Consider the following 230,686-nt stretch of genomic DNA (forward strand, 5'->3'; position numbering starts at 1 on the left):
ATGGTCGCATCTCGTTTCCCTTCTTCAGCTTTATTATCTTTTTTTATCCATAACCATTCCCTTGGGAATGACAACGCTGTCATGTCTGTCGATAAACATTACACAAAAATTAACGCCAAGACCACAACAAAATAACCAGCGCGCGAATTTTAACGGCAAACCCATTCACATTTAAACAACCAGGAGGCAAACTTAATCTTTGTAAACAATATGTTGCAAGCAGAATTGCTAAATGCCATTACTCCCGAGATCCCCCCGAATTGACTGACATCACACATTTTTTCTGTCACAAGGATTTGTTTTTAAGCCAAAATAAGCACACTATTTAGCGGGCTGTTGTCATCAGCAAGCTGAATATTTGTGTTAACACTATGGGGAAATGGATTTAACAAATGAAAGTCACCATACATGATGTCGCCAAGTATGCAGGCGTCTCCATCAAGACAGTTTCCCGTGTTACCAACAAAGAGCCTTCGGTTAAGCAAGCGACGGTAGATAAGGTTAATGCAGCTATCAAAGCCCTTAACTACCAACCCAATCAATCCGCCCGCAGCCTTGCAGCAACCAAGTCCTATGTAATTGGTTTTGTTTACGATAACCCCAATGCCTACTATGTCATTGATATGCAAAACGGCATTCTGTCAGCTTGCCGGGAACAAGGCTATGAGCTGCTAATCCACCCCTGCGATGCAACAGATGGGGCGATCAGCGATAAGTTGATTGAGTTGGTAAGGCAAGCAAGACTGGCAGGCTTGGTCCTCACCCCGCCCCTTTCTGAAGACCCTAAAGTGCTCGAGGCGCTGGACTCCATAGACGCAAATTATGTCCGCATTATTGCGGGCGCCGAGGGCTCCAACACTTCTGGACTGAGTGTTCTTGTGGACGACCGCAGTGGTGCAGTTCAGATTACTGATCACCTATTGTCACTGGGACACAGGGACATCGCCTTTTTAACCGGAGAGATGAGCCACCAATCCACGCTTGAACGCCTGGCAGGCTATCAACAAGCAATGTCAGCCAAAGGTGTCTCTATACCGCAGGATTATATCCTCGAAGGCAAGTACTCTTTTGAATCCGGTGTAACAGGAGCCAAGCGTTTGCTCGAACTGGAAAACAGACCATCTGCTATTGTCGCCTGTAACGATGAAATAGCGGCGGGAGTCTTGGTGGCAGCCCGACTCGTAGGTGTTGATGTTCCGGGAGAGTTATCGATAGTGGGATTTGAGGACAGTCCATTTTCACGCCAAACCTGGCCTAAATTAACCACTGTGCACCAACCCAATGAAGAGATTGCCAAAGTCGCGACCCGAGTGTTGATAGCAACCAGACAACAACAGAAAGCTCCCCGTGCCACGGTGTTTGTGCCAGAAGCCGTCGTCAGAGACTCAAGCTCAGGTTATGGCGGTTAAACAAGGTTTAATGAGCTTATCCTTCCACCGGGGTTAAACTGAGGTTTACGTTTCCGAACCCATCGGTCACCACCATGCCCCAAAAGAGTATTCTGCTTCTTGCCTGCTGCACATTAAACCTGATGTGCAGTGACTATAGTTACGCTGACGAATTTGAACGCGACTTTATGCCCTCCAGGGATCAGTTTGAGCTCAGCGCTTACCAAGGCAATTACTTTCTTCCCTGGTACTACACTTCAGATCCCAATCAAGCTTACTACGCACCACAAAATCCCAATGGCGGTGATATCAGCAAAACCAATTTTCAGTTTCAGGTAAGCCTGAAATATGGATTGGCATCCAACCTGCTGTCAGATAACGATGGTATTTACTTCAGCTACACCCAGGTAGCCAACTGGCAGGCTTACGATAGTTCAGCCTATTTCCGGGACACTCAGTATCAGCCTGAACTCTTCTGGGTATTTTTAAATGAGGTTGACCAAAACAATTGGCATTGGCGACATAGCCGGGTCGGGTTTATGCATCAGTCCAATGGTAAAGGTGGCGATGATGAACGCAGCTGGAACCGTTTTTACTTGGATTTTCAGTTTGGTAAGGATCAACTGACTGTCAATCTACGCCCCTGGATACGAACTGACGTCCATGGCAGCAGGGATTACAACCCAGACATTGAAGACTACCTGGGCTACGGCGATATTCAACTTCAATGGAAGCCGGGAAGGCACACTATCAAATTAACCTTAAGAAACCAGATGGAGAGCAGTTTCTCCAAAGGTTACGAGGAGCTCAGTTGGCAGTTTCCCATCTATAAAAAGCTTCATGGATATGTAAAGCTGCAGTCCGGTTACGGCCTGACTATTTCAGACTATGACTCTTATGACAACGCCATAGGAATAGGCATTGCGCTTTAGTCAGCAAGAAACAGAAAAGGCATCCTTATGGATGCCTTGTTGAGTGGGTAAAAGTGATTACACCGCCTCTTCGTTTTCCTCTCCGGTACGGATTCTGATCACTCTTTCAATGTCGGTGACAAAGATTTTGCCATCACCAATCTTACCGGTACGGGCAGTTTCCACTATCACTTCCAGCGCCTGATCCAGCAACTCATCCTGAATCACCAGTTCAATCTTCACCTTTGGCAGAAAGTCGACCATATATTCGGCACCACGATACAGCTCAGTATGTCCTTTTTGGCGGCCAAACCCCTTAACCTCGGACACTGTCATGCCGGTGATACCAATGTCAGCCAATGCTTCACGCACATCATCCAATTTAAACGGCTTGATAATGGCCTCAACCTTCTTCATTAACCACTCCTGGAATAATCGTATCTTTGGGGAACAACGTCTTAGCTTAGCACGGGCTGAGTTATTTGATAAATCTCCAGCTGCATTTATCCACTCTCTGAGCACACTGCTAGACTTAAATAAATACTGGTAATTTCCATCTGGTCATCAAAGGATATGTATGGCCTGGTTTGCAAAGGACTGAGCATGTCAAACCGTAAAGGGTTCTCGCTGATTGAGCTGATTGTCACATTGCTGGTTGCCTCCATCCTGGTGACAGTAGCCATGCCAAATCTAACCAAAACCTATGACTTCTATCGTGCAGATAGCAACATCAGCAAAATTAAATCTTTTTTGATGACAGCCAGGACCCAGGCGATCAGCTATGGGGTCCGCATAACGGTCTGCCCGCTTGAAGGCAGCAGTTGCAGTAGTGACTGGTCCAAAGGAATGAGTATGTTTGTCGACTCCGGTTCCAGCAATGTCCTTGATGGCGATGATCAGGTTCTGCAAGTCATACACGCCTTTGATGCCTCTGACACTCTAGTGTACAGTCGCAATGCCGTTAGATTCCTCCCCACAGGATTAGCCTCCGGTACCAACGGCACATTCAAGTACTGCCCCTCTTCAACCGACAGTCAAGAGTCTGTCGGACTGGTCGTCAATAATGATGGTCGAGTCCGCGACAGCACATCGTCAATCACTTGTCAGTAGACCTTGATTAGTCAGGGAATTGGCAGCTGAAATCCGTGGCAATAGTCGATATACTGGCCCGATTGGACTCACACACCGGGACAGTGAAGAATGGACAGGAAGGCTCAGGGATTCACCCTCGTGGAACTGCTTATTGCATTGACTATTTTGGTCATACTGGTCTCTGTAGGCATTCCATCCATGAAAAGCAGCTACGAACATATCCGCGCTGACAATGGAATCAGGGACATTCAGCAGGGATTGACCTTTGCCCGCAGCTACGCAATCAGCTACGGCGCATCTGTGTCCATTTGTGCCAATAACAATGGTACATGTGGCTCTGATTGGAAAAATGGCTATCTAATCTATGTGTCAGATACCGCAGGTACCATGCTTCAGGGAGAAAGCGGTAATGACGGTATCTTGAAAGTTCATGAAGGTTTTGATGATGGTGACTTTGTGAAATACTCGGGTGGGAACAGGGTCATTTTCAACTCTTCAGGCTTAGTGTCTTCACCAAATACACAAACAAATTTTGTTTATTGCCCGGGTAGTAAAAGCTCCTCCATGTCGCTTACAAGTGAGTTGTTACTTAGTGGCAAAAGCCGGTTGGACGAATCCACACTCGGCAATTGCAACTGAGTTCCGCCACTTACCTGGCGGTCACTTTATCCAACGCCTGAGCTTCAGCTGAGGTGAAATCTTCGTCCAGCCTTACACACTCGCCCACCTCTTTAATGTAAGGTGTCGGCTTGTCCTTACTATAAGTTTGAGTACCCACAAGTTTTGCCATCAAAATAGCCTTCTGATTGTCCTTCCAGCGATAAAAACCAATTTGATAACCTCGGGTTGTTTCCAAATAACATTTATAGTCGCTGGCTTTATTATCTGCAGCAGCCTGCACACCAAAGGTACCGCTGGAGAACAGAGCAGCCAAACATATCCCTACTATTTTAGTCTTCATTACCAACACTCCGGTTTGTTCTTGGCGCCTGTTGACATCAACGTCAGCGGCGTACAATCCGCGTCACGTGACGCCTGAGCCCCCAATGCTGTCGCAGTCAACGTAAAACTATCGCCACTTACAGTTGCATCAATGCTGTAATGCTCCCTTTCGGTTTTAAAGGGATCCGCTGCCAATCCAAGCTTTGTCATATCAGCGGTATAAGCGCGAAAATCGAGATAATACTGCTCTTGCAGGTTAGCGATACGCATCAGCTCAGATAACGCTTCTGACCTCGCTCCTTCAGCCACGTAGCGGGTGTAAGAGGGATAGGCAATTGACGCCAGTATCCCAACTATCACTACCACTATCATCAGCTCAATCAGGGTAAATCCTTTACTCTTCCTTAATTCACGCATCCAATGCACCTTTCACTACTCCTCAATGTGATAGTAAATCCGATTAGCGCCGAGACCGCCACCCACACACTTGTTATCGCCATCTGCGCATCCTTTAACGGACTCCAGAGGTTCCATCTGTGCAGCAGCCTTACCTATACCGATAAGATACATATAGCTGGGGTTGTCACCATTGGGAGGTACAACAAGTTGTGGCGTATCCGGCACCCGCTCACCTACTTCCAAATATTCATGGCTATAGGTGCGTGTCCCCTTATGTAAATCAAAAGCATACAACCTTCCCTGCCCCTCGACCAGACATGCATTAACGTCTGATGAATCACCGGGAACATAAGAGGTAAAGTAGACTTTGCCCTGAACAATTGTCGCGCCGGCAAGCGACTTTTCGCCTGTTCCTTTAAATCCATAGTACCAACCCCGTTTTTGCCCAAACAGGATATTGGCTGCCTGATCATTGGCTGCCGGGGCATTCTGAGTGACATCATAAAGATTGGATACAAACAAGGGCGCAGGTATCGGGTTATCCGGAGTCCCTGTAAAAGAGCGGGTAACGACGTTCCGGTCCTGAAGCGCAAAGAACATATCATTGCGGCTTTTGTTTGAGGGATTTGGACGTAAGCCAGTTCCTACAACCACTGCATCATAAGGCACATTTTGATAGCTCTTGGTCGTGGTCGTGTTTCCCCCTTGCGTGACTTTGACCTGACTGATATTGGTAAAGACGGTTTGAGCGACAGCAGGTTCAGAGAAGAATCGCCTGTCAGATGCTTCATTAGTATTGCTGCCCAGGGCTGCGAATTTAAAAGCAGTCCAGGGTTTTTCACTACTCGACGGATATGCGCCAGGCATATCAATACGCCACACGTTACCACCTGTATCTGTCGCATAAAGCCTGTCAGTCAGGTGATCACTATTACTATCCAATACCGCAACGGAGTTAGGAATACTGTCAGTCAATCCATTCATATAAGTATTGGCTGCTGAAGTGCCAAACGAGTGGACCAATGAGCCGGTTTCAGCATCCAAAACAAAAACTCCGCGCCCCATGGTATCTGCGCCGCCTAAGTTTGCAGTGTCTTTCGTCGATGGGGAGTAGCCGCCACCAAATATCAAAACGGGTTTTGCAGTTTTCGCATCCGTATTCCCTGCGGGCCAGCCGGGAATCAAGGTGACAACCGGTTCTGCCCAGGTTTGTCCCAACTCAGCCATACCTGTACTGTCTGGATCGACTTTCCACATTAATGTTGGCGCATCGGGATTAGTAATGTCGAAAGCATAGTAAGACTTGCCTCCCCGCCTCATTCCTACGAACAACCAGGCTTTCTCAACTCCGCTTGCTCCGGTTTTCACGTAAGCCACCGGCGAACTGTCCATCCCATAGACAGAGTGAACCCCGGTGGGGACATTGGCCTTTAACTCAGCGATGTTTGGTAACAGCTCATAGGGTAAAAATGCCCAGGACTCACTAACCGAATCGTCTTCATCTCTAAACATATGAAGGAAGCCATGATTCGTTCCCACTACAACCCTGATATCTGGAGAGCTGGATGTACCAAAGTTGATGGCCAGAGGTTTTGAGTGCAGAGGGTCACCTATAATATCGCCTCGTTTCTCCGTCGTATTTGAGTTTTGATTATCGTCGTCAACATCTATTCCAGTTAACCAGGAGAAATGACTGGATAACTGACTTTCTGCGACGCCCATATAAGTCGCCAGATCCGCATTGGAGCCCGCAGCAGCAGAGGCATTACTCAGAGTCAAATTGGACAAACTACCGCCGGAGCCCAGGTTAGAGTATATTTTCCGGTTTTGTTGCGACATCAGGGCTTCAGACGCCCCGCCAATTTTCACATCATTGCCATCACCACCATCAGGGGCGCTACTACAGGTTGAAGATTTGGTCCAGTAGGAACAGGCTGACGACTTGAGGTTACCATCATCACCGATTGCGGGATTACCGTTAGCGTCGACAATGTTGCCGCTGCCAGTCACTTTGAATTTTTTAAGATTGCCACGCCACCTCGGCCCTTTATTCGGCAAGAACATAGCGTAATAAACTGCATCAAAAGTCAAAGTACGGTCGAAGTTATTACTGGCAATTGAAGGGGACGTAAAGCTGGCGTTAACCTCCAGAATCTCGGTAAATACTTGCTGAAGGGCTGACTGTAAGTCGCTGGCATTTTTTGCGGGGAAGTATTTACCGCCGCCTTTTTCCGCCGCCTTGGTTAACAAAGGGGCCGCACTGTCAGCACCATCACTGAAGCCAATAGTGAAGGTACTGACGTTCTGCTCTTCACTCATACTGTCGTTGACATCATGGGTATTCATCCACTCAGCCAGACTAGCAAGGTAATTGGATTTATACGCAGTCTGATCAGCTCCTGGTAAATCTCTTACATACTGATCAACATGACGATCCTGAGTCGGTGCTCCATCGGTAATCAGTACAACATAAGCTCGGTTTTGACAGGGCTTAAACGGAGATTTATAAACACCACTATTAATCACACTTTCATCTTTGGGCGGGGTGTTTCCCTTATACCAAGACCCGTAGCTACTGTCCCCATCGCCATAGAACACGCTCTTGCCAGCATAATAACGATAGGCTTCATATAGGGTTTCACAAAGCGGAGTGTTGGTTTCAGCAGGCAATGAGTCGATGGTATTCAGGAGGCTCACCCGGTTTACGTCGGTCTGCTCTTTAATACCAGCGATAATTCTGCCCCCGTCCCGGTAACCTTCCCGGGGGTAATTCAAATTGAAAATAGCCAAGCCAAAATCAACCCCAGGGGTCGTGACTATGGTGTCTTCCATCACGCGCTTAGCGATTGAGAGACGGGTTTTATAACTGGAGTTTTTACTGTTGTGATACCACTGTATGTAGTTATCTGTGTAGAGGGTCACCGGACGACCGGTACCGAAACCTGTCAAATACGCCCTGTCTTCAGCGACATTAATGTCTGACTGAGGAGAGCTGGAATTAACCTCAGTGTATCTGATAGGTGTGGCGGCCGTCCCCAACCCGTCAACAGGAAGCCCATCGGAAAAGCTTGAGCCGTTATCGAAATTAAGGCTGTTGATATCTTCGAAGCAATCAATTACGGAAACCGACGGAGAACCATCCGCAGGGAGCTCTTTCCAAGCACCGGACTGACCGGTAAAGCCATACTCCCTGATAAACCCCGTATACATGCCATAGTCATCCAAATACTTTTTAGATGTGGCACAGGCATTCACAGCCTGACTAAAACTCCGGCCATCGCCTATGACGGGCATATTCTCGCTGGAGTGGGTGTAGTACAACGTTGTTGTATCTGTGACGTTGTCGTTTCTTGGATAAAAATCTTCAACATACTCGTTTGTCCTCATACTTCCCGAGTTGTCGAAGATTATAAGAACCTGTGGTCTGGCTCCTGTTCGGGAACTCGACTCCAACACATAAAGCTCAGTATCATCGGCAAAACTGCCACCGACGAAACACGCAGAGGCAATCATACCCCCTGCTAGATATCGTCTGAAAAACATAACTTTAGCTTCCTGTTAAAACCTCTTGTTCTACTCCGGTAACCACGCTCAAACGTCCCAAATTGTCGCGGCCAAATTTCGCCTCGGTGGTAATTTCCATCCGACGGCAACTAATCAAATTGGTACTACTGGCATCTGCACTTCGCTGGCAGTTAACATCGCCAAATTCGCTCGGCGCAATCACGCTGCTGGCATTGGGGAAGGTGGCATCTGCTGGCACGGGAATATTGTTATCAATATTTGCCATATTGCTCCCCTGGTTATTATTTATCGCCCTAGCCTGTGCGCCCTGCGCTGCGGCCAGCGCCTCAACCCGCTCTGAACCCGCCCCCGCCATTCTCAGGCTCTGGCTTGAATTCACCGCCAATGCAACGCCAATAACTGTCATCATCAGCAATACAATCAAAGAGAAAAACAGCACTACACCTTGTTGTTTTTTCATGATATCCAGACCTAATTTCGTATCAACACAGGGTTTTCCAGCACTATGGTTGATGCAACCACTTTACGGCGGAAGTTGTCATTAAAAGGGTCAAGCGTTTGGTCACCCAATTGATATACAGACTCATTGGTATAACCGGGATCCGGCTCAATAGAGCGGATAAGCAAAAACACTCTCAGGGCAACCAGACGCTGGAAAAGTTCGTTGTCCCACATCAATGTCGTGACATTCTGCGAAGGCATATATGTGTCTGCAGTATCATCGCCATCATTGTCAAAGCCATAAAGGATCTGCATGTTCTCAACCCCTTCAACCAACTGCTCATCATTCGATGACCCCATTCCGGCATTCACAGTCAATACACGGCGGCGTAGTGAGGGAACACCATTATCATCGTTCCTGAGGTAGTAGACATGGTGCTGATACTCCCAGAACCTGCCATTCTCCAGCGCCGGAGCACCTTGATCACCGGTGAAGATAACTGCCTGATTAGCAGTGGTGCCTATGTAATACCGATTGGTATTCAGCGCAGGTGGGTCACCGGCATCAGGACCCAGCAAACGTTTAATCTGAATAACATCTGTACCAGCGAGCACACCGGTCAAACAAGCCAGCGAGTTGCCATCACCCTGCTGATATCCCCAAAGGCGTCTAAAGTGCGCTGCAGTGGTGTTCGGCAAAGTTGCATTATTGACCCCAGCACCAACACAATCGTTGGCAGGAGCCGCAGCATCTAACTGAGTATTGCCACCGGGAATAAGCTCTGTCCCAGTGATATCCCCGAAAAAACCTAACTGGCTAAGATCAGGTTCCATCAACGCAAGTGCTATCCGACCATTTTCCTGTAACTGGTTAAACTGACTGGTGGTGGTAACATTGCCCGAAGACATGCTGAACATGGTAAATACACCCAGGGTCAGGAACAGGCCTATGACCATGGCTACCATCAATTCAACCAATGACAATCCCTGTTGATACTTGCTCACTTGCATTCCCTTCATCTAAATAATCACGGTCGTCACTTCATAGGCCCGTCGCTTGGCCGCATCACTACCATTGGTGAACGCACACTGACCGAACTTAGCCACCGCCGCACTGCCATCGCTGACGGCGCGAATCCCCCGCCAGGAGATAATCACTGTCACCTCACCTGTCGCACCATCGACCAAAACACACCCTTGAGCATTGTCCAGGCCACCCACACTGGTGTTGTTCACGACCTCAGTGCTCCCGGTAAACAATGATTCCCACTGATAGAGGTCCCAGGCTTGGGTCTGCGCATTGTCACAGACCACGTTCGCCCCAACCGCAACGTCACAACTAACAGGAGGTACCGAGAGTCCGCCGGTATAAGTCCCGGCATAGCTGACCAACTGCCCTCGGTTGAGTTTCATACGATTAATAATATCCGACGCCAGATAAGCAGCCTGAGTTTGCTGAAATGATTCGTAGCTGCCACGCTTAGCAACCACATGAAGATTGAATATTCCGATCAACCCTATGGTCAGGATGATCAAGGCGACCAGCACCTCAATCAAGGAAAATCCGGAATTAGAGCGACTCATGGTGTCAAATCTCCTGAAATCGCCAGTTTTCTGACGGTGCCTTTTGAATGTTTTCGTTATAATTCTGCTAATTAGTCCAATAGTACTCGAGTTAATGCTATATGACCAGAATGTAAAGCGCCAGCAACATTGACATCTAAAATAACCACGATTTTCAGCATTTGGCACTACCTAATCAGATTTAAATTATCCCTTCTGAGTAATAAATATAAAAAAGAGGCCGAAGCCTCTTTTTATACCTGTAACGAAATAAATTTCTTATCAGCGAAGTTCAGCCGGAACAGCAAATACGACGTCCTCTTTGCGCCCTTCAACTTCTGTTATAACGCTTGGAGCCCGCTGCGCAATAGCTTCAACCACCTGCTGAACCAGAACTTCAGGAGCCGAAGCACCTGCCGTCACCGCAACTTTAGCCACACCGTCAAACCAAGCCGCATCCACATCGTCTTTGTTGTCGACCAGATATGCCTGAGTGCCGGCCTTCTGAGCCAGCTCCCGCAAACGATTGGAATTAGAGCTGTTTTTGGAGCCAACAACAATCAGAAGGTCGACGTCTGAGGCCATCTTGCGCACCGCATCCTGACGGTTTTGAGTGGCATAACAGATATCATCCTTACGCGGACCTTCAATAGATGGGAACTTGGCCTGCAGCGCCTCAATCACATCCATAGTGTCATCGACAGACAGAGTGGTTTGGGTAACAAAGCACAGGTTGTCGGGATTTTTCACTTCCAGCGCTGCAACATCCTCAGGCGACTCAACCAGATACACACCGCCATCAGAGTTACTGTACTGACCCATGGTGCCTTCCACTTCCGGATGCCCCTCGTGGCCAATCAAAATACACTCGATGCCCTTACGACTTGCACGGGTCACCTGCAGATGCACCTTGGTTACCAGCGGGCAGGTCGCATCAAACACCTTAAGACCTCGACGTTTGGCCTCGGCACGAACCGCCTGAGAAACACCATGGGCGCTGAAGATCACTATGCTGTCGTCCGGTACCTGATCAAGCTCTTCAACAAACACCGCCCCTCTGTCCTTCAGGTTTTGTACAACATATCTGTTATGCACGACCTCGTGACGAACATAGATAGGCGGAGAGAACAGCTCAAGTGCGCGCTCAACGATACTGATAGCCCGATCCACACCGGCACAGAAACCACGTGGATTAGCCAGCATAATATTCAGCTTGGCACTTTCAGGGATTTGAGTTGGGTCTTGCATAAATTAAAGTACCTGCATCACTTCAAGTTCGAAGGTCACCTTCTGTCCTGCCAGTGGATGGTTCAAGTCCACAGTCACTGAATCTCCAGCGACTTCACGGATAATACCGGGGATTTCAGCGCCTCCGGGACCGGCAAAGCTGACTATCACACCGGGTTCCAGTTCCATATCGGCAGCAAAGCGTGTCCGATCGAGATGATGAACAGCATCAGGGTTGGCCTCACCAAAAGCATCTGCAGGTTCCAGGGTAAAGCTGTGCTTATCCCCTTCAGCCAAACCATTAAGCTGGGCTTCAAATGCCGGGCTCAGACTGCCATCACCGATATTCAATCTGGCTGGCTTTCCTGACGCCTTGGTACTGTCGGCAGTGGAACCATCAGACAGCAAAATATTCATATGACACAAAAGTGCACGCTCAGACATCCAGTTACTCCTTAACTGCGGGATCCGTGTCTTTTTCTTGTTTCGGCGCATTGTCTTGTGGTGCACGGAAAGCATCCCAGATAATCAAGGCTGCCCCCACACAAATGGCCGAGTCGGCGATATTGAAGGCCGGGTAGTGGCTGGTCTTGTAATAGAAGTCCAGAAAATCCACCACATAGCCGTGCATCAGGCGATCAATCAGATTGCCCAATGCCCCACCAATCACCAGGGTATACGCCAGATTCAAACGCCATTCGGACTTACTCTGACGCCTCAACCACAGGGTCAATACCACGCTGAAACCTACGGCGATAACGGTAAACAGCCACCGCTGCCAACCTCCTGCATCGCTCAAAAAGCTGAACGCCGCGCCATAGTTTCGTACATAAGTAAAATTGAAGAATGGCAGAATCTCAATTGACTCATAAAGGTCAAAATTCGCCAATACCCATTGTTTGGAAAGCTGGTCTGCCAGGAAGACCAGCACCACTACCCAGTACCAGCGCAAGCCGCTGTCACGCCAGCTTGCGGGGCCCTTGTCCATACTATCGGCCATAGTGGTGCTCTCCAAATCAGGCGAACTGGCGATCTTCGCCTTCGCCTTCTATGTTGGTTACACAGCGCTGACACAGAGTTTCGTGTCCGGCGATGGTGCCCACTTCTTCACGGAAGTGCCAGCAGCGCTCACACTTCTGGCCTTCGCTCTTGGTGATAGACAGCTTAAGAGAAGCCAGCTCAGTTTCTACGGCATCAGTCGCATCAGCCAAAGGCAGCACAGTCACCTTGGAGGTCAGCAGCACAAAGCGCAGCTCATCGCCAATCTTGGCCAGTTCAGCAGCCAGAGCTTCATCTGCATACAGAGTGACTTCAGCTTCCAGTGAACCACCAATACGCTTGTCACGGCGTGCCTGTTCAATCACCTTGTTCACTTCGCCACGAACGGTCAGCAGCTGCTGCCAGTACTCGTCACTCAGGTCAGAGTCCAAAGTCACGGACTTAAGACCGTCATACCAGTGTTGGGTGAACACATAGTTTTCACGCTGGCCTGGCAGCAACTGCCAGATTTCATCAGCGGTGAAGCTCAGGATTGGGGCAATCCAACGAACCATAGCTTCGGAGATCAGGTACAGAGCAGACTGACAGCTGCGGCGGGCATGACCTTCGCGCTTGGCGGTGTACTGACGATCCTTGATGATATCCAGATAGAAAGCGCCCAGCTCAACAGAGCAGAATTGCATCAGCTTCTGGGTCACAATGTGGAACTGGTACTTATCATAAGCAGCCAGCAGCTCTTCCTGCAGTGCAGCCGCGCGACGAACCACCCAGCGATCCAGGGCAACCATCTCTTCCATCGCAATCATGTCAGTTTCAGGGTTGAAACCGTTCAGGTTTGCCAGCAGGAAGCGACAGGTGTTACGGATACGACGGTAAGCATCGGCGCTGCGATTGAGGATCTCATCAGATACTGTCATCTCGCCGCTGTAGTCAGTGGCAGCAACCCACAGACGCAGAATGTCGGCACCCAGCTTGTTGGTCACCTGCTGTGGCGCAATCACGTTACCGATAGACTTGGACATCTTGCGGCCCTTACCATCTACGGTAAAGCCGTGGGTCAGAACCTGCTTGTATGGCGCCTTGCCGTTCATGGCGGTAGACAGCATCAGAGACGACATAAACCAGCCGCGGTGCTGGTCCGAACCTTCCAGATACAGGTCAATATCGGCACCATGGAATTCAGGACGGGCTGCAACTACTGTCTCGAAGGTAGAACCAGAGTCATACCATACGTCCAGAGTATCGGTCACTTTGCGGTACTGATCCGCTTCATCACCCAGCAGTTCTTTCTCGTCGAGATCCCACCATGCCTGGATACCTTCCTGCTCTACGCGGTTGGCAACACGCTGCATCAGGGATACTGACTCGGGGTGCAGTTCTTCAGTGTCGCGATTAACGAACAGAGTGATAGGCACACCCCAGGTACGCTGACGCGAAATACACCAGTCAGGACGGTTCTCAACCATCTTCTCGATACGGCTCTCACCCCATTCAGGGATCCACTGGGTATCTTTAATCTCAGTCAATGCCTGGCTGCGCAGACCCTTGTTATCCATAGAGATAAACCACTGTGGTGTGGCACGGAAGATAATTGGGGTCTTGTGACGCCAGCAGTGTGGATAGCTGTGACGGTAAGCTTCATAGTGAAGCAGAGCGTCGGTTTCTTTCAGCTTCTCAACTACTGCATCGTTAGCTTTAAACACGTGCATACCGGCGAAGAACTCAGTGTCCGCCTTGTAAACGCCGTTGTCGCCAACCGGGTTAGCGACTTCAATGCCGTACTTCTGACCCACAACAAAGTCATCCTGGCCATGGCCAGGTGCAGTGTGCACGATACCGGTACCCGCATCAGTGGTTACATGGTCGCCCAGAATGGCAGGTACGTCGAAGGCATAGAATGGGTGCTTGAAGCGAACCAGCTCCAACTCTTTGCCCTGAACGCGGCCCAGCACTTCGAAAGACTCGGCGCCAAAACGGCTCAGACAGGCTTCATGCAGAACATCAGCCAGGATCAGTGCACGGGTTTGACCTTCAACTTCATACTGAACCAGCACATAGTCCAGCTCAGGAGCGATAGACAGGGCGCGGTTGGCAGGCAGAGTCCATGGAGTGGTCGTCCAGATCACCATAGACACTGGCAAGGCAAAGCCTTCTACGCCGAACTTAGCCGCAACGGCAGCGCTGTCAACAGCTTCAAATGCTACATCGATAGCAGGAGAAGTCTTGTCTTCGTATTCAACTTCCGCTTCAGCCAGGGCCGAGCCACAGTCTGTACACCAGTGAACCGGCTTAACACCTTTGTTCAGGTGACCGTTTTCAATCACTTTAGACAGAGAGCGAATGATGTTGGCTTCAGTGGCGAAATCCATAGTCAGGTATGGCTTGTTCCAGTCGCCCAGCACACCCAAACGGATGAAATCTTCTTTCTGACCTTCAACCTGAGTACGGGCATACTTGCGGCACTCTTCACGAAACTCACCGGCAGAGATCTTCTGGCCTGGCTTACCGACCTTCTGCTCAACCTTCAGCTCGATTGGCAGACCGTGGCAGTCCCAACCAGGAATATAAGGCGCGTCAAATCCAGACAGGGTCTTGGACTTGATAATAATGTCTTTCAGGATCTTGTTTACAGAGTGACCAATATGAATGCTGCCGTTGGCGTATGGAGGGCCGTCATGCAAAATAAAAGGCTTGGCACCGGTGCGGCTTTCACGGATTTGTTGATACAGGCCGTCCTGGGTCCAGCGCTTCAACATTTCCGGCTCACGGTTGGCCAGATTGCCTCGCATCGGAAACTCGGTTTCCGGCAAATTCAAAGTAGATTTATAGTCGCTCATTGATCCTATACCATTAATTCAGCAGTCAAAATTGCTGCTGATTCAGCTAGCGTCGTTGTTAAATAAAGCCTTGGCTTCATCCACATCTTTTAAGATTTGTTGTTTCAGTGCATCCAGGGACAGGAAAGGCTGTTCATCCCGGATTTTGGCCACCAGTTCAACTTCAATTTGTTTGCCATAGATGTCGCCATCAAAATCAAACAAATGAACTTCCAGCTGGCATCTCTGGCCATTCACTGTGGGGCGGAAACCAATATTGGCCACCCCTTCATAGATATCGCTGTCCTGCCACCAAGCTTTGATGGCAAATACGCCACGTACCGGCACCACTTTACGTTTAAGTGCCACGTTGGCGGTCGGGAATCCAATAGTGCGGCCAATCTTCTGACCGTGCGCCACTTTACCACTGATGGCAAAAGGATGTCCCAATAATCGCCGCGCCTGCTCGAGATTACCTTTGGCCAACTCATTACGAACCGCAGTTGAACTGACCCTGTGGTCACCGATTAAAAAGCTCTCAGTGCTGTCCACGGCAAAACCATTCTGTTCTCCGGCGCGACACAACATGTCAAAATCACCACGACGATTCTTGCCGAAACAAAAGTCATCGCCAATCACCAGATACTTAATGCCCAGCTGTTTGACCAATAATTGGTCGACAAACTCGTCGGCATCTATGTTGGCGAACTTATGGTTAAAGTTGACACAAATCACCCTGTCGACACCCAACTCTTCCAGCAGCAAGAGTTTATCCCGCAACAGACTGAGGCGGGCCGGCGCTTCCGCCCCCCGAAACAGTTCCTGAGGTTGGGGTTCAAACAACATGACAGTCGCAGGCAATTTATACTGCTCGGCCTTGGCGAGCAACTTGGCGATAACCTTGGCATGGCCACGGTGTACACCGTCAAAGTTCCCGATCGTCAGCACACAGCCATGGTGTGCCGGCAAAATATTGTAAATCCCGCGGATAAGTTCCATGTTTTTTGCTATTCCACGACCGCTCAACGTAAATTGGCGGATTATATCTCAGCTGTTATTCAGAATCAGCACCAGCTTTCAATTTCCAGGGACGAATCCCCATAAATATCAAACTAAGTACATATACCGCAGCGCCACCCAAAATCAGTTTGGTCAGCTCCAGTCCACGTTGACCTATGTGCCAATCCAGCCAGATTTGCTGCCCAGGTAACATATAGAGCAAGACTACCACCATTGCAGCAGTCGCCAGCACAACTTTTGCGAAGAACACCCAGGTTCGGCGGCTGAATTGGTATACCTGTTTCTGTTTTAAACCATGATAAAGCAAGCTGGCATTCAACAGCGCCGACAAGGACGTGGCGATGGCTAAGCCGACATATCCAAAAGGCACAGCAAAGATCAGGTTGAATAACATATTGCTGACCATGGCGATGATACCGTAACGCACAGGAGTTTTGGTGTCCTGACGAGAGTAATAGCCTGGTGCCAGTACTTTCACCATCATAAAGCTCAACAAACCTGCGCCGTATGCCATCAAGGAATAGGAGGACATCTCTACATCAGATATGGTGAACGCGCCACGCATAAACAACACCATCAACATGGGTTGAGCCAGCACAATCAAGCCCAGCATGGCGGGCATCCCCAACAGCAGGATTGCCCTGACTCCCCAGTCCATAGTGGAAGCAAATCCTGCGCCCTCTTCATTCACATGTTTCCTCGACAACGCAGGCAAAATCACAGTCGCGATGGCGATTCCAAATAATCCCAGCGGAAACTCAAGCAAACGGTCCGAGTAATACAACCAGCTGATTGAACCTGTTACCAGGAAACTGGCAATCAGAGTGTCCAGCAGCAGGTTAATTTGCGATACAGAGACCCCAAACAGAGCGGGCAACATCAGAGTGCGAATTTTGACCACTCCAGGATGGTTCCAACCCCAGGTGGGTTTTACCAGTGCGTTTTCCCTCATCAGGAATGGGATTTGAAACAGGAACTGCACCAATCCGCCCAGAAATACGCCGATACCCAGGCCTATTTCTGGCTGCTCCATACCCGGCGCAATATAAATAGCGGCACCAATAATAGCGACGTTCAAAAAAACAGGGGTAAAGGCAGATACAGCAAACCGGCCACGGGCATTAAGGATTGAACCAGCCAGAGCTGTAAAGGTGATAAACCACAGGTAAGGGAACGTAATCTTCAACACCAGTGACGCCAGCTCGAACTTGGCACCTGCAGGCTCATCATTGACCCAGGCCATAAACCAACCTGTACCAAATATTGCCGCAATCACAGGTGAGGCAATGACCCCCACCAATGTCACTATGGTGACCAGAAAACCCAGAGTACCCGCGACCTTGGAAAGCAATTCGCGGGTGGCCTCTGGCGTCTCTTTTTCCTGATACTCAGTTAATACCGGAACAAAGGCCTGAGCAAATGCACCTTCAGCAAACAATCTACGCAGGAAGTTGGGGATTTTATTGGCAAAAAAGAATACATCGGCACTGCTGCCAGCCCCCATTAAATTAGCGATTACCACATCCCTGACCAAGCCCAGGACGCGGGACACCAGGGTCATGGCACTGACGATCATGCCCGACCTCAACAACTTCTTACTCAAAATACCCCCTGAGAAGATCGAAAGATTAGCTCAGAGCCGCAAAATTTCCTTTTGGACTCTGTCACACAGCCTGAATTGCTGGTAGAATTGCGCCACATTTTACATGAGTTGGGCTGAAGATAGCCAAGCTGGGTTGGATAAATTTATCTTTATGATGGATATTCCGCCCCTGCCATTGACAAAGTGGCAGAATGCAGGCATATTCCTCGGCCTTTAAAAGTTTAATCCCATTTTTAGGAGTTGCACCTTGGCTAATAGCAAGACTGCAAAGAAGCGCGCGCTTCAATCTGAAAAGCGTCGTCAGCACAACGCCAGCCGTCGTTCTATGCTGCGTACCTACGTTAAAAAAGTAATCGCTGCTGTTAAAGCTGGCGATCACGCTGCTGCTGTTGAAGCTTTCGCTGCTGCACAACCAATCGTTGACCGTATGGCGACCAAAGGCCTGATCCACAAGAACAAGGCTGCTCGCTCTAAGGCTCGTCTGAACGCTAAGATCAAAGCACTGGCTGCTTAATCTGTCGCTCAGATAAAAAAGAACCGGCTCAGGCCGGTTTTTTTATATCCCGGAATTGCCTAAGCAAAACCGGGATTTGTTTTTTCTATACCTTACTGGCTATAGATGTCGTGCAACAGTTGAATCACTGCTTTCACTTCTTCACTTTTCAGCGAATAGTAAACTGTTTGCGCTTCCTTGCGGGTCGCCACCAGGTTGTCCTTACGCAACCATGCAAGATGTTGGGACAAGGCAGACTGGCTTAACCCCAGTTTCTTGTTCATCTCCCCTACACACATCTCACCTTCGTTGAGCAGATAGCACAGGATAAACAGACGGCGTTCATTAGCCAGTGCTTTAAGAAGGACAACAGCGTGATCAGCTCGTTGCTGCATTATTTCGATATTCATGACGAGCGTTTTCTCCTAATACAAACCCCTCACTAATATAGCTTCGCCTTACTGAGTTAGTCGGGACATAAACCACACTTTTTGCTAGATTGTTTTCAGAAATGGGATGTACGTAAAAAAATTCAGGGAAACTCATGAAAAGCAAACAAGTGATATGGCTTCCGCTGGCATTTTTATGTCTGTTAACCGCCTGCCAATCGGACACATCAAATCTTAAAAATCAAAATGTTGCGTTGCAATTGCAGCAAAAAGCTCTCGCTTCCGACCTCGGATATCAAATTGTCGAGTCGCTGACTGTTGAAGTCGGTCCGCGTATGGCTGGCACAGAGAAGGACATACAGGCTGTTAACTGGGCTGTAACCAAGTTAGAGAGCCTGGGATTCGATAAAGTCTATAAAGAGGCTGTAGAAGTTCCGGTTTGGGTGCGGGGTGATGCGAGTGCCTATGTGACCGCACCATTTACTCAGCCTTTGGTTATTACCGCCTTGGGAGGCAGCATCGCCACGCCGGAGAAAGGCGTCACCGCCGAAATAGTCAGATTCGACACACTCGATGCGCTGAAAGCCGCATCAACACAAGAGGTCGAGGGTAAAATCGTCTTTATCGACCACAAGACCGAACGCCATATCGATGGCAAAGGCTATGGCATTACCGTGGGGGGGCGCAGTAAGGGGGCAGTAACCGCCGCAGAAAAAGGCGCTGTCGCCATCGTCATTCGCTCCATAGGCACTGACAGCGACCGCATGGCCCATACCGGCATGATGCGTTACAAAGAGGGCGTGCCACGTATTCCAGCTGCAGCCATGTCCAACCCCGATGCTGACCTGATTAATGGCATGCTGAAGCGAACAGACTCAGTCACACTGCAACTCTATCTGTCGCCAGAAAGTCGCGGTACAGCCACATCCTACAATGTGATTGCGGAAGTGACCGGCAGCAGTAAACCCGAAGAAATCGTACTGATAGGCGCCCATCTGGACTCCTGGGATGAAGGCACGGGAGCCATTGACGACGGCGCAGGTGTCGGCATTGTCACAGCAGCAGCCAAGCTGATTCAGGAGCTGCCACAAAAACCCGCCAGAACAGTGCGTGTAGTGCTCTATGCAGCGGAAGAGATTGGACTTGTAGGTGGCAAAGCCTATGCCAGGGACCACCAGCAAGAGCTGGCCAAACACTATATCGCAGCCGAGTCAGATTTTGGTGCGGGACGCATATACCGTCTGGATGTCAGAGTTAATGATAATGCCTTCGCCGATATCCAGTCACTTACCGGCGTTATGGCAGAAAATGGCGTGATGCCGGGTAACAACGAAGCCAATGGAGGTCCTGATGTCTCTATGCTGCCTGACTATGGCGTGCCGGTCGCGACCTTGAGACAGGATGGGCGGGACTATTTTGACTATCACCATACGCCCAATGACACTCTGGATAAGATAGATCCCGCCGCTTTGGCGCAGAATGTCGCAGCCTACGCCCAATTCGCCTGGCTGATGGCACAGTCTGAGGTTGAGCTTCGCCCTATTCCCGCTAAGCAGGATAAGTAAAGGATCACAGCTTCAGGCAAACAAAAAGCGGCCAATGGCCGCTTTTTTATATCTGCAATCGAGCCTGATTACTGCTCATCCCGCAGAAATACCGGTGACAGCTCAGTCGATTCAGCCTCACTGTAATAGTAACCGGCCACATCAAACTGCTTCAGAGCATCCAGGCTTTTGATATCATTTTCGATAATGTACCTTGCCATCATGCCTCGGGCTTTCTTGGCAAAGAAGCTGATCACCTTGTACTGGCCATTCTTCAAATCCTTGAATACCGGCGTCACGATTCTCCCAGCGACTTTGGCTGACTTAACCGCCTTGAAATATTCATTGGACGCCAGGTTTACCAGTATGTCGTCGCCCTGCTCTGCCAGAGCCTGGTTAATCTCGTCAGTGATGACTTCACCCCAGAAGGCATAAAGGTTCCTGCCCTTCGGATTGGCCAGCGAAGTCCCCATCTCCAAACGGTAAGCCTGCATCAGATCAAGCGGCTTGAGCAGTCCATAAAGCCCGGACAATATCCGCAGGTGCTGCTGGGCCTTATCTACGCTTGCAGGTGACAAGGAATCTGCATCCAGGCCTGTATATACATCACCACGGAAGGCATACAGAGCTTGTTTGGCGTTTTCAGGCGTAAAGTCAGGATGCCACTCGGTAAAGCGGGCTACGTTCAAGCCAGCAATTTTATCGCTGACCTTCATTAGCGAAGCGATATCTGCCGGCGTCAGCTCTCGACAAACAGAGATCAATTCCTGGCTGTATTCCAGCAAAGTGGGTTGAGTGTATTTGTCCGTTCCCGCAGGGTTGTCATAATCCAGCGTTTTAGCCGGTGAAACCACAATCAGCATGTTGCCGCCTCCATATCATCAATAGTTCAATCATACTGAATAGATACGAAAAAACCACGCACACTGGGCGTGGTTTTTCAGATGCCCCCGTCCGGTTTTACCGAACGGGGTCAGCCTAATCAGGCTTTATCAGAGCTTTGTTTGGACAAATCCTGCCAAACATCCTCTTCAACCTGACCGTTCAGTTCAGGGAACTTGCTGCGGTCGAACTCTGGCGTCTTACCGGCACGTACCTGATCGCGGTAGTCATTGATCACGCGCACAGCCAAACCAGACAGCAGCAACAGCGCGATAATGTTCACTGTGGCCATCAAGCCCATAGATACGTCAGCCAGGTTCCAAACCAGGCTGATCTTGGCTACGGCACCAAACATCACCATGCCCAGCACACAGATGCGGAACAGAGGCAACACACCTTTACGGTTACCGGACAGGAACAGCACGTTGGTCTCAGCATAGGAGTAGTTGGCGATGATAGAAGTAAAGCAGAACAGCAAAATCGCTACAGCTACGAAGCCACCACCCAGTACACCAACATGTTCAGTCATGGCGGTAATGGTCATCTTGATACCGTCGGCACCGGCAGTCACATCGCCGGACAACAAAATAATTGCTGCAGTGGCAGTACAGATAACGATAGTGTCAGAAAACACGCCCATCATCTGCACAAAACCCTGAGAAGCCGGATGATTTGGGTTTGGTGATGCACTGGCTGCTACGTTGGCCGCCGAGCCCATACCCGCTTCGTTAGAGAACAAGCCACGGGCAATACCCGACTGCATCGCCTGAGCAACGGTGTAAGCAACACCACCGGCAGCAGCTTCCTGCCAACCAAAGGCACTCTTGATAATCAACTCAAATACCGCTGGCAGCTTCTCAATGTTCATCGCCACCACCACAAAGGCGATCAGAATGTAGGCCAGAGCCATCACAGGGACGATGATTTCAGAGACTTTGGCTACCTTACGCAAACCGCCAACGATAACGAAAGCAGAGGTGATAACCAGGAAAATACCCATATACAGTGGGCTGATATCGAACACAACTTCCATCGCACCGGTAATAGTGTTCGCCTGTACAGCGTTAAACACCAGACCAAAAGCGATGATCAGGAAAATAGAGAACAGCACGCCCATCCAGCGTTGGCCCAGACCTTTTTCCATATAGTAAGCAGGACCACCGCGGAACTGACCTTCGGCATCACGGGTTTTGTAAACCTGTGCCAGAGTCGATTCCACCATGGCAGTGGCCATACCCAACATGGCAATCAGCCACATCCAGAACACAGCACCAGGGCCACCGGCACCAATTGCCACGGCCACACCGGCCATGTTACCCGCACCTACACGGGCAGCCATACTGGTACAAAATACCTGAAATGAAGACAAACCACTGTCACAGCCCTGGCGGCTCATAGACATGATTTTGATTGAGTGTTTGAAGTAGGTGATTTGAATAAACGCCAATCTCAGCGTGAAAAATAATCCGGCACCGACCAGTCCGTATACCAGAAGCTTGCCCCATAGCAATGCGTTCAGGAAATTTACTGTTGTTTCTAACATATCGTTTTACTTCTTCCCGTACCAAGGCGCCGCTGAAGCCTTCAGCTCCGGCGGTGCTTGTAGTGAATGAATCCTTCCAAATGAAAAGACCTGGATAGCAGTTTGCTGTTATTCAAGTTATCAATCCGCGAGCGTGTTTTGTCACGGTTACTGCATCCGACGGGGCAAAATAGCATAGTCATTTCCAAAATCCGCATGATCAAGTTCACAATTAACCATTTTACCGACACTGACATCACAGCCCCTGAACACAGTTAGCCATACTTTCCAACAAACCAACATCAGGATCACAGATCTGACAAAGCCGGGACAAAGCACTGATAAGGCAGGGTGGGAGCCGTTCAGTTTATGTTAATCAAGTGGCCGTCAGACTTGTAGATTAGAAAAAGGTGAAGCAAAGGGTACAACATCCTGCTTCAACATAAAACCGCCACAGGAGGGCCAGGGAAGACAGAATAAAAAGAAAGTGAATGTATATTGTCAACCACGATCAAGAACAACAAAAGACCAACAGATGGCCCACTTTTTGTTGCCATTGGTCATTTATATGTAACAATGTACGGGCAAAAACATATTTGCGGGGGTAATTCACTATACTTCCAAGCCCACCCAGCAAATCGTGAAACGGAGATTCTGCAGTTCGATATTTCCGCATCGACATCAATAATGGAGAAGATATGATGAACAGAATGCTATCTGTTGCGTTGCTGTCTGCGTTGATCCCTGCCTCTTTGGCAGCCAATGCAAAAGACGATGATGGTCTGAGCCCCTGGTATATCGGTGCCGGTGTTGGCGTCAACGACTATGAGTACAACTTCCCTGATAAGATCAATCAGGAAGATGACCCCTATGCATGGGAAGCCTTCGTCGGTTATCAGATGAGCGAGCACTATGCCTTCGAAGTAGGCTATCGCAATCTTGGACGTGCGACCTGGGTGGACTGGTCAAACAATCAAAATGATGCCGGCGCCCGCGGTCTGAGCCTGAGTCTGGTAGGCACAATTCCCATCTATGGTGATTTCCACGCCATCGCCGAAGCCGGTGCCATGCACTACACCTTAAAGAACAATCGTAACTGGGGTGCCAACCAATACAGTGATTCAGGCTGGTCTCCCTATGCTGGTCTGGGTTTAGGTTACTATATTACTGACAATATCCAGCTGGCAGCCAAATACCGTCGTTACGGTAATCTGGAAGATGACAGATATAACACTCTGGATATGGACAGTAACTACTGGGGTGCAACCATCGCTTACCGCTTTGGCAGTGCCAGTAAACCTGCTCCGACCCCACCACCGGTTGTAGAAGAAGTGGTTATCACTGATGCCGACCAGGATGGTGTACCGGATCGTGTGGATCAGTGTCCGGATACGCCTGCTGAATATATGGTAGACAGCAACGGCTGTACTGTGTTTGAAGAGACAGTTCAGAACCTGCATATCGATGCGAAGTTTGCCAACAACTCTGCTGAGCTGGATAAGTCCTCTATGGATGAAGTCGCTATGCTGGCTGAATTTATGAAGCAAAATCCAAAGTCTACCGTGCTGATTAAGGGCTTTGCTTCCAACACCGGTAACCCTGACTACAACATGCAGTTATCGCAGCGCCGTGCCGAGTCTGTAGCCAGAGCGCTGGAAACTGAGTTTGGTATTGCAGCAAGCCGTATCTCTGCCCGTGGTTATGGTATTACCCAGCCACTGATCCCTGGCACCTCAAAAGAGGCCAATGAAGCGAACCGTCGTATCGAAGCAGATGTGACAGTCGTAGATATGGTACCTACGTCAAGGTAATTCAATTTCAAAAAATTGATAATCAGATCAAGCCGCTGCCAGTCAGCGGCTTTTTTGTTGGGAGATCCCCTGCACTTTTATAATCACAGGCAGTAAACTGAACACCTAATTTGAAGCGACTCCCTGTAGTAAAAGGGGCATCCAGCCGTACTTTCTCAGGTAAATGAAATTTGTGTCATTTTTGTAGTTTTTTTTCAACAACGGTTGGAAAAGAGTGCAAAATCGCTTCTAATACTGACCAGCAATTAATAGCTAAGGCTGTCACTGAGAAGGATATTTTTTCCATGGCCAATACACTCGAGCAACTGAAAGCCCTCACCACCATCGTTGCAGATACCGGCGATATCGAAGCCATCAAACGATACGCGCCACAAGACGCCACGACCAACCCATCTCTGGTACTGAAAGCCGCGCAAATCCCTGAATATGCTCCACTGATTGAAGATGCTATTGCCTTTGCAAAAAGCCAGAGCGAAGATCTGCAACAGCAGATTGAAGATGCCGGTGACAAACTGGCAGTCAATATCGGTGTTGAGATCCTGAAATATGTTCCGGGTCGCATCTCTACCGAAGTTGATGCCCGTCTGTCTTTTGATAAAGAAGGCTCAATCGCCAAGGCTCACAAACTGGTCAACCTGTACCAGGCTGCCGGCATAGATAAGTCCCGTATTCTGATTAAACTGGCGTCCACCTGGGAAGGCATCTGTGCCGCCCGTGAACTGGAAGCTCAGGGTATCAACTGTAACCTGACGTTGCTGTTCAGTTTTGCACAAGCCCGTGCCTGTGCAGAAGCCGGTGTTTATCTGATCTCACCATTTGTTGGCCGTATTCTGGACTGGTACAAAAAAGAAACCGGTAAAGAGTACACAGCGGCTGAAGATCCGGGTGTAGTGTCTGTCACTGACATCTACAACTACTACAAGCGTCATGGCTATAAAACCGTGGTAATGGGCGCCAGCTTCCGTAACACAGGTGAGATTATCGAGCTGGCAGGTTGTGACCGTCTGACCATTGGCCCTTCACTGCTGGAAGAACTGGCCAACAGCGAACAAGCCATCAGCGCCAAACTGACCGCAGCAACTGAAGTGGTTGCACCGGGCGCGTCTATGACGGAAGCCGAATTCCGCTGGGAATTGAATCAGGATGCCATGGCAGTAGAAAAACTGGCCGAAGGTATCCGCAACTTTGCCATTGATCAGGGCAAACTGGAAGAAATGCTGATCGCTCGTCTGCAAGGTTAAGCTAAAGGAGTGCATGATGACCAAACTGACGGAAAGTCAGAGCTGGCAAGCTTTATCACAACTCAGTCAGCAGGTTGCGCATATGCGCAGCCTGTTCGCCAATGACCCTCAGCGCTTTGAAACCTACTCATTCAAAGCTGCGGGTCTGATGCTGGACTACTCTAAAAACCGTATCGACGCTGAGACGCTGAAAGCACTGCTGGCCCTCGCTGAAGAAGCCGGGCTGCAGCAGAAGAAAGCTGCGATGTTCAATGGTGAAATCATCAACACCACCGAAGGTCGTGCTGTACTGCATACCGCGCTGCGCGCCGCTGCAGATGCCGATGTTAAAGTTGATGGTGTCAACGTGGTTCCTGAAGTTCAGCAAACGCTGAACAAAATGGAGCAGTTTGTCGCTTCAGTGCGTGATGGTGAGTGGAAAGGCTATACGGGTAAAACCATTACTGATGTTGTCAGCATTGGTATCGGCGGCTCTTTCCTGGGCCCCAAAATCGCCTCAGAAGCCCTGCGTCCATATTGGACTGAAGCTCTGAAGTGCCACTTTGTTGCCAACGTTGATGGCACAGCCATTTGTGAAAAACTGAAGAAACTGGACCATGAAACCACGCTGTTTATCATGTCCTCCAAATCATTCGGTACACAGGAAACCCTGACCAATACCCTGACAGCCAAAGATTGGTTCCTGGCAGCGGGAGCCTCTCAGGCTGATGTAGCCAAACACTTTGTTGCGGTGACTTCCAATGTGGCCAAAGCCACTGAGTTTGGTATTGATGCCGGTAACATCTTCCCTATGTGGGACTGGGTTGGTGGTCGTTACTCTCTGTGGTCAGCCATTGGCCTGCCAATTGCCGTGCTGATTGGTATGGACAATTTCAGAGCCATGCTGAGCGGTGCGCGGGAAATGGATGAACACTTCCTGGAAGCGCCTTTGGCAACCAATATGCCGGTTATCATGGGAATGTTGTCAGTGCTGTATGGCAATTTCCACGACGCTCAATCCCACGTTGTACTGACCTATGATCACTATCTGCGTGGTCTGCCAGCCTACTTCCAGCAGCTGGATATGGAAAGTAATGGTAAGCATGTCACCCTGTGTGGTGAACAGGTTGACCATTCAACCGGTCCGGTAATCTGGGGTGGCGAAGGCACCAATGGTCAACACGCCTACCACCAGCTACTGCATCAGGGTACTGCGCTTATCCCGGCTGACTTTATTATGCCACTGCAGAGCCATAATCCTGTTGGAGAACACCATGCTCAACTGGCCTCCAACTGCTTTGGTCAAACTCAGGCATTGATGCAGGGCAGGACTTTTGAGGAATCGCTGGCAGAACTGTCCTCTTCCTCTCTGAGTCAGCAGGAGCGTGAGCTTATCGCCAAACATAAGGTGATGACAGGTAACAAGCCGAGCAACACCATCCTGATGGACAAACTCACTCCAGAGACTCTGGGTGCGCTTATCGCACTATATGAGCACAGAACCTTTGTTCAGGGCGCTATCTGGGACATCAACTCATTTGATCAATGGGGTGTAGAACTGGGGAAAACCCTCGGCAATGATGTACTGGCCCGTCTGGGTGCAGATACAGATGCAACCGAACTCGATGCATCCAGCAACGCACTGATAAATATGTTCCGAAAAGGAAACATTTGATTTAAAGCCGGCAATCGCCGGCTTTTTTCTTATTCACCAACCAGTTGACCTTCATTACCCCTCCTCAAAAAGTTAACCGTAATAACATTTCTGCAACATTTGTATTGCATCCTGTCCGACGACTGTGGTATTTAGTTCCCAACAGATACAAAAAACAGGAGGTCGCCATGGACCGTTTGGATTATGGAAGTGCACTGGATTCTGTCGTTGAAAAGCCAACTCGCTCCCGCGGCTCAAACAAGAAGCGTAAGTGGCGTGAGATTGAAGCACTGAAGGATAAGCGACGTTTGCTAAAAGAACTTCAGGATATCGACAGCAGCCTGGATTACGATATCGACGATATTCTATAAACACAAAAGCGCGCCAATTGGCGCGCTTTTTGGTTCTGCATTCGTTAGAGTTTTAGGCTACTCACTGCCCGATTCGCTTACCATAGCCCGCAGCCTGTGGCACTCTACCGAGACCTTGTCACTGAACAGCGGGTCGTGGATCAGCATTTCCTGACAGAGATCTGCCACGGCTTCCCATCCCTGCTCTGAAATATGCTCCCTAAGCATAGGAAACACTATCTCCTCCTCATACTGCATATGACTTCTTTGCTGTCGGATAAATTGCTCAAGTTCGGTTTGCAGCAGCTCAGTTGTCACAGGCTGGTCGTTCAGCACTTGCTGCAAGATTTGATGAAGTGACTCTGTAGACTCAGTCAGTGCCTTATGTTGGCTTAGCATTCGATCTGACAATTCAGCCTGGGGAGTGTTGTCACTGTAGTAGCGATACACAATATCCTCCACCGGGTGATGACTGTGTTCGGAATATGCCAGCATGTATTCGATCACATCCATCATAATGCGAAAGTTCACAGGCTCAGCCAGCACTAATTGCTGTGATTGCTTTGCCAGTATATTCAACAACACACTGATGTTTTTGTGGTCCTGCTGTAAACGCTTAAGCATACTGCGCCTCTCTGGCTGGGTTGGTCTGTAGTGACTCTCAATATACCCAGCCGGACCTGCCCCTGCGGTTGACCTCGATCAACAAAAGCGCAACATACCTGAAATGTAAAAAGGAAGGCTAAGCCTTCCTTTTTATGCTGCCCGGCACTTTATTACTGCCCGGACTCAATCTCCTGAATAACTGAGTTAAGAGACTTCTGTAGCCTGACGAATGCATCTCCGGCAGAGTTGGCCTCCTTGAGATGGCGCTCTACCAACCCTGAAAAGTACTCTTCCTGCTCCAACGTCATATCCAATACATGAAAACTGCCGCGGATATCCGTGGTGATATTAGTCAGCGCCTTACTGAAGCGCTTATCATTTTCCATAATGGAAGTTTTCACACCGGCGAGTAGTCCCTGAATTTTATCCAGCACCATCTGCAAAGTTTGCTGACGCTGGATATCCAGAACCCTGGCTTCCAGGCCTTCGATTATCACAGCAATCACATCCCTCAGTCGGCCGTACAAGACTTCATCGTCAAGCGGCATATTCTTGATAAGGAAAGACACATGCTTATCGTTGCAGATAGTACGACTGCCAAAATCGTATAAGCGCCCTTGTTTATCCAACAATTCAAAGATATTGGCTTCGATGGGGCTGATGGCGGTATTTTCAGGCACATAGTACTTTGGCTCACCTACCCGGATCTCCAGACAGGTTTTCAGATTGAGCTGCTGCATTACGTCAAAAAACGCCTTGGCGAGATCATCAAAGTTGTCACACAAAAAGCACTGACGAAAGAACTGCATCACGCTGCCGTATTGGGACGACTCTGTCATTGACTGGAACGCCATGTCTCTGGACATGCTTTCCGACTGCTTGAGCATCTTTTTCTTGGCCTGATAGCTCGCCACAGCAGCCGTTTTTGCAATCAACTCTTTAAGCTCGAAGGGCTTGGCAATAAAGTCCACGCCGCCGGCATCATAGGCTCTGAGACGCTCATCCAGAGTGTTCATGCCTGAGACAAACAAAACAGAACTGTCTGTCCCATTCTCCACCAGCTCTTTACACAGGGTAATACCATCCTTATCCGGAAGGTTAATATCCATTAAGATCACTTCCGGGTGCTCATCATGGATTGCGACTTCGTAATCCCGGGCGTTGTAAAAGACTCTTAATTCATAGTCATCTTCCAGCACCTCTGCAATCAGCTGGCAATAATCCCTGTCATCATCCACGACCCATACTGTCTGCATGCTCATTTATTCACCCTCTCTCTCGACAAAACTTATCCCTGCCTGCTTTAACGCATTGGAGAAGCTCTCCAAATCAAATGGCTTGTTGAGCACCTGGTAGGGCATCTCCTCTTTTTTGGTCACCCCAATATCATGAATAAACCCGGATATCAGCAGCACTTTCAAATCCGGAGTATTCTGATGCAGTGTCTGAGCAAGCTCGTACCCGTTCATCCCGCCCGGCATCAACACATCGGTAATCAAAATATCTATTTCACCCGCGTCACTGCCATAGCGGGACTTCACCTGTAAGGGGTCGCTGAAGCTCTCAACTTCAATGCCTAACATGCCGCAATAGTCTGACAGCACCTGTAACAGCTCAACTTCATCGTCAACCACCAGAGCTTTGAGCTTACCTTCAACCTGTAACGTCCTTGGCGACTGCTGTCGTGGCTCTGTCAGGGACTTATTGACCTGCTCAACATCTGAAGCAGGGAACCATAGCCTGAATTCGGTGCCCTCCGGGCCGGTATCTATCACATTCATGTAACCCTTGGATCGTTTAACAAACCCATAGGTCATCGCCAACCCAAGCCCAGTCCCCTGACTTTTGTCTTTGGTCGTAAAGAAAGGGTCATAGATTTTCTCCAAAATCTCAGGGGGAATACCGGTACCTGTATCGCGCACTGAAATCCAGACATAGCGGCCGGGCTTAATATTGGTACTGCCTCCTGGCCCCTGAATAACACCTTCGATATCTTCTTCACCAGTACGAATGATCAGCCTACCTTCGCCGCCCATGGCATCTCTCGCGTTAATGGCCAGATTCAACAACGCGTCCTCCAGATCGCCTTTATCGACCCAGATATCTGAAGACACACTTGATGCCAGATCGATGTTGATACTGACACTGGAGGTGAGGGATTTTGAAAATAGATCTTCAAGGCCTGAAACAATCTCATTGACGCTACAATTACAGGCGTTAAATTGTTCCTGCCGGGAGAACTGCAACAGCCTTCGAGTAAGGTCGGTTCCACGTTGGCAGGCCTTAAATGCGGTATTAAGATACTTCTCGAGCTTCTCGTCCCGGTTTTTCAGCTCCATCAATTCGATATTACCCTTCATTACGCCAAGGATATTATTGAAATCGTGAGCAATACCACCAACCAACTCGCCTATCGCCTGCATTTTTTGGGTTCTGGCCATAGCCACTTGCATTTTCTTCTGCTCAGTCCGGTCCCTTCCCACAAGTGCAAATAAGCCCGGCTGCCCATCATTACCCAACTGCACAAGGTGAATGAACAGTAATGCTTTTTCACCATCAGCCCTTTCGAGCCAAAACTCACCATCAAACTCCTCTTGCGCCTCAAGCGACGCCATCAAAGATGCAATGTTTTCATCCTCAGTATTGTTAGATTTGAATATTTTTGCCGTGGGATGACCTATTAGCTGTGACCTTGGATATAGGCTGATTGAGGTGGCAGCCGCATTGGCATAAATGACGGTGGATTCTCCAGTGTCGGCAAGATTCAACACCAAAATCATATCTTCGCTGTTGCTGACCACTGACCGGAAAATTTCAGCGTCATAGCCACACAGGTTGTGCTGACCGCTTTGTGCTCGCCAGCTTCGGGTCTGAGGAGCAAGCATGCCCATTAATGACTGTGCTAAAGGTTCATGATGCTCCATCAGGAACTCCAGCCAATAAGCCTGGGGCTCACGGAAAAACATCAGTGTATTGGTACTTGGTAAAGGCCAGACTACAAAAGAACGCCATCTATGAACTACCGGTCCCTGCTCTGCGAACGGCCAATCTCTAACCTCTTTCCAAAGCGACAAAAAGCGTACTGTGTCATGACACCAACATGCCGCATGCTCCGGCATCTCAGCCACAGAGATTGAATTTACGTCTACCAGCAGTACAGCGCTTGACTGGCTTAACTCGGCAAACTCTTGACAGACAGGAAGTAACACATCATCTCCCAGAATAAACCTTGCCTGGAGCTTCCCTATTTCAGCCAATACCAGCGAAAACAGCGCTGAGTCAGAGGTTTGAGTTGAGGATTGAATCGCGTTAGAGTCCATTCTGCTGTTCCATCTGAATCCGTTTGGATAAGCATAGTTGAAGTCTCAAATGCCGCGACTACATCCACATAAAAAGTAAGCTTTTAAATGAAAAATAAACTAACGAATGACACTTCGGACTCAGATGGGCATGCTCCCCTGTACATTGGGGCTCATGTCAGTATGGCTGGAGGGTTACACAATGCGGTCACCAATGCTGTTGATATTGGCGCTTCCGCATTTGCATTGTTCACCCGCAATCAGCGTCGCTGGCAACATACTCCACTGAGCAATGAAGAGATTAGAAGTTTCAGGGATTCATGTGAAACCCACGGCTTTCAGTCCGCTCAAATTTTGCCTCACGACAGCTACCTGATTAATTTGGGGCACCCAGACCCAGAAGGTTTGGAGCGCTCCCGCAGCGCTTTTATTGAAGAGATGGAACGCTGTCAGCAATTGGGGCTGACCATGGTGAACTTTCATCCCGGCAGCCATCTAAAGAAAATATCAGTGTCTGAGTGCCTGACGCGTATCGCCGAGTCCATCAACCTGGCACTGGATACAACTCAGAACGTCTGCGCCGTGATAGAAAACACGGCAGGCCAGGGTTCCAATCTGGGCTATAGCTTTGAGCAATTGGCAGAGATTATCGACAAAGTGGAAGATAAATCCCGGGTCGGAGTTTGCCTGGATACCTGTCACATGTTCGCTGCAGGCTATGACCTGAGGACCAAAGAGACTGCCAAACGGAGCTTTGATGAGTTCAATAAGGTCGTCGGCATGCAGTACCTCAAAGGTATGCATCTGAATGACAGTAAGAATCAGGTAGGAAGCCGGGTGGACAGACATGATTCATTAGGTCAGGGCGAGATTGGCTCGGCTTGTTTTGAGTATATTGCGGCTCAGCCCTGGAGCCGGGGCATTCCCTTGATTCTCGAGACCACCAGGCCCGAGCTTTGGTCAGCTGAAATCAATCAGATGCGCTACTGGGCAAAACAGCAAGCAGGTTAACAGCCGGGTAAAACAAAAGGCGTGCTCCCTGCACGCCTTTTTGGTTTTCACCTGAAGCTTTCAGGCTATTATCCTTAAGCCAGTCGGGCAAAAAGATACTCTTTAAGCACGGTAAACTCCGGCAGCAAAGTCACCGACAATACAGGCTTACCAGCAACATCTGCCAGCGCTTCTGGGAGGGGTAAATCCAGCTCAAGCTCTCTGTCCACCACATCCTTAAACTTGGCGGGATGAGCCGTTCCAAGGAACAGACCCTTTTCGCCTTCACCCAGCGCGCGAGACAAAGCCTGCGCCGCAATCGCACCATGGGGCTCACTCTGATAACCGGCTTTATATAATTGTGCCAAAGCCGCGCTGGTTTCCGCTTCCGACAGGGCTACACCACTGAGAACCTCATCGCCCCACCCTTGTTGCTTGCACAAAGTCTCCACTCTGGGCCAGTTACTTGGGTCAGACACATCCATGGCATTGGACATGGTGGCCTGAGTCGGATTCACCTGCCACTGACCCTCAGCCAGATATCTTGGCACAGTATCATTACTATTAGTTGCAGCCACAAAACGTGCCACAGGCAAGCCCATCGCTTTGGCCAACAGGCCCGCGGTTAAATTACCGAAGTTACCACTGGGCACGGATATCACTGGCGCCTTGCCTGGGTTGGCCTGTCTGAACTGAGCCACGGCTTCAAAGTAATAACAAACCTGCGCCAGCAAACGACTGATATTGATGGAGTTGGCTGAATTCAAACGCAAACCGTTACGAACGTCAGCATCCTCAAAGGCCTGCTTCACCAGATCCTGACAGGCATCAAAATCACTGGTAACCGCCACAGTGTGAATGTTGCCGCCAAGTGTGGAGAACATCTTCTCCTGCAGCACGCTGATTTTGCCCTTGGGATAGAGCACTACCACCCGGACCTTGTCCAGACCATAGAAAGCATCGGCTACGGCTGCGCCGGTATCACCTGAGGTGGCAGTCAAAATGGTTAGTGGAGCGTCGCCGGCAAGATGGTTAACGCACTGCGCCATAAAGCGGGCACCAAAGTCCTTAAATGCCAGCGTCGGCCCATGGAACAGCTCCAGGCACCAGCGTTTGCCATCGACTTTGGCAAGGGGCAGCTCAAAATTGAAGGCCTTGGCAACCAAAGCGTCACTCACTTCGCGCTCTATCTCTCCTTGCAGCCAAAGATGAATAATCTCCTGACTGCGCTCGACAAAAGGCTTTGCCAGTAGAGCGTCAATATCATCGACCTGAGGCACCTCAGCCGGAAAAAACAGGCCTCTGTCTTTACCTAGCCCCAGCTGCACAGCCTCTGAGAAACTTACCTTCTGTGACGGATGTTTTAAGTTATAAAGTTCCATTGTAATTCCTTACACCCGCCGGGTGCCCTGCTGATCCAACTGACACACATGGACGAATCCGTCCGCTTCACACACATAATGTTCTGCAAGCCAGACGGCGGCCTGCTCGGCAAGTTGTTTATCCCGGGTTACAGAGAACAAGGTTGGGCCACTGCCTGAGATGCCGGTGACATCCATACCCAATTCATTCAATCCGGCTCGGGCCACTTCAAAGCCCGGAATTGCCGGCGCCCGATAGGGCTCGGCCAGCACATCTTTAAGTACCGACAACGCCAGTTGCGCATCCTGTTTGTAGCAGGCATGAACGAAGGTCGCCAGATTACGGCCGAAGTCGATACAGGTGCGCTTATCATATTGCTGCGGCATCAATTGACGCATTCTGGCGGTGGATAAGGACACCCCGGAGTATGCAACCACCCAATACCAGTCATCAAAAGCCGGGATAGACTCACTGATACGGCCGTGCTGCTCCAGCATCAATTGCATCCCACCCAGATAACAGGGCGCAACATTGTCATAGTGAACCGCGCCACTGATCTTGCCTTCGAACTCCCCCATCAGCTCCAGCAGCGCCTGGGGTTCACAGGGCAGTCCAAAGCACTCATTCATCGCCGCAAATGCCGCAACCACTGAGCTGGCACTTGAACCCAGACCACTGCCCACAGGCAGATTCTTCTCCAGTACCAGGGAAACGCCAGACTTGATCCCCTGAGCTTTCAGGAAAAACTCCGCGCATTGGTAAACGATATTTTGCTTAGGGTCTGATGGCAGTTTGTCAGCCCACTTGCCGCTCACAGATAACTCCACACCTGACTCTTGATGGTCAACACTAACCCTGTCTCCCAACAGGCTGCCATCAATCGGTGCCAGCGCAGCCCCCAGAAGGTCAAAACCTACGCTGACATTGCCCATGGATGCGGGCGCATAAACAGTTAAACTCATTGGCCCACCTCACGGTTCCAGTTCAGGGTCCTCAGCACATCGGCAAAGGCGCCGGCAGCAGTCACTTCTGTACCTGCTCCATAACCTCTAAGCACAAATGGAATGGGCTGGTAGTAACGGCTGTAAAACGCCAGTGCATTTTCACCGCCTTTAACACTGTAGAGAGGGTCATCTTTACCTACAGCAGCGATGACTACCCGGCCCCCCTGCTCATCAATCTGGCCAACATATCTAAGCACCTTGCCCTGCTCTGCGGCCGCTTTGACCTGAGCTGCCATCCAGGCATCGGCCTTTGGCAGATTTTCCATAAAGGTGTCGACGTCACCGCTGGCATCAAACTCAGGTGGCAATGCGGATTGCACCTCTATATCATCCAGCTCCAACTGCATGCCTGCTTCCCTCGCCAAAATGAGCACCTTACGGGCCACATCCATACCACTGAGGTCATCCCTTGGATCTGGCTCAGTAAAGCACTTGTCCCGGGCAATACCCGTTGCCTCAGACAGAGACATCCCCTCATCCAGCATGCCAAAGATATAAGACAAAGAGCCGGACAAAATGCCATTGAAGTTCTTAAGTTTATCCCCGGACATCAACAACTTCTTCAGATTGTCGATTACCGGCAGACCTGCACCTACGGTGGTCTCATACAGGAACTGGCGACGATACTTAAGTGCAGCCTGACGCAGTTGTTGGTAATAGGCAAAGTCGCGGGTATTTGCTTTCTTGTTGGGGGTAACCACATGCAATCCGGCTTTCAGCAGATCCAGATAGCGACCAGCAACCTCTTCGCTGGAGGTACAATCCACCAGCACAGGATTCAAGAGTTGTTGCTCCCGGGCAAAGGACACCATGGCATCCAGATTGGCCGCCAGAGCACTTTGCTCAAGTTGATCACGCCAGCAAGCCAAATCGACACCATCAGCACTGAGCAACATCTGCCGGGAGTTCAGCACGCCACATACCCTGACACTGATATGCTCATCACGCAGTGCTGCTTGCTGCTGGCGGATCTGCTCAAGCAAGCCGGCCCCAACATTGCCACACCCCACCAGAAATACATCCAGATAATGCTGCACATCGAAAAACTTCTGATGACAGGCGCGAATAGCGTTGGGCACTTTGCGCTGCAATACCACAGCAGAAATAGAACGTTCTGAGGAGCCCTGAGCCAGCGCAATAATATTGACCCCGGCCTGAGCCAGCGCCTGAAAGAAACCGGCAGCGACACCTTTGTGGGTACGCATACCATCACCGATAAGAGAAACAATGGACAACTGATGTTGCTGTTCAATCGGCTCGAGCAATTCCGACTTCAGCTCAAGTTCAAACTCCAACTCCAATGATGCCTTCACTCTGGCAGCATCCGAGGTGGCGACGCAGAAGCTGATACTGTATTCAGAAGAACTTTGAGTAATCAGAGATACAGACACACCGATACGGGCAATTGCTTCCAACACCCGGCTGGCCATACCGACCATCCCTTTCATCCCGGGCCCGGACACATCAAACATGGTTTGGTTATCCAGATTGGAAATCGCTTTCACCTGCAGACCAGTCTGATCCGGTTCGTTGGATACCAGAGTTCCTGGGGCTGCCGGGTTCATAGTATTTTTGATATAGCAGGGAATATGGTATTGGGCTATTGGGGAGATGGTTTTTGGGTGCAATACCTTGGCACCAAAATAGGACAGCTCCATCGCTTCCTGATAGCTCAGTTGGGACAGCAACTTGGCGTCGGCTACCAGCCTGGGGTCGGTATTGTAAACACCATCCACATCGGTCCAAATCTCACAGGCGCTTGCATCCAGGCAGGCAGCCAATACAGCGGCAGAGTAATCAGAACCATTGCGCCCCAAACAGACAGGGTTACCCTGACCATCACCAGCGGTAAAACCTGGCATTACCGACACCCGATTAGCCGACAAATCCAGAGCGGCAAAATTCGGCTTACTGGCATCAATATCGACCATAGCCTCTTTAACGCCACCCACGCCCAGCAGCATTTCGGCCGGCTGGATAAGACAGCCATCCAGATCTTTGTGCTTCATCAATTCGATCATCAGGGCCGCAGACATAGCTTCACCGGCGGTAACGACCTGAGCATAAACAGGGTCAGGACAAGAGCGCAGCAAGCTAATGCCGGACAGTAAATTACGCCAGCGAGCGACCTGTGCCGCCAAAACCTGTTCCAGAGACTCGAATTGGGCCAAACTCAGCTCTTTATCCTGCAGTGCTGAGGCAAACAAACCGTTAAACAGCGACTCGACCCGACCCAGCAATACACTGTATTCCTGACCGTTCCGGGCAAGTTCCACCAACTCCAGCAGTGAGTTGGTCACTGTGGCGGGCGCCGACAGAACCAGCGCAACACCCTGCTGCTGAGTCTGCTCAGCTGCCAACTGCGCAACGGCTCGGAACCTTTCCCAATTGGCCAGAGAGGTGCCCCCAAATTTCATGACTTTCATCTTTATCTCCCTATTCCCGCTCTGTCCAAAGAAGAAAACAAAAAAGCCCGCTCCTTTGGTGGGAGCGGGCTTTTATTGAATCTGTTATTTTCAGGGTGTAATCAGCCCGCCCCCACTATGGTAATAGTGGTGGTTGTAATGGTGGTAATTACAACGTGGCGATGATTAAGCATGACTAAAAGTGTTTACCCTGCGGTTAATGTATAAACAGCATTGCTTGAAACGACGGTGACTGTCAAGCCCCTGTTTCCAATAAAAACAGACTAATTTATAACTTCATTCATTCTGTTTGACCCGACCGGCATTTTCATAAGTTTCAACAGCCCCAAAATAACGATTTTCATCAGGTTTTCAGCTTACGCCAACGTAATGACAGAACATTACACTTCAGCAAAACCCTATATATATCTGAATTTTAAATCCAACCCTTCTATCTTGAATTGCAATTATTACGCTGAATCACACTTGGACGCAATTTGAGGCGAAGCACGCTTTTACTCATATTCCGAGGCTTATCACTGCGCTCACATACCCGCCATCGCTCGGTCTTTGTGCGTGCTGCAGCACACGGCTGACGCACAAACCTGTGCTTTGAATAACAGAAGTACGGGGTTTCCATCGCCAACCGGGAAAAACCAGAGTATGATGCCGCCCAAAGTCAGATTGGAGGCATTATGAAAATCTCTCAACATACAGTTCCAAGCATTCACTATCGTCTGAGCAACCAGCAGGGCGAAGTGTTGGAAAGTTCTTTTGATATGCAGCCTATGGTTTACCTGCACGGTGCCAACAACCTGATCCCGGGTCTGGAAAAAGCACTGGAAGGAAAGGCTACAGGCGACATCGTTGACGTGACTGTTGACGCTGAAGACGCATACGGTCCTTACCATGATGGCCTGCGTCAGGAAGTTCCCCTGAGCGCTTTTGGTGATATCGAAGATATTATCCCAGGTATGCGCTTTATCGCTGAGACCGAAATGGGTCAGCGTCCGGTCCAGGTGACTGAAGTTAAAGATGATACTGTCGTGGTAGATGGTAACCACCCTCTGGCAGGCCAGGCACTGGTATTCCACGTTGAAGTGATGGATATCCGTGAAGCCACAGAAGAAGAGATCGCCCACGGTCACATCCATGCCCATGGCGGTTGTGGCAGTAAAGGCGGTTGCTGTGGCGGCGAAGGTGAAGAAGGCTGCTGCTCTGAGGAGCAAGGCGGCGGTTGCGGCAGCGGCGGTTGTGGCTGTCACTAATCCAGCCTGATGCTGAATGAAAAAACGCGCCCAAGGGCGCGTTTTTGCTATCTATTCTCTGTATCCATTATCAGCTCACATATCTCCTGCCGACGTTCAGCAGGCATCTGCTTCAGATAATTGGAGCAACGAGTGATAGTGGCGATACTGATCTCATATTCCGCCGCTATCTGGCGCTGGCTTAAATCGCCCTGAAGCAGTAATTGAAAAACCTTGAGGCGACTGGCGACGGCACTGCGCTCCTCTTCGGTCAGCAACAGATGAAATAAACTCTCCAGCTCAGCGTAATTGCTGTGGCTCAGTATTTTCTCAAGGACCAGATCCCAACTTGCTCGCATTAATCTCTCACCGTCTCAGGTAACACCCTGACAGTGTATCGATTTCCCCCGCCATCGCCAATCCGCATCATAAGTGTTTGGCCAAACTCACATCAATCCCGGGGCAATGGCAACATCAGACCGTCTCCTTTAACGACCAGAATACAATTTCTGACAAAAATCTCTGTTGAACATCAAGTTGCAACAGGTAAGATTGTCTGCGGAAATCACAAATAAACCCAACAATGTGAGAACAACAATGAAAAAGATCATGCTTTCTGTGCTGGTCGCAGCAACTTTCAGCTCTGCCGCCTTTGCCGACAATTTTAAAAAGCCCGAGGACGCCATTGAATATCGCCAGGACGTATTCGGTGCAATTGTTCATAACTTTGGTGACATGGGTGCCATGATGAAGGGCAAGAAGCCTTTCGATGCCAAAGTCTTCGAAATGCGCGCTCAAAATGTTGCAGCTCTGTCTAAGATGCCAGGCGAAGGTTTTGTTGCTGGCAGTGATAAGGGTGATACCGAAGCAAAATCCGATATCTGGAGCGATAAGGCAGATTTTGATGCCAAGATGGAAAAGTTTCAGGTAGATGCTGCAAAGCTGGCCCAAGTGGCAGCAACCGGCGATAAGAAAGCGATCAAAAAAGCCTTTGGCGCCACAGCCAAAAACTGTAAGGCTTGCCACGACAGCTACAAGAAAGACTGATCCCTTTCGCTTACCATAAAAAAACGCCGGTTCTGTGACCGGCGTTTTTGTTCAATCTTATCCGTCCCACAGATAGGGATTAGTACATATTGCTGTAAACAGGCCAGATCAGAAAGTAGCCCATTAGCGCGCCGATAACCGCCAGAATCACTAATGCCTGCCATAATGGGGCAAATTGCAGGTTACGCTCTGCAATCCCCTGTCGACGGCCGGTAAACATAGCGCCCAGCAAGGCATCGCCTTTAAACATATGTACCAACACCGCCAGTACATGAAGCCCCACCAACACCAGAATAAAATCAAAGTTCTTCTTGTGAACCCAGGTCATCCAGTCTGCGGTGTTTGAGCTGACATAGGCGTATAAAGGCCCTTCAGTAAAGACATCATCTGTGGCGAACAGCCCCGTAGTGAATTGCGCCGCAATGGCCAGCAACATGACTACCACCATATAGCCACCCAAAGGATTATGGCCGCTGTGAGGTGTCACCCCACGGGTTTTGAGTGAAGAGGCATAACCGATTACTGTGCGTGGACCATGAACAAAGTCTCTGAACCTACTGGTGTCACTGCCTATAAATCCCCAGATAACCCTGAAAAGCAGCAATGCGCCCAGACTGTATGCCAGCACCATATGCCACTCCATCTCGCCTGCGTCAGCAGTCCACCAAAGTCCGCCAATAAGTGCCACCAACGCCCAGTGAAACAATCTGGTGGGGAAGTCCCACACTTTCACACTTGCGCTCATCGTTATTCCCTTAAAATAAAAATGTGATCTCTGGCAGGCATTCTACTCAAGACAAAGCAGAAACTTAATCGGATTTACTTGAATTGACACTGGGAAATTGAAATGAGAGGGAGTAAAAAAACAGCAATGTAGGAGGAGGTATCAGCTGGGTGCAATAGACTTATCTATTCGAATATGACCTGCAAAACAGAGGATTACAAGCAGAATCGGGACAATTTAAGCGATTTCTGTTCAAGTGCCGAAATCTTCCTCAAACAACTCACCAGAGGTACAAAAACGTGATTTAGCGCACGACTTTCGCCAGGGATATTGCTAGTCTGAATTCAGGGAAACAACAGAAGGTTCTATATATGTTAAAAATTACCAGCAAGCACCTTGAAGTCACTGCTCCCATCCGCGAACGCGTTGAAAGTCGTCTGGCGAAATTGGAGCGCTATGACATTCAACTGATTAATCCCCACGTTATTATCAGTGAAGAAAAACCCCTGTTTAAAATTGAGGCCACGGTAAAAGTGCCACAGGGAGAGTTGTTCGCCCAAGCTAAACACGAAAACCTGTACAATGCCATCAACGCCATGGGCCAAAAACTGCAAAAGCAGCTGAATAGACTTGCCCACAAAGATGAGGCAAAACGTCATACCGGTAAACTGCCAGCTGAGGATATTGAAGAGGAAGAAGCTGAATACGACGAATATGTCGCCTGACATCCGGTAAAACAATTAAGCACGCCATAGTGGCGTGCTTTTTTGATCCTGTAAATCAAGGAATTTTTGATTGACACTCAAGCCGGTGATGCTTACCTTCATAAACTATGAACAGCATGTCACAACACTTTTTTATTTTCTTTTTTGCACCACCAACTCCGGAGGCGGCTTAAAGGTGTCAAAAAGAAAATAAAAAGTCAGCCTCCCACATGGGGGGCTTTTTTATATGATTTTCAGAGGTAACCATGGACAAACCACCTGCTCTCACGGAGATACGTAAGGCTATCAGCGCTATTGATAAAGATATGCTGGCTCTGCTTGCCCAGCGCAAGCATCTGGCACTGGACGTGGCTCGCAGCAAAGAGGTCGATATTCATCCTATTCGAGATACCCAAAGAGAAAAAGAGCTGCTGGCGAGACTGGTAAAGCAGGGACGTGAGCAGGGGCTGGATGCTCACTTTGTGCTGACCCTGTACCAAACCATTATCGAAGACTCAGTACTGAGTCAGCAGGCATTTTTGCAGGGGCGGGCCAATCCTGACGTCACCAAACAGCAGTACTGTGTCGCCTATCTGGGCGCCCGCGGCTCCTATTCGCACCTTGCAGCCACCCGCTACTGCCAACGACGCTCGTTTGAGATGCTGGATCTGGGTTGCCAAAGCTTTGATGAGATTATCAATGCCGTTGAATCCGGCCATGCCGATTATGGGTTTCTGCCCATAGAGAACACCTCATCCGGCTCTATCAATGAGGTCTATGACCTGCTGCAGCACACCAGCCTGGCCATTGTTGGTGAAACGACTATTGAGGTTGGTCATTGCTTGCTGGCAAAACCGGGAACAAAACTGGAACAGGTCACCACACTGTTTGCTCATCCTCAGCCAATCAGTCAGTGCAGCCGTTATCTGAGTCAGCACAAGGATTTCAAACTTGAATACTGCGCCTCCAGTGCCGACGCCATGGACAGGATCATGCACAGTGATCGTACTGATGTCGCTGCAATTGGCAGTGCTCAGGGCGGCGAGTTCTATGGACTGGAAGTGTTGCAAAACAACCTGGCTAACCAAAAGGTTAATCAAAGCCGTTTTATTGTGGTGGCCCGCAAAGCGATTGCCGTACCTGAGCAACTGCCAGCGAAAACCACTCTGATTATGGCGACAGGTCATAAGCCCGGCGCCCTGGTCGATGCACTGCTGGTACTGAAACAGCATAAATTGAACATGAGTAAGCTGGAATCCCGTCCTATTGCCGGTACGCCCTGGGAAGAGATGTTTTATCTGGATATTGAGGCTAATCTCAGGATCCCGGCGATGGAGTCCGCCCTCAAAGAGTTGGCTGAACTCACCCGCTTTATCAAGGTGCTGGGTTGCTACCCGTGCGAAACCGTTGAGCCTACGCAGCTCAGTCAAAAGCAGTTGATGATAGAGCCTGACACCTCCAAAACCGAACAACACCTGGCTGAGCAGGCGGCTGATATCAAGGTTCGACAATTCGCCCTTGGTCAGGGGCATCTGGGCATGCTCGCCAGTCTGGATGTAGATCAAGCACTGATGAACCCGGGCAATCTGGCCAAGTCTCTCAAGGAGCAGGGCTTCCAGGGGCTGGTAATCACTCAGACGGGACAACAGGCACTGGATGAGGTGATCACAGCTCTGGACAGCTTCGATTTGTGCAGTGTAGTGGAAGTCACCCACCCGGGATTACTGACCTCAGCCGCCCATGCCGACATCCTCTACATCGGCAGCGATAACATGTATAACACAGCCTTGTTGGAACAAGTCGGTACGCTGCCCGTCCCAGTCATCCTGGAAAGGCACCCGGACGCCGAAACTGAAGCTCTGCAACAGGCCGTCAGTGCGCTGCAGCAGAGCGGTAATCGTCAGGTAATCCTGGCCGAATCCGGGTTTGAAACCCGCAGCGGCAAGCGTGTATTGGACATAGGCTATTGCGAGGATTTACAGCAGGAGCTCAAATTGCCATTGCTGATCAATACTTCAAATCAGGTGACAAACGCCGCTTCCAAGGCCTGTGACGGCCTGATATTAGCGATAACGCCGGGCGAAGATTACCGCAGCCAACTCGCAGCCTGGTACTGCTGATTGTCGCACCTTCCCTGACACCAAAAAAGGGACCATCTGGTCCCTTTTTCATTGTTATACGCGCCGTGTGTTACGGCATTTCAAGACCATCGGCCAGTCTCAGCCAACCTTTAACGATGCGATTGGCAAACCAGAGTACAGCCAGCGTCAGCACCGTCAGCGCCAACCAAACCTGAGGAATACTCCAGGCCAGCAAACAGGCTCCGAGAAAGCCCAACATTGACCAGCGTTGCCATCTCAAGTGACTGCGAAGTACAGCACCTCTGGCACGCTGAGACAGGTTAATCACCAAAGCCAGCACAACAGGAACACAGGCCAGTGCGAATGCCGACATCAATCCGTATAAAATATGAGCCGGAGAGACATCTTCAGGCAACGCATTATCTGTAGTACTCAATGCCATTCAGTCTCTCCTGTCGCATTGAAATGGGACCCGGCATACAACCAACTGCATACCCACTCCCTTTAACAATACGATTGAGTCCGGAATTAAGCAATATGAGTGTAAAAAAACTCATGGGTACTGCTGAAACCCGCTCTGCCGCCACTCTGTAAACTAGACCAGAGTCAACTCGGCGTCAGAATGCAGCGTACTGGCACAGGCCAGCACGACACCCGCGGCCACCTCTTCATCAGTGAGCGTCACCCGGCTGCTGCTTCTCACCTCACCTTTCACCACCTTACACTTGCATGCACCGCAGACACCGGCTCGACAGGCGGTAATAATCGGTAGCTGCAGCTCCTTAGCAGCCTCAAGCACAGAACTGCCATTTTCTACCCGGGCCTCACTTTTCCCCCAGCTCACTGACAAACTACTGCCTGCGGTAATCTCCTCAGTTTGACAGCTCACCCCCGGAGCTTTGACGCTGCCTGATGACGGCGTGAAACTCTCCTGGTGATACCGACTCATATCGAAGCCGGCATTCTTCAGCATCTCTTTCACCGAGTGCATATAAGCTTCAGGGCCACAAACAAACACTTCACGTTCCATAGCGTCCGGCACCAAAGAGAGCAATTTAGACCAATCCAGCCTTCCTGTAACAACAGCAGCACCAGAGGACACTGTAGCCGACTCTGAAAGCTGTTCCAGCACAAACGCCAGCCTGAACTCCGACCTCGTTGCCGCCAGCTTACGCAAACGCCGTTCAAAGATGATATCCCTGTCACTGCGAGCACTGTGAACCAAGACTATATCCTTGTGGATGCGGGTGTCAGCTACGAAAGCAGTCATGGACATCATAGGAGTAATACCACTGCCGGCACTTAACAAAAGGCAGTTATCAGCATCATACTCAGCCAGGTTAAACTCCCCGGCAGGTGGCAAAGCCTTAAGCGAGTCACCAATGGCAAGTTTATCCACCAGATAGGTGGACACCATTCCGTTACTCACCTTTTTAACAGTTACCTCCAGGCTATAAGGCCGACTTGGTGAGGATGAGATGGTATAGCTGCGCCACAGTGTTTTACCGTCAACTTCGGCACCAAGCGTCACAAACTGCCCAGGCTTGAAGTGAAATCGCAAAGGATGGGATGGCTGCAATATCAAAGTCACCACATCATGGGTTTCCCGACGCTTGTCGACGCATACCAACTCAAGTTCGCCTTGTTGCCAGACGTCAGCATCAAGCCAATCCTGAACCTTTGCTTCAGGCTCTTTCTGTCTGTTTTTATCGGATGGCAACGCTTTGGCAGGCTGCTGCAGACCCGCCAATGCTCCCGCGAACGAACCGCCACAAAATGACGGCGCTTTAAAAGGATTCATGATTAAACACTCCTCAAAGGGAAAAGCGCTCTGGTGAGCGCTTTGAGGAAAACAGGGGTTAAGCAGTTTTCAGCAGTGCAGCCAAATCTGACTCCACATCTGTGGTGCCCTTGAGCCCAAATTGCTGTTCCAATACCTTCAGCAGATTGTCGGTGAGGAAAGCCGGTGCGGTTGGGCCAGTGCGAATGTTCTTAACGCCCAAAGACAGCAGGGTCAGCAAAATCACAATCGCCTTTTGCTCAAACCAGGACAATACCAGGCTCAACGGCAACTCATTGATGTCACACTCAAACACTTCAGCCAAAGCCAGCGCCAACTGAATCGCGCTGTAGGCGTCATTACACTGACCTATATCCAGCAGGCGTGGAATGCCCTGAATGTCGCCAAAGTCCAGTTTGTTGAACTTGTACTTACCGCAGCCCAACGTCAGGATCAGGCTGTCTTCAGGCACTGCACAGGCAAAGTCGGTGAAGTAACTGCGCTCGGCTTTATCGCCATCGCAACCACCCACCAAGAAGAAGTGTTTGATATTACCCGCTTTCACCTGCTCAACCACGGCAGGAGCAGCCTGCATCAGAGCGTTACGGGCAAAACCTATGGTGATCATGTGGGGGATTTCATCAAACGGGAACCCATCCAGACTCAGCGCTCTATCAACAACCAGTGAGAAATCATCCCCTTCGATATGGGTCACACCCGGCCAACCAACGATACTGCGGGTAAAGATGCGATCTGCATACTGGCCGACATTAGGGTCGATGATACAGTTGGAGGTCATCACCACAGCGCCGGGAAAAGTGGCAAACTCACGCTGCTGGTTTTGCCAGGCGCTGCCGTAATTGCCCACCAGATGCGGATATTTCTTCAATTCCGGATAAGCCAGCGCCGGTAGCATCTCACCATGGGTATAAACATTAATGCCCTTGCCTTCAGTCTGCTTAAGGATAAGCTCCAGATCTTTCATATCATGACCGGACACCAGAATCGCTTTACCCTTCACCGCCTTGGTGTTGACGTGGGTGGGCTCCGGATGACCAAAGGCGTCGGTTTCACCTTTATCCAACATGGTCATAATGCGATAGTTCAACTGACCAATCGCCATCGCCACATCAAACAAAGCGCCGGCATCGTCACTGTCAGTCGCCAGAAACGCCATCAGACGATGAAATTCAGCAGCAACGTCGGCATCGGTTTGATCCAACACCCGGGCATGCTCCATATAGGCAGCCGCACCTTTGAGACCATACAGGCACAACAGACGCAACCCCATAATATCTTCGTTAACCTCTTGTGCCCCACGGTTTGGGGCAGCCATAGGTGCCTGAGTCAGGATTTCAGCCTTGTTGGTACCAAGCACCATAGAAGCACTCAAAGGCAGCTCAGCTTCGAGGCCTCTTTCGCCGGAAGCCGCCAGGAAGGCGCTCTTGAGTCTATCTCTGTATGTTTGGGCCTGACTGGTGTACGCCATAATACGTTCATCATCAAAGTTGACGTTGGTCAGAGTGGCAAAGAAGGCCTTGGGGACAAAGGTGTCTATCTCAGCATCAACAATACCGAACTCCCGCGCCTTTAACGCGTAATGGGATACCCCTTGCAGCATATAGATCAACACATCCTGCAGGTCGGAAGTAGCTGCTAACTTACCGCACATTCCCTGGGCATAAGTACAACCGGCTCCGGCCGGGGTTCTGATGGTCTGTTCACACTGAATACAAAACATAACAAAGCTCCCATTATCATGCATATTAATTGCACGTTTTAAGTAAGCATAATAGCAGAAGGCTCTTGGTGAAAGATAAAGATACAATTTAAATACAGCTTTAAGAGCTGAGTCACAGAATGACGAATTAGCGGAAAATTAATAAAAGAGCAGCCACACCGGGCTGCCCTTAAAGAGGAGAGTTTGGGAAAGGAACGGGCTCGAGAACTGTGCTTGTCAACAGCCCTTGCTAGTGCGTTATTAGTGCGCTGGTTTCATATCATTGACCGATTGCAACATGGCGCGACTTTCATTGCGAAACTGAGGCGCAAAGTCACCAAACCACTGAGACACTTCGGCAAACCACTGCATAAAGGTTTCACGGTCACCCTTTCTAAGCAGTTCAAGTGCATTGGCATAGTTGTCCAGATAGTCACCTATCGCCTGCTGACTCTTATCCTGAGCAAAGATAATATCGGCATACAACTCCGGGCTTTGGGCGAAAAGCCGTCCAACCATAGCCAACTCCAAACGGTAAATCGGTGAGCTAAACTGGAGTAAGGACGCAATATCAGCCTGCTCCCTGCACAGGTTCAGACCATACACAAAAGTCGAGAAGTGACGCATTGCCTGCACCAACTGCATGGCTTCATCATGCTTGTCAGCACTGGCCTGAACCACCCTGGCTCCCCAAATGCCAATCTGCTCCAGCAGCCATTCGCAAGCCTCTGGTTGTCGTCCCTCACACACCACTACAACCTGTTTGGCCAGACTGCCAACATCCGGGCCGAACATAGGGTGCAAACCGACCACAGGTCCCTTATGGGTTTCCAGCATGGCTTTCAGAGGTGCTTCTTTCACCGAAGTCAGATCAGCCAGAATACAGTGCTCAGGTAAATTACCCAGCTTGTCTCTGATAAGCTCGCAGGTCAGACGGATCGGCACACTCACCAATACCAGACCGACACCGTCCAAAATCGAATCCGCTTGCTGCCAGTCATCCTTATCCAGAGAATGAACCTGATAACCGGACAGGGTCAGCATCTGACCAAATAACTTGCCCAGAGCGCCTTCACCACCAATGATCACCACCTTGCCAAGATCGGTTTTTACCTGCTTAAAGCCCATATCTTTCTCATTCAGATAGGACTCGCGCATCAGGCGCCTGAGGATATCTTCGATTAGCTGCGGTGGAATGCCCATGTCGCTGGCTTCCGTTCGGCGTTTGGCCAGCATATTGGCCTCTCGCTGAGGGGCATAGATGGGTAAACCGGCGCCATGCTTTACTACTCCTACCCTGGCAACCAGGTCCAGTCGCTTGCGAATTAAGTCCAGCAACTGCTGATCAACTTCATCAATTTTATCTCTGAGCTGCTCCAGCTCAGCGGTGGTTTTCTCAGTCATACTACTTCTGTCCTGATCCTGACTTTATTCGTTGGCGGCTTTAAGCATACTAAAGCGACCGGGTAACACCAGCGACAATTGTGATGCCCCTTCCCTGAGCAGCGACTCAGTACTGTCCCAATCAATACAGGCATCGGTTACCGAGACGCCGTATTCAAGTTCATGCAATGGTTTGGATGAGGACTGATTGCCCTCCTTCAGATGACTCTCCAGCATAATGCCGATCACAGAAGTGTTGCCCTGCTCTATTTGGTTAAAGATATCCTGACACACCAGAGGCTGGCGTCTGTGATCTTTACTTGAATTACCATGGCTGCAATCCACCACCAGGCGGGCATTTAACCCGGCGCCATGCAGTTGTTGCTCACATTCATTGATACTGTCAGCATCGAAATTTGGCTTTTTTCCCCCCCGCAGGATCACATGACCATCCGGGTTACCATTGGTTTGCAACAGTGCCACCTGCCCTGCCTGATTGATTCCCATAAAACGATGAGAGCTCGCCGCCGCTTGCAGCGCATTAATGGCGACATCCAGCTTGCCGTCTGTACCATTTTTAAAACCAACCGGCATAGACAAACCAGATGCCATCTCTCTGTGGGTTTGTGATTCAGTCGTGCGGGCACCAATCGCTGACCAGGTCACCAGCTCTGACAAGTATTGAGGACTGATAGGATCCAATGCTTCAGTGGCCACAGGCAACTCCAGCTCAGCCAGATACAGCATCAGCTCACGGGCCATCTTCAGGCCTTTTTCCACGTCAAAGGAACCATCCATATCCGGGTCGTTGATAAGGCCCTTCCAGCCCACAGTGGTTCTGGGCTTTTCAAAGTACACCCGCATCAGGATGAAGAATTCACCTTTAAGCTCATCATGCAGCTTTTTCAGTTTGTGGGCATACTCTTTGGCAGCATCTATATCGTGGATAGAGCATGGCCCTGCGACCACCAGAATACGGCTATCCCGTTTGTGGACTATGTCAGATACCGTCTGCCTGGAACGCAGCACATAATCACGTGCATGCTGTGACAGGGGCAAAGCCAGTTTCAACTCCGCCGGGGTAATCAGTACTTTCTCTGCCGTGATATGCACGTTTTCTATTTGCTGCTGTTCCATACGCTTTTCCTGCTGTTGCTGTTACTTCATTACCCTGTCGATTTCCACTCACTAAAGTGGACAATCGCACCATTGTAACGCTACACCATTACACCTTGCCTGAGATGATACGGACTCTCAAGCGTTATTTCACTGATCGTTAGAATTTTTTATATAGAAGGTATTGGGAGGGAGATACTGAACAACACAGGGCTGGATTGAAAATAAAATGATAGAAACAAAAACCCGCCACAAGGGCGGGTCTTCGTGCGAACACTTAACGTCTTTTTTGTACAGCGAACTAAGTAATTACTTAGCCAGCTTCTCACGGATACGTGCAGACTTACCTGAACGCTCACGCAGATAGTACAGTTTGGCGCGACGAACGCGACCACGACGCTTCACTTCAATGCCGGCGATTGCTGGGCTGTGAGTTTGGAAAGTACGCTCAACGCCTTCGCCGTTAGAGATCTTACGTACGGTGAAACCAGAGTGCAGGCCACGGTTACGCTTGGCAATTACTACACCTTCGAACGCCTGCAGACGCTCTTTTTCACCTTCTTTAACACGTACCTGTACAACTACGGTATCACCAGCGCCGAACTCTGGTACGTCTTTTTTCATTTGCTCTTCGTTGAGCATCTTGATGATGTTGTTCATAAACACTCCATCCTAGTAATAACTGAGCTACGACTGGATCAATTGTCCGTTTCATCAACGAACTGAGCCAACAGTCTCTTTTGTTCGTCAGTCAGAGCTAGATTTTCAAATAATTCTGGTCGTCTGAGGAAAGTTCTACCGAGACTTTGCTTCAAACGCCAGCGTCTAATTTCTTCGTGGTTGCCGCTTAGCAGTACTGCCGGTACGTCAAACCCTTCCAAAGACTCAGGTCGCGTATAGTGGGGGCAATCCAGTAAACCGTCAGAGAAGGAGTCCTGCTCTGCACTGGCCTGTTTTCCCAGCACGCCGGGAACCAGTCTGGATACCGCATCGATAAGCGTCATTGCCGGTAATTCACCGCCCGAAAGCACGTAATCGCCGATTGACCACTCCTCGTCCACTTCAGTCTGAATGATGCGCTCATCGATACCTTCGTAACGACCACACACCAAAATCAACTTCTGTGATACTGCCAGCTCTGATGCGCCACGCTGTGTCAGCTTGCGCCCCTGAGGAGACAGATAAATCACTTTTGCGCCTTCACCTGCTGCAGCTTTCGCTGCATGAATGGCATCACGCAAAGGCTGCACCATCATCAACATTCCAGGTCCACCGCCGTAAGGTCGGTCATCAACCGTGTTATGTCTGTCATGTGTGAAATCACGGGGATTCCACGTGTGCAACTCCAGCAGACCGTTTTTAACGGCCCGACCCGTCACTCCGTAGTCGGTGATGGCACGAAACATTTCAGGAAAAAGGGTTACGACCCCTAACCACATGTGTTGTACCTCGACTTAAAAGTCCGGATCCCAATCCACTAAAATCTGTTTGGCCTCGCTGTCCACCTTGATGATGAACTGCTCGGTAACAAAGGGAATCATTCGCTCCCCTTTGCCAAAGGCATCTTTGGCGTTGGCTTTAACAACCAGAACATCGTTGGAACCTGTTTCCAGGATCTGGTCAACTTTGCCCATGTTGTAGCCTTTGGTGTTGACCACCTCACAGCCGATAAGGTCGCGCCAGTAGAACTCGTCTTCCGGCAGGTTTTCCATCTGCTCGGGCAGGATGGCAATCTCACAATTTGTCAGTGCCTGTGCCTGCTCCCGGGTAGTGATGCCTTCGAGCTCAGCCACTACGGCTTTGCCACCATGAATGCGCCACTGGGAAACCTTAACCTCACGCCATTTTCCCTGTTCAAACAGCAACCAGGGAGAATAGTCAAAAATACCTTCCATCGATTCGGTATAAGCGGTGATCTTCATCCAACCTTTTACACCGTAGCATGCGCCAATTTTGCCCAGTACTATCGGCTGTTGGTTACTGCTCATCAACTATACCTTTACGCTATTAAGCAGCAGCTTTACGAGCGTCTTTGATCAGCTTTGCTACGCGATCAGTAGTTGCAGCACCAGTACCAACCCAGTGATCAACACGGTCCAGGTCCAGACGCAGAGTCTCTTCCTGACCACGAGCCAGAGGGTTGAAGAAACCGATGCGCTCGATGAAACGACCGTCACGGGCGTTGCGGCTGTCAGCAACTACGATGTTGTAAAAAGGACGCTTTTTAGCGCCACCACGAGCTAAACGAATGGTAACCATGCGTTAGTAATCCTCTAATGATTTGCATTGAAGCAAAAATAAAAACTGGAACCCCGTGTTCGCGAAGAGTCCCAGCAAAGAAAGCCGGAAGATTTTACCTGACTTTTCAGCTAATGCAACCGCCCAGCTCGAAATTTACGCCGAGGTCAGGGCCACATATTCAGCAGGGAATGTCAGGTTGACGTTCCAAAGAAACGCCCGCTCTGCCCTTCCGCGACAGAGCGATAAATAAGTTATCAGCGGCCGGGGAACTTCATACCCGGAGGCATCATGCCTTTCATGCCACGCATCATCTTTTGCATACCGCCCTTGGAAGACATCTTTTTCATCATCTTCTGCATCTGGGTGAACTGCTTGAGCAGGCGGTTTACGTCCTGAATTTGCGTGCCGGAACCCGCTGCGATACGACGCTTACGCGAGCCCTTAATAATATCAGGGTTGCGACGTTCTGCCGGGGTCATGGAGTTAATGATGGCTTCCATCTGTCCGGTCATCTTACCGTTCTGTACCTGAGCCAGAGCATCAGGAGGCAGTTGACCAACACCTGGCAGCTTCTCCAGCATGCCCATCATGCCACCCATGTTTTTCATCTGCTGCAGTTGGTCGCGAAAATCTTCCAGATCAAAGCCGCCGCCAGACTTCACCTTGGAAGCCAGCTTCATAGCCTTGTCTTTATCGACACCACGTTCAACCTGCTCAATCAGCGACAGTACGTCACCCATGCCCAGAATACGGGACGCAACACGATCCGGATGGAAAGGCTCCAGCGCATCAGTCTTCTCGCCCACACCCAGGAATTTAATTGGCTTACCTGTGATATGACGGATAGACAGGGCGGCACCACCACGGGCGTCACCATCCACCTTGGTCAGTACCACACCAGTCAATGGCAGGGCTTCATTGAATGCCTTGGCCGTATTGGCAGCATCCTGACCTGTCATGGCATCAACCACAAACAGGGTTTCTACCGGATTAACGGCGGCGTGCAGTGCTTTAATTTCATCCATCATGCCTTCATCGACATGCAGACGACCTGCGGTATCCAGAATCACCACATCGATAAACTTCAGCTTGGCATGAGCCATGGCGGCATTGGCGATATCGATAGGCTTTTGGCTTACATCGGATGGGAAGAACTCAACATTGACTTCACCGGCCAGGGTTTCCAACTGTTTGATAGCAGCCGGGCGATATACGTCGGCACTGACCACAAGCACAGATTTCTTCTGGCGTTCTCTCAGGAACTTGGCAAGCTTGGCAACAGAGGTGGTTTTACCGGCACCCTGCAGACCCGCCATCATAATCACGGCGGGAGGTTGCGCAGCCAAATCCAGGGCTTCGTTGGACTCGCCCATGGCTTTTTCCAACTCGCTCTGAACAATCTTGATGAAGACCTGGCCCGGACTCAGGCTCTTGGTGACTTCCTGGCCAACCGCACGCTCCTTCACGGCATTAACGAATTCCCGTACCACAGGCAGGGCTACGTCAGCCTCCAGCAGTGCCATACGGACTTCGCGCAGGGTTTCCTTAATGTTGTCTTCGGTTAAGCGACCACGACCACTGATATTCTTCAGCGTTCGCGACAGTCTGTCAGTCAGGTTCTCAAACATCTTCCTGTGCAATACCTTGTAAGCATCTTCAATATTGGCCTGTATTATAGCGATGCCTGAGCAATTAGCTACTACAGGCTAATTTTGTGCCAGCCTAACTCCTGCTATTGTAAAAAATGTTGGCTAAGCGTCAGAATCTGCTTAAATTTGCCACTTGTATCACTGCCCAAAAGTCTGCAGCTCATGTTATTCTTGCTGCATTAAAACGCTATATTTCGGGCTGTAAGGCCAAAACACAGACGATAGGTTATAACCCCATGGTTCTCTATTCTGCTTCCGCCATGTTTTTTTACTGCATCGCTTTGGTGCTGGTGACCAGTCGCTTGTTCCATGCTGAAGGGCCCAATCGCACCCTGGTTGCCGCGATTGCAGCGATTGCAGTGCTGTTTCACGGTGCCGCTTTATATCAGGCTATCAACACACCGGATGGACAAAACCTGAGCCTGACCAATGTTATCTCTTTGGTGAACTGGATTATCGCCCTCAGCTTTACCGTGCTGATGTTCCGCCTCAAGGTCATGGTAGTAGTACCTGTGGTTTATGCCTGTTCAGTGCTGTCCGTCGCCCTGCTGTGGCTGGTACCGCCTTCATTTATGCTGCATTTTGAGCTGCATCCTGAAGTATTGGTCCATGTTGTGCTGTCTCTGATGGCCTACAGTGCCTTGATGATTGCTGCACTTTACGCCATTCAGCTGGCATTGATTCAAAATAAACTGAAGCAAAAGAAACTGATACTCAGCCCGGCCATTCCACCACTGCTGACAGTAGAGAAGCAGCTATATCACCTGGTGATTATTGGTGTAGCCCTGCTCAGCCTGTCACTTGCTACCGGTTTTATCTTCCTGGATGATATGTTCGCCGAAGGTAAAGGCCATAAAGCGATATTGTCGATCGCCGCCTGGGGTGTTTATGTAGTGATGTTGCTGCAACATTATCGGGTGGGCTGCAAAATCCGCAGTGCAGTTATCTATACTCTGACCGGCGCAACCTTGCTGTCTCTGGCCTATTTCGGCGCCCGTATCGTCAAAGAACTGATTATTAATTAATTGCTCAATTAATCGATTTAAGAGCCGGCCATGTGCGCCGGCTTTTTTATTGTCACCCTTCGTTGACTTGACACCCGCAGTCACAGCCAGTATTTAGTTAGATTCAAGAAACAGCATGGAGCTCCCCTGGTGGAAGATATACCCACAGGTATCCTACTAATCAGCTTAGTTATTCTACTTATTATTTCTGCTTACTTCTCCGGTTCTGAGACCGCCATGATGAGTCTCAACCGCTACCGTCTGCGTCACCTTGCCAATGAAGGTAACCGGGGCGCCATGCGTGCCCGCCAGCTACTGGAAAGACCAGACCGCCTTATCGGCCTTATTCTTATCGGCAACAATCTGGTTAATATTCTTGCCTCCTCGATCGCCACCATTCTTGGTTTACGATTTTTCGGTGATATCGGAGTGGCCATCGCAACAGGTGTACTGACCCTGGTGGTATTGGTTTGCGCAGAAGTGACCCCTAAAACTGTTGCCGCCCTGCATCCGGAACGTATTGCTTTCCCTTCAAGCGTCCTGCTTAAGCTATTGCTTAAAGTTCTTGGACCTCTGGTCACTGTGACCAATTGGATTACCTCCGGCTTTCTTAAGTTACTGGGCGTTCGCAATGTCAGTTCAAGTGATGCCCTGAGCCAGGAAGAATTGCGCACAGTAGTACATGAAGCCGGCGCCCTGATCCCGGCCAATCACCAGGAGATGTTGCTGTCAGTTCTGGATTTGGAGAAAGTGACAGTCGAAGACATTATGGTGCCCCGGGCAGAGATCTACGCCATCAATGTTAATGATGACTTTAAGGTGATTAACCGCCAGGTCATTCAGAGCCCTCACACCCGTGTACTGGTTTATCGGGATACCATAGACGATGTCGTCGGCTTTATCCATCTGCGGGATGCACTGCGCCTGCAGTCAAAAAATCAGTTCAGCAAATCCTCACTGCTGAGGGCTGTAAAGGAGCTTTATTTTGTACCTGAAGGTACTGCCCTGAATGTGCAGCTGGCGAACTTCAAACGAAACCGTGAGCGAATCGGTTTGGTGGTAGACGAGTATGGTGATCTGCAGGGTCTGGTGACGCTGGAAGACATTCTGGAAGAGATCGTAGGAGACTTTACCACCTCTATGATGCCAGCCCCCAGCGAGGAGATAATTCCCCAGCAGGACGGCAGCTACCTGGTAGAGGCCAGTATCAATATCCGGGATATGAATAAAGAGATGAACTGGCAGTTCCCCATCGATGGTCCCAAAACCCTCAATGGGCTGATCATTGAGTATCTGGAGGAGATCCCCTGCGCCAAGACCAGTTTGAGGCTGGCGGGATATCCCGTCGAGGTAGTGGATGTGGCAGACAATATGATCAAGACGGTAAGAGTTATGCCTGCCTTCTTCAAACAACCAGAGCAATCGGCCTGAGCAATCAGCCGAGCCCAGAATGTCAGCATTCAAAAAAGGCCATCTCTTGATGGCCTTTTTTACATCGATTATCCCGCTGAAATAGAGTTAATTGGCTTTTGCAGCTTCGAGCTCCATCCGCTTCTGTTTGGCGATAGGGGTAATTTCCTGTTCCAGCCCCTTCTCCCAGCCAAGATAAAAGTAAACCTCGGCCATCAGGAAAATCGGACCAATCAAAAGCTGATTCATATCGTCAACAAAAGCAGGCTTGGCTTTTTCATACTGATGTCCAATCAGCTGAAATATCCAGCCAACCACAAACACTGCCAGCGCTATCCACAATGCATAGGGAACGCCGACAACCGCTTCAGTGGTGTAGAGCACAGGTAAAATAAACATCACCATGCCCATAGCAAGCCTTACATGCAGCCACATATAGTAAATCAGTACCACCAGGGTAAATATCATAGCCACACTCACCTGGCCTCCGGGAGTATTAAACCTCACCATTCCCAATAGCAGGAAAAGAGACCAGATAATCATAGGGATACCCACGAAGTGGGTTTTGATATTACTGGGATTCAGATGAACGCTTTTGTACGCCGATAATTGCTCTACTATATTTTTCATTTTATTTCTCCCGTCACCGCCCTGTGACCCGGACTGTATTTTTAACACCTTTTATTTTTATCAGCTTGTAACAAGATAGTAAACGGCCGTTTAATCTTATACTTAGCATGCAACTTCTGCCCTTTGCAGAATGTATTTCAGCCCCCCTCCGCAGTAAAACAACCAGCCCTCAACCCGACCAAAACCAAGCGTAACAAATTGTTTTAAAACAAATAGATGTTTTATAGATATATAAACGTGAAAGAAAAGACGCCTCCTTGATTGTTGCCCACCGCCCAAGTCCGTAAAACCGATGTTGCGGGATTGTTTTGGCCAAGTAAAAGCGCCGGAACGTCAGGCAGCGACCCACACTTCGAGTTGCCCCGCCAACCATAACAAACCGCAACAGACGGAATAGGGAAAAATGATGAATAAGAAAAAAATAACCAGTGCGGTCCAGGCCGTAATACTGGGACTCACCCCGGCCATCGCTTTTGCCGCTGACGATGCAATTGAAGTTCAGGGTGTCAGCAATGCACAACAGAATTCTTCTCAGGCAGCGGCTGAAGAGAAAGTTGAAAAAATTACGGTTACCGGCTCCCGCATTAAACGCGACAGCTTCTCGGTAGCGACCCCTCTGGCTACTCTGGATCGCAATGACATCGAAGATGCCGGTATTGGCTCACTCGCAGCCATCCTGGTAGACGAAATCCCTCAGGTCTCTGAAGGCAGCAGCAACTCCAATTCCCAATCAAGTGTTCAAAACACAGGTCTGTCTACTATTGATCTACGCGAACTGGGCACCAACCGGACTCTGACTCTGGTCGATGGCCGCCGTGTGGTGTCCAACAGTTACTCAGGCAACTATGTCAGCTTGAGCACCATCCCTGCCAGTATGGTGCAAAAGGTCGAAATTATTACAGGTGGCGCCTCAGCAGCTTATGGTTCTGATGCGGTAGCTGGTGTAGTGAACATTATTACCAAGCAGGATCAGGAAGGATTCAGCATTAATGCCCGTGGTGGCGAATCCATGGAAGGTGGTGCCCGCGAATACAGTATCGATGCTGATTACGGCACCACTTATAATGATGGTGCCGGTTACCTGTTCTTCGCCACTTCTTTCGATAAAGAGTATGGCCTGGAATTCTGGGATAGAGACAGAGCCCAGCAGCAGGATGCCTGGACTTACGATGATGATGAAATGTGTAATGCCATGCTCACGGAGAATGGCTACCAGTGCATGCGCGATATCACTCAGGCTGACTGGCGTAGTCTGAGCGACTCCATCTATGGTGGCGTATTCGACGAGAAAAGCAGTACCAAGCCTGATTCTGGCTTTTGGTATGACGGCCAGACACTGAGAGATGACTGGCACGAAGAACGGTATGGTATCAATTTCAATCAGTTCACCATGCTTAAAGTGCCTGATGAAGCGCTTTCTGTGGCGGTCAAAACCGAGTATGAATTTGACAGCGGCATAGAAGCGTATTTCCAGATGCAGTACGCCCGCAACAAGTCAGTCAACAACAAGTCGCCCGAAAGTGAAGATGAATGTGATTCAATCATCACCCGGGATTTGGAAACCGGTGAGTTTGGCGCTGACTGTATTGGCCGTATCCCCAAAGATAATCCGTACATGCCTGAAGAAATCCGCGATCAAGCCAGCTCAAAAGGGGTAAAGTGGGATAGAAACTTTGCGGAAGTCGGTAATATCATTAACGAAAACACCCGTCAAACTTACCGCACCTGGGCAGGCCTGCGTGGCTACGTATTTGAAGATTGGGAGTGGGATCTGTCTGTTGGCTACGGTAACTTCCAACAGGAGCAGGTTCGTCATAACGAGCTTTATGTCGCCCGCGTTCGCGAAGCCCTGAACGCCGAGCAACTTGATGATGGCACTATCCAGTGTAAGAGCGAAGAAGCACGCGCTAACGGTTGTGTACCTATCAATCTGTTTGGTGCTGGCTCCATATCAGCTGAGGCAGCGAACTACATTCGCGCAACCCCAGAGATCAACACAGATATCACCATGACCAATGTACTGGGTTACATCACAGGTGATCTGTTTGAGATGCCAGCGGGTCCTGTAGCTTCCGCATTTGGTTTCGAATATCGCCGCGATACTCAAACAGTATCCACCAACGTACCTGAAGGTGGCGTGACCTTTAACTATGTGCCTTCTTTCAGCGGTAACGTTGACGTATACGAAGCTTTCGCTGAAGTATCTGTGCCCCTATTAGCTGATATGGCTGCAGCTAAGAGCCTGTCGTTGGATCTTTCTGCTCGATTCGCAGATTACAGCTGGTCAACCACAGGTCTGATGCAGAGTTACAAAGCCGGCTTTATTTATGAACCTCTGGAAGGTTATGCCGTGCGTGCCAACTGGGCCCGAGCTCAACGGGCGCCGACCATCACCGACCTGATGTCCCCTCCACGCGGCGACTATGATTCGTTTGATGACGTGTGTGATGGCGTAACAGCGACCTCTGACAAGCCAGGTCATGATGCCTGTCGTCAGGATCCGGGTATTGCCGCAACTATCGCTGCAGACGGTAAATTTGTAGATGATAACAATGGTTACTCGCCTAACGTAGGTAACCCAGAGTTGCAGGAAGAGACAGCTGATACCTTTACTGTTGGTCTGACTATGGCACCGGAATTTATCGATGGCCTTCGCATCGCTGTCGACTACTATGACATCAGTATTGACGATGCTATCGACGCTCTGTCAAATGAAGATATTATCGGTTTCTGCTACAACTCATCCCTAGCATATGGCGATGATAACGAGTTCTGTAACGACATTACTCGTGACAGTGATGGTCAGATTTCTGAGGTACAACAGCGTTTGATTAACATCAACGAAATCACCACCAGTGGTTACGATATTGCGGCAGAATACCGTTACGACTTTGATGAGTGGGGTCGTATCCGCTTTAAAGCTGACTGGACTCACGTGATTGGTTACGCCGAAACCAAGACAGGCCCTGATGGTCAGTTCACTGAAAATTATGAAGGTTACCTGACCTCCGACATATTCGAAGATAAAGGCTCCGCCTCTTTGACCTGGTATAAAGATGACTGGCGCGTGCGCTGGAGCACCCGTTACAAGAGCTCTGTCCGTCGCAGCTTGTCTACCCAACAGGCCTGGGAAAAGGACATTGCCACCAACGCGGAAAACTGTGCTAATGGCTCTGATGACTGTATTGCCAACCCTGAGCCACTGTATGGTCAGGAGTTGCCTTCAGTCACCACCCACAACCTGTCTGTTTCCTATGACTGGGACATCGATGACAGCACTGACCTGCGTCTTTACGGCGGTGTGAATAACCTGTTTGATGAAAAAGGACCATTTATCCTGGGTGGTCGCGGTAACTTCGACAGTGCCTACGGCGGTGGTGTGGGACGCTTTATGTTTGTAGGCGCCCGTCTACGATTCTAAATGATGTAAAATCTCCCTGTAGCAAAAAGCCAGCGATAACTCGCTGGCTTTTTTATTAGCTTCAGTGAACCGGTGAACCATATAAGCAGTTCAGGACTCCAATATCACAGTGGCCATAGCATAGTGCTGCTCATCGGCAATGCTGATGTGGCCCAGATAGCCTCCCATCAACTCAAGACGCTCGGCCGCACCATCAGTGAAAGCCAGCTTGGGAGCACCCAGCTCATTATTACTGATATGAATATGCTGAAATGAGATACCCCGGCCAATGCCCGTGCCCAGCGCCTTGGCAGCGGCCTCCTTGGCGGCAAAACGCTTGGCAAGGAAACGGGCAGGCTGACGACTCTCATTAAAGGTCAGCAGCTCCTCTTCAGTCAGTACTCTACGGGCTAACCTGTCCCCCTTCTCAAGCTGCTGTTCGATACGGGCTATCTCAACGATATCTGTCCCCAATCCAATAATAGCCATCTGCTCTCCCGCCTTCCTTGTCTCCGACGCTACGACTACTCGCCGCGACGTCCTTCCAACATCAGGGTTTTCATATCCCTTACCGCTTTTTCCAATCCGTCAATCGCTGCACGGGCAACAATGGCATGACCGATATTGAGCTCATACAACTCTGGAATCGCGGCAACCGCTTTGACATTGTGATAGTGAAGTCCGTGCCCGGCATTAACTACCAGTCCCTGACCGTGGGCATAAGCCGCCATGGTTTTAATGCGCTCCAGCTCTTTTGCCTGGGTAGCGTCATCAGTGGCATCGGCGTAACAGCCTGTATGAATTTCGATATAGGGCGCACCGACTTCCACAGTGGCATCAATCTGAGTTTTATCTGCATCGATAAACAGAGACACTTTGATGCCTTCTGCTGCCAGTCTAGCGACAGCAGCTTTAATCTTGTTCTTCTGACCGGCGACATCCAGTCCACCCTCTGTGGTCAACTCCTGACGTTTTTCGGGCACCAGACATACGTATGTTGGCTTGAGTTCACAGGCGATATCCAACATCTCGTCAGTCACCGCGCACTCAAAGTTCATTCTGGTTTTCAGGGTCTTTGCCAGCAGGTAAACATCTCTGTCCTGGATATGGCGTCTGTCTTCGCGAAGGTGAATCGTAATGCCATCGGCACCGGCATGCTCTGCGACTGCTGCAGCGTGCACAGGGTCCGGATAGTTGGTGCCCCTCGCCTGACGCAAGGTGGCGATATGATCTATGTTAACTCCGAGCAAAATACCGCTCATTCCGGTTCTCCTTTCCAACTGGAACGCTGATTTAATTGGCGGTTATTGTACTCATACAGAAGGAAAAGAGTAACTGTTACGACAGGTTGGAGTTCACCGAAGAGTGATTGGCAGCAAACAATGCCCGGCTGAGCAAGGGCTTCTCGCCAAGCAGGGGCTGCAGCAGTATCCGCATCAGGCCTTTGGCGGCTGGCAGATCTTCCTCAATCAGGCTGCCCTGAGCGAATCTTTGCAGACCCGCGCCGGACCAAATCCGAATCTTTCCCGCACCATCAGCTATGGGCCAGAATCCCTGCTCCACCAGATATTGATAATTCAATGTGGCTTCAATCTCTTTGCCGTGACCGTCATGCTCAAGGGATGGCATGGCACCCAGCTCTTTCAGCAACGCCATTTCAACGTAGCGCAGCTGCGCCTCACCAAACTCCCGCGCCAACGCCATCAACGCCTTGTGATAACAGATGAATAGAGTCTCTCCGCCATGCTGCAAGGTCCGGATCATTAACTCGTTAAGATAGATACCTGCATAAAGGCTTTTCCCCGTCAGCGGGATGGCAGGTGACATGGGCTCGACCAGGGTCATGGTCTTGAGCTCACTGCGTCCGGTCAGGGAAAAAATCAGAGGTTGAAAGGGTTGGATAATGCTTTTGAGATTGCGTTTGCCGCTGCCCACACGGACAACGGCATCGACACGCCCTAAACCATCGACCAGCAGATTAGCAATAACGCTGGTCTCACGATAGGGGCGGGAATGCAGGACATAGCCTCTTTCCATATGCTGTGTCCCGATGGCTAATCAGTCTTCGCCATAACCGAGACTGCGCAGGGCGCGCTCGTCATCGGCCCAGCCTGACTTAACCTTAACCCAGACCTCCAGGAACACCTTATTGTCAAACAGGCGCTCCATGTCTTTACGGGCTTCGGTGGCGATCGTACGAATGCGTTCGCCTTTGTTACCAATCACCATGCGCTTCTGACCGGTACGTTCAACCAGGATCAGGGCGTTTATCTGATAAACACCATTTTCCATCATCTTGAACTGCTCGATCTCCACAGTAGCATCGTAAGGTAGCTCATCGCCGAGAAAACGCATCAGTTTTTCACGGACGATCTCAGACGCCATAAAACGCTGGGAACGGTCGGTGACATAATCTTCAGGGAAATAGAATGGGCACTCAGGCAAAGTTTCGGTCGCCAATTCCATAATCCGCTGAACATTGGTTCCCTGTTTGGCAGAAATCGGCAGGATCTCATCAAACGGAAACTTCTTTGATACCTCTTCCAGATAAGGGAACAGCGCCTCCTTATCCTTCAGGTGATCTACTTTGTTGATGGCCAGTACAGTCAGGCGCTCATCCGCTCCACGGCGCAACTTATTCAGCACCATGTCTTCGTCAGCAGTCCAAGTCATACCGTCAACCACGAAGACCACCATGGACACATCTGCCAGAGAGCTGGCAGCGGCACGGTTCATCAATCGGTTAATGGCACGCTTCTCTTCAATGTGCAGACCCGGCGTATCCACAAACACTATCTGGCGAGGGCCTTCAGTGTGGATCCCCATAATGCGGTGACGTGTGGTTTGTGGTTTGCGGGAGGTAATACTCAGCTTCTGACCCAACAAGCGGTTCAGCAGAGTCGATTTACCGACATTTGGGCGACCAACAATGGCCACCATACCGCAGTAGGTGACCTCGTACTGGGGCGCGTTGCCCTGGTTCATCCTTGCCAGCAGTTCATCCAGTGAAGGCTCATTGGCTTCCACTTCCGGCAGCTCCGTGTCCGGTTGCTTTGGCAAGTCTTTATCACTCATTTCTTCAATAACTCCAGCACCTGGGCAGCCGCCATTTGTTCGGCTTTACGGCGGGAACTGCCCACACCGATAACAGCTTGATTCATATCGCTTACCCGGCACTCTACGGTAAATGTCTGGTCATGGGCTTCGCCCTCAACCTTCACCACCTGATAGTCAGGCAGTGGCTTTTTAAATCCCTGCAGATGTTCCTGCAGTTGGGTTTTGGCGTCCTTCTGATTGACCCCAGGTTGGATCTCTTTCAGGCGCACTTCATACCAGGCCAGCAGCAGTGCACGGCTGGTTTCAAGATCTGAGTCCAGATAAGCAGCACCAATAATCGCTTCCACCGCATCGGCCAGAATAGACTCACGGCGATGACCACCGCTTTTCAGTTCACCCGGGCCCAGATGCAGGTACTCGCCCAGTTTAAATTCCTGGGCAATTTTCGCCAGAGTATCACCGCGAACCAGAGTGGCACGCATACGGCTCAAATCACCTTCAGTAGCCTTTGGAAACTGGTGATACAGGGCATCTGAGATCACAATAGATAGAATTGAATCGCCGAGAAACTCCAGGCGTTCATTGTGTTTGTTGGCCGCGCTTCTGTGGGTCAGCGCCTGGGTCAACAACTCCATATTGTTGAATTGATAACCCAGAATACGACACAGACGTGGCAAATTTTTAATCGGTTCCATAATGCTTAATGAATTGCACCAATACGGTTAAATCTTACACCTGATGGGATCCAGGTTGGCAGTAGATCTGAAGGCTGACGATCAAACTCAAAGCTGATCCAGATAGCCACAGCTTTACCCACCAGATTCGCCTCGGGAACAAAGCCCCAGAAGCGACTGTCGCGGCTGTTATCACGGTTATCACCCAGCACAAAATACTGGCCTTCCGGCACAATCCATTCTCCCGCAGGGAGATCACCCTGACGGTAGAAGAACTGCTTCATTTCGCTGCGCGCAGGGTTGATCAGTATGTCATGGGTCACATCGCCCAGTTGCTCTTTATATCTCAGCAACGGGATACCGTCCTGAACAAACTCACCGCGGTTAACTTCAGCACGCTCCACCAGTTGTGGGCCAGTGCAATCACTGCCCGCCTCGCACTTGGGCTGAATCCACAGCTGCTTGTTGCGATATATCACCTTATCAGCTGGCAAACCCACAACTCGCTTGATGTAATCAACCTTAGGGTCTTCCGGGTACTTAAATACCGCGACATCGCCGCGCTCGGGCTCACCGGTTTCTACCAGTTTGCTCCTCCACACGGGATCACGCAAACCATAGCTGAACTTTTCAACCAGAATGAAATCGCCTACCAACAGGGTTGGCATCATAGAGCCGGATGGGATCTGAAACGGCTCATAAATAAAAGAGCGCAAAACCATCACAAACGCGATAACAGGGAATACCGAGTGAGCGGTTTCCACCACAGTGGACTCTCTCAGCATATTTTCTCTGGCTTCTTCTGTTACTGTGCCACCCGCTTCTGCCAGTGCCAGCTTCTCACGGCGCTTGGGAGCCAGAAACAGCACGTCATAGAGCCAGATAAGCCCGGTAGCCAAAGTGGCCACGACCAGAATAATTGAAAAATAGGCCGCCATACTTAGAGTTTACTCCTGCCTTGAAAATACGGGTCACCCTTGACCCACTATCGGCAATATACCAATTGCATTAGACAGTTATCATTCAGGAATTTGTCTGATTAGGCAAAACCGAAACAACAATCCAATGCTATTGGTATCAGTTGACCCGGTTATTCAGGCCAACTAACCAAAGCGCCGCTTATCGCGGCGCTATTCTTTTAAGCATCAATCGTTCAGCTTAAGTACCGCCAGGAAGGCCTCCTGAGGCACCTCCACGTTACCCAGCTGCTTCATGCGCTTCTTACCTTCTTTCTGCTTCTGCAGCAGTTTCTTCTTACGGGATACGTCACCACCATAACACTTGGCGGTTACGTCCTTACGAAGAGCTTTCACTGTGGAGCGAGCCACAATCTGACTTCCCACAGCCGCCTGAATGGCGATATCAAACATCTGCCGTGGGATCAGTTCTTTCATCTTATCCACCAGAGCAATACCCTTGTGACGGATATTGGAGCGGTGAATAATCATCGCCAGCGCGTCAACGCGGTCACCATTGATCAGTACGTCCAGGCGCACCATATCTGCAGGCTCAAAGCGGATAAAGTTGTATTCCAAAGACGCATATCCGCGACTGGTTGACTTCAGACGGTCGAAGAAATCCATTACCACTTCTGCTGCCGGGATATCATAGGTCAGCGCAACCTGGTTACCGTGATAAACCATGTTCTTCTGTACGCCACGCTTCTCAACACACAGTGTAATAACGTTACCCAGATACTCTTTAGGCACCAGAATATTGGCTTCAACGATAGGCTCGCGCATCTCTTCAACATAGTTCAGCGCAGGCAGATCTGAAGGGTTATCAACGTAAACCGTCTCACCATTGGTCAGCAGCACTTCGTATTCCACGGTTGGTGCTGTGGTGATCAGGTCCAGATTGTATTCACGCTCCAGACGCTCCTGAATGATCTCCATGTGCAGTAGACCCAGGTAACCGATACGGAAACCGAAGCCCAGTGCGGAAGAAGTTTCAGGCTCAAACTGCAAAGACGCATCGTTCAGGCTCAGCTTGTTCAGTGCGTCACGGAAGTTTTCATAGTCGTCGGTAGAGATGGTGAATACACCGGCATATACCTGAGGCTTGGCCTTTTTAAAACCAGGCAGTGGCTTATCAGCACCATGTTTGGCATGAGTCAGGGTGTCACCTACGGGTGCGCCGTGGATCTCTTTGATACCGGCAATCACATAGCCTACTTCACCTGTTTTCAGCTCGTCCTTGTCTTTCTTCTTCGGAGTGAAGATACCGACACGGTCAGCGTTGTAGGTCTGGCCTGTGCTCATCACCTTGAACTTGTCACCCTTCTTCAGGCTACCGTGCTTGATGCGCACCAGAGACACAACACCCAGGTAAGAGTCGAACCAGGAGTCAATAATCAACGCCTGCAGAGGGGCTTCAGTATCACCTTCAGGAGCCGGGATCTGAGCAACGATGGTTTCCAATACATCTTCAACACCGATACCTGTCTTGGCTGAACAGCGAACAGCATCCTGGGCTTCGATGCCCACGATATCTTCGATTTCCGCCGCAACGCGCTCAGGCTCAGCCTGAGGCAGGTCAATCTTGTTAAGTACAGGAACCACTTCCAGGTCCATGTCCAGTGCGGTATAGCAGTTTGCCAGCGTCTGAGCTTCTACACCCTGACCGGCATCCACTACCAACAGCGCACCCTCACAGGCCGCCAGCGAGCGGGATACTTCATAAGAGAAGTCCACGTGGCCCGGAGTATCAATAAAGTTCAACTGGTAGGTTTCACCATCTTTGGCCTGGTAATCCAGAGTCACACTCTGGGCTTTGATGGTAATGCCGCGCTCACGCTCCAGATCCATAGAATCGAGCACCTGCTGCGCCATTTCACGGTCGGTCAGGCCACCGCACACCTGGATAAGACGATCCGACAGGGTCGACTTACCATGGTCGATATGAGCAATAATCGAAAAATTTCGAATATTCTTGTTAATCATGGACTTCTTTTCACTCAAATTGAAAGTCTCGGGCCTTGCTCTCAGTGTCACTGCGCTTGAAGGACAGCTTCTTCACCCGGAATAAAATCAGCTTGAAAATCAATTAGTTTCATTTTCAAAACCGCTATTCAAATTACTCCGTACCGCTGCAAAGGCTGAGCTGAAAAATGGATTCTGTATAAAGGTGCGAAATTGTACCTGATTAGGGTAGCAATACCAATCACATTCAATGCAGCCGGTATCGCTCCTTGATAGCAGATGAGTTCAGGCGCTCTGGCCTGTAACCTGTTTACCCAGGTAGGAGAGAATAATGGGTTGCGCCTGAGCTTCCAGAGATCTGGCCTGACGCTTACCCAGCCACCAACAGACAAAGCCACCGGTAAGGCCTCCAGCCATGGCCAGGGCGTTGGCATTAAGGCCCAATTGCCCCCCTATCACCTGCCCGAGTAAGCCGCCGCTCAGAAGACCAAAAAGAGGCAGTAAATAGACCAGCGCCGCAGACTTGAGTACCACTGATTCGGGTAACCCCAGTTTCAGCAGGTCCCCCACCTCATAACGCCTGTCAGCGGGCACAGCAAACTGTTGCAGTTTGGCCGAAAAAGCTTTGGCAACTGAGCCTGTGCCGCAATTGTCGCTGTTATCACAATGATTGCAGGCAGACTGCATTTCGACTTCAACCAATACCCAATCCGGACTGTCCTGGCCAATGACTCTGGCCTTTTGCTCCATCATGGCTGGGAATCCAGTCTAAGGCTGTCGGCGATACGCTTAAGTGTCTCGGGTGGTAACTTGCCCATGACCACAATTTCAGCATTGCCACGGTTTTCAGTCACCAAAGACAGGCCACTGCGGGTGATCAATTCCTCAGGCAGCGGGGTTTCAGATGCCCGGGCAACATACACAGAGACATTAACCAGGCCATCTGTCAGCGCCACATACTCTACCGCTTCCTGGCTGCCGATAAGGCGGTGGTGATCGCGCACCATTACCTCGAAGCCCTCAGGTAACCAGCTGAACTTCCAGTTTTGGCCATCGGCACGTTCAGCAGTGTTAATCACCGCAGGCCACTCCTGTTCAGCAGCTTCCTGCAACAGGGCCGGAGGAGCCTGCAGCACAATCAACTCCACAGCCATAATCTGCTCTACCAACTGCTTTTCGTCGGTGATCAGGTCATATCGCAGCGGCAGGAAACTCTCCATATCCACCCAAACCTGATGGGAGTAGCGAGTGCTATCCTTGGGAATAATTCGGATCATCTGTCCGGGTCTGCCGGCAATGCGACTGCGACCTCCGAGAACAAACTCATAGCCGCGCTCCAACTTACTTATCTCATCAGAGAAAGCAGCTGGCCAAACGCCCTGTATTCTTGACGCCAATACGCTGTATGCGGGCTGGTCATGTTCCAGAAAAGTCACGGTATTGCCAACACGCACCGCGTTCTTTGGAGGACCATTCAGGTGCTCCAGAAAGGCGACTTCCTTCTCGTCGACTTTGCCGTGGAGATAGACAAGTGGTCGAATATGGTCAGCTTGGAGGTGAATAAGAGAAACTTTGAATTGTTGTTGCTTCAGCCCTTCGCTCATATGCTCAAGCCAGGCTTTGGCAGAAAGCTCCTGTTGCTGAGCTGCCGCCGGGAAGGCGGCAATCAACAGAGCCAGCAGAAAAGTACGCAAGCGGCTTCCTTAATCAGTGTTGGTGTTCCGGCATAATATCAGCGCTGTTATCGAGCGCCACGCCTGAATTCAATCTTTGCTGCAGCATGTGGTCCTGAATATAGGTATTGAGACGACGACGCTGCTCATAAACCTGCTCATTACTGTTACCGGACTGAACCTGCTGAACCGGGCCAGTTTGCAAGCTAACCGGAGATGCTGTACCAACTAGAGGACGGGTCGACAGCACAGACATTGGCTCCTGCTCAGGGCCTTGCTGTTGGTAGTTCTGCACACCGATAACAGCAACCAGCGCAACACTGGCAGCAATAGCATACTGTCCAAATTGCTTGAACAGAGGAACCACATTACCCCTGGGCTTATCAACCTCTGCTTTGGCAGTCACCTGAATGTTTGGCGCGACGATAGCGGGCTCATCATCTATGGCCTGAGCAATACGCGCTGATAAATCCAGATTGATTGTATCAGGTAACTCCCCACGCATGGCATCACCTATCATGTGATAGTTACGCCACTTATCGTGAGAACCTTTGTCGGCTGCCAGATCTGCCATAGCCTGTCCTTCGACTTCGCCATCTACTGCAGCAGATACCCACTCCTGACCTAATTTATCCATTGTGCACCTGTTTGCTCATTATCAATTTTCCAGCAACGGCTGGAGCTTTTTGTCTATCGCCTCCCGGGCGCGGAATATACGCGAACGTACAGTACCCACCGGGGAGTCCATTACTTTGGCAATATCCTCATAGCTCATTCCGTCCAGCTCACGCAGGGTGATTGCCATTCTTAATTCTTCCGGCAGTGTTTCCAGCGTTTCAAACACCACCGCCCTGATTTCGTCCGACAACATCAGGCGCTCCGGAGAGTCCACCTCACGTAATGCGTCGGCACCTTCATAATATTCGGCTTCTTCTGCATCCACATCGTTGGCCGGGGCTCTTCTCCCCTGCGCCGCCAGATGGTTCTTGGCGGTATTAACCGCAATCCGGTACAGCCAGGTATAAAACGCACTTTCGCCCCTGAAGTTGGGAAGTGCCCGGTAAGCCTTGATAAACGCTTCCTGTGCCACGTCGGCCACATCGGCTTGATTCCGGATATATCTGGCAATCAGGTTAATGACTTTCCCCTGATACTTCTGCACCAGCAGATTGAACGCATTTTTATCGCCGCGCTGCACTCTCTCTACGAGTTGCAGATCACTGTTTTGTCCACTCATCCGAGCCGACTTCTCCCAATTAACTTACTGATTTTCCAGTCGCTCGAATCTCATTCACTTATGTAGACTGATGCCTTTTGAAAAAGTTCTGTAATGTTTTAAAAAATTTCGCGTCTTAGACTCAAAACATGGTTTACCATAGGCAAACCTTCAAAGCCATCATGATACCCGATGAAACAAGCAGTTGAACACCAATCTGACCTGCTGGTAATTGGCAGTGGTGCCGCAGGCCTGACACTGGCACTGCATCTGGCCGAGAAAGCCAAGGTCATTTTGCTATCCAAAGGTCCTCTGTCAGAGGGCTCCACCTACTACGCCCAGGGCGGCATAGCCTCCGTCTTCAACGATGAAGAAGACACCATTGAGTCCCACGTAGCCGATACCCTGGTGGCAGGTGCCGGTTTGTGTGACGAAACAGTCGTTACCTATACAGCAGCCAATGCCAAAGGTGCGATGCAGTGGCTGATTGACGCTGGTGTTGCCTTTGACAAAGAGGAAGGCTTCGCCAACGAAGATGAAGCGCCTTATCACCTCACCCGCGAAGGTGGACACAGTCACAGACGCATTTTTCACTCTGCAGATGCCACCGGCAAAGCCGTGCAAATGACGTTGCAGGAAAGAGCATTGGCCCACCCCAATATTAAAGTGCTTGAGCGCTATAATGCGATTGACCTGATTACCACCAGAAAACTGGGGCGCAGTGGTAACCGGGTAGTGGGTGCTTACGTATGGAACCGTGACCAGGAGCATGTGGAAACAGTGCGTGCCCGCTTTGTGGCCCTGGCTACAGGTGGCAGTTCCAAGGTATACCAGTACACATCCAACCCGGATATTGCCAGTGGTGATGGTATCGCCATGGCCTGGCGTGCCGGTTGCCGGGTGGCCAATATGGAATTCAATCAATTCCACCCCACCTGTCTGTACCACGCCGATGCCCGTAACTTCCTGCTGACCGAAGCACTGCGCGGTGAAGGGGCGTATTTACGTCGCCCAGACGGCAGCCGCTTTATGCCGGAATTTGATGAACGTGCCGAGCTGGCACCGAGAGATATCGTTGCTCGCGCCATCGACTTTGAGATGAAGCGCCTGGGTGCAGACTGTGTCTATCTGGACATCAGCCACAAGCCGGAAGAGTTTGTTATTAAACACTTCCCGACGATATACCAGCGTTGTATTTCTCTTGGCATAGACATTACTAAAGAGCCTATTCCTGTGGTGCCGGCCGCACACTATACCTGTGGTGGTGTAATGACAGATCTGCATGGCCAGACTGACCTCAACGGACTCTATGCCATTGGTGAAGTCGCTTATACTGGCCTCCACGGAGCCAACCGTCTGGCCAGTAACTCGCTGCTGGAATGTCTGGTGTTTGCCCGGGCTGCCGCCGAGGACATTGAAAGCCTGTTGGGTAAGATCCCTATGCCGGGCCCTCTGCCTGCCTGGGATGAAAGCCAGGTGTGTGACTCAGATGAAGAGGTAGTGATTGCTCACAACTGGCATGAACTGCGTCTGTTTATGTGGGACTACGTAGGCATAGTACGTACCGACAAACGTTTGGAGCGGGCGCTGCGACGGGTGCAGTTGCTGCAGCAGGAGATCGATGAGTACTACTCAAATTTCCGCGTCAGTAATAACCTTTTGGAGCTGCGTAACCTGGTTCAGGTCGCCGAGCTGATTATTCGCTGCGCCATGTCCCGCAAAGAAAGTCGCGGACTGCACTGCAATCTGGACCATCCCGAGCAAAGCGACAATCCTCAACCGACCATACTTCAGCCGCAGTAATAGTGGCTTAAGGTTATTCAGGGAGCCTCATGGCTCCCTTTTTGATGCCGGAGCAGCACCCGACAAAGTGCCCGGTAATCCGCCTCACTCAGCATGTCTTTGAATACGATTATCAATCGCTCTTGTCGATCAACTTTAACATAAACAAAGCACATCAGAGGCATCACATAGCTGCGAGCCAGCTCGCATTCGCTACCATTCAACAACCAGTATTCGCCTTCTTCATCCAGGCTGAGATCAACCTGCCAGTGCATCAGACGCAAGAATGCCCTGCCCAACGCAGCGACCACCAACACAAACGTCAGCACTTTAAACCAGAGAAAAATATCAGGATAGGCTTTGGGCCAGAGTAGAAAGCTACTCAGGCACACTGCAGCAACGACCAGAAAACTCAGTCGCTGCTGAATAGAGGAACTTAGATGGAAGTTATGGCGCCGGACGGCCACGGACGGTAATTACCATTTGCGCCAGTTCAGGGTCGGCGCACTGCTCATGCCCCATAAACCAGGCGAACAATTCGGGATCCTCACAAGACAAGAGTCTGGCAAATACCTGCTTGTCTTCATCAGACAGGCCTTCATAGCGCTCTTCAACAAAAGGTTGAAACAGTACGTCCAACTCCAGCATGCCGCGGCGACAAGCCCATTTTATTCTGGCAGTACTCATTAAATCAGACACTTGAAAACTCCTTATCATTATTGTGCTGCAAGTTTAGCAATGCACAGATCTAAAATCGAGCTGGCAAAACCCCAGTTTAGGGTCTGTTGGCCTTTGAAGATGGTTTTTGCAGCCCTTTGTCGTTGTTTTATACAAAGCAACGCGATTGCGGTGTAGTTGTTCTACATAAATGAGCGCTAATGCAGTAGAAAGCGACGACAAACGCTGCCCGAAGGGCTCGGCTATACGCGCTTTACTCTTTGTTGCAAGGTATTTGCTTAGGCCCACTAGGCGGCACACCTTGCGTCGCGACTAAAGCGCGTCTATCTCGAGCAAAATTCAACCATGAAAGGTCAACAGACCCTAATAATTAATTTTGCAGCGACTTCACGCGGGCATCTTCTCCCGCAAACAGCTCACTGAAATCATTCTCCAACAAGCGTTTCAATGCCGGATGCTGAATCATTCGCTCGGCAAACATCACATGATACTCCTGCCGAACCTCATTGGTTTCACCGATAAGCTGAATGTCCTGTGCAAAAATATCCTGCTTATAGATAGCCGGAGCCACAAAGATCCCCTGCTCGAAAAAGCCAAAAGCCTTCATCATCGCGGAATCATCAAACTCCCCGAGAATATTAACCTTGAGGCCGTTATCATCAAACCAGCGGTAGAGCTGCTGTCCAAGAGAGGTGCGTTTGGAGGGGATCAGCAAAGGCATAGTTTCCAGACAGGCAGGGAAGTCGCCGGGAACCGCATTGGCGGAGAAAAATCCGATGCCACACTCTCCCAGCTTTTTGGAAAGGATCTCAGGATACTTAAGTGATTCACCGGCACAATCAGACAGGATCATATCCAGTTTGTGATCCCTTAACCTCTCCATCAAATCGTCGTGGGTTGCCTCATAACAGGCCAGTCGCATACTGCCATCGGGAGGCACCACTGAGAGCAGGATTCGGCTTGAGAGGGCTTTGGACAGTGCGTCGGCAATGCCCACTTCAAACAGCACAGACTCATCATCCTGATAGTTGAGCAGATCCAGCATTTCATAGCTTAGGTTGAACATCTTGTCGGCGTAGCGAAATACCAGCTCACCCAGCTCAGTCGCCTCCAGATTTCTTCCCACCCGGCGAAACAGCTCACCATCCAACCTGCCCTCAAGCGCCCGAATTTGCCCGGTAACAGTCTGAGGCGCCAGGCACAAAGCGTCAGCGGCCTTGGCTACAGAGCCTTTGCGCTTAACCATCCAGAAATAATACAAGTGGTTATAGTTGAGGTGAGACATGCAACCTTTCCCTGTTTCAGAGACCAAAAAGAAAGCCGCTCGAATGAGCGGCTTGGATAATAACTTAATACAGAGTTATTGGCATTAGTTTAGGCGCTGACAATCCAGCAGGTTACGGACTGCATCATTCAGGGCTTCAATACTGTCAATCTCACCTGAGGTCACAGCTTCTGTTACCGCTGAGACCAGCTCGTCGCGATCTGGAAGACGGTCGGCACAGAATCTGCGGTTGGCCTCCTGATAACGCTTACCACCTCGGTACTTCAGCGCTCGGGACTGATAACCATCAGTCTGGATACGCTCACCCATGGCGTTGGGCTTGAAAATCAGTGCACCGTCAACAATACCCTCAAGATAAGCCTGACATTTTACTGAGTTGACATCCTGGTTACAGACGCGCAGTGGCTCAGCCTGGGCCAGGGTGGATAAACCAAACAAACAAGTCGCAGCTAATATTTTTATTTTCATGCTTTTTCTCCTTGTTCAGGCAAAACTTTCGACAACCACAGGTAGCCAATCACTGCTGCCAGCATAGACCCCAGCAAAATACCGAGTCGAGCCAGGTCACCATACCCATTGGTACCATGGGTAAACGCCAGTGAAGCGATAAACATGGACATGGTGAAACCGATACCACACATCACGGCAACCGGGAAGATATGGCGCCAGGTAATGCCTTCGGGCAGCTCAGCCAGCTTAAGTTTTACCGCGACATAGCTAAACAGCATCACACCGATAGGCTTACCCAGCAACAGGCCTGCAGCAATCCCCAGAGGAACAGGTGAGAACAGAGTATCCAGACTCATGTTACCCAGTGGCACACCTGCGTTGGCAAACGCAAAGATCGGCAGGATCATAAAGGTGCTCCATGGGTGCAAGCTGTGCTCCAGGCTCTCAGATGGCGAGCTGCCATCTTTGGCTCGCAGTGGAATCGCAAAGGCGATAATGACACCGGCCAGCGTGGCATGAACCCCAGACTTAAGCACGGCAACCCAGAGAATGGCACCCACCACACCATAAGGCGCCAGCGAAGTAATTCCCTTGCGGTTAAGGGCAAACAACCCCGTCATCGCAATCGCCGCAATCACCAGACTCAACACCGACAGATCCGCACTGTAGAACAGCGCAATAATCACGATAACACCCAGGTCATCAATAATTGCCAGTGCCAGCAAGAACACCTTCAGCGCGACAGGGACGCGGCTACCGAGCAGTGCCATGATACCGAGGGCAAAAGCGATATCAGTAGCAGCAGGGATAGCCCACCCCGCACGGGTAATTGGGTCATCAAAGTTAAACAGCAGATAAAACGCAGCAGGGGCGGCCATGCCGCCAATAGCGGCGAAGGTTGGCAAAGATGCCTTGGATACACTCGACAGTGCACCTTCCAGCAATTCACGTTTCACTTCCAGACCAATCAGGAGGAAAAACAGCGCCATCAAGCCATCATTAATCCACAGCAGCAAAGGCTTATCTATATCCAGTGCGCCAAAGCGCACCTGCATATGGGTATCCAAAAAGCCTTCGTACAACCAAGACAGTGGTGAGTTGGCCATTAACATGGCGAATGCCACGGCAATCAACAGGAGAATACCCCCTGCTGATTCCTGGCTCAAAAAGTTCCTAATTGCCCTTTCCATAAGACACTCCGAAATTTCACAATGTTGTGAGTCTAGCTAAATTTATTTGTTATAAAAAATCGCAAGTTTCTACCTAAAACATCGGAATTTCCGAGGTATATCCCTATTGCGTGAAAAAAAATCAAATTGCGACCGGCGCCTTAATATGTGGATGTGGGTCATAACCGCTCAGTTCGAAATCTTCAAACCTGTAATCAAACAGAGATTCAGGCTTACGCAGAATAGTCATTTTCGGCAGCGCTCTTGGTTCCCGACTCAACTGTAGCTCAGTTTGTTCCATATGATTGGAATATAAGTGAGTATCACCACCAGTCCAAACAAATTCGCCCAACTCAAGGTCACATTGCTGAGCCACCATCATGGTCAACAGCGCATAACTGGCAATGTTGAATGGCAGCCCCAGGAACACATCGCAGCTGCGCTGATACAACTGACAGGATAATTTGCCATCAGCGACATAGAACTGGAAGAAGGCGTGACAGGGTGCCAGGGCCATCTTATCCAACTCAGCCACGTTCCATGCTGACACTATCAAACGGCGGGAATCTGGTTGAGTCTTGATCTGTTCGATAATCTGGCTGATCTGATCAATGCTGTCACCGGATTGGGTTGGCCAGCTGCGCCATTGAGCACCATACACAGGGCCAAGGTCGCCATTTTCATCTGCCCACTCATCCCAGATTGATACCTTGTTGTCATGCAGGTATTTCACATTGGTATCGCCGTTCAGAAACCACAACAGCTCATGAATAATAGAACGCAAATGACACTTCTTGGTGGTAACCAAGGGAAACCCCTTGTTCAGGTCAAAACGCATCTGATAACCGAAAACGGAACGGGTTCCGGTACCGGTTCGGTCAGACTTGTCTGTGCCTTTGTCCAGAATATGCTGCATTAAATCAAGATACTGTTGCATTACTTCGCGTCCTGTTTACGGAAAATCAAATACAAACCAAACACAATCATAGGGATAGACAGGATCTGTCCCATGGTCATAAATCCAAAATAGAATCCCAGCTGGGAGTCAGGCTGTCGCACGGTTTCCACAACACAACGGAAAATACCATAGCCCAAAAGGAACATGCCTGAAATCGCCCCAGTCTGACGAGGCTTACGGCTGAAGAAATAAAGCAGCAGGAACAAGGCCACACCTTCAAGCGCAAACTGGTACAGCTGAGAAGGATGACGCGGCAATGGCCCTCCGCCCGGGAATACCATGCCCCAGGGAACATCGGTTACACGGCCCCAAAGCTCGCCATTGATAAAGTTACCGATACGGCCAGCACCCAGGCCTATTGGCACAACCGGGGCCACCATATCAGCCACCTGGAAAAAGCTTCTGCCCTGCTTACGGGCAATATAAAGCATGGCCAGGATCACCCCAATCAAACCACCGTGGAAGGACATGCCTCCCTGGGTAATCTGGAACAAATAGAAGGGGTTCGCCAGAAATAGATCAAAGTGATAGAAGATAACATAGCCAATACGCCCGCCAAGTATGACGCCGAGGAAAGCGTAAAACAGCAGGTCGGAAACCTGATCTCTGGTCCATACCCCCTTGGACCTGTCTGCATAGCGGTTAAGTAACCACATGGCGGCGACAAAGCCAACCAGGTACATAAAGCCATACCAACGTAACGCAGGTTCAAAAGTGTGCCCAAAAATCTCAAATGGCCCAAAAGACACCATAATCGGGTCAATTTGAGGGAAAGTTAACGCCATAATTTATCCATTCAGCCCCACAAAGGAGCAACAATATACCAAGATCAGCCCAGAATTAACTTAATGCCGATCACCATCAATAAGCCTGCAAAAATCTTTTTCAATACTGGTGTTGGCCAGCTGGACGCGGCAGCAACCCCCAGAGGTGCCACCAATACGGATGAGGTGACAATTCCTGCCAGCGCTGGCAGATAGATATAACCCAGAGTTCCGGAAGGCAGCTCAGGAGTGTTCCACCCTGCGACTATGTAACCCAATGTCCCTCCAGTGGCAATAATCAGGCCCATCATAGAGGACAGACCCACAGCAAAGCGCATCTGCATCCCCCAGTAACTGAGCAGTGGTACCAGCAGCACGCCACCTCCTATACCCATCAGACCGGCTATCACGGCAATCACGATAGTGACAGGAAAAACCAACCCGTTGCCGGGTAGCCCTTCCCCCTGGCTGGGCTTTAAGGGAAATGCCATCTGCACGGCCATCAGGATGACAAATATTGCAAACGCTTGCTTGAGTTGCTCTGCCGGTATCAGCTCAGAAACAAAACCTGACAACAGGGCACCCAGCAAAATGCCGGGCACCAGGCGATAAAAAATCGGCCAACTGATATTTTGCCGTTTTTGATGGGCTCGAGCAGAAGAGAAAGAGGTTAGAATAATGGCTGCCAATGAAGTAGCAATGGCAACATGGGGGAGTTGAGAGCTATCTATACCAGCAGAAGGCAAGAGGTACATCAGTGCCGGCACTATCATTAATCCACCGCCGATACCCAGCAAACCGGCGGCAAACCCCACCAGTCCCCCAAGCAACACGCACAGGGAAAAAATCCAAATGACAGTATCCAACTCTGCTCCCCCAAAATCGTCGGCAACATCCGACGGACGGCACGCTTTTACGGCCTGTTTTTAATTAATGACTGACTGTATTGCCAAGACCCAGCGACATCAGAAATTCCCTGACCACCTCGCGTACGTCCTGTCCTTCACTTTGTGACAAAGACTGGAGCAGTAAGTTCTGCAGCTCGGCACAGGATACACGACGTAACAGGTAATTAATCATCGCCAGGTTTCCCTGGTTCATGCTTAGTCTGTCATATCCCATGGCAACCAGCAGTAAAGCGCCCATGGGTTCGCCCGCCAGCTCCCCACAAACACTCACATCCAAACCATATTTGTCACAGTCAATTCTGGCGCGTCGCAATGCCCGTAAAATACCCGGATGATATGCATCGAACAAACCTGAAACTCTGGGATTATTGCGATCCACCGCCAACAGATATTGTGTCAGGTCATTACTGCCCACAGACACAAAATCCACTCGCTGGGCGACCTCTTCCAGCTGGAAAAGCAGTACCGGTACTTCCAGCATAATGCCGATTTTAGGGCGCAACGCCTGACTGCCATACTCCTGTTGCAGCTCTTCAAAGGCCTGTTCAAAGTAAGCCAGTGCCATATCAATTTCATCAATGCTGGACACCATGGGCAACAGGATAGACAGCTGAGCATGTTCAACCACGGAGGCGGTCATCATGGCTCTTAACTGAATAAGAAAAAGTTCAGGGTGATCCAGCGAGAACCTGACGCCACGCCAACCAAGGGAGGGATTTTCCTCCTTAATGGGGAAATAAGGCAAAGGTTTATCGCCACCGACATCCAGTGTACGCATCACCACAGGGCGTCCCGACGCAGCTTTGAGGACCTGACGATATACCTTCACCTGCGCGGATTCACTGGGAAACCTTTGCTCCAGCATAAAGGGGATTTCGCTGCGGTACAGGCCAATCCCGTCTGCCGCCTCAGCAAGCTGGTTTTCCACACCACTGAGCAATCCTGCGTTAATATAGAGATGAATTCGTTTCTCATCCTGAGTCACAGCCGGCAAATGAAGTTCGCTGGCATACTCCCTCTGCTGCGCTTTTTCCGACGCTATAAGGCTGCGATACTCTTCTATGACGGAAGGGCCCGGTTCAACCAGCAACTGTCCTCGGTTGGCATTGATCACCATCAGGCGACCATCAAGCTGACGATTAAGCAGCTGCTCTACCCCGGTCAGGGCTGGCACTCCCAGGGCTCTGGCAACAATCGCGGCATGGGAGTTAACCCCGCCCAGCTCTGTTACGACCCCCGCCAATTTTTGTCTTGGAAACTCAGCCAACAGGCCGGTATCTGCCTCCCTGGCCACCAAAATAACAGGCTCACCCGGGTGAAGTGTCACCTTACCCGGCTCGATCAGCTGCCTGAGCACCCTCTGGCCCAGCTCTTTGATATCACGGGAGCGCTCCTTCAGATAGTTATCATCCATCGCGCTGAACTGGGCAATATATTTGAGAGAAACCCGACTGACGGCGGACTCCGCCATCCAGCCTGCTCTCACCTCAGCCAGATACTCGCCCCCCAGGCTCTGTTCATCCAACAGCAGCAGCAAGGCTTCCATGATGTGGCTGACTTCATCATCCTCACGCTCAAATCGCTGCAGCAACGCGTTGAGAGAGTCCCTGCTGCGCCCCAGAGCGTTATTAAGACGCTCCAGTTCAGCGTCGATATCTTTCGCCTTCAGCTCAGCCTGCTCAAGCGGGAGATCAGCCCCCAGCACCAGCGCATGAGCAATGGCGATACCACGGCTGGCACCGGTACCCTGATAAATCACAGGCTGAGAACCGAGAGATTGATGGGAGACTTTCTGTTTCAGAGAGTGAATCGCCATTGCCAACTGAGCGGCCAGCGTCATCAAAAACGCTTCTTCACCTTCGCTGAATTGTCTGGCTTGATTCTGCTGAACGACAATAACGCCCAGCACCTGTTTTTGATAAATAATGGGTGCGGCAAGGAACGCCTGAAAGTGTTCTTCTGCCGCTTCTGGGAAAATTTTGAATCTGGGGTGAAGATGAGCTTTAGCCAGGTTAACCAGCTCTTCGCGCTGAGCTACCAGTCCAACCAAGCCTTCAGAGAGAGGCATTATAACTTTGCCGATGGCTTCTACCGCCAAACCATCGGTTGCACTCAAGATCAGTTGCTGCTCCTCAAGCAGATAAACTGAGCAGCACTGAGTCATCATCGCCTGTTTGGTACGCTGCACCAAAGAGGTCAAAGCCTCCTCCAGGCTTGATGACATTGCCACTGACTGGGTGATATCCCTGAGTGTCGTCAGCACTGCATTTTATCCTCTTGGCTTCAGTTTCTGGTCCTGGACCGACGCCTCCCTGGCTCCCGCGTTTGAAAAGGCAGTGCAGTGGGGGCGAACTCCTTCATTACTCTTCTATATACATCACGCTTGAAAGACACCACCTGTCTGACCGGGTACCAATAACTTACCCAGCGCCAGTCATCAAACTCGGGATGACCGGAAGAATTCAGGTCGATGGCATTCTCATGGCTTTTCAGCTGCAATAAAAACCACTTCTGTTTCTGGCCAATGCATACAGGTTTGCTGTCCTGCCGGACGAGGCGCTTGGGCAGCCTGTATCTGAGCCAGGAGCGGGTTGAAGTCAGAATTTGTACATGCTCGGGTCTTAACCCGACCTCTTCATATAATTCCCGGTACATGGCCTGCTCAGCCGTTTCCCCTTCATCCACACCGCCCTGTGGAAATTGCCATGAATGTTGACCAAACCGTCTGGCCCACATTACTTGTCCAAATTTATTACAGATTATGATGCCCACATTCGCGCGAAAACCGTCGCTGTCAATCACATGGACTCCAAACAAAAAACTTTCAATGAGTCGATTGTTTCACAAAGACGCATCCTCGGCAAACGTCTATTTTTAGTGATGTTTTGGATAAAGTTTAAGGTAAATCTCAAATTATCAACAGCAGCATGAAATTTGCTCTTGGGATTATCCACAAAATCTGTGGATATCTATGTTCGAAACTCGGTGAAACACCGCTGAAAGCCAGTAAAACCATAAAATGGGATTTTCGTCACCGCATCAAACAAATCACAACAAAACCTTTAACTTCAGTCAATTAAGACTTAATCCAGAGAGTTCGCAGGCTCAAAAAAACACAACTGCGCAATTTTTAACCAGCAAGATAACCCTTAGCACTATATGAGTAAATGTGCGCAGTTTATTCACACTCCAATTCATCCACCTCTGAGTTTTATCATTTATAACGGTCATTTAGTGGATTGACTTTGTCAGAAAACTGCGGTTAAGCATTCTGAATCAAGAGTTATCCAAAAAATCTGTGGGTAAGTTTGTGAGGAAAACAGGGGAAAGCAGAGAGTAAGTTGAACAAACAAAACAACACCATCTTGAAACTCAATTTATATCACTTTAAATCAATCACTTAATTGAGTATGTGGAAGTTAATAGATGGCACTGTCAGCCTGGTCATAAAACGCCCAACACAATTCATTTGAAAACCGACACTTAAAACTTATCCAACACTGGTACACTAATCAGCTATTCCCCGGCTCATGACAGGACCTCAGTTTGACCACCCCGGCCCCTAAAGACTTAGATGAATTGATGCAGCGTGTAGATGATATGGCAGGCCTGACACTGGGGCAGTTGGCATCCCACCATGGTATCCCTGTACCTGAAAATCTGCGCAGAGATAAAGGCTGGACCGGACAACTGATTGAAACTCATCTTGGTGCGACTGCGGGCTCCAAGCCGATGCAGGACTTTATTCATCTGGGCGTGGAGCTGAAAACCATTCCCCTGAGTCTCAGCGGTTCGCCACTGGAAACTACCTATGTATGTGTTGCGCCACTGATGAATATCCAGGGACTGTGTTGGCAAGACAGCTTGGTGAAACATAAGTTGCAGCGGGTACTCTGGGTACCCATTGAGGGTGACAGGCAGATCCCGGTCGCCCAGCGACGTATAGGCACAGGCATACTCTGGGAGCCCAACGACGACGAAGAGCAATTGCTGAAACAGGACTGGGAAGAGATTATGGAGTTAATCGCGCTGGGGAAGGTAGAAAGCATCAGTGCCCGCCATGGCGATGTACTGCAACTTCGCCCCAAAGCTGCCAACAGTAAAGTCGTGACCGAAGCCATAGGTAAAGAGGGGAGAACCATTATGACTAACCCCAGAGGCTTCTATCTGAAGACAGGCTTTACCGCGTCGATATTGGCCCGCGCCTTTGGCTGACAAGGTGCTGAAAAATCGGCCTGATTTAGTGTTAATCTGATAACCCGAAGAAATTAAACCGATTTTCTCAATAAACCGAATACCCGACCTGCTGAAACATTAACACAAGTCAGACCTTCTTTCGGGCACTTGATCTGGATCACGAATGTGACTGGAAAAGATGCCTTGATATGAATACACTAGCGGCTCTTTGGAGCAGCATCATTCACAGAGTAATAATCAGTCAGTGAGAGCAAGTCGACAGGCCATAAAACTGGCGTTTGCAATTCTTGCATGGACAGCCGCTATGGCTGCCTTTGTATTTTTCCGTTACGCGCAAACTCCGGATCTGCCTCAATGGGCTGTTGGCTCTGCAGATCTGGCGACGCTTGCTATCTATATGGGTGTGATATTCGGCAGTCTGCACTGGCTATCCAACCTGATAGCAGATTTCAGCGCCATCAACCGCCTCCCCTATCTGTTCTCCGTTATCTTCAAGGGCCTCTTCCTGTTGCTGGGTGCCACTACACTGGCGTATATGACTCAGTTCCTGAATATGTGGGCCATTGAAAACCACATGGCGACGCTTCGCCAGATGCTGACAGTCCATGTACTTTATACCCCTTCATTCCAGGCTTTGATCGTCTACCTGGTCGTCGTGCGGGTGAGTTTGGCCTTTATTGAGCAAATGAGTTTGCTGGTTGGTCCCAGAGTTCTGATTAATATCGGTATGGGCAAGTACCACAAGCCAAGGTATGAACAACGCCTGTTCCTGTATCTGGATATGGTTTCTTCCACGGCCCACGCCGAAACATTGGGCGACTACCGCTTCAGCCGTTTAATCCAGGATAGCTTTAGCCTTCTGGCAGATACCGTCAACCGCAATGAGGCTGAAATCTATCGTTATATGGGTGACGCAGCGTTAATTCACTGGCCTTTGGAAGAGGGCGTGGTGCAGGACCGCTGCATGAACATCTATTTTGAGTTCAGCCAACAACTCAATTGGCAGCGGCAATATTTTGAAGAGCACTATGGTTTTGTGCCCAAGTTCAAAGCTGCCGCTCATTGTGGTCAGGTTGTGGCAGCTGTCGTTGGGGTGCATAAACAGGAGATCAGCTTCTTCTCTGATGTGCTGAATACTCTGGCCAGATTGCAGGACCAATGTAACCCACTGGGCCAAAGTATGCTGCTGTCAGGCAACCTGGTAAACAGATTGGAAAACAGTGACTCAGCCTATGTCCTGCACGATTTGGGTCAGGTAAAACTCAAAGGAAAGCAACATACCACTCAGGTATTTGGTGTTAGCCCAAGAGGCAGATGATCTCGCCAGAATCTCTGATAAATAGAAAAAGAAAAGCGGCTATCATGCCGCTTTTTGCTGTGCTTGACTCAAGAGTTTCTCTATCTCAAGTCCCAGATTCCTGAAGGTGGAAATCCGGCTGGTAGTTTGTCTCCACACCAGGCCTATGTCCCGATAAGGGGCCTCACCCGGCGGGTTAATCACTTCCAACTCGGTGTCATTCAGAATACCTGAGTCAATTGCCATCTGCGGCAGAAAAGTCGTACCCAGTTTGCTGTTAACCATCTGCACCAGTGTATGCAAACTGGTAGCTGCAAAAGGGTTTACCTTGGCGCTGTCAGACAGCTGGCAAGCTGAAATTGCATGGCCGGTAATACAGTGCTCACTTTGCAGCAGAAAGATGCTTTCATCGGGCAGTAGTTGATAATCGACAGGGTTATGGAAATCTGCCTGCAGATCCTTATGAACTACCATTTTGAACGGATCAACTCCTACTTTCATCTTGTGGTATCCGCGGGTATCAACAGGCAAAGCCAGCAACAGCAGGTCCAACTCCCCCTTTCCCAGAGACTCGAGTAACCTGTCAGTAGTGTCCTCTTTTAACAACAGACTGAGTTGAGGGTAGGTTTGCTGACAGTGACGCACAACCCGACTGAGCAGGAATGGCGCAATAGTGGGAATACAACCCAATCTTATCTCACCGGTCATAGGTTCGCCCTGATTACGAACCAGCTCAACCAAATCATCGACATCTGTCAGTAACTTTCTTGAACGCAGCACCACCTCTTCACCTATCGCGGTGAACATAAAAGATTTGTGGTCGCGCTCAATGAGTTGATGCCCCAGCTGCTCTTCCAGATTCTGGATACCACTGGACAGCGTCGACTGGCTGACATGACAAACCTTGGCAGCTCGGTTGAAGTTCTGTTCCTGGTGCAGATTGACCAGGTAAAACAGGTTTTTCAGGCTGGGTAAATGTTTCATTTAATCGATTGCCTTTTTGCATTTGCACCTGATTTTCTAACTTTAAGCACTCTAGCACATTTCAATTGCTGAAAAAGCCAATTCAGATCAAACCTGACAAAGGAATAGTCATTAGAAACTGCCGTCGTCACTTTTTACAGGCATAAAAAAACGGCACCCTTAGGTACCGTTTATCTCTTGAGCCAAAGCGTTACACTTTAGCTTCCAGATAAGCCTTCAGCATTGCCAGATCTTTTTCGCCATTTTCAACAATGACACTCAACCATTCTGAGTGCATTTCCGGCCAATCTGACGCTTCACCATGCTGCAGCAACTGAGCATACTGTTGAATACGCTTCAAACCCACAGAGCCAGCGGCTCCTTTGAATTTATGTGCTTCAGAGCAAAGTACTTCTTTCTCAGCATCCTGGCTTGCTGTTACCAGGTTCCCTACATATTCAGGCATCAGCTGCTCAAACAATACAACACTTTTAAGCAAGGTTCCGGCTCCGATTGCACTGCAATATTGTTCCAGTGTGTTCAGGTCCAGAATAGTTTCCAAATCAGCTGTCGCCATTGATGCCCCCTCTGTAGAGTATATTCGTTACGCCCACTGCATGCCGCTGTCCACTGGACGCTGCTTCGATTCCCTATGAAATGCAGGGTTGCAGGTCATTTTATCTGAGTCATGATACCTGCTGCCAAGCGCTGTGCAACACAATAAGTGGATTTTGCTGAAGTTTCCGCCCAGATTAACAAAAACGCAACAATATAGGGCGGTGCAAGACATCTTCATCTTAAAAAAACTAATAGATGTAGCAAGTTGTCACAGGGCTATAGCAGGGTGAAAGGACTATGGGTATTCACCCCCTGCCCACCATGCTCTTTTAAGTTATCCACAATGGCCACCAGCCCATCCCACCTGGATGAGCACCACTCAGGGGCAAGCAACATGGGCTTTTTGGCATAGGCGCTGACTCTGTGCAGTATGACATCAGATGGAATCGCTCTGATCATCTCGCTAACGCTGTAAACGTATTGTTCCAGTTCCAGTGTCGATAATTTACCCGCACGCCAGGCTTTGGCCATGGTGCTGCCTTCAACTATATGTAAAGGATGAATCTTCAACCCTTCGACTCCAAGCTCAAGTACCATCTTCAGGGTTTGCATATAGTCATCATGGGATTCGCCGGGTAAGCCCAGGATGAGATGGGTGCAAACCTTGAGTCCATGGGATCTGGCACGCGTTACAGTATCGGCGTAGGCGTCAAACTCATGACCCCGGTTGATCTTCTTTAACGTGTGATTATGGGCAGATTGCAAACCAAGCTCCAGCCAGACTTCAATCCCTCTAGACTGATACTCTGCCAGTAAAGTCAGCACTTCATCAGGAACACAGTCAGGCCTGGTGCCGACGTGCAACCCCACAATATGACCATCAGCAAGGGCCTCGTCATATTTCTGTTTCAGTACCTGATACTCATCATAAGTGCTTGTATACGCCTGAAAATAAGCAATAAATTTATCGCTAGCGGTGCCCTTGGCACTACCTACTTTCTGTATGCGTTTGATTTCCATATTGGCTTTACCCGCCTGCAGCTGATCACTGATGCTCAGAGGGCTTCCCATTTCATGACTGAAAGAGGCGACGTTACAGAAGGTACAACCACCTTTCCCTAAAGTACCATCCCGGTTGGGGCAAGTGAATTTGGCATCAATAGTGAGTTTCTTTACACGGGTACCGTATTTGGCTTTGCAAACGGCACCAAAGGTATTGGCATATTTGTCGAGTCCCATGGCGACGCTCCCGAAATGAAAAAGGCGGGTATTTTAGTCACTCCTTGAGTAATAGTCCTTGGCAAAGATCAAAATCCCGGGAGTCAGTGCCGATGTAGCCCTCACGAAGTTCCATTCACTGTATTTGCAAAAAAAATCATTATTCGTAAATTCGGGACAATCTTATCCTGCCTCCTTCATTTCGTAACAAAATCACAAAGCATGTTTCAATTTTCTTTTTATTCATACCGTTATACGAGCACTTTCTCAGTTTACGTCAACGTAACCATCACTTTTACAACGACTAAAGCATGACTCAAAACCATATTTTTATGCATTTTTCTTGATTGACCTTTGCATAAAGTGAAGATAGCTTGGATGGTTCGGGTAAAAATCAATATAAGAAAAGTCATTTCTCCCGACGTAGTAAACCTTGAGCATTGAAGGGAGGTTGTGTTTATGAGTTTGTATCATCCCAGTTTTGAGCGGGACAATTGTGGCTTTGGCTTGATAGCCCAGATGGATGGAGAACCCAGCCATCGCATTGTGCGTACCGCGATTCATGGCTTGGACAGAATGAAACACAGGGGTGGTATTGCCGCTGACGGACAAACGGGCGATGGATGCGGCCTGCTAATGCAGATGCCGGTTAAGTTTTTTGAGGCTGTTGCGGCGGAAAATGACTGGCACCTGAGCCGGAAATTTGCCGTGGGTATGCTGTTTCTCAGTCAGGATGAAGACAAAGCCGCTGCTGCACAGTTTATGCTTGCAAAGGAGTTGGAGCGGGAAACTCTGAGTATCGCCGGATGGCGTAAAGTCCCGATTAACCCGGATGCTCTGGGCCCCATTGGCCGTGACACCTTGCCACAGATCTATCAGGTATTGATTAACTCCCCCATTGGCTGGCGAGAGAAAGATCTTGAACGTCGTCTCTATATGGCACGCCGCAGACTGGAGCAGCAACTGACAGATGACAAAGATTTCTATGTAGCGTCGCTGTCCGGTCAGGTGATTGTCTATAAGGGCCTGATGATGCCTGCGACCCTGCCAGAGTTTTATCAGGATCTGGCTGATATTAGGCTGCAAAGCTCCATCTGTTTGTTCCACCAGCGCTTCTCAACCAACACCTCACCCAAGTGGCCATTGGCTCAGCCTTTCCGCTATCTGGCCCACAATGGTGAAATCAATACCATTACCGGTAACCGCCAATGGGCAAGAGCCAGGGCCTATAAATTTAATTCGCCTTTGTTGCCGGACTTGCAACAGGCCGCACCTTTCGTCAATGAAACAGGTTCAGACTCCTCCTCTTTGGATAATATGCTGGAGATGCTGCTGTCCGGCGGGATGGATCTGTATCGCGCCATGCGCTTGCTGATACCACCTGCGTGGCAAAGCAACCCGGAAATGGATGAGGACCTGAAAGCCTTCTACGACTTTAACTCTATGCATATGGAGCCCTGGGATGGTCCTGCAGGCATCGTAATGACCAATGGCCGTCATGCCGCCTGTGCCGTAGACAGAAATGGCTTGCGCCCGTCCCGCTATGTGATCACCAAAGACAGAATTCTCACTCTCGCCTCTGAAGTAGGCATCTGGGATTACGGCGCAGATGAAGTTATCGAAAAGGGCCGGGTTGGCCCCGGTGAACTGCTGGTATTGGACACTCTGGACGGTCGTCTTTATCAATCCTTTGAAATCGATGACGACCTCAAGCGTCGCCACCCTTACAAACAGTGGATGGCAAAGAACTCCAAGACGCTGACACCGGCCTATATGTTGGCAGCCAATCAACATGGCACCAGAGAATTTAAGGCTGATGCTCTGCTTCAATACCACAAGTTGTTTGGTTACACCCGTGAAGAACTGGAGCAAGTGATCTGGGTACTGGCTCAAAGAGGGGAAGAAGCAACAGGTTCAATGGGTGATGACACCCCTATGGCGGTGCTCTCAAAACAACACCGCAGTCTGTACGATTACTTCCGCCAGAAGTTCGCTCAGGTTACCAACCCGGCGATTGACCCCTTAAGAGAGAAACATGTGATGTCGCTGACCACCTGTGTGGGTCGCGAGCAAAACCTGTTTAACGAAACCACCGGCCATGCTTACAGGGTGATGTTCGAATCCCCTATTTTGCTGTTCAGCGACTTTAGCCAACTAATGACGCTGGACAAAACCAATTACCGTGCCGATACCCTTCAACTGAACTACGACCCTGCTGAAGGGCTGGAAAATGCCATTCGCCGGGTAACAGATGAAGCTGAGCGCCTGGCACGCACAGGCACAACCCTGTTGGTGCTGTCTGACCGCCTAATCACCCAGTCAACTCAGTTGATCCCCGCTGCTATGGCCGTCGGCTCTGTGCAACAGCGCCTGGTGGAAAAAAGCCTGCGTTGTGACACCAACATCATAGTTGAAACCGCCAGTGCCCGTGATCCACACCACTTTGCAGTACTCCTGGGTTTCGGTGCTACCGCTATCTATCCTTACCTGGTGTATGAATCCATCGCAGATATGGCGGATCGTTTTGGCGAAGAGGACAGAATCACACTGATGCTGAATTTCCGTCAGGGCATTGAAAAAGGCCTGCGGAAGATTATGTCCAAAATGGGGATCAGCACAGTTGGCTCGTACCGCTGCAGTCAGCAGTTCGAAGCTGTGGGTCTGGCCGATGATGTGGTTGAGCTTTGTTTCAAAGGAGTGATCAGCCGTATTCAAGGAGTTAGCTTCAGCCATATCGCCGATGACCAGCAAAAGCTGCATCAAAGAGCCTTCCGCAAACACCTGCCACTGCTGCAGGGTGGACTGCTCAAGTATGTTGATGGCGGCGAGTACCACTGCTTTAACCCGGATGTCGTCAACACACTGCAGCAATCACTCCGTGACCGGGATTATCAGGCCTATAAGAAATTTGCCGGACTGGTTGATGACAGACCAGTAGCAACGCTGCGCGACCTGATTGGCATTAAGGGAACAAAAACCTCAGTCGAACTGGATAAGGTTGAAGACGCCAAACACCTGTACCCTAGATTCGACAGCGCCGCCATGAGTATTGGCGCACTGAGCCCTGAAGCTCATGAAGCATTAGCTATTGCCATGAACCGTCTGGGTGGGCGCTCAAACTCTGGCGAAGGCGGTGAAGATGCCCGCCGTTTCAACAGTCAGCGAAACTCAGCCATCAAGCAGATTGCCTCTGGCAGATTTGGGGTAACCGCACACTATCTGGTTAATGCAGAAGTGCTGCAGATCAAAGTAGCTCAGGGTGCCAAACCTGGTGAAGGTGGACAGTTACCGGGAGATAAGGTCAGCGTGGAAATCGCCGGTCTGAGACACTCCCGCCCGGGGGTAACACTGATCTCGCCGCCACCGCACCACGATATCTACTCCATTGAGGATTTGGCTCAGCTGATCTTCGACCTCAAGCAGATTAACCCCACCGCCATGGTGTCGGTCAAACTGGTATCTGAGCCCGGCATCGGCACCATTGCTACAGGTGTGGCTAAAGCCTACGCCGATATGATTACCGTATCCGGTTACGACGGTGGAACCGGCGCCAGCCCTATTACCTCGGTGAAATACGCTGGCAGCCCATGGGAGCTTGGACTGGCCGAAGTTCACCAGGCCCTGGTGCAAAATGGCCTGCGGCATAAAATTCGCCTGCAGGTGGATGGTGGTCTGAAAACCGGACAGGATGTTATCAAAGCGGCGCTGTTGGGAGCCGAAAGCTTTGGCTTTGGCACAGTGCCCATGATTGCGCTGGGCTGTAAGTACCTGCGCATCTGTCATCTGAACAACTGCGCCACCGGCGTGGCAACCCAGAACCAAACCCTGCGTGACAAGCATTACCATGGTTTGCCCGAGCGGGTCATGACCTACTTTGAGTTCGTCGCCGCCGAAGTCCGTGAATGGATGAGTAAGCTGGGTGTCAGCAAGTTTAAAGATCTGGTTGGCCGCAGTGAGTGGCTTACCGCGCTGGAAGGACAAACGGATAAACAACAAGGACTGGATCTCTCAGCCATTCTGTATAAACCACAGGTGCAACCCGGCAGCGCAGCTGTCTGGAAGGAAAGAAATATTCCTGATGATAAAGGCGAACTAAACCTGAAGCTGGTTGACACCTGTAAAGATGCTGTTGACCAGGGAGAAGGCTTCACAGGTCGTTTTGCTATTAATAATACTGACCGCTCAGTTGGCGCAGCGCTGTCCGGCTACATAGCCAAAGCTCATGGTGTTAAGGGCTGTACACAGCCCCTGAAACTGGAATTTCAGGGCACGGCAGGACAAAGCTTCGGCGTCTGGAACAGTCCGGGCATGGAGATGAAGCTTGTCGGTGACGCCAATGACTATGTAGGTAAAGGGATGTCCGGCGGTAGCCTGACCCTCTACCCTGCAGTCGGTAGTAACTTCAAGACTGACCGCTCAGCCATTATCGGCAACACCTGTCTTTACGGCGCGACCGGCGGCAAGCTGTTTGCCGCAGGCCAGGCCGGAGAAAGATTCGCCGTGCGCAACTCAGGCGCTATTGCCGTGGTTGAAGGCCTGGGTGATAACGGCTGTGAGTATATGACAGGCGGCATTGTGGTGGTGCTGGGCCTGACCGGGGTGAACTTCGGCGCGGGTATGACCGGCGGCTTTGCCTATGTGTTTGATCAGTTCGGCGACTTCAACAAAAGAGTCAACAAGGAACTGGTTGATACCCATGAGCTGAGTAACCCTATTCATCAGGAGCACCTCAAAGGCCTTATTCAGGAACACGTTGAGCGCACCAACAGTGAACATGCCAAGTTGCTGCTCAGCGACTTTGAAAACTGGGTAGACTGCTTTGTGCTGGTAAAACCCAGGAATGTGGAATTGGCGGATTTGCTCAAGCATGAGCAAAGTGGTCAGGTATTGTCAGTGAAGGCGGGGTAACAGCAATGAGTAACGATTTTCAGTTTATCGATGTTGCGCGTCAGGATCCTGTCAAGCACCCGGTAAAACGCCGTGCAACCGAATTTATCGAAATTTATCAGGCGTTCGATCAGCCACAGGTGCAACAGCAGGCTGACCGCTGTCTGGATTGCGGCAACCCCTATTGCGAATGGAAATGTCCGCTGCACAACTATATCCCCAACTGGCTGAATCTGGCCAAACAGGGACGCATTATGGAAGCGGCGGATCTGGTACATGAGACCAATACTCTGCCGGAGATCTGTGGCCGGGTTTGCCCTCAGGATCGTCTGTGTGAAGGAGCCTGCACCCTGAACGATGAGTTTGGTGCCGTCACCATTGGTAATGTCGAAAAGTATATTACTGACACGGCCATAGCTCAGGGCTGGCGGCCGGATATGTCCACTGTCAGTCCACGTCCGGAGAAAGTCGCCATTATTGGCGCGGGTCCGGCCGGGCTTGGGTGTGCAGATATTCTTGCCCGTAATGGCATCACGGCTGTGGTATATGACAAGTACCCTCAGATTGGCGGCTTGCTGACCTATGGTATCCCCTCCTTCAAACTGGATAAGAGTGTAATGGCTACCCGCCGAACTGTGATGGAAGGGATGGGCATTGAATTCCGTCTTGGTGTGACAGTCGGCAAGGATATCGCCTTCCAACAACTGGTCGACGAGTATGACGCAGTATTTCTGGGGATGGGAACCTACAGCGCAATGAAGGGTAACCTGCCGGGAGAAGACAGTAACGGCGTATACCAGGCGCTTCCCTACCTGATTGGTAACACTCACAAAGTAATGGGGACTCAATCCGACGAACATCCATACCAGTCATTGAAAGGCAAAAAGGTGGTGGTTCTGGGTGGTGGTGATACTGCCATGGATTGTGTTCGCACCGCCGTGCGTCAGGGCGCAACCTCGGTAACCTGTGCTTACCGCCGTGATGAGGAGAACATGCCGGGCTCCCGTCGCGAGGTGCAAAATGCCAAAGAGGAAGGTGTGGAGTTTCTGTTCAACCGCCAGCCCGTCGCCATCAAAACCAAAGATGGCCAGGTTACCGGTCTTGAGTGCGTGGAAACTCAACTGGGCGAGGCCGATGAGTCTGGCCGACGTCGCCCTGAACCAATAAAAGGCAGTGAGCAGGTACTGGACGCTGACGCGGTCATTATCGCTTTCGGTTTTCAGCCAAGTCCTGCACCCTGGTTGAACGACTTCGGTATCGAGTTGGATCAGTGGGGAAGAGTAAAGGCCAGTAAGCTGGATGATAACCCATTCCAGACCACCAACCCCAAGGTGTTTGCCGGTGGTGATATGGTTCGTGGCTCAGATCTGGTGGTAACTGCCATCGCCGAAGGCCGGGACGCCGCAATGGGGATCCTTAATTATCTGAGTTAGTCCCGGTTCACTTCCAAAGCCAAAGCCCACATCACAGTGGGCTTTTTTGTGCGCCGACAACAGCTTTACTCCCTCTACTCAGCCATTGAATATGCTATAGTTAGCGCCAATTTTATCCCTTTATTAATTCAAAAGGTCTGACATGAAAATCGGTATTATCGGCGCTATGGAGCCGGAAGTTGCCCACCTGATAGCTTCCATGGAAGCTGCTGAGTCACAAACCATCGCAGGTATTGAGTTTGTTGCCGGTCAGCTGAATGGCCAAGAGGTGATTGTGACCCGTTCAGGTATTGGTAAAGTTGCTGCCAGTATCGCAACCACGCTGCTGATTGAGAAATACCAGCCTGACTATGTGATTAACACTGGCAGCGCCGGTGGCTTTGTCGACTCACTGGAGATCGGCGATATCGTCATCTCCTCTGAAGTACGTCACCACGATGTTGACGTGACTGCCTTTGGTTATGAGATTGGCCAGATGGCACAACAGCCAGCCGCCTTTATGCCCGATGCCAAACTGGTTGAAGCAGCCAAGAAAGCCGTTGATTCTTTAGGTGAAGTCAAAACCATCGAAGGCCTTATCTGTACCGGTGACAGCTTTATCTGTGACCCTGAGCGTACCGCAGTGATGCTCAATCACTTCCCAACCATGGCCGCCTGTGAAATGGAAGCCGCAGCGATTGCTCAGGTGTGCCATCAGTTCCAGGTACCATTCGTGGTAATCCGTTCTCTGTCTGATAACGCCAACAACGACTCTCCGGTGGATTTTGACAGCTACATAGTTAAAGCCGGTCACCACTCAGCCCTGATGGTTATGGCATTGCTACAACAACTGTAAGGAGTTAACCCGGGGATCATGGACGTCACTCACCTGTCAGCTACAGACATAGGTGTTCTGGAAACATTTGGACTGCTGCTGTCAGCGTTGGCGCTGGCTGCGCTGCTGCCATTGTCCGGTCCCAAAGATCCCCTGGGTTGGTTTGGTCAGCTTGCGGCTCAATTGGCAGCCAAAGCTGGCCATCCTGAACGCAGTAAAGCCCAGCAATATACGGCTGGTACTCTGTCCACCCTGTTGCTGATACTGCCTTTCTGGTTCATCCTCAGTTTTATTCCCGTACTGGCAGCTTACCCCTGGTTTTTTGAACTGCTTATTCTCTATCTGTGTATTAATCAGGGTGGATTGGCCAAAGAGCTGCTGCAGGTAGCGCAATGGTTGGACACCGAAGACAAAAACAGTGCCAAAACCGCGCTGGCAAAGCGTGTTCCTCAAAGCACTGATAATCTGTCTGCCACAGGGTTGAGTAAGACTGCTGCCGAACTGGCATTCAGTATTCCCGCCATTAATGTTGTCGGCGTATCACTTGCCTATTTCGCCGGAGGTACCACCTTCGCGTTACTGATTAGAATGCTGGCGGAACTCACCTGGCAATGGCCGCTTCAGTCCCCCAGGCTCACCCTGTTCGCTGTTCCCGTGCATCGCCTTATGCACTTGCTGCTGTTCATTCCTGTACTGATCTGGCGCCTGTTACTGGCACTGCAGGCCGGAACTCTGACCTTCGGCGGCGTATTCAGCTCCCGCTGGTCCCTGTTCCCGGGCGTGATTACCGGGGCGCAGGTACTGCAGCGACAACTGGGTGGCCCGCAGATTTTTAATGGTGTTAAGGTAACCAGACCCAGAGTTGGGCCGTCCGCTCTGCCTGACGCAAGCGATATCCTCAGGGCTGTCAGTATCAGCCGCATTGCCTGCGGCTATTTTATTGCCCTGCTTGCCTGTCTGCCGCTGATGTGGATGATAGTAAGCTTATACAAGTGATCGGCACTGGCCGGGCTAAAACAATAACCTCTGACTCAAAAATAATAATCATTGGAGCATGCGACTTTGTTCGTACAATCTATCTCTCTGACTACACCCGCACTTATGTTCCCGGCAATCTCCCTGTTACTGCTGGCCTATACAAACAGGTTTTTCTCACTGGCGGCCCTTATCCGCAATCTCAGCAGTGACGACAAACCGGTAAAGCAGGCGCAGATACATAATCTCAGCCAGCGCATCAAAATCATTCGTCGTATGCAGGAAGCCGGGGTTATCAGCTTTGCACTATGTGTTCTTTGTATGCTGATTATCTACCTGGGTTTCAATAAAGTCGGTTCAGCCGTTTTTGGCCTGAGTCTGGCGCTGCTGCTCTACTCTTTGGTGCTGTCTGTGGTGGAGATACGTATCTCGGTAGATGCCCTCAATATTCACCTACAACAAATGGGACAACACCCTGATAAAGACGCTTGATCCCGCCTGATTCAAAAGGCATTATTCAGCCTCCGGGCAGCAATGTCTGCCCATCTGTTTTTCATCTGTCGAAAGAGTAGAGACACAACTGTGCGATATTTGTGGTTATCCCTGTTTCTGTTTTCCAGCCTGACTCTGGCCGCGCCGGGAGATATGCCCCGTGAACAACAGTTGGCCATGAACTACATGCAGGCGCTGACCAGTCATAACTACACAAAGCTGAAAGAGTTCTACGACAGAGAAACTGTCTTCTACGACCGTACTGCTGGTAAAAAGTACACGGGTGAAGTTCATATTCTGAGTTTTCTTCGCCGCGCCCATAAAGGGGTGATGGAGTACCGCTTTAATCTGGAGCATATGTACAACTCAGGCTCACTGGTGGTGATGATTGGCAGCTATTACCTGAAAGGCCCTGGTGATCAGTTCGGCAAGCCGGGGAAAATCATCGAAGTTGCAGTGCCCGGGGTGACCAGCCTGAAACTGGATACGGACAAAGGCAGAGTCAGAGAGCATATCGACCTGATTGATTACCAGACCATGTCGGATCAACTGGCCCCTCAGTAAACCGCCTGACCGTTTCAGATCACAGTTTTCAACCCCGTTTGAAACTCTGAGCGGAATTTGCACTCCAAGATTACAGTGTCGTTTGATATGCCCTGAGGATTGGCCGGATGCTGTATTTGCCTACCCGTTTTGTCTCTCTGTTAACTGCTTTGATATTGGTGATTTGCTCCCAGGCTATGGCCTCGGATCTTCCCCCTATGGTGACCTCCTATGCCGAAAAGCCGGTACAGGGGTTCAACCGCCAGGTTGAAGCGGCCAGCAAGCAAGACAAGAAATGGGTCAGACAAGCTGAATCTATCAGTCAGCACTACGCTGGCAGTCAATTCAAGCTGGTCCGAACCGTGCCCCATGGCAATGTCTCAGTCAGTTACCTTACCCGGATTGACCAACACCACCACAAGCAGATACTCATGATCTTGATGTTGGAGCAGTCGGGTAAGCACTGGCGCCTTAACAAGGCGATGGTGAGTTGGCAATGTAAAAAGGGCCAGCACTTCAGTACTGACCCTTGTCATTAATTGCGTTTAAACGCTGCAGATATTCGGTCTGACTGATTAGTTCAGCGTGACCTTGGCAAACTTGCGCTTACCCACCTGGAATACGGCAGAGACACCGGCATTCAAAACCAACTTGGTATCTTCAACTTTGTCACCATCCATCTTCACCGCGCCCTGCTTAACCATACGCATACCGTCTGAAGTAGAGCCAACCAGACCCGCCTCTTTCAGCAGGTTGGCAATGGCCATACCTTCACCGGCAGCCAGAGTCACTTCCTCGATATCATCAGGGATAGCACCTTTCTGGAAACGGGCAATAAAGTTCTCATGGGCTTTTTCAGCGGCAGCTTCGTCATGGAAGCGGGCGATGATCTCTTTAGCCAGCAAAATCTTGGTGTCACGTGGGTTGGCACCGGCATCAACCTCAGCCTTCAGCTGAGCCACTTCATCCAGAGGGCGGAAAGACAGCAGCTCGTAGTAACGCCACATCAGCACATCAGAGATAGACATTATCTTACCGAACATCTCATCAGGCGCTTCACTCACACCAATGTAGTTATGGGCAGACTTGGACATCTTCTTAACACCGTCCAGCCCTTCCAGCAGTGGCATCATAATCACTGCCTGAGGCTTCTGGCCAGCGGCCTTCTGCAGTTCACGTCCCATCAGCAAGTTGAACTTCTGGTCGGTACCGCCCAACTCAACGTCGGCTTCCAGCGCAACGGAGTCATAGCCCTGCAGCAATGGATACATAAATTCGTGGATAGCAATGGACTGACCGGAAGCATAGCGCTTCTTAAAATCATCACGTTCCATCATACGGGCTACAGTCTGTTGAGACGCCAGACGGATCATACCGGCAGCGCCCAGATCTTCCAGCCAGCTGGAGTTGAACTCGATACGGGTTTTGGCTGGGTCCAGAATCTTGTAAACCTGCTCTTTATAAGTTTCAGCGTTAGCCAGAACCTGCTCGCGGGTCAAAGGTGGACGAGTGCTGTTTTTGCCGCTTGGGTCACCAACCATGCCGGTAAAGTCACCAATCAGGAAGATAACCTCATGGCCCAACTCCTGAAACGCGCGCAACTTGTTGAGGATAACTGTATGACCTAAGTGAATATCCGGTGCAGTTGGGTCAGCCCCCAATTTCACCTTCAGAGGACGTCCCTCTTTCAACTTTTCAAGCAGATCCGATTCGAGCAAAATCTCATCGGTACCTCGTTTAATTTCTGCTAATACCTGGTCTAAATCAGCCATCTCGGCAGTTACCCCTAAGAGCCTAAAATAAAAAGAAAGAGACTTATGTTACTTGTTAGCCCTAATAAATGAAAGTGTGTACACTTAGGGATGAGTTGTCGTTTGAAATTTTGGTACCGAGTTCAATGGGAAAGGTCATCACACTGTTTAATTTACTGCCCAGATTGCATCAGGCATTGATAGGATTGCTGCTGTTGATCATCTTTGCAGCTTTTCTGATCCCTTCTGAGGATGCCGAGGCCTCCCGTCATACAGAAAAAACTGCGGTTTCCACCCAGGCTCCCCAAACCGATATCCAACTACCTTTGGCGTTCCGTACTCCGGATGGCCCTCAGTCTGCTCTGTCAGGCAACTCAGCCGAGGCCAGGTCAAGCGACAATACCACTCAGGAAACCACCAATACTAAACCTGCTGAGCCCGCGAAGCCTGAATTGACAGAAGACTCCTTCACTGTTCGTGATGGCGATACCCTGGCAGCGATTTTTAACCGTGCCGGGTTCAGCGCTCGTGAGGTTTACGATGTCACCCAACTTAAGCAAACCGGCAAAATCGTAAAGAAACTGATGCCGGGCGACAGCATTACCCTGATTAAAGACAGTGACGGCAAATTTGCGGGCCTCAGATATCAACTCAGTAAAATTGATACCCTGGTCGTCAGCCGCAATGAAGACAAGCTTCACGAATACACTGTCAACAAAGAGGTCACCCATGAAGAAAAATTTGTGACCGCTGAAATTACCTCTAACTTCTGGAATGCTGGGGTTAAAGCCGGACTGACACCGGCACAGATTATGGAACTGGCCACCATTTTTGGCTGGGATGTGGACTTCGCTCTGGATATCCGTGAAGGCGACAGCTTTGCGCTGATATACGATGAAGAATATGCCGATGGCAACTTCCTTCAAAACGGCAACATTCTGGCCGCAGAATTTATTAATCAGGGCGAGCGCTTCACCGCAGTGCGCTATACAGATGGCCAGTATTATTCCGAAGAGGGCCGCAGCATGCGCAAAGCCTTCCTCAAGTCCCCGGTTGATTTTAAGTATGTCAGCTCCAACTTTAATCCAAGGCGTCTGCACCCGGTGACAGGCCAGGTTAAAGCCCACAGAGGGGTGGATTATGTTGCTGCCGTGGGTACACCAATTAAATCCGCCGGTGCAGGTCGGGTGATTAAATCCTCGTACAATAAGTACAATGGTAACTATGTGTTTATTAAGCACAACGACACCTACACCACCAAGTACCTTCACCTTAACAAGCGCAAAGTCAAACAGGGCGACTATGTTAAGCAGGGGCAGACCATTGGTACTTTGGGTGCCACTGGACGTGTAACCGGTGCCCACCTGCACTATGAGTTTATCGTCAACGGCGTGCACAGAAACCCACGTACAGTGAAACTGCCAAAAGCCGACCCTATCGCCAAGAAAGAGCGCGCGGCCTTTACTAAGCTCAGTGAAACTCTGATGGCAAAAATTGAATCGGAAAAACAGGTTCAATATGCCAGGGAGCGCAACGCCCAATGACAGGCCTGTATATAGGATTGATGTCCGGCACCAGTATGGATGGTGTCGATGCCGTGCTGGTTGATTTCACATCTCCTCAGCCGAAGTTGATTGCCAGTCACTCAGAGCCAATGCCTGAGCACCTGTTTAAAGGGTTACAGCGTCTTTGCCAGCCCGGCACAGATGAAATCAACAGGCAGGGCCGACTCGACCGAACTGTTGGCCAGCTGTTTGCCAAAGCCGTTAATGCCTTGCTGACCAAATCAGGGGTATCACCACTGCAGGTCTCTGCCATTGGCAGTCACGGACAGACAGTACGTCATATGCCCTCTCTGGATACCGGCTTTACCCTGCAAATTGGCGACCCCAATACCATTGCGGTGGAGACAGGCATTGATGTGATAGCCGACTTTCGCCGCAAGGATGTGGCCCTCGGCGGCCAGGGTGCTCCGCTGGTGCCGGCCTTCCATCAGGAAGTCTTTGCCAGCGAAGATAAAGTACGTGTGATACTCAACATAGGTGGTATCGCCAATATCACCTATCTGCCGGGCGACCGCTCCCGGGTACTCGGGTTCGACACCGGACCGGGCAATACTCTGATTGACTACTGGATACAGCAACACAGACAGCTGGCATTCGATGAAGATGGTGAGTGGGCGGCGTCAGGACAAACTGATCCCGAATTGCTGCAGCAGATGCTGTCCCATGCCTATTTTGCCCAGAACTTTCCCAAGAGCACAGGGAGGGAGCTGTTTAACCAGGCCTGGCTCGAACACCAACTGGCCCAGTATAGCCACCTGAAAGACGAAGATATTCAATCTACCCTGCTGGATCTTACCTGCCACTCTATCGCCAATGATGTGCTCAAACTGGCTTCCAGCGGTGAGCTCTATGCTTGTGGTGGTGGTGCCCTGAACTCGGAGTTAATGCGCCGACTGTCGACTCTGCTGCCAGAGTACAAAATCACCTGCACTGCCGAGATTGGCGTGGATCCCAAGTGGGTTGAAGCCATAGCATTTGCCTGGCTTGCCATGCGATTTGAACAGGGACTACCGGCCAACCTGCCTGCAGTAACCGGGGCCAGTCGTCAGGCCGTACTCGGCGCCAGATACCCGGCAGCATAGTTCATAAGTAAAAAGCCCCGGTACAACCCGGGGCTTTTTGTATCTAGTTTATGACCGGATGTCTGAGCAACATCACATCACGCTGGGGATAGTCAGTCAGTGTCATCAGCAGTCTGTCTCTTCCTGGGATATAGCTCATGGTGCCAAAGCTACTGAGAAAACTGGAAGGTAACCGCAATACGCCTTTACTGGTATTGGATTCTCGGTCCAGCGCACTGACCATATACTGCCGACTACTGAGTCTTTCTTTGAAATACACATGGGTTTCAGTGGCCGTCCAATTGAACTTGTCTGACAGCACCACACCTTTGGGCGCGTTGCCCCAATTGACTCCCGACCCCCTTCCCCGCAACAACGCCACAGGTTGAGGCAACTTGTTACCTGAACTGAGAGCGGCTTCATAAGCCTGAATATCCAGTTGCCAGAGGCCATTTACATCATCACGGCTAAAGATCAATTCCCTGTCCCCCACCACCTGACCCCGGACGAAATCCAACTCCTCAATAACCAGAGGGGCCTTGCCATCAAAGGTGAATTTCACCATGGCATCATTGACCGATGAGTAGATGGCTTTATCACCCTGACCCCAGAACAGACGGGTATGATTGGAATAGGGAGAAGAGATCACTCCAAGCTCTCCCGATGCCAGATCCAGCACATGGATTTGATTTCCCTCATTCATCTCGTCGGGGGCAATAAAGGCGATCTTCTTGCCATCGGCCGACCAGCGTGGAAACAGTGCCCGCCTCTCCATCACGGTATGTTGAATGCGATTACGCCCTTTGCTGTCGGAACTCCAAATCTCGTTGAACCCGGTTTCGTTGGAGGTATAGACCACGCGACCGGTTACCGGAGAGTAGTCTGGCAATCTTTGGCTGTAGCCAGAGTAAAACAGAGGATAGGGAGTCTGAGGTATCTTTTCATCCAGATCCATATAGGCCACATCATACTGACGAGCGTAGGAGCTATATACCAGCTCATCACTGCCAGGAATAAAACTCGGATAACTTACTCCCTGAACATCAAGGTCAGTCACTTTCTGGCTGGTCATATCCAGGTGGAAACCGCGCCTGACACCTGAGCTTTCCACACCAAAGACCAATTGCCTCGCATCGTGATGCCAGGTCAGGCCTCTAATATCCTCCATCCCCTGAGTCAGGGCTTTCTCGACCCCAGTGCTACGCTCGTACAAAAAGATATCTTCAGAGATATTGCTTAATCGCCTCGCCACGGCGATATAACGGCCATCTGTACTGTAGGCCAGATCTCTGGCACTGCCGCTACACTCTTCAACACAACTGATTTTCTCAGGTACGGCATCATTCTGGTCAAGCCGGAGTCGGTAGACCTCATCCCGGCGCTCACCAGACATTCGGTGAATATAAGCCAGCTCTTTACCATCAGGCGAGATATCCAGAGCGGCTCTGCGGGTGTTACAGGCTGTCAGAAACCTCAGATGACCTGTGCTTACAGTCATCTCTGTAAAGAAACAACGACCGTCCTCAGCCCTTCTGCTGGGAAAATAGAGTGATTCTCCATCAGGATGCCACACCGCTCTGTACTCATTGGAATCACGGGAGGTCAAACGCCTGGCAACAGCGTCTTCCTGCTCCATATCTTTAATAAAGAGGCTGTAGTTCCCTCCCTGGCTTGATGCGCCATATACCAGATATTTGCCATCGGGAGACACTTTGGGAAACCGCTCAGAACCATCGTCCCGGGTTAGGTACTTAAGCTCTGCAGCGCCGGGCTCTGCCGCTCCGGTAAACAGCCACCAGCTCATCAAACACAACAGTAAAGTTCCTGCCGTGCCAATGCTCCAGCTGAGGTAGCGAAATCTGCGGTAGCTGACTTCAACTGGCTCCTCATCCTGCTCACTCACCTCATCAAAAACCGGTGCCACCAGCAGCCGATAACCAGCCTTACGCACAGTTTCAATGACTGTGTCCTGCCCCAGAGGCTCCAACTGCTGCCTCAGGTGCCAAATCGCGTTGGTCAGGGCCTTACTGCCGACATACTCGTTACCATCCCAAACCGACTCGATGAGTTGTTCACGGGTAACAACGCCGGGGTATCCCAGCGCAAGTTGCGCAAGCACTTCGATAAACTTGGGCTGCAGTGACAACTTCTCCTGCCCTTCGAAGCAAATACTGTTATCGGACAAATCGACACGACAATGACCGAGATTGAAATTGGTTGTTTTTATATTTGTTTCCATTTTCACAATCTGAGGTTCTGGCTTTCATCATTTATGGTAAACAATTAATTTACATAAGAATAGAGAATAAATAGAGGTTGAAACAAGACAGAAACGAGGGTAGCGGGATTGCTGCCTGTGGGAGGATCAATTACAAGGAACTGGCAGACTGGAACAAGCTGATGAATATCAAGCAGATTTCAGTTCTCTGTCAGGAAAATTTAAGAAGGATTTCTCTATGCGCGGTACTCCCTGGCTACTGGCCACTCTGTTACTCTTCAGTCAACTGAGCTGGTCATCTGACGGTTATCAACTTCCCCCGGACAACCTGCAACAGGTGGTAGAGCAGACCAGCGGTCCAGTCACCATGCTGTCTCCTGACAAACGCTGGATGGCCGTGATGGGACCGACGCCAGCACCTTCCATCAGTGAATTAGCCCGCAATGAAGTGCGTCTTGGTGGCCTGCGTATAGACCCTGAACGGCTTACCCCGAGTCGAGTATCACGCCAATACGAATCATTGGTGATGATTCCATTATTCCAGAGCGATAAAGTGATCCAACTGGATATCCAGCTTCCGGAAGGGATCACTTATATCTCAGGCAGATTCTCTCCCGACAATCGCTTTTTCTCTTTTGCCGGATTGAATGAACAGGGGGCCTATCTCTACCTGTATGAACTGGAATCGCAAAAGCTGACCAAGCTGAAAAATGCCCGGCTCAATGCCACAATCAGCAGTCGTTATCAGTGGCTGGCTGACAGCAGCGCCATTCTGTTCAGACAGGCCACCAAGAGCAATACAGATGCTCGCCACGATGTTAAGGCCGGTCCTGTCCCCCTTATCAAGAGTACAGGCCAACAAAAGACCCCGCGCCGTACCTATCAGGATCTGTTGAAAACCCCGGCTGATGCCGACTACTTCCAGGCTCTGACCCTGAGCCAACCCGCTTTGGTAACGCCTGGGGGCAAACTGACCAAAATAGGTAAGCCAGGCGTTTACGGCACTGTCAGTCTTTCTCCGGACAACCGTTTCCTGCTGCTGACCAGATTGGCAGCACCATTCTCCTACCGGGTGAAATACTATGACTTTGCTAAAGAAGTGGTGGTAATCAAGCTGGCAGATCAGAGCGAGAAAGTCGTGGCACTGCAATCCAGTGGTGAAATCCGCCCGTCCGGACCTGACTCTGTCACACCAGGAAAGCGCAGTTTCAGCTGGCACCCTGCCAAAGCTGCGTCTTTGGTATGGCTGCAAAGTGCAGATAATGGCGACAGCAAGCAGAAAGCCAGGCTCAGAGACGAACTGTACCAACAGGATGCTCCATTTGCTGAACAGCCAACCAAAATAGTTGCCACTCCCTGGCGGATAACGGCGGTCGACTGGATAAATGAGACCAGTGCGCTAATCACACAACGAAGCCGTAAACAGCAAAAGCTGCGTCTCAGTCTGCTGCAGGATAATGCCTTAACTCAGTGGCATGAAAGAGGCCTTCGTGACAGCTACAAACACCCGGGTACCCTGCATAAAGCCCTCAACAGTTTCGGTAAGCGCACCCTGGCATTTGATAGCGGAAAACTGCTGCATTACGGTTTGGGCGCGTCAGATGCAGGCTATCAACCTTTCCTTAAACGGACCCAAATTAACAATGGCGACAGCCAGCTACTCTGGGAAACCCGGAGTGACAAATACCAAAGGGTTAAATATGTTCTCAATGAGCAGCCACTTGAGTTGATTATCAGCAGTGAAACCAAATCTGCTGCCCCCTCCATTCACCATCTGAATGTGGACACAGGTGAATCCCGCTTACTGTATCAAAGCCCGGACAGACTGAGCGCCTTCAAAGATGTTCAAAAGCAATTGGTTAACTTTACCCGCAACGACGGTCTGGAGCTGTCCGGCACCCTGTATTTGCCGGCAGGATACCAAACCAGCCAGGGGCCATTGCCGGTGATCATGTGGGCCTATCCCAGAGAGTTTAAAGACAAGTCCGTCGCCTCTCAGGTGGCCTACTCCCCCAACCAATATCTGAAGATTAGTCCCCGCAGTCCAATTGCATTGGTCTCTCAGGGTTACGCCGTGTTTGACAGAGTCGCCATGCCAGTTATCGGTGAAGGCAAAAGCAAACCCAATGACACCTTCAGAGAGCAACTGGTTGCCAATGCCAGCGCCGCCATCGACAAGCTGGTTGCTATGGGCGTCGCCGACAGAAACCGGATAGCCATTGGTGGCCATTCATATGGCGCCTTTATGGTGGCCAACCTGCTGGCTCACTCAGATCTTTTTGCCGCAGGCATCGCCCGCAGTGGTGCCTATAACCGCACCCTTACCCCCTTTGGATTCCAGAACGAAGAGCGAAACTTCTGGCAGGCAACCAGTCTGTACAAAGAAATGTCTCCCTTCACCCATGCCGACAAAATCGACGAGCCAATCCTGCTTATCCATGGTGAGATGGATTCCAACTCAGGTACTTACCCCATGCAGTCCGATCGCCTGTTCAATGCCATCGCGGGTCTTGGAGGCACAGCAAAACTGGTAATCTTGCCCTGGGAAAGCCACAGCTATAAAGCCAAAGAGTCACTCAACCACCTGTTGTGGGAACAGCTTAACTGGCTGGACACTTACCTTAAGCCAACGTCCGTGGCAGATACAGCAGAGGAAACCCCACTATGAAAAAATCAGTGATTCAGGCCCTGTTACTGGCCTGCTGTGGCATTGCTGCAACCGCATCGGCCAGGCAACCCCAAAATATTATCTTCCTGATAGGTGATGGTATGGGCCCAGCCTACACCACGGCATATCGTTACTATATGGCGGAAGAAACCGGCGATGTCAGCCCCACTATTTTTGACGACTTGCTCACTGGTATGGCTGGCACCTATCCGGACGACGAGACCCGGGTCACGGATTCGGCTGCATCAGCCACAGCACTGGCCACAGGCCGTAAAACCTACAATGGCGCCATCGGCATAGACAGGGACCACAGGCATTTACCCAGCCTGCTCAGCGAAGCCAAATCCAGGGGATACACCACAGGGATAGTCGTCACTTCACAAATCAATCATGCCACCCCGGCCAGCTTCCTGGCTCATAACGAGAGTCGCAGAAATTATGATGCCATCGCAGATGATTACCTGGGAGAAGATGGCCGCTCACCCGTGGCAGATCTGCTGCTGGGAGGCGGTACCAGCTACTTTATCCGTCCGGACAATAATCTGGTCAAAGTCTTTCAGCAGCAGGGCTATCAATATCTGAATCAATATCAGGGACTGAAGCAGCTCACCATACCTGCATTGGGCCTGTTTGCTCCCAAAGGACTGGCTCCGGCACTGGGCAGTGACCATCCCCACAGGTTGGCCAACATGACAGCAGCCGCCCTAAAGGCACTGGACCAGCAAGCCAAGCCCTATGTACTTATGATAGAAGCGAGCCAAATCGACTGGTGCGGTCATGCCAATGATATCGCCTGTGCCATGGCTGAAATGGATGACTTTGCCCATACCATGAAACTGGTAAAAGAGTATGTGGACGCCAAAGAAGATACCCTGATGGTCGCTACCGCAGATCACTCCACTGGTGGCCTGACACTGGGTAAGCATGGTGTTTACCAGTGGAAAGGACCTGCACTCAAAAAAGTCAGTGTCATGCCGGAACAAATAGCTCAGTTGCTGAAAGAGTCTCCGGAAGATCTGGAGAATATTGTGCAGACACACACAGGCCTGACCCTCACAGCCGTTCAGCGTCCGATATTTTTACAGGCTCTGAAAGACCCCGATGACACCAATGTTGAACAGTTGGCGCAACTGGTGAAACACCTGATAGACGAGGCAACCTATACAGGCTGGACGACATCGGGCCACGATGCCATCGATGTGCAGATCTTTGCCCACGGCCCACAGGCCGAACAGTTCCGGGGATTTATGGATAATACCCAAATTGGCAAAAAGCTGATCTCACTGCTGCAACCGATTCCGGCAGGTAGCTAAAGGGTAGCGGATAGGATATCCTCTCGCCTTAATTCGGGCCCCAAAGGTTGGGCCCTGCCGGTATGAGAATCGATCCAATGAGCAAGAGAACCAAATCCCTGAATGAGTTGTCTATGATGACTCCGGAAGCCCGTTACGACTTTATGGTTGATGAAATCAAAGCCCATGAAGAGATCTGGACCCTGCAGGATGCTGATGGCTGTGTCATGTTGACCACAGACGACGAAGACTGCATTCCTATGTGGCCAAGTGAAGAAGCCGCCGAAGCATGGGCAGTGGATGACTGGAAAGGTTGCGAGCCTCTGTCTGTACCGGTGAAAGACTTTCTGGAGCGTTGGGTACCTGGCATGGAAGATGACGAATTGTTGGTTGCTGCCTTCCCGGTAGAGGGCGATCTGGGTGTGGTAATCCCTCCTCACGAGCTGGAATCCCGCCTGACTTCAACCAAGCGTCACTAACAGGACAAGCGTGATGGATTACGCCCACTCTGAAGCCACTGGCATGCCCAGGCGGCTGATCGCGACGCTGGTATGCCTGTCACTGCTGGCTGTCCTTGGATTAATACAGGGCTGGCTGCCCATGTTCAATATCCTGCTCCTGCTGCTGGTATTGGGCTGCCTGGGCAAACAAAAAGCTGGTCTTATGATGCTCCGACTGCTGGGGATGACCGGATTGACTCTGTTTATCACAGGTCCTGTCATCATGCTGCAGTTGCCTGACAATCCAACCGGCATCAACCCAGCTATCGATGCCGTGATGGCGCTGCCGGACTCAGCAGTTTATGCCCTGGCCGCAGCCGGTACTCTGTTCAGTGGACTGACACTCTGGGTCGCATTCAGTGACAGGGTAAGCCGCTTTTTCAGCAGCCCTATGCGTTTTAATATTCTGGGCTGACACTCAAAACAAAAAAGCCGTCCCAGTGGACGGCTTTTTTATCAAATCTTTGCTGTTAAACAGAGAAGCTGGCACCACAACCACAGGTGGTGGTTGCATTCGGGTTCTTAACAAAGAAGCGCGAACCTTCCAGACCTGAAGTGTAATCAACTTCACCGCCAACCAGATACTGCAGGCTCATGGGATCAACCACCAGCTGCACACCCTGTTTTTCCACTGTGAAGTCACCTTCGTTTACTTTTTCGTCAAAGGTGAAACCATATTGGAAGCCTGAACAGCCACCGCCGGTCACATAAACCCTTAACTTCAGGGCATCATTCTGCTCTTCTTCCAGCAGGCTTTTCACTTTCGCAGCCGCCGCATCGGTAAAGCGGATAGGCAGAGCTGCATCAGCTTGTTCAGTCATTGCTACCTCTTACATCAGTTTGCTGTGCGGGATTATCCGTTACCTGACTGTTTTGTTCAAGTATTACCCGCGGCTCTTTTTCACCCGAGGTTAACTCAGGTACGCTGAAGGTTTGTTCAGACTCAGCCCCTTTGGTCCAGCGGCTTGCCGGAACCACCACCTTCACATTAACCCGTGCCAGATTAAAGCCTTCAGGCAAGGCAAATTCGCTTTCCAACATCTGAAAATAGCGGAAGTTAAATGCTGGAGTGTTACCGGTCAGCGTCTTGAGGGGAATGGTTCTGGCCACGCCATCCTCAGTGCCGATAAGACTCACTTCTACCCAGCCTTTGACCAGCTGCTTACGTTTTTCAAGCTGCATCAGAGTCAGCTCAAGGCGCTGTTTGCCGCTCTCGACTCCCGGCAGCAGCTCTGCGCTGTAGATGGCCACACCCTCGGCATTATTCTCAGGCGCCATGACGCTGCGATAGAAGTTCAGTTCACGCTGCAGTTGCTTTTCCCGGACCAACTGATCGTTGAACATCTTTTGCATATTGTCGTTGGCCTCTTTGGCCACCACCAACTCCAGATTACGGCTGGCGAGCTCGCTTGACCTGGCCTGCAACTCGGTTTCCAGACGGGCAATCTCCCCATCCTGAGAGACCACGGGCCGCGTATGCTCAGCACTCCAGAAGTAATGACTCAGCCCTCCCAGGACAAAAGCAACCAGCACCAGCAGCAGGAGATACAGGGAAGATGCCCGGTATCTTCGTTCCGCCCCTTGCAGGCGGTCAGCCCAGCGATGATAATTTGACATTAAAATAACCTTAAAACTGCAAACGGCTCACTTGTAAAGTGCAAATAAGCTTCGAAAAACTCAAAGAAAAATCACATCAGTATCTGCGCTATGGCCTGCGGGATCAACTGTCCCAGGCGCGCACCAGTGCCCAACTTTGCGCACTTGCGCTGATCTTTGCCCTGATAGCATCCGGCGTCATATTGATGCTCAGGATTATGCTTGCCTGGAGCAACCAGCTCACCGGAGCACAAGAGCTGGATTTTACGGAGATAACTCCCGACTGGCGAGTTTTTCTGCCCTTGTTGGCAGCAATTTTGATCCGTGTAGCAGTTAAATTGGGCTCGCGCAGATACAAGCGATTGGGTATCGCCTATGTGCTGCACAGATTCAAAATGCACTATGGCAAAATTCCCCTGGCCTCAGCACCGGCTCAGTTTTTTCAGGCGTTTTTTGCCCTCGCCGGTAATTTTTCTGTCGGTCGTGAAGGGCCGGCAATCCATCTTGGCGCAGTCACCGCAAGCGTACTTGCCGAGCGCCTTAAGCTACCTGACAACAGTGTCCGCATCATGTGTGCCAGCGGTATCGCTGCAGGTATCGCGGCGACCTTCAACGCACCTCTGGCGGCGGTGATCTTTGTGTTCGAGGTCATCGTCAGGGAATATAAGATCCACTACTTCTTCCCCATTATGTTGTCAGCCATATGCGGGGCTCTTTCCAGTCAGCTGGTATTTGGTGATATCCACGAATATGACCATATTCAGGTACTGGCCATTCCGCTGGATCAATACCCCCTGCTGGCGATAGCGGGGATCGCACTGGGCTGCGCTGCCGCAGCATTTAACCGGATACTGATTAACGTCACTGAGAAAGCCGCCAACCGTTCGTTAACCATGAGATTACTGCTGGCCGGGGCCATCACCACTGGCATAGGCCTTGTGATGCCGCAGGCACTGGGCACCGGCGATTGGGCCATTGACGCAGCATTGAACCAAAACCCCACGCTGCTGTTTTTGCTGGCACTGCTGATGGCAAAAGTGATCGCTACCGTTGCCGCCATTGGCCTGGGAGTGCCCGGCGGACTTATCGGCCCGTTGTATGGTATCGGCGCCATAGTAGGCACAGTTATCGCCATGGCCAGTGCAGCTCTGTTCCCTGCCCTTGCTCCTTATATTGGCCTTTATATGGTGATAGGGATGACAGCCATGATGGGAGTGAGCCTCAATGCACCTTTGGCAGGTCTGGTTGCCCTGCTTGAGCTGACCAACGACACTAATATCATTTTGCCCGCCATGTTTGTTACCGTTATTGCTTTCCTGGTCGCCTACCGGGGTTTTCAAAGCCAATCGATATTCCTGCGCCAACTGGATTTGATGGGATTGGATTACCGGGTTCCGGTGATCAACTCCGCACTGCAGAAAACCGGTGTGCGCGCTCTGATGAACCGAAGAGTCGTGGTAGTTAACAATGATGAGTCTCTGCTGCTTGAAGTGCTGAAACGGGCCAAAGGTCGACCGGTAGTGGTTCGCAACGAGCAGGGGGAATTTGAAAAACTCAGGCTGGAGATGCAATCCTTTGAAGGTGACGAAACCCTATACCGTCTGCCCATCAAGGGGTTGCCCGATACCGCCACCCTGCACGAAGCCTATGAAATTCTTCGCCCCAAGCGCAGTGGCGAGGTCTATATCTGGCAAGACACTCCAGACAATCTGGTGGGGGTAATCAGCTGGGCCAAGCTGCAGCAGGAGATCCGTTCAGGCAAGCTCTAACTTAAATCACAATATAAATCATAACCTTACCTACTCCCTCACCCGACAGGGTGAGGGCTATTCACCCGCCTGGGCGATAGCCGCTTTACCTCTCCCTTTCTAGACTGGCAAGCAGTCAATCAACAGATACCGTCCGGACTACTGGGCCGTATTGCAGCAGGGGTAAAGCACATGATCAACCTCGAATCTTTGGTCTCAGCCGTACATACCAGTGTGAATACAGCTGCCGAGGCACTTCGCTCTCAGAACAAGGCCTTTATCGGCGAGTTTTTCGAAACGGTAGAGGCACCTGTCAAACCGGATAGCAACAACCTGCTCACCACTGAAGATGGAGGGCAACGCACCTTCTACCGCCCAAAATGCGTCACCATGCTTTATCCATCTGAAACCTCAGAAGGACTGGTTACCCAGCAGGTCGATGTGCCCCTGCTGACGCTGGTACCGGTCAGTACATCCCGCATCAATGAAGTGAAATTCAAAACCCAACTGGAGATCAATCTGGATGATACCGGCCTGATGCAGGTTTCCTTCCCTTCCAAATCCGGAGGAGGGCTCTTTACTTCAGATAAATCCACCCCTCACCTCGCAGAGCTTGAAATCATTATCAATGGCGACATGCCATCAGAAGGGTTGCAATCCCTTATTGATGGGTACCAAAAAGCGCTGCGGGCACAGATCCCGGGGTAACCGACCCCACACAATCCGCTGTCTGACAGAGACAGCCTCATACCCACAGAAGGAGCAATACCATGCCAGACGTCAACTCAGGCCCCGCGCTGGTGTCCATGGCCCAGCAATTTACAGGTTTACCTATGCGCGCTTTGATTGGTGGCCCACTCAACGCTGCCGCTCAGGCCAACAACATGATGGCGGTGACTCAAACCAACTTCATGCTGGATACCTGTTTCAACAAGAAAACCGGCAAGGACGCTGCCGGCAACGACACCACAACGCTGGAACCTATTATGGTCACCATGCATATCACCCGCGGTGTCATTACCGAGAGCGAATCCAAGGATGATAAAGGCCAACCAACTGCAGAAATCACCAATGTCACGACTCAGTTTGATCTGCCACTGCTGACCATTATTCCTCTCAATGCCCTTGGGGTGGATAACGTTCAGGTGGACTTCGATATGGAAGTGAAATCCAGCTATACGGATGAAGCGTCTCAGTCCTCCAGCGAATCAACCCATGCTGAAGCAAGCTTCGATGCCAAGCTGGGAGCAGGTTGGTGGTCTGTGGAGGTCAAAGGTAGTGTCAGTCATGACAGCCAAAGCGCTCAATCCACAAAATCCACCTACCAGAAGAGTAACAACGCCAAGTACACAGTGAGCGTACATGCCGGACAGCTGCAGCTGCCGGAAGGTGTCACCACTATTATCCAGGCGTTCACCAACAGTATCAGCCCTATCACCCTGGGCTCATCATCCAGCTCACAAGCCAGCTGAATCATCCCAGAGCCCAGCCGGGAGCTGGGCTCTTCAAAGGAGCAACCCCATGAAAAATCAAATTCCCTGCCCTGACTGCCAAAAGCCAATTCCGGTGGATACAGAGCTCTTATTACGAGGTCATGAGTTTATTTGTGGTCATTGCGGCTTGCAGCTGGCACTGGCCCCCACCAGCCGGCCCATGGTCGCAGGGGTATATACCCAGTTTGAACGCTTGCTGGATAAGCAGCAAAGTCACCAAAGCCGCTGAATAATTTTAGATAGAGGAGTCATTATTATGAACGCCAACGACCTTTCAGATCTGGTGCTGGCCAAACGCACAGACATTGCAGAGACTATTGAAACAGGAGCTGCCTGGGAACTCTGGATGCAGGTAGAGATGGTAAAAATCCTCCGGGCTGCCGATAAATCAGTAGCACGGGAAGTGGCTTACCCCGCACCCCATGACAACTGGAGTCTGGACTTTCTTGCCGGAGACACTCAGGGCCAATACGCCATCGAGCTTAAGGTAGAAAGCGCCACCAATGCCGGAACCCGACTGATAGCTTCAGTCGCAAGTGATATCACCAAACTGGCTTACTACCCGGCACCAAACCCGGGTGCCCGATGGGTATTGGCCATAGGCTACAGCAGCGCCGCCAGGCAGGCGATGAACGGCTTTGCCGATGAAGATGAAAACCACGCCATTTACCATGAGCTTGACAGTATTGGGGTGATGGTGGCTTCAATATAGTCTTTCTCCCAACAAGCTGTAACCCCGTATTCCCCCTTAACCGGAGAGCGATACCATGACAGCCCAAATGACTCTGGCACAACTTAAGCCGGGCGATGTACTGCTGATGGTCGGCGATCTGCGACCATCCAACCCAACCCGCAATCTGGACCGTATGATCATGCTGCTGACCGGCAGTGATGTGTGCCACTCAGCCCTGTTTGTGGGCCCTGCCCCGGACAGCACTGCTGCAGAGCCAAAATATCTGCTTATTGATGACACTCTTGGCGGAGTTGGCCTGCGTAAACTCCACGACAGCCAGGACACCAATGACCCCCACTACTACACCTGGTATGTGAGACGTATGGCCAATCCGGATATGACGCCGGTGATCAATGCCGCAGAAAGTTACGAAGGCAAAGTGATCTATGACAAAACCTGGCTGGTGATGCTGGGGCTTTTAATCCTGTTTCGGGATCTGGCACCCAGCGGTACCAAAGTGGACCTGCTATTGCAGCTGCTTAAGTATCTGGCCTATAAAATCGATACCATGACCCATGAGCCGGGCAAGTACTATTTTGTCTGCTCCCAATATGTTGCCGTCAGTTTCAGCGATGCAGGCAATGGCTATGCGCTCGAAATTGAAGGGGGAAAGTTGCAGCTAAACTCTCCCGGACAGGCACTGGATAACCTCAGGACTCAGGGGAGCTTTCAATTCAATACCCAGGACGGCCAGCTGACTGCGACACTGACAGGGCAACTGGCGGCGCAACTGCCAGGCGCTCAGGCACAGTTGGTAAGCGCCCATGGTCTGGATACCGAGTTGCTGGATTATATTGCAGGTCTGTTCAGTGATTATGTCGCCGGACTTGGTGATCAGGCTCAAACACAGTTGCAAAGTGCTTTCAGCGAGTATCAGGATGCGTTTGTGACCCCTGCCTGTCTAAAGGATAACTGCACCAACCTGACCGCAGAGGGGAAACTGGGGTTTATCTATGGCTCCTGAATGCCAGCGTTCGTTAATCCGGGCTCCCGGTTACCCCGGCGCTATTGTTCGGATTCAGGCTTAATCAGGGCCGACAATACTATTCCGGCTTTCTCCATGTTGGCCACAAAGGCTTTGGCATGGTCGGGGGGGACAATACGCATCACAAGTTGCTCCAGATTGGTCACCTTGAGGGGATTGTCCTTCATGATAGCGGTCAATCGCCCCAGGAGCTCCTGCTGTTGCGCTTTGTCCTCTTCCATAACGGCGATGCTGAGCAAAATCATACAGACCCCGGCCTGTATGGTTTGGTTGTAGAGCAGGGCTTTTTCGGCGGTCTGCTTACAGGTATCAAACTCCCCTGCCAGATAGTGCACTACGGTCAGTCCGGCATAACAACGCCCCGAATGGTGTCCTTCAGGATAGATTTCCAGATAGTTTTGGTAATGACTTTTAGCCTCATCATAATGGCCATTCAGTGCGGCTATCTGACCTACCAGGAACAGCGCAAATTCAAGCGCAGGGTTGGCCTCCAGTGCCAGCTCAATATGCTCCGCCGCATCTGCAAACCGGCTCTGCAACAGGCAATGCAGGCTAAAGGCCAACCTGGAATAGGCAGAGTCTGGCATCAGGTTACAGGCTTTCTGGGCACTGACGGCCAGCTCCTCTATCAGTTCAGGAGTAATGGGGAAATACCCCTCTACAATTCCGGCATACAGTGCCATAACAGAATAAGCATTAAGCAGAGCCCAATCAGGGTGAGAGGGCAATTGCTGCTTCAGCAGCTCTCTTACCTCCTTCATATGCGCCGGAGTTCTGTGCTTAATCTTGTACTCTGTGGTGTAAATAACCTCATACCCTCTCGAGACGGCGTCAGACATTCCCTTATGCACAGTGGCATGATTGGCGATAACTTTATTGAATACCGTGCCTGACTTTCTCAGCAACAGAGTTTGCGGGGGGGATTGCAGTGGAATCGGCATTCCCTGCCAAATCATGACACCGGATATCTGCAGGGGCTCAAAATACTGCAGATCGGGAACCAGCTGGTCGATACCTTCGCTGCGCTGATATCTCAGGGTCAAACAGTAAAATTCATGACCTGAATTCACCGTTTCCGGCAGCTTCATATCGGAAACAAAGTGAACCTGCAGCAGCTCCCAGCGACTGAGCAGATCCACCACAGAGTGAAGTGCAGAGCCAGAAGTGCCGACCGGAAAATCCTGAGTTCTGATAAAGAGCTGTAACTTGCGGTGATCCGCTGTTTGCTGCCGTGTGTACTGCTCAAACCAAACAGACGCTTCAATCCGATTGCTGACATGTAAGGTCTTGAGAATATTGGCAAGGTGGGTTTTGACTGTGTTTAGTGACAGGTGCAGCAATTCAGCAATTTCAGGGTTTGAGCAGCCCTTACTGACCAACTCCAGAATCTCCAACTGCCTGGCACTCAGACGGGAAGCATCCGGCTCTCGATTCATCATCCAGTGATCTCCGGTGAATTCGTGCATATCCCATGCAACTTCTCAGCTTTTTCCACCAAAAACAACAGATAATAACACCACTTACAGCAATTTAATCAGCATATACAACCAATTAAATAGCGCTTTATAATTACACACACCAAAAACCGTACCCATTACGAACTAAGCCAGCGCAAAGCTCTTGATTCATCTATTTTACCGGCGTAATCACCTCAAGGTTGGCGTCCGGCCGCACAAATTCCACTCTGTGATAATTGAATACCAACTCACTGGTTTCTCCCCCCTTTTTATGGGCAACATAAACGCTGATGCGCTGGTCATCATGACGCTCAAGGGTGAGGCCACTAAAGTACACCCTGTTATCTGTCACCCGAACCAGGGGGTAAGCCACACTCTGTTCTTTTGCCTCCCAGCCCACAAGTTGAGGGCCAAAATGCTTCAACCTGAACACCAAAGAGCCTTGCTCCTGCACGATAGTTTCGAGTTCGTAGAACTGAGTTTTCCCCTGCTTTGTTAATTTAAATGCTCCCATCATGCTGTCCCCCAAAGGGGGCGACCATACCTCTTCGACGTCACCACCCAATGCCGTCCCTTGCCAATGGCCGGCAAGCCAGGCAACAGCCTGCAGATCTGCGGCTGGAGATGACTGTCCGGGTTTGAGATAGACAAGATTAGGGGTATCGGCACTGACATTGCCTGTCAGCAAGAGTCCGATAGCGACAAACCACACACCAGGTTTAAACATGGGTGTCTCCTGTTTCAGCAACATCAAGATATCAAAGGGGTAAAACCAGGCCTTCGCTGGCAACCCTGAACCCCGCATCTGTCACGGCCAACGACTCTGGGCTGCTACTGTCCAGCAATGGATTGGTATGGTTCAGGTGGATAAAAATCACTTTGCGCTTTTGCTCTGGAGGCAATTCCCGGAACCTGTTCATGGACTCGACAACCAGAGGGTGCGGTACTTCAGCCATAGTGCGCCCCTTGAGTTCATCAGCGCTGTAAAAGGTCGCATCCAGCAAGGCATAATCCACCTGAGGGATCAGCTCCTCAATGGCGGTATCCCACTTTTCCCATTTATCTATATCGGGAATGAACAATGCGGTTTTTGTTTTTCCCTTGATCAGATAGCCAACAGTCTCACTGAACTCATCTCTGTGGGGCACCAACACAGGAGTTACCCTCACATTCCCAAGCACAACTTCACGTTTATTTTGTAGCTCCTTAAGTTCGATATTGTTCAGCTTAACCAGTTGCGACCAGGGACCATTATTTTCAAGGAATGAGCGCATTTGTGGCATGGCATAAACGGGCAGTTGCTTCGTGGATGCTGATTCGCGGCCAAAGTGCATCAAGCCAGTGTAGTGGCCCATATGCGCATGGGTAAGAAACACACCTTGCAGCTGGTAGTCCGGATTGGACCACTCCTGCTGCAGTAAATACAGTTGCTGGGGTAAGTCCGGGGTCGCTTCAAACAGATACTGGGCCTTGTGGATATGGTCAACCACTGCCAGAGAGGTGGCCATTTTGCGCAGTGACTTATCCTGCCAGGCGGGCATACAATGGGGTCGATAGCAAAGTGTTTGCGGGTAACCCGCATCCTGAGCGATGCCAAGCACCACAAGCTCTGTTCCTGGCCGGGAATGGGCCTCAGTCGTGCTTAAGGCAGGCAGAGAAGTAAGGCAAAACAGAAACAACAGACAAGGCAAAGGGAATATACGCATTAGGTGTTTTTTTATTTATCAGGGCTGAAAAGTCAACCTGACAGCTTTCCCCTGTAGATACAAGCTCACGCCCACTTTCGCTCCGGCAGCACGCAGAGCCTTTGCAAAGGCCAAGGGGTTAAATCCACAGCGCCCTTGTTAAACCAGAACGTCAGCTTAATGCTGATACCAACAGCCATAGCCGTGACTGCTTCGCAAGACTACCGGCACCCACCTTACTGGATCCCCGTTATGATTCCCCGCCCTTTGCTTCCTGTACTGATGGCGGCGGAGTTTTACAAACAGGGATGCCTAGGCGTTCCAGTTCAGCATATATCGCCTCGATATCCATGCCGGAGAAGCTCTTTAGCGGGTGCTTACGGCCACCTTTAAGCAGCAGGTATTTTTCGTGTAGGACAAACCTGCCACTATCAAGCCGGATATCAACTATGCAGTCGATATCCGTCAAAGGGTAATGAAAAGACGCTTCATAGCGCGCAATGGGGGAGTGCCAATCAATGCCATCAGCATTGACCGTAACATGCCATTGTCCCCCCTTGATAAACATATAGAGGGAGGGAATAAACGACCCTGACAAGAGCAATAGAGCAAGCAGGTAAAACACATATTTAAAAATCTCTGCAGCTTGTTCAGAGACATAACCTGACGAATAGGGGCGCGTTTTATCCAAAGGCGCGCCAGCGAGCACTGACTCCAGAAACTGCCCCAGGTACCAGGCCAGCACCACGCCACCAGTAAGCAGCAGAATACGGAACAGGCTGTCGCTTCTGGCATCGCGTGTGATACTCAGGCCTTCAGTTACCTCTGGCATTTAACCTCCCATCTCCTTTTGAGTGAGAACATTAGCAAAACTCCACACTTAACCACTGGTCGTTATCCTTCAGTATGGCTTCCAATCCGGCCCAGCTGAGACCTAACCCACTGTTGCACTCCTATGCAAGCACAGCCGAAGCCTGCTGACGCCCAAATATGATCACCTGGTAACGCCCGTTATCATTCCACGAAAGCAGATTATTGAATGCATCCGGATGTCCTCGACAATATCCATCAAAAGCAGTAAACAGCCCTGAATTAAACACGGCAACCAGGTCCGAGTGTGTTTTTGTCTCCCGAAAATCCAGGGTATAAATCTCTGGTTTACTCAATGGAATCACCTTTTGCCAGCAACCAATCAACCCCTTGTAAAATCGCCCTTACACCGGCTTCCGGGTGAGTGTTTAAGGTAAAATGTGAGCCGGGCAGCTTCGCCAGCATCATCCCCATATATGCCTGCCTGAAGTCGTTAAGCTTATCGGCCCCGACCAATGTGTCCTCCTCAGCCTGCAGGCATACAGCGGGGACCTGAGAGTTAAACCTTTCAAACCGCATTTGGCTGATAAGCTCAAGTCGCCTGGCCAACACGCGCGGATCAACCGCTGTGATCGCCTCTTTCAGATCTGCGATTTGCCTGTCGCTCGCCTCTCGTTCCAGAAAATATCGACGTATAACCCGGTTTGCCAGTGGCAGATTCACGAGTTGAGCGGGAGAAAGCAGCCTAAACAAACGTGAGGCAATGGCCGACAGCAATGGCTGTGGTGATGACAGAAAGCTTGCCACAAAGATAATGCCTTTGAGGTTGGGCAGGGATTGCCGTGACAGGCATGCTGCGATTCCGCCGGAAAATGACTCTGCCAACAAAATAACGTCTCCCTCAGGAAGTTGACGTTTCACATATTCTGCCAGCGCAGGGTAATCCTGAGGTCCTCCCTGGGGTAAGCCGATGACCTGCACCCTGACACCGGTCAAATGTCTGAGTAAAGGAACAAACAACTTGCCTGTGCCATCCATCCCCGGCAGCAACACCAATCGGCAGTTACCCTGTTGCGTCATATCCCACCTTTACAGCACTCCTCTCAGTTAACTGGATAGTGCCCTCAATCCTGAGTTTTCACTATAGCGCGAACAGCTATATCTCTGATTTAAAACAGCCACTTTAGTTAAAATTGATATAACTCCAACGCCAGTAACACAGGTACTGACGCCAGAGTGACAACAATTTGCTTTATCCTGTGATCCCCGCCATTGACATTGGCGGTCGCTGCCCCACAATTGGGCGTCTATGGGAGGAAACTCCCCACAGAATTCAGGATTTTCCGCCCCGGCGGAAAGCAAGACCAAACCGGCCACGCCGGAACAACACGAACAAGGAAATAAGATGACCCGTTCCGAAACGCTGTTTGAACAGGCAAAACAAACCATCCCCGGCGGTGTTAACTCCCCGGTACGTGCATTCAATGGTGTGGGTGGTACTCCACGCTTTATTGAGAAAGCCGATGGTGCCTACATCTATGACGCTGACGGCAACAAGTACATCGACTACGTAGGTTCATGGGGCCCAATGATCCTGGGCCATAACCACCCTAAAATCCGTCAGGCTGTGCTGGATGCAGTGGAAAACGGTCTGTCTTTCGGTGCGCCAACTGAGCTGGAAGTGACCATGGCTGAGAAGGTAATCGAAATGGTTCCTTCCATGGAGATGGTGCGTATGGTGAGCTCAGGTACTGAAGCCACCATGAGTGCAATCCGTCTGGCCCGTGGTTTTACCGGCCGTGACAAGATCCTGAAGTTTGAGGGCTGCTACCATGGCCACGCTGATTGTCTGCTGGTAAAAGCTGGTTCGGGCGCCCTGACTCTGGGTCAGCCAAGCTCTCCTGGTATCCCAGAAGACTTCGCCAAGCACACTCTGACCGCGGTATACAACGACCTGGATTCTGTAAAGGCGATGTTCGAGCAGTACCCGGATTCCATCTCCTGTATCATTCTGGAGCCGGTTGCAGGCAACATGAACTGTATTCCTCCGGTTGCTGGCTTCCTGGAAGGCCTGCGCGCTCTGTGTGATGAGTTCGGCGCCCTGCTGATTATCGACGAAGTGATGACGGGTTTCCGTGTTTCCAAGAGCGGCGCTCAGGGTCACTACGGCATCAAGCCTGATCTGACCACTCTGGGTAAGGTTATCGGCGGCGGTATGCCTGTAGGTGCTTTTGGTGGCCGTAAAGACGTTATGCAGTTTATTGCGCCTACCGGTCCGGTTTACCAGGCAGGTACTCTGTCCGGTAACCCAATCGCCATGTCTGCAGGTCTGGCTCAGATGGAAGCCCTGTGTGAAGAAGGCCTGTATGAAGAGTTGGCGGCCAAGACCAAGCGTATCGCTGAAGGTTTCAAAGCTGCAGCTGACAAGCACGGTATTCCAATGAGCATCAACTATGTTGGCGGCATGTTCGGTTTCTTCTTTACTGACGAGCCTCAGGTAACCCTGTTTGAGCAGGTAACCAAGTGCAATATGGAACACTTCCGCGCCTTCTATCACGGCATGCTGGACGAAGGTGTTTACCTGGCACCAAGCGCCTATGAGGCAGGCTTCCTGTCAATGGCCCACGGTGAAGAAGAGCTGCAGGCCACACTGGCTGCAGCTGACCGTGTACTGGCCCGTATCGCTGCCGCTTAATCAGCGCTCAAGCCAGAACGAAAAAGGACGCCCACGGGCGTCCTTTTTGTTTTTAGGTTCAGCAAACTATATCGCCGGCACAGTAAACTCTGTTCCGCCAATCTCAAGTATCACGTCCCTTGGGCGGATCTCCACTATCTTCAGCTTGCCACCTATGGTGTCACCCTGCTGCAACTCCCGACCATCCACATTAAGCCAACGGTTGTTCGGGTTGCTGGCATAGACGTGAGCAACGATATTGAAATCCGGCACCTGCTGTTGCAGTGACAGCGGCAGATCGCCATATTTTGGCAGGCCGGTATCCTGAGGCTCAGGAATAGGATCCAGCGATTTTGGCGTCACACCTTCATTTACCGAATGCTGATATTCAACCTCTTTCAGCGCCTGTTCAAAGGCAGCCAACAGATTTTCCTGCTCCTCTCTCGCCTCCCGCCCCAGATCTGCCATGCCCTCGGGCGAAGTACCGGCTTCCCGGCGTAAAATCTCTAACTGCTCAGGCGTCAAATCCGTATTGGCACCCAGAACCAAAGGCTGGGTGCCAGAGCTTGCCGCAGCCTGGCTCTGACCGGCAGGTGTTGTTGGTCTCATATCTCTGCGAGTTTGAGACGCCATGGCTGGCAGAGTTCCTGACCGATTGGCACCACTGGCATGCGTCACAGGGCTTGGCTGAGCCACGGGCAAATTACCACGCCCGGCGAGACGGACCTCGGCACTCTGAGTGGATTTAGCACCAGCCTTTGCCACAGCTGAATTGCTTGCTTGAGCTGGTACCAGAGCCTGCTCGGGCGCAGGGATAGTCACAGGAGCACTAACAGGAGCGGTCACAGGAAGACCTGTGTCCTCTTTATTCAGCAGCAAATTCAAGCCAAAAGCCGCCCCGGCCCCCGCCAGTAAACTTATCACTACAGCGGCAGTCGCTTTGACTGGCCAGCGTCGCTGTGCCTGTTCATAGCTTCTTGGCGCAGTGGCGGGATCAGGCAACTGTCCCTGCTGTTTATTGCGTATCACTGCATCGAGCAAAATAGACATCAGAACTGCTCCCCGCTGCTCAGTCTTGGACCTGACTGACTCAGATACAGGCCCAGCTGTGTCAGCGTTTGACTGCCGGCAATACCATCAGCCTGCAGGCCATGTTGGCGCTGGAAGGTTTTCAGTCGCTGCTCCAGCTGGCTGTCATAACCATTAACCAGTCGGGCCGGGACCTTATCCACCATCGCCAGCGAGTTTTCCAACCATTGTAACTGAGGCTGAGAAGAGTGCGGGCCGATGGGCTGGCTGGCATCCTGATCAGGTTGCCACAGAATCTCAAACACACCGCTGAAGTGACGTTCAAACCAATCCCGGCTGACCCAGAACTGCTGCTCGCCCAGTTGCAACAGCAGTTCCTCACCGTCACGGGAGATCAGGGTGCCGAAAGCCTCGGTACTGCCACTGTGGAGATAAACCACTGCCGGATAGTTCAGCCTGAGAATTGATGCACTGTTACCCTGCTGCTGAAAACAGGCAAGGCCCTGAAGTGTGGCCGCCTGGCAAGGACTCATATCCTGATAGGGAGTCCGGTTCCACAACCCCAGCAAAGCTGCGAATGCAGTATCTATATTGCCGCTCTGCTCCAGCGCCCGCTGCAGCTGTCTTTGCCCCAGACTGTTGCTCTGAGCGGTACCATTCCCGGCCAATTCAGTATTGGCAGCTTCAGTGGAAACAGGCTCTGTGACGACAGGCTGTGAGGATGCCGCTACAGGCTGAACGGTGGCAGGCTCCGCAGCGGATTTATCACCGGATTGCAGCGCATAAAACACAGCGCCGAATGCTATTACAAACCCCACACCAGCGACCATGGACCACCAGTTACGGGCGGTTTCGGGCTCCTCTCCCAACACTTCTGCCGCTGCAGTTTGCACCATCTTATGGTCCACCGGCACTTTGGACTGTGCATAGGCAGCCATCAAAGCTCTTTCGCAAATCAGGTTGCTTAAACGGGGAATACCACCGGTGGCTTTATGCAGAGCCTTAATCGCTTTGGCCGTAAACAGCGGTTCATGACGTCCGGCAACCTGCAATCTGTGCTGCACATATAAGCCGAGTTCCTGCTCGCTCAAAGGCAACAAGTGATATCTGGCCGTAATGCGTTGGGCCAGCTGACGCAGCTCCTGGCGCTTAAGCAGCTGTTGCAGTTCAGGCTGACCAATCAATATTACCTGCAGCAGTTTTTTGGTATCTGTCTCCAGATTGGTGAGTAGCCGCAGTTGTTCAAGCACCTCTGGCCTGAGATGTTGAGCCTCATCAATAATCAATACTGTGTTTCGCCCCGCCTCATGATTCTTCAGCAAATATTGGCTGAGCAGATCTGTCAGCTGCTTGAGGCTGGGGTTGTCGCCATAGGAAATCTTCAGCTCATCACACAGGGTGGCCAACAGCTCCTGCTCGGTCAGCGAGGGGTTCAGAATAAAGGCGGTATCTGTATTGTCAGGTAACTGCTGCAACAAACATCGACTGACGGTGGTTTTTCCTGTCCCCACCTCCCCGGTCAGCAGCACGAAACCACCGGTTTCACCCAGTCCATAAGTCAGGTGCGCCAGTGCTTCTCTGTGCCTGTCACTGAGAAACAGATAATGAGGATTGGGCGCAATGGAAAATGGGTTGTCATTCAACCCGAAGAAAGCCTTATACATACCCTGTAAACAGATGCTCTGAAAAGTTTTGCTCAAGGTATAGCGCCAGCATAAGGATGTCAAAAAGCGGGCTGACTTTATCGCTTTTTTGCCACCGGTGTTATGCTTACGACAAATTTCAAAGCGAGAAGTACAGCGTGAAAATCTATCTGGTCGGCGGTGCAGTCAGGGATCAGCTTCTGGGTCTGCCGGTAAAAGACAGAGACTATATGGTGGTAGGTGCCACGCCTGAGCAAATGTTGGCGTTGGGCTATGAACAGGTGGGCAGAGACTTCCCGGTATTCCTGCACCCCAAAACCAAAGAAGAGCATGCCCTGGCCAGAACCGAGCGTAAGACAGGCGCAGGTTATGGAGGCTTTGCCTGCCATGCCGCCCCGGATGTCACTCTGGAGCAGGACCTGCTCAGGCGCGATTTGACCATCAATGCTATTGCGCTGGATGACTCAGGAGAGCTTCATGACCCCTATGGTGGTCAGGCTGATATTGACGCCAGAGTATTGCGCCATGTCTCCCCCGCATTTATTGAAGACCCTCTACGGGTGCTCAGGGTTGCACGTTTTGCGGCGCGATTTGCCGCTCAGGGGTTTACCATAGCCCCGGAAACGATGTCGCTGATGCAGGAGATAGCTGCCAGCGGTGAGCTTGATGCCTTAACCCCTGAACGGGTTTGGCAAGAGCTGGATAAAGCCCTGGCCACAGATCATCCACAGGTGTTCCTGCAGGTACTGAAAGAGTGTAACGCCCTGCCGATATTGATGCCGGAAATCCATGCCCTGTTCGGCGTCCCCCAACCTGAAAAGTGGCACCCGGAAATCGACACAGGTATCCATACGCTGATGGTGCTGGAGCAGGCAGCCAGACTCACCACTGATAAAAGTGTGCGCTTTGCCGCCATGATTCATGATTTGGGTAAAGCCCTGACACCTGAAGCGCAATGGCCAAAACACCATGGCCACGGTCAGAAAGGTCTGAAACCCATACGGGAATTTTGCCAGCGGTTACGTGTTCCCAACGAGTATCGTGACCTGGCGTTATTGGCCAGTGACCTGCACCAAAATCTGCACAATGCTTTCGAATTAAGACCGGAAACATTGCTAAAGCAGTTTGATAAGGCCGATATCTGGCGTAAACCCGAAAGACTCGAAAAGCTTTTGTTGGTTTGTCAGGCAGATAGTCGTGGTCGCACCGGCTTCGAAAATGCAGATTACCCTCAGGCTGATTATCTGCATGAGGCTTATAAAATTGCAGCGGCAGTTGAAGTCAAACAGATTGTTGATGCAGGTTTTAAAGGACCCGAAATTCGTGACGAATTGCAAAAGCGGCGAATGAATATGCTGTCAGAATTTAAGCAATGTCACACATTTGATGTAAGCAAACTGTGAATATGCTAAATCAGACCATTTAGTCCTTTGAAAAAAGGTGAATATTCGCTATCGTTTTGACCGATTCCATGATTTTTCATAGCAAATTAAATTGGCTATGACATAATTATGCGGTTGCAGTCGACCTCAGGGGACTGTGGCCTTTTAATCCACACTATCTTTAAAGGGATTACTCCAATGAACAAAAAGTTAATGATGGTTGCTGGTGTAGCTATGACTGCTATGCTGGGTGGCTGTGCCAACACCGATGCACTGGAAGCAAGCGTTGCAAACCTGGGCAACAAAGTAGACCAGCTGTCTGCTGAAGTTAGCTCTCTGAAGGCTGAGCAGGGTAAAGTTTCTGCTGACGCTAAAGCTGCTAAAGCTGCTGCTATGGACGCACAAGCTGAAGCCAAGCGCGCCAACGACCGCATCGACAACATGGCTTCTTCTTACAAGAAGTAATGTGTTGGTATCGGCAATACCCTGTATTGCCGATACACCTCCCCTGTTATTCTCCCCGGCTCTTTCTGGCCAACACCACCAAATAATCCATCTCTAAGCCGTTAATCGATTCTCTGGCAATTTTGCTTTTCAGCTTGTCATTGGCACGCCAGGCATAAGGCGTCATATCCAGCAGCGTCAGCGCCTGTTCACCGTCTACATCCGCATTCCACTGAATACGTGTTGATGCAACAAGCTCCAGCTCTTTGGGCAGGTTGATACTCACCTCTTTCTCGGCGAGATCCGCAAACACCTGAGTGCGCAGCTGCCATAAATGGCGGCTGGCGGGGATCACTATCAAGGCCAGTCCGCCTTCTTTCAGCACACGGACCGCTTCTTTCCCCTTGAGAGGTTTGTCGATAACCGTCAGCAGATCAAAGCTGTTGTCGACATAGGGAAGCCCCTTGGACGAACATTGCGCGTACACCTCATCACTGCCCGCTTTAGCGGCCGCGAACAGGGCATTATCCGCCTCGGCAAACCCATAACGCTCCAGTGTCAGTTCAGCTTGTTGCTGCGCCAGAGACTCCGCCAGCGCCCTCAGGTAAAAGCCTTCGGCGGATTCATAATCCAGCCAGGAGAGAGTCGACTGGCCAGACAGCTCTGGCATCAACTGTGCTGTCATCGCCTCGATCAGCGATGCCTGCAAGCCTCCACTCAGCAGAAAGAGTCTGGATCGCATTTGTGCACGGGACAGCACCTGCTGCTTTTTGCCCTTGCCGAACACCCAGTATCCCCGCTCTTCGTGGACCTGAGTAAAAGGGAACTGATGTTTGTTGCTGCAGTGCAGATCCTTACTGGTCAGATACTGACTCAAAGGCTGACGGCAAATAGGGCATTGGAGAGAAACGGTCATAACTGATTCCGAAAAAATAGAAACCCCGGCAAACGGCCGGGGTTATTCAACATATTACAGTCCGCAAGCATCAAGCTTACAGGAAAATAAAGCCACACAGGAACAGACCCAGCGCCAGACGGTAAATCACAAATGGCGTCATACCCATACGGCTGATAATCTTCAGGAAGAAGTGAATACAGACATAGGCAGAGATAAAAGAGAGCAACACCCCCAGTCCCATCGCCTGCCAGTCAATCACATGGCCTTCAGTCACTATGTCTTTGCCCATCAGCAAAGCCGCACCCAGAATAACCGGGATAGACATCAGGAATGAGAAACGGGCTGCCGCTTCCTTATTCAGACCCAGCATCAAAGCGGCGGTCATGGTTACGCCACTGCGTGATGTACCCGGAATAAGGGCAAGCGCCTGAGCAAAACCAATCAGCAGCGCTTTTTTCCAGCCCGTCTGATATTCGGTCAGCTCACATTTGGCCATACGGTCACCAAGCCACAACAGCAGACCAAACACCACAGTCGTAATGGCAATCACCCCCGGGCCACGCAGAAAGCTTTCCACCCAGTCCTTGGCCATAAAGCCGATAACCACAGCCGGGATAGTCGCCAGAATAATCCACCAGGCCAACTTGCTGTCGTCTGAATGCTGTCCCTTAAAGATACTGGCTATCCAGGCCTTGAACATGGCGACAATTTCCTTGCGGAAATAGATGATTACCGCCAGCAATGAACCAATATGCACAGCCACATCGAACGATAGCCCCTGATCTTCCCAACCAAAAAGCTGCGCCGGCAAAATCAGGTGCGCAGAGCTGGAGATAGGCAAAAATTCAGTAAAGCCCTGGATCAGAGCCAGCAGAATGACCTGCAGAGTATCCATAGTTTCCCTTGTATTGAATAAATGGGTAAATCAGACCAGAGGTGGCCAGGTGAGTTCAATGACCCAAAGTTTCTGAGGCTTGTTATAAGCATCCCACAAACTCTGATAGTTCAGCCCGGTTGTGGGGTGTACCCGCTCAGGTGCGATTTCCGCCAGTGGCCAAAGAACAAATGCGTTCTCGGTAATTTCCGCTCTGGGCAGCACTATGGGGGAGTCACATACCAGGTCATCATAAAGCAGCAGATCCAGATCCAGCGTGCGGGGGGCAAACTTCTTGGCGCTGGGTAATCGGCCATTGTCCCGCTCAATTTGCTTGAACAGGCTATTCAGTTCGGCCACTGACAAACTGGTGTCGGCAGCCGCCACCATATTGAGGAAGTTGGTGCCATCAAAGCCAACAGCTTCACTCTCATACACAGAAGAGAGTTCCAGTTGCCCAAGGTGCCGGGTCAGATCTCTGAGTCCGGCGGTTAAATGTGCCACCGGCTCAATATTGCTGCCCAAACTGATATATATTTTTGCCATGCTGCTTCTTTTGTTATTTGTATTCGGGGCAAATACCCCGGTGCAGTTCCAGTTAAATGTGGCCGCGCTCTATTTCAACGCCCACTGATTGAGCATGCTTCACCGCGCCGGGTTTCATGACAGTGACTTTGACCCAGGGAACATTGAATTCATCCATCACACACCTGGCCACCATTTCAGCCACAGTTTCAATCAATTCAATCGGGTCTTCGGTAATCAGTGCCGTCAGTCTGTTGGATACAGTTTCATAGCAGAGCGCGTGCTCATAATCATCGCCTGCAGCCGCGGCCCGGTTATCCCACGCCATATCCAGATCTATCACCAGGGTCTGATGGATCTGTTTTTCCCATTCATAGATACCGATCACAGTATCGATACTTAATCCACGGATCAGGACCTTATCCATACATTTCTCCTGTTATGACGACTGAGGTCAGACAAGTTGGCGCTGCGTGACAGGTTACAATCCGCGGCAACCAAGGTGTCCACCCGGCATTGCCAACCTGAGGGATATACCCTTTGTGTTAGCTGGCATCCTTCAGTAGGATACGGCTTGGCAGTATGCCTTCAGCCTGAAATTTTGGGCTGACATTCAGGGCGCAGATAATACCCCAGATCCAGAAGGAAACCAATTTGAGCGAAGCTGCACTGACCATTTTTATGATATTGGCTGCCTATTTGGCAGGCTCGGTCTCAAGTGCCGTTTTGGTATGTAAAATGAGAGGCTTACCCGATCCCAGAACTCAGGGGTCAGGAAATCCCGGTGCCACCAATGTGTTGAGGATTGGCGGCGCAGGTTCTGCTGCCATGGTGCTGTTTTTCGATATGCTGAAAGGCGCCGCCCCGGCCTATCTCGCCTACATCATGGGTATTAATGCCGTGTGGCTTGGAGTCATCGCCATTGCCGCCTGTCTTGGCCACATCTATCCGGTATTTTTCGACTTTAAAGGCGGTAAAGGGGTTGCCACCGCTTTTGGTGCCATGGCGCCCATAGGTGAAGGTCTGGCTTTTGCGCTGATGGGAACCTGGCTGGTCATGGTGTTTATTACCCGCTACTCATCTCTGGCAGCCATATTGACCGCCCTGCTGGCCCCGGTTTACACCCACTATCTGGATGAGCGATTCACTATTCCGGTGGCCATGTTGTCGACCCTGATTATTGCCCGCCATAAAGACAATATTGTGCGACTGGTTCAGGGCAAAGAGCCCAGATTCTCTATTCGCAACAAGCTCAAAAAAGTAAAAGCCGACAAGTAGTCGGCTTCTTCGCTTGCAGATCAAACTGCTTCACCAGTCCAGTGATAATGGTTGTTGGCCTTTTTCCCCAGCTGGCCAGCCGCCATCAGATCAGCAAAAATCGCATCCACCTCTTCTGCCATCAACCCAAACTGTCTGGCCACAGCTCGTTTGCTACAGGGAAGACTCTTGCCTGCCAGCGCTTTGGCCACCTGCTCCGGGACGCTCAGTGGCTCAGGCTCCAAATCCAGCTCATCCGACAGGGTTTGCTGCAGCGCCAATACCGGCGGAATAGAAGAAATCGGTTCATTGATGGCCTCTATGGTCAGCGGTGTGTGCGCCCGCCAAAAGTGACGGAACCTGAGCTCTTCGCCGATTACGCCCACAAAGAAGGCCGCGAAAAAGTCCAGCAGTACAGACAGAAACACCACCAGGCCCAACTGCGCTGACTTGGTATCCACGCCCAGCATATTGGCCATGGATTCAATCAGGCCGATAATCGAGCCCTGCGCCACAGGTGGCAAGCTGTCACGTTCAGCCGCCAGCCTTTGCTGCTCTTCCCGAAGGCGCTTATTCTCCTGCTGGATCCGGGTCACGCCGGTGGCGATGCGCTCCATTTCGATATATTTTTCAGCCGCCAGATTATTCAGTTCAATCTGGTTATCTATGGCAGCAATCTGGCGGTTGTAGGTATTGACCTTCGCCTGCTCAACCGCAATGTGCTCCTGAGCTGAGTTGGTGGCACTGTTAATCCCGCCGATGCTGCCACCAATAGAGATCACCGCCAGTACCAGATAGAACACCAGCGCTGATAACGCCCCTGAGTAATTACGATGGGCCCGGCGCTCACTAAACTCGTACCAGGCGTAGAATTTGCCCGCCTCAAAGATCACAGCCAGCGAACCGAACAACCACTTCATCACAGGATTGTCATCGATAGACAAAAACAGCAGCAGCGAAAAAATAGTGGAAGCCAGAATAGAGGCGCCGGCCAGAGTCCAGACCGTGGCAGTTGCCAGTGGGCCTTTGGGGTATCTCAGTCCGATGGATTCTTGATAGTGCATTGCAAACCCGAGTTGAAGCCCCGGTAGGGACAGCGTAAAAAAGCGGGCAGCATACCCCAAAGACAGTGAAATATAAGGACATCTTTATCAACAACCAGTTTGATTGCTGGCAGATCAGCCAATTCATGGGGTATTGGGAGTTAAATGCATAAAAAAACGACGCCGGAGCGTCGTTTCTAACTATCAATTCACTTTGGATTACACAGCTTCAAGGCTGTCCAAAGGCCATCTTGGCTGACCTTTTACCGCCAGTTCTTCAATCTGTCCGGCCTTCAATCGCTGCAAACCGGCATAGGCAATCATGGCGCCGTTATCGGTGCAGAACTCACCTCTTGGGTAGTACACCTTACCGCCAATTGACTGCATCAGTTCTGCCAGGCCTTCACGCAGGCGCACATTGGCACTCACGCCCCCGGCAATCACCAGACGCTTGTGACCAGTTTGCTTAAGAGCGCGGCGACACTTAATAGCCAAAGTGTCCACCACAGCCTCTTCAAAGGCACGGGCGATATTGGCCCGGGTTTGCTCATCATCCGGCTCTTGAGCAATGGTGTTGGCCGCAAAGGTTTTCAAACCTGAGAAGCTGAAGTCCAAACCCGGTCTGTCAGTCATAGGACGGGGGAACTTATACTTGCCACCTTCACCCTGAGCGGCCAGCTTAGCCAAACGCGGACCACCAGGATAATCCAGCCCCATCAGCTTGGCGGTTTTATCGAAGGCCTCACCGGCAGCGTCATCAATAGACTCACCCAGCACTTCGTACTGACCTATGCCCTGAACATCCACCAACATGGAGTGACCGCCGGAAACCAACAGCGCAATAAACGGGAACTCAGGCGCATCATCTTCCAGCATGGGTGCCAGCAGGTGCCCTTCCATATGATGTACACCTACAGCAGGCACGCCCCAGGCGTATGCCAGCGAACGACCTACACAGGCACCAACCAGCAAGGCTCCAATCAGGCCCGGCCCCTTGGTGTAAGCCACGCCGTCGATATCTTCAATACGGGTACCTGAATCAGCCAATGCCTGACGAATAAGCGGAACGATCTTGCGGACATGGTCACGGGAAGCCAATTCAGGCACCACGCCACCATAGTCGGCGTGCAGCTTAACCTGACTGTACAGGGTGTGGGACAGCAGCCCAGCCTTGTCGTCATAAATGGCGATCCCGGTTTCATCACAGGATGTTTCTATACCTATAACCCGCATTGTGTCTCATCTTTCCGTTATTAAGGGCTGCCAATTCTACCTGCACTCGGGATTTGGCACCAGCCCCCGGAATATCGCAGAGGAAGTCACTGAATTGGCCAGAACGGGTGACTTTTTTGAAGATTTTTATCAACGACCAGACTATACTTCCGCCGTGCGAGATCAGGATGTTAATTTCAGCGATCAATATCCGCACTGACTGTTTGCCTGGGAGCCCTTGGGGGTTTACATCCGGGCATGGTTCAGTATAAAATTTCGCACCATTTTAAATCTTGTTAAACACTCTTGGTGAGGGGTCCGGTCATCAGACAGGAAGTTCCGAACCAATACAAACTTCCACCTAAGGGGTGATGGCGTATGCCAATTATTAAAGTACGTGAAAATGAACCATTCGACGTAGCTCTGCGTCGTTTCAAGCGCTCTTGTGAAAAAGCTGGCATCCTGGCCGACGTGCGTGCTCGTGAATTCTACGAGAAGCCAACTACTGCTCGTAAGCGTGCAAAAGCTGCTGCAGTAAAGCGTCTGGCTAAGAAGCTTTCTCGCGAAAACGCTCGTCGCGTACGTTTGTACTAATCCCGCTATGAGCCTTATAGATCAGCTGAAAGCCGACATGAAAGCGGCTCTGGTTGCCAAAGATAAAGTGCGACTGGGAACGATTCGTATGGCACTGGCCGCCATCAAGCAGATTGAAGTGGATACCCGCGAAACTCTGACCGATGACCAGGCCATAGCTGTCTTAACCAAAATGGTGAAGCAACGCCGTGATTCTATCGCTCAATATGAAGCGGCAGGTCGCAGCGAGCTGGCTGACAATGAAGCAGCAGAGATCAAGGTAATTGAATCTTTTCTGCCGAAGCCTCTGACTGAAGAGGAAGTTGCGGCCATTATTGATGCAACAATTGCTGAAGTTGGCGCATCCTCCATGGCGGACATGGGCAAAGTAATGGGAGCACTGAAAAACAAAGTGCAGGGTCGGGCAGATATGGGAGCCATTGGCGCTCAAATCCGCGCGAAGTTGCAGTAACTGTGATTCAGTGTACGAACAAGCCGTGCTTATGCGCGGCTTGTTTGTTTATCAAAAGCTGTCCGAGATGTTTCGCTTATATAACCGGACACTCCTGTCGGGAGTCTCTCGTTATACAAGTCTGCATTCATTCTGGTTTCCGAATTAGGTAACGGGTACGTAAGACGATCCATGGCAATCCCCCGCGATTTTATTAATGAACTGATCGCCCGCACTGACATTGTCGAGCTGATCGATCGCCGCGTGCCGCTGAAAAAAGCCGGCAAGAATCACTCTGCCTGTTGCCCGTTCCACAGTGAAAAATCACCATCATTCACTGTCAGTCGTGACAAGCAGTTTTATCACTGCTTTGGCTGTGGTGCCCACGGCAATGTGATCGACTTCCTGATGGAATATGACCGTCTGGAGTTTGTGGATGCCATTGAAGAGCTGGCGGGCCTGCTGGGTGTGGAAGTGCCCAGAGAGCAAGGCGGCAAACGCCGTGATGACGGCCTGAGCCGTGACCTCTACCAGTTGATGGAGGAGGCCAACAACTATTATCGCTCTCAGCTTCGCAGCCACAACGACAGACAAAAGGTATTGGATTACCTCGACCTTCGTGGCCTCAGCCAGGAAGTGGTCGACAAGTTTGGTATAGGCTTCGCCCCGGATGGCTGGGATGGTCTGTTATCCCGCTACCGCAATAATCAGGACGCTCAGGATAAACTGCTGACCGGCGGCATGTTGATTGCCAAAGACAGTGGCAGCCGTTACGACAGATTCCGCGACCGCCTGATGTTCCCTATCCGGGATCGCCGTGGTCGGGTGGTTGGTTTTGGTGGCCGGGTATTGGGCGAAGGTACCCCCAAGTACCTTAACTCGCCGGAAACCCCCATCTTCCATAAAGGCAATGAGCTCTATGGCCTTTATGAGCTGAAACAGGCTCACAGAGATCCGCAGAAGGTGCTGATCGTTGAAGGCTATATGGATGTGGTGGCACTGGCTCAATTTGGTGTGGATTATGCGGTGGCCTCACTGGGAACATCCACCACAGCAGATCAGTTCCAGCTACTGCTGCGTAATGCCAAAGAGGTGATCTGCTGTTATGACGGTGACCGTGCAGGGTTTGATGCAGCATGGCGTGCATTGGAAACCGCCCTGCCCCTGCTGAAGCCGGGCGATCAGGTTAAGTTTATCTTCCTGCCTCAGGGTGAAGACCCGGATTCACTGATCCGCCAAATCGGTAAAGACGCTTTCGAAGAGCTAATCAGCAATGCCAAAAGCCTTGAGGCATTTCTGTTCGATACCCTGACTGAGCAATATGGTACGGACAAGGGCAACTTTGCTAAGCAAGCAATTGTCTTAATTGAAAAAATTCAGGATACTGTACTACAGAACCTGCTGCTGGAGCAGTTGTCGCACAAGCTGGGCATGAATAATGCCGACGACGTCAAAAAGAAGCTTGGCTTTAACGCCAAGCCTCAGCAACCTATGTCGTCCAATAAAGGCTTGAAAGGTCGCGGCACGCCGTTGCGCCTGGCTGTAGCTCTATTGGTACAGCATCCATCGCTGGGAGAAGGGCTGCCCCCTCAACCGGCTATAGAACACCTGCAGATGAGCGGCATTGACCTGCTGCTTGAACTGCTGGCATTGACTCGCGAAACCAGATTCAACACCGCCCAACTACTTGAACATTTCAGAGAGCACGCCCAAGCGCCTGCCCTGAAGAAACTGGCTCAGTGGGAGCATCAGGTAGCGGATGAAAATCTGCAACAAGAGTTCAGGAAAGCCCTGATCTGGTTAACAAACCAGTATATCGAACAAAGATATCAGGAGCTGAGTCTGAAACAGACTCATACTAAGGAAGAAAGGATCCAGCTGCAGAAGCTGATCTCCGTCATGAAATCCCGGGCTTAAGCCTCTGGCAAAACCCCGGATAATTTCAGGACTGGCACAGGGATGCGTGCCCAAGTATAATCGATCATTTGCACGGCAATCAGTACCGGCTTTTGCCCGCCAGCGTGTGATTCGTTGTAAGTAAACAGTTACCCAACTTGGATGATATCTATGGATCAAACTCCGCAGTCGCAACTTAAATTGTTGCTCGCCAAAGGTAAAGAACAAGGTTATCTAACCTATGCAGAAGTGAATGACCACTTACCTGCAGATATGGTCGATTCTGACCAGATCGAAGATATTATCCAGATGATAAATGACATGGGTATCCGCGTGTTTGAAGAAGCACCGGACGCCGATGACATGATGATGTCGGAAGACAACACAGACGAAGATGCAGCGGAAGAAGCAGCAGCAGCCCTGGCCACAGTAGAAAGTGAGCTGGGCCGTACCACTGACCCTGTGCGCATGTATATGCGTGAAATGGGTACTGTGGAGCTGTTGACCCGTGAAGGCGAAATCGTAATCGCCAAGCGAATCGAAGACGGTATCAATACTGTTCAGAGCTCAGTGGCCGAATACCCACAGGCCATCGCCATGATCCTGGAGCAATTCGACCAGTTTGAAGCCGAAGAGCTGCGCCTGTCTGATATTATCTCTGGATTTGTAAACCCTGATGAAGATGACGTCGCGCCAACGGCGACTCACATCGGTTCCGAATTGTCCGACGAAGAGCTGGACGATGAAGACGATGATGATGACGATGATGACGATGACGACAGCGATGATGACAGCAACAAGGGTCCTGACCCTGAAGAAGCCCGTGAGCGTTTCGGTCAGCTGCGTGCCGCCTATGAGTCTGCACTGAATGTGATCGACACCAAAGGTCGTGACCACCCAGAATCTATCCGTGCCCTGTTTGAAATCGGCGAAATCTTTAAAGAATTCCGTCTGGTGCCAAAGCAGTTTGACCGTCTGGTCAAGAGCATGCGCGAGATGATGGACCGCGTGCGCGTTCAAGAGCGTCTGATCATGAAGCTCTGTGTTGAACAAGCCAAGATGCCTAAGAAGAACTTCGTTAAGATCTTCACCAACAATGAAAGCAGCCTGGATTGGTTCAGCGCCGAAATGACCGGCGGCAAGTCTTACTCCGAAGGCCTGAAAATGGTCGAGGAAGATGTACAGCGTTGCAGCGCTAAACTGAGCGCCATTGAAGAAGAGACTGGCCTGTCTATCTCCTCTATCAAAGACATCAACCGTCGTATGAGCATTGGTGAAGCCAAAGCCCGTCGCGCTAAGAAAGAGATGGTTGAGGCTAACCTGCGTCTGGTTATCTCTATCGCCAAGAAGTACACCAACCGTGGTCTGCAGTTCCTGGATCTGATCCAGGAAGGTAACATCGGTCTGATGAAAGCGGTAGATAAGTTCGAATACCGTCGTGGTTACAAGTTCTCGACCTATGCAACCTGGTGGATCCGTCAGGCTATCACCCGCTCTATCGCGGACCAGGCCCGTACTATCCGTATTCCGGTGCACATGATCGAAACCATCAACAAGCTGAACCGTATTTCCCGCCAGATGCTGCAGGAAATGGGTCGGGAGCCTTCTCCTGAAGAGCTGGCTGAACGCATGATGATGCCGGAAGACAAGATCCGCAAGGTACTGAAAATCGCCAAAGAGCCTATCTCCATGGAGACACCTATCGGTGACGATGAAGATTCGCATCTGGGAGATTTCATCGAGGATACTACCCTCGAACTGCCGCTGGACAGCGCGACTTCTGAGAGCCTGAAACAGGCCACTCATGAAGTACTGGCCGGTCTGACCGCACGTGAAGCCAAGGTACTGCGTATGCGTTTTGGTATCGATATGAACACTGACCACACTCTGGAAGAGGTAGGTAAGCAGTTCGACGTTACCCGTGAGCGTATCCGTCAGATCGAAGCCAAGGCTCTGCGTAAGCTGCGTCACCCAAGCCGCTCAGAGATCCTCAAGTCCTTCCTGGACGAGTAATCTTAAGCCGGTTCAACAATCAGTCCTGAATTGGATTTTTAAAAGCCCTGCAGTGCAGGGCTTTTTTGTGTTCACTCGCTCGGCAACCTCTGGTTAACAGATAATCAATTGAACCAACTTACCGAATTTCAACGCATTTCACGGGTGACAAGGGGTTTGAAACTTCGTATACTGCCAATCGCTCGGGAGAGCACGGCCCCTTAGCTCAGTTGGTTAGAGCACACGACTCATAATCGTTAGGTCCACAGTTCAAGTCTGTGAGGGGCCACCATATTCCAGAAGGCCCGTAGAGAAATCTACGGGCCTTCGTTCGTTATGAACTTCTCAAACCAAGCACTCTTCGGGCAACAGCTTTTTTAATTCCACTCGATTCAGTACCTTTTCACGATATCAATCAGGCTACAACAAGCTATACATTGGATATTAGTTGACTCGTCCAACCTATCGAGAGCGTATGAGCAGATTAAAACACAATGCATTTATAACTATGGCTCTGTTTGCCTTATTAGGATTGGCCAGCAACCCGACACTCGCCGTGAACGCTGAGCAGCTGGTCGCCGCCGCCCATGAACGCACAACCCATGATGTGACCTATGATGGTGCCTATCATAAAATCCCTTATCCTCTTGGCGACGTCCCGTCTGATATCGGAGTATGTACCGACGTGGTCATTCGCAGCTACCGGAGTCTGGGGATTGATCTACAACAGTTGGTACATGAAGACCTGAAGGCCAACTTTAATCTGTATCCATCCAGGCGTATTTGGGGATTAAACGCCCCTGATACCAACATAGACCACAGACGGGTACCCAACCTGCAGACCTTTTTCAGTCGTCATGGGGAAAGACTTGCTGTCAGCGACCGACCAGAAGATTACGCCCCCGGAGATCTGGTCACCTGGAGGGTGACTGGACCACATATAGGTATTGTCACCGACAAGCTTTCCAACGATGGTAAGCGGCCATTGATAGTGCACAACATAGGCCGGGGTCCGGTACTGGAGGATATGCTGTTTGACTACCCCATCACGGGACATTTTCGTTACTTGCCCAATAACGAATAACGCTCAATTAATCTCTGCAATGCGAAGTGACTTAACATCAAAATTTGTTGTTATTACTCATGGCAAACCTATCACCGTTCTCATGAGTAAATTAAAAAGCAAACTCATACACCAAGCGTAACAATGCCAGAGTTTATTAGTGGGGTGCGTAGTCCAAATATAGCTATCTCAAGAAGGTTTGAAATACTTAAACAATTGATACATCGCACCAGCTATAACCGAGGAGCAAAAAGCTTATTCTACCGGCAGGCTTAGACGCACATTTTGAATGCTATGCACAAAAATTGAATCACTCAGCGAGAAATCACTCTGATGGGATCAACCAGTTATCAGAATCAATATTATTTCGCCACCACGCACTCCAACACAGCACTCGTTTATTCACTCATATAAACAACCTAAAATTCTTTTTAATCAGAACAAGTTATTTAGCTAATTGAGAATTAATAACACAATCAATATCAATTTTAGGAATATCTTATTCCAAATCTGAATGAATTATTTTTTCGCCGAAAAATACGCAAACTTTTATTTACACCAATTCTGGATCTGATATTTCCCGGCGGAGGCGGTGTAAATGAATGGTTACACAAAGTAAACATACTAATTCCCATTAAATTCCCTCCACCCATTGACTATTTACGAATCCACTCAAACAAAACAACCTACAAATCGACGACACAAATAAATAACATTCTATTCACATCGTCATCGTCAGCGCTCAAAACAACTATAAACACTTCTACGAGGCTCCAGATGAAATCAGATATAAGCAAGGTGAGTTCAGCAGCAAAACATGTCGCTACTGCAGTTTCTGGCACGCTACTATGCATGACAAATGTGGTGTTTGCTGAAGAGCAACCAGAACGTATCGAGGTAACAGGCTCGCGTATCAAGCAAGACAGCTCATTGATGTCTACCCCGACTACAGTCATTGACGCAGATGCAATAGCTCAAACTGGGGTCACCAACATTGGAGAGTTAATGAACACCCTCCCCGCATTGGTTGCAGGGATAACCAGCACGATCAATAACTCAACATCTTCAAGCTTTAATCCCAATAATGCAGGTTTAGAGTTGGCCAACCTCAGAGGATTGGGTACTAACCGCACCTTGGTACTGGTGGACGGCCGCCGCCATGTAGCAAGTAGCGCAGGTACCGCTGCAGTGGATATGAGCAGCATTCCAGCTCCACTGATAGAGCGGATAGAAGTGATTACCGGTGGTGCTTCAGCTATCTATGGTTCGGATGCGGTGACCGGCGTGGTTAACTTCATCATGAAGAAGGAGTTTGAGGGGTTTCAAGTTAATGCTCGCTACGGTCAGACAAGTCAGTCAGATGGCAAAGAAAAAGACATGTCGATTACCTGGGGGACTGATTTTGCTGATACCAAAGGCAATCTGATGGCCTATGTAGGCTATTCTGATAGCGAAGAGATCCCACTAACAGCGCGCTCTTATACCAATGTGAATCCATCATTCAGGCCGAACCCTATGAATACAGGTCCAAATGATGGTATCCCCGACAATCTCTATTTTGCAGACGCTCGTTTCCAGGCTCTGAGTAGCGAAGGCCTGTTCTATGTTCCAAACGAAAACTATTTCTTTGATGGAATTTTTGAAATAGCCGATGCCCCGGTACCGACTTTCGCTGACGACCCAATTCCCTTCCCGTTTGGACGGGTTGGTTATGATACCTACGCCATTGACAGAGATACGGGAAACTTCCGTGATTTTGTGGGAGGAAAAAACTGCCAGGTGGTTCCCTGTGATGGTGGTGATGGTTTCAGAACAAATGAAACAGGCACATTGAAAACCCCCAGTGAACGTCTCCAATTTTATTTAAGTGGCAACTACCAGATTACTGAAAACCATCAGCTTTTCTCAGAGGCAAAATATAACAAAACCGAATCCTTTGTGTCTGGTCAGGCTTCGGTTTTCCACGACGATAACTTCGGTCCTTTGATTAAAATCACCAAAGATAACCCCTTCCGTCCCCAGGCCTTGGTTGATTTGATGACAGAACGAAACCTCAACTCTGTTGCACTTGCCGTTGTGGGATTACCCGCCAGGAATCACAACACCCGGGAAACGACTCAGTTCACTGTTGGGGCTGAAGGATTCTTTAGTGATTTCGAATATAACAGCTATGTGCAACATGGACAGGTGAAAGGGGAATTAATCTCCAGTGATCTGCTCAATGAGCGATATTATCGCGCTTTGGATGCGGTCGCTGATGCCAGCGGCAATGCCGTTTGCCGGGATCAAAGCGATCCTGCCTGCGTGGCATATAACCCTATCAATCGCTTAGCTTCGGATGAGGCCAAAGCCTATGTGGGTGTTGATCTCAAAACTGAAGAAGAAATCGCACAGACCATCGCATCCTTCGTAATTTCCGGCTCCCTGTTTGACAATGCCAGCATCCCGGTCAACTTTGCTTCTGGAATAGAGTATCGTTATGAATCTTCCGAAAGCACCCCGGATGCCCTAACCCAAGCTATTGATCCTGATGGTATTGGCTCAGGTTTGGTAGGTTCGATGACGGGGCCAAGCCGGGAAGAAAACTCATTCCAGCGCCCCACAGAGGGCAGCTATCATGCCACCGATGTATTTACTGAACTGCAAATGGATCTCCTGGGTGATCTCCCCGGTATGGATAACCTCAGTCTGGAACTCGCTGCCCGCTACTCGAAACACAGTATCGTGGGAGGCGATCTCAGTTATAAAACAGGTATCAACTGGGCTGTTTTCGATGACCTAACTTTGAGATCGACCTATTCAAAGGCGGTGCGAGCACCCAATATTTCTGAGTTGTTCCAACCAGAAACTATCGGCGGTACCAGAATGACCGATCCCTGTCACTTTACCCGAAATAATGACGTACCAAATCGATTAGCGAACTGTCAGGCACTCGGTCTTCCTGCAGACTTTGATTCTATTAAGGCTGAAGCAGGTACCCGACGAGTCTTGAGTAAAGGCAACACAGATCTGAAATCAGAAGAGGCATACACCACAACAGTTGGCATTGCCTACCGCCCCAGTAATCATTTGACTATGGCCGTTGACTATTGGGATATCGATATTGAAGATGCCATCACCACCTTTGATGTAAATGATATTCTCAGCAATTGTGTGGATGGCGCACAGTTGAATCAGGAGTTCTGTAAATTCATTGAACGGGACAACGAAAAGCAGATTAGCCTAGTCTCTACCCAAAATATCAATGCCGCCAAGTTCAGAGCAACCGGTGTAGATTTTGAATTCAATTACCTGCTGGATTTCGAGCAAGCCGGAGAGGTTAAACTGGGCTTGACCAGCAGCTATGTGGACAGATATGAGTTCCAAAACAATTCTGAAGATCCATCAGATATCGACAGTCTGGCCGGTGATCTTGGTCGCCCAAGAGTGAGAGGAAACCTGAACATCAATTACAGACTTAACGATTTCACCGCCAATTGGCGTGCAGTCTATGTAGGGGAGACATATTTCAACAAAACCTTCGCAAACCAGCCCGAGTATGCGCCGGAAGGATTCGAAAACAAAGTTGACGCTGTGACTTACCACAACCTTCAATTGAGTTATTCATTGATGGATCAATACCGTTTATATGCTGGTGTAGACAACATATTTGATAAAGAGCCTCAACTGTTACCGGGAGTAGCGACCGGCCAAATCCTTTACGATAACTTAGGCCGTCGTTTTTATGCAGGAGTTAATCTCAAGTTTTAAATAATTCAACCTACTCGCTTTATTAATAAAAACCGGTGCATGGCACCGGTTTTTTATATGCTCATAATACATTCGTAGAGGAATTAAGTCACTCAGCGAAGAATTTAACAGCGTACATACAATCCGAATAATCGAATATCTATCAGGATGAGTTTGGCATCAGATATGACTGGAATATCATTAGCGCTAAAGTAAATCTTTCTCATCCTGCAAGTAAATCTCAGTTGTTGTGTTTGATGTCTGCCTCTTAGTATTGCCGCCACAGGCAATATTAAAGGAAGGGTAAATGGTATTTGCGGGCGCAGTGATCATCGGTTTGGTACTGGGACTTTTGGGCTCCGGAGGAACCATTATCACTATCCCTATATTGATATATGGGATGGGGTTTGACCCTAAAGACGCTGTCACCGCAGCATTACTGATTGTCGGTGCTATTACTTTAGTCCAAACCTTGTTTAATGCTGCCAGCGGCCAATTGCAATATAGCTTGCTGGTATCTTTTGGAATACCCGGCCTTACAGGCGCTATTTTAGGCGCTAGATTGGGCTATCTGCTGCCGTCCAATATACAACTCCAGCTATTTGCCTTTGTGATGCTCAGTGTTGGCATAAAACTGCTTTTTGTACCTGGGCAATCCCAATCTCAAAGCCAGGAAACCTCTTCAGATGCCCTCATCTTACATAGAGTTCTGGCCGGATTTATAACCGGCTTAGTCACCGGCTGTGTGGGAATTGGCGGAGGTTTTTTGATCGTGCCAGCACTAATCCTTTTTACCGGGGTGAGTTTTTCCGTTGCCGTCCCCATTAGCCTCATGTTTATTACCATTAATTCGCTGGCTGGCTTTTTCACTTACATGGTGCAGATGGCAAAGACTCAGCCACTGGCGGAGGTTTTGCCCTGGGGCACAATTGGGACAGTAATTCTCATAGGTCTTGGCGGCAGTTTTGTTGGGCGAAAAGCATCAAGGTTGCTATCTCAAACCACGCAATCCTCAATACTGAGTGGCTTACTGTTGTTAATGGCCTTAGTCACTCTTTTCAATACAATTTAATCAATTAGGGAATTAATGATGATGATTAATAGCCAGCAACTTGTTAACGCCGCCAAACAACTTATTCGTGAGATCGCTCCCGATGAACTTTTAAAAACTATAGCTGATGTGACTATCATTGACGTCAGAGAAAAAGAAGAGTTGAGTACTGGAACCCTGCCAAATGCTATCCATATTCCCCGTGGGACTCTGGAAATGAATATCCTCAAAGTACTGCCGAATATTGGCGATGAACAGGCAGCCTCAACTCCTCTCGTCATATATTGCCGCTCAGGTGCGCGCTCGGCGCTGGCAAGCCTGACTTTGCAGAGTATGGGGTTTACCCGAGTCCAATCTCTCCAGGGTGGCATGACAGCATGGCTGGATGCACAATTGCCGATCGCACAATAGACCATAGTATTGCTGGCACCGACTATTTTTCGTTGGACAGATAACTCAGGCACTGATTGATGTTGGTAAAGGACCCACCAGGTTGTTAATCCTTCCCTCACAAGTTGTGTCGCGAACACCAATTCCAGGGTATTAAGCCCCTGAAGACAAAGGCTTCCAGAGGCTTAATACCAAAACTCAAATGTGCCTAAAATAGCAAGGGAGTGATTCGACCACACCTTATAGCGCCTCTAAAGGTACAAACTCGTCATCCATTCCGAAGCCTGCAGGGCCAAATACTTTCAAGCATTCAGGGCGTCTCATTATGGGGGCGGCTGCAGTACCTATCACTCTTAACCTTTGACCATATTTGAGCGCTTCTGCGGTCAAAGGCTCACAGGTATCCAGGTCAAGAGTTGCAATTAAATCGGGAACCAGACAAGTCGTTTTACCATTGAGTTTTCCCTGTAAATATTCATTTTGGATGTCTAACTCAAACCTGTCATCACCGCCATCCAGAGGTGCCATCACAACACTTGCCCAGTGCCAGCCATCTCGGGTTTCCCGGTTAATATCTATCACTTTCCCCTCAAAGAGAATCCTGGCATGACGATCGATATCTGGTTGCTCTAAAATAGCCATAATCCCTTCAATCGGGTTGGACAATTGTTCCCGGGCTTCCCTGATCCCACGTCCTATCTCCATACAGTAAGACAAAGTATTGTGCACTGCTTTAGCCTTGGTTTCTGCGCCAGACATTGGGTAAAGCGCGCTATATATCATGGCCCCGAGATTTGCACATATACCTCGGGCAAGGTCTTCAGCTTTTCTGTCTGTCGTCGTTTTTTCGATAATCACACTATCGCCAAACTCATTGGCAATACAAATGGGCACCGCCGAAGAGCCATAAACGCTGAAGGTGACCATTTCCAAATGGGGGAAAGCCCGCCCCATGCCGTCAGCATCTATTACTGGCAGGCCTAACTGTGCGCTCACGGCCATAGGGATGATGGAGTTAAGCCCGCCGATTTCTGCAGGAATAATGGCATCAATTTTTTTGCCTAACTGGGCTTCCATTTTGGCAACGAGGCTACGACAAGTATCCTCGGACTGAAGATGTTCAACCAATACAGAGGGAGCCCCAATACCGGCAATACTGACCACTTGAGCATCATCGGCCAGCTCGCTGGCCTTAATCACTCTGACATGTCTTCCCTTGCGGATCTCCTGCAGTAACAACAGCTCTCCAACATAGGGGTCGCCTCCCCCACCCGTTCCCAAAAACACAGCGCCACGGGTCAAGTCTTTTATTTGTTCAACGGTGTTAATTATCATGACTATTCTCCCAGTTGTCCGACAGCCTTAACCTTCACATCCACCGCATGGCTTTGAACATGGGTCATAGGGTATTCCTCCAACTCAATGACCTTGACTGTGCCAGGCTGTGCTCCTGCGTTAATCGCGTTATTAATAGCTTCCTGTTTGGCCTTTTCCAGAGCCGCTTCTCTGCCGCCCTCTACCTGATAATCGAATAGTCGTTTTACCCTTCCGCCAACCTGGGCAATGGCGGCACCAATAGCATTAGCGACATCACTATTGGTGGGATGAATCACCCGGGATGTGCCTTTAAGCTCTCCTGATATCAAATGGGCACCTCCGCCAACCAGAATCACGGGGATAGGTTCGGCACTGATTTTGAGCTGATCGATAGCCGACTCAAGCTTGCTTTTCATCGCCTGGCAAACCCTGTCAATAAACTCCTCATTCAGATGGGAAACCAAACTGGCATCACCAAACTTCATCTGTCCATTGGCCACCGCGATATCAGAAGTCGTCAACACATCACCTCCAAATATCATCGCTTTTTCAGTGAGTTGATAACCAACGGATTCGGGTCCCAGGATAATGCCCTGCTCATCGTGTTTGACCAGGGTACCGCCACCCAGTCCGATAGAGAGCACATCAGGCATGCTGAAATTAGTCCTCACTCCGCCGATATCAGATGCATCAGAAGTCTCTCTGGGAAATCCTTTGCTCAGGCCGCCGATATCGCTTGTCGTGCCACCAATGTCGACCACAATCGCTTCTTCCAGGCCAGATAAAAACGCCGCACCACGAATGCTGTTTGTTGGGCCTGCACTACAAGTCATTACCGGGAATTGCATCGCGTAATCGGTACTCATCAGCGTACCGTCGTTATGACTCAGGTAGAGTGGAGCATCAATTCCAAGCTCTTTCAGGGCCTGATGCAATGAAGGAACAACTTTGCGAGACAAGGCTTGTAGGCTGGCATTAATAATTGCCGCGTTTTCACGTTCTACCAGACCAATACCACCCACCTGATGGGATAGCGTGATATAGGCGGTCCCCAGATGTCGATTTAATATTTCGGCGGCTTTGGTCTCAATATCGGGTCGAACTGGTGCAAAAACAGAACTGATTGCGATGGCGGTTATTCCCTTGGCTTTAATATCCTCGGCAGCCTGTTGTAAAGCTTGCTCATCCAAGGTCGCATACTCATGGCCATTAAAATAACTGCCACCGCCAATCATATAGATGTGCTCACCGATTTGTTCCCGCAAATCGTCTGGCCAGTCGACCAGAGGCGGAATGCCACTACCTAATGGCAACCCAATCCTGATACAGGCCACATTCAACAGTGACTTTCGTTGTACAAAAGCATTAACGAAGTGAGTGGTACCAACCATCACTGCCGAGACATCACTGTGAGAATGTCCGGATGCTTGCAATACCTTTTGGATGACTGATGTGACCCCGGAAGTCACATCTTCGGTGGTTTGGGATTTTGCGCCGGCCAGCACCTGATCGTCACAAATCAATGCTGCATCGGTATTCGTCCCCCCTACATCTATCCCTATGCGCATAAGCTGTCTCCTTAAAAGTTAGTTTTGACTGGCTGACCAGCTTTAATAATGGTGGTGAATGATTCCTCAGGTGTGCTCATCACTCTGATATCCTCCAGTGGGTTACCATCTATCACCAACAAGTCGGCGATACAGCCAGTCTGAATCTTTCCAAGTAATGGTTGGTTAATGAGCTCGGCGTTGACCGACGTTGCTGAACGTAATACTTCGAAGTTGGACTGAACTTTAGCCCTAAGCAGAAATTCTTCATTTTCACAGCCATGAAAATCTCCAAAAAGATCCGTACCAAAGCCAAGAGAGACGCCGGCTTTAACGCAATGTTCAACAGCATCAAATGCTCTATCCCGGACTTGATCTAACTTATTGGCCATGTCTGGTGGTAGCTGGTTAATTTGCTTATAAAGCTGCTCAATGATGACCAGAGTGGGAACAACAAAACTGCCTTTATCCGCTATGAATGCAGCCGATTCGGCATCAATAAGAGTGCCATGCTCAATTGATCTCACCCCCAACCTCGCACAGCGCGCCGATGCATCCGCCGTATGAGCATGAGCCATAACATAAGTTCTTCGTGTCTGTGCTTCCTGAACTGCGGCCAGGATTTCAGCATCGGTAAATTGAGGCATCCAGATTGGGTCCGTCGGGGAAAGCACTCCTCCAGATACAAATAGTTTGATCTGACTGGCCCCGGCCCGCAGTTGCTCCCTCACAGCCAGGCGAACCTGATCTTCGCCATCTGCGATAACTGTCATGCTGCCATGGCTGGCACAACCGCAAAGCTGTATCTGATCTGCTGGGCGAAAGTCACCGTGTCCACCAGTTTGTGAAATGGCTTTTCCTGAGGCCAGGATCCTGGGAGAGGAGATCACCCCCTCCTCCACGCCTCGAACCAAGCCATGGTTGGCCCCGGCCGCATCTCTGACAGTAGTAAATCCACGTAACAGGGTATCTGACAGTAATTCTGAGGCCTTCAGGGTGGCGTAGGACTCATGGGTTTGCTCAAGTACAGGAATGTCCAGGGTGAAGCTATTACAATGAAAATGAGCATCTATCAGCCCTGGCATCACAAACTGACCATTCAGCTCAATCTCTGTCGAACCTTCACTCAAGAGACGTTGACCAGGTGATGAGACGGTATGGATTAGCCCATCCTTTAACAAAATATCCACATCAGCCAGGGGCAAAGGACTGCAGCCATCAAATACGGTCGCTCCCCTCAATATTAACGACGATATATCCATAGCTTTTATCTCCAGAAGGGCAGCGCCAAATACTGCGATATCGGTTTAACTCGCTCTCTCGCGGTTATTAATTAAGCAAGCTACAGCATATTTCCCCGCTCGAATGGGTAAAAAAGAGTAGGTTTAGAAAAAAAAAGAGTGGGACACAGATATTGTCATCGACAAGCTTTCGGGCGAAGGCAAGCGGCCATTGATAGTGCACAACATAGGCCGGAACCCGGTATTGGAGTATATACTGCTCGACTGCCCCATTACCGGTCATGACAGGTATCTGCCGGAAACAGAGTAAGCCCCGTCCAAATGATGCTGCAGGAGCAATCACTATTTGCCGATGTGGTGGCTACAAAGGTGATGGGCAGCTTAATCAAATACAGCCGCTGTAGTTGGAATATTGTTAACTGACAAACACAAGCCAGATCGCAAATATTGACCTAACCAGCATATTTCTAACTGTTTGATTAAAAAACGGCCCACCTCAGATTGTGTGTGAAGTGCCTGTAGGTATACTGCTGATACAGTTTCGTACTCCGCTATCCCATGACCAGATATACCGCTAAATCAGGGGTTGGAGGACTGCTCACAAGCATATGGATATGTATGGTGCTGGTTCTGTGTGGAACAAGTACTGCTTATGCTGCCCGGGATCTGGCAGATATCAAGGAAGAAGGCGTCCTGCGACACATCGGCGTTCCCTATGCCAATTTCGTGACTCAGTACACTGAGGGCAACAAAGTTGTTCACAGTGGTCTGGACATCGAGTTAATGCAACTCTTCGCTAAGTCTATTGGCGTCCAATATGAGTTTATTCCAGCCACCTGGAATAATGTCTTTGGCAAGTTGACCGGTACCAATGGTCAGTTTATCGATCATAAGGTGGTGATTGGCTCCAATCAGGCCATTGAGGGGGATGTAATGGCCCATGGCGTCACGATTCTCGACTGGCGCAAAGAACTGATTGCCTTTTCTGATCACTATTTCCCTTCTGCCGTCTGGCTGATAGCCCGTCGTGATTCACATCTGCAACCCATTACACCTTCTGCCAGTCTGGACACAGATATCAAGGCCGTCAGACAGTTACTGCCCGGACTGCAGGTTCTGGCAATGAAGCAATCCTGTCTCGACCCGGACTTGTATCGCCTGTATGACACAGGGGCAAACGTGATTCTGCCCACCAAGCAGTTACAGCTGAATGAGATGGTGCCCGCCATGCTTAACGACGAAGCTGAAACGACACTGCTGGACGTGGCTGATACCCTGATCGCTCTGGAGAAATGGCCCAACGAGATTAAAGTGATTGGCCCTATCTCTCCAGAGCAGCTGATGGGAGTCGGCTTTCGTAAAGACTCTCCGGAGCTGCGCAAAGCCTTTAATCAGTGGCTAGCTAACATTCGCGCCGACGGCACCTTTAATCGACTGGTGCAAAAATATTATCCAGGCGTATTCCACTATTATCGTGACTACTTCACACGCTACGGCCTATCTGAGTAATCCATGAAACTTTTGAAGCGTATTAATGGCCGGACTGCCATTATCGTAGCCGGTGGCTTGCTCACCGCCTACCTGGCTCTGATCCTGACCGTCACCAACCTGGGACAGAGCAAACTTGAGGAGTCTCAGCGGCAATCTCTGTCGCTGAAAATCCGCAACTATACGGACAATCTCAGCTTCTTCTTCGACGTCAGCCAGCAAAATCTGGCTAATCTGGCCTCCAATCAAGCCACCACCACCTACTTCGCCAACCTGGCCGCCGGTATGTCTGTTAAATATGGCCTGGGTTCCAGCCTGTTTAACCTGGAGCAAACCATAGGTGGCTATATGCACTCCAGTAAGATAGATAATCTGCCCATTTATAAGCGGGTGCGGGTAATTGGCCTGGGGGGTACCAGTATTATCGATACCGGCGATGGATTAATGCCTCCGGGCCCGCCCGTGCCATTAAAAGAGATGGAACACCACAGAAAAAGAATTGAAATCAGCAAAACAGAGTCAGGCGTATCCATCAACCTGCTGCACACCATCTATCATCAGAACAAACCCGTGGCCGTGCTGGTCGCAGAGGTCAATAATGATGTGCTGATTTATCAGCTGTCGATTCAGGAGCATAAAAGCAGCAAGAGTTGCCTGTCATTGCTGACGCCTCTGGGTGGCATCAAGGTATGGAATACACTGACACCGGATACGCCGGTATTGGCATCTCCCCCTCCAGCTATGTCCGCCAATACCCAACTTATCTATCTCGAAAAGCTGGTCAAAGGGACGCCATTTAAACTGATCAGCTGGTACGAGCCGGTCAACAATCAGGATATTTTTACCTCCACCTGGTTTATTGCGGCTATCTCACTGCTGGCGGTACCAGTGCTGGCCGGTCTGGTGTTCCTGATGCGCGTGTATAACGCCAACCTGGTGCTGCAAACTGAAATAGCAGTGGCAGCTGAGCAACAAAAGAGCCTGGCGGAAAAGAACGCCCTGCTGAGCCAGGAGGTCGACAAACGACGTGCGTCAGAGATGGAGCTCGCCTTCCGCGCCGCCCACGACGATTTAACCGGGCTGGCCAATCGTCAGGCTGGTATGGCAGCGCTGCAAAGAGCCATAGATAAGGCCAATGTCAGTGGCAACTCTGTACTGGTGATGTTTCTGGATCTGGACAACTTTAAGCAGGTCAACGACACAGTCGGCCATCATGCGGGAGACAGGTTACTTATCCAAACCTCGGAGCGACTGCAGAGGGCCATTCGCCACACTGATACCCTCGCCCGTTTCGGCGGCGATGAGTTTATGCTGATCATTCCCGAACTGTCCGGGCAGGATGCCGCCCGGGTACTGGCTCACGGCATACTCTCACTGTTTGAGGAGCCATTTAATCACGATGGACAGGAGTTCTTTGTCTCCACCAGTATCGGCATGGCGATGTATCCTCAGGATGGTGATACTCCGGCCAACCTGCTGAAGAAGTCAGACGCCGCCCTCTACCGTGCCAAAGAGACAGGCCGCAATGGCTACAGCTTCTATGATGCCAATATGAACCAGGATCTGCAGCGTAAGCTGGCATTGAATGTGCGTCTGCATCAGGCGATTACCAATGATGAGCTTGATGTTCATTACCAGCCTATTGTCGACCTTAAAACCGGGCAAATTGTGGCTGCAGAAGCGCTGATGCGTTGGACAGACAGAGAACTGGGCTTTATCTCACCGGCAGAGTTCATTCCACTGGCTGAAAAGAACGGGTTAATCCACAGACTGGGCGATATAGTGCTGCAGCAGGCCTGTCACCAGGCGGCACAATGGCAAGCTCTTGCCCCGCTGGCCATCGCCATTAACTTCTCCAGTGTCCAGTTCCGTCAATGTGAACAACTACAGCAAAGGATTCTGCAGGTACTGGCTGAGGTCGGCTTGCCCCCCGACAGACTGGAGATGGAGGTGACTGAGAGCATCTTTATTGAACAGGATACCTGTCTTATCAATACCCTGAACCACCTCAAGTCGGTTGGGGTACAGCTGTCCATCGACGATTTTGGCACAGGTTACTCCGCCCTTAGTTACCTGCAGAGGTTCTCCTTCTCCAAGCTGAAAATAGACCGCAGCTTTATTCAGGGCATGACCAATAACGTCGCCGACCGCAGCCTGGTTAACGCCATGCTGGCCATGGCCAAGTCTCTGGATTTGAAAGTAGTGGCAGAGGGGATTGAGGAGCAGCCTCAAGCTGACTATCTCAATCTGCTGGGGTGTGAATATGGTCAGGGGTATCTGTTCAGTCGGCCGTTAAGCGCGGCGGAGTTTACTCAGTTGCTGCAATCCCAGGCGCTGCAAATCGCCTGATTACTGACCTCAAATAAGCAAAAGGCCCGCAGATGCGGGCCTTTTCAATGATGTCGCGGTAATTACGCCATTTGACGATAAACGCGCTTCATCGCCTTCACCAGACCAATAACATCAGCTTCATCGTGGAACAGGTGGGTAGAGATACGCAGAGCATAGGTATCTACCGCATCTTCAGGGTGCAGTTTGAAGTTGGTGGTACGGATGATGTAACCATGCTCTTCACGCAGACGGTCGCGGAACTCTGTCAGCATCACACCATCAGTCTTATCCCAGAATGGGTTGATAGTAGTCAGACCTGAAGACAGTTCGCGTACATCAGGGGCATAGTAAGTCGCATCGCTATCAAACGCGCGTTGCAGCTGCTGCTTACACAGGGCGCTCAAGTCCAGAATACGCTGCTCGATACGATCACGGCCAATGGCGTCCCACATCTCACAACATTCTACCAGTGCCAGTTTAGCCGGGTAGTTATCCTGACCAACGTATTGCATGCGATTGTGGAAAGCGACAGGGTCATTGTAGGCATCTTCTACATCTGTACCTGCAGGGTAAGAAGAGTTCACAAAGAACAGCGGCTGAGGACGGTCTGACCAGAACTCACGCAGACGTTTGGCGCAATCACGAACGTACAGAATACCGGTAGAACCGGGACCACATTGCCACTTGTGACCTGAACCAGCGTAGAAGTCGCAGTCCATATCATGGAAGTTCAGATTGAACATACCCGGAGTGTGAGCACCATCAATCAGAGTTGGAATACGGTTAGGAATAGCGACCTCTTTACAGATGCGCTTGGCTGGCAGGGTTACACCTGTCTTGTATGACACATGGGAGAAGCACAACAGACGTACACTGCTTCCATAATAAGCCACAGCGTCGGCAAACAACTTCACATAGTCATCTGCAGTCACAGTTTCGAAACCTGTGTAGGTTGGCAATTCCAACTCAACAACCTCAACACCGTAACGCTGAGCAACGATCTTCATTGGCATGGCACCGCCAACATGCTCCTGATTAGTGGTCAGGATCACATCGCCCGGTTCGAAGTTCAAACCATGAATGATGCTGCACATGCCATCAGTGGTGTTGCGGCTCAGGATCAACTCATGGTTATCTGCGCCGAAGCTGGCTGCGACTCTGGCTGTCAGCGCCTGAGTCGAAATCTGAGTTCCCCATGGGTGCTTGGAGATGTACTCGTTGTTATCTTCATAGTTTTCCAGCACACGCTCAGGAATAGAGCCTGTAGTGCCTACGTTCATGTAGGTTTCACGCTTGCTCAGAACAAACTCTTTACGCACCTTGCGCCACAGTTTGTGGTCACTATGATGACGTAAAGTGCTGACATCTTCGCGATAATCATCAGCCAGGGCTACACCCGGCAACATGCTGCTGCCGGCACCTACCAGCGCAGCGCCGGTAGACAGTTTCAGAAATCCACGTCGGTTTACACCGGCGCCCGCTTTGTTGTTCTTCGATTCCATATTGTTCTCACGCGATAAGTGAAAATTCATCATCCGCCAGCGTGATCTGTGGCACGCCAGCACCCATCTGGGCGACTTCAATATACAGAGTTACAGACACAGATGACGGAAGGACTCAAAAATTCGTGAACCAAGGCACAGTGAAGAAAATTTAAAGGGTGAGCGTGAGCCCAGCCTTTGACTCAGGTGGGAGAGTATGTTTGGAAACAAGTATAAAAAGCAGACAGTTATATCGAATGGACAACAAAAAACCCGCCTCAGCGGGTTTTTTACTGTTCAAAACAATTAGAAAGTGTAGTTCACACTGACGCTGGCATAACGGCCTGGCTGAGTGTAATTGCTTGATGGTACACCCATGTTATCCATCAAGTATTTGGATTGACCAGCTACATCTGAGTACTCGATATACTCTTTGTCAAACAGGTTGAAGATACCGGCTTTAACACGCAGGTTATCGGTAACATCCAAGCCCAAAGTCAGGTCAACCACGGCATAGCCAGCTGTAGTGTATGCCTCGTTATACTTAGGATCTTTATTCAGCCAATGATCTTCCGGGAAGATGTAGATAGCATCCACTCTGTCCATGGCCGACGCCATACGAACCACACCACCAAAGGTTGCTGGCATATCGGCAATATCAAAGTAGCCGTTTACACCCATATTCGCTTTGAGCGGGCTGATAGAGTTGAGGAAATTTCCATGCTCATCTTCACCATAGGTGTAAGACAAGTTACCCCATAGCAGCCATTCGTCGGTCACCCAGTGATCCACCTGACCTTCAAAGCCATACATGGTCACTTTGTCACGGTTAATGTATTCATACTGCAGCGCCAACAAAGGATCTTTTTTGTCCGGGTCCTCACAGTAATCACCAAACATTGGGAACGGCATGGATTGAGGGGTACACATAGGCACGCCTTCAAATTCCCAGTCGATAAAGTCTTTCGCCTGAGTGTAGAACGCAGTCAACTCATAGCTGGTATCGATATGAGAGCCACGAACCCCCAGCTCAATGGTATGACTCTGCTCTGCTTTCAGGTCGTAGTTAGGCACAATTTCCACTGGGAATGGCATTTTGCCATCCTGAATTTCCAGCTCACCCCATTTTTGATCCGGGGTTGGCATCTTGTAACCATAGGCATACTGAGCATACACGCTGACATCATCGGTCAACTGGTAAACCATACCCAGCTTAGGCGACCAGAAGCTATCGCTCATCTCTTCGAAGTCGGCAGGATCACGGCCAAAATCCGCTGCCATTTGCGCGTCAGGCGTATTCTGGTAGTAGTCGTAACGCAAGCCGGCGATCAGGTTCAGGTCGCCATCCAGCAGCGTGATGTCGTCCTGCAGGAAAGCACCAATACGCAAACTGTCGGTATCAGCAAACGCAAACTGGTCTTCACCAACGAAAACACCGGCATCATTCTTGGTGTAATAGGTGCGGTGACGATCCATGGAAGAAGACTCAACGTCCAAACCATAAATCAGCTGATGATTGTAGTTATCACCGCCAATCTGCTTGAAGAAGGTACTGGCGATACCAAAGCGTGACTCGTTGAAGTCATAGTCACGGATTTCAGTCAGTTCGCCGCGCTGGTCATTCTCAACGGATAAGTAATCACGGTGTTCATTTTGCTCAGTGAAGCCGTAGTACATCACTACGTCCAGACTGTCGTGCATATAGGTTGGCTTGTCTGAACGCAGACGCAGGGAGGCATTCATGGCCTCAGTCGCTCTGTCTACATCCCGATCTTCATTGCGCAGACCCTTGTACTCTTTCTGCTCCCAGCGATCCAACTGCTGATCCAGATAGTCAACTGTCAGCTGAATGTTGGTGTAGTCATTGACCAGGTATTTGCTCTTAAACAGCACGCTACTGTTAACCAGGTCGCTCTCTGGCAAAGTGCGATCAAAGTTCTGCTGCTCTTCACCATCGCGATACTGGACGGTCAACAGATTTTCAAAGTCACCATAAGCGGCGGCACCGGTAAAGCCAGTGCTCCACTCACGGTTCATACCCGTATATCCGGCGTTAGCCGCAAAATAGTGATTATCTCCCAGAAGATAGTCAGCAGCGTCTTTAGTCGTCATCACCACTACGCCACCCAGGGCATCTGAGCCGTACATGGTCGACGCTGCAGCTTTAACCACTTCTACCTGTTTTAAGGTTTCGACTTCAGTCAAACCACGACCCGTACCTTCTGCACCTGGACCGATAGGCGAAGCGTACTGGTTATTTACCCGAACACCGTCCTTCACCATCATCACCCGGTTACCACCTATACCACGAATGGTCACAGAGGTCGGCTTGCCTGCGCCACCTTTAACACCAATAGCGGACTCATTACGGAAGATGCTACCGAAATCGCTGCTCATGGTGCGGCCAATGGCCTCTTCATCAATTACCGCGATCGAGCCTGCAACCTGCTCAATCTTCTGCTCCATACGGGAGCCGGAGATCACGATCACTTCATCGATTTTTTGGGTTGCCTGCTCCTGGGCCTGAGCTACAAACGCAGCACTTACAGCCATGGCCAGCACACTAATACGCAGCGGATTCATCGTTCACCTTTACCACAAAATGAGAATAGTTCTTATCTGAATATGCGCGTTAGCTTATAGTGGTTCGCGCTCAGATTCAGGCCGACATGGCGATAAATTGCGCACTCAACAAAAGTGAATTGTGAAAATCAAAAGTGGATCACGAAGCATTAGGGTCTGTTGACCTTTGAAGATGGTTTTTGCAGCTTTTTGTCGTTGTTTTATACAAAGCAACGCGATTGTGATGTAGTTGCTCTACATGAAAGAGCGTTAATGCAGTAGAAAGCGACGACAAACGCTGCCCGAAGGGCTCGGCTATACGCGCTTTACTCTTTGTTACAAGGTATTTACTTAGGCCCACTAGGCGGCACACCTTGCGTCGCGATTAAAGCGCGTCTATCTCGAGCAAAATTCAACCATGAAAGGTCAATAGACCCTGATCTCCGTTCATAAAAATGTCGTAACAAGCAGATACAATCACCCGGAAATTAATGCAGTGGTTTCGGTTGACACAGGCCTGGATACGGTCAACTATTAACCGCTCAAGCATTGCCCCGAATTAATGGAAATCATGAAACGACTCAACCCCTCAACCAATAACGCTAAGATTACAAACGGTGTCTGCCGTTGGTCCCTTTCGTTGTCGGCCGGTTGGTGTCTGTTTCCCCGAGTGAAATAGTTCGTCTCTTCCGGTCGCAGCAAGCGGCCGGAGTCCCCGCCCTTGCTGCCTGTTGTTCAATCGTCATTCAATAGCAAGGAGTCCTGATGCCACAATCTCAAGATGCACAGATCCCGACAATGGTGCCCTTCGCCTTTATCCTGGGGGTTATCATCTGGTCTACCACACCGCTGGGCATAGTCTGGAGCAGTGAATCCGTCCATCCCACCATGGCGGTGCTGCTGCGTATGCTGATTGCTCTGGCGCTGGGGTTTGTGATCATCCTCTGTACCCGCATCCGACTGCCGATGAACTCTCAGGCGTTGAAGCTCTATGCCTTCTCTACCATAGGCATGGTGGGCGGTATGCTGCTGAGCTATTTTGCCGCTCGCTATATTGGCTCTGGCACCATCTCCCTCATCTTTGGACTGGCTCCCATCATATCCGGATTACTGGCGCAAAAGATTCTGGGAGAGCCCGCATTCAGCAAGGTAAGGCTGCTCGCTTTCGCGGTGGCGTTTCTTGGGCTGGGGGTAGTGTGTTTTGACCGTTTGGGCACAGGCGACAATGCCTGGGTGGGTATTGGGTTAATCCTGGGGGCAGTGTCGCTGTTCAGCCTGAGCGCCGTGCTGGTTAAAACTGTCAATGTCAGCATTCACCCACTGGCAAGTACAGTTGGTACCCTGAGCATGTCCACGCCTCTGTTTGCCCTGGCCTGGGTGGTTTTTGATGGCACATTGCCGGTGGAGACCTGGCAGGCAAAATCCCTGTACGCCATCATCTATCTGGGGATTATTGGTTCACTGGTGGCCTCAGTAGCTTACTTCTATATTCTGCAGCACCTGAGAGCCAGCACTGTGACTCTGGTAACACTGATAACCCCTGCGTTCGCCATGATGCTGGGTGCCCTGCTAAACGGTGAGTCCATTACCGCCAACCTGTTAATTGGGGCTGGATTGGTATTGAGTGGTCTGAGCCTGTACCAGTTTGGAGAGAAATGCCGCTGGTTGTCAGCAAAAGCCAAACAACCCCATCTTGAGTCATAACCCAAAGCCGCCCAACGGGCGGCTTTTTTGTTTCACCAGCCCCTCAGTACTTGCATTAATTTCAGGGAAATTGCATGTTTAAATCATGGTTAGTTTTTCACCATGTGATTGAAAAACTGCCGGTATCTGGAAATGAGTCACAGAGGAAGTCACCATGAGAATCAAAACCATAGCAGCACTAATATGCACACTGGCCATCAGCAGTGGCGCAGTCGCCGGGAGCTCAGACTCGTCCAAGAAACTGAGTCAGGGTTATGCCCATATTCTGCCTGCCAGCTCAGTGCTGGTGCATTCCAAGGCGTCCAGCGTTGCCCCCCGTCAATCTGACGAACTGGTACGTTCGCTGCGTGAAGAGTGGTACAAGGATCGTGAAGGTAAACAGTGGTACACCTGGGAAGAAAAGCAGAAACAGGCCGATGGTCACTGGATAGCGATAGGCTCAGGTATCGCCAAAGAGGGCAGCCACAGTTACAAAGCCCGCCCCTGATAACACCCAAAACAGCCGCCAAGCGGCTGTTTTTATGTACATCACCAGCTATTAGTTTCTGAGCGTTTTAAACCGCTTCAGCATCAGCTGATAAAACCCCAGCGCCAACAGGATACTCACTGCGGCCAGTATTGCCCCTATCACAGTTGAAGCCACAACGTCTCTGGGCCAGTGCAATCCCAGTAACATGCGGCTGACTCCCATGGAACCAGCCCAAAGAGTTACCAGAGTTACCCAGCCATAACGGCCACCACTGAACAAAAAATAACAGAGGATCAATCCAAAAGAGACAGCAAATTGAGTGTGGCCGGATGGAAATGCAAACCCCAGTTCATGTCGCCAATGTTCAGCAATATTATCTGCCAGCATTAGGGCGTCGGCTTCACGGGCCATGGCGCTGTCGATTTGATTAAGTTTGCCCTGCTTACTCTGCAGATAAAAGGCTTCGGCATCAAAACCTTGCCGCTCAGCAAGCCAGTGAATGTTGGGTCTTGGCTCCTTAAAGTGGTGCTTAAGCTCATGGTTGAGAATCACCCCGGCGGTCTGGCTGAAGCTCACCGCCAGCAGCAAAGGCAAAAACAACTGCATCGGCAGTAATCGCCAGCACACGATCAACACCAGCAGAATAAACCCTATGCCCCAGGGCACAGTGCCCGTCCAGGTAATCCCATATAAAACCTGTGCAGACGTGGATGAAAGATTCAGCAGCGGAAATAATTCAAGGTTCAACATCCAGCAAATCAGCGGTACGCTCAGGATAGCCATAAATGCCAATGCCATGTACCGCAACAACTTGCTCTGCTGTATCAATGCTGTCGCCATAGAATTTACTCATAACCGGAAAAAGCCGCCATTCTGGCACAAACCTGAGTTTGAATGCCTCAGGGTTAGCAATCTTTAATCTTTATCGTCAGCTCACCCGGGGAGCTGGCGTTGAGGCATCTTCTCAGCCATAAAATCGATAAAGCACCTCACTCTGGACGCCAGATGCTTTCTTCCCGGATAAACCAGGAACAGCTTAACCTCGGGGGCACGAAAATCCGTCAACAGGCTCTCCAGTTTGCCGCTGCTCAGCTCATCAGTCAGATTAAATGCCGGCATCCGCATAATGCCATCACCTGCCACACACATGGCCAATTCCATCTGCGGACTGTTGGTCAATATTCTGGGTATCACCCGGACCGAAATGTCATCTCCCTCCGGACCGATAAAAGGCCACAGGCTGGGATCCTTCAAATAGGAGTAACACAGGGTTTTGTGTCGGGCCAGCTCAGAGGGATGAGCGGGCCTGCCGGCTTTGGCGAGATACTCAGGCGATGCCAGCGTCAAAGTCGGAGAACTCAGCAAAGGTCGGCTAATCAGACTGGAGTCCGCAAGCCCAACGGCTCCCCGAATCGCGACATCGATTCCTTCCGCCACCAGATCCACTTTTCTGTCATTCAGATCCAGTTCCAGCTCAATGGCAGGATAGGTCTGCATAAACTCATGCAGCAAAGGCCTTAAATAGGCCAGACCGAAGGTGACTGGGCAAGACAACCTCAGGGTGCCGCTGACCTGTTGTTGCCGCCCCTGGAGCAGATCCCGGGTATCGCTGGCATCCTGGATAATCTGCTCACAGGTACTAAAGTATGCCTGCCCATCGGGAGTCAGCGTTAAAGACCGCGTCGTTCTGTGCAGCAACCTCACCCCGAGACGGGATTCGAGAGCACTGATCTCCTTGCTGATATGCGAGGTGGAATGACCACTGCGTTCAGCGGCCAGGGTAAAGCTTCCTGCATTCACCACCTCGGCAAAAAGCACCATACCGTCCAGAAGTTTGCTGTCTATTGCCATTTGTTTCCTCTATTGACTGGTTCAAGACCGACAATCCGTTAAACCCTAAACCAATTGCAAGTCATATGGAAACAATTCATATCCAATAAGGCTATTAATTCACCGATGGTTAGCAATTATGCTGTTAATCAATCGAGGCACACACAGCCAGTCCAATTTTTCGGGAGACAGAAGATGAAAATTATCGCCTTTGGAGCCACCAGCAGCCGTCACTCAATCAACAAACAGCTGGCCGCCTACGCCGCCAATCTGGTTGCAGGAGCTGAAGTAGAAATGCTGGATATCAATGATTATGAAATACCACTGTTCAGCGAAGACAAAGAAAAAGAGCTGGGGCAGCCCCAGTTAGCCAAAGACTTCTACGCCAAATTGGGCAGCGGTGATGCCATAGTGATCTCCTTTGCTGAACATAATGGTTCATACACAGCGGCCTATAAGAATCTGTTTGACTGGACCTCCAGATTGGATCGCAACATATTTCAAGGCAAACCTATGGTATTGCTGGCAACCTCTCCTGGTCCGGGCGGCGCGCGCAATGTGTTGGCGACAGCCGCCAGTGCCATGCCCCATTTCGGTGGCGATGTGAAAGGTCAGCTATCCCTGCCCAGCTTCTACGACAATTTCGATATGGAGACTGGCACAGTGAAAGCCGGAGAGTGGGATGACAAGATAAAGAGTCTGATGGCAAACCTGAAGTAATTAACCTTTGTTGTTCAGCTTAAATCATAAATAGCTTGCTAAGGACGCAAGCTATTTAATGTAAATATATAATTTTTATACAAATAACATATCGCCACAATTACATATTCGATATAACATCATCAGCATTTAGACCTCGCAATAACCAAAAGGACTTAAAAAATGCGTGCGACTATTATGATGTTATCCTTATTGCTCACCAGTGGCTGCGCATCGACCAACAGGGAAGATGCTCGACAACTTAATACCAACTATCTTCAAGAAACCACAGTCATCGCCAATCTCACTGAGCGGCATCTGGATGCACAATATGTACAGCAGAATGTACAGGTCGTCGGTGCAGGTGCCATTGGCGGATTGATTGGCGGCCTGGTCAATGCAGGTATGAATGCATACAGCGCCAGCAATGCGGAAGATACCGTCGAAAAGCTCCGCTCCAGTCTGGGGCCAAAGGCTTTGGAAAACGCCTACGAAGGCCAATACCGACTGCTTATTACCCACTTCCCGGATCTACAAACACGCCCGGTCAAAATTTGGCTTGAGGAACCACCGAAAGGGTTAAGAGGGTCAGGTGTACCCAAAGGAGAAATTGGATTGCTGTTATCGCCACAATATAGCCTGACAGTATCCAAACGACGCTTGCATGTGGAGCTGGAAGCTCAACTTTTCAAGATGCCTGAAGACAGTAAGATGCGCCCTGAAATTTTGTACAAAAACCGCTTTATCTATCAATCATCTCCGATAGAGGCTGCAAACCGATTTCGCTCTGCAGAGGAAATAGCAGCATTAAAAGCAGAATTGGAAGCCAAATACAAACCGCTGCCCAAAGATGATTACAACCGCATCAAAGAAAAAAATAAACGAGCCAAGAAACTCGCCGCTTTGGAAAAGCCGCTGCCTGACCAGGAATATCAAATGCGCCAGGCTGCGTTGTGGCTAAAAGATGATGCCGTCAATCTGAGAAACTACTTCCGTGAGGGGGTGGTTGAAATCTTTGCCATGTTTGCCCATGACTTTGCCAATGTAGACACCAAAGAAAAGTTTGTGCCAGCCAAACCTCAAAAACGCGGTGGCAACCGGGTATGGTCTAACATCCCGGAAGGCCATTTATCTGGAACCTGGGTGTCAATTATAGAATCAGAAGCCCTGGAAACAACTCTGCCTAACAGTCAAATGCTACATGTGGCGCCAGCCATTTAGTAATTAACCTTTGTTGTTCAGCTTCGGCTTACTTAAAATGCTGGCGTTAAGATTATTGGGAGATTACCTATGCCACACTTCCGTTTCCGTGCCATTGAGGCCGAAGCTGTTCAACGCCTGTCAAAGCCTTTGGTTGATGCCCTTGAAGAGCTGATGCAAAGCCCACGTCCTCACTTCACCATTGAGCACATTCCAGCGGCGTTTTTCTTTGAAGGTGAAGCCACTGCCGCCTACCCATTTGTTGAAGTTCTCTACTTTGACCGTGGTCAGCAAGTGCAGGATGAGATTGCCAGGCGTGTGACTCAGATTGTTCGTGACACCATGGGCAAGCCCGAGCAGGATGTTGCGGTGATTTTCACCAAGCTTAATCCATCAGACTACTATGATAACGGCAGTCACTACGGCTAACCTTTTCGGTTAAACCATAAAAAAACGGCAACCATCCATGGCTGCCGTTTTTTATGGACGGTCGGCAGATAAGCTCACCTTATCTCAACCGCCCATTGCCCTGATTTTATTTGTTTTGGTTTTCCGGGCTAAATTTATCCATGATGATGGCACAGGCCGCGTCACCAGTGATGTTCAAAGAAGTACGAATCATGTCGAATACACGGTCCAGAGCAAACAGCAGTGGCAGACCGTCAATCGGGATACCCGCAGCCAGCAGTACCGCAACCACCAGGAAAGATGGACCAGGTACACCGGCCTGACCAATGGCGCCCAGGGTAGAGGTAAAGATAATTGCCACATAAGCCATCATGGTCAGGTCAACGTTGTACATCTGGGCGAAGAACATAGCCACCAGACCGTAGTAGATCGCGTTACCACTCATGTTGATGGTGGCACCCAGCGGCAGAACGAATGCAGAGGTTGCCTTGGAAACACCTAGCTCTTCTTCACAGGTTTCCATGTTCACCGGCAGAGTCGCCATGGAAGATGCGGTAGACAGTGCCATCACCTGTGGCTTCTTCATTGCAGAGATAAACTGGCGGGCAGATACCTTGGAGAAGGTACGCACAATCAGTGGGAAGAAGATAAAGCCGTAGATCAGGATGGCAACCACAAACACCAGGAACAGCTTGATAACCACTTCCAACGCCTGGAAGCCGAAGGTGCCCACAGAGTCAGCCATCAGACCGAACACACCGATAGGCGCGATCACCATTACACAGTTAATCATCCATACGAAGGCATCAACCACAGTATTCAGACCGCTGATGATAGGCTTGGCACCATCACCTTTAACCTTGGTCAGAGCAATACCAAAGAAAATGCTGAATACCAGAATCTGCAGTATGTTACCGCCGGTCAGAGATTCAAACACGTTGGTCGGGATCATGCCGATCAGGGTATCAATCACACCCGGCACCTTGCCCTGCTCTGCAGTCACCGTCATCAGGTTGTCACCGTGACCGGTGAAATCCACACCCGCGCCAGGCTTGAATACAGTCCCCATAATCAGGGCCAGTGCCACCGCCAGACCTGAAGTGGCCAGGAAGAAGCCAAAGGTTCCCATACCAATCTTACCAGCGGCCGGACTGTTACCCAGACTGGCTGCACCGGCAACGATAGACACCAGTACCAGTGGGATAACCAACATTTTTACCAGGCTGATAAAGATGGTCCCCAGAGGGGCAAAAATCGAAGCCTGCTCGCCCATGGCGAAACCGGCGAAGGCACCGATGATCATGGCGATCACCACTTGTACCCCAATGTTCTTGAATATGCTCTGCTTGCTCACGTCTTTATTCTCACTTTTTATGGCGGCTTAACAGTGCCGCTTTTTTGCTGAGGTTAAAGTACCACACTATATTTCACGGGATCTGTGAAACATCACTCCAACCGACCCAAAAATAAGCAAACCACAACAATACCAAGTCCTCACTGAATTTATGACAATTTCACTATGGCATTTTCGATGAAGTCATAAAAACATCCTGGGTTATACCAGTTAAAACCGGAAGATCTTCAGTATTGATGAAGATTTAGCCGACCAGCATAACTTACTGCCGGGCAAGGATTAACCCAAGTTTGCACACTTTCCCATCAAGCTCTTAATTTTTAGATAATTCAGAACATTACCAATTACCAAACCAAGCCATCAGGCGTGATTTCAAGCTCTGTCCCCCCGGCATTTGCCCCGGTACCTACTCCGTCCCCCTCCCCTTTTCTCAACAAAATGACCCACTCTTTTTAACCAAAAAACCACTCTTTTTTAGTGAAAACCGATTCACATATGCCGCTAGGTTAGAACCCATACCAGAGATATCCGGGCAGCTTTGAACCCGTGATTAGCAACAGGAGGAAGTATGACAAACCAGGGGATCCGGCTGGGTGTCGATGTAGGAGGCACCAATACGGACGCGGTACTGATCCAGGGCCAGCAGGTGCTGGCCACCACTAAACAGGCTACCAGCAGAAATATTCATCAGGGTATTCAAAATGCGGTTACCCGTGTCCTGTTTGACTCCGGGCTTAAAGCCTCAGATATCAACTACTGCATGATAGGCACAACCCAGTTTACCAACGCCTTTGTCAGGGGACAGGAGCTTAATGATGTTGCCATTGTCAGGCTGGGGACTCCTGCCGCCAAAGCCCTGCCACCACTCACAGGCTGGCCTGATGCCATGAGAAACAGCTTTAATCAGCATGTGTTTATGTTGCCTGGAGGGCACCATTTCGACGGCCAGGTTAACAGTGACTTTGACGAGGCCTCTCTGGATGAGGTGATTGACACCATCAAAGCGCATCAACTGCAGGCCGTTGCCATCAGCTCAGTCTTTTCTCCCATCAACAATGAGTTTGAACTCAGAGCAAAAAAGCGACTCAAGCAGCAGTTCCCCGAGTTGGCGGTCAGTCTGTCTCACGAGATAGGTAAGGTCGGCATTATTGAGCGGGAAAACTCCACCATAATGAACGCCTGCCTCGCCACTCTGGCGACCCGGGTGATAGATGCCTTTGAATCCTCGCTGGCAGTACTTGGGATCAACGCACCTTTATACATCACCCAGAATGATGGCACCCTGCTGAGCGCAGATCAGGTCAGACGCTTCCCTGTGCTTACCTTTGCATCCGGCCCCACCAACTCCATGCGAGGAGCCGCTTTCCTCAGTGGCTACGCGCATGCGGTCGTCGCCGATATAGGCGGGACCACTACAGATGTTGGCATGTTGCAGCAGGGCTTTCCCAGAGAGTCCAGTTTACCCGTGGATATAGGCGGAGTACGTACCAACTTTCGTATGCCGGACATCATAGCTGTCGGCCTGGGAGGAGGCAGTATTTGCAGCTTGCCCGACGGCAAAGTAGGTCCCGACTCGGTGGGATACCGATTACTGCAGGATGCCAAATCCTTTGGTGGAGCTCAGCTTACCGCCACTGATTGGGCGCTGAGCAGCCGCTTATGCGACATCCCGGGTGCTCAACCCGCTCTCACCGGGTTATCTGGCGCAGAAATCCAGTTGTTGGGTAAAACCATCCAGCAACTCATCGCCCGCGGAATAGATGAGATTAAAACCAGCCGCGCACCTTTACCTCTGATCCTGGTAGGCGGCGGCCACTTTTTGGTGCAGCAAACACCCGACGGAATAAGCGAAGTTATCCGCCCTCCCCATGCCGAAGTCGCTAATGCTATTGGTGCCAGCATAGGTCAGGTCAGTGGTGAGCTCGACCGTATATTCCACTACGAGACCCAAAGCAGAGAGTCCGCCCTCGAAGAAGCCAAACAGGGGGCTATCGATGCGGCAATTGGTGCCGGAGCCCTGCCACACACAGTCTCTGTTCTTGATATTCAGGAGATCCCCCTGAGCTATGTCGAAGGTCAGGCGACCCGTATTCGTATTCGTGCCACCGGCCAATTGTTTGAGGGAGATTTGCAATGATAAATAACAAACAGGATCTGCAGGACTACGCCCGTGGTGCTGCGCTATTGGGCGCTGGCGGCGGTGGCGATCCCTATATCGGGAGGCTGCTGGCCGAACAGGCAATAGACGCATATGGCGCCCCGACTGTCATTCAGGCCGATGCTCTGGATGACGACGCCTGCATAATCTCAGTGGCCATGATTGGCGCACCAACAGTGCTGATGGAGAAAGCCTGCTCAGGTGACGATTTGGACCATCTGCTAGAGGCCATGGCCAGACATCTGGGCAAAAAGGTAGATGCTCTGATGCCTATTGAGATTGGGGGCGTGAACTCATGTCTGCCATTGGTTGCCGCAGCCCGTACAGGTCTGCCTTTGGTGGACTGCGACGGTATGGGCCGGGCATTTCCCTGCCTGGAGATGGTCACCTTTAATGTCTATGGCTGTGATGTATTCCCCACAGTCATGGTGGATGAGCATGGCAATGAGATAGTGATTCGAGCCACCGATGCCCCAAAAACAGAAAAGTTTGCCCGCTCTGTCATAGGTGAAATGGGTCTGAGCGCCATGATCTCCTGCTACCCACTCAGTGGCAAACAACTTAAACGCTGGGCCGTCACGGGCACTATGACGCTGGCACTGGAACTGGGCCGGGCTATACGCCTTGGCAGACAAAGTGATAACCCGGTGCAAAGCCTGCTGGATGCGCTGAACAGTACCCACTACTACTCCCCCGCGCGACTGCTGCAAGAGGGCAAGGTAGTCGATGTCGAGAGGGTCACCCGGGATGGCTTCTCCTTTGGCACCTGCCGGGTTGAATCTCAAACCGGCAACAGCGCCATAGACCTCAGTTTCCAAAACGAGTTTCTCAGCGCCACCAATGACGGGGGGTATGTCGCCACTGTGCCTGACATCATCGCCGTGGTGGACAAGGACACCGCCGAGCCCATCACGGCGGAAACCCTCAGATATGGCCAGAGAGTCAGTGTTATCGCCACCAATATTCCTCCCTTGATGCGCACACCTGAAGCTCTCGCCGTTTTTGGCCCTCGCTGTTTTGGGCTGGATACCGGGTATCAACCCCATGAACGCACCACAGACCAACTAGAATGAGAGATACTATGAAAAACCAACACTATCCCATACTGCTGGCGCTCGGCGCTATGACTCCTGTCGGGCAGACTTTGGCTGCCGAAGATGGCGCCGATACTCAGGGCATTGAAGTTATTGAAGTCACAGCCCGTAAGCGGGTTGAAACCCTGCAGGATGTGCCGGACGCAGTCACAGCTTTCAGTGAAGCGGATATCGAGTCTGCCCGCATTGAAAATGTCAGTGACTTCGTCAACCTTACGCCTAATGTCATGTTTCGTAAGACTTTCCGAGCTGGCGCATCCTACATCACCATGCGAGGAATTACCGGGACCCAACAAGGCTTGCCTCCCGTAACCTACGTGGTAGACGGCGTACAGGTGGGGGCAGCTGACTTTATCAATCAGGATATGGGGGAGATACAACGCATTGAAGTTCTGCGCGGTCCTCAGGGAGCGCTTTATGGAGCTGGTGCTATGGCCGGTGCCATCAACGTCATCACCAAACAACCGACACAAGACTTGTCTGGCAAGTTTAAGGTTCAATATGCCGAAGGCAATGATATCAGTGCTAATGGTTACTTAAGCGGAGGCGTCAGCGAAGATGTTTATGGTCTGATCTCCGTGGGTATTCGAGACTCAGATGGTCTGGTCAACTCGGCCGACGGCCGTGATATGGACTTTAATGACACCCGCAGGGTAAAAACCCGCTGGCAATATCTCGGAGAAAATCTGGAGGCTGACCTGCGCCTGGGCTATGCCAAATATGAGCAAGGGGCAATTATGCAGGATCTGGTGCCAATCGGTTCAGATATTAATTCATTCTCCGAATCTCCTAAAAGAAGCTTTATTGGTAAAGAAAATCAAGAGTTCAAAGATGCGTCATTAAAACTTGACTACAGCTTTGATGATTTTACCCTCACCTGGATAAGCGCCTATCAAGATGCCGAACAGGATCTAATTGGTGATTTGGACTGGAGTGAAGCCAGTATTTTCCTTCAGGATTTAGCAGATAATTTTGATGTCACCAGCCATGAGCTTCGCGTCACCTCAAATAGCGATAGTGCGCTTCGTTGGCTGGGGGGAATTTATTATCAAAAAAGGGATAGTTTCAATAAATTAAACATCCGTCTTGAGCCTACTCCCGGTGAAATAGGTGCCTCAATTTTTCAACAAACGGATACCAAACAAGATACCATCAAAGCGGCTTTTGCCCAGCTAAACTATGACATCACGGACAATGTTGAGCTTACATTGGCGGCCCGCTACGACAAAGTTGATTTCAGTACATATCGCCCCCTGACCGAAGCCGCAACTTACCTGGATACCAATGGTAATCCTATATCCCAGCTAAGCAGTTCAGACAGTGAATTCCAACCCAAAGCATCAATCTCCTGGGATATCACTGATGATACTATGCTCTATGCCACCTATGCAGCGGGCTTCCGTCCCGGTTTTTATAACACGGGTAGCATCACCAAAGCAGAAACCACAAACAACTATGAAATTGGTGGCAAGTCGATGTGGTGGGAGAATCGCTTGCAGCTCAATGGCGCTATTTTCTATATCGATTACTCTGAACAACAGTTCTCGACGATTGTATCTGAAGCGCCGTTTCGAGCAGTTGAGAACATTGATGCCACAAAAATCAAAGGACTCGAGTTGGAAGGTAAGTTACTACTGACCGAAGACTTATTGTCTACTCTGTCCTATGGATACACGGACTCAGAAATCTCGGGCGGAATCTACGAAGGATTTTCAGCACCAGTAACGCCAAAAAATACATTCAATCTAGGCCTACAGTATACCCGTGATATCAGTGACTGGGTTTGGAGCAGCCGAATAGATTATCGATATCAGGGCGATTTTTTCCTGGATAGAAGAGAGGAGTTAAATGCCAATAGCGTTCAATACCTGAATATAAACACCAGTCTTGAATGGCAGGAGTGGCGCTTCAGTGTCTTTGCAGAAAACTTGCTGGACGAATATACCATTACCAACGCCACATTCATTCCGGCTGATCAACCGTTACTGGGAGTTGTTAGCGGCACAATCACGGCTTTCACTCCTGGTCGTCAGATTGGTGCATCGGTGGAATACAAATTCTGATATTTAAATGATCGCAAGATCGTCACACTAAATATCGATACGCAAAGGCAGCACAGGGATGTGATGCCGCTCTTGACCGATAACTATTGAAAATTGGGTAAACCTGCACTTAACACAGCAACAGCCTGACGACGCCCCTTGACCCCTAATTTACGAAAGATATTCTTCAGGTGGAACTTGACCGTCTGCTCTGAAATATCCAACTCCAGCGCAATTTGTTTGTTCCTGTGTCCCTGCCTCACCAACTCTATAACCGAAACCTCCCGACCGCTGAGCAGACTGGTATCAGCTCCAGCAGCAGGTTGTTGTAACAGCCGGGTACGGTTATGCCGGTTAAGGCAATCACTGAGCTCTTCGGCAGATAACCTGTGTTTAACCAACCACACCATACCCACCCATCCCTGCTCGTCCAGCTGCTGCCAGAGCGCAGCCAATGCGGGTCTGTCGTGGTTTCTCAGAGCAATGAGCCACTGGCAGTAGGTGTACAGGTAAAGATGAGCGCCAGCCTGAGCCCGTTCTGCAATCGTTAGACACAGTAAATCGCTGGCCTGTCCTGTCAGGTCGCACCATTCAAGGTGCAACTGTTGCAGTCTCCATGGCATGGAAAGCGGCTGCTCAGCGACAGGCTTGATATAAGGTTGGAAACTGGATTCCCTTTCCGGCCAGCGGAGCAGAGCCAGACGGGCCAGATAACTGAGCAAAGTTTCCAGATAGGCCAATCTGCGTTTTTGACTGTCCTGACTGGCTTTCGCCAACCACACCAGCAGTTCCTGAGGGCCATCATGATGCATGGCACTGCGTGCTGCCAGCGTATAGATACTGGCATAAAGATCGAACCAGGCCTCACTGCGATTGAGCTTATAGACCAACTGGCCGATGGCGTTGACCGGGGGCAGAAGTCCCTGACAAAATGCCAGTTCCCGTTTTACGCCCTGCAATGCAATCCTGATACTCAGATCCTGACTGAAGTAGGTTTGCACCTGACCTGCAACCCGGGTCAGTAAAGCGCCGGCCAGCTCTCCCTGCATATTCAACAGCGCCAGATGAGCCTGATGAATATCCAGATAAGTCTCGCCATATTCAGCCTCAAGCTCACGGTTATAGGCAACTCTGGCACTGTCCAGGCATTTCGATGCAGTCTGCAGTTCTCCCTGTTGCAATGCCACCAGTGCCAGAATATTGTTGGCCAGTGCGGTTGCGTAGGGCTCTGAGCCCTGATCCAGGCTGGCATACCTGAGAGAGTCCAGCTCCTGCCGATCCAGAATCCGACCTTCATAAAGGCGGATAAGCGCATCAGCAAGGTTCCATTCAAAGGCATCCTGATCGCGCCAGTATCGGTTCACCATACGCCTGGCCTGATCGACCCGGCCACGCTTGAAATTCACAATCACATACAGCCAGGCCACTTCTGGAAAGGCTTTGATATCTCTGTCATCAAACAGCGCCAGGATCTGCTCAAGATTACCCAGACCATGACGTATCCACTCAAGCAAGCCACCATGTTGACTCAGTAAGTGGGCAGCACTCGAGCGTTCGCCACAACTGAGCATCAGTGAAATTCCCGCAGCAATATCACCGGCTTCAGCCCGGCGCTGGGCCAACTGCAAGTGCACCTGTCGATAATCAGATTCAAAATAGCGAAATCCCAAATGAACCAGCGCCTTTCGAACAATAGGGAGTAGGGTCAATTGGCCCTCCATCTCCAAAAAAAGGCCTGATAGATATCGGTGCAAAAGCTCGTCTATTGCTCCTTGCTCAAAAGAGTCAAACCAACTACGTTCCAGCGACGGAAACAATGTGAGGGTCAACAATCTCTGCCAGTCTGCCCAGCTAAGAACCTCTGATAGTGCTTGCCACAATGCGCTTTGCAGATGGATATCCGCCGCCAACGCATCAACCAGAGTCTCGCGGTGTACAATGTCTGCCAGCAATTTGTCACCAGAAGTGAAGTCCTGATTTATGAGGCCCAGTGCCAATGGCCACCCCAGAGTTTCGCGAAACAATCGAGAATTGGAAATACTCAGTTTTCCATTAAACAAATGCTCTACATCACTGAAGTTAAGTCTCAGATGGCGTGCGGTTAAAATACGCCCCAAAACCACGTCAGCGCCGGGTAATAACTGCGCATCACAGGGATCTCGTGTTGCGATAACCAGATCAACCGGCGCACCACAAACTGCACTCAATACCCGCTGTCGCATATCGGCGCTGATTGCTTGCCAGTTATCGATGTAAATACATGGCTGTATGGTGTCGGATAAGGGCTTTAACGCGGCTAAAAAGCGGTGAAGGACTTCAAACATCGGCGCTCCGCCGTCAATCCAAAGGCAATCCTGGCCAGGCCTTTTATTTGTGGCCTCTGATACGGCTTCCCTCCCTTGTTGGCGCAGTGTACCAAGTTGGGCCAACGCTCGTTCGCGGTGGGCTTTGTGCTGGGTCATCAATCGAGTTTTGCCAAATCCGGTCGGAGCAGCCAACACCAATATCCCCTGTCGTAAACCAACTTCGATAAGGTGGGAACGATCAAGCTCCATGGGGCTAGTCACAGTAGTGCACTCCCCATAATGCCTCGGTAGGACGGATGAAAGAGATTGAAATAACAGACTTTCGCATTGAGCCCCTCGCCAGTAAACCCTAGTTAAAACTTAAGGTATCTGCAGCAAAGTTCAATAGCCGATTGGAATAGTCAGGGGCGTTATGGACGGCGAAATCCTTTTGGGCCAAGTACCAAAATCACTCGACATACTCTGGAAGGAGGGATTATCCCAATGCGGTCGGCAGTGATGCTGGCAGCGGATTCGCCGTCAAACTCAAGGTTACCACTGGTCAATACTCTTCTGCAGGTCTTCACCATCATTGGTAAATGAGTTGGCAACAACAAACAGACATCGCCGGGGCGCACTTTAAGACACCCCATAGCCAGTAAATATTCGCCTGGGTGTAATCTCGGAAGCATGGAGATACCTCCAACTCGCACTAATCTAAGCACAGGTTCAGGATTTAAGGTCCGGATAGACTACAGGCAACGCCGGCGGATAAGGGCAATCAGCTGTATAGGTTGCCACACCTTTACTTTGCCAGAAAATATCAGCAAAGCGATTCACCTTTTCCAGCAAAGTTAATGCCGCATCTCTATCCAGATTTTGCTTTGCCCTGGAAGCCATCATCATAATTTCATGAGTCAAACTGTGAATCTCAGGAAACTGTTCCAGTTGAGGCTGTTTGAAATAGTCCCCCCAAATTACCCGAACCGCTTCTTTGACCTCTATGCCATGCTGCTCTTTTTGCATCACCAGACGAGTAAACTCGGCCTGTTGCGAGCGGGTTAGTTCGCCGCTTTGGGGGAGTTCAGCCATAATATCCAGAGTACGGATCATAGTCAGCACAGCAATCTGAGCAGTGTGAGGGTCGTAAATTTTACAGGGAATATCGCAGTGGGCTGACGCAACCGAAATAGGTAAGTCGTCACCCAGACGGTTCACCAAGCCATATATCAAAGACATATCAACGATCCTTATGTTGATTTTTCTTGTAGAGGAACACAGCAGCAAATACGCCGGCCGCGACCAGTGGCCAAATCCAATATGAATGAATGATACCGGCGCTCCAATGGTAGTGGTCATGGCCAGGATGAGCCCAAACCAATGCCGGTGTCAGGGAGGGCACCAACAACATCAGCCCTTTTACGGATCTCATAAAATCTCTCCTTATATCAATGGCAAGGTTCTTCTGAGGGAAGAGGAAGTAAATGAATAGGATGGGTAACACTGTGGGAGTTATAGAGTTGAATTTCCCTAATGCAGAGATCCATACCTTTAAGCAGCAGACTCAAATCACAACAGCTCTGATCTTGAGTCAGGCGTCCGAATAGATTCTCGTATGGATTGAGTAAATGTATTCGCTGCGCTTCAGGTTCTCCCTGTTGATGAAACAGCGCAGCCAAATTATGGAAGCTGGCAATCCAGGCCATCACCACTTTGTCTTCATTGGGTGAGAACTGGTACAGTGCACATGCCCTCGCAAGCGCACGTCGATACCAGCATTCAGCCAATTTCCATTCCTGTTCCTGAAACAACAAATTTGCAGTTTGGGTGTACTTGAGCCAACTTTCCATTCGCAGCCTCCATTTGAGAATGAGTTTCATTATTGATCAACTTGTTCAGTATTGAAACACCTGCGAGTACTTTTTACCCAGTCAATGGCTCGTCATGAATTGAGACGCCTCTATAGGGCAGCATCTCGCATTACACACCGAAGAATGACCATCTCCCTGAGTTTGAAGACGTATTTAGCTGGCCAGAACCTGACAATAGACATACGGAGTGAGTATGACTGTCAGTATTAGGAAGAGAGTAAAGTAATGAGTTGGCTCTGCGGCTGCAGACAACCCCGAATGCGACTGGGAAAGGTTATCTGCCCGCAGAATATCGGGCAGCACAGGCGTGATAATTAAACGTCATTAGCAAGGACAAATCCCCGGCCAAAGCATAGCTAGGGATTGGCGAGACGGTCGCCGGACAGGTCTCCTGCAGGAGGGATTTTCCCCTCAACCAGTTCAGCACCATCATCGGCTCGTCCGCAGCCAAACACAGGGTCCTTCTTGTGACCACAACGATACACGCGAACATAATCCACGCTTAAGGTTTGTGGAAATGCCTTCTCATCAATGCCCTTGTCATTAACATTGGCTGACCAGGCACCGCCAACGGCCAGATTAAGAATCATATGAAATCTGGCATTAAACGGCGCATCCGCTGGCTGACTGACCCAGTTACCGCTGACATCCCGGAACTGTGAATACCAGCCTTCAGCTCTTTGGGTCGCATAGTGCTGCCCATCCACATACCAGCGGATCTCACCGGGTTCCCACTCTATGGCATAAACATGAAAGTCATCGGTGGGAGAAAGATTGTCTGGTAGTCGATAGCCTGTGCCTGTATAGACATTTTGTGGCCACTCACGACCATAGTGCAAAGTGCCATGAACCCGGGTTTCCACTTCATCAGCGGCAGCCCCCTTACGATCGCTTGGGCTTCCCAGATTCACCGCTTCCATAATGTCTATCTCTCCGGAAGCTGGCCAGAGTCCATACTTGTTGTCGGTAGGCAGCATCCAGATAGCGGGCCAGGTTCCCTGTCCCTGAGGCAATTTGGCGCGGATCTCAAACCGGCCGTAAGTCCAGTCACCTTTGTTTTTGCTTCTCAGCCGCGCTGAGGTGAAAGGCTTTGCGCCGGATTTATCGTGTCTGTCATAACCCTGCTGATCATCCTGCACCGCCGGACCATTGAAGTTCTCTTTACGGGCAACAATATTCAACACGCCATCTTTGACATAGGCGTTGTCGCTGCGGTCGGTATAACACTGCTGCTCATTATTACCGCCACCCCAACAGTTCACCTCAAAGCTCCACTTGCCGGTATCCAGGGTGTCAAACTCATCTTGCCAAACCAGTTGCCAGCCGGGCTCTTCGTCACCATCAGGCTCGCTCCCGGCACCACTGCACCCAAGCAACAGCAAAGGAGTGGCAAACAATAAAGGCATGTGAATAAAGGCTTTTTTATCAATCATTATCAGTGCCACACTGTACTTGAGTTTGAGCAGCATCAGGCTGCCATCGAATATTGGAAACCTCAAGTTCCCAATCCCCCATGGAACTCAACTCCAGGGGGACAAAGATACTGTCCAGCTCAGCACTGGTCAGGTTAAAGCAGGCTAAATCAACACTCAGCTCCTGCCATTCATCGCCGGGCAATGTCGCAGCATCCAGCTGGAAAGAGCGACGGCAACCATCACCACAACCAATGGTCAGTGTCAGGGGCTGACTTCTGTCACCCCGACTGCGTACCTCCATCACCAAACCTGAGGATACTTCGCCAAAGGCACGCAAATCCTGAGGGAAATCCGCCTGGAAACGCACCACACCCGTTCCCTGTTTATTGAAGCTGATGCGTCTGGCATCCTGTTGAATACGCTTGTCGATATCCCGAATGGTCACATTCGAGGTAACCTGAGTATTACTGCGCACCTGCTCCATCTGCTGGCCGTCACCTACCCACACTTTCCAGGGCGCTTTCACCACGCCATCAAGCAAAGACAGCAGCTCAGGACCGACGACACTGTCATCAAACGCTTCATCAAAGCCACTTAACTCAACGTCATCTTTCACCGACAAACCGTATCCACGTTTGAACAGCAGCGCACCATCGGCACCCTCGGCTTGCACATCACCATTAGGGCTATTGGGCCATGAAAAGCTCAGACGGCCGCGAAAGTCGTATCTGACACCTTCATTGCTGTCCCGAAATAACAGATCTGCCACACCACCCGCTTCAGTGCCCGGCAACCAGGCCACCACAAAGGCATCAGAAGTGTTGAGCTCAGGGTTCACCCACAGAGGTCTGCCGGTAACAAAGACAGACACAACCGGGATCCCCTGTGCTTTGAAGGATTCCAGCAGTGCAAGGTCACGCTTTGCACCGCGTTGATACTCAAGGTTGGCCAGATCGCCATTACCCTCAGCATAGGGCTCTTCTCCGAAAACCACGATGGCGACATCCGGCTTTTCTCCGCTCCAACTGCCATCTTCAGACAACACGGCTGTGCCACCGGCTGAAGCGAGATGCTGAGCAATGCCATCATAAATCGAGGTTGCTCCCGGAAAGTCTGAATTCAGATTATCTGTACCCTGCCAGGTGATGCTCCATCCACCGGCCTGTTTACCAATATTGTCGGCGCCATCTCCCGCCACCAACACATTAAGCCTGGGAGACAAAGGCAAGAGCTGCCCATTGTTTTTCAACATCACCAGTGATTCACGCACAGCCTTGCGCGCCAATGCTCTGTGCTGCTGCGAGCCTATGAGTGACTCATCACCGGCAAGGGCCCGTTTGGCTGGAGACGGCTTGTCAAACAGCCCTGCACGAAACTTAATCCTGAGCACCCGGCGCACCGCATCATCAATTCTTTCCTGGGCAATGGTGCCCTCCTGAACCTGAGCTATGGTGTTGTGGTACAAAGGCTTCCAGGCATCTGTCGGCACCATAAAGATATCCAGTCCGGCGTTAATGGCCTCGGGACAGGAGTCGATAGTGCAGCCAGGCAATTGACCATGACCATTCCAGTCCCCCACCAGCACGCCGTCAAACCCCATACGCTCTTTCAGAACCTGAGTCAGCAGATAGTGGTTACCGTGATTCTTTTCACCCCACCAGCTGTTAAATGACACCATGATGGTCTGAACACCGGCTTCTATGGCTGATACATATCCCTGTCCATGGATATCAATAAGCTCGGATTCGGAGACCCGGGTATCCCCCTGATCATCGCCCTGTAAGGTGCCACCATCACCGATAAAGTGCTTGGCGGTTGAGAGAGTATGAGACTCAGTGAGCCACTCCCCTGTGTGAACACCCTGCATGCCTCTGACAAAAGCGGCAGAGTACTCTTTAATCAGCTCAGGATATTCCCCGTAACCTTCATAGCTTCTTCCCCACCTGTCATCGCGAACCACGGCCACTGTTGGGGCAAACACCCAATCAATACCTGTAGCCGCCACCTCTTTAGCTGTCGCAGCCGCTATCTCTTCAATCAATGCAGGATTGTGAGCCGCCCCCAGGCCTATGTTGTGAGGAAACAGGGTCGCGCCAATCACATTGTTATGGCCATGAACCGCATCTGTGCCCCACATAGGAGGAATGGCAATATCATCTTCAGATGCATCCAGACCAGCCTGATAAAGGGTTTCAGCAAGCTCAACCCAGTCCTGGATACGGGCATGTTTATCATTGTTCGGGTAGGCACCACCGCCATTGAGAAAAGAGCCAAACCCATAGCGGCGCATATCCTCAACACTAAAGTCGCGTATCTCAGGTTGAATCATCTGGGCAACTTTTTGCTCCAGTGTCATTTGCCCAAGTAATTCATCAACCCGTGCTTCCAGCTTTTCATCCCTCACAAAGGGAGATACAGCTTCAGGCCACAGGTTAATATCCCGCTGGGTTGGTGTTTTTGCCGATGGAGCCTGGGCACTATCCGCCTTTACCTGAGCTCCGGGTTCGGGCTGACAGGCTGTCAGGGTAAGGACCAAAGAAAGAGGAAATGCCACCAGACTATCCTTGATACGAAATTCCATTGCGCCCCCTATGGCCTGCTGTCAGGCCGTAAGTGGCAGCCTTTGATTCCGAAGTAAATAATGAAGATGTAGCAAACAATCGGCAGAATAAATCCGGCCTGAATGCCTGAAGAGTCAGCGATAAGCCCCTGCAGCAATGGCACTATCGCGCCTCCAACAATCGCCAGACACAAAATGCCGGAGCCATGACTGGTACTGGCGCCAAGATCTTTGATGCTGAGACTGAAAATGGTGGGGAACATAATGGAGTTGAAAAGACCTACAGCCACCAGACTCCACGCCGCCAGATTGCCATCTGTCATCATGGCGACTGTCACCAGAATGGCTGCCAGAATGGCATGGGTAGCGAGCACCTTACCCGCCTCAATACGGCTCATCACCCAGGCACCGATAAAGCGTCCTGTCATGGCGCCGCCAAAATACCAGGACACATACTTGGACGCTTCAGCTTCAGTCAGCCCGCCGATATGGGACTCCATCATAAAGCTCACCAAAAAGCTGCCGATGCCGACTTCAGCACCAACATAAGCGAAGATACCCACTGCGCCCAATTTCAGGTGCGGAAAACGCAGCACATCAGTAATTTTTCCGCCACTCACTTCATACTTAATTTTGGGCAGAGTCAGATTAAAAAACACCAGAGCCAATAGAATGAGCAAACCCATCAGCGCCAGATAAGGTAGTTGCACCTCTTCACCGCCGGGCAGGGGAGCCGAGGCAGAGTGCATGGCGTCGGAGAATATTAACCAGCCGCCAATCAGCGGTGCGACTGTGGTTCCCAGGGAGTTGAACGCCTGGGTTAAAGTCAGCCGCGATGACGCCGTCTCAGGCTTGCCAATCACGCTAACATAAGGGTTGGCGGCCACCTGCAATATGGTAATGCCGGAAGCCAGAATAAAAAAAGCGAGCAAAAATAACCAATAGGAAGCCAAGCTCGCTGAAGGGTAGAAAAGCCCAGACCCCAGGGCAGCTACCAAAAGTCCTGTCACGATACCTTTCTGATATCCAATTCTGGACACCAGATATCCTGCAGGGAGGGAAACAACAAAATATGCACCGAAGAAACAAAACTGCACCAGCATCGCCTGAGTAAAACTCAACTCAAACATACTCTTGAGGTACGGGATCAGAATGTCATTCATGGAGGTGATAAAACCCCACATAAAGAACAGTGATGTCAGTGCCACCAGCGCAAAACTATTACGCTCGTTCCCCTGAACAGCCTGCGGCTCCGTATGACTCATGTTTGGTGTTGCCGGCATTTAGGTCTCCCCGGTTTTCAGAACAAATATTGACCTTTGCAAAATCTCACACTAGATTGGTGTAAGCGCTTTCATTTTTAACGCGACGTTAACCAATGTCAACGAATTTAATAACAAAACTGTCCAACTTACAGGGAAGTGTTGTTGTCTTGGGCCATGAAAACAGAACCAATAGAGATTAAGCTTAGTGAAAACAATGAACGACTTGCAGATACCAGCAGACTCAGAAATTCGAAACAGGGAGTTCGTATTCGGCGTCGCAACCGCAGCTTTTCAAATCGAGGGGGATGCCGCGAGCCGATTACCCTGTATCTGGGATACCTTTTGTGCCACGCCGGGAAAGATTCGCGATCACTCCAATGGTGAGCAAGCCTGTGACCATGTTGCGCGCTGGCAGGATGATGTAGAGCTAATCGCATCGCTGGGAGTAAATGCCTACCGTTTCTCCATCTCATGGGGCCGAATTATGACCCGTGAAGGCGAAATAAATCCGGCAGGCCTGGCGTTTTACAAGAACCTGATAAATGCCCTGACGCTGCGAGGAATCAAGGTGTTCGTGACCCTTTACCACTGGGATTTGCCGCAGTATCTGGAAGATCAAGGCGGTTGGCTTAACCGGGATACCGCCTATCACTTCCGCGATTATGCCGATGCAGTCAGTAAAGCTCTAGGGGATTCGGTTTACGCCTATACCACGTTAAATGAACCTTTCTGCAGCTCGTTTCTGGGCTATGAAACCGGGGTGCATGCGCCCGGTATAACGGGACAGGCAAATGGCAGATTGGCAGCCCATCACCTGATGCTGGCTCACGGTCTGGCAATGCCGGTGCTCAGACGAAACGCGCCGCTCAGCAAGCATGGCATCGTAGTCAATATTGCGCCCTGCGACCCTTTCAGCGCCAATGAAGAGGATGTCCGTTCCGCGAGACTGGCCGATGAGTACTTTAACGCCTGGTATCTGGACCCTCTGCTTAAAGGACGCTATCCAGACTCCTTCAAACTTCTGCCAGATGATGCCAAACCTCATATTGAAGAGGGAGATTTGGAGATTATCAGCGCTGAGCTGGACTATCTGGGTATCAATTACTACACCCGTAATGTCATGCGTTGTAATGGCAATGGTTGGTTTGAAGAGGTCTTGCCCAATGCGGTTCCGGTCACAGCCATGGGCTGGGAGGTGACTCCGGCCACCATGACCAGAATGCTGATTAGTCTTGACCAAAGCTATCAACTGCCACCTGTGTATATCACGGAAAACGGTGCCGCCTTCGACGATAGAGTCGAAGGTAATCAGGTCAGAGATGAACACAGGCTGGACTACTATCGTCAACATCTGTGGGCAGTCGACAGAGCGATAAAAGCCGGCGTTAACGTTAAGGGGTATTTTGCCTGGAGCCTGATGGACAACTTTGAATGGGCCGAAGGGTACGAGAAGCGATTTGGAATTTGCTACGTGGACTATGCCACCCAGGAGCGTATCCCCAAGGCCAGTGCCTTGGCTATTAAGCACTTCCTCGCAGAGAAAGCTGAAAACATCCAACAACAAAAAAGGGGCTGAATATGGTCACAGCAGGGGAAAAGATTGCCTATGGGCTGGGAGATACTGCCAGCAATATTATTTTTCAGACGGTTATGTTGTTTCTAACCTTCTTTTATACAGATATTTTTGGGATTTCACCCGCCTATGTAGGCACCATGTTCCTTGCTGTACGCCTGATTGACGCCTTTACCGATCCCCTCATGGGGTGGCTGTCTGATCACACCCGCACCCGCTGGGGTCGGTTCCGCCCATACCTGCTTTGGTTCGCCCTGCCCTTTGGCATTATCAGTGTAATGACCTTTACCACGCCCGAACTGTCAGAAAGCGGCAAGTTGATCTATGCCTTTGTCACTTACACGGCCCTGATGATGGTCTATACCGCCATCAATATTCCCTACTGTGCCCTGGGTGGAGTACTGACCACAGACCCTGATGAGCGGGTATCAATCCAGTCCTATCGTTTCATATTTGCCATGATTGGCGGTCTGCTGGTCAGCGGCCTGACACTGCCTCTGGTTGATTATCTCGGGGAAGGTGACAAAGCCCTGGGCTATCAGCAAACCATTATGGTGATGAGTATTCTGGGTACCATACTGTTTTTAATCTGCTTTGCCGGTACCAGGGAAAGAGATAACCCTGTCACTGCGGAAAAGCTCAACTTTAAAGCCGATATAAAAGCTCTGGCTAAGAATGACCAGTGGCGCATTCTGTGTGCTGCGGCGACCTTCCTGCTTACTGGCCTGGTGCTGCGCACCACCATAGCGATTTATTATGTTAAGTATTATCTCGGGGAGCCTGACCTTACTACCTGGTTCATTACCCTGGGCATGATAGGCAACATTATTGGATGTGCCATTGCCAATCCACTGTCCAAACGCATCTGTAAAGTGAAAGCCTACATTGGCCTGCAGTGGATCAGTGCCGGGATCTGCTCACTCTCCTTCTTTATCGGTCCGGATCAGCTGACGCTGGCTTTTGCTGCCTACTTCCTGTGGAACTTCTTTACCAATATGGGTTCACCCCTGCTTTGGGCAAAAATGGCAGATACTGTCGACTATGGCGAATGGAAAACCGGTGTCCGTATTACCGGCATGCTGTACTCATCCATTATCTTTTTTATCAAGCTTGGATTGGCGCTCGGAGGTGCAATTGCAGGTTGGTTGCTGGCGGGCTATGGCTATGTTGCTGACGCAGAGCAAACTCCGATGGCACTTCAGGGGATTTTGATGTCTTTTACCGTTTACCCGGCCATAGGGGCGATAATTGTTGCCTTTGTAATGGGGAAATATACACTGAATCGCCAGAAAGTCAGTGAAGTTACTCAGGCGTTGAACACTGATACTAATCAAGAATTAAAGGGAACCTGTTAAATATGGCGACAATTTACGATGTTTCTATACTGGCCGGGGTATCGCTGGCGACCGTATCCAGGGTCGTCAACAATAATGCCAAAGTCAGCGACAAAACACGTAAAAAAGTGCACGATGCCATGGAGCAGTTGGGCTATCGTCCCAACAACATTGCTCAGTCGTTGGCATCCAATCGCTCCAACAGTATCGGCGTGCTGGTGTCTCAGTTGGATGGTCCCTATTACGGCCCTATGATGCGCCAGATTGAAGCCGTACTGCGTGGCGCCAATAAGCACGCTATTTTTGCCGCCGGACACAGTGATGCTGAACAGGAGCAGGAGGCAATGGACTTTTTGCTCAACCGGGGTTGTGATGCGCTTATTGTCGATGTGGAAGCCCTCAGTGACGAGTACCTGGTAAAACTCAGCCAGAGCAAAACACCTCTGGTACTGATAAACCGCCATATCGAAGCCCTGAGAGACAGATGTGTTCATCTGGACAATGTACAGGGAGGCTATCTGGCTACCCGCTATGTGCTTGAACAGGGGCATACCCGACTGGCATTTATCGCAGGTCCCCATGAAAAGCTGGATGCCAGAGACAGATTGACCGGATACCGTAAGGCACTGGATGAGTTTGGTATCAAGTTTGACGCCAAACTTTGCTGTGAGGGTGACTATCATGAGGAGGGAGGCTATCAGGCGATGCAACACCTGCTGGACGCCGGTCGTCCCTTCACCTGTGTGGTGTGTGCCAACGACCAGATGGCCTCAGGCGCGATAGCCGCCTGTATGGAGCGTGGCCTTAAGGTTCCCGGGGATATCTCCTTTGTGGGCTTTGATAATATCCCTTTCCCCCGTTATATCTCACCAAAGCTGACCACCATCAGTAACCCCATCGAAGCGATGGGACTGGCAGCCGCATCCTGGATACTCAGACAAACCTATGGCGAAACCCCACCATCTGCCACGCCGGTATTCCAGCCCGAATTGATAGAGCGGGAGTCAGTCAGGAAGCTCTGACTCATCTGCTGGCTATAGCCTACCAGCTGTAGCTGAACTCCAGTTCCCACTGACTCATTTGCAGCTGTATTTGCTGACTTGAACTGGCCACTGTGGGGTTTATGCCCATGACTGTACTTTCCGGAGAATACATCAGGGCAATAGTGAGCTCGCTGTCATCAAGGGATTTACTCATCCCCAGTGTGAAGTGCTGCTCCATCACTCCGGGAGCCAGAATATTAAACATCACTTCCGACTCAGGAATGGGCTGTTCGCCATAACTGTACCCCGCCCGCCACAGATATCCCGGCATTGATGACGCAGCCCACTGATAGCCAACCTTATACACAGTCATATCTTCCCAGCCAAAGCCCGGACCATTATCAGCACCAAGGCAGCGGCCGATGTCACCGGCACCGAAAGGGGGCTGCATACAAAGCCCCAGCGCAGGCATCATAGGATTAGCAACCGCCGCCACATCACCGTAGAAAATCTGTTGTACATCGAACACCAGTACATCACTGCTGCTCAGCTGATAAGCCAACCCCAGGGTCCAACTGGCCGGGATATCAAAGTCCCCGCCTTCGGCAAATAAGCCTGAATAATCTTCAAACTCAGTCATCTTCATCTCAGACTGATATGAAGCCGCCAGGGTCAGATTATCAAGCAGCTCTCCCTGCCACCCCAGTTTAAAACCAAAACCTGTGCTGGTATCGGTACCATTGTCTGAAAGCTTTGTAGCGTCCACAGACAAGCCGTTAGCGCCAAAGCTGGCCAATCCGGTAGCCTTAAACCTCTGATAAGCGAAAATGGCGCTGATACCAAAGGAGGAAGTATCAGAGATCTTTCTGGCGTAGCTGCCATTAATGAAAAGCTGCTCCAGATTGACTCCCGCGGGCCCGGCGTAAAACGTCCCCATACCTCCCGAGGCAGAGCCCGGATAGTCGGTATTCATGCCTCCATTGCCATACACTGCAATTCCCAGACTGGCGTCCTTATCCAGCATCCAGTTACCAGCAAAGTGAGGGATAACAAAGTACTCACTGTCACTGTCTACTTTGCCTTCAGCCAAGGGAAACTCAGGTGGCATCACAGGCATAGCGGTCAGCCCGCCCACCTCATAACTGCGCATCGGACTGAACGCTGCCAAACCCAGATCCAACCGCTCACCCACAAACACCAACCCCGCCGGATTAGTCGCCGCAATCATGGCATCCTGAGGCAACGCCGCTCCTGCCCCTGCCAATCCCTTGTTTTTGGTGCCATAGCCATGACCAAAGTAGCCATTGGTGGCTAAAGCAGGAGTTACCATGACCATACCGGCCAGCAGCATAGGTGCGCGGATAGTTTTGATGTTCATCAATCAACTCATAGGGTTATTTGTATGGATATACAAATAGTGTAGACGGTGTTTGATGCCTCGGATGGCACGAGGGACCTGCAAGTGTCTCTGACGCGACTGAAGAGTTGGATTTTCAGCTTGTGGCACTGATGTTATATATGCTGAAACACCTCAGGACGAAACCAGTAACCGTTAATTGTGATGGCGGCCAATGGCGTTTTTGTCTGCGAAAATAACGCCATAGGTTTTGTCGGCTTGCTATTTAATAAGGGAAGCCTGGCACATTTAATGTTGTCGTATAAATTCCAGCTTCTAAACATGGCTTATCACCGCACAGGCGAAGATTGTCACCGTCCATAAGTGCGGTTAACCCTGTAACAAATAATGTTTTTCCATCATCACCACCAAAAGCGACGTTCGTTACAATTTGAACCCCGGGTACATTTAATGTCCCCACTTCTTTATAATTTCTGTCTAAGACAACAACCACCTGACCGTCGTTTCTAGCGGGTAACTCACGGGTTGTGGTGACATAAATATTACCACTGCAGTCTTTGCCTAAGCCGTCTATTGGTGTATCAAATAATTGTTGAGGATTTACTACTTCACCCGAGTTCAAATCAAACACCCACAATCCTTGTAACCCGCCAACAAGTATCTGTTGTTGATCAAGTGACAACATAATGCCATTTGGCTTGTCTCGAAGTGCTGGCACGAGCTCGGTAACGGCAGTGGCGTAAACCTTACCATCGGCAGTAACACGGTAAATACGTTCGCCCTCTTCAGCAGAACCCGGGGCACCACCACCCTGAACATCAACAGGCCTAATATTTGACGGGACATTCCAATTTGGGTCAGTAAAATAAATGGTATTGTCATGACTAATTGCCAGATCATTAGGTGAGTTAAACCGCTTTTTTTGGTAAGTAGTGACTATTGGTGTAACTTGTTTAGTTTGCCAATCAATGTATGAAATCGAACCATCCAGCTGACGCGCTGCCACCAAGTTGCCTTTACTGTCTAACGCTAACCCATTGGTACCCGCCACAGTGTCCGGCATCCAAATTTGAGGTTTTTCCCCCATAACCCAACGCCATATTGTGGCCTGGTTACTTAACTCAAAACCATTTTCATCTGGATGATGCGAACCCAGATTGGAGTAATACAAAGCTCCATCATGCCAAACTGGTCCTTCAATGTTGTTATAGCCCTGATACATCAACGGAATGTGTTGCTCGCGTTTAAGCGAAACATTGGTTAAGTCCAGTTGTAAATTCTCTGCCCCTGCCGGACAATAATCCGCATTGATATAAGAGGACGGTGTCACAATATTTGTGACCTTAGTCGTTATAACATTTGCGCATGACGAGACCGAGAAAACAGTGCCTATAGCAACAATGAGCGTGAGTTTGTTAGACATACAGGGAGAAAAAAACATAGCGACACCTTAGCATTAATGTTTGACGAGTTTATTTTCAGAGAGAAGAATGGCACCGGTTGTTTGGGGGCATTTGACGTTAAGACCCACAAGTAAACTAAAAAAACTGCTGCTTGAGTCGATACAACGCCTTTATAAAGGACGATGCAGATGTGATGACATTGAGCTCAGTTATACGCTCCTTTTCATGGAGCACATCTTCAACTGCTTTTATCATTGCTGCCCGAGTGAGTGGCAGGTGAACACGAATCACCCCAGCCTGATAGGAACAAAAAAGCTCAGACCTCGATGGTCTGAGCGATTTTACTCAAGCGTCGATATAGATCGACAGGGCTTATACCCAAGGCGGCATAAGCCGACCAATCAGAACCTCAAACGGCCACCAAACATATAACGTGAGCCATACTGACGGGCAAACAGGAACTGCTCTTCAAAGCGTCCATAACCCTGCTCTGTTTCGTTGGTAATGTTGATACCTTCAAGGAACAGAGTCACATGTTCGTTCACATCATAGTTGATACTGGCATCCAGCTGACCAAAGTCCTTGGCGAACTGTGGAGGTGCATCTGCCGAGCCCTGAGACTGACCTACCCCAATCAGGTAATCATCACGCCATGCATAGGTTGCCTTAACTGACAGCCCATCCATCTCATAGAATACCTGGAAGTTGGCTGAGTCACCCAAACCCGCCAGCGGTGCCTGTTGAGCCAGACTGTATGGGTCAAACTCAACGTCGCCACTCACAAAGGTGCCGTTGACGCCAACACCAAAGCCGGTCTCACCGAATACGTGCTGAACCGCAACCTCAATACCATGCACGGACTTCTTATCGCTGTTAACCGGAGAGGTAACATCCCACACAATCAGAGGATCTGTGCTCAGAGGTGCGATCTGGCCATCGGCATTGCCATAACCATTGGCTATCATCTGATCGAAGATGGTGTTTTCAGTCACTTCAGTGCCTGCCGCTTCCAATTGGCTGATAGCCTCAAGGTAACGTGGGCTGTTGTACACATCGTGCAAGCCATCAATGGTGACCTGATTAATGCTGTTGGACACGAAGTTATCTACGTCTTTGTTGAAGAAACCAATAGAGGCGTAGCTGGCTTCGTCATAGTAGTACTCAAGTGACACATCCAGGTTGATGGACTCCAGTGGCAGCAGGCCTGGGTTACCCAGGAAACCGGTACGGGAACCGATCTTCGGGCTGCCACTCAGGCTTCGGCCGGCAACCATATCGCCAAGCAATGGACGGGCAATGGTCTTACTGGCAGAGAAACGAACAACCACGTCCTCATACACTTCAGCATTGATATCCAGCATTGGCAGCCAAACATCATACTCACCGGTTTGAGTCAGGAAAGAATCACCATCAGAGTATTGGGTAATCCATTCAGTCGGACTTGCCCAAACCACCTGACGTTCAACACGCTGCTTTACAGTACTGGTCACGTCAGTGCTTTCATATCTCAGTCCCAGGTTTACGTTGACCGGGATATCGCCGATATCGAAAGCCCATTGGCTGGTCAGGAACAGCGCGTAGGTTTCTTCTTCAATGAAGTTGGAACTGTCTATGCCATCAAAATACGGGTTGATGGAGTAGTAGTTTTCACCGGCAACCTCGGGCGTGATAAAGGCCAATTGACGGGCAATAGCTTCATCAAAATCGAAGGTGTAGTAGTAAGGAGGCAACAGATCCGCGCCGCCACCAGCCAGTTCATCCAACAAGCCTGATGTGCTTTGCAGATGGAACATAGAGTCAGGGAAGATCTCTGTATAAGACGGGTTGAAGCCCGGGCCCCCTCGCAGTCCACTCCAGGCCGTTGTGCCTGTCATGGTTTGCTTGGTATAAGCCGCACCAAATTCCACCTTGGCCAGACTGTCCAGTGAATTAAAGCTTGGGTACCACTGGGCGTCCAACTGACCCTGCTGAATTTCTGTTTTACCTGGCGAGTGAATAAACTGGCTAAAGTTGGAGTCAATTTCACCCGGGTTCAGCTGAGTTGTGCCATTGTTCCAGTTGATAGTGGTGTGAGGCACTTCCCCACTGCGATAGTCATAGACCTTAGACTGCAGCTGATCTGAACCCAGAATCACCTGTGCAGCACTGCCGAGACCTTTGTCGGCTCCATTATCAATCTCATTGGAAGAGTCATGGTAATCCAGAGTAAATACCCAGTCTTCACTGGCATCCCACTCAACATTGAAGCCAATAGACTCGGCATTCACTTCAGTGGTACTGCGGTTAGCTGTGAATGAGCCGTCACCACCGCGGATATCTGTATATACAGCGGTACCATTCTCATCAAACTCATAACCAACCATGGGTGAGCCTTCAGTGGATGAGTTCCAGATACCCCAGCCAAAGCCGTTTATACCCGTCAGCGCCCTTGTATACACATAATCAGCGGTGAAGGTCAGACCATCAATGGGTTCATACTGCAAGGTTGCCATGGCGTTGGTACGCTCACGCTGAACATCATTAATGCTGTAGTTCATATCCCGAGGCACAAAGAACGGCGATACCATATTACCTTCCGCATCCCGGAAAAGAGGGATTAAGTTGCCATCGGCATCTCTGGCCCGGCCATCCACCCCTTTGTCGCCAATATCCGGCAGACGGCTGTTATCCGTCTGGGCAATCCAGCCCTGGGAGTTGGCCGTTTGCTGCTGGAAATCACGCTCCTGATGAGAGGCCGTGACCAAAAAACCAAACCTATCGTCCAGGAATGTATTGCCGTAAATCGCAGACACTTCCGGTGTGACATCATCCCCTTCCACATTGGATTCATCATAAATCCCCTTGGCAGAGAGGGTGAAAGACTGACCGGGGGAGTCGAGCGGCTGACGGGTAATGATATTAATGGTCGCGCCCAAACCGCCGGTAGGTAGATCGGCACGGCCCGTCTTAATCACTTCCAACGTCTTTACGGATTCAGACGACAGGTTTTCCAATGCATAAGAACGGGTGTAACCCGTTCCCGGCATCGAACGACCATTCAGAGTGATCAGGTTAAACTGTGGACCAAAGCCCCGTACGGTGATCTCGCTACCTTCACCATTGGAGCGGCTCACGGTCACACCGGTAATACGCTGCAGAGATTCAGCCAGGTTGGTGTCCGGGAATTTACCCAGTTCTTCAGCGGAGATAGCATCTACTACACCGGCAGAGCCACGTTTGAGATCCATAGAACGGAACAAACTGCCCTTAATACCACGAACCTCAATCACTTCAACATTCTGCTCATCAGCGCTTTGTTCCTCTTCAGCTATCGCCAGAGGAAGGGTACCGACTCCCATCAGCAGTGCCAGGGAGGCTGACAAACGATTCATCTTAAACTGTTGCTTTAACATATCTGCCTCTTGTTATTCGGTTTGCAGAAAGTGTGCTCCGGAAGGGGGGAGGACCCCGCTTCCGGCCCGGATTGCCTTCTAAGGCGTTCCGATAATCGCGTTGTCAATTCGGTACACAGCGCCGTCGCCAGTACCCCAGGCAGGGAATACCATCACCACATCAATAGCACTGGTATCTAACCCGGCATCTGCAAGTGTTTGCAGTGGGAAGGTGAATGTTTGCCACTGTCCAGTGACAGGAGCAACGCCCTCCGTGCTGTCAGTTAATGGCAACTCCACCGCAGTGTCTGCATCACCCGATTCAATTTTAAACAGCCAGGTTGAGGTAGAGTCCGTAGGAGGGGTAACCACCTTAAGCTCAAACCGAACCATCCCGTTGGCAACCTCAGAGCTGGCATCATGATAAACACCATCATCCGCGAAGAAGCCCATTACCGTTGGTTGACTGCCGATGATGTACTGCGCCACTGTGCCATGCGCGTCGTCATCCGCTTCTTCGGTTGGTGTGCTGCCGCCACAGCAATCCCAGATGCTCCACTGGCTAGCCACAGTATCTGCGAACAAGGTCATTACATTGCCACCAGGCGTGGAATCTGAGCCAGGCTTATAAATCTTGACGTTATCAACACGATAAACTGCACCCTCACCCTGGCCCCAAGCCGGGAACATCATCAGCACATCTATCGCCGAAACATCCAAACCAGCATCAGCAAGCGTTTGCAGTGGGAAGGTAAAGGTCTGCCACTCGCCATTAGGCGTTGAACCTTCGGTGGAGGTATTCATATTGACCTCTACCGCAGTCGCAGCATTGTCTGACTCGATTTTAAAGAACCACGGAGTCGCCGGATCACTGGTCCCGTTAACGACCTTAAGGTCATACTGGACAACACCACCATCTAACAAAGCACTGGCGTCGAATGGCTGTCCACTGCCACCACTGTCAGTGCGGTTGATATAACCCATTACCGTTGGTTGTGCACCAATGGTGAACTGGGACACAATGCCGTGGTCTGCGTCATCAGAGACGGTTTCAGGTGTTGAGCCACCACAGCAATCCCACATTGGCCAATTTGGGTTCTCATCATTTTCAAATACCGTCAGTGACGGCAAGGCCCCATCAGGCTGAGCAATAGTCACTTCATCCATCAGGTATTCAGCGCCATTACCTGTACCCCAGGCTGGGAACACCATAACAACATCAATTGCGGACAGGTCTAACCCGCCATCGGCCAGAGCATTGAGTGGGAAGGTATAGGTCTGCCATTGCCCTACAGTAGGTGCCACGCCCTCACTGCTGTTGGTGATTGGGATTTCTACCGCAGTTGCACCTTCATTACTTTCCAGTTTAACCATCCAGGTTGAACTGGCATCACTCGGAGCAGTCACTACCTTCATCGCAAAACTGAAGCTGCCGGTTTCAAGCAGAGGTGACGCATCAAATGGTGACACAGAGCCATCAGGGTCGGTGATAAAGGCTGAACGGGTGATAAAGCCGTTTACGGTAGGCTGCTCACCAACAACGAACTTATAAACCTGGCCTTTGTCTGCGTCATCGATAATCTCGGGAGTCGAGCCACCACAGCAGTCCCATGCAGGCCAATTTGGATTGGCAGTACCATTAAAGATAGTGAGGTTACGGGCAACGCCATCGGATGGTGGAACCGGTGCGGGCGCTTTACCTTCAACCAGTGCGTCATCCGGGCTGTCATAGCCGGGACGTACAGTTTCACAGCCAGCGCCTGTGTCAGGGTCTGCATCACACTGATAAACACGAACATAGTCAATCTGATATGGGTTGCTCTCATTGAATGCAGAAGCGTCAATACCCGTCTCATTAACAGCCTCAGGCCAGGAGCCTCCCACTGCAAAGTTCAGAATAATGTGGAAATCCTGATCATAAGGTTCAGTTCCCCAAACGATCTGCTTTTCGCCTGTAGACTGGTCGAAGAACTCGGTAAACCAGCCTTTGTGAGCCAGTCCAACCGCTTCATCTTTGGAGTTATATCTAACCTCAGACTTACGCTGGGTCGCATACAGATAACCATCTACATACCAGCGAATCTCCCCTTCCTGCCACTCAATGGCGTAGGTGTGGAAGTCGTCGGCAGGATTCATACCATCAGGCAGCAAATAGGCTTTACCTGACTGCTCATTGTCCGGCCACTCACGACCATAGTGAAGTGTGCCGTAAACATGCGCTTCAGGATTACCTTCAGCATTTGCTGCTTTCAGGTTAACTGACTCAATAATGTCTATCTCCCCTGAACGGGGCCAGATTCCGTAGACATTGTCAGTAGGCAACAACCAGAATGCCGGCCAACTGCCCTGTCCACTGGGTAACTTGGCGCGCATTTCAAAGCGGCCATATTTGAAATCACCTTTGTCTTTGGTGACCATACGCGCCGAGGTGTATGGCTTTTCTGAGCCATCAGGCGCCTGAAGTGCCACGATATTCAACATACCGTCAGCAACGAAAGAATTCTCAGGGTCCGCGGTGTAGCATTGTTGCTCCTGATTGCCACCACCTGCGCAATTTACCTCATGAGTCCATTTAGTCTCGTCAATACTGCTTCCATCAAACTCATCATTCCAGACCATAGTCCAGCCATCGGAGGGACCCTCCAATTGCACGCTGTCAATGTCTGTAGAAGTATTGGTATCACCACACCCCCACAACGCAGACACCATGAGCCCGGTTGATAAATATTTGAGTCTACTCGCACTTATTTTCATTGTCAGAGCCTCAACTTTTCACCTTATTATCACGAAGCAGTAGATCACTCAGCCTTTTTGTAAGCGCTTTCATTCTCCGCTCCATAAAAAGCGCTGACAAAATGAAAGCGCTTACTTATTTCGTAACCTAAGTGACACAAGTTTAAAAATCAACCTAAATATCAACATTTCCATTAACAAAGCGTAGCAGGCCAGCATCAGTTCACAACTCCTTGTTGTGTATACAACTAATTCTCAAATCGGCAGAGATTGCACCAGAGTGGAAGACCAACCTCCTGACTTAGCCAAGAGATTGATCTATATAATTTTAATGAAAATAAATGAGGAGTGAGGAGAGAGAAATCAGGAGATATCAACACAAAGATATTTCAACTCCATGTACTCATCCAGACCGTGTCTTGAGCCTTCACGGCCCAATCCGGATGATTTGATACCGCCAAACGGTGCCACCTCAGTGGAAATAAGTCCGGTGTTGATGCCCACCATGCCGTACTCCAGCGCTTCTGACACCTGCCATACCCGACTCAGATTCTGACTATAAAAGTAAGCCGCCAGACCAAACTCAGTATCATTGGCAGCCGCGATCACCTCGTCGGTATCGGTAAAACGGATAAGCCCAGCAACCGGACCGAAAGTCTCTTCCCGGGTCAGCTTCATCCCAGGTTTCACGTCTGTAATCACCGTCGGCTCAAAGAAGAGTCCGCCCAGCGCGTGGGGCTGACCACCACAGGCCAGAGTCGCCCCCTGACTCAGAGCATCCTGAATATGGTCCTGCACCTTGTCCAGCGCCTGCTGATTAATAAGCGGCCCTGTGGTGACATCTGTATCTGTGCCCCGCCCCACTGTCAGGGCAGACACAGCCGCTGTCAGTTTGGCAGCAAACTCGTCATATACCCCATGCTGCACATAGATGCGGTTGGCACAGACACAGGTCTGGCCGTTATTACGGAATTTGGCAATCATGGCGCCAGCTACTGCCGCATCAATATCGGCATCATCAAACACGATAAAAGGCGCATTGCCCCCCAGCTCCAACGACAGCTTTTTGATATGAGGCGCACAGTTGGCCATCAGGTGGGCCCCTACACCGGTTGAGCCTGTAAAGGAGAGCTTACGCACAACCGGGTTGGCACACAGCTCATCGCCGATTTGTACCGCGTCCCCTGTGACCACATTAAATACACCTTCAGGAATGCCCGCCATCACGCCCAACTGCGCCAATGCCAGCGCAGTATAAGGGGTCTGCGGCGCGGGTTTTAATACCATGGTGCAGCCCGCCGCCAAAGCGGGTGCAAGCTTACGGGTGATCATGGCCGCCGGGAAATTCCAGGGAGTAATTGCGGCGCACACACCTATGGGCTGCTTAAGCACCATAATGCGCTTGTCCGCCTGGTGTCCGGGAATGGTCTCGCCATAGGCGCGCTTGCCCTCTTCGGCAAACCACTCCATAAAACTGGCGGCATACTTCACTTCTCCCTGAGCTTCGCTTAAAGGCTTGCCCTGCTCGGCGGTAATTAACTGCGCCAGATCATCCTGATGCTCAAGCATCAGATTAAACCAGCGTCGTAAAATGGCAGCTCGCTCTGCAGCCGTTCTGGCCCGCCAGGCTGGTAGCGCACAATTGGCGGCATCGATGGCTCGGCGGGTTTCCTCTTTACCCATTACAGGCACAAAGCCAATTAAGCTGTTGTCGGCCGGATTATGAATTTGTGTGGATTGGCCTCCCAGGGCGTCGCACCAGTGACCATTGATAAACGCCTGTTGGCGAAAGAGTTCTGAGCAGTTGAGTTGCATGGCGGTTACTCTTGATTCAGTTTCACCACACCATATCACAGAGTAAAAAGGCCACCCATGAGGGTGGCCTTAACACTTGTTCATTTAGACTTGCAGATATACTTATCCGCGACTTCTGACCTCAGAGCGACGGGCAATATACCAGGCGATAAAGGCCAGCAGAGATACCGTCAGGATAATCAGAGTCGCCAGCGCGTTAATCTTGGGTGAGACTCCCATACGCACTGAGCTGAACACCACCATAGGTAAAGTGGTTGCCCCCGGGCCCGAGGTAAAGCTGGCGATCACCAGATCATCCAGCGACAGGCTGAAAGATAAGAGCCATCCTGCCATCAGTGCCGGCGCTATCATGGGCACAGTGATCAGAAAAAAGGTCTTCAGCGGTGTCGCCCCCAGATCCATCGCCGCCTCTTCAATGGAGCGGTCAAGCTCCCGCAGGCGCGCAGACACCACCACAGCCACATAGGCGGCGCAGAAGGTTGAGTGCGCAATCCAGATGGTCAACCTACCCCGCTCTGCCGGCCAGCCAAGGGTATCGGCCATATGCACAAACAGCAGCAGCAAAGACAAACCTGTGATCACCTCAGGCATGACCAAAGGCGCTGTCACCATGCTCGACAGTGAGGTCTTTAGCCATGAACGCTTGAAGCGAGTCATTACAAACGCCGCCATAGTGCCCAGCACAACTGCCATGGAAGCTGAGTAGAAGGCGATAGTTAAACTGGTCCAAACCGCATCCAGAATCTGTTCATCTTTGAGCAACTCGGCGTACCACTTGGCGGAGAAACCGCCCCACACAGTCACCAACTTGGAGGCATTGAAGGAGTAAAACACCAGAATAAACAAAGGTGCATACAAAAATGCCAATCCCAGCCAAAGGGCGATGGAAGAAAAACCCGGCTTTCTCATCAGTTCTTCTCCAGGGCGCGGCTCTGAGAGCGGTTAAACAACATGATCGGGATAAACAGCAGTACCAACATGACGATTGCCAATGCTGAAGCCACAGGCCAGTCGCGGTTATTAAAGAACTCCTGCCACAGCACCTTACCTATCATCAAAGAATCAGGGCCGCCCAGCAGCTCAGGGATCACAAACTCCCCCACAGCCGGAATAAACACCAGCATACAACCGGCAATCACCCCGCCTTTGGACAGAGGCAAAGTCACCTGCCAGAACGCCTGCCACTTACGCGCGCCAAGATCCGCAGCGGCTTCCAGCAACGAACCGTCCAGCTTGGACAGGGTCGAGTACAGGGGCAAAATCATAAATGGCAGATAGGCGTACACAATACCTATGTACACAGCCAGATTAGTGTTGAGTATATGCAAGGGCTCGTTAATTACTCCTGCCCAGAGCAGCACACTGTTAATGACCCCGTTGTTGGACAAGAGCCCCATCCAGGCATAGATGCGGATGAGGAAAGAGGTCCAACTTGGCAACATCACCAGCATCAGCAGCAATGGCTGATGGCGTTTGGGCGCCTTGGCAATGGCGTAGGCCATAGGGTAGCCAATCAGCAAACAACCTGCAGTGGCGATGGCCGCCGTCTTCAGCGAGCTTAAATAAGCGCTGTAGTACAGTGGGTCATCGGCCAGCAGAATATAGTTACCCAGGTTGATAAACACTTGCAGCAACTCATCGCCATAGCTGAATGTCGGCTCATAAGGCGGAATAGCCATGGCCGCCGTGGAGAAGCTGATCTTCAACACAATGGCAAAAGGCAGACTGAAAAACAGCAGCAACCACAGGAACGGGAAACCGATAATCAGGGTCCGGCCATTGAACCAGGCCAGCGAAATGCCGCCCTTACGGGAGAACCAGCGCTTCAGGGCCGTCATGTTCTCAGAACCACGCCACTGGTGGCCTCCCAGCTGATGTAGACACTGTCATCCCAGGTAGGATGATCGGCTCCGCGCTCACGGTTGGTCATGGAGCACTGCACTATCTGGCCGTTTTCCAGCTTGATGTAGTACACAGAGATGCCGCCCAGATACGCGATATCGTGCACTGTACCGGCCGCCCAGTTGTATTCCTGCTCAGGCTTGTTGCGGCTGATAATGGTCTTTTCAGGTCGAACCGCCAGCCAGCAGTGTTTGTCTTCAATATTGGTGGCAATGCCATGACCAATACAAAACTGCTGCGACAAAGTAGCCGACTGGATAATGGCGTGGTCCGCCTTATCTTCCACAATCTCACCTTCAAACAGGTTCACTGAGCCGATAAATTCAGCCACCATGCGGCTGTTTGGCGCTTCATAGATATCCATTGGCGTGCCGGTCTGGATAACCCAGCCCTCGCTCATAATGGACATGCGACCAGCCATGGTCATGGCTTCTTCCTGATCATGGGTCACCATGACACAGGTCACGCCCACGCGCTCAAGAATCTCCACCACTTCCAGTTGCATCTGGGTACGCAGCTTTTTATCCAGCGCGCCCATAGGCTCATCCAGCAGCAACAGCTTGGGACGCTTGGCCAGCGAGCGGGCCAGAGCCACACGCTGACGCTGACCACCTGAGAGTTGATGGGGCTTGCGCTTGGCGTATTTCTCCATACGCACCAGCTTCAGCATCTCGGCCACACGCTCAGCAATTTCAGCCTTGGGCAGTTTGTCCTGTTTCAGGCCAAAGGCGATATTCTGCTCCACCGTCATATGGGGGAACAACGCATAGGACTGGAACATCATATTGATGGGACGCTCGTATGGCGGCAGATCGGTAATGTCCTGGCCATCGAGGAAGATGCGACCTTCACTGGGGATCTCAAAGCCCGCCAGCATACGCAGCAATGTGGTTTTGCCCGAACCTGAGCCTCCCAGCAGGGCAAAAATCTCGCCGCGCTCAATGGTCAATGACACTTCATCAACGGCACGAACATCATCAAAAATCTTACTGACACGCTCAATCCTGAGCAGCACATCACGGGTGTTAGAGTGGTTGCCGTTTGCAACAGTTGAACTCATAGAAATCTCCAACCCAATAAAAGCCAACGCCAGAGGCACTACTGAGGAGTGCTCCGGCGCTTATCAGAAGCCTTCAACAAAGGTATCAGTGAAGGCTTCCCGAGTGTGTTACCCGCGCAGGCTGAGCTGCGCGGATATGACAGTGGTGATTAACGACCTGAAATCACCTTGGTCCAGACGCGGGTCATATCCCGTTGCGCCTTCAGCGGACGAACATCGTTGAGGAACAGCTTGTCCATCACCTCTTGTGGAGGGTAGATGCCCGGGTTGTTGCGAATAGCAGGGTCAACCAGCTCCTGAGATGGCAGGTTGGGGTTGGCGTAAGCAACATAATCGGAGATCTTGGCAATCACATCAGGACGCAGCAGGTAGTTAATAAACTTGTAGGCATTGTCCGTGTTGGTTGAATCCGCTGGAATGGCAATCATATCAAACCAGAGGTTAGCGCCCTCTTTTGGAATTGCGTACTCCACATGTTGACCATTACCTGCTTCTTCTGCACGGGCTTTGGCCTGCAGAATATCGCCGGAGAAACCAAAGGCTACGCACAGGTCGCCGTTGGCCAGATCGGAAATGAATCGGGAAGAGTGGAAATAGCGCACATAAGGACGCACAGAGGACAGCAACTCACCGGCCTTTTTATAGTCGGCACGTTTGGTTGAGTTAGGGTCCATACCCATATATTGCAGTGCGTGTGGGATCATCTCATCAGGAGAGTCCAGGAAAGAAATACCGCACTGAGCCAGCTGAGAGGCATATTTAGGGTCAAAAATCAGCGCCATGGAATCTACAGGTGCATCGTCGCCCAGAATGGCTTTCACCTTGTCCACGTTGTAACCGATACCCGTAGTTCCCCACAGATATGGCAGGCTGTATTGATTACCCGGATCCACTTTATCCAGCTGCTTCATCAGCTTGGGGTCCAGGTTTTTGAAATTCGGTAACTTGCTCTTATCCAGCTTCTGGAACGCACCAGCCTGGATCTGCTTGGCCATAAAGTGGTTGGTAGGCACCACAATGTCATAGCCACTGCGACCGGAAAGCAGCTTGGCTTCCAGTACTTCGTTGCTGTCGAATACATCGTAAACGACCCGGATACCTGTTTCTTTTTCGAAATCTTCCAGTACCTTAGGTTCGATATAATCAGACCAGTTATAAACCCTGACCACCTCTTCTGCCCGAGCCAGAGTACTGGTGAGCAAACCCGCGGTAACCAGGGTCAGCAGGACAAACTTGTTAATCAGCTTCAAGGCTATCTCCTCACAATGAAGCAACCGAACAACCCATCATTTGGGACGGTAAATAAATTGGCGGCGTAATGTATCATGCCTCGGGAAAAAGTCAGCCGCAACGAACCAAAAAAACCGTAAAAATACGGGACTTTTTTCTCAATCCGCTGACCAGTCGAAAATTTTATATTAGCTGAAGGAGTTAAACCCTTTTGCGGGCCGCACAAACACAAAAAAAACAGGCACCGGGTGGTGCCTGTTTGTGCGTATATGAAGGGGATATTGAGCAGTTATGTTCGCCCGGACTTGCGTCTGTCTATAGCCGGCGCCTTACCGGTTTGCTTTAAGCTTTGGCGTATCTCCTGCCAATGGTCGCAGATATTTGTCATTTGCTCTGCCCTTTCGGGAAAGCGCTGTTTCAGGCTTTGGAGTATCTCTATCTGGCGCTCACATAACTCGCCCCAGCGGTCGGCGTTAGCAACTCCAGCCTCAGATATAAGCGTCGCATTCATGTCCTAACATCCTGTTAAGTTGATCATCCTTGTACTTAAAAGTTTATGTTAGAGTCGAAGCATTGCAATTTTTGTGTGTTGCAAAATACTTCAGTCAGACTGTTCAAGGAGGCTATACATGACTGATACCTTGCTGAAAGTGTTATTTTTAGCGGTTGCTGTATTCCTGATTTATAAGCTGATTTTCGCCCGCAAGTCAGGCCTGACCTTGATGGAAATGCACTTTAAAGATGGTCGCATGATCAAGCACAAAGGTAAGATCCAGGATAAGTTTGAACGCGAAATGCGTGCCCTCGCGAAGAAGGAAAAACTAACCTGTGTGGTTCGCGCCGAACGCAGCGGCAATGTTCGCCTGCATGTATCAGCAAATGTGGGCGACAACCTGACCCAGCAGATCCGCAATCTGTTCCCTTTCGAGTACTACGAAAAAGTCACTGTCGATAACAGTAAGAAAGTCGGCTGAGGCTCATCTGCCGCCCGTCACGCCTTCATTAAAGTGACGGGTTCACAGGAGCTTAATCCATGGAAACATTGACCATTACCGAAATATTTAACATGTTTCAAAGCCAGTACAGTCAAGTCGACAAGCTCTGGAACTATTTCGGTGTCGTCAGTCTGGCGGTAGCTGGCTTTACCATAGGCAACGATAAAGCCAGCAGCAGTCTGAAAGAGCCCTTCTTTATCATTGTCGGTTACCTGGCGTTCTGCCTCGGTAACTATCATGCCTTACTGGAAGGTCATACCTTTTTGTATGCGCTGGCCGAAAAATACAATTCCATGACTGTCAATGGAGAACTGCCACATTTGCAACTCTCTACACCGGCAGAAATCTCTCGATTCTATTGTATAGTGGTCGCCACTTTTTCAACTGCGGTTGCAGTAGTCTCCTTTTCAAGGCTGAAGCAAGCCAGAGCACAAACAAGCCAAGAGCAAACGCCATCAGAGTAATTGACCTGTTACATCATTACGTTGTTCAATCACTCATATTTTAAAGCCGGAATAAGTGCCTTACCCCATGACCAAAGAGATGAAAGCCTTGCTGTTAAATACCTTTGTTTGCCCAGGAGGGGGACATCTGGCTCTCAACAGAAAAATCATGGGCTGGGCGATACTGGCAATCACAGCAGTGAGCCTGGCGCTGTTAATGACAGATATCATGGCAGTATCGCAGCAAGTTGCAGACGATATATTGGCAGGTAAAGTGCCGCTGGATCTCACAGCTCTGGCGACAGAGGTTCACCAAAGAACAATGGCAATGGATCTGGGATATGCTTTCTGGCTGCTGGTCGCGGCCTGGGCCGTGGGGGTGTTGGACAGTATTCGACTAATTGTCAGCGCCAAATGAACTTGCTTCGTCCGCCTGAAAAAGGCGCTTAAGCGTATCAAAGCGCCAGTTTAAAGTAGCTAATACTGCACACCAGCATAAGGACCACATAGCTGAGGAATTGAATGCCGGTTAGCCTGTGTCTGGCCGACATACGCTGAACCTGCTCGTGGCGACTGGACTGCAGCAGTTTGGCGTTTTTACTGGACAGAAACACCAATGGCATTTGGTACATCCGAGGGCGCCCCAACTTCTCCCATATCTCAGGTTCATAGTGCCTGACCACCTGCCAATAACGGTATTCAGTTAAGCTGGCCCGCACCATCAATACCAGCCAAATCAAACCAAAAATCGCCGCCAATATCATCCCTGTGTGTCCTCAATATCCGTTGTTTAGCTATTGAGTATAGGGCAGACATTCTAGATCTGAGAAATTGGCAAGATGGGAAAACAGCAGAAAATCGGCGACCGCAGTCTTGTCCTCTGAGGTAAAAAATGTCAAGCCAAGCTGGCGCAAAGCTGCAGTCATGCATAGACAACCCAAATAGGTAGAAAAAATGTTAATACGAACAATATACTGCCGGTCAAAAAGAGCATCCAACATCGATCGCCATATTTATTCAATGTTTTATCACCAGCCTCTAAGTACTTTCTTGATAGCAAAAAGCTTATGAAACGCAATGAGTTAGAAATAGTGTTGTTTCGAAAAAACTGATTCGGCCAAGTTCTACATATAACTCATCATGCTTTTCTGAAAGTACGCTGATCATCTCAAGAAAACACCATATATATGCCAGGGTTATCGGCGCCATGAAGTAGCACAGTATCATCCAGACTGACTGCCAATTTTCTAAGGTCATCACTATCACTCCCTGACTAAAAACGCTGCTATCGCTTTGAGTTTACCTAACAAGCAAGCAGGCTAATGTCAGAGTGCCAGAGCAAGTAGTTTAAGATCTATAACCATTATGTACTGATATCAATCAAACAAACGCTTTGGGTCCTTGCGACTGATTCTCCCCAAATCCTACAAGATCAACAGGTATAGGAGTAAGAACTTATTGTCCGGCAGTATCTGAATCATCGACAGCCCGGATTCAAGTGACTTCAGATTTGATTAGTGTGAATAAGTTATTGCACCTTCTCAATCACCAGCGTTACCTGTGCAACCGTGATACCGAATTTAATAATATCGCTGCGATTGATAATGGTGTTGTCGTTGACCAAAAACATCCAGTCATCGAAGGTGACTTCATACTCACTGCCGTCGACGGGAAGAATCATGTCGTACTTCCATCTCAGTGCACTGCCAACGGCCTCGCCCTCAGCCTGCCCCAAAATATCTCCCGCCGTGCCTGTGTATTTGCCGTTCCCCAGTGATTCGATAACCCAGATGCGTTTCTGGATTTCACCATCGTCATATACAAAATCTTCATCCAGAGTCAGTTGGTTACCCTGCCATGTGGCGTCCATGGTGACGTTGAATTTACGTACCACCTTGCCAGAGAAATCCTGCACTACACCGGCTGCTGTTAATTTGCCCTGGAAAAACTCCTCCAGCACCAGTTTGGGTTCACTGCCACGATACTCCTGAATGTCGACGCTACCGCATCCGAACAGGCTTACAGCCAGCACTATTGCCCCAATCACCTTCAGCAGTCGCATGATTTATCTCCCATTAGCTGTGCCCTTAAATCCGGACGACTGGTATTCTCCGATAGCCATATAGCCAAAAAAGCCTGGGCAAAACCCGGAGATGACACATTGCCCAGCAGCTCACCGTTAAAGTAAAAATTACCGGAGTCTGCCGACAGACATTCAAACGCCAAACGCTCACCGTCGGTAACATCTGGCCAGAGCCCCAACAGCTCTTGTTGCCACACCAGAATTTGCTGCTCACTGAAATTAAGATGCTGCCACTGCTCAACCGTGGCATTTACCAGGTCGTCGGCCTCAATATCTCTTTGATACCGAATATCCAACTTCAATGGATAGTCGCCCTGACGGTATTCACCTGTGGGCGTCAGTAAACTGGCCTGATAAAGGTTGAACCAAAGCACGCTCATCTCACCCCGGCCCACTTCCAGCCAGCTGAGCGTTGAAGGGCTTCCCTCGCCATCCCGGTCAGGCTGGAATTGCGTTGATATTGGCTTACCCGGCCCCCACTCTTCGGAGACAATAGTCACTATATTGACCGCGTATACATTGCAGGACAGCAGCAGTGCGAGCACCAGGCCTGTGCCATTAAGCGTGGTTTTCATCATCTTTCCTCCAATTTAGGAGCCAGTTCGGGCCATATCGCACCCTTGGCGAGTACGACTCCCAGTGGCATCACTATCAGCCAGATCCCCCCCAATACAGCAGCAGTCAGCCAATCTCCCATAGGCAGAAGCACAGCATCGAAACGGGCTCCTGCAAGGTAGCTGACAGGGCCAAATATGGCCCCCAGCAGTGCAGCCAACCAAAGCGGTGACAGCTTTAAAAATCCCAGGGAAGCATTGAGAGTTAAGCAAAAATGGCACCAGAGTAATGCCAGCCAAATGGGTAAACTTGAAAACTCGAAAACACCCAGCCAGGTAAGCAGGCTATCAATTAGCCCCCCCAAGGTTCCGAGCATCAGCATAAGTCGCAAATCCTGCAATCGGTTGGGGGTCAAAGCAAAATGCACAACCAGCAAAGCCAGGCTCAGCAGTATCGCGTTATTGCCGTACAGCACGCCTGTCCACCACACCGCCTGGAAGCTCAGCGCGTTGATAACTACAAACAATCTGCTCGGCGGCTTTACAGGCATCTCATGCCTCCCGATAGCCGGGCTTTACCGCCACAAAGTGCACAGTGCTGGTCGAGCGCTCCAGAAAGCCACCTTCGCAGTAACACAGGTAAAATCGCCACATACGAATAAAGTCTTCGCCGTAGCCAAGTTCACGGATTTCAGGCAGAGCCCTCTCAAAGTTCTCCCGCCAGTGCAGCAGGGTTTTGGCATAGTCAGCCCCAATATCGTCGAGTGACCAGAGCACCATGTCGGATTTCCCACTCAACTGGCGGGTCATCTCACTGACAGATGGCAGGCAACCGCCGGGGAAAATATACTTCTGAATAAAGTCGACCCCTTTGCGATAACTGTCATAGCGCTGATCTGCAATGGTTATTGCCTGCAACAGCATACGGCCATCACTCTTGAGCAAACTGCTGAGTTTGGCGAAGAATCCGGGCAGGTATTCGTGGCCCACAGCTTCAATCATCTCGATGGAGACCAGCCTGTCATAGCTTCCCTCCAATAGACGGTAATCCTGCTTAAGCAGAGTAATACTGTCGCTTAGGCCCTCCGCCTCAACCCGTGCTTTTGCATATTCATACTGGGCATCGGAAATAGTGGTGGTGGTGACCTTAACGCCGAAGTGCTTTGCGGCATAAATTGCCAGTGCCCCCCAGCCTGTACCGATTTCCAACAGAGTCTGACCCGGTTGCAGATCAAGGCGCTCACAAATCGTCTGCATTTTGTGTATCTGTGCCTGTGCCAGTGTCGCCTGCTCATCCGGATAAATAGCACTTGAGTACAGCATCTCTTTATCGAGAAACTGCTGATACATGGCGTTTCCAAGGTCATAGTGGGCCAAAATATTGCGTTTCGAACCTTCAGCAGTATTGCGGTTAAACAGGTGTCCCAGGCGATTAAAAGGACGTGTGAGCCAACCGAACCTGGCTTCTATGGTATCCAGCAAAGGCAGGTTGGCCGCGAACAATCTCACCACGGCGGTCACATCATCACTGTCCCAGTGGCCCTGGATGTAAGCCTCTGCGGCGCCAATTGAGCCGCTGAACAATACCTGACGATAAAATCCCGGGTGTCTCACCAGAATATTGGCTTGCCAATCACTCTGCGGGTTGCCAAAGGCCATAGACTCTTTGGGCTCAAATGCCTCTTCAATCTGCAGATGCCCACGGGACAAGCCCGCCAGCGCACTCAGCAACAATCGTCTGGCCAGAGCATCCATCCATGACACACTTTTATCAGCTTGATTCACTGTTGTTTCCATTACTCTGTCCTTCTTATTGTTTGACCTTGTTCTTGTGTGTACTGAGAGCCAGCTTCACTCCCTTGTGCACTTGCCTTCAACCCACCCGGATGCCCTACAAAAGGCACCTTTTTCAGAAACAGCCGCAATGCATGCCAGTAAATGCCAGCCACTATGCGCCCTGTCATCAAAGGAAACCGCCTTACCATCCCTGCCAACGCCCCCGCGTTGAAAGGCTGACGACTTAACTCCAGTTGGGCACTGAACAGCTTTTGCTCACGCCGGTTTTCAATACCAATACGCAGAGATTCTGCCGGGGGACTTACCCGCCACAGATACTTCATATCCAGATCCATAAAGGGTGAGACGTGAAATACCTTGTCGGTAATATCCACGACCTTGCCAGGCTGAGACGCATCTACCTCAGACAAATCTACGAGGTAGTAATGCCGCTCATTCCAGGGGGTGTTACTCACCTCCGCCAGCATGTACCTGGCTTGCCCTTTGCAGTAACCAAAAAAGAAGTTCACCGGGCTGAAGTAGAGTCCGAAATGGCGCACCTGACCGGCAAAAACCAGGCGTTCACATGCCTGGTCAGCGCCCAGTTGTCTGAGTTTGAGTTCCAGCCGCATTTTCAGTGACCGGACACAATATTCCTGACCTGCCGCCACATCCCGACTCAGGTAATCACCAGCCCGGAAACTAATTGGCGCAAAGCCGGTTGCCGAGAACCAGCGGGAGCAGTCCTGCAGTTGGGAGATCTCATCGAGGTCCAACACCAGCATGCCGAAGTCATAACTGAAGCCGTGCCGCACAGGCTCGCGCCTCATATGGTGGACTTTGCCGCGGTATACCCCACTGTTAAAGTCTGACAGCTCTGCCGTCATGCCACCTCCTTACGACTTTGGCTCTGGTGCAAACTGAGCAGCGATGGGCCTTTGCTGTCCAGTTGAATACCAAATTTTTCGCATACAGCCAGGGCACTTTTGACCCCATCTTCGTGGAAGCCGTTATGCCAGTATGCTCCGGCAAAGAAGGTATGACGTTGACCACAAATCTCATCCTTACGTCCCTGGGCCAACGCACTCGCCTGATTGAACACAGGGTGTGCATAGGTAAAACGGCGCAGGATTTTTTCCGGGTCGATAGCCTGAGTCTGATTCAGAGTGACACAAAAAGTCGGTGCATCTGCCGGAAGACGCTGGAGTATGTTCATGTTGTACGTAACACAGGCAGGACGGGTGCTGTCGCCATCCAGACGGTAGTTCCAGCTGGCCCAGGCGGCTGGCCTGTCGGGCAGGAGAGAGGTGTCCGTATGCAGCACGACTTCATTGTCCTGATACTGCATATCACCCAGTATCTGTTGCTCCTGTGCGCTGGGGTCATCCATCATCGCCAGAGCCTGATCACTGTGGCAGGCCAACACCACAGCATCATAAAACTCATCGCCATACTGCTTGCTTCTAATCACCACACCTTCCGCCAGTCGCCTGATCCCCAGTACAGGGGTGGACAGACGAATACGGTCAGCAAATGGGGCCGTTAATCCCGGGATATAGCTGCGGGAACCACCGGCCAATACATACCACTGTGGTCTGTCTGTCACATTCAACAAGCCATGGTTATGGAAAAACTGAATAAAGAACCTGAGCGAAAAGGCTCTCATATCATCAATGCTGGATGACCAGATAGCGGCCCCCATGGGCAGGATGTAATGAGTCGCGAAAAAATCAGAGAAGTTCTCTTCCCTGAGAAACTGCCCAAGATCGCCCTGAGGATAATCGCCACTGGCGTGTATTGACTTACAACGGCGATTGAAACGTACGATTTCCGCCAGGAAACCCCAGAATCTGGGATTCAACCAATTGCGCTTCTGCGCAAATAAGCTGGTGAAGGTATGGCCATTATATTCCAGCCCGGTTTGCACATTGTGCACACTGAAGCTCATTTCGGTGGGCAGCGGCTCAATATCCAGACCTGCCAGCAGCTTTTCAAAATTTGGGTAAGTCCTGTCATTGAATACAATAAAACCAGTATCTATTGCCCAGGAGCGGCCACTTAGTTCCACATCCACTGTGGCCGTGTGTCCGCCGATATATTCATTGGCTTCAAATACCGTGACCTGATGTTCACGGCTGAGCAGGTTTGCACAGGTCAGCCCCGCAATACCACTGCCAACAACTGCGACTCTCTTCATGGGGTAATATCCTTATTTTGGTTGGTCTCGGCAGCCGTCCCCGAGGCAGCGGCTTGTTGCCCACTTTGTTTACTGGTGACTTTGGCGATCAAACTGCGCCACCAGCTGCCGGGCATCAGTGACATGAGTTTAAGCATCAAAGTAAATTTCTTTGGGAAATGGATTTCGGCATCGCCCCGGGCCAGGCCTTCACGTATCGCCCGGGACGCTTCATCAACCTCTATGGCCATGGGCATGGGAAAATCGTTTTTGTCTGTCAGTGGCGTTTTCACAAACCCCGGACAAATAAGACTCACACCTATATCCCGGGTATCTGCTCGGCTTTGTAAACTCGCAGCCAGGGTATTGGCCAGATAATTGACTGCGGCCTTGGAAGCGCCATAGGCTTCAGCACGGGGGAGTGGCAGATAAGTTGCGCTTGAACTCATCAATGCCAACCGCCCCCGCCGGGACAGCTGAGGCAGGAAGGCGTTAAGGCAATAGCCCACTGAGATGAGATTGGTCTGCACAATACGCTCAAACAAAAGGTCATCGAAGTGCAAGGGGTCATCTATATACTCGCAACTGCCTGCATTAAGGATAATCAGATCCAGCTTATGACCATCGAGCGCAGATTCCAGATTGCGACCGGCTACCTGCACCTGCTCTCTGTCAGTGGCGTCAAATACCAGAGGAGTGCAGCCATGGATTTCAACCAGCCGTGCCAACGCTCTGCCACAACCGAACACCTGCCAACCTTTTGCCAGATAATCCTGCGCCAACCTGGCACCTATACCTGAGCTCGCACCAGTGATTAACACTCGTCCGGTTACCACCTTTCCAACGCTCTTCATACCGACATCCTGTTTTTCAGCATGCGGATTGCGCCTCCCATCAAAGGCAGCTGCTCGTAAAGCATCTGACCCGCATCAAAGTAGTCTCTGTGATGAGTGATCTTGTCTTCAATCGTCAGCCAGCTCATGCCCTGAACACTCATCTCTTTGCCACCCTTCAGCCTTTTATGGGCATACCTCATGGTCCACTCAATGCAGGCCTGATTGCCGTCAGCGACCACCCTGTGGATGTCGAATCTGATATGCAGCAGGTTTTCATACATACCGGCGAAATACTGCTTGAGCGCCGCCCGGCCTTCGATGGTGTGTAAAGGGTCTGTGAATACTGCGTCTTGATGGTAAAGATCATCCAGCCTATGCAGGTTATGCTTGTCCAGGCTCTGATACAGGCTGATGAAGTCACGGATTAAAGGTGCTGTCTCCCCCTGGAGGAAGTCGGGGGAAACCGCAGAAATCGGGTCAGTATGTGGTGCGATTGCGTTTATCGTATTGTCAGTCATGGAGCCCTCCTGGAAATTGCCTCTGTTTGTACGCATCTCTATATGCCCTTTTGGGGTGCGCGTTTCATTGCAGACAGAGCATCCAACGCCCGGAGTCTCGCTGCTTTGTGGTCGACAATCGGGGCTGGATAGTCCAGCTCACTGGCAAACAGGTCTGCGCCCACGATGTCGGCAGTGTGCAATTTTCGGCTGGATACAGACGCTAATTGCGGCAGGAATTTACGGATAAATTTTCCCTCAGGATCAAACTTCTCACTCTGACTCAAGGGGTTAAAAATACGGAAGTAAGGTTGGGCGTCACAGCCGGTTCCCGCTGACCATTGCCAGCCGCCATTATTGGCCGCCAGGTCGCCATCTATCAGTTGCTGACGGAAGTATCTTTCCCCCCAGCGCCAGTCGATCAACAGGTGTTTGGTCAGGAAGCTGGCGACTATCATGCGTAGACGATTGTGCATCCAGCCCGTTTGATTCAACTGGATCATGGCGGCATCAACTATGGGATAACCGGTTTTCCCCTGACACCAGAGTGCGAACTCTTCAGCATTGTTACGCCAGCGGATACCATCAGCCAACTCGTTGAAGTTACGGGTTTTACTCAAGTTGGGAAAGGCCACCAGCAGGTGTCGATAGAAGTCGCGCCAACATAGCTCTGTTACCCAGGTAAAAGCACCTGCGTGCTCACCTGAATCATCTATCAGAGCACCGGGGAACCTGGCCATGGCCGTCGCCAGACACTGAGTCGGGCTGAGTACACCTATGGCCAAATAGGGAGACAGGCAGGAGGTTCCGTCCACAGATGGAATATCCCGGAATGCTCTATATTCCGCCAAATTGTGGTGTACAAACTCTTCCAGCAGTCTTTTGGCCTCCCCTTCTCCGGCTCGCCACAACTGACTGCTGCGCTTTTTACAATCCAGGGAGATCGGCTCAGTGACATCGAGTCTGGGGCCAACAGGCTCTGGCACGGCTAACGGCACAGCAGGCCTGTTCATCAATTGGCTCCGCCACGCACGGGAGAAAGGGGTAAAGACCCGGAACATCTTGCCGGACTGATTGAGCACAGTACCGGGTGGCAGTAGAGTGTGTCCCTCAAACAACTCAAAACCTATGCCCTGTTCGGCAAGCATCCTGCCCACCTTTTGATCTCTTTGGTGCTCATTAACTTCCGGCTCTGCGTGAGCAAATACACAGGCGATATCCAACTGCTGGCAAAGTTGACGCAGGGCAGAAGGCACATCCTCAAACCGGTCCAGGTGCAACACCTTAAACTCTATGCCCAGTGCCGCCAGCGAAGTCGCCAACATATTCAAGTGACGCTCAATAAAATCCAACTGGATTGGCGCGATATCATGACTCACCCACTGGGATGGGGTAGAGGTAAACACGCCATAAACCTTTGCTGGTCGCTCTGACGGCATCCCGGCATTTTCAGCCTGAGCTTTGACAAACTGACAGGCAGAGTAAAGCGGCCCATGGTCTGCAACCCTCAGGTCCTGACGAAACCACACCAGTGCATTTTGTCTTAAATCATTATTGGCACTGACAGAGGTCATAAGCGCTCCTCGATTAAGCGGGGTAAATTGGCTAGCTGGCCAGGGTTAATAATCGTCAGCGAGGTGAAGCCATGATAAACAGAGGCATATTGACCATAGAGTGCCACCGGAACCCCCAGCGTTTGTTGCAGGGATGCCAACTCATCCAGGTAAGAACCGGGCAAATCTGCCGGCACGGCCAGCACCAGACCATGAATGGTTAATCTGTCTGCTCCCAGTGGCAGCTGGAGTAATGCTGAAGCTGATAGCTGTTGCCAATGCATGTTCTCGGCAGTCAGTTCGAATCCCGCAAGCAGGCTTTGCCAACCTGAGTGCTCTATATCAATAAGGATACAGTGGCCTTTGAACGGCCCTTTCTGGCCGAATGCCAGCGCGTGTAATCTTCGTCCCAGCTGCGCCTGCAGCCAGGACGCGATAAGTTCAGCATCTTCCCGCGAAATAGTGTCAGCGTCATCACCTGTAACGACCTGATTAAGCCTCAGCTCCACCGCGTCAATCCAGGGCTTGAGCAGATGCCGGAAAAACACAGGAAATGGATACAAGGCTGACGCTTCATCCAAAGCGGACTGAAGCCGACCGGCATTCAACTCAATCACGGCCTGCAGCAGTACTTCTCTGTGCTTGTGCCACTCATCCAGAGTGCTGCAACTTTCCACCCCTTCATTACCGGCTGCCGGAATACTCTGCTCCAGCAGAGGCTTTACCCGGCTTATCGCAACGCCTTTGGCCAGCCACCCCAGAATATCTTCAATGCGGGTGATATCCTGCTCGCTGTAGAGCCTGTGGCCTTTGGGGGTACGGGCTGGATTAATCAGACCAAAGCGACGCTGCCAGGCCCTGAGGGTGACAGGATTCACCCCGGTTCGCTCGGCGACATCACCTATGGAAAGACGTGCTTCAGTATCCATAACGCAGTTTCAGCTCCTGTGGATGTGGCTTCAGATAAACCTGATCCTTTATATATTCGTTGGGATACTCTCTCAGGTAGTGATTGATCAGGGTGATAGGCACCAAAAGTGGTTGCAGCCCTTCCCGATACTCAAGAATGGCATCAGTCAATTCAGCCTTCTGCTGCTTACTCAATGCCCGTTTAAAGTAGCCTTGAATATGTTGCAGGGTACTGGTGTGATTGCGACGAGAAGCATGATGCTTCAATGTTTGCATAAACATTCTGAAGTAATCATCTGCCTGCCTGGCGAAGTCGTCACCAAGATTGGCAACCATAGGCCCAAGCTCCCGATAGAGCTTTTGGTTATGAGCCATCAGCAGGTACTTATATCTGGAGTGAAACTGCACTAATTTGTGCTTGGTCAGGCCGTCGGCCTTGAGCTGTTGCCAGTCGTTGTAGGCATATACCCGGGTAAAAAAGTTTTCCCTGAGAACCATATCGTGAAGACGTCCGGTTTCCTCCACCGGCAACTCTGGGTATCTGTCCATCAGGGCTTTGGCAAATACCCCTGTCCCTGACTTGGTGGCATTATTGGTACCGGGCTTATACTCAAGCACCCGCTCCATACCACAGGTTGGCGACTTGGCGCACAAGAGGTAGCCCCCCAGATGCCCCAGATGCTCGACCTTCATATCGCAAAACGCCTTCATCTCGGCGGTGACATCCAGCTTTCCGTCACCGCTTTGCAGCAGTATCACATCGCCATCTTTAACTTGGCGAATGCTCTTGCGCGGCGCCCCCATACCAATGGCCATCTCTGGACATACTGGCTCAAATTCGAAAAAGTTAACCAGTTCGTCGGTACAGTAAGGTGCTCTTTTATGACCACCATCAAACCGGACATTTTGTCCAAGCAAACATGCGCTTACACCTATTGTTATCTTATTGGTTTCGGTCTGACTCATCTTTGCCTCCTGCACTATTTGTATTCCATTACGCACTAAGCTTGTACAAGGATCACAATTTTGTACAAGTTTTTGATCAGGTTTTTATTAACTTGTTCAGGCGGGTGGGTTTGAGGTCCGGATACATGGGGGACAAGGGGAGATGTTGCCAATTTCCAGTTGGCTTAAATTGGGACCATGCAGGTCAGTTCAGTGAGTAAAGCTTGAGCTTTGGGTCAATCTGTCCTGCGTCTGAGTCAGTTGGGGGGTTAATCACTCCCTTTGACCAGAAAAAACCCGGATAAAATTGGCACTCTACTTGCTCTACAGGGTTAACTATCATTCCGGCAACCTGTATGCATTCCAACGTTTCACCTGCAAAACCCGCACAACCTTTATTAGCCGAAAGCTGTGGTGCCTTCGCCGATTTGGGCACCTTCCTGCCCCTGGTGCTTGGGCTTATCGCGCTTAACCAATTTAATGCGCCAGGGATCTTCCTTGGCTTTGGCCTGTTTGCCCTGCTATCTGCCATGGTATACGGCCGCCCTGTTGCGACCCAACCCATGAAGGTGATTGCCGCTTTGGTGATCAGTATGGAATTGACTCCGGGTATGATGCAGGCCAGTGCTATGATGATGGGGATCATTCTGTTGCTGCTGGCCTTCAGTGGTGCCATCGGCTGGCTAGCCAAGCAGTTGTCTCAGGCGGTAAGCGTTGGCATTCAGTTAGCTATCGGTCTGCAACTTCTGTGGTTGGGCTTTGGCATGATGAATGAGACCTTGTGGCTTGGAGTCACCGCATTTGCGCTGCTGTTCGCCAGTCGCTGGTTACCTATGGCCTACCTGATGATGCCGGGCGTACTGGCTCTGGGTATGGTTTGGCAGCATTTCGCCGGAACAGGCAGCACTATTAATGCCGCAGGCTCTTTGATGGACTTACAGTTCGGTTGGCCCAGCAAGGATGAGTGGCTGAGCGCTGCTGGTTTGTTGGTACTGCCGCAGCTGGCACTGACCCTGACCAATGCTGTGATTGCCGCCTCGGTCATCGGCAAGGAAACTTTTCCACAGGACGCTGCCAAGTTCTCACCAAAACGCTTTGCCACCACCTCAGGCCTGGCAAACCTGCTGTTGTCACCATTTGGGGGCATTGCCATGTGTCATGGCGCAGGCGGTATGACGGTACAGACACATTTCGGTGCCCGCACCTGGCGCGCGCCGGTGATTTTCGGCAGCAGCTGTTTGGCCATTGCCGTATTCTGGGGCTCAGATGTGAGCTACTGGTTGGGGATGATCCCTATGGCTGTGCTGGGTAGTTTGCTGGCAACTGCGGGGTTACAACTGGCCTGGTCGAAACGACTGCTTGATGGCAAGCCGTACTGCATTTTTGTGATTCTCGCCACCGCCTTCACCTGCCTGGCAATCAATGCCGCGGCAGGTTTGGCCGTGGGAATTTTGCTGGAGCATGGTCGCCGTCTTGGCAGACAAGTTCCAGCCTCCAAGTAATTGTCTATACATGCTGGCTCAGCGCCCTGTGGAAAAACTACTGCAGGGCTACATGCACTGGGCCAGCTGTCCCTTCTTGGTTGCGGCCATCACACAGCCACGCTCAGAATCAGATGCCTGTTTGCAGCTGGCCATCAACTCCTGAGATGACGGCGCCATATCCCCCAACACTTTTTGGGCGTGCTTCACCACCTTATCGCAATCTGATGCGGCGACGGGATCGTGCTGAGTACAACCGGTAACAGAGAGCAACATGGCCCCCAATATCAAACCTGACTGTTTGCTGTTAAAAACCATGTCTCCTCCATGAACATAATCAAAATCCAAAAGCTTACCTTCATAGCTTAGACGCTCATTTTGAGTCTGTTAGACTAGGCGCCAATTCCGGGTTAAAAACATCAGATTAAATGGCAAAACCAAACAAGAAGGGACCGGTACAAACAGTGATGATCCTGTGCACTCAGTGCAAGTCACCTCTTTTTAAGTATCGAAAAGGGGGCAAAGGCGCATTGGTGAAGTGTTTCCGGGAGAGAATTGTTGAGGACTATACTCAGAAGACTTGTCATTGCCCTGGCTGTGACCGGGAATTTGCCAGAGAAACACTGATAAGGGGCGCACCTGCTTATAAAATCATAGGCGGCAAAGCCATCATGAAATAACCAGAGGTCGTGCCGATTTCTGGGACGGTTTAGCTGAGACACTGCGCCAATTGACGACGACTCCCCGCAGACATAAGACAACCCCGTTCTTCATCTGATGCCACCTTGCATTCAGCCATCATGGCTGCAATGCTCGGAGACTTGACTCCCTGAATAAACTTCACATGTTCAACAACAGCCGGACACTGCTCAACCGGCACCTTCTTGTCCTTTCCGTGAGCAGATATCAAAATACTGACGCCAATTAATGAGGTCATTACCAGCATCGGTAACTTCACCGTCATGCTTCTGTCCTTCCATGGAAACCAAACCCATGAATAAGCCTAGACAAGAATATCCCTGCCAGCGAATCTGTCTTTGAATATTCACATCCCTCATAGAATCTACTGCTGGTTCAAACCAGAAAAGAGCACAATGTAATATCAGACGATTGAAAGCCATCAAAGCGAATGCAACATTATGATACAAATGAGAATCACCACAGGATTCATACGCTTGTATGCAGAGAAAACGGCAGAATAATGAATACATAGAGATGCAATAGAACAGGATTTACATTCAAAATCGAATTGACTTGCAGCTTGTAATGGCGCAACACTAAAACCCCTAAGCAAAATGAACCATTAACATACTTTTGACTGACGCAAGCTCAACCAAAGTAACGGACTACGCCATGCCTGAACACCATCAAGCGCTGAACTTTGCAGGGTTCGTGATTTCTGTAGAAACAAATCAGCTGTTTTATGAGGGTAAGGCCATCGCCATAGAATCCCGCCAGTTGAAATTGCTGGAATTGCTGGCGCTTGCGTATCCGGAAATGGTGAGCAAACAAGAGTTAATGGATATCTTGTGGCCAGAGACTGTGGTCAGTGAAGCTTCCCTCTCCAGGCTTATATCAGATACCCGCAAATTACTGGGAACTCTGGGTGCCAGAAAGGACCTGATAACCACAGTGCACAGACGGGGCTTTTGCCTCGGTGCGGAAGTACACCTAAACCAACTGAGCGAAGAGCTCCCCTCTACTTCTGAACCCAAGTCGGCAACAGCAGCGCGCTTAACTCCTGATACCAGCGACGCCGTCTTGCTGTCACGCAGATGTGTGTGGATTCTGTCGGCTATTTTATTGACCTTGCTCGGAATGATTATCTATCTGGTGGCATTTGATGACGAGCCTTCGCAAAACAATCAGGATTATACAGGTGTCTGGCAGGTGATTTTGCAGGTACAAACCCGGGAAAGTGCGCTTAACTCTGCAGGCAAACCTGTGTGTACAGACACCCAGCAAAGATATGATGTCATGATCAACAAAAAGGATGGCAACTACTATCTGCTGCAACCTCAATTTGCTGCGAAATTGGGTGCAGATCTGAGTGAACCTGTCATCCTGAGTCTTGAATATCCAGATGCGGGGGGCTATGTCACCACTGAGATGACCATTTCGTTTACCAGCTTAAATCGTATGAAGGGGCACAGCACCTGGGAATGGCGGGTAAACAAGGGGTCAAAGGTGCTATGTAGCGGCGATTCCATGTTCGACGCAGTGAAATAAAAATGTAGCCTGAACCCGGTTGTGGCTTCCGGACACCGTTCAGACCACAATAGAAACTTAATGCAATTGGTTTGCTCCTTTGTGTTGACCGCCCTTTCCCGCCTCGATTAATGATCTCAGGGATGTTGAATAGCTGTCATCTTGCTGCGGCCCTTTGCTGTCGTTGATTAAGCTGTTAGCCAGCAGAAATTTGAGGTTAAGGGACTCCTGCTCAAGCTCCATCCACCAAATCCAGCCAACTACCACCACAACTGAGATCATCAGCAGCAGCGCCAGCAACAGCTTGGTCTCCAGTATCATCATTCCACTCAGCCTCCCACTGCCTCTAAAAGGCAGTACTCTACGTCAGCACAATGTGTTTCGATTTAGAGTCCACTGACCTGGCAGGCCAGCTATCAAATAAAATTAACCTTATAGTTTTCAGTCGGTATCTGTATGCCGCTCATCACTTCACTGTGTTTTAGTTGTTCTCTTAGCCGGGGGCAGCCTCATGCAATCACATCCTGATTGAGGTCCGCTATCTGTCTTCCCCGTGTTGGTGAAATCACAATGGCATGCTCCCCATCTGAAAGACTTGAATATTATCTGAATAATCTTGAAAAAATATGATGCGGATGGTTTAGATGTTTTAGCCACTTATTTGGAGACTTACGAAGTTCTGATCAGAGTAATAGGTGGGTAAAAACAGGGAGATGTTACTTTTTGGCTTTTCTAATCAAAGCTTCAGGTCCCTGATCAACGCTGGTCAATAGCATTCATGTCTATTAAAAATGGCAGGGAAGATCCCTGCCTGAAATGAGTGGTTATGCAATGCGGTGCATAACTTAATATGGTGAAATCGACTCGAGTAACAACTGCTGCGACATCACCCAATCGCCATTGGCATTTTTAAGTCCAAAAATCAATTGAGGCCCATCTTCATTCCAGTTAATCAACAACTGGCCATAATTCACTTCCGCAGTATACTCGCCAACCCTGTGTTTGTTGGGGCTGACCTGTTTCCACTCCTGAGTCAAACCTGAACTGGTCACCTCCCAAAGTGGATAATCAAGCCCCTGCTCCACCCGGGATATTTCACCCCAATGAGTGTCACCACTTATCATCACCACACCGTTGACCTTATGCTCGCGAATAAACTTAAGCAGGCGATTTCTGTCATAGGGAAAGTTAGCCCAGGATTCCCAACCGGTAAACTCCGGCAGAAGTTGCAGGCTGGAAGCAATAATCCTGACCGCCGCCGGTTTCTTTAACTCCTGCTCCAGCCACTGCCATTGTGCTTCCCCCAGCATGCTGATATCCCCAGCAACCGGTAGATAGGGACCCTCGTTGGAAAACCACTGACGGAGCCAATAACCAGCATAACTGCGGCTGTTCAGAGGCGGGCGATTCCATCTCAGATCGGGCATGATTACCTGAATGGAACGCTCCCCTTCCCCAAAAAAGACGGAAGTGTATATTCCATCCTTACGGCTGCGACGGGGAGAGTCATTCGGCTCCCCCCAAAAGTCGAGCATAATGTCCCTGGACGCCTGTTTTTGTTGGTACTCTCGCCCGGCATCGTTTTCGCCGTAATCATGGTCATCCCAAATGGCAATCACATCTGTGGACTCGATTAACCGGCGAAACCCGGGCTGTTGCCCCAGCTTGTCATATTTGCTTTTCAACACCGCCATATCTTCGGTGTCACCATAAATATTGTCACCAAGAAAGATAAACAGGTCTGCCTGTTCCCGGTTGATGGCATCAAAGATTGGCATAGCTTTATCCTGGTGGCTGCAGGAACCAAAGAGAATATTGAAACTCTCCAGTGGCTTTGACTGCGCCGCGGTGGACAGGCAAAACAGGAGTATCGGAAGAATCGCTCTCATGGCTTGATCACCTCACTGATAACAGCCGCACCTTCGGGATTAAACGCCTCTGCCGACTCTCCAAGCAGCGTCAATATCGTTGGGACAATCTGGGTTGAGTATATTTCTGTTTTCGGTCGCCATACGCCTACAGGTTTGATATCCGGGCCCATGGCAGCCAGCCAGACCTTGTCTGAGCCGACAATCCCCTCAGGGAATTGCTGCAAAGATGACATATAGCCACTGAGGGCACGCCTGGATGAATGGTGTTGCCAGTCAGCTTTGGAAGACCCACGACCATGATCTGTTGTGATAATCAGGTTGGTGTTGTTTCTGTACTCAGGCATGGACTGAAGCGTATGCCACAAATCAGCGATAAAGTTATCGGTTCGTCTTGCCGCCATCAGGTATTGGTCATATTGACCGTCGTGGGCAAAATCATCAGTTTCACCATAAGCGATCACCATTACTCTGGGTTTCACCTGCTTCAAGTAATCCAGAGCATACCTGTGGGTAAAGGCATCCAGCCGCACATTATGCCAGGGCGATGGGATCTCCTTCTGCAGCTGATTAAGTAAGGCGATGTCATCCCCCAGCGGATATCCGCTGGCCGGCATAAACCCTGCGTTAACATGTAAACCGCTGCGCTCATGATTGACTATCGCCGGGAACACATCCCAACTGCCAAACAGCGCCAGCTTTTTGCCGTACTCAGGCCTGGCCGACAACCATTCCAGAAAAGTCACATTGGCATTGGGTACTGGCGCGTTGCTGTCGATGCTCTCGTCGACAATCCCGGTAAGGATCTCACTGTAGCCGGGGTAAGAGAAGAACCAGGGATTCGCCACCGACATACCCGGCCCTTTATCCCGGTTCCCCATCAACGCCCCTTCCCGGGCAATGGTTTGCCACATAAAGTGCATCAGTACACTGCGGGCAATGGTGTGATCCTCAGCCCCGAAACGCGGAGCCATCAAGTCGGGATGTTTTACCAGGGTTTTGTCTTTCAACATCTGCTGGTCAGCACCGTAAAAGACTTCCTGCCATCTCAAACCGTCTATGGTGACCAGTACCAGATTATCCGCCGCTTTCAATGGCAAGACGCAAAGGACTGCCAGCAACATGATGAGAGTTCGCATCCTGCTCTCCTTATAATTGTCAGTCAGGTATTTCACTCAGTTTCTATTGTTTGAGCGTAAACGCAAAAAGGCCCCCGGGTTCCACCAGCGCGGAAGAACCCGGGAGCCGATATCACAGGGCGGAGTTAGAAAACGCCTTTAAAGTTGATAGATGCTGTACGTGGCGCACCAATCCAACCACCCCAGTTACCCGCTACGCCTCCGATATAGCTTTCATCGGTGACATTATTGATAACCATGTTGATCTGCAGCTCTTTCATTCCGGGCACATTGTCGACTGTTACACCGGCATAAAAATCACTGACAACGTAAGAGTCGATTGGCAGCTGATTTTTGGCATCGACAAAGCGCTCACCCACGTACTTGGATGACCAACCGGCTGAGTAAATATCTTTTGCCCAGCTCAGGGACAACACCCCCATATTTTCGGCTGAGCCTGCGACCCGGTTACCTGCAGGATAGTCTGAGTTACCGCCGACATAGGTGGAGTCGTTATAGGTATATGAGCCATAGAGAGACCACTCTTCGGTCATATCATAGTTAAAGAAGGCTTCAACACCGCTTGAGTCAATTCCGCCCACGTTTACCCAGGAGCCATTGGTACCCACCAGATAGTCGATACCGTCCGGTGAATCAGCGGAGAAGAAGTTCAAACGGTTTTCAAACTTAACATCATAGTAGGTGATGGCCGCAGAGAAACGGTCGCCGCCATAACGCAGACCGATATCAAAGTTTTCGGCCGTCTCAGGCTCAATGTTCTGCAGGGCTGAGGCGTCACGCTCCAGCACTTCATCCTTGATAGCGGCGAAGTTTTCGGCGTAACCCACAAAGGCTTCCAGGCCATTAATCGGCAGTTGTACCACCACGCCACCGGACAGCAGCCAGTCAGAGTCAGAATCCACCTTGATGGATTCGCCGCTGAACTTGTCTTTACGCTCCAGATCCACCAGGAACTTCTTCACCCCGATGCGGGCAGACACAATGCCAAATTCAATGGCATCCTGCAGATAGAACATCTTGGTATCTACCGGATACTCCCGGTCATACTGCACCCAGTAGGGAACATGGTTGAACTCATAGCCGGCGCGGGAGTCGATCACCTTATGCCAGTCTCTGTGCTCATCACGCTGATAGTCTTCAAACCACAAACCACCACGCAAGACGTTTTCCATATCACCTATATAGGCCATCCAGTCAAAGTCCAGATTCACACCCACACGTTGCTTCTGGTAATGGGTGTGACGAAATGAGCCCACAGGGACAGCGCCTTCGCCATAACAACGGGGATCATACTGAGCCCCTGCCCCACCATAGGGGAAGGTAATGGAACTTTCGCAGCCGGGATTGGGTGTCAGCGTCTTGCCGTCTTTGTCGACAAAGTACAAACGGCCAATAGGGCTGCCCCCCAGATAGGTTTGATTGGTCAGCTCACTGTTGCCGTTATCACCATCATCATTCACATCCACTATGTAGGGAGGTAACCAGTCACCACGGCCTTCGTTATCGTGGAAATACAGATTTCCGGATAGGTTGAGGTCACCAAAGCTGGTATTGGCTTTCAGGTAAGCAAGGAAGTTTTCACGATTGGTGGACCAACCACGGCGATACACCTGATCGATATAGGGAATGCCGCTCCAGTCATCTGTCAGCCGGTCCCACGCAGGGTTTACCATAAACTGCTCAGGGGTAACCCGCTGGTAGTTATCCTCATGGACATCATCGTAGGCCATGTAAGCTGTGATATCGGTATCCTCACCGAATGAGGAGATCAACTTACCGGCAAAGTGAGTACGGGTGTTTTCCGCAGACTCATTCACCCAGTCTGTGTTGCTTGAACTGGAGGCGCTTATCCAGGCATAAGTGTCATTGAAAATCTCGCCAGTGTTGTAACGCATAAAGTACTTACGGGCATCAAAGTCACCTATAGTCACGCTGGCAGTCATCTGCTGCTCGACAGTCGGATCAAGCGTAATAAAATTAAGGGTACCGCCCAGCGCTTCATTGGAGCGGGAAGCGATATCCGCCGTGCCCTGAGACACTTCAACCATCTGCAGGTTTTCTGTGTCTATGTAGCGGTTGGCCTTGGCTCCACCACCATAATTGGAGTTGCCATTGGGAATGCCATCCACGGTAATCCCTATCTGCTGCTCGTCCAGATTCACCTGAAAACCACGCATCGAAATGGTGGTGGACCAATCGTCTGAGCCAAAGGTATCCCCTTCGTTGATCAGCACTCCTGGCAAATTATCAATTGAGGCCAACACACTGGTCATCACAGACTGCTGCTTGAGCATGCTTTCATCTGTGGTGTTGTTGGAGTAATAGGTGCTCTTCCCACGCACCATAATGCGCTCAATGGAATCGTCCTTTTGCTGCTGTTCATCCGCCGCCACGTTGGCAGAAAGTGAGGTCAGAACGGCGACTGCCAGCAGCTTTTTCCTTGTTATAGGTTTCATATCGGTTCCTAAGATTAGCGATTGATGAAGTAAACCGCCGCAAGTCTAGAAACCATCAATGACGAAAAAGTGAACGTTTCTATGCAGTTCTGAAACAATAGAGGTCATTCACAGAACATTGAGACACTGTTACCGGGCAAAAACAGCTGAAAGCGGGACCTGGCGTGACAATTCGGAACAGCTCCATATCAACAATGAATTTTTTATGACGCGGGAACCAAATCCCCCTGCTCATTACAGGCAGCTATCACCTCCTTTATCACGGGGTTATGACGACGGTCATTGCGAACACTCAGGCCGATGGTTTGAACAATAGGGTCACACTTGATTGGCCTCAATTGGATCTCCGGGACATCGCGTATCTCCTGCCAGTCAGGCAACAGCGCCGCTCCTACCCCGGCAGCCACTAAAGGCCAGGCATACTCTATGGTACGAATATTGGCCCTGGGCTGGAACTTAACCCCCTGCTCAGTCATACGTCCCTTCAATCTGTCCAGCGCCTCACAGGGGCTGCGATTAATGAATGCCAAACCATCCAGCTCCTGCAGTTCAATCAACTCCTTCTGCGCCAATGGCCAGGAGGCTGGCAGCGCCAGATAATAGCTGTCGGTCCAGACTGGAATAAACTCCTGGTGGCTATCCGCTCCCGACGACAGTATGACTCTGGCATCACAGGGTTCGTTTGGGTCAACCAGGGTTAACTCCAGATGCTCTACCCGTTCGGTGATCGCAGTCAGCAGATGGCTCATTCGTTTTGCCCCCAAAGAGCGCATCAAACCCAGCCTCAAGGGAACGGGCGCTGGCGTATTGCTGAACAGCCCCAGTATCACCTTTTCGCCGTTTGTCATCTCCTTCACATAGGGATAAAGGCTATCTGCTGCCGCAGTAGGAAACACACCTCTGGGATGACGGACGAACAGTTCAACGCCCAGTTGCTGCTCCAACTGGGCAATAGCAGAGGATATGGATGGCTGAGAAATGAAGCAGACCCTGGCCGCGCCACTGACACTGCCCTGCTCGTAGACAGCCTGAAAGTATTTCAGTCCCCTTAGGTCCATAACCTCTCCGTACAAATTTCACCCAAGCCATACAGCTTACATATGAGTGACAAAAAAGCCATAGGCAAGACCTATAGCTGTATATCAGTAAATCATATTTCTCGAAAGACCATACAAATCGTAAGGTAAAGAAAGAAGTTTTACGCCAGTTCAGGCAGCTGAGTCATAAGCGGTACAGCACTCTTTCAAACGGGAAGCTGGCAAATAAAACCCACTTATTCCTGATGCATCCTCTCTGATGCCAGGGACTGATTATTCAAATTACAGGACGCAGAATAATGACCACCCAGACCTCAGCCCAGCGTATTGCCGTCAACCAGTACCAAGCCCCCAAGCCTCACCTGAAAGTCTCACCTGATGATGTGCAAACGCTTATCGAACGTTATGGTTACAGTGATGAAACCCGACGTATTATCAAACATGAAAACCTGTTGCCCGCCGGCGTACTGAGTCGTTTGCACGCCTCATACCCTCAGCACTCTGGTCTGCTTGAAACCCGCCCATTCCTGTTCAGGGATAAGGCCCACTACACAGGCCTGTCCGGCTTCCGCGAAGTGTGCACCATCCTCAAAGAAAACGGCATTGAACTGGGTGATATGGACGAGCGCGAGATGTTTGTAGAGGTATACCGTTTCCTCGCGACCCGCCATACCCTCAACTCCATTAACTGGGATAACTATCAAACCGACTCAGTGTTTCAGCTGGTATTCCCCCAGCCCGGCATGATCAGCAAGCTGGACACAGATAAATATGCCTCAGCCCAAAGCCAGGATGCCCGCCACGATATTGCAGTGCAATATATGGAGAAAACCAATCCCCATGATGGTAACCAACAGCTGAACAAGCCCTGGTTTAAAAACGATGCCGGTGAAGTTGAATTCCTTGATGGCAGCCAGCACAAGTATCCGCAATGCCAGTTGGTGTTCGATAAAACCACCCAAAACTGCTTCTCTTTCTGTACCTACTGCTTCCGCCATGCTCAGGTACGGGGCGATGAAGATATGTTTTTACAAAAGGATATTGCCCAGTTGCACGAATACCTGCGCCGCCATCCGGAAGTCACTGACCTGCTGATAACGGGTGGTGATGGAGGCTATATGCCTGTGAGTCGTCTGCGCCAGTATGTGATGCCGTTAATTGAAGACCCCACACTGCTGCATGTAAAGAATGTGCGCCTTGCTACCCGCAGTCTGACCTTCCAGCCTGAGATGATCCTGACCGATAAATACAGTGAAATGCTGGAGCTGTTCGACCTGATGCGTGACAACGGTATGCAGCTGGCCTGGATGGCACACTTCTCCACCCCCAGAGAACTGCTTAACCCAAGTACCATTGCAGCTATCCGTCGCCTGCAGCATCACGGCGTCAACATCCGCAGTCAAAGTCCAATGATGAACCACATCAGCTTGTTCACCCATGAAGATGGCCGTGTGGATATTGATAAGTCAGCACAAAGCTGGGTCGATCTGTCCACCATATTGGGGATGCTCAGTATTGGCTTCCACTCCATGTATTGTGCCCGCCCGACAGGTGAGCATCACTACTACACAGCGCCACTGGCCGATATGGGCAAGATCTTCAACAAGATCTATCGTTCACTCTCCTCCATCAATCGCCCATCCAGACATATATCCATGACAATTTCCGCTGGCAAACTGGCGATTCTCGGGACAGCTGAGGTCAATGGCGAGAAGTGCTTTGCCTTGCAGTTTACCGAAGCCCGCAATATGGAGTGGATGGACAAAGTCATCCTGGCCAAATATGACGAGCAGGAAAATAAGATCGACTGCCTGACACCGCTGGATACAGACAAGTTCTTCTTTGAGGATGAGTTGGCTGACATCGAACAACAGCTGGCCGATGGCCTGGCTCAACATATGGCTGCTCACTGAGGAAGCGAACAGAAAATGATAGATAAATTTGTTGCAACTGCAGCGCAGGCCGTCGCGGATATTCGCGACGGCGCCACCGTCATGATAGGTGGCTTTGGAGAAGCCGGAAGTCCCATCGAATTGATTCATGCCCTTATCGATCAGGGAGCCAGAGACTTAACCGTTATCAACAATAATACCGGCAGTGGTCATGTGGGGTTGGCCGCCCTGATTGAAAACCGCAGAGTCAGAAAGATGATCTGCTCATTTCCCCGCACCGCCAACTCCACTGTGTTTCCTGAGCTATATCACGCCGGGGAAATTGAACTTGAGCTGGTGCCTCAGGGAACCCTGGCAGAGCGTATTCGCGCCGGAGGTGCAGGTATTCCGGCGTTTTACACTGCCACCAGCGTAGGTACGCCTCTGGCAGAAGGTAAGGAACACAGGGAGTTCGATGGCAGGGAGTATGTGATGGAGCCAGGCCTGACAGCTGATTTTGCGCTGATAAAGTGCCAGCAGGCCGATCGTATGGGCAATCTGGTTTACAACAAAACTGCCCGTAACTTCGCACCAATCATGGCCATGGCCGCCACCACCACCATAGTTCAGGCCAACCAGACCTGCGCAGCCGGAGAGCTCAGTCCGGAGCATATCATCACACCGGCACTCTTTGTTCAGCGTGTGGTTCATGTAGCCAACCCACAACAGGAGTCTCAGCTCGTGGCTCAGGGGAGACAGTATCCATGACGGCAACTCGGTTTAAAGGATGGAACAGAGAGCAGATGGCCGCCCGGGCTGCCCTGGATATTCCCGACGGCAGCATAGTCAACCTGGGGATTGGCATTCCTGAAATGGTTGCCCGTTTCGTGCCTGCAGGAAGGGAAGTGCTCTATCACACAGAAAACGGTTTGCTGGGAATGGGCCCGCCTCCAGAGCCAGGACAGGAAGACCCGGAACTGATTAACGCAGGTAAGAAACCTGTCACCCTGAATCCCGGCGCCAGCTTTTTTCATCATGCCGACAGCTTCGCCATGATACGGGGTCATCATATAGATATCTGCGTACTTGGGGCCATGCAGGTCTCCGAGGGCGGCGATCTGGCCAATTGGTCTACAGGTGCCAAAGATGCTGTGCCGGCAGTGGGTGGTGCCATGGATCTGGTCGCCGGAGTAAAAACTATTTATGTCATTACCCAGCACACCACCAGAGACGGTACCCCTAAAATAGTGGCTCAGTGCAGCTATCCCCTCACAGGAAAACAGGTGGTCAGCCGCATATACACAGATCTGGCGGTACTTGAGGTCACAGATACCGGCCTTGCGGTTTTGGAGATGGCTCCCGGCCTTAACCTGGATCAACTTCAGTCAGTCACCGGCTGTAAACTTTATCCGGCGTCCAGCTTATGCGAGGGGGCAAACCAATGAGTAAAAGTGCCGCTCTGTATGACAGAGCATTAAACCTTATGCCAGGTGGTTGTAGCCGCAACACAGTGCTTAGAAAGCCTCACCCGCTTTACGCAGCCAAAGGCTTTGGCTGCAGAGTCACAGATGTAGATGGCATCTCCCGGCTCGACTTTGCCAACAATATGGCGTCACTCATCCATGGCCATGCTCACCCGACCATCACCGAAGCGGTCACCCGGCAGTTATCACTTGGTACCGCCTTTACCCTGGCAACAGAGGCGGAGCTTGAATATGCGGAGCATCTACTTGGACGCAATCCGGACTTCGAGCAAATCAGGTTCGTTAACTCAGGAACAGAAGCGGTAATGAGCTGTTTAAAGGCAGCCAGAGCCTACACAGGGCGTCCCAAAATCGCCAAAGTGGAAGGGGCTTATCACGGCTTATATGACTATGCCGAAGTAAGCCAAACCGCATCCCCCGCCAACTGGGGGGAAAGAAGCCGCCCCGCCAGCGTACCTGTTGCCTCGGGTACCCCAAAAAGTGCATTGGATGATGTGGTGATTATCCCCTTCAATGACCTGCCAACCGCCTTGGAAATTCTGACGGAACATCAGGATGAAATAGCCTGCATATTGGTTGATCTGCTCCCCCACAGGGTGGGTCTTATGCCCGCAGATGATGAGTTTATTCAGGGACTGAGAACCTGGTGTGATCAACATGCTGCCCTGCTGGTATTCGATGAAGTAATAACCTTCAGAGGAAATATTGGCGGCGCACAGCAAAACTATTCGGCAGTGCCGGACCTGACGGCCATGGGCAAGATGATAGGAGGAGGTTTTCCGGTAGGCGCATTGGCCGGTCGCCAGGAAGTGATGCAGGTGATGAACCCCCTGTCATCACAGATGAAGTTCCCCCACTCCGGCACCTTCTCCGCCAACCCTGTGACCATGATTGCCGGCAAGACCGCCATGGAGCTGTACGATACCCAGGCAGTGAAGCGGCTCAATGCCATGAATGCCAGCCTGATGGAGCAGATCAATCAGGCTATCTCACAGGCAGATATCCCGGCCTGCGTCTCCGGCGGTGGTTCCATGTTCAGAATTCACCTGAAACCCGAACTCCCCAGCAACTATCGTGAAACCTACAGTGGTGCTGAAGAAACCAGAATAAGGGGCTTACTGCTTGATCATATGTTTGATAACGGCATCATGATGATCAACACCTGCTCCGGTACCCTGTCCACTGCAATGGATCAGAATGAACTGGATCAGTTCTGCGATGTGCTACTGCAGGGCTTTATCAAGATCAAACCCCAGCTGGATAACCCGGGAAAGGAATACCCCCATGTCTGAAGTTTATATCTGTGACGCCATACGTACTCCTATAGGCCGTTATGGCGGTAGTCTGGCCAGCGTTCGTGCCGACGATCTGGCTGCAAAACCTCTCACCGCCCTGATGAACCGAAATCCGACCGTTGACTGGCATAAGGTCGATGATGTGATGCTGGGATGTGCCAACCAGGCAGGTGAAGACAACCGTAATATTGCCAGAATGGCGCTGCTGTTGGCGGGTATGCCCATAGAGGTTCCCGGTGTCACCCTTAATCGTCTGTGCGGCTCTGGCCTGAACGCCGTTGGAGATGCCTTCCGTGCCATTCGCAGTGGTGAATCTGAGCTTGTAATCGCAGGTGGAGTAGAAAGCATGTCTAGGGCTCCTTACGTGATGGGCAAGGCACAAGCCGGCTTCGACCGTAATCAGCAGATGTTCGACACCACAATGGGGTGGAGATTTGTCAATCCTGCACTGGATAAACTCTATGGCACAGAGACCATGCCACAAACTGCAGAGAACCTGGCGCGAAAGTTCGATATCAGTCGGGAGGCTCAGGACGCCTTTGCCCACTGGAGTCAAAGCAAAGCCGCCATGGCGCAAGCCGATGGTCGTTTCAATGATGAACTGATGCCGGTAGCAATTCCAAAACGAAAAGATGGTCCCTTTATGTTCGACAAAGATGAGCATCCAAGGCTCTCCTCTGTGGAAAAACTGGCAAGCCTTAAGCCGCTATTTGAAGACGGCTCGATTACAGCGGGGAACGCTTCAGGCATCAATGATGGTGCAGCCGCCCTGCTGCTGGCGTCCAAATCTGCGGTTGAACAATATCAGCTCACGCCCAAAGCCAGAGTACTGGGCATGCAGGTCACCGGAGTACTGCCTGGTATTATGGGAATAGGGCCGGTATCCGCCACAGCTAAACTGCTTGAACGCCTGAACCTGACCTTGGATGAGTTTGATATTCTCGAGTTTAATGAGGCCTTTGCCGCACAGGCGCTAAGCTGCACCCGCCAATTGGGGTTGGCTGATGATGACCCACGAATTAACCCCATGGGAGGCGCAATTGCCCTTGGACATCCGCTGGGAATGAGCGGCGCCAGACTGGCAACAACCGCCACCTACCAATTACAGCAAACAGGGGGCCGTCTTGCTCTGTGCACCATGTGTATAGGGGTTGGTCAGGGGATCGCTATGGTGTTGGAAAGCGTCTGATACACATATAGAAAAGGCGCCCTGAGGCGCCTTTTATCATTCAAGCCGTGACCTGTTAGTCTTCGTATTCGCTCATAGGTACACAGGCGCAGAACAGGTTTCTGTCGCCATACACATCATCGATACGGTTAACTGTTGGCCAGAACTTATTGGCTTTCACCGCAGCAGATGGGAACACCGCCAGTTCACGGCTGTATGGTCGGGCATCGAACGCAGGGTCCATAATATCAGCCAGAGTATGCGGCGCATTATGCAGCGGGTTATTGTCCGCAGGCCATTCACCGCTTTCCACTTTGGCAATCTCCTGACGAATGGAGATCATGGCGTCGATAAACCGGTCCAGCTCAACCTTGGACTCTGACTCTGTCGGCTCAACCATCAAAGTACCGGCAACCGGGAAGCTCATGGTTGGCGCGTGGAAGCCGTAGTCGTTCAGACGCTTGGCGATATCCATCTCGGTAACACCGGACGCTTCCTTCAGCGGACGCAGATCCACAATACATTCGTGGGCAATACGGCCATTGCGACCACGATACAGAATCGGATAATGCTCACCCAGGCGCTTGGCCACATAGTTGGCACTCAGCATGGCAGTTTGAGTCGACTCAGTCAGACCTTTAGTCCCCAGCAGACGAATATACATCCAGCTGATTGGCAGGATACCTGCACTGCCGTATGGTGCAGCAGATACAGCACCATTATCCTGACTTTCATCACCTGTCTTAACCACTGCGTGACCGGCAACAAATGGCGCCAAATGGGATTTAACACCGATTGGGCCCATACCTGGACCACCACCACCGTGAGGAATAGCAAAGGTCTTGTGCAGGTTCAGGTGAGATACGTCAGCACCGATAAAGCCAGGCGTAGTCAGACCCACCTGAGCGTTCATGTTGGCACCGTCCAGATATACCTGACCGCCGTGCTCGTGAATGATGTCGCAGATCTCACGCACAGTCTCTTCATACACACCATGGGTAGATGGGTAAGTGATCATCACACAGGACAGGCTGTCAGCCATTTCGGCCGCCTTGTTACGCAGATCTTCCAGATCCACGTTACCCTGCTTGTCACAGGCGGTAACCACGACTTTCATCCCGGCCAACTGGGCAGATGCCGGGTTGGTGCCATGGGCAGATTGAGGGATCAGACAGATATTTCTGTGACCTTCGCCGCGGGACTCATGATACTTGCGAATCGCCAGCAGACCGGCGTATTCACCCTGAGCACCTGAGTTAGGCTGCATGCACACGGCATCGTAACCGGTAATATCCACCAGCCACTCAGACAGTTCACCAATCAACTGCTGGTAACCTTTCGCCTGCTCCTGTGGGCAGAATGGGTGCATATTGGCAAATTCAGGCCAGCTGACAGGGATCATCTCCACTGCAGCGTTCAGCTTCATGGTGCAGGAACCCAGCGAGATCATTGAATGGTTCAGCGCCAGATCCTTGTTCTCCAGACGCTTGATATAACGCATCATCTCAGTCTCTGAGTGATAGCTGTTAAAGGTCGGGTGAGTCAGGAACTCAGTATCACGCTTCACTGCCGCCGGAATAGTATCGACATTGGCTGCCAATAGCTCATCGTCAATCAACCCAGGCTTCAGACCATGTCCTTCGCCCACAATGACGGTAAACAGATCAGCAATATCAGCACGAGTGGTAGTTTCATCTATGCTCACACCCAGGGTGCCTTCTGCATCCTGACGCAGGTTCATTCCGGCAGCCTGAGCACGCTTAACGACAGCGGCTGTGTCTGCCACCTTAAAGGTCAGGGTGTCGAACCAGGTGTTGTTGGCCAGCTCAATGCCCTTGGCTTTCAGGCCGGTAGCCAGGATGTCAGCCAGGCGGTGAATACGACCGGCGATACGCTTCAAACCATCCGGGCCATGGTACACGGCGTAGAAAGAGGCCATATTCGCCAGCAGCACCTGAGCAGTACAGATGTTGGAGTTGGCTTTTTCGCGACGGATATGCTGCTCACGGGTCTGCATCGCCATGCGCAATGCCTTGTTGCCACGGGTATCCTTGGACACACCGATAATACGGCCTGGCATGGAGCGTTTGTGCTCGTCACGGGTAACAAAGAAGGCGGCGTGAGGACCACCGAAGCCCATAGGCACACCAAAGCGCTGGGCAGAGCCGAATACCACGTCGGCACCCATGGAGCCAGGCGACTTGAGCATCACCAGCGACATGATGTCGGCCCCCACAGACACCACAACCTTCTTCTCATGCAGTCTGGCAATCAGATCTGTGTAATCAGTGATTTCGCCGAAACGGTTGGTGTACTGTAGCAGCGCACCAAACAGGTCATGGTTAACCGCTTCTTCAGCCGGGCCTACAACCACGTCAAAACCAAAACACTCGGCGCGGGTCTTAATCACATCCAGAGTTTGCGGGAAAACGTCGTCCGCCACGAAGAAGGTGTTTGCCTTTTTGGCCTTGGAAACGCGCTTGGCCAGTGCCATAGCTTCGGCCGCGGCCGTGGCTTCATCCAGCAGAGAAGCAGAGGCCAGGTCCAGACCGGTCAGGTCGATGGACAGATGTTGGAAGTTCAGAATAGCTTCCAGTCGGCCCTGGGCAATTTCCGGCTGGTATGGCGTATAAGCGGTATACCAACCTGGATTTTCGAATACGTTACGCAGGATCACATTGGGCACTTCAGTGCCGTAATAACCCATACCGATATAGTTTTTAAAGACCTGATTCTGGTCGGCCAGCTTGCGAATATAGGCCAAACCTTCCGCTTCATTGTAGGAAGGACCTACCTTCAAGCCGTCCTTGAGACGGATGGACTCAGGAACAATCTGTGCAGTCAGGTCTTCCAAAGACTCGGCGCCAACACAGGACAGCATTTCACGCTGTTGTTCGGCATCCGGCCCGATATGACGGCCAATAAATTGTTCGTGCTGCTCTAGCTGGGTCAGGGATTGTTTGGTCATGATACGCCTTGTTCTATCTTACTGCCGGCTTAAGCGCCGGTCTAAAAGGGGCACAGATACAAACAAAGCCCCCGCGGGGGCTTTGTATTGGGTACAGCTTACTCTTCGTCGATAACAGCCTGATAGGCTTCTGCATCCAGCAGGTTATCCAGCTCAGCGGCATCAGTTGGCATGACACGGAAGAACCAGCCATCACCATATGCATCACTGTTTACCAGCTCTGGAGACTCTTCCAGTGCTTCGTTTACCGCCAGTACTTCACCTGACAGAGGTGCGTAGATGTCAGATGCTGCCTTTACAGACTCTGCCACAGCACAATCTTCACCAGCGTTGACAGTGTCACCTACTTCAGGCAGCTCAACAAACACCATATCGCCGAGCAGTTCCTGGGCGTGCTCAGTAATACCGATTGTGTAGCTGCCATCTTCCTCTTTGCGAACCCACTCGTGAGAGGATGCATACTTCAGCTCGGTTGGGATGTTGCTCATTGTTATAATTCCTTGTTCCGTTATCTCTTAGAAAGCTTGTTTTCCGTTGCGTACAAAGCAGGGAGATACCACCCTGACAGGGACTCTTTTGTTACGCACTTCGACTTCGGCAGTCTCACCAATACCCGCATCGACGCGAGCCATCGCGATAGAATAACCCAATGTCGGAGAAAAAGTACCGCTGGTGATCACGCCCTTGTGCTCTGCACCGGCGTCATCATTGAAACATACTGTCATGCCATGGCGCAGTACCCCTTTGGTCTCCATCACCAAACCGACCAGCTTGTCAGCACCGGCAGCCTTGATGGCACTCAACGCTTCACGACCAATAAAGTCGCGCTCAGACGGTTCCCAGGCAATGGTCCAGCCCATGTTGGCTGCCAGAGGGTTAACGGTTTCGTCCATATCCTGACCATACAGGTTCATACCGGCTTCCAGACGCAGGGTATCCCGGGCACCCAGACCACAGGGACGCACGCCGGCATCGAGTAATGCCTGCCACAGTGCCTCAGCCTGGGCTTCAGGTACGATAATCTCGTAACCCGCTTCACCTGTGTAACCGGTAGTGGCAATAAACAGCTCACCAGCCTGAACACCGAAGAAAGGCTTCATTCCTTCCACTGCAGCGTTCTGCTCAGCATTGAATACCTCTGCAGCTTTGGCTTTGGCATTCGGGCCCTGGACTGCAATCATCGCCAGTTCAGGACGCTCGGTGACAGTGACATCAAAGCCTTCGGTTTGCAGCGCAATCCAGGCCAGATCTTTTTCACGGGTGGCCGAGTTCACTACGATACGGTAGAAGTCATCGTTCAGATAATAGGTAATCAAATCGTCGATTACCCCGGCGTCGTGGTTCAGCATGCCGCCGTACAGGGCTTTGCCGGACACCTTGAGCTTGGCTACGTCATTAGCCAGCAGGCGCTGGAGGAAGGCTTTGGCACCGGTTCCGGTAATGTCGACCACTGTCATGTGGGACACGTCGAACATGCCTGCGTCCTGACGCACGGCGTGGTGTTCTTCGATTTGCGAGCCATAGTTCAGGGGCATATCCCAACCATGGAAATCGACCATCTTGGCACCGGATTCCAGGTGCTTGGTGTAGAGTACGGTTTTATTAGCCATTGTAATCCCTTCTATGGGTCTGAGGTCATCTCATCAGGTCTTCGCCTGTTAATCAGCAGCGTAATCAGGACTTACAGATTAAGTCATCACTGCCGAGACAACCTGCTTTGGAAATGCGGCAAAATTATACCGCCCGTTGTGGTTTTGTATACAAAAAGATATTCATCACCAACTGCTTAGTGCATTAGTAAAAATAATGCGAATAATTAGTTATCTTCAACGCAGCAGCGGGCTTTCAAAGCCGATCCCCCGCCACTGCTGGGATAAGGACCTTTAGCGGCAAAGCCTGGGCAGACCGGATTTTTTACCCATGGCCTGTTGGATGAACAGTGTTTTCAGAGGAGAGACTGAATCAACCAGATTCAAACCCAGATCCCTGATCGCTTTTTTGATTGGATTACTTCCCGCGAACAACTGCTTAAACCCTTCCATTGCGGTAATCATCTCCAGTGCGTCAGCCTTGCGCCAACGTTCCAGCGCCCGCAAATGGCGATATTCGCCTATGTCCTTTCCGGCCTGTTTCAATTCAGCCACGGTATCGACAATGGCTGCGGCATCCAAAAAGCCCAGGTTCACGCCCTGCCCCGCCAGCGGATGTATGGTATGAGCCGCATCACCGGCCAGAATAAGTCGATGACGGGCAAAGTGTCTGGCGTAACGCATCCGCAGCGGGAACGACACGCGCTTGCCATCACCGGCCAGTCGACACATGCCAAGGCGTCCGTCCATCGCCACAGTCAGACGCTTCTCAAACTCTTCATCTGTGGCGGCAAGCAAGCTGGCCGCCTGTTCCGGTGCCACTGACCAGACAATCGAACAGAGGTTGTCTTCATTGAGCGGCAGGAAAGCCAGCACGCCATCCCCCAGAAACGCCTGTCTGGCTGTTGAGTTATGGGGCTGCTCGGTTCTGATGGTCGCGACGATGGCATGATGGCCGTAATCCCAGAAGGTCAGAGGGATCTGGCACAGGCTACGCACCTGAGACTGAGCACCATCGGCAGCCACCACCAATGCAGCACTCACCTGATCGCCATTATCCAGTGTCAGCCAGGCTTCCCGCTCACCAAAGGCCAGCTTCTCCATGCGGACACCTTCAAGGTGAGTCACATTGGCTAAACCGGCTGCACTGCGTGCCAGTGCGTAACTGATGGCATCATTCTCGACAATAGCGCCCAGCGCAGGCTCAGACAGACTTTCGGCATCGAAGCTGATCTTACCCAGACCATCTTTGTCCCACACTTCCATACGGCGGTAAGGGCCTGTGCGCTGGGCATCGATATAGCTCCAGGCGCCCAGATTGTTCAACAGGCACTGACTGGCCTGATTGATGGCGCTGACTCTCAACCTTGGGTGACCTGTCACTGGCTGGCACTCGCCGGCATCTATTACCAGGGTTTTTACCCCGGCCTCGGCCAGACCACAGGCTATCGCCAGCCCAACCATGCCACCGCCGACGATGGCAACATCATAGGTTTGTGTTGTAATCATGTTTTAGTTGCTCATATCCCTCTGGCTTCAACACTCCGCCAACCCATGGCTTGATGAGCCAAAGGCGTTTTCAGCGGCGGTATCCAGGAAAGCAGACGCAATCCCATGTTGCGTCCTGCAGTCAGCGGCAGATAATTGTTTGAAAAGCCCCTGACCAAAAATTCAATATTGGTGACTGTCGATTGTCTGTCTTCAGCCCGGCTGCGAAGAAAGTCATGCACCAGAGTGGTTGCGCCTACATCTTCACCTGAGCACAACTGCTTATCGATACAGGCAATCAAGTCAACCACATCCCTGAGGCCCAGGTTAAATCCCTGACCGGCAATCGGATGCAAGGTCTGGGCAGCATTGCCAATAAATACACAACGATGATAGCCCGGCCTTGGCATCACACTCATGGTCAACGGGTAACAGTGGCGCGTTCCTGCCTGCACAAAGCGGCCAGCACGATAGCCGAATGCCTGTTGCAGTTCAGCCAGAAAATCTGAATCATCCAGCGTCATCACCCGCTCAGCCTGTTCATGTTCCAGCGCCCACACCACAGATAGCCGGTGAAGACCGTCCACTCGAGACATTGGCAGCATGGCCAGCGGACCGGATTCGGTGAACCTTTCCCAGGCCATACCCGGTTTTCCATCAGTTACTGCGACATTGGCAATGACCGCACTTTGGCCAAACTCTGTCAGGGTTTGTTGCAGCTTAAATTGCTGGCGAACTTTGGACTGGGCACCATCGGCGGCGACCACCAGAGACGCCGTGAGTTGCGCGCCACTGCTCAGAGTGAGGGTATGGCAGTGTTCACCGGCATCGATCTGTTGCAGTGAATCGGGGCAAAAATAGCTGATATCAGACTTTTCCAGCATGGCATCCAGCACCTGCCCTACTGCTGCCAGCTCAACCACCTGACCAAATGCCGGCACCTTAAACGCTTCGGCATCCATTCGCGTCATACCAAAATGGCCGCGATCGGACACATGAATGGTGTCAATCTTTGTTCCAAGATGTCTGAGTGCAGCCCAGAGTCCAAGAGTATCAAGTTGATGAACAGAGCCATGTGAAAGTGCAATGGCTCTGGCATCAAAGCCGGGATGCGACTTGCTGACTTTGAAGGCCTCAACCAGCGCTATACGCAGCTTGCGACCGGATGCGCCAAGTTTTGCCAGGCCCAGGGCCAATGTGGCACCAGCCATGGCACCACCAATAATCACTACATCATAATGAGATTGAGTCGATTCGCTGCTCATACGCTTCATTTGGCGCCCGGCGCCTGTTTTTTATTGATGAAAAAATGGCGGCCAATGCCGCCATTCGGTTCACTCTATCAGTGAATAATTTTGTCTTCTGCGGCATCGTCCACACTTGGCTCAGGACCAAACTCGGCATAACACAAAATGGCCGACATACGGACAAACTCCAGAATTTCCATATAAGCGGCCTCGGACTCTTCATCTTCAGTCACATCCAGCTCTACCCGGGCAATCTCCGCCAGATCCTGGATAACTTCACGAACATCAGCAGAAGCCTGATTTAACTTCGGCTGGATAATCGCCAGGCCGGTCAGGAAGCTCTGCACCCAAAGTGACAGGGCTTCAACTCTTGAGGCCAGAGGCTCTTCCTCCTCTGGCAATAATGGTACAAAGCCAAATTCAGCATCTGCCAGACGGGTCAGGGCATCCTGATACATCTCACCTACCAGCACCTTAAGTTCACCTGTCAGTGGTTGACCATCATTCATCAGCTCCGCCAAAGGCTTTTGCCAGCCATCACGATTGACAGACACTCCGCCACTGATCAGGCCCACCAGAGCACCGTGAACTTCGACTGGATGTTGTCCTATCTCTGCAGCGCTCAGAGCGGTTTTCAATTTGTCGATACAAAGGGAGGGAGGGGTCGCCATAGGTGTTTGAGTCCAAATACAGATTTAATCCAGCAATGCTAGCAGATGTGGTGTCTGTGACCAAGGGAAGCACCCGCTCGTGGGCACAAATTTTCGTCGCAGATTGGCATGCTGTTCACTCCTTGGGCAAGCACAGTGATCCCGCGCTATTTCACGCACTGCTTATCTTGCACTTTGGCCCCCGGCCTTATATAGTCCGCCTCAAGAGACCCAGGTAAGGAACACAGCGAAAAATGAGTAACAGTGCAGTTGATATCACCCTTCAGGGGCGCACGTACTCTATCGCCTGTCCGGCGGGTCAGGAAGCCGCGTTGAAAGCGGTTGCCACTAAGCTTGAGAAACAACTCGCTTCCCTGAGGTCACGAACCAACAGTTTGAGCCGGGAAGAGCTGGCCATCATGGCGGCCCTGAACATAGGCTATGAGTTGTTTGAAGAGCAGAAAAAGAATCAGGACTACATCAGACAGATGGATGAGCGTATCGGTCTGTTGCAGTCAACCCTCGAAAATGCGCTGGTTGAGCGCAGCCGAGGGGATAAGAGTACCGAAACCACATCGGAATAAACCGGGTTTCAGTCAATCCAAATTCGCTCTCTGGGGTGTGCGACAGCAGGTAATGTCCCTGTGCCGATATTTTTAAACCCAGGGTGAATGCTTTACTGACATTGAGCATGC

205 protein-coding genes, 1 tRNA gene and 1 other RNA gene (2 of these 207 cut by a window edge) are annotated in these 230,686 nt (G+C 50.6%); 80 read left to right on the forward strand and 127 right to left on the reverse strand.

From position 1 onward, the window contains the following. On the reverse strand, positions 1–10 hold the start of the coding sequence (locus L2725_RS06035; RefSeq protein ID WP_249248140.1) for a TonB-dependent receptor. The gene continues 2,636 nt to the left of window position 1, outside the view; 10 of the gene's 2,646 nt are visible here — the first part of the coding sequence; the start codon lies at positions 8–10; the stop codon falls past the left edge of the window. 382 nt (positions 11–392) lie between these two features. Here L2725_RS06035 and L2725_RS06040 point away from each other — a divergent pair, with 382 nt between their 5' ends. Continuing rightward, entirely contained in the window at positions 393–1,409 is a 1,017-nt protein-coding gene (locus L2725_RS06040) for a LacI family DNA-binding transcriptional regulator (protein ID WP_249248142.1), read from the forward strand. Between the two features lie 74 nt (positions 1,410–1,483). Then, complete coding sequence (locus L2725_RS06045; RefSeq protein ID WP_249248143.1) at positions 1,484–2,320, forward strand: phospholipase A; 837 nt, start codon at positions 1,484–1,486, stop codon at positions 2,318–2,320. A 57-nt stretch (positions 2,321–2,377) separates the two neighbouring features. Here the strand turns inward: L2725_RS06045 and glnB are convergent, their stop codons facing one another. Continuing rightward, positions 2,378–2,716: a nitrogen regulatory protein P-II gene (glnB, locus tag L2725_RS06050; RefSeq protein ID WP_115135727.1), complete on the reverse strand. Its 339-nt coding sequence runs from the start codon at positions 2,714–2,716 to the stop codon at positions 2,378–2,380. A 186-nt stretch (positions 2,717–2,902) separates the two neighbouring features. Here glnB and L2725_RS06055 point away from each other — a divergent pair, with 186 nt between their 5' ends. Together L2725_RS06055 and L2725_RS06060 are read left to right on the forward strand one after the other, a co-directional pair. Continuing rightward, positions 2,903–3,409 (forward strand): GspH/FimT family pseudopilin, encoded by a 507-nt coding sequence (locus L2725_RS06055; protein ID WP_249248144.1) that lies wholly within the window; start codon positions 2,903–2,905, stop codon positions 3,407–3,409. A 90-nt stretch (positions 3,410–3,499) separates the two neighbouring features. After that, positions 3,500–4,030 carry a GspH/FimT family pseudopilin gene (locus L2725_RS06060; protein ID WP_283164215.1) on the forward strand — a complete coding sequence of 177 codons (531 nt, stop codon included), beginning with the start codon at positions 3,500–3,502 and terminating at the stop codon, positions 4,028–4,030. A gap of 10 nt (positions 4,031–4,040) precedes the next feature. Here the strand turns inward: L2725_RS06060 and L2725_RS06065 are convergent, their stop codons facing one another. From L2725_RS06065 to murJ, 12 genes are all read right to left on the reverse strand, one after another. Continuing rightward, positions 4,041–4,352: a TapY2 family type IVa secretion system protein gene (locus L2725_RS06065; RefSeq protein WP_249248146.1), complete on the reverse strand. Its 312-nt coding sequence runs from the start codon at positions 4,350–4,352 to the stop codon at positions 4,041–4,043. Then, positions 4,352–4,750 carry a type IV pilin protein gene (locus L2725_RS06070; protein WP_249248147.1) on the reverse strand — a complete coding sequence of 133 codons (399 nt, stop codon included), beginning with the start codon at positions 4,748–4,750 and terminating at the stop codon, positions 4,352–4,354. Before L2725_RS06070 ends, L2725_RS06065 begins: the two co-directional genes overlap by 1 nt. Positions 4,751–4,765: 15 nt before the next feature. Then, entirely contained in the window at positions 4,766–8,275 is a 3,510-nt protein-coding gene (locus L2725_RS06075; RefSeq protein WP_428985274.1) for a pilus assembly protein, read from the reverse strand. 4 nt (positions 8,276–8,279) lie between these two features. Further along, positions 8,280–8,717, reverse strand: a complete 438-nt coding sequence (locus tag L2725_RS06080) for a pilus assembly PilX family protein (RefSeq protein ID WP_115135731.1) — start codon at positions 8,715–8,717, stop codon at positions 8,280–8,282. An 11-nt stretch (positions 8,718–8,728) separates the two neighbouring features. Then, positions 8,729–9,709 (reverse strand): PilW family protein, encoded by a 981-nt coding sequence (locus L2725_RS06085; RefSeq protein WP_249248149.1) that lies wholly within the window; start codon positions 9,707–9,709, stop codon positions 8,729–8,731. Between the two features lie 9 nt (positions 9,710–9,718). After that, entirely contained in the window at positions 9,719–10,282 is a 564-nt protein-coding gene (pilV, locus tag L2725_RS06090; RefSeq protein ID WP_115135733.1) for a type IV pilus modification protein PilV, read from the reverse strand. Between the two features lie 261 nt (positions 10,283–10,543). Next, the gene (gene ispH / locus L2725_RS06095; protein WP_205407294.1) at positions 10,544–11,473 is read right to left on the reverse strand and encodes a 4-hydroxy-3-methylbut-2-enyl diphosphate reductase; all 930 of its coding nucleotides are present in this window, start codon (positions 11,471–11,473) and stop codon (positions 10,544–10,546) included. Between the two features lie 39 nt (positions 11,474–11,512). Then, positions 11,513–11,932 (reverse strand): FKBP-type peptidyl-prolyl cis-trans isomerase, encoded by a 420-nt coding sequence (gene fkpB, locus L2725_RS06100; protein ID WP_249248150.1) that lies wholly within the window; start codon positions 11,930–11,932, stop codon positions 11,513–11,515. Between the two features lie 4 nt (positions 11,933–11,936). Then, positions 11,937–12,476 carry a signal peptidase II gene (lspA, locus tag L2725_RS06105; protein ID WP_249248645.1) on the reverse strand — a complete coding sequence of 180 codons (540 nt, stop codon included), beginning with the start codon at positions 12,474–12,476 and terminating at the stop codon, positions 11,937–11,939. Positions 12,477–12,504: 28 nt separating this feature from the next. Then, positions 12,505–15,324: an isoleucine--tRNA ligase gene (gene ileS, locus L2725_RS06110; RefSeq protein WP_249248151.1), complete on the reverse strand. Its 2,820-nt coding sequence runs from the start codon at positions 15,322–15,324 to the stop codon at positions 12,505–12,507. A 42-nt stretch (positions 15,325–15,366) separates the two neighbouring features. Next, positions 15,367–16,302, reverse strand: coding sequence for a bifunctional riboflavin kinase/FAD synthetase (ribF, locus tag L2725_RS06115; RefSeq protein ID WP_115135737.1), 936 nt, complete (start codon positions 16,300–16,302; stop codon positions 15,367–15,369). Positions 16,303–16,357: 55 nt separating this feature from the next. Further along, entirely contained in the window at positions 16,358–17,926 is a 1,569-nt protein-coding gene (gene murJ, locus L2725_RS06120; protein ID WP_249248152.1) for a murein biosynthesis integral membrane protein MurJ, read from the reverse strand. 247 nt (positions 17,927–18,173) lie between these two features. Here murJ and rpsT point away from each other — a divergent pair, with 247 nt between their 5' ends. Next, positions 18,174–18,440 (forward strand): 30S ribosomal protein S20, encoded by a 267-nt coding sequence (gene rpsT, locus L2725_RS06125; RefSeq protein WP_115135739.1) that lies wholly within the window; start codon positions 18,174–18,176, stop codon positions 18,438–18,440. Between the two features lie 92 nt (positions 18,441–18,532). Here rpsT and L2725_RS06130 read toward each other — a convergent pair whose 3' ends face one another. Then, complete coding sequence (locus L2725_RS06130; protein WP_115135740.1) at positions 18,533–18,829, reverse strand: ArsR/SmtB family transcription factor; 297 nt, start codon at positions 18,827–18,829, stop codon at positions 18,533–18,535. Between the two features lie 134 nt (positions 18,830–18,963). Here L2725_RS06130 and L2725_RS06135 point away from each other — a divergent pair, with 134 nt between their 5' ends. Beyond that, positions 18,964–20,373 (forward strand): M28 family peptidase, encoded by a 1,410-nt coding sequence (locus L2725_RS06135; RefSeq protein ID WP_249248153.1) that lies wholly within the window; start codon positions 18,964–18,966, stop codon positions 20,371–20,373. Positions 20,374–20,441: 68 nt separating this feature from the next. Here L2725_RS06135 and yaaA read toward each other — a convergent pair whose 3' ends face one another. Beyond that, positions 20,442–21,215 (reverse strand): peroxide stress protein YaaA, encoded by a 774-nt coding sequence (gene yaaA, locus L2725_RS06140; protein WP_249248154.1) that lies wholly within the window; start codon positions 21,213–21,215, stop codon positions 20,442–20,444. A 119-nt stretch (positions 21,216–21,334) separates the two neighbouring features. Further along, complete coding sequence (locus L2725_RS06145; protein WP_248935038.1) at positions 21,335–22,777, reverse strand: alanine/glycine:cation symporter family protein; 1,443 nt, start codon at positions 22,775–22,777, stop codon at positions 21,335–21,337. Positions 22,778–23,454: 677 nt separating this feature from the next. Here L2725_RS06145 and L2725_RS06150 point away from each other — a divergent pair. From L2725_RS06150 to L2725_RS06165, 4 genes are all read left to right on the forward strand, one after another. After that, positions 23,455–24,567: an OmpA family protein gene (locus L2725_RS06150; protein ID WP_249248155.1), complete on the forward strand. Its 1,113-nt coding sequence runs from the start codon at positions 23,455–23,457 to the stop codon at positions 24,565–24,567. Between the two features lie 284 nt (positions 24,568–24,851). Continuing rightward, positions 24,852–25,808, forward strand: coding sequence for a transaldolase (tal, locus tag L2725_RS06155; protein WP_249248156.1), 957 nt, complete (start codon positions 24,852–24,854; stop codon positions 25,806–25,808). A 16-nt stretch (positions 25,809–25,824) separates the two neighbouring features. Next, positions 25,825–27,462, forward strand: coding sequence for a glucose-6-phosphate isomerase (gene pgi, locus L2725_RS06160; RefSeq protein WP_249248157.1), 1,638 nt, complete (start codon positions 25,825–25,827; stop codon positions 27,460–27,462). A 167-nt stretch (positions 27,463–27,629) separates the two neighbouring features. Further along, entirely contained in the window at positions 27,630–27,812 is a 183-nt protein-coding gene (locus tag L2725_RS06165; protein ID WP_115135748.1) for a DUF3545 family protein, read from the forward strand. Positions 27,813–27,869: 57 nt separating this feature from the next. Here L2725_RS06165 and L2725_RS06170 read toward each other — a convergent pair whose 3' ends face one another. The 3 genes from L2725_RS06170 to L2725_RS06180 form a co-directional block, all read right to left on the reverse strand. Next, positions 27,870–28,415: a hemerythrin domain-containing protein gene (locus tag L2725_RS06170; RefSeq protein WP_249248159.1), complete on the reverse strand. Its 546-nt coding sequence runs from the start codon at positions 28,413–28,415 to the stop codon at positions 27,870–27,872. Positions 28,416–28,567: 152 nt separating this feature from the next. Next, positions 28,568–29,659 (reverse strand): response regulator transcription factor, encoded by a 1,092-nt coding sequence (locus tag L2725_RS06175; RefSeq protein ID WP_249248160.1) that lies wholly within the window; start codon positions 29,657–29,659, stop codon positions 28,568–28,570. Continuing rightward, the gene (locus L2725_RS06180) at positions 29,660–31,717 is read right to left on the reverse strand and encodes an ATP-binding protein (RefSeq protein ID WP_249248161.1); all 2,058 of its coding nucleotides are present in this window, start codon (positions 31,715–31,717) and stop codon (positions 29,660–29,662) included. An 87-nt stretch (positions 31,718–31,804) separates the two neighbouring features. On the opposite strand from L2725_RS06180, the gene nfo reads away from it, so the two are divergent. Beyond that, positions 31,805–32,707 carry a deoxyribonuclease IV gene (nfo, locus tag L2725_RS06185; protein WP_249248162.1) on the forward strand — a complete coding sequence of 301 codons (903 nt, stop codon included), beginning with the start codon at positions 31,805–31,807 and terminating at the stop codon, positions 32,705–32,707. Positions 32,708–32,781: 74 nt separating this feature from the next. Here the strand turns inward: nfo and thrC are convergent, their stop codons facing one another. From thrC to thrA, 3 genes are read right to left on the reverse strand one after another with little or no spacing between them, the layout of a single operon-like run. Further along, complete coding sequence (gene thrC / locus L2725_RS06190; RefSeq protein WP_249248163.1) at positions 32,782–34,068, reverse strand: threonine synthase; 1,287 nt, start codon at positions 34,066–34,068, stop codon at positions 32,782–32,784. 9 nt (positions 34,069–34,077) lie between these two features. Continuing rightward, entirely contained in the window at positions 34,078–35,010 is a 933-nt protein-coding gene (gene thrB / locus L2725_RS06195) for a homoserine kinase (RefSeq protein ID WP_249248164.1), read from the reverse strand. After that, positions 35,007–37,478 carry a bifunctional aspartate kinase/homoserine dehydrogenase I gene (gene thrA, locus L2725_RS06200; protein ID WP_249248165.1) on the reverse strand — a complete coding sequence of 824 codons (2,472 nt, stop codon included), beginning with the start codon at positions 37,476–37,478 and terminating at the stop codon, positions 35,007–35,009. The genes thrB and thrA overlap by 4 nt, the downstream gene beginning before the upstream one ends. A gap of 674 nt (positions 37,479–38,152) precedes the next feature. Between thrA and slyD the strand changes: the two genes are divergently transcribed. Next, positions 38,153–38,725 (forward strand): peptidylprolyl isomerase, encoded by a 573-nt coding sequence (slyD, locus tag L2725_RS06205; protein WP_249248166.1) that lies wholly within the window; start codon positions 38,153–38,155, stop codon positions 38,723–38,725. Positions 38,726–38,772: 47 nt separating this feature from the next. Here slyD and trpR read toward each other — a convergent pair whose 3' ends face one another. Beyond that, on the reverse strand, positions 38,773–39,063 hold the full coding sequence (trpR, locus tag L2725_RS06210; protein WP_249248167.1) for a trp operon repressor: 291 nt from the start codon (positions 39,061–39,063) through the stop codon (positions 38,773–38,775). A gap of 238 nt (positions 39,064–39,301) precedes the next feature. Here trpR and L2725_RS06215 point away from each other — a divergent pair, with 238 nt between their 5' ends. Beyond that, the gene (locus L2725_RS06215; protein ID WP_115135758.1) at positions 39,302–39,751 is read left to right on the forward strand and encodes a c-type cytochrome; all 450 of its coding nucleotides are present in this window, start codon (positions 39,302–39,304) and stop codon (positions 39,749–39,751) included. 79 nt (positions 39,752–39,830) lie between these two features. On the opposite strand, the gene L2725_RS06220 is transcribed toward L2725_RS06215, so the two are convergent. Next, entirely contained in the window at positions 39,831–40,496 is a 666-nt protein-coding gene (locus L2725_RS06220; protein ID WP_249248168.1) for a cytochrome b/b6 domain-containing protein, read from the reverse strand. A gap of 350 nt (positions 40,497–40,846) precedes the next feature. Between L2725_RS06220 and hpf the strand changes: the two genes are divergently transcribed. Together hpf and L2725_RS06230 are read left to right on the forward strand one after the other, a co-directional pair. After that, complete coding sequence (gene hpf / locus L2725_RS06225) at positions 40,847–41,200, forward strand: ribosome hibernation-promoting factor, HPF/YfiA family (RefSeq protein ID WP_115135761.1); 354 nt, start codon at positions 40,847–40,849, stop codon at positions 41,198–41,200. A 245-nt stretch (positions 41,201–41,445) separates the two neighbouring features. Further along, positions 41,446–43,299 (forward strand): chorismate mutase, encoded by a 1,854-nt coding sequence (locus L2725_RS06230; protein WP_249248169.1) that lies wholly within the window; start codon positions 41,446–41,448, stop codon positions 43,297–43,299. Positions 43,300–43,369: 70 nt separating this feature from the next. Here the strand turns inward: L2725_RS06230 and L2725_RS06235 are convergent, their stop codons facing one another. The 10 genes from L2725_RS06235 to ffh all read right to left on the reverse strand — a co-directional run bounded on the left by L2725_RS06235 (position 43,370) and on the right by ffh (position 53,128). Continuing rightward, positions 43,370–43,702: a hypothetical protein gene (locus tag L2725_RS06235; RefSeq protein WP_249248170.1), complete on the reverse strand. Its 333-nt coding sequence runs from the start codon at positions 43,700–43,702 to the stop codon at positions 43,370–43,372. Between the two features lie 153 nt (positions 43,703–43,855). Beyond that, positions 43,856–45,061 carry an FAD-binding oxidoreductase gene (locus L2725_RS06240; protein WP_249248171.1) on the reverse strand — a complete coding sequence of 402 codons (1,206 nt, stop codon included), beginning with the start codon at positions 45,059–45,061 and terminating at the stop codon, positions 43,856–43,858. A gap of 58 nt (positions 45,062–45,119) precedes the next feature. Next, positions 45,120–46,781, reverse strand: coding sequence for a hydroxylamine reductase (hcp, locus tag L2725_RS06245; protein WP_249248172.1), 1,662 nt, complete (start codon positions 46,779–46,781; stop codon positions 45,120–45,122). A 240-nt stretch (positions 46,782–47,021) separates the two neighbouring features. Further along, positions 47,022–48,164 carry a bifunctional chorismate mutase/prephenate dehydrogenase gene (gene tyrA / locus L2725_RS06250; protein ID WP_249248173.1) on the reverse strand — a complete coding sequence of 381 codons (1,143 nt, stop codon included), beginning with the start codon at positions 48,162–48,164 and terminating at the stop codon, positions 47,022–47,024. Between the two features lie 24 nt (positions 48,165–48,188). Continuing rightward, positions 48,189–49,280 carry a 3-deoxy-7-phosphoheptulonate synthase gene (locus tag L2725_RS06255; RefSeq protein WP_249248174.1) on the reverse strand — a complete coding sequence of 364 codons (1,092 nt, stop codon included), beginning with the start codon at positions 49,278–49,280 and terminating at the stop codon, positions 48,189–48,191. Positions 49,281–49,568: 288 nt separating this feature from the next. Then, entirely contained in the window at positions 49,569–49,919 is a 351-nt protein-coding gene (gene rplS / locus L2725_RS06260; RefSeq protein WP_248935060.1) for a 50S ribosomal protein L19, read from the reverse strand. A 38-nt stretch (positions 49,920–49,957) separates the two neighbouring features. Beyond that, entirely contained in the window at positions 49,958–50,698 is a 741-nt protein-coding gene (gene trmD / locus L2725_RS06265; protein ID WP_248935061.1) for a tRNA (guanosine(37)-N1)-methyltransferase TrmD, read from the reverse strand. Positions 50,699–50,713: 15 nt separating this feature from the next. Continuing rightward, a complete protein-coding gene (gene rimM, locus L2725_RS06270; protein WP_248935062.1) occupies positions 50,714–51,247 on the reverse strand; it encodes a ribosome maturation factor RimM in 534 nt (177 codons plus the stop codon). 19 nt (positions 51,248–51,266) lie between these two features. Continuing rightward, positions 51,267–51,518, reverse strand: a complete 252-nt coding sequence (rpsP, locus tag L2725_RS06275; protein ID WP_248935063.1) for a 30S ribosomal protein S16 — start codon at positions 51,516–51,518, stop codon at positions 51,267–51,269. A 236-nt stretch (positions 51,519–51,754) separates the two neighbouring features. Next, entirely contained in the window at positions 51,755–53,128 is a 1,374-nt protein-coding gene (gene ffh, locus L2725_RS06280; protein ID WP_248935064.1) for a signal recognition particle protein, read from the reverse strand. 257 nt (positions 53,129–53,385) lie between these two features. On the opposite strand from ffh, the gene L2725_RS06285 reads away from it, so the two are divergent. Both L2725_RS06285 and L2725_RS06290 read left to right on the forward strand, forming a co-directional pair. Next, a complete protein-coding gene (locus L2725_RS06285; protein WP_115135960.1) occupies positions 53,386–54,174 on the forward strand; it encodes a cytochrome C assembly family protein in 789 nt (262 codons plus the stop codon). A gap of 129 nt (positions 54,175–54,303) precedes the next feature. Then, positions 54,304–55,584 carry an HlyC/CorC family transporter gene (locus tag L2725_RS06290; protein WP_248935065.1) on the forward strand — a complete coding sequence of 427 codons (1,281 nt, stop codon included), beginning with the start codon at positions 54,304–54,306 and terminating at the stop codon, positions 55,582–55,584. 87 nt (positions 55,585–55,671) lie between these two features. Here L2725_RS06290 and L2725_RS06295 read toward each other — a convergent pair whose 3' ends face one another. Then, entirely contained in the window at positions 55,672–56,193 is a 522-nt protein-coding gene (locus L2725_RS06295) for an Mpo1 family 2-hydroxy fatty acid dioxygenase (protein WP_249248175.1), read from the reverse strand. Positions 56,194–56,599: 406 nt separating this feature from the next. Here L2725_RS06295 and L2725_RS06300 point away from each other — a divergent pair, with 406 nt between their 5' ends. Further along, positions 56,600–59,614, forward strand: coding sequence for a TonB-dependent receptor domain-containing protein (locus tag L2725_RS06300; RefSeq protein ID WP_249248176.1), 3,015 nt, complete (start codon positions 56,600–56,602; stop codon positions 59,612–59,614). A gap of 90 nt (positions 59,615–59,704) precedes the next feature. Here L2725_RS06300 and acpS read toward each other — a convergent pair whose 3' ends face one another. The 11 genes from acpS to rpoE form a co-directional block, all read right to left on the reverse strand. Further along, positions 59,705–60,082 (reverse strand): holo-ACP synthase, encoded by a 378-nt coding sequence (acpS, locus tag L2725_RS06305; protein ID WP_248935068.1) that lies wholly within the window; start codon positions 60,080–60,082, stop codon positions 59,705–59,707. 35 nt (positions 60,083–60,117) lie between these two features. Then, complete coding sequence (gene pdxJ, locus L2725_RS06310) at positions 60,118–60,855, reverse strand: pyridoxine 5'-phosphate synthase (protein ID WP_249248177.1); 738 nt, start codon at positions 60,853–60,855, stop codon at positions 60,118–60,120. A gap of 76 nt (positions 60,856–60,931) precedes the next feature. After that, positions 60,932–61,630, reverse strand: coding sequence for a DNA repair protein RecO (gene recO / locus L2725_RS06315; protein WP_249248178.1), 699 nt, complete (start codon positions 61,628–61,630; stop codon positions 60,932–60,934). Between the two features lie 21 nt (positions 61,631–61,651). After that, positions 61,652–62,668: a GTPase Era gene (gene era / locus L2725_RS06320; RefSeq protein ID WP_249248179.1), complete on the reverse strand. Its 1,017-nt coding sequence runs from the start codon at positions 62,666–62,668 to the stop codon at positions 61,652–61,654. Continuing rightward, positions 62,665–63,345 (reverse strand): ribonuclease III, encoded by a 681-nt coding sequence (rnc, locus tag L2725_RS06325; protein WP_249248180.1) that lies wholly within the window; start codon positions 63,343–63,345, stop codon positions 62,665–62,667. The genes era and rnc overlap by 4 nt, the downstream gene beginning before the upstream one ends. 5 nt (positions 63,346–63,350) lie before the next feature. Further along, the gene (lepB, locus tag L2725_RS06330; RefSeq protein WP_249248181.1) at positions 63,351–64,262 is read right to left on the reverse strand and encodes a signal peptidase I; all 912 of its coding nucleotides are present in this window, start codon (positions 64,260–64,262) and stop codon (positions 63,351–63,353) included. Positions 64,263–64,469: 207 nt separating this feature from the next. Beyond that, positions 64,470–66,266, reverse strand: coding sequence for a translation elongation factor 4 (gene lepA / locus L2725_RS06335; protein ID WP_248935074.1), 1,797 nt, complete (start codon positions 66,264–66,266; stop codon positions 64,470–64,472). 264 nt (positions 66,267–66,530) lie between these two features. Then, a complete protein-coding gene (locus L2725_RS06340) occupies positions 66,531–66,998 on the reverse strand; it encodes a SoxR reducing system RseC family protein (protein WP_249248182.1) in 468 nt (155 codons plus the stop codon). Beyond that, on the reverse strand, positions 66,995–67,939 hold the full coding sequence (locus L2725_RS06345) for a MucB/RseB C-terminal domain-containing protein (RefSeq protein WP_249248183.1): 945 nt from the start codon (positions 67,937–67,939) through the stop codon (positions 66,995–66,997). The genes L2725_RS06340 and L2725_RS06345 overlap by 4 nt, the downstream gene beginning before the upstream one ends. Positions 67,940–67,952: 13 nt before the next feature. After that, positions 67,953–68,555, reverse strand: coding sequence for a sigma-E factor negative regulatory protein (locus L2725_RS06350; protein ID WP_249248184.1), 603 nt, complete (start codon positions 68,553–68,555; stop codon positions 67,953–67,955). A gap of 21 nt (positions 68,556–68,576) precedes the next feature. Further along, positions 68,577–69,155 (reverse strand): RNA polymerase sigma factor RpoE, encoded by a 579-nt coding sequence (gene rpoE / locus L2725_RS06355; protein WP_249248185.1) that lies wholly within the window; start codon positions 69,153–69,155, stop codon positions 68,577–68,579. 171 nt (positions 69,156–69,326) lie between these two features. Here rpoE and nadB point away from each other — a divergent pair, with 171 nt between their 5' ends. After that, the gene (gene nadB / locus L2725_RS06360; protein WP_249248186.1) at positions 69,327–70,937 is read left to right on the forward strand and encodes an L-aspartate oxidase; all 1,611 of its coding nucleotides are present in this window, start codon (positions 69,327–69,329) and stop codon (positions 70,935–70,937) included. 17 nt (positions 70,938–70,954) lie between these two features. Here nadB and L2725_RS06365 read toward each other — a convergent pair whose 3' ends face one another. From L2725_RS06365 to rppH, 10 genes are all read right to left on the reverse strand, one after another. Further along, positions 70,955–71,383: a protein YgfX gene (locus L2725_RS06365; protein ID WP_249248187.1), complete on the reverse strand. Its 429-nt coding sequence runs from the start codon at positions 71,381–71,383 to the stop codon at positions 70,955–70,957. Further along, complete coding sequence (locus tag L2725_RS06370; RefSeq protein ID WP_248935531.1) at positions 71,364–71,603, reverse strand: FAD assembly factor SdhE; 240 nt, start codon at positions 71,601–71,603, stop codon at positions 71,364–71,366. Before L2725_RS06370 ends, L2725_RS06365 begins: the two co-directional genes overlap by 20 nt. 361 nt (positions 71,604–71,964) lie before the next feature. After that, complete coding sequence (nhaR, locus tag L2725_RS06380) at positions 71,965–72,879, reverse strand: transcriptional activator NhaR (protein WP_115135789.1); 915 nt, start codon at positions 72,877–72,879, stop codon at positions 71,965–71,967. Positions 72,880–72,963: 84 nt separating this feature from the next. Continuing rightward, positions 72,964–73,347, reverse strand: a complete 384-nt coding sequence (locus L2725_RS06385; protein WP_115135790.1) for a hypothetical protein — start codon at positions 73,345–73,347, stop codon at positions 72,964–72,966. After that, positions 73,344–74,519, reverse strand: a complete 1,176-nt coding sequence (gene nhaA / locus L2725_RS06390) for a Na+/H+ antiporter NhaA (protein WP_249248189.1) — start codon at positions 74,517–74,519, stop codon at positions 73,344–73,346. The genes L2725_RS06385 and nhaA overlap by 4 nt, the downstream gene beginning before the upstream one ends. 121 nt (positions 74,520–74,640) lie before the next feature. After that, positions 74,641–75,435 (reverse strand): thymidylate synthase, encoded by a 795-nt coding sequence (gene thyA / locus L2725_RS06395; protein WP_249248190.1) that lies wholly within the window; start codon positions 75,433–75,435, stop codon positions 74,641–74,643. Continuing rightward, complete coding sequence (gene lgt / locus L2725_RS06400) at positions 75,435–76,241, reverse strand: prolipoprotein diacylglyceryl transferase (protein ID WP_248935083.1); 807 nt, start codon at positions 76,239–76,241, stop codon at positions 75,435–75,437. Before lgt ends, thyA begins: the two co-directional genes overlap by 1 nt. 44 nt (positions 76,242–76,285) lie before the next feature. Beyond that, positions 76,286–77,086 (reverse strand): sulfite exporter TauE/SafE family protein, encoded by an 801-nt coding sequence (locus L2725_RS06405; protein WP_249248191.1) that lies wholly within the window; start codon positions 77,084–77,086, stop codon positions 76,286–76,288. 64 nt (positions 77,087–77,150) lie between these two features. Beyond that, positions 77,151–79,391, reverse strand: coding sequence for a phosphoenolpyruvate--protein phosphotransferase (ptsP, locus tag L2725_RS06410; protein ID WP_249248192.1), 2,241 nt, complete (start codon positions 79,389–79,391; stop codon positions 77,151–77,153). 20 nt (positions 79,392–79,411) lie between these two features. Then, the gene (rppH, locus tag L2725_RS06415) at positions 79,412–79,930 is read right to left on the reverse strand and encodes an RNA pyrophosphohydrolase (RefSeq protein WP_115135796.1); all 519 of its coding nucleotides are present in this window, start codon (positions 79,928–79,930) and stop codon (positions 79,412–79,414) included. Positions 79,931–80,674: 744 nt separating this feature from the next. On the opposite strand from rppH, the gene mutH reads away from it, so the two are divergent. Then, a complete protein-coding gene (gene mutH, locus L2725_RS06420; protein ID WP_283164217.1) occupies positions 80,675–81,343 on the forward strand; it encodes a DNA mismatch repair endonuclease MutH in 669 nt (222 codons plus the stop codon). Positions 81,344–81,569: 226 nt separating this feature from the next. Beyond that, positions 81,570–82,643, forward strand: coding sequence for an adenylate/guanylate cyclase domain-containing protein (locus tag L2725_RS06425; RefSeq protein WP_249248193.1), 1,074 nt, complete (start codon positions 81,570–81,572; stop codon positions 82,641–82,643). 42 nt (positions 82,644–82,685) lie between these two features. Here the strand turns inward: L2725_RS06425 and oxyR are convergent, their stop codons facing one another. From oxyR to mnmL, 3 genes are all read right to left on the reverse strand, one after another. Further along, positions 82,686–83,606, reverse strand: coding sequence for a hydrogen peroxide-inducible genes transcriptional activator OxyR (gene oxyR / locus L2725_RS06430; RefSeq protein WP_115135798.1), 921 nt, complete (start codon positions 83,604–83,606; stop codon positions 82,686–82,688). Between the two features lie 190 nt (positions 83,607–83,796). Continuing rightward, complete coding sequence (locus L2725_RS06435; RefSeq protein ID WP_115135799.1) at positions 83,797–84,162, reverse strand: Hpt domain-containing protein; 366 nt, start codon at positions 84,160–84,162, stop codon at positions 83,797–83,799. 257 nt (positions 84,163–84,419) lie between these two features. Next, a complete protein-coding gene (gene mnmL, locus L2725_RS06440; protein ID WP_249248194.1) occupies positions 84,420–85,382 on the reverse strand; it encodes a tRNA modification radical SAM protein MnmL/YtqA in 963 nt (320 codons plus the stop codon). 438 nt (positions 85,383–85,820) lie between these two features. Here mnmL and gltB point away from each other — a divergent pair, with 438 nt between their 5' ends. The 7 genes from gltB (at position 85,821) to L2725_RS06475 (ending at position 95,044) form a co-directional block, all read left to right on the forward strand. Then, positions 85,821–90,269 (forward strand): glutamate synthase large subunit, encoded by a 4,449-nt coding sequence (gltB, locus tag L2725_RS06445; RefSeq protein ID WP_249248195.1) that lies wholly within the window; start codon positions 85,821–85,823, stop codon positions 90,267–90,269. Positions 90,270–90,274: 5 nt separating this feature from the next. Continuing rightward, positions 90,275–91,681 (forward strand): FAD-dependent oxidoreductase, encoded by a 1,407-nt coding sequence (locus tag L2725_RS06450; protein ID WP_249248196.1) that lies wholly within the window; start codon positions 90,275–90,277, stop codon positions 91,679–91,681. Positions 91,682–91,823: 142 nt separating this feature from the next. Beyond that, positions 91,824–92,516, forward strand: a complete 693-nt coding sequence (mtnN, locus tag L2725_RS06455) for a 5'-methylthioadenosine/S-adenosylhomocysteine nucleosidase (protein ID WP_249248198.1) — start codon at positions 91,824–91,826, stop codon at positions 92,514–92,516. A gap of 18 nt (positions 92,517–92,534) precedes the next feature. Beyond that, positions 92,535–93,491 (forward strand): cobalamin biosynthesis protein, encoded by a 957-nt coding sequence (locus L2725_RS06460; RefSeq protein ID WP_249248199.1) that lies wholly within the window; start codon positions 92,535–92,537, stop codon positions 93,489–93,491. Positions 93,492–93,557: 66 nt separating this feature from the next. Continuing rightward, positions 93,558–93,962: a DUF2721 domain-containing protein gene (locus L2725_RS06465; RefSeq protein ID WP_283106369.1), complete on the forward strand. Its 405-nt coding sequence runs from the start codon at positions 93,558–93,560 to the stop codon at positions 93,960–93,962. A 153-nt stretch (positions 93,963–94,115) separates the two neighbouring features. Next, positions 94,116–94,526, forward strand: a complete 411-nt coding sequence (locus L2725_RS06470) for a nuclear transport factor 2 family protein (RefSeq protein WP_248935534.1) — start codon at positions 94,116–94,118, stop codon at positions 94,524–94,526. 107 nt (positions 94,527–94,633) lie between these two features. Then, complete coding sequence (locus L2725_RS06475) at positions 94,634–95,044, forward strand: hypothetical protein (protein WP_249248200.1); 411 nt, start codon at positions 94,634–94,636, stop codon at positions 95,042–95,044. A gap of 36 nt (positions 95,045–95,080) precedes the next feature. On the opposite strand, the gene tyrS is transcribed toward L2725_RS06475, so the two are convergent. After that, a complete protein-coding gene (tyrS, locus tag L2725_RS06480) occupies positions 95,081–96,277 on the reverse strand; it encodes a tyrosine--tRNA ligase (protein WP_249248201.1) in 1,197 nt (398 codons plus the stop codon). Positions 96,278–96,402: 125 nt separating this feature from the next. Here tyrS and L2725_RS06485 point away from each other — a divergent pair, with 125 nt between their 5' ends. Continuing rightward, positions 96,403–97,800: a peptidoglycan DD-metalloendopeptidase family protein gene (locus tag L2725_RS06485; protein ID WP_249248202.1), complete on the forward strand. Its 1,398-nt coding sequence runs from the start codon at positions 96,403–96,405 to the stop codon at positions 97,798–97,800. Continuing rightward, positions 97,797–98,903 (forward strand): anhydro-N-acetylmuramic acid kinase, encoded by a 1,107-nt coding sequence (locus L2725_RS06490; RefSeq protein WP_249248203.1) that lies wholly within the window; start codon positions 97,797–97,799, stop codon positions 98,901–98,903. The genes L2725_RS06485 and L2725_RS06490 overlap by 4 nt, the downstream gene beginning before the upstream one ends. 43 nt (positions 98,904–98,946) lie before the next feature. Here the strand turns inward: L2725_RS06490 and L2725_RS06495 are convergent, their stop codons facing one another. Beyond that, the gene (locus L2725_RS06495; RefSeq protein ID WP_249248204.1) at positions 98,947–101,121 is read right to left on the reverse strand and encodes a winged helix-turn-helix domain-containing protein; all 2,175 of its coding nucleotides are present in this window, start codon (positions 101,119–101,121) and stop codon (positions 98,947–98,949) included. Positions 101,122–101,338: 217 nt separating this feature from the next. On the opposite strand from L2725_RS06495, the gene L2725_RS06500 reads away from it, so the two are divergent. The 4 genes from L2725_RS06500 to L2725_RS06515 all read left to right on the forward strand — a co-directional run bounded on the left by L2725_RS06500 (position 101,339) and on the right by L2725_RS06515 (position 105,975). Continuing rightward, positions 101,339–103,768 carry an alpha/beta hydrolase family protein gene (locus tag L2725_RS06500; RefSeq protein WP_249248205.1) on the forward strand — a complete coding sequence of 810 codons (2,430 nt, stop codon included), beginning with the start codon at positions 101,339–101,341 and terminating at the stop codon, positions 103,766–103,768. Further along, a complete protein-coding gene (locus L2725_RS06505; protein ID WP_249248206.1) occupies positions 103,765–105,081 on the forward strand; it encodes an alkaline phosphatase in 1,317 nt (438 codons plus the stop codon). The genes L2725_RS06500 and L2725_RS06505 overlap by 4 nt, the downstream gene beginning before the upstream one ends. 77 nt (positions 105,082–105,158) lie before the next feature. After that, entirely contained in the window at positions 105,159–105,539 is a 381-nt protein-coding gene (locus L2725_RS06510) for a DUF2750 domain-containing protein (protein WP_115135813.1), read from the forward strand. A 13-nt stretch (positions 105,540–105,552) separates the two neighbouring features. Continuing rightward, positions 105,553–105,975: a hypothetical protein gene (locus L2725_RS06515; RefSeq protein ID WP_249248207.1), complete on the forward strand. Its 423-nt coding sequence runs from the start codon at positions 105,553–105,555 to the stop codon at positions 105,973–105,975. A 55-nt stretch (positions 105,976–106,030) separates the two neighbouring features. Here the strand turns inward: L2725_RS06515 and erpA are convergent, their stop codons facing one another. Both erpA and L2725_RS06525 read right to left on the reverse strand, forming a co-directional pair. Next, the gene (gene erpA / locus L2725_RS06520; RefSeq protein ID WP_115135815.1) at positions 106,031–106,381 is read right to left on the reverse strand and encodes an iron-sulfur cluster insertion protein ErpA; all 351 of its coding nucleotides are present in this window, start codon (positions 106,379–106,381) and stop codon (positions 106,031–106,033) included. After that, positions 106,374–107,177: a DUF6776 family protein gene (locus L2725_RS06525; protein WP_249248208.1), complete on the reverse strand. Its 804-nt coding sequence runs from the start codon at positions 107,175–107,177 to the stop codon at positions 106,374–106,376. The genes erpA and L2725_RS06525 overlap by 8 nt, the downstream gene beginning before the upstream one ends. Before the next feature lie 38 nt (positions 107,178–107,215). Between L2725_RS06525 and L2725_RS06530 the strand changes: the two genes are divergently transcribed. From L2725_RS06530 to L2725_RS06555, 6 genes are all read left to right on the forward strand, one after another. After that, the gene (locus L2725_RS06530) at positions 107,216–108,925 is read left to right on the forward strand and encodes a chloride channel protein (RefSeq protein ID WP_249248209.1); all 1,710 of its coding nucleotides are present in this window, start codon (positions 107,216–107,218) and stop codon (positions 108,923–108,925) included. A 171-nt stretch (positions 108,926–109,096) separates the two neighbouring features. Next, on the forward strand, positions 109,097–109,612 hold the full coding sequence (locus tag L2725_RS06535) for a DUF2589 domain-containing protein (protein ID WP_249248210.1): 516 nt from the start codon (positions 109,097–109,099) through the stop codon (positions 109,610–109,612). Between the two features lie 62 nt (positions 109,613–109,674). Beyond that, on the forward strand, positions 109,675–110,376 hold the full coding sequence (locus L2725_RS06540) for a DUF2589 domain-containing protein (RefSeq protein WP_248935103.1): 702 nt from the start codon (positions 109,675–109,677) through the stop codon (positions 110,374–110,376). Positions 110,377–110,425: 49 nt separating this feature from the next. Next, positions 110,426–110,626, forward strand: coding sequence for a hypothetical protein (locus tag L2725_RS06545; RefSeq protein WP_249248211.1), 201 nt, complete (start codon positions 110,426–110,428; stop codon positions 110,624–110,626). Between the two features lie 27 nt (positions 110,627–110,653). After that, positions 110,654–111,109, forward strand: a complete 456-nt coding sequence (locus L2725_RS06550; RefSeq protein ID WP_248935104.1) for a hypothetical protein — start codon at positions 110,654–110,656, stop codon at positions 111,107–111,109. A 55-nt stretch (positions 111,110–111,164) separates the two neighbouring features. Then, a complete protein-coding gene (locus L2725_RS06555; RefSeq protein WP_249248212.1) occupies positions 111,165–112,094 on the forward strand; it encodes a hypothetical protein in 930 nt (309 codons plus the stop codon). Positions 112,095–112,135: 41 nt separating this feature from the next. Here L2725_RS06555 and L2725_RS06560 read toward each other — a convergent pair whose 3' ends face one another. The 5 genes from L2725_RS06560 to L2725_RS06580 form a co-directional block, all read right to left on the reverse strand. Further along, positions 112,136–113,554 carry a LuxR C-terminal-related transcriptional regulator gene (locus tag L2725_RS06560; RefSeq protein WP_249248213.1) on the reverse strand — a complete coding sequence of 473 codons (1,419 nt, stop codon included), beginning with the start codon at positions 113,552–113,554 and terminating at the stop codon, positions 112,136–112,138. Positions 113,555–113,744: 190 nt separating this feature from the next. Next, positions 113,745–114,299: a DUF6265 family protein gene (locus L2725_RS06565; RefSeq protein ID WP_249248214.1), complete on the reverse strand. Its 555-nt coding sequence runs from the start codon at positions 114,297–114,299 to the stop codon at positions 113,745–113,747. A 31-nt stretch (positions 114,300–114,330) separates the two neighbouring features. Further along, entirely contained in the window at positions 114,331–115,176 is an 846-nt protein-coding gene (locus L2725_RS06570) for an MBL fold metallo-hydrolase (RefSeq protein ID WP_249248215.1), read from the reverse strand. A 331-nt stretch (positions 115,177–115,507) separates the two neighbouring features. Continuing rightward, positions 115,508–116,089 (reverse strand): hypothetical protein, encoded by a 582-nt coding sequence (locus L2725_RS06575; protein WP_249248216.1) that lies wholly within the window; start codon positions 116,087–116,089, stop codon positions 115,508–115,510. A gap of 326 nt (positions 116,090–116,415) precedes the next feature. Beyond that, positions 116,416–117,147: an alpha/beta fold hydrolase gene (locus tag L2725_RS06580; protein WP_249248217.1), complete on the reverse strand. Its 732-nt coding sequence runs from the start codon at positions 117,145–117,147 to the stop codon at positions 116,416–116,418. A gap of 325 nt (positions 117,148–117,472) precedes the next feature. Here L2725_RS06580 and hemL point away from each other — a divergent pair, with 325 nt between their 5' ends. Then, positions 117,473–118,762 (forward strand): glutamate-1-semialdehyde 2,1-aminomutase, encoded by a 1,290-nt coding sequence (hemL, locus tag L2725_RS06585; protein WP_115135829.1) that lies wholly within the window; start codon positions 117,473–117,475, stop codon positions 118,760–118,762. 66 nt (positions 118,763–118,828) lie between these two features. Here the strand turns inward: hemL and L2725_RS06590 are convergent, their stop codons facing one another. Then, positions 118,829–119,791 carry a general secretion pathway protein GspB gene (locus L2725_RS06590; protein ID WP_249248218.1) on the reverse strand — a complete coding sequence of 321 codons (963 nt, stop codon included), beginning with the start codon at positions 119,789–119,791 and terminating at the stop codon, positions 118,829–118,831. Then, positions 119,791–121,434, reverse strand: a complete 1,644-nt coding sequence (locus tag L2725_RS06595) for an ExeA family protein (RefSeq protein WP_249248647.1) — start codon at positions 121,432–121,434, stop codon at positions 119,791–119,793. The genes L2725_RS06590 and L2725_RS06595 overlap by 1 nt, the downstream gene beginning before the upstream one ends. Before the next feature lie 137 nt (positions 121,435–121,571). On the opposite strand from L2725_RS06595, the gene L2725_RS06600 reads away from it, so the two are divergent. Both L2725_RS06600 and L2725_RS06605 read left to right on the forward strand, forming a co-directional pair. Then, complete coding sequence (locus tag L2725_RS06600; protein WP_249248219.1) at positions 121,572–122,816, forward strand: multifunctional CCA addition/repair protein; 1,245 nt, start codon at positions 121,572–121,574, stop codon at positions 122,814–122,816. Between the two features lie 177 nt (positions 122,817–122,993). Further along, positions 122,994–123,260: an Lpp/OprI family alanine-zipper lipoprotein gene (locus tag L2725_RS06605; protein ID WP_115135831.1), complete on the forward strand. Its 267-nt coding sequence runs from the start codon at positions 122,994–122,996 to the stop codon at positions 123,258–123,260. A 46-nt stretch (positions 123,261–123,306) separates the two neighbouring features. Here the strand turns inward: L2725_RS06605 and L2725_RS06610 are convergent, their stop codons facing one another. The 4 genes from L2725_RS06610 to folB form a co-directional block, all read right to left on the reverse strand. Further along, positions 123,307–124,155 (reverse strand): class I SAM-dependent methyltransferase, encoded by an 849-nt coding sequence (locus L2725_RS06610; protein ID WP_249248220.1) that lies wholly within the window; start codon positions 124,153–124,155, stop codon positions 123,307–123,309. A 76-nt stretch (positions 124,156–124,231) separates the two neighbouring features. Further along, positions 124,232–125,032: an undecaprenyl-diphosphate phosphatase gene (locus L2725_RS06615; protein ID WP_249248221.1), complete on the reverse strand. Its 801-nt coding sequence runs from the start codon at positions 125,030–125,032 to the stop codon at positions 124,232–124,234. A gap of 30 nt (positions 125,033–125,062) precedes the next feature. After that, positions 125,063–125,557, reverse strand: coding sequence for a 2-amino-4-hydroxy-6-hydroxymethyldihydropteridine diphosphokinase (folK, locus tag L2725_RS06620; RefSeq protein ID WP_249248222.1), 495 nt, complete (start codon positions 125,555–125,557; stop codon positions 125,063–125,065). A 52-nt stretch (positions 125,558–125,609) separates the two neighbouring features. Further along, the gene (gene folB, locus L2725_RS06625) at positions 125,610–125,963 is read right to left on the reverse strand and encodes a dihydroneopterin aldolase (protein WP_115135835.1); all 354 of its coding nucleotides are present in this window, start codon (positions 125,961–125,963) and stop codon (positions 125,610–125,612) included. A 227-nt stretch (positions 125,964–126,190) separates the two neighbouring features. Here folB and plsY point away from each other — a divergent pair, with 227 nt between their 5' ends. Then, the gene (plsY, locus tag L2725_RS06630; RefSeq protein ID WP_115135836.1) at positions 126,191–126,814 is read left to right on the forward strand and encodes a glycerol-3-phosphate 1-O-acyltransferase PlsY; all 624 of its coding nucleotides are present in this window, start codon (positions 126,191–126,193) and stop codon (positions 126,812–126,814) included. 20 nt (positions 126,815–126,834) lie between these two features. On the opposite strand, the gene L2725_RS06635 is transcribed toward plsY, so the two are convergent. Beyond that, the gene (locus tag L2725_RS06635; RefSeq protein WP_249248223.1) at positions 126,835–127,857 is read right to left on the reverse strand and encodes a Preprotein translocase subunit SecY; all 1,023 of its coding nucleotides are present in this window, start codon (positions 127,855–127,857) and stop codon (positions 126,835–126,837) included. 198 nt (positions 127,858–128,055) lie between these two features. Then, positions 128,056–129,069: a tRNA (adenosine(37)-N6)-threonylcarbamoyltransferase complex transferase subunit TsaD gene (gene tsaD / locus L2725_RS06640; protein ID WP_248935118.1), complete on the reverse strand. Its 1,014-nt coding sequence runs from the start codon at positions 129,067–129,069 to the stop codon at positions 128,056–128,058. A 357-nt stretch (positions 129,070–129,426) separates the two neighbouring features. Here tsaD and rpsU point away from each other — a divergent pair, with 357 nt between their 5' ends. The 9 genes from rpsU to L2725_RS06685 all read left to right on the forward strand — a co-directional run bounded on the left by rpsU (position 129,427) and on the right by L2725_RS06685 (position 140,214). Next, positions 129,427–129,642: a 30S ribosomal protein S21 gene (rpsU, locus tag L2725_RS06645; RefSeq protein ID WP_006080725.1), complete on the forward strand. Its 216-nt coding sequence runs from the start codon at positions 129,427–129,429 to the stop codon at positions 129,640–129,642. 7 nt (positions 129,643–129,649) lie between these two features. After that, complete coding sequence (locus tag L2725_RS06650; RefSeq protein ID WP_115135840.1) at positions 129,650–130,093, forward strand: GatB/YqeY domain-containing protein; 444 nt, start codon at positions 129,650–129,652, stop codon at positions 130,091–130,093. Positions 130,094–130,264: 171 nt separating this feature from the next. Continuing rightward, on the forward strand, positions 130,265–131,989 hold the full coding sequence (gene dnaG / locus L2725_RS06655; protein ID WP_249248224.1) for a DNA primase: 1,725 nt from the start codon (positions 130,265–130,267) through the stop codon (positions 131,987–131,989). Between the two features lie 150 nt (positions 131,990–132,139). Continuing rightward, positions 132,140–133,981: an RNA polymerase sigma factor RpoD gene (gene rpoD, locus L2725_RS06660; protein WP_249248225.1), complete on the forward strand. Its 1,842-nt coding sequence runs from the start codon at positions 132,140–132,142 to the stop codon at positions 133,979–133,981. A gap of 194 nt (positions 133,982–134,175) precedes the next feature. Further along, positions 134,176–134,252 (forward strand) — tRNA-Ile (locus L2725_RS06665). 216 nt (positions 134,253–134,468) lie between these two features. Beyond that, positions 134,469–135,044 (forward strand): DUF1287 domain-containing protein, encoded by a 576-nt coding sequence (locus L2725_RS06670; protein ID WP_249248649.1) that lies wholly within the window; start codon positions 134,469–134,471, stop codon positions 135,042–135,044. 756 nt (positions 135,045–135,800) lie between these two features. Beyond that, positions 135,801–138,773, forward strand: a complete 2,973-nt coding sequence (locus tag L2725_RS06675; protein ID WP_249248226.1) for a TonB-dependent receptor plug domain-containing protein — start codon at positions 135,801–135,803, stop codon at positions 138,771–138,773. A gap of 286 nt (positions 138,774–139,059) precedes the next feature. Beyond that, positions 139,060–139,824, forward strand: a complete 765-nt coding sequence (locus tag L2725_RS06680; protein WP_249248227.1) for a sulfite exporter TauE/SafE family protein — start codon at positions 139,060–139,062, stop codon at positions 139,822–139,824. A gap of 15 nt (positions 139,825–139,839) precedes the next feature. Continuing rightward, the gene (locus L2725_RS06685; RefSeq protein WP_249248228.1) at positions 139,840–140,214 is read left to right on the forward strand and encodes a rhodanese-like domain-containing protein; all 375 of its coding nucleotides are present in this window, start codon (positions 139,840–139,842) and stop codon (positions 140,212–140,214) included. A gap of 219 nt (positions 140,215–140,433) precedes the next feature. Here the strand turns inward: L2725_RS06685 and L2725_RS06690 are convergent, their stop codons facing one another. From L2725_RS06690 to L2725_RS06700, 3 genes are read right to left on the reverse strand one after another with little or no spacing between them, the layout of a single operon-like run. Beyond that, positions 140,434–141,528: an S-methyl thiohydantoin desulfurase family protein gene (locus L2725_RS06690; RefSeq protein ID WP_249248229.1), complete on the reverse strand. Its 1,095-nt coding sequence runs from the start codon at positions 141,526–141,528 to the stop codon at positions 140,434–140,436. A 2-nt stretch (positions 141,529–141,530) separates the two neighbouring features. After that, on the reverse strand, positions 141,531–143,078 hold the full coding sequence (locus L2725_RS06695; RefSeq protein ID WP_249248230.1) for a hydantoinase/oxoprolinase N-terminal domain-containing protein: 1,548 nt from the start codon (positions 143,076–143,078) through the stop codon (positions 141,531–141,533). 11 nt (positions 143,079–143,089) lie between these two features. Then, positions 143,090–144,319 carry a metal-dependent hydrolase family protein gene (locus tag L2725_RS06700; RefSeq protein ID WP_249248231.1) on the reverse strand — a complete coding sequence of 410 codons (1,230 nt, stop codon included), beginning with the start codon at positions 144,317–144,319 and terminating at the stop codon, positions 143,090–143,092. Between the two features lie 157 nt (positions 144,320–144,476). On the opposite strand from L2725_RS06700, the gene L2725_RS23410 reads away from it, so the two are divergent. The 3 genes from L2725_RS23410 (at position 144,477) to L2725_RS06710 (ending at position 148,135) form a co-directional block, all read left to right on the forward strand. Continuing rightward, complete coding sequence (locus L2725_RS23410; RefSeq protein ID WP_487392537.1) at positions 144,477–144,608, forward strand: hypothetical protein; 132 nt, start codon at positions 144,477–144,479, stop codon at positions 144,606–144,608. Positions 144,609–144,916: 308 nt separating this feature from the next. Continuing rightward, entirely contained in the window at positions 144,917–145,807 is an 891-nt protein-coding gene (locus L2725_RS06705; RefSeq protein ID WP_249248232.1) for a transporter substrate-binding domain-containing protein, read from the forward strand. A gap of 3 nt (positions 145,808–145,810) precedes the next feature. Next, positions 145,811–148,135: a putative bifunctional diguanylate cyclase/phosphodiesterase gene (locus tag L2725_RS06710; RefSeq protein ID WP_249248233.1), complete on the forward strand. Its 2,325-nt coding sequence runs from the start codon at positions 145,811–145,813 to the stop codon at positions 148,133–148,135. 62 nt (positions 148,136–148,197) lie between these two features. Here L2725_RS06710 and L2725_RS06715 read toward each other — a convergent pair whose 3' ends face one another. Beyond that, the gene (locus tag L2725_RS06715) at positions 148,198–149,619 is read right to left on the reverse strand and encodes an aminotransferase class V-fold PLP-dependent enzyme (protein WP_249248234.1); all 1,422 of its coding nucleotides are present in this window, start codon (positions 149,617–149,619) and stop codon (positions 148,198–148,200) included. Between the two features lie 285 nt (positions 149,620–149,904). Further along, positions 149,905–152,181, reverse strand: a complete 2,277-nt coding sequence (locus L2725_RS06720) for a TonB-dependent hemoglobin/transferrin/lactoferrin family receptor (protein WP_249248235.1) — start codon at positions 152,179–152,181, stop codon at positions 149,905–149,907. A gap of 744 nt (positions 152,182–152,925) precedes the next feature. On the opposite strand from L2725_RS06720, the gene L2725_RS06730 reads away from it, so the two are divergent. Beyond that, positions 152,926–153,864, forward strand: coding sequence for a DMT family transporter (locus L2725_RS06730; protein ID WP_115135848.1), 939 nt, complete (start codon positions 152,926–152,928; stop codon positions 153,862–153,864). Positions 153,865–154,018: 154 nt separating this feature from the next. Continuing rightward, complete coding sequence (locus tag L2725_RS06735) at positions 154,019–154,351, forward strand: hypothetical protein (protein WP_249248236.1); 333 nt, start codon at positions 154,019–154,021, stop codon at positions 154,349–154,351. A gap of 51 nt (positions 154,352–154,402) precedes the next feature. Here the strand turns inward: L2725_RS06735 and L2725_RS06740 are convergent, their stop codons facing one another. Both L2725_RS06740 and L2725_RS06745 read right to left on the reverse strand, forming a co-directional pair. Then, complete coding sequence (locus L2725_RS06740; RefSeq protein ID WP_249248237.1) at positions 154,403–155,173, reverse strand: phosphatase PAP2 family protein; 771 nt, start codon at positions 155,171–155,173, stop codon at positions 154,403–154,405. Between the two features lie 93 nt (positions 155,174–155,266). Next, a complete protein-coding gene (locus L2725_RS06745) occupies positions 155,267–156,184 on the reverse strand; it encodes a LysR family transcriptional regulator (protein ID WP_249248238.1) in 918 nt (305 codons plus the stop codon). A 174-nt stretch (positions 156,185–156,358) separates the two neighbouring features. Between L2725_RS06745 and L2725_RS06750 the strand changes: the two genes are divergently transcribed. The 3 genes from L2725_RS06750 (at position 156,359) to L2725_RS06760 (ending at position 158,491) form a co-directional block, all read left to right on the forward strand. Next, on the forward strand, positions 156,359–156,883 hold the full coding sequence (locus L2725_RS06750) for an NADPH-dependent FMN reductase (RefSeq protein WP_249248239.1): 525 nt from the start codon (positions 156,359–156,361) through the stop codon (positions 156,881–156,883). Between the two features lie 162 nt (positions 156,884–157,045). Beyond that, positions 157,046–158,083, forward strand: a complete 1,038-nt coding sequence (locus tag L2725_RS06755) for a hypothetical protein (protein WP_249248240.1) — start codon at positions 157,046–157,048, stop codon at positions 158,081–158,083. Positions 158,084–158,152: 69 nt separating this feature from the next. Continuing rightward, positions 158,153–158,491 (forward strand): DUF1904 domain-containing protein, encoded by a 339-nt coding sequence (locus L2725_RS06760; protein WP_249248241.1) that lies wholly within the window; start codon positions 158,153–158,155, stop codon positions 158,489–158,491. Between the two features lie 106 nt (positions 158,492–158,597). On the opposite strand, the gene L2725_RS06765 is transcribed toward L2725_RS06760, so the two are convergent. After that, positions 158,598–159,824 (reverse strand): dicarboxylate/amino acid:cation symporter, encoded by a 1,227-nt coding sequence (locus L2725_RS06765; RefSeq protein WP_248935133.1) that lies wholly within the window; start codon positions 159,822–159,824, stop codon positions 158,598–158,600. Positions 159,825–160,392: 568 nt separating this feature from the next. Between L2725_RS06765 and L2725_RS06770 the strand changes: the two genes are divergently transcribed. From L2725_RS06770 to L2725_RS06780, 3 genes are all read left to right on the forward strand, one after another. Next, a complete protein-coding gene (locus L2725_RS06770; protein ID WP_249248242.1) occupies positions 160,393–161,961 on the forward strand; it encodes a hydantoinase/oxoprolinase family protein in 1,569 nt (522 codons plus the stop codon). Further along, positions 161,958–163,055 (forward strand): S-methyl thiohydantoin desulfurase family protein, encoded by a 1,098-nt coding sequence (locus tag L2725_RS06775; protein ID WP_249248243.1) that lies wholly within the window; start codon positions 161,958–161,960, stop codon positions 163,053–163,055. Before L2725_RS06770 ends, L2725_RS06775 begins: the two co-directional genes overlap by 4 nt. A 71-nt stretch (positions 163,056–163,126) precedes the next feature. Then, complete coding sequence (locus L2725_RS06780) at positions 163,127–165,139, forward strand: TonB-dependent receptor (protein WP_249248244.1); 2,013 nt, start codon at positions 163,127–163,129, stop codon at positions 165,137–165,139. Positions 165,140–165,222: 83 nt separating this feature from the next. On the opposite strand, the gene L2725_RS23200 is transcribed toward L2725_RS06780, so the two are convergent. The 8 genes from L2725_RS23200 to L2725_RS06820 form a co-directional block, all read right to left on the reverse strand. Further along, positions 165,223–167,442 (reverse strand): LuxR family transcriptional regulator, encoded by a 2,220-nt coding sequence (locus L2725_RS23200; protein ID WP_283164219.1) that lies wholly within the window; start codon positions 167,440–167,442, stop codon positions 165,223–165,225. Positions 167,443–167,834: 392 nt separating this feature from the next. After that, positions 167,835–168,095: a hypothetical protein gene (locus L2725_RS06790; RefSeq protein ID WP_249248245.1), complete on the reverse strand. Its 261-nt coding sequence runs from the start codon at positions 168,093–168,095 to the stop codon at positions 167,835–167,837. Positions 168,096–168,132: 37 nt separating this feature from the next. Continuing rightward, on the reverse strand, positions 168,133–168,642 hold the full coding sequence (sodN, locus tag L2725_RS06795; protein WP_346429385.1) for a superoxide dismutase, Ni: 510 nt from the start codon (positions 168,640–168,642) through the stop codon (positions 168,133–168,135). 1 nt (position 168,643) lies between these two features. Continuing rightward, positions 168,644–168,835 (reverse strand): hypothetical protein, encoded by a 192-nt coding sequence (locus tag L2725_RS06800; RefSeq protein ID WP_249248246.1) that lies wholly within the window; start codon positions 168,833–168,835, stop codon positions 168,644–168,646. A 16-nt stretch (positions 168,836–168,851) separates the two neighbouring features. Beyond that, on the reverse strand, positions 168,852–169,253 hold the full coding sequence (locus L2725_RS06805; protein WP_249248247.1) for a DUF2753 family protein: 402 nt from the start codon (positions 169,251–169,253) through the stop codon (positions 168,852–168,854). A gap of 377 nt (positions 169,254–169,630) precedes the next feature. Then, positions 169,631–170,773 (reverse strand): glycoside hydrolase family 16 protein, encoded by a 1,143-nt coding sequence (locus L2725_RS06810; protein WP_249248248.1) that lies wholly within the window; start codon positions 170,771–170,773, stop codon positions 169,631–169,633. Next, positions 170,700–173,270: a glycoside hydrolase family 3 protein gene (locus L2725_RS06815; RefSeq protein WP_283164220.1), complete on the reverse strand. Its 2,571-nt coding sequence runs from the start codon at positions 173,268–173,270 to the stop codon at positions 170,700–170,702. The genes L2725_RS06810 and L2725_RS06815 overlap by 74 nt, the downstream gene beginning before the upstream one ends. An 8-nt stretch (positions 173,271–173,278) precedes the next feature. Further along, positions 173,279–174,532 carry a sugar MFS transporter gene (locus tag L2725_RS06820; protein ID WP_249248249.1) on the reverse strand — a complete coding sequence of 418 codons (1,254 nt, stop codon included), beginning with the start codon at positions 174,530–174,532 and terminating at the stop codon, positions 173,279–173,281. Positions 174,533–174,728: 196 nt separating this feature from the next. Between L2725_RS06820 and L2725_RS06825 the strand changes: the two genes are divergently transcribed. The 3 genes from L2725_RS06825 to L2725_RS06835 are packed head-to-tail and all read left to right on the forward strand — an operon-like array spanning position 174,729 to position 178,443. Further along, positions 174,729–176,090: a GH1 family beta-glucosidase gene (locus L2725_RS06825; RefSeq protein WP_249248250.1), complete on the forward strand. Its 1,362-nt coding sequence runs from the start codon at positions 174,729–174,731 to the stop codon at positions 176,088–176,090. Between the two features lie 2 nt (positions 176,091–176,092). Beyond that, complete coding sequence (locus L2725_RS06830; protein WP_249248251.1) at positions 176,093–177,442, forward strand: glycoside-pentoside-hexuronide (GPH):cation symporter; 1,350 nt, start codon at positions 176,093–176,095, stop codon at positions 177,440–177,442. 2 nt (positions 177,443–177,444) lie between these two features. Further along, entirely contained in the window at positions 177,445–178,443 is a 999-nt protein-coding gene (locus tag L2725_RS06835; RefSeq protein ID WP_249248252.1) for a LacI family DNA-binding transcriptional regulator, read from the forward strand. A 19-nt stretch (positions 178,444–178,462) separates the two neighbouring features. On the opposite strand, the gene L2725_RS06840 is transcribed toward L2725_RS06835, so the two are convergent. The 9 genes from L2725_RS06840 to L2725_RS06880 all read right to left on the reverse strand — a co-directional run bounded on the left by L2725_RS06840 (position 178,463) and on the right by L2725_RS06880 (position 193,295). Beyond that, entirely contained in the window at positions 178,463–179,782 is a 1,320-nt protein-coding gene (locus L2725_RS06840) for an OmpP1/FadL family transporter (RefSeq protein ID WP_249248253.1), read from the reverse strand. 244 nt (positions 179,783–180,026) lie between these two features. After that, positions 180,027–181,202 (reverse strand): SMP-30/gluconolactonase/LRE family protein, encoded by a 1,176-nt coding sequence (locus tag L2725_RS06845; protein WP_249248254.1) that lies wholly within the window; start codon positions 181,200–181,202, stop codon positions 180,027–180,029. Positions 181,203–181,565: 363 nt separating this feature from the next. Further along, entirely contained in the window at positions 181,566–184,556 is a 2,991-nt protein-coding gene (locus tag L2725_RS06850; protein ID WP_249248255.1) for a TonB-dependent receptor, read from the reverse strand. Between the two features lie 78 nt (positions 184,557–184,634). Then, positions 184,635–187,289, reverse strand: a complete 2,655-nt coding sequence (locus L2725_RS06855; RefSeq protein ID WP_249248256.1) for a glycoside hydrolase family 16 protein — start codon at positions 187,287–187,289, stop codon at positions 184,635–184,637. A 342-nt stretch (positions 187,290–187,631) separates the two neighbouring features. Then, positions 187,632–189,083: an NADP-dependent succinate-semialdehyde dehydrogenase gene (gabD, locus tag L2725_RS06860; RefSeq protein WP_249248257.1), complete on the reverse strand. Its 1,452-nt coding sequence runs from the start codon at positions 189,081–189,083 to the stop codon at positions 187,632–187,634. A 102-nt stretch (positions 189,084–189,185) separates the two neighbouring features. Then, positions 189,186–189,992, reverse strand: a complete 807-nt coding sequence (locus L2725_RS06865) for an ABC transporter permease subunit (RefSeq protein WP_249248258.1) — start codon at positions 189,990–189,992, stop codon at positions 189,186–189,188. Continuing rightward, positions 189,992–190,921, reverse strand: a complete 930-nt coding sequence (locus tag L2725_RS06870; RefSeq protein ID WP_249248259.1) for an ABC transporter permease subunit — start codon at positions 190,919–190,921, stop codon at positions 189,992–189,994. The genes L2725_RS06865 and L2725_RS06870 overlap by 1 nt, the downstream gene beginning before the upstream one ends. Next, a complete protein-coding gene (gene potA, locus L2725_RS06875) occupies positions 190,918–192,045 on the reverse strand; it encodes a polyamine ABC transporter ATP-binding protein (RefSeq protein ID WP_248935149.1) in 1,128 nt (375 codons plus the stop codon). The genes L2725_RS06870 and potA overlap by 4 nt, the downstream gene beginning before the upstream one ends. A 149-nt stretch (positions 192,046–192,194) precedes the next feature. Then, positions 192,195–193,295: a polyamine ABC transporter substrate-binding protein gene (locus tag L2725_RS06880; RefSeq protein WP_283164221.1), complete on the reverse strand. Its 1,101-nt coding sequence runs from the start codon at positions 193,293–193,295 to the stop codon at positions 192,195–192,197. Positions 193,296–193,904: 609 nt separating this feature from the next. Here L2725_RS06880 and L2725_RS06885 point away from each other — a divergent pair. The 3 genes from L2725_RS06885 to L2725_RS06895 all read left to right on the forward strand — a co-directional run bounded on the left by L2725_RS06885 (position 193,905) and on the right by L2725_RS06895 (position 195,131). Then, positions 193,905–194,249 carry a DUF3634 family protein gene (locus L2725_RS06885; protein WP_115135874.1) on the forward strand — a complete coding sequence of 115 codons (345 nt, stop codon included), beginning with the start codon at positions 193,905–193,907 and terminating at the stop codon, positions 194,247–194,249. A gap of 59 nt (positions 194,250–194,308) precedes the next feature. Next, the gene (locus L2725_RS06890) at positions 194,309–194,734 is read left to right on the forward strand and encodes a hypothetical protein (protein WP_249248260.1); all 426 of its coding nucleotides are present in this window, start codon (positions 194,309–194,311) and stop codon (positions 194,732–194,734) included. A 67-nt stretch (positions 194,735–194,801) separates the two neighbouring features. Next, on the forward strand, positions 194,802–195,131 hold the full coding sequence (locus L2725_RS06895) for a hypothetical protein (protein WP_249248261.1): 330 nt from the start codon (positions 194,802–194,804) through the stop codon (positions 195,129–195,131). Between the two features lie 37 nt (positions 195,132–195,168). Here the strand turns inward: L2725_RS06895 and L2725_RS06900 are convergent, their stop codons facing one another. The 12 genes from L2725_RS06900 to L2725_RS06955 form a co-directional block, all read right to left on the reverse strand. Then, the gene (locus tag L2725_RS06900; protein WP_249248262.1) at positions 195,169–195,477 is read right to left on the reverse strand and encodes a hypothetical protein; all 309 of its coding nucleotides are present in this window, start codon (positions 195,475–195,477) and stop codon (positions 195,169–195,171) included. Between the two features lie 764 nt (positions 195,478–196,241). Further along, complete coding sequence (locus tag L2725_RS06905; RefSeq protein WP_249248263.1) at positions 196,242–196,775, reverse strand: DUF3833 domain-containing protein; 534 nt, start codon at positions 196,773–196,775, stop codon at positions 196,242–196,244. Further along, positions 196,763–197,374, reverse strand: a complete 612-nt coding sequence (locus L2725_RS06910; RefSeq protein WP_249248264.1) for a chalcone isomerase family protein — start codon at positions 197,372–197,374, stop codon at positions 196,763–196,765. Before L2725_RS06910 ends, L2725_RS06905 begins: the two co-directional genes overlap by 13 nt. After that, a complete protein-coding gene (locus L2725_RS06915) occupies positions 197,371–197,901 on the reverse strand; it encodes a DUF2878 domain-containing protein (protein WP_249248266.1) in 531 nt (176 codons plus the stop codon). The genes L2725_RS06910 and L2725_RS06915 overlap by 4 nt, the downstream gene beginning before the upstream one ends. 1 nt (position 197,902) lies before the next feature. Next, positions 197,903–199,147 carry an SAM-dependent methyltransferase gene (locus L2725_RS06920; protein WP_249248267.1) on the reverse strand — a complete coding sequence of 415 codons (1,245 nt, stop codon included), beginning with the start codon at positions 199,145–199,147 and terminating at the stop codon, positions 197,903–197,905. Beyond that, positions 199,147–200,013 carry a DUF1365 domain-containing protein gene (locus tag L2725_RS06925; protein WP_249248268.1) on the reverse strand — a complete coding sequence of 289 codons (867 nt, stop codon included), beginning with the start codon at positions 200,011–200,013 and terminating at the stop codon, positions 199,147–199,149. Before L2725_RS06925 ends, L2725_RS06920 begins: the two co-directional genes overlap by 1 nt. Further along, positions 200,010–201,323, reverse strand: coding sequence for an NAD(P)/FAD-dependent oxidoreductase (locus tag L2725_RS06930; protein ID WP_249248269.1), 1,314 nt, complete (start codon positions 201,321–201,323; stop codon positions 200,010–200,012). Before L2725_RS06930 ends, L2725_RS06925 begins: the two co-directional genes overlap by 4 nt. Then, positions 201,320–202,156: an SDR family NAD(P)-dependent oxidoreductase gene (locus L2725_RS06935; protein ID WP_249248271.1), complete on the reverse strand. Its 837-nt coding sequence runs from the start codon at positions 202,154–202,156 to the stop codon at positions 201,320–201,322. The genes L2725_RS06930 and L2725_RS06935 overlap by 4 nt, the downstream gene beginning before the upstream one ends. Then, positions 202,153–202,656, reverse strand: a complete 504-nt coding sequence (locus tag L2725_RS06940; protein ID WP_249248272.1) for a nuclear transport factor 2 family protein — start codon at positions 202,654–202,656, stop codon at positions 202,153–202,155. The genes L2725_RS06935 and L2725_RS06940 overlap by 4 nt, the downstream gene beginning before the upstream one ends. 38 nt (positions 202,657–202,694) lie before the next feature. Beyond that, on the reverse strand, positions 202,695–204,209 hold the full coding sequence (gene phrB, locus L2725_RS06945; RefSeq protein WP_249248273.1) for a deoxyribodipyrimidine photo-lyase: 1,515 nt from the start codon (positions 204,207–204,209) through the stop codon (positions 202,695–202,697). Then, positions 204,206–205,117 (reverse strand): MerR family transcriptional regulator, encoded by a 912-nt coding sequence (locus L2725_RS23205; RefSeq protein ID WP_283164222.1) that lies wholly within the window; start codon positions 205,115–205,117, stop codon positions 204,206–204,208. The genes phrB and L2725_RS23205 overlap by 4 nt, the downstream gene beginning before the upstream one ends. Next, positions 205,107–206,063: a YbgA family protein gene (locus L2725_RS06955; RefSeq protein ID WP_249248274.1), complete on the reverse strand. Its 957-nt coding sequence runs from the start codon at positions 206,061–206,063 to the stop codon at positions 205,107–205,109. The genes L2725_RS23205 and L2725_RS06955 overlap by 11 nt, the downstream gene beginning before the upstream one ends. Positions 206,064–206,398: 335 nt before the next feature. On the opposite strand from L2725_RS06955, the gene L2725_RS06960 reads away from it, so the two are divergent. Next, on the forward strand, positions 206,399–207,544 hold the full coding sequence (locus L2725_RS06960; RefSeq protein WP_249248275.1) for a putative sulfate/molybdate transporter: 1,146 nt from the start codon (positions 206,399–206,401) through the stop codon (positions 207,542–207,544). A gap of 48 nt (positions 207,545–207,592) precedes the next feature. Here the strand turns inward: L2725_RS06960 and L2725_RS06965 are convergent, their stop codons facing one another. Then, complete coding sequence (locus L2725_RS06965; RefSeq protein WP_249248276.1) at positions 207,593–207,841, reverse strand: hypothetical protein; 249 nt, start codon at positions 207,839–207,841, stop codon at positions 207,593–207,595. A gap of 110 nt (positions 207,842–207,951) precedes the next feature. Here L2725_RS06965 and L2725_RS06970 point away from each other — a divergent pair, with 110 nt between their 5' ends. Further along, positions 207,952–208,203: a hypothetical protein gene (locus L2725_RS06970; protein WP_249248277.1), complete on the forward strand. Its 252-nt coding sequence runs from the start codon at positions 207,952–207,954 to the stop codon at positions 208,201–208,203. Positions 208,204–208,232: 29 nt separating this feature from the next. Here the strand turns inward: L2725_RS06970 and L2725_RS06975 are convergent, their stop codons facing one another. After that, positions 208,233–208,487: a hypothetical protein gene (locus tag L2725_RS06975; RefSeq protein WP_249248278.1), complete on the reverse strand. Its 255-nt coding sequence runs from the start codon at positions 208,485–208,487 to the stop codon at positions 208,233–208,235. A 389-nt stretch (positions 208,488–208,876) separates the two neighbouring features. Here L2725_RS06975 and L2725_RS06980 point away from each other — a divergent pair, with 389 nt between their 5' ends. Next, a complete protein-coding gene (locus tag L2725_RS06980; RefSeq protein WP_249248279.1) occupies positions 208,877–209,752 on the forward strand; it encodes a winged helix-turn-helix domain-containing protein in 876 nt (291 codons plus the stop codon). Between the two features lie 57 nt (positions 209,753–209,809). On the opposite strand, the gene L2725_RS06985 is transcribed toward L2725_RS06980, so the two are convergent. The 5 genes from L2725_RS06985 to L2725_RS07005 form a co-directional block, all read right to left on the reverse strand. Beyond that, positions 209,810–210,055 carry a hypothetical protein gene (locus L2725_RS06985; RefSeq protein ID WP_249248280.1) on the reverse strand — a complete coding sequence of 82 codons (246 nt, stop codon included), beginning with the start codon at positions 210,053–210,055 and terminating at the stop codon, positions 209,810–209,812. 521 nt (positions 210,056–210,576) lie between these two features. After that, positions 210,577–211,620: an alkaline phosphatase D family protein gene (locus L2725_RS06990; RefSeq protein ID WP_249248281.1), complete on the reverse strand. Its 1,044-nt coding sequence runs from the start codon at positions 211,618–211,620 to the stop codon at positions 210,577–210,579. Continuing rightward, positions 211,617–212,738 carry an alkaline phosphatase family protein gene (locus L2725_RS06995; RefSeq protein WP_249248282.1) on the reverse strand — a complete coding sequence of 374 codons (1,122 nt, stop codon included), beginning with the start codon at positions 212,736–212,738 and terminating at the stop codon, positions 211,617–211,619. Before L2725_RS06995 ends, L2725_RS06990 begins: the two co-directional genes overlap by 4 nt. Positions 212,739–212,863: 125 nt before the next feature. Continuing rightward, the gene (locus L2725_RS07000) at positions 212,864–215,194 is read right to left on the reverse strand and encodes a TonB-dependent receptor domain-containing protein (protein ID WP_249248284.1); all 2,331 of its coding nucleotides are present in this window, start codon (positions 215,192–215,194) and stop codon (positions 212,864–212,866) included. Between the two features lie 203 nt (positions 215,195–215,397). Further along, complete coding sequence (locus L2725_RS07005) at positions 215,398–216,252, reverse strand: LysR family transcriptional regulator (RefSeq protein ID WP_249248285.1); 855 nt, start codon at positions 216,250–216,252, stop codon at positions 215,398–215,400. Positions 216,253–216,530: 278 nt separating this feature from the next. On the opposite strand from L2725_RS07005, the gene L2725_RS07010 reads away from it, so the two are divergent. Genes L2725_RS07010 through pcaF form a run of 5 tightly spaced genes read left to right on the forward strand, consistent with a single transcriptional unit; the run spans position 216,531 to position 222,070 of the window. After that, positions 216,531–218,144: a hypothetical protein gene (locus tag L2725_RS07010; RefSeq protein WP_249248286.1), complete on the forward strand. Its 1,614-nt coding sequence runs from the start codon at positions 216,531–216,533 to the stop codon at positions 218,142–218,144. Positions 218,145–218,159: 15 nt separating this feature from the next. Then, positions 218,160–218,870, forward strand: coding sequence for a 3-oxoacid CoA-transferase subunit A (locus tag L2725_RS07015; RefSeq protein ID WP_249248287.1), 711 nt, complete (start codon positions 218,160–218,162; stop codon positions 218,868–218,870). Continuing rightward, on the forward strand, positions 218,867–219,547 hold the full coding sequence (locus tag L2725_RS07020; protein WP_249248288.1) for a 3-oxoacid CoA-transferase subunit B: 681 nt from the start codon (positions 218,867–218,869) through the stop codon (positions 219,545–219,547). The genes L2725_RS07015 and L2725_RS07020 overlap by 4 nt, the downstream gene beginning before the upstream one ends. Continuing rightward, entirely contained in the window at positions 219,544–220,878 is a 1,335-nt protein-coding gene (locus tag L2725_RS07025; RefSeq protein WP_249248289.1) for an aspartate aminotransferase family protein, read from the forward strand. Before L2725_RS07020 ends, L2725_RS07025 begins: the two co-directional genes overlap by 4 nt. Further along, positions 220,871–222,070, forward strand: a complete 1,200-nt coding sequence (pcaF, locus tag L2725_RS07030; RefSeq protein WP_249248290.1) for a 3-oxoadipyl-CoA thiolase — start codon at positions 220,871–220,873, stop codon at positions 222,068–222,070. Before L2725_RS07025 ends, pcaF begins: the two co-directional genes overlap by 8 nt. 55 nt (positions 222,071–222,125) lie before the next feature. On the opposite strand, the gene gcvP is transcribed toward pcaF, so the two are convergent. The 6 genes from gcvP to L2725_RS07060 form a co-directional block, all read right to left on the reverse strand. Beyond that, entirely contained in the window at positions 222,126–225,017 is a 2,892-nt protein-coding gene (gcvP, locus tag L2725_RS07035) for an aminomethyl-transferring glycine dehydrogenase (RefSeq protein WP_249248291.1), read from the reverse strand. A gap of 98 nt (positions 225,018–225,115) precedes the next feature. Further along, positions 225,116–225,505 (reverse strand): glycine cleavage system protein GcvH, encoded by a 390-nt coding sequence (gene gcvH, locus L2725_RS07040; protein WP_115135906.1) that lies wholly within the window; start codon positions 225,503–225,505, stop codon positions 225,116–225,118. Positions 225,506–225,532: 27 nt separating this feature from the next. After that, entirely contained in the window at positions 225,533–226,627 is a 1,095-nt protein-coding gene (gene gcvT, locus L2725_RS07045) for a glycine cleavage system aminomethyltransferase GcvT (RefSeq protein ID WP_249248292.1), read from the reverse strand. A gap of 273 nt (positions 226,628–226,900) precedes the next feature. Then, a complete protein-coding gene (locus tag L2725_RS07050; RefSeq protein ID WP_249248293.1) occupies positions 226,901–228,115 on the reverse strand; it encodes an FAD-dependent oxidoreductase in 1,215 nt (404 codons plus the stop codon). A gap of 11 nt (positions 228,116–228,126) precedes the next feature. Further along, entirely contained in the window at positions 228,127–229,368 is a 1,242-nt protein-coding gene (gene ubiH, locus L2725_RS07055; RefSeq protein ID WP_249248295.1) for a 2-octaprenyl-6-methoxyphenyl hydroxylase, read from the reverse strand. Positions 229,369–229,436: 68 nt separating this feature from the next. Further along, positions 229,437–230,012, reverse strand: a complete 576-nt coding sequence (locus L2725_RS07060) for a UPF0149 family protein (RefSeq protein ID WP_249248296.1) — start codon at positions 230,010–230,012, stop codon at positions 229,437–229,439. A gap of 233 nt (positions 230,013–230,245) precedes the next feature. Here L2725_RS07060 and L2725_RS07065 point away from each other — a divergent pair, with 233 nt between their 5' ends. Together L2725_RS07065 and ssrS are read left to right on the forward strand one after the other, a co-directional pair. After that, positions 230,246–230,575, forward strand: coding sequence for a cell division protein ZapA (locus tag L2725_RS07065; protein WP_248935188.1), 330 nt, complete (start codon positions 230,246–230,248; stop codon positions 230,573–230,575). A gap of 24 nt (positions 230,576–230,599) precedes the next feature. After that, a non-coding RNA gene (gene ssrS / locus L2725_RS07070) (6S RNA) lies at positions 230,600–230,686 on the forward strand (it continues 94 nt past the right edge of the window).

This window comes from Shewanella corallii (assembly GCF_023349125.1).
In the GTDB taxonomy this organism is placed as follows: Bacteria; Pseudomonadota; Gammaproteobacteria; order Enterobacterales; family Shewanellaceae; genus Shewanella; species Shewanella corallii.

What these genes read in the sequence shown, in the direction of transcription:
- glnB (WP_115135727.1), bottom strand. Translation starts at nt 2,716, where the DNA reads ATGAAGAAGGTTGAGGCCATTATCAAGCCGTTTAAATTGGATGATGTG.
- L2725_RS06905 (WP_249248263.1), bottom strand. Translation starts at nt 196,775, where the DNA reads ATGCGACTGCTGAAGGTGATTGGGGCAATAGTGCTGGCTGTAAGCCTG.
- tyrA (WP_249248173.1), bottom strand. Translation starts at nt 48,164, where the DNA reads ATGACTGAGAAAACCACCGCTGAGCTGGAGCAGCTCAGAGATAAAATT.
- L2725_RS06870 (WP_249248259.1), bottom strand. Translation starts at nt 190,921, where the DNA reads ATGACGGCCCTGAAGCGCTGGTTCTCCCGTAAGGGCGGCATTTCGCTG.
- rpsP (WP_248935063.1), bottom strand. Translation starts at nt 51,518, where the DNA reads ATGGTTACCATTCGTTTAGCTCGTGGTGGCGCTAAAAAGCGTCCTTTT.
- L2725_RS06555 (WP_249248212.1), top strand. Translation starts at nt 111,165, where the DNA reads ATGACAGCCCAAATGACTCTGGCACAACTTAAGCCGGGCGATGTACTG.
- L2725_RS06295 (WP_249248175.1), bottom strand. Translation starts at nt 56,193, where the DNA reads ATGAAAAATATAGTAGAGCAATTATCGGCGTACAAAAGCGTTCATCTG.
- L2725_RS06675 (WP_249248226.1), top strand. Translation starts at nt 135,801, where the DNA reads ATGAAATCAGATATAAGCAAGGTGAGTTCAGCAGCAAAACATGTCGCT.
- sodN (WP_346429385.1), bottom strand. Translation starts at nt 168,642, where the DNA reads ATGTCTTTGATATATGGCTTGGTGAACCGTCTGGGTGACGACTTACCT.
- rimM (WP_248935062.1), bottom strand. Translation starts at nt 51,247, where the DNA reads ATGAGCAGTAACCAACAGCCGATAGTACTGGGCAAAATTGGCGCATGC.
- L2725_RS06890 (WP_249248260.1), top strand. Translation starts at nt 194,309, where the DNA reads ATGGAAACATTGACCATTACCGAAATATTTAACATGTTTCAAAGCCAG.
- L2725_RS06580 (WP_249248217.1), bottom strand. Translation starts at nt 117,147, where the DNA reads ATGACGCAACAGGGTAACTGCCGATTGGTGTTGCTGCCGGGGATGGAT.
- L2725_RS06865 (WP_249248258.1), bottom strand. Translation starts at nt 189,992, where the DNA reads ATGAGAAAGCCGGGTTTTTCTTCCATCGCCCTTTGGCTGGGATTGGCA.
- gabD (WP_249248257.1), bottom strand. Translation starts at nt 189,083, where the DNA reads ATGCAACTCAACTGCTCAGAACTCTTTCGCCAACAGGCGTTTATCAAT.
- L2725_RS06830 (WP_249248251.1), top strand. Translation starts at nt 176,093, where the DNA reads ATGGTCACAGCAGGGGAAAAGATTGCCTATGGGCTGGGAGATACTGCC.
- L2725_RS06695 (WP_249248230.1), bottom strand. Translation starts at nt 143,078, where the DNA reads ATGCGCATAGGGATAGATGTAGGGGGGACGAATACCGATGCAGCATTG.
- L2725_RS06240 (WP_249248171.1), bottom strand. Translation starts at nt 45,061, where the DNA reads ATGAATCCTTTTAAAGCGCCGTCATTTTGTGGCGGTTCGTTCGCGGGA.
- L2725_RS06075 (WP_428985274.1), bottom strand. Translation starts at nt 8,275, where the DNA reads ATGTTTTTCAGACGATATCTAGCAGGGGGTATGATTGCCTCTGCGTGT.
- gcvP (WP_249248291.1), bottom strand. Translation starts at nt 225,017, where the DNA reads ATGACCAAACAATCCCTGACCCAGCTAGAGCAGCACGAACAATTTATT.
- L2725_RS06610 (WP_249248220.1), bottom strand. Translation starts at nt 124,155, where the DNA reads ATGACCGTTTCTCTCCAATGCCCTATTTGCCGTCAGCCTTTGAGTCAG.
- L2725_RS06990 (WP_249248281.1), bottom strand. Translation starts at nt 211,620, where the DNA reads ATGAGAGCGATTCTTCCGATACTCCTGTTTTGCCTGTCCACCGCGGCG.
- hpf (WP_115135761.1), top strand. Translation starts at nt 40,847, where the DNA reads ATGTTAAAAATTACCAGCAAGCACCTTGAAGTCACTGCTCCCATCCGC.
- rnc (WP_249248180.1), bottom strand. Translation starts at nt 63,345, where the DNA reads ATGGAACCGATTAAAAATTTGCCACGTCTGTGTCGTATTCTGGGTTAT.
- L2725_RS06515 (WP_249248207.1), top strand. Translation starts at nt 105,553, where the DNA reads ATGGATTACGCCCACTCTGAAGCCACTGGCATGCCCAGGCGGCTGATC.
- L2725_RS06565 (WP_249248214.1), bottom strand. Translation starts at nt 114,299, where the DNA reads ATGTTTAAACCTGGTGTGTGGTTTGTCGCTATCGGACTCTTGCTGACA.
- L2725_RS06590 (WP_249248218.1), bottom strand. Translation starts at nt 119,791, where the DNA reads ATGTCTATTTTGCTCGATGCAGTGATACGCAATAAACAGCAGGGACAG.
- L2725_RS06760 (WP_249248241.1), top strand. Translation starts at nt 158,153, where the DNA reads ATGCCACACTTCCGTTTCCGTGCCATTGAGGCCGAAGCTGTTCAACGC.
- L2725_RS06175 (WP_249248160.1), bottom strand. Translation starts at nt 29,659, where the DNA reads ATGAGCATGCAGACAGTATGGGTCGTGGATGATGACAGGGATTATTGC.
- L2725_RS06985 (WP_249248280.1), bottom strand. Translation starts at nt 210,055, where the DNA reads ATGATGATACTGGAGACCAAGCTGTTGCTGGCGCTGCTGCTGATGATC.
- L2725_RS06815 (WP_283164220.1), bottom strand. Translation starts at nt 173,270, where the DNA reads ATGGAATTTCGTATCAAGGATAGTCTGGTGGCATTTCCTCTTTCTTTG.
- L2725_RS06065 (WP_249248146.1), bottom strand. Translation starts at nt 4,352, where the DNA reads ATGAAGACTAAAATAGTAGGGATATGTTTGGCTGCTCTGTTCTCCAGC.
- L2725_RS06145 (WP_248935038.1), bottom strand. Translation starts at nt 22,777, where the DNA reads ATGTTAGAAACAACAGTAAATTTCCTGAACGCATTGCTATGGGGCAAG.
- nfo (WP_249248162.1), top strand. Translation starts at nt 31,805, where the DNA reads ATGAAAAATAAACTAACGAATGACACTTCGGACTCAGATGGGCATGCT.
- nhaR (WP_115135789.1), bottom strand. Translation starts at nt 72,879, where the DNA reads ATGTCTCACCTCAACTATAACCACTTGTATTATTTCTGGATGGTTAAG.
- era (WP_249248179.1), bottom strand. Translation starts at nt 62,668, where the DNA reads ATGAGTGATAAAGACTTGCCAAAGCAACCGGACACGGAGCTGCCGGAA.
- pdxJ (WP_249248177.1), bottom strand. Translation starts at nt 60,855, where the DNA reads ATGAGCGGTATTTTGCTCGGAGTTAACATAGATCATATCGCCACCTTG.
- L2725_RS07000 (WP_249248284.1), bottom strand. Translation starts at nt 215,194, where the DNA reads ATGAAACCTATAACAAGGAAAAAGCTGCTGGCAGTCGCCGTTCTGACC.
- L2725_RS06180 (WP_249248161.1), bottom strand. Translation starts at nt 31,717, where the DNA reads ATGGACTCTAACGCGATTCAATCCTCAACTCAAACCTCTGACTCAGCG.
- L2725_RS06790 (WP_249248245.1), bottom strand. Translation starts at nt 168,095, where the DNA reads ATGCTTCCGAGATTACACCCAGGCGAATATTTACTGGCTATGGGGTGT.
- L2725_RS06500 (WP_249248205.1), top strand. Translation starts at nt 101,339, where the DNA reads ATGCGCGGTACTCCCTGGCTACTGGCCACTCTGTTACTCTTCAGTCAA.
- pilV (WP_115135733.1), bottom strand. Translation starts at nt 10,282, where the DNA reads ATGAGTCGCTCTAATTCCGGATTTTCCTTGATTGAGGTGCTGGTCGCC.
- L2725_RS06845 (WP_249248254.1), bottom strand. Translation starts at nt 181,202, where the DNA reads ATGTTTTTTTCTCCCTGTATGTCTAACAAACTCACGCTCATTGTTGCT.
- L2725_RS06525 (WP_249248208.1), bottom strand. Translation starts at nt 107,177, where the DNA reads ATGTCAAATTATCATCGCTGGGCTGACCGCCTGCAAGGGGCGGAACGA.
- L2725_RS06475 (WP_249248200.1), top strand. Translation starts at nt 94,634, where the DNA reads ATGCTGTATTTGCCTACCCGTTTTGTCTCTCTGTTAACTGCTTTGATA.
- L2725_RS06690 (WP_249248229.1), bottom strand. Translation starts at nt 141,528, where the DNA reads ATGATAATTAACACCGTTGAACAAATAAAAGACTTGACCCGTGGCGCT.
- hemL (WP_115135829.1), top strand. Translation starts at nt 117,473, where the DNA reads ATGACCCGTTCCGAAACGCTGTTTGAACAGGCAAAACAAACCATCCCC.
- L2725_RS06575 (WP_249248216.1), bottom strand. Translation starts at nt 116,089, where the DNA reads ATGCCAGAGGTAACTGAAGGCCTGAGTATCACACGCGATGCCAGAAGC.
- L2725_RS06670 (WP_249248649.1), top strand. Translation starts at nt 134,469, where the DNA reads ATGGCTCTGTTTGCCTTATTAGGATTGGCCAGCAACCCGACACTCGCC.
- L2725_RS06470 (WP_248935534.1), top strand. Translation starts at nt 94,116, where the DNA reads ATGCCCCGTGAACAACAGTTGGCCATGAACTACATGCAGGCGCTGACC.
- L2725_RS06060 (WP_283164215.1), top strand. Translation starts at nt 3,500, where the DNA reads ATGGACAGGAAGGCTCAGGGATTCACCCTCGTGGAACTGCTTATTGCA.
- L2725_RS06635 (WP_249248223.1), bottom strand. Translation starts at nt 127,857, where the DNA reads ATGCACTATCAAGAATCCATCGGACTGAGATACCCCAAAGGCCCACTG.
- L2725_RS06150 (WP_249248155.1), top strand. Translation starts at nt 23,455, where the DNA reads ATGATGAACAGAATGCTATCTGTTGCGTTGCTGTCTGCGTTGATCCCT.
- L2725_RS06840 (WP_249248253.1), bottom strand. Translation starts at nt 179,782, where the DNA reads ATGAACATCAAAACTATCCGCGCACCTATGCTGCTGGCCGGTATGGTC.
- L2725_RS07060 (WP_249248296.1), bottom strand. Translation starts at nt 230,012, where the DNA reads ATGGCGACCCCTCCCTCCCTTTGTATCGACAAATTGAAAACCGCTCTG.
- L2725_RS06535 (WP_249248210.1), top strand. Translation starts at nt 109,097, where the DNA reads ATGATCAACCTCGAATCTTTGGTCTCAGCCGTACATACCAGTGTGAAT.
- L2725_RS06170 (WP_249248159.1), bottom strand. Translation starts at nt 28,415, where the DNA reads ATGCTTAAGCGTTTACAGCAGGACCACAAAAACATCAGTGTGTTGTTG.
- L2725_RS06820 (WP_249248249.1), bottom strand. Translation starts at nt 174,532, where the DNA reads ATGCCGGCAACACCAAACATGAGTCATACGGAGCCGCAGGCTGTTCAG.
- lepA (WP_248935074.1), bottom strand. Translation starts at nt 66,266, where the DNA reads ATGATTAACAAGAATATTCGAAATTTTTCGATTATTGCTCATATCGAC.
- L2725_RS06255 (WP_249248174.1), bottom strand. Translation starts at nt 49,280, where the DNA reads ATGGAACAGCAGCAAATAGAAAACGTGCATATCACGGCAGAGAAAGTA.
- pgi (WP_249248157.1), top strand. Translation starts at nt 25,825, where the DNA reads ATGACCAAACTGACGGAAAGTCAGAGCTGGCAAGCTTTATCACAACTC.
- L2725_RS06965 (WP_249248276.1), bottom strand. Translation starts at nt 207,841, where the DNA reads ATGGTTTTTAACAGCAAACAGTCAGGTTTGATATTGGGGGCCATGTTG.
- L2725_RS06230 (WP_249248169.1), top strand. Translation starts at nt 41,446, where the DNA reads ATGGACAAACCACCTGCTCTCACGGAGATACGTAAGGCTATCAGCGCT.
- L2725_RS06285 (WP_115135960.1), top strand. Translation starts at nt 53,386, where the DNA reads ATGGTTCTCTATTCTGCTTCCGCCATGTTTTTTTACTGCATCGCTTTG.
- rplS (WP_248935060.1), bottom strand. Translation starts at nt 49,919, where the DNA reads ATGAACAACATCATCAAGATGCTCAACGAAGAGCAAATGAAAAAAGAC.
- tyrS (WP_249248201.1), bottom strand. Translation starts at nt 96,277, where the DNA reads ATGGCTGATTTAGACCAGGTATTAGCAGAAATTAAACGAGGTACCGAT.
- acpS (WP_248935068.1), bottom strand. Translation starts at nt 60,082, where the DNA reads ATGGCTATTATTGGATTGGGGACAGATATCGTTGAGATAGCCCGTATC.
- L2725_RS06700 (WP_249248231.1), bottom strand. Translation starts at nt 144,319, where the DNA reads ATGGATATATCGTCGTTAATATTGAGGGGAGCGACCGTATTTGATGGC.
- potA (WP_248935149.1), bottom strand. Translation starts at nt 192,045, where the DNA reads ATGAGTTCAACTGTTGCAAACGGCAACCACTCTAACACCCGTGATGTG.
- L2725_RS06775 (WP_249248243.1), top strand. Translation starts at nt 161,958, where the DNA reads ATGATAAATAACAAACAGGATCTGCAGGACTACGCCCGTGGTGCTGCG.
- ffh (WP_248935064.1), bottom strand. Translation starts at nt 53,128, where the DNA reads ATGTTTGAGAACCTGACTGACAGACTGTCGCGAACGCTGAAGAATATC.
- L2725_RS06340 (WP_249248182.1), bottom strand. Translation starts at nt 66,998, where the DNA reads ATGATGGAGCAAAAGGCCAGAGTCATTGGCCAGGACAGTCCGGATTGG.
- L2725_RS06055 (WP_249248144.1), top strand. Translation starts at nt 2,903, where the DNA reads ATGTCAAACCGTAAAGGGTTCTCGCTGATTGAGCTGATTGTCACATTG.
- L2725_RS06505 (WP_249248206.1), top strand. Translation starts at nt 103,765, where the DNA reads ATGAAAAAATCAGTGATTCAGGCCCTGTTACTGGCCTGCTGTGGCATT.
- L2725_RS06930 (WP_249248269.1), bottom strand. Translation starts at nt 201,323, where the DNA reads ATGAAGAGAGTCGCAGTTGTTGGCAGTGGTATTGCGGGGCTGACCTGT.
- yaaA (WP_249248154.1), bottom strand. Translation starts at nt 21,215, where the DNA reads ATGCTGATTGTGGTTTCACCGGCTAAAACGCTGGATTATGACAACCCT.
- L2725_RS06850 (WP_249248255.1), bottom strand. Translation starts at nt 184,556, where the DNA reads ATGTTAAAGCAACAGTTTAAGATGAATCGTTTGTCAGCCTCCCTGGCA.
- L2725_RS06975 (WP_249248278.1), bottom strand. Translation starts at nt 208,487, where the DNA reads ATGACGGTGAAGTTACCGATGCTGGTAATGACCTCATTAATTGGCGTC.
- L2725_RS06130 (WP_115135740.1), bottom strand. Translation starts at nt 18,829, where the DNA reads ATGAATATCGAAATAATGCAGCAACGAGCTGATCACGCTGTTGTCCTT.
- gcvH (WP_115135906.1), bottom strand. Translation starts at nt 225,505, where the DNA reads ATGAGCAACATCCCAACCGAGCTGAAGTATGCATCCTCTCACGAGTGG.
- L2725_RS23205 (WP_283164222.1), bottom strand. Translation starts at nt 205,117, where the DNA reads ATGGATACTGAAGCACGTCTTTCCATAGGTGATGTCGCCGAGCGAACC.
- L2725_RS06745 (WP_249248238.1), bottom strand. Translation starts at nt 156,184, where the DNA reads ATGGCAATAGACAGCAAACTTCTGGACGGTATGGTGCTTTTTGCCGAG.
- L2725_RS06720 (WP_249248235.1), bottom strand. Translation starts at nt 152,181, where the DNA reads ATGAATCCGCTGCGTATTAGTGTGCTGGCCATGGCTGTAAGTGCTGCG.
- L2725_RS06715 (WP_249248234.1), bottom strand. Translation starts at nt 149,619, where the DNA reads ATGGAATCGAAGAACAACAAAGCGGGCGCCGGTGTAAACCGACGTGGA.
- trmD (WP_248935061.1), bottom strand. Translation starts at nt 50,698, where the DNA reads ATGTGGTTAGGGGTCGTAACCCTTTTTCCTGAAATGTTTCGTGCCATC.
- ubiH (WP_249248295.1), bottom strand. Translation starts at nt 229,368, where the DNA reads ATGAAGCGTATGAGCAGCGAATCGACTCAATCTCATTATGATGTAGTG.
- L2725_RS06995 (WP_249248282.1), bottom strand. Translation starts at nt 212,738, where the DNA reads ATGCGAACTCTCATCATGTTGCTGGCAGTCCTTTGCGTCTTGCCATTG.
- L2725_RS06070 (WP_249248147.1), bottom strand. Translation starts at nt 4,750, where the DNA reads ATGCGTGAATTAAGGAAGAGTAAAGGATTTACCCTGATTGAGCTGATG.
- L2725_RS06460 (WP_249248199.1), top strand. Translation starts at nt 92,535, where the DNA reads ATGGACGTCACTCACCTGTCAGCTACAGACATAGGTGTTCTGGAAACA.
- L2725_RS23200 (WP_283164219.1), bottom strand. Translation starts at nt 167,442, where the DNA reads ATGTTTGAAGTCCTTCACCGCTTTTTAGCCGCGTTAAAGCCCTTATCC.
- lepB (WP_249248181.1), bottom strand. Translation starts at nt 64,262, where the DNA reads ATGGCGGCCTATTTTTCAATTATTCTGGTCGTGGCCACTTTGGCTACC.
- L2725_RS06685 (WP_249248228.1), top strand. Translation starts at nt 139,840, where the DNA reads ATGATGATGATTAATAGCCAGCAACTTGTTAACGCCGCCAAACAACTT.
- fkpB (WP_249248150.1), bottom strand. Translation starts at nt 11,932, where the DNA reads ATGTCTGAGCGTGCACTTTTGTGTCATATGAATATTTTGCTGTCTGAT.
- rpoE (WP_249248185.1), bottom strand. Translation starts at nt 69,155, where the DNA reads ATGAGTGGACAAAACAGTGATCTGCAACTCGTAGAGAGAGTGCAGCGC.
- L2725_RS06960 (WP_249248275.1), top strand. Translation starts at nt 206,399, where the DNA reads ATGCATTCCAACGTTTCACCTGCAAAACCCGCACAACCTTTATTAGCC.
- rpsU (WP_006080725.1), top strand. Translation starts at nt 129,427, where the DNA reads ATGCCAATTATTAAAGTACGTGAAAATGAACCATTCGACGTAGCTCTG.
- L2725_RS06705 (WP_249248232.1), top strand. Translation starts at nt 144,917, where the DNA reads ATGGTGCTGGTTCTGTGTGGAACAAGTACTGCTTATGCTGCCCGGGAT.
- L2725_RS06935 (WP_249248271.1), bottom strand. Translation starts at nt 202,156, where the DNA reads ATGAAGAGCGTTGGAAAGGTGGTAACCGGACGAGTGTTAATCACTGGT.
- L2725_RS06220 (WP_249248168.1), bottom strand. Translation starts at nt 40,496, where the DNA reads ATGAGCGCAAGTGTGAAAGTGTGGGACTTCCCCACCAGATTGTTTCAC.
- L2725_RS06885 (WP_115135874.1), top strand. Translation starts at nt 193,905, where the DNA reads ATGACTGATACCTTGCTGAAAGTGTTATTTTTAGCGGTTGCTGTATTC.
- gltB (WP_249248195.1), top strand. Translation starts at nt 85,821, where the DNA reads ATGAGTTTGTATCATCCCAGTTTTGAGCGGGACAATTGTGGCTTTGGC.
- L2725_RS06215 (WP_115135758.1), top strand. Translation starts at nt 39,302, where the DNA reads ATGAAAAAGATCATGCTTTCTGTGCTGGTCGCAGCAACTTTCAGCTCT.
- L2725_RS06045 (WP_249248143.1), top strand. Translation starts at nt 1,484, where the DNA reads ATGCCCCAAAAGAGTATTCTGCTTCTTGCCTGCTGCACATTAAACCTG.
- lspA (WP_249248645.1), bottom strand. Translation starts at nt 12,476, where the DNA reads ATGGACAAGGGCCCCGCAAGCTGGCGTGACAGCGGCTTGCGCTGGTAC.
- ribF (WP_115135737.1), bottom strand. Translation starts at nt 16,302, where the DNA reads ATGGAACTTATCCGCGGGATTTACAATATTTTGCCGGCACACCATGGC.
- folK (WP_249248222.1), bottom strand. Translation starts at nt 125,557, where the DNA reads ATGGCAAAAATATATATCAGTTTGGGCAGCAATATTGAGCCGGTGGCA.
- L2725_RS06730 (WP_115135848.1), top strand. Translation starts at nt 152,926, where the DNA reads ATGCCACAATCTCAAGATGCACAGATCCCGACAATGGTGCCCTTCGCC.
- erpA (WP_115135815.1), bottom strand. Translation starts at nt 106,381, where the DNA reads ATGACTGAACAAGCTGATGCAGCTCTGCCTATCCGCTTTACCGATGCG.
- recO (WP_249248178.1), bottom strand. Translation starts at nt 61,630, where the DNA reads ATGGAAAGAGGCTATGTCCTGCATTCCCGCCCCTATCGTGAGACCAGC.
- L2725_RS06755 (WP_249248240.1), top strand. Translation starts at nt 157,046, where the DNA reads ATGCGTGCGACTATTATGATGTTATCCTTATTGCTCACCAGTGGCTGC.
- L2725_RS06370 (WP_248935531.1), bottom strand. Translation starts at nt 71,603, where the DNA reads ATGAGTACTGCCAGAATAAAATGGGCTTGTCGCCGCGGCATGCTGGAG.
- L2725_RS06855 (WP_249248256.1), bottom strand. Translation starts at nt 187,289, where the DNA reads ATGAAAATAAGTGCGAGTAGACTCAAATATTTATCAACCGGGCTCATG.
- hcp (WP_249248172.1), bottom strand. Translation starts at nt 46,781, where the DNA reads ATGTTTTGTATTCAGTGTGAACAGACCATCAGAACCCCGGCCGGAGCC.
- L2725_RS06545 (WP_249248211.1), top strand. Translation starts at nt 110,426, where the DNA reads ATGAAAAATCAAATTCCCTGCCCTGACTGCCAAAAGCCAATTCCGGTG.
- L2725_RS06350 (WP_249248184.1), bottom strand. Translation starts at nt 68,555, where the DNA reads ATGGATAAATTAGGTCAGGAGTGGGTATCTGCTGCAGTAGATGGCGAA.
- L2725_RS06680 (WP_249248227.1), top strand. Translation starts at nt 139,060, where the DNA reads ATGGTATTTGCGGGCGCAGTGATCATCGGTTTGGTACTGGGACTTTTG.
- L2725_RS06970 (WP_249248277.1), top strand. Translation starts at nt 207,952, where the DNA reads ATGGCAAAACCAAACAAGAAGGGACCGGTACAAACAGTGATGATCCTG.
- L2725_RS06805 (WP_249248247.1), bottom strand. Translation starts at nt 169,253, where the DNA reads ATGGAAAGTTGGCTCAAGTACACCCAAACTGCAAATTTGTTGTTTCAG.
- L2725_RS07015 (WP_249248287.1), top strand. Translation starts at nt 218,160, where the DNA reads ATGATAGATAAATTTGTTGCAACTGCAGCGCAGGCCGTCGCGGATATT.
- L2725_RS06615 (WP_249248221.1), bottom strand. Translation starts at nt 125,032, where the DNA reads ATGGATACTCTGCAGGTCATTCTGCTGGCTCTGATCCAGGGCTTTACT.
- L2725_RS06735 (WP_249248236.1), top strand. Translation starts at nt 154,019, where the DNA reads ATGAGAATCAAAACCATAGCAGCACTAATATGCACACTGGCCATCAGC.
- L2725_RS07025 (WP_249248289.1), top strand. Translation starts at nt 219,544, where the DNA reads ATGAGTAAAAGTGCCGCTCTGTATGACAGAGCATTAAACCTTATGCCA.
- pcaF (WP_249248290.1), top strand. Translation starts at nt 220,871, where the DNA reads ATGTCTGAAGTTTATATCTGTGACGCCATACGTACTCCTATAGGCCGT.
- oxyR (WP_115135798.1), bottom strand. Translation starts at nt 83,606, where the DNA reads ATGAAACATTTACCCAGCCTGAAAAACCTGTTTTACCTGGTCAATCTG.
- tsaD (WP_248935118.1), bottom strand. Translation starts at nt 129,069, where the DNA reads ATGCGGGTTATAGGTATAGAAACATCCTGTGATGAAACCGGGATCGCC.
- L2725_RS06910 (WP_249248264.1), bottom strand. Translation starts at nt 197,374, where the DNA reads ATGATGAAAACCACGCTTAATGGCACAGGCCTGGTGCTCGCACTGCTG.
- L2725_RS06750 (WP_249248239.1), top strand. Translation starts at nt 156,359, where the DNA reads ATGAAAATTATCGCCTTTGGAGCCACCAGCAGCCGTCACTCAATCAAC.
- L2725_RS06925 (WP_249248268.1), bottom strand. Translation starts at nt 200,013, where the DNA reads ATGACGGCAGAGCTGTCAGACTTTAACAGTGGGGTATACCGCGGCAAA.
- mnmL (WP_249248194.1), bottom strand. Translation starts at nt 85,382, where the DNA reads ATGGGACTCGACAAATATGCCAATACCTTTGGTGCCGTTTGCAAAGCC.
- L2725_RS06940 (WP_249248272.1), bottom strand. Translation starts at nt 202,656, where the DNA reads ATGACTGACAATACGATAAACGCAATCGCACCACATACTGACCCGATT.
- mtnN (WP_249248198.1), top strand. Translation starts at nt 91,824, where the DNA reads ATGAAAATCGGTATTATCGGCGCTATGGAGCCGGAAGTTGCCCACCTG.
- L2725_RS06165 (WP_115135748.1), top strand. Translation starts at nt 27,630, where the DNA reads ATGGACCGTTTGGATTATGGAAGTGCACTGGATTCTGTCGTTGAAAAG.
- dnaG (WP_249248224.1), top strand. Translation starts at nt 130,265, where the DNA reads ATGGCAATCCCCCGCGATTTTATTAATGAACTGATCGCCCGCACTGAC.
- L2725_RS06540 (WP_248935103.1), top strand. Translation starts at nt 109,675, where the DNA reads ATGCCAGACGTCAACTCAGGCCCCGCGCTGGTGTCCATGGCCCAGCAA.
- L2725_RS06825 (WP_249248250.1), top strand. Translation starts at nt 174,729, where the DNA reads ATGAACGACTTGCAGATACCAGCAGACTCAGAAATTCGAAACAGGGAG.
- L2725_RS07005 (WP_249248285.1), bottom strand. Translation starts at nt 216,252, where the DNA reads ATGGACCTAAGGGGACTGAAATACTTTCAGGCTGTCTACGAGCAGGGC.
- L2725_RS06955 (WP_249248274.1), bottom strand. Translation starts at nt 206,063, where the DNA reads ATGAGTCAGACCGAAACCAATAAGATAACAATAGGTGTAAGCGCATGT.
- nadB (WP_249248186.1), top strand. Translation starts at nt 69,327, where the DNA reads ATGAAACAAGCAGTTGAACACCAATCTGACCTGCTGGTAATTGGCAGT.
- L2725_RS06490 (WP_249248203.1), top strand. Translation starts at nt 97,797, where the DNA reads ATGACAGGCCTGTATATAGGATTGATGTCCGGCACCAGTATGGATGGT.
- L2725_RS07065 (WP_248935188.1), top strand. Translation starts at nt 230,246, where the DNA reads ATGAGTAACAGTGCAGTTGATATCACCCTTCAGGGGCGCACGTACTCT.
- L2725_RS07010 (WP_249248286.1), top strand. Translation starts at nt 216,531, where the DNA reads ATGACCACCCAGACCTCAGCCCAGCGTATTGCCGTCAACCAGTACCAA.
- L2725_RS06550 (WP_248935104.1), top strand. Translation starts at nt 110,654, where the DNA reads ATGAACGCCAACGACCTTTCAGATCTGGTGCTGGCCAAACGCACAGAC.
- tal (WP_249248156.1), top strand. Translation starts at nt 24,852, where the DNA reads ATGGCCAATACACTCGAGCAACTGAAAGCCCTCACCACCATCGTTGCA.
- L2725_RS06085 (WP_249248149.1), bottom strand. Translation starts at nt 9,709, where the DNA reads ATGCAAGTGAGCAAGTATCAACAGGGATTGTCATTGGTTGAATTGATG.
- L2725_RS06980 (WP_249248279.1), top strand. Translation starts at nt 208,877, where the DNA reads ATGCCTGAACACCATCAAGCGCTGAACTTTGCAGGGTTCGTGATTTCT.
- rpoD (WP_249248225.1), top strand. Translation starts at nt 132,140, where the DNA reads ATGGATCAAACTCCGCAGTCGCAACTTAAATTGTTGCTCGCCAAAGGT.
- L2725_RS06900 (WP_249248262.1), bottom strand. Translation starts at nt 195,477, where the DNA reads ATGATATTGGCGGCGATTTTTGGTTTGATTTGGCTGGTATTGATGGTG.
- thrA (WP_249248165.1), bottom strand. Translation starts at nt 37,478, where the DNA reads ATGAAAGTCATGAAATTTGGGGGCACCTCTCTGGCCAATTGGGAAAGG.
- ileS (WP_249248151.1), bottom strand. Translation starts at nt 15,324, where the DNA reads ATGAGCGACTATAAATCTACTTTGAATTTGCCGGAAACCGAGTTTCCG.
- thyA (WP_249248190.1), bottom strand. Translation starts at nt 75,435, where the DNA reads ATGCAACAGTATCTTGATTTAATGCAGCATATTCTGGACAAAGGCACA.
- phrB (WP_249248273.1), bottom strand. Translation starts at nt 204,209, where the DNA reads ATGACCTCTGTCAGTGCCAATAATGATTTAAGACAAAATGCACTGGTG.
- L2725_RS06080 (WP_115135731.1), bottom strand. Translation starts at nt 8,717, where the DNA reads ATGAAAAAACAACAAGGTGTAGTGCTGTTTTTCTCTTTGATTGTATTG.
- L2725_RS06770 (WP_249248242.1), top strand. Translation starts at nt 160,393, where the DNA reads ATGACAAACCAGGGGATCCGGCTGGGTGTCGATGTAGGAGGCACCAAT.
- L2725_RS06510 (WP_115135813.1), top strand. Translation starts at nt 105,159, where the DNA reads ATGAGCAAGAGAACCAAATCCCTGAATGAGTTGTCTATGATGACTCCG.
- L2725_RS06495 (WP_249248204.1), bottom strand. Translation starts at nt 101,121, where the DNA reads ATGGAAACAAATATAAAAACAACCAATTTCAATCTCGGTCATTGTCGT.
- L2725_RS06435 (WP_115135799.1), bottom strand. Translation starts at nt 84,162, where the DNA reads ATGGCGACAGCTGATTTGGAAACTATTCTGGACCTGAACACACTGGAA.
- L2725_RS06560 (WP_249248213.1), bottom strand. Translation starts at nt 113,554, where the DNA reads ATGATGAATCGAGAGCCGGATGCTTCCCGTCTGAGTGCCAGGCAGTTG.
- trpR (WP_249248167.1), bottom strand. Translation starts at nt 39,063, where the DNA reads ATGCGAGCAAGTTGGGATCTGGTCCTTGAGAAAATACTGAGCCACAGC.
- L2725_RS06235 (WP_249248170.1), bottom strand. Translation starts at nt 43,702, where the DNA reads ATGGCATTGAGTACTACAGATAATGCGTTGCCTGAAGATGTCTCTCCG.
- gcvT (WP_249248292.1), bottom strand. Translation starts at nt 226,627, where the DNA reads ATGGCTAATAAAACCGTACTCTACACCAAGCACCTGGAATCCGGTGCC.
- L2725_RS06920 (WP_249248267.1), bottom strand. Translation starts at nt 199,147, where the DNA reads ATGGAAACAACAGTGAATCAAGCTGATAAAAGTGTGTCATGGATGGAT.
- L2725_RS06040 (WP_249248142.1), top strand. Translation starts at nt 393, where the DNA reads ATGAAAGTCACCATACATGATGTCGCCAAGTATGCAGGCGTCTCCATC.
- thrB (WP_249248164.1), bottom strand. Translation starts at nt 35,010, where the DNA reads ATGAGTTTAACTGTTTATGCGCCCGCATCCATGGGCAATGTCAGCGTA.
- L2725_RS07020 (WP_249248288.1), top strand. Translation starts at nt 218,867, where the DNA reads ATGACGGCAACTCGGTTTAAAGGATGGAACAGAGAGCAGATGGCCGCC.
- folB (WP_115135835.1), bottom strand. Translation starts at nt 125,963, where the DNA reads ATGGATAAGGTCCTGATCCGTGGATTAAGTATCGATACTGTGATCGGT.
- L2725_RS06385 (WP_115135790.1), bottom strand. Translation starts at nt 73,347, where the DNA reads ATGAAAATAAAAATATTAGCTGCGACTTGTTTGTTTGGTTTATCCACC.
- L2725_RS06605 (WP_115135831.1), top strand. Translation starts at nt 122,994, where the DNA reads ATGAACAAAAAGTTAATGATGGTTGCTGGTGTAGCTATGACTGCTATG.
- L2725_RS06915 (WP_249248266.1), bottom strand. Translation starts at nt 197,901, where the DNA reads ATGCCTGTAAAGCCGCCGAGCAGATTGTTTGTAGTTATCAACGCGCTG.
- L2725_RS06895 (WP_249248261.1), top strand. Translation starts at nt 194,802, where the DNA reads ATGACCAAAGAGATGAAAGCCTTGCTGTTAAATACCTTTGTTTGCCCA.
- L2725_RS06650 (WP_115135840.1), top strand. Translation starts at nt 129,650, where the DNA reads ATGAGCCTTATAGATCAGCTGAAAGCCGACATGAAAGCGGCTCTGGTT.
- nhaA (WP_249248189.1), bottom strand. Translation starts at nt 74,519, where the DNA reads ATGGAAAGGGCAATTAGGAACTTTTTGAGCCAGGAATCAGCAGGGGGT.
- slyD (WP_249248166.1), top strand. Translation starts at nt 38,153, where the DNA reads ATGAAAATCTCTCAACATACAGTTCCAAGCATTCACTATCGTCTGAGC.
- L2725_RS06595 (WP_249248647.1), bottom strand. Translation starts at nt 121,434, where the DNA reads ATGTATAAGGCTTTCTTCGGGTTGAATGACAACCCATTTTCCATTGCG.
- L2725_RS07050 (WP_249248293.1), bottom strand. Translation starts at nt 228,115, where the DNA reads ATGATTACAACACAAACCTATGATGTTGCCATCGTCGGCGGTGGCATG.
- lgt (WP_248935083.1), bottom strand. Translation starts at nt 76,241, where the DNA reads ATGGCGTTAACTTTCCCTCAAATTGACCCGATTATGGTGTCTTTTGGG.
- L2725_RS06800 (WP_249248246.1), bottom strand. Translation starts at nt 168,835, where the DNA reads ATGAGATCCGTAAAAGGGCTGATGTTGTTGGTGCCCTCCCTGACACCG.
- L2725_RS06485 (WP_249248202.1), top strand. Translation starts at nt 96,403, where the DNA reads ATGGGAAAGGTCATCACACTGTTTAATTTACTGCCCAGATTGCATCAG.
- thrC (WP_249248163.1), bottom strand. Translation starts at nt 34,068, where the DNA reads ATGGAACTTTATAACTTAAAACATCCGTCACAGAAGGTAAGTTTCTCA.
- L2725_RS06740 (WP_249248237.1), bottom strand. Translation starts at nt 155,173, where the DNA reads ATGGCGACAGCATTGATACAGCAGAGCAAGTTGTTGCGGTACATGGCA.
- L2725_RS06450 (WP_249248196.1), top strand. Translation starts at nt 90,275, where the DNA reads ATGAGTAACGATTTTCAGTTTATCGATGTTGCGCGTCAGGATCCTGTC.
- L2725_RS06710 (WP_249248233.1), top strand. Translation starts at nt 145,811, where the DNA reads ATGAAACTTTTGAAGCGTATTAATGGCCGGACTGCCATTATCGTAGCC.
- L2725_RS06835 (WP_249248252.1), top strand. Translation starts at nt 177,445, where the DNA reads ATGGCGACAATTTACGATGTTTCTATACTGGCCGGGGTATCGCTGGCG.
- L2725_RS06135 (WP_249248153.1), top strand. Translation starts at nt 18,964, where the DNA reads ATGAAAAGCAAACAAGTGATATGGCTTCCGCTGGCATTTTTATGTCTG.
- L2725_RS06300 (WP_249248176.1), top strand. Translation starts at nt 56,600, where the DNA reads ATGAATAAGAAAAAAATAACCAGTGCGGTCCAGGCCGTAATACTGGGA.